Here is a 224038-nt window from a genome sequence, read left to right on the forward strand (position 1 = left end):
CGTCGAATGACAGCGGCCGGCTGAACATGTAGCCCTGCATCAGGTCACACCCGGCAGACGTGACAAAGGCTGACTGCAACTTGGTCTCGATGCCCTCGGCCACGATCTTCACATCCAGTGTACCGGCCAGCTGCATGATGGACGTCATCAGGTCGGCAATCTTGTAGCTGGACCCGATTGACTGGATCAGCGACTTGTCGATCTTCAGCTTGTCCAGGGGCAGCTCGAGCAGGGCGCGCAGGTTCGAGAACCCGGTACCGTAATCATCCAGGGCGATCATCACGCCGGCCTTGTGCAGGCGGTCGAGATTGCGGCGCGCAGTGTCCAGATTGTCGACGAAGGCTGATTCCACGATTTCGAGACAGATGGTCTTCGGGTCTGTTTTCGTGCGTGCCAGCTCCGCGAGGAAACGGTCGGCAAAATCGATCGAGACAATATCCATGGGCGAGATGTTCAGGGACAGGTATTTGATGGCGCCGGTGTTCAGCCACGGCCCGACGTCCCGGCAGGCCGCTTCGTGGAGCCTGGCATCGAGCTGTGTTGCCAGCCCGCAGCCATGCGCGATCTCGAACATCTCTTCCGGGTTGATCGGCCCGAGGTCCTTGTGGGTCCAGCGTGCCAGGGCTTCGACACCCTGGATCTTGCGGGTTTTTGCGCAGACGATGGGTTGGTAAAAAGGGCGCACTTCATTGTTGGAAATGGCCCCCGGCAGGTCGCGAGTGATCTGCATCCGGCGCGACAGCGCATTGTTTATCTTTGCATCGAAGGACAGCACCTTGCCGCGGCCCTGCCGTTTGGCAACCATCAGGGCCATGTCGGCATATCGCATGAGGTCGTCCGGGTAGGTGGTATCCTGCGGATAGACCGCGATGCCGACAGATCCGGAAATTTCAATTCGCCCATGATCGCTCTTGATCGGCCGGAAAGTGTAAGTGTGGGCCTCTTCGAAGCCCTGGACCAGTGCGTTCTGACCAATATTCGGCAATTCGGTCAGCAGCACGAACTCGTCGCCGCCCCAGCGGGCAACTGCGAAGACATCCGGCAGTTCACAGAGGCGCTTGCCGACCGTTTTCAGCACAAGATCACCGGCTGCGTGCCCGAACCGGTCATTGATCTGCTTGAACCGGTCGACATCGATAAAGGCGACGCCGAACCGCCTGCCGGTCTCTTCCGCTTCGCGGATCGTGGCGGCGAGTTTGTCCTTGAATCCGAGACGGTTCTTCAGGCCGGTGGTTGTGTCGGTATGGGCAACCTCCATCGCAGCCTGCTGTTTCAGCTCGGCAATGGTCAGGGAGCTTTCAAGCTCCAGCGTCCGCTTTGACAGGCTCTCGTTGAGCTGTCTCAGATGGTCGCCGGACGCCAGTGACACCGTGTCATCGGGCGTTCCGCCATCCGACGGGTGCGCGTTCGGCCTCACCGAAGCAAGGATGATCCCGACAAGCCCGGTTGACCCGTCAGGCAGCACAAGCGGCACCTTGCGGGTCAGCGCGAACAGGTTCGACCCGATTTCCTCTTCCTTCACTACCTCTTCGCCGGCGAAGACCCGCCTGTCGGCCGTCCTGAACGCCTTGACCTGTTCCGGCGGGCAGAAGGCGCGGTCGTCCTTGCCAATGTAATCAGCATGTCCCATCAGCTCTTCGAACGCTGCGTTGCCGTATATCCACTGGTGTTGCGCATTCTTCACGAAAACCGGATAGGGCAACACGTCCAGGATCTGCGTCAGCTGTTCGATCCCGATCATGCCCGCTCCGCCTGTGCCTTGCAGCAACGGCCAAGGTCATGCATCGCTCCGGACAGGTCCGGATATGTCAGATTGCAAACCGTCATGCCCATAAGGGTTTTTTAGGCGCATCAGTATAAATAACTCGCTAAGTCGGGCGGGCGAATTAGGTGATTCTTCAAGGCGCTATCCGCCGTAATCCCCCCCCAGGCCCGCTGACGGGCAGGGGGACTCGGCGCCCTTCATGGCCTATGCTCCGTTCAGCGCGCGGCCAGATATTGCGCTGATCTGCATTTTCTGTGGGCATCCCTGTGGACAAGTGTCGCAGAGTTCACAGAACATCTTGCGGCATTAACCTGAATGAAGCACTATATGTGGTGTATATTGCCCCACGCATCGACATGAACACCAAGGAGGCCCCCATGGCTGACGGAAATTCCAATGTGTCAGGACTGCTCACCCCGAGCCATGCCTACAAGCCGTTCCGCTACCCGTGGGCGTATGACTTCTGGAAGAAGCAGCAGCAGGTCCACTGGATGCCCGAAGAGGTGCCGCTGGGCGAGGACTGCAAGGACTGGGCGGTCAAACTGTCGGATGGCGAGCGTAACCTGCTGACCCAGATTTTCCGCTTCTTCACGCAGTCCGACATCGAGGTCGGCGCGAATTACATGACCAATTACATGCCCCTGTTCAAGCCGACAGAGGTCTCCATGATGCTGGCCAGCTTCTCCAATATGGAGACAATCCACATCGCGGCCTATGCCCTGCTGCTGGAAACCATCGGCATGCCCGATTCGGAATTTTCCGCCTTCATGGAATACAAGGAGATGTCGGCCAAGCATGACTATCTCGGCCAGTTCGGGGTCGAGACCGATGAAGACATCGCCGTCTCCATGGCCGTGTTCGGGGCCTTCACCGAGGGCCTGCAGCTGTTCGCCAGCTTCGCCATGCTGATGAACTTCCCGCGCTTCAACAAGATGAAGGGCATGGGCCAGATCGTCACCTGGTCGATCCGCGACGAGTCGCTGCACTGCGAGGGCATGATCAAGCTGTTCCATGCCTTCTGCGCCGAGACCGGCGTGATGACCGATGCCCTGCGCGAGAAAATCCGCGAGTGCTGCCGCACCGTGATCATGCTGGAAGACAAGTTCATCGACCTCGCCTTCGAAGCCGGTGACGTCGAAGGCATGACGCCGGCCGACATCAAGAACTATATCCGCTACATCGCCGACTGGCGCCTCGGCCAGCTCAAGCTCGAGCCGATCTACGGTATCGACAAGCACCCGCTGCCCTGGCTGTCGGAAATCCTCAACGGTGTCGAGCACGCCAACTTCTTCGAACAGCGCGCCACCGAGTATTCCAAGGGCGCCACCCGCGGTGACTGGCACGGCGAAGACGGCGTCTGGACCAATTTCGACAAACGCAAACCCGCGCAGGTCCCGGCGGAGTAGGTCGCGTCCCCGGACGCAAATTCTGAAAGGCCCCACCCCAGGATGGGGCCTTTTTTATGCGCCTATACGCCTGCGACCAGTAACCGGCGCGCGATGGCCTGCATATGTTTGACATATTTGCGCTGCGACCATTCGCGGTCGATGCGCAGGTGTTCCCAGTTGCGCACCGACAGCAATGTCCACAGCAGGTCGCTCGCATCCTTGACGCCATAGTCCGGACTGAGCTGTCCATCGGTCTTGAGCCGTTTGATCGCCGCCTCGCAGCCTTCCCACATGTCCAGCATGCGCTGTTGCCAGGCGGCGGTGGCGTCTTCCTCGTTCATCGCCATCAGGGCCCGTGCCACGGGGTAGATCTCGGGAATATAGGCGGTCCAGGCGTCGATATAGGCCTCCAGCCTGGCAAGGCCGGTGGGCGCTGTACGGCTGGCGGCCAGGCGCGCGTCAGACGCATTCAGCTCGTCCACATAATGTGTCACGGCGATCAGCAATTCCGTCCGTGTCCGGAAATACAGGTACAGCGTCTGGCGTGTCACGCCGGCCTCCTTGGCCACATCGCTGACGCGGACCGTGTCGCCATCGGCGGCCTCAAGGCGTTTCAGCGCCGCCTTGAGAATGCGAATGCGGGTTTGGGCAACTTGATTTGACATGGTGTCAAATTAATGCAATTTGACACGGTGTCAATTGACGCGGTGTAAAATAGAAAGGGATTTCCCATGTCTGCTGCCCTGGCCCTGACGGCCGTTTCCGTCATTGCCTGCGCGCTCGTCGCGGGTGTGTTTCTGGCCTTCTCCGATTTCGTGATGCGCTCGCTCGATCAGACCGCGCGGTCGGGCGGGATCGAGACGATGCAGGTCATCAACCGCGAGGTGTTTCGCACGGTCTTCATGGTCGTTCTGGTCGGTATGTCGATCGTGTCGCCCGTACTGATGGCGCTCGCCTGGTGGCAGATGCATGGCGCCGCGCAGGCTTGGGTCCTGTCCGGCGGCGCGCTCTACATGGTGCTGGTTTTCGGCGTTACGGTGGCAGGGAATGTGCCGCTCAACATACGCCTTGAGATCATGTCGCCTGCCAGTCCTGAGGCGGCACCGTTCTGGACGCATGAATTCTATCCCCGCTGGACCGGGCTCAATCATGTCCGCACGTTCGGCGCGGCGGCGGCCGCGTGCTGCTTCCTGCTCGCCTGTCTCATTCCCGTTCACGCCTGACCCCAACGGAGAAACGCATGCCGGACTCATTATTCACACGGGGCCTGCTGGGCCTTGCCGGTATGGTTGGCCTGTCCGTCGGCGCAGGCATCGTCTTCGCGCCCGTCGCGTTCCATGCCACCAGCGGCATTCATCTTGGCAGCGACGTGAACCTCGCCAATGAAATACGCGCCGCAGGCGGGCCGATACTCGCCGGCAGCCTGTTCATCCTCGCAGGTGCCGTCCGGCACCGGCTCATCCGGCCGGCGCTAGCGCTCGCCACGCTGCTCTACCTCTCCTATGGCGCTGCGCGCCTGGTCAGCATGGCAGTCGACGGCTCACCTGGCCAGGCGCTGGTTCTGGTTGCCATGCTCGAATGCGTGATCGGCACGGCTTGCGGTCTGGCGCTTCTGGCTCATCGCGGGTCGCCCGCGCGAAAGGATGTCTAATCCGCCAGCTTGAATTCCAGCGGATATTCCAGGCCGCTCACGCTCACGAACTGCCCGTCGACAAGCTGCGGCGCAAACTCGGCCTTCAGGACAGACCGCTCGGCCTCGCTCTTGAATACCGGATCGGTGCAGGCTGCCGACACGTTGAACGGCTTGCCGCGCGTATCGATGGCGAAGGCGACACTGCACGATCCCGAAAGGCCGCGCGTTGCCGCCTTGCCCGGATAGACCGGCATGGGCGGCCGGATCACCTGGTATCCGCGTGATGACACAACCACCGGCGAGATTGCCGGCAGGTTCAGGCGGATCGGAAGCAATGAACCCGGCGCCGCGCCGCCAATGACCGGAACAGGCAGGTGGATATCCGCCTGGGTGGTCGACAGGGCAGGCGGGGGCGGTGGCTTGGTGGCCGCGTCAAGCATCTGCGGCTTCGGGCGTTTCCGGATCTCGTCATTCGTCTCCGGCAATTGCGGCGTGATCATGCCAAGGATGCGTGTCGCAGGCTCTGCGAGCGTAATCCCCTTCACCTCGATCAGCGTGCTCATCAACAGGAACAGTCCATAGGCAATCGGCAGGGCCATCAGCGCAGCCATCGGTGTGCGGTGGGCAGTCGAGTTCAGCATGCGCATTTCCTCCGTATGGGGCGGGCCGGTTATCCGGCTCTCTCAATTTTGTTATGTAATAATGTTATAAAAATGGCGCCTGTCAATCATAATCGGGGCAGGGCCCAGCCCTCTCATTTCACGAGTGAAGGTGTCATCAGGCGTGTGCGGAACGTCACCGTGTGGCCGCTCGCCTGGAACGTAACGTCGAGTCAAGTGAGGGGCCGCCCATGGCCGCGGGCGGCCCCTCCAACGCACAAGACCGGGAGGAAATGGCCTAGCGTTGTTCAGCGTCGGTGTGGGTCATCGCAGTATTGCTGGCAAACACGCCGGCAGTGGCAAAACCTTCCTGAGCCTGCTGGTCCCTGATCTTCGACACGGCCGATTCCACCAGTGTTTTGACGCACTTGGTGTCGGTGTAGAAGCCCGAAATGGTTGGCGTGTAGGACGTGCAGGCAGCCTTTGCCTGGGACTTGATGCTCTTCAGCACTTCAGTGGCGCCGGTTTCGGATGCCAGCAAGGTCTTTTCATAGGAGATGCTCACCGTGACAGGCTTCAATTCTCCGGCAACAGCGAGAGGCGACAGGATCATGGCCGCGGCCATGATCGATGCGATTGGTTTCAACATGGGTATAGCCCTTTAGAAGTTAGCGCCGGAAAATTCCGGCAGGAAACTCCCCCCGCAGCTGAGCCTTATGATCACTGTTCCCTGTAATGCGCTCATCAATGCATTGGCCAACCGGGAACAGCCAACTCATGCTGCACTGCAATATTGTGCTCGCACACGCAGCAAAGCAACCGCTGTTTTGCGAATTTTCGGTCAAAACCTGTACCTGCAATAGCCATCGCCTGAATTGTGAGCGCACTTGCCCAAAGCTTCATCTGAAACGCGTCAGAGCATCAGGAAAATGTCACGTCTGCTATGCATTTATGACGTATCTTCAGGGCTTCGCCGCATTGGGGAAAAGAAAAAAAATCAATAAAAACAATACTTTAATTGATTCTCTGCGGCTCTGGCAGAAACGCGCTGCTTCTGGCAGTCCCGCGCCCCGTCATGGCGGGCATATGCCGTCCGCACGCTCCTTCGCTGTTTACACAGGGGCCATTCCGGCAAATGCCAGTGGTGCCAGGCGTTTCGGGGTTTCCCGGGTTCATCCTGACCAGCCATCGAGTTTCTCTATGGCAGAAGAATGCAGGATTAACTGGCAATTGCGAATCATTCTCACTATATGATTTCGGTCCCAACCGGAGTCGGCCCAATGCCTCGCGACCTGCTGAAAACGCTCTCATACAGCCTCATGCACCTGACGGTCGCCGTCACGGTGGCATTCGTGCTGACCCGAGACTGGCGCATCGCCCTTGGCGTCGGCCTGATCGAGCCCCTGGTCCAGACCGTCGCCTACACGCTGCACGAGCGGGCCTGGCGCCGGGCAGGGGATCAGCACCCGCCAATTGACGTCGCGCCGCATTTCCGCCAATTGGGTGCATGACGAAACTCACTACACCTGAAGCCGTTGTTGACGCCCTCGAAGGCCTCTACAGCGAAGCCGTCGAGGCCCTGTCCGGGGCCCTCGATCTCTACCTCCACAAGGGCACGGCCCCCGATCGCAAGCTGCGCGAAAGCGGGGCGTTCTGCTATCCCCAGATCCGCCTGACCTATGATCCGGACGGCCCGCCGCCGCCGATCAGCCGCGCCTTCGGCAAGATGTCGGAAGCGGGCACATATATCTCCACCTTCACCCGGCCGGATTTCTTCCGGGCCTACCTGATCGAGCAGCTCACGCCCCTGATGCGCGACTATGATGTCGATGTCGTCGTCGAACGCTCCGGCCAGGAAATTCCCTACGCCTATGTCTGGGAACAGGGCCAGGCCGAAGGGCTTGAGGAAATCTCCCCGGCCGAGCTTGCCCGCTGGTTCCCCAGCCCAAAGCTGGCCGACATTGGCGACGAGGTTGCCGACGGCGAACTGTTCGAGCCCTATGACACCCATCCGCTGGCTTTGTTCGATGCCCCCCGCGTCGACCTCTCGCTCAAGCGTCTCCAGCACTATACCGGCACCCCGGTCGAGCATTTCCAGCACTATGTCCTGTTCACCAATTACCACCGGTATGTCGATGCCTTCTGCGACTGGGCGCTGACCCAGATCGGCGGCGACAATCATTACACGTCCCTGTCCGTGCCCGGCGGCCTTGAAGTGTCCAGCGTCACCGACACGTCGCGTGCCGACATCGATGCCACCCCGTGGCGCCGGTTCCAGATGCCCGCCTATCACCTTCGCGCGCCCAACGGGGCAGGCATCACGCTGGTCAATATCGGTGTCGGCCCGTCCAATGCGAAGACGATCACCGATCACCTCGCCGTGCTGCGCCCGCAGGTCTGGCTCATGGTCGGCCATTGCGGCGGCCTGCGCCACAGCCAGTCCATCGGCGACTATGTCCTCGCCCACGCCTACCTGCGTGAAGACCATGTGCTCGATGCCGTGCTGCCGCCGGAAATCCCGGTGCCGCCCATCGCCGAGGTCCAGGTCGCCCTGCAGGAAGCCGCCGCCCGGGTCACCGGCGAAAGCGGCGAGGCCCTCAAGCGCCGCCTGCGCACGGGGACAGTCGTCACCACCGATGACCGCAACTGGGAACTGCGCTTCACCGCCACGGCCCGGCGGTTCAACAAGTCGCGCGCCATCGCCATCGACATGGAAAGCGCGACGATTGCGGCCAATGGCTACCGCCTGCGTGTGCCCTATGGCGTGCTGCTCTGCGTCTCCGACAAGCCGCTCCACGGAGAGATCAAGCTGCCCGGCGCGGCAAACCGCTTCTACGAACGGGCCATCGGCGAACACATCCGTATCGGGATCGAAACGCTGGAAGCCCTCGCCGCCGACAAGGGCGCAAAGATCCACAGCCGCAAACTCCGCGCCTTCGACGAACCGCCGTTCCGCTAGGGCTCGCGCTTTCATCCCGCGCCCTTCTCCCTCGGGACTAGGGCAGGGAACGAGGGGCGACTGCTTTGCAGGTGGGGCCTATGCCGCCGCCACAGCCTCCGGCGCCACAATCGCCTTCGCCTCATCCGACAGCAGCGCGATCAGGTCCGGGTCGCCGATGCCGCGCAGGTATTCGACGAAATCCTGCCCGCTCCCATGGGTGCGCCCGGTCCGCACGATCTGGTCGGCCAGCCGCACGAAATCATCCAGGTCATCCTTGTAGAAAATATCCCGCAGGAATGTGTAGCGGTTGCGGTAGCAGCCGATCACGATCCAGCGCCAGAAGAGGAGAATGTCCTTCTCCATCAGGACGCCCGTTTCCGTCGCCCGGGCAATCCGCCGGATCCAGGCAATGTAATGGTGCAGTGCCGTCACGCTCACTTCCGCGTCCTTGCTGACGACACTGGAGGTCTGCACGAAGGGCACGGTCCGGTCGCCCTCGCGGTATTTCCAGTTGCGGTCCGTGCCAGGGCGCCATTCGGTATTGCGGTCCAGCACGGTGATCAGCCGTACGCGGCTCAGGCTGCCATCACTGGCAAAATCCACCACAGCCTCGGCCTCGAGAATATCGAGGATCTGCGTGTCGAGATCGGTGGTCAGCTTCAGCCGCTCGAGGCTCAGCTGCTGTTCGGCCTGCTTCTGCTGGTTCCGCATCACCACGAGATAGGCGAACGACGCGACCCAGGCCGTGCCGAGCGCAGTGATGCCATAATTGAGGATGGAGAAGGACAGGTCCCGGCGCGATTCGATCTCGAACTCGGTCAGGGCTTCCTGCGGCGGCCAGGTCAGGTCGAGGAAATTCAGGAACAGCTCATTGGTCAGCCCGCTGAGCACGGCCGCGCTAAGCAGGATGAACACGAACGTGACAACACCCAGCAGGCTGAGCGCTATCCAGCGCAGGATCGATTCCGGAAACATGCCTTCCCCCCATGTTGGAAACTGCCGTCAGATACAACAATCAAGGGAAAAACGAGACAGGACAAGTCCTGAAACAACATACCGCATGCCGCCCGCCGGTCCTGATGTGCGGACAGGGCGGGCGCAAGGGAGACCAGACATACCTGTTTTGCATCAGGCTTTGCGGTCTTCGTGCCTTCGACGAGCCGCCCGTCAGGTCGCGGGCGGCCTGGGCTTCGCGCCACGCGGCAGGAAGAGCATGAACTTTGCCAGCGGACGCTTGAACAGGATGAGATAGGCAACGTGCAGCCCGACAAACAGGACAAGCAGGTTCGCGGACAGTTCGTGCACTTCCGATAGCGGGCCCTCGTCGCCTTCGCGTTCCCGTTCGTGGTCATCGTCGTGATCGCGGGCGCGTTTCGCTTCAGTCTGTTCACCCGCAATGGCGGGGGTTGCTGCCAGATTGGCCGACAAGGAGGGCAGGGACCTGCCCCCATCCGTGACAATTCCGGTTCCGGTAGCGGTCACGAGGGTGAGGGCGATGCCCAGCATCAGCGTGCGGCTTATAGCGGGATGCGTGGCTGCGCCCTTCAGTTTCAGCCCTGAGAAGTCGGGATAGAAGCGCGTCAGCCCGAACTGTCGCTCGCCGCCGATCGCCCAGGCAAGTCGCGCGGCAATCACGAAGGCAACGCCATAGCCCAGCCAGGCGTGGGCGGGAAAAATTTCACCTGTGAGGTAAGCAAGGATCGCCAGACTGGCGAGCGTCGCATGATAGAGTCTTACGCGGCTCATGACGTTCATCGCAGGCACCTCTCGTCTCGAAGGGACTGCATTGAGCTAGAGAGCGATCCTTGAAGCGTCCATACGTAGAGTCCCATCCCAAAAGACGACAGGCGCCCCCGAAGGAACGCCCGCCATCCAACTCAGTTTAAGACCCGAAAGCTCATTTCTCCAGCTTGGTGATCTTCGTGCCTTCGATGCTGACACCGGCCATCAGGCCTTTCTGGTTGAAGATGAACGCATAGGCGTCTTCCTTCAGTGTCGAGGTCGACAGGTTCTCAGCCATGCCGGCATTGACCAGCACAACTGTCGGGCCGACGCCGATTTCCCAGCCATCGGAGTCTTCGACATATTTCACCGCGTCATTGTTCATCAGGAATACGGCATAGCCATATTGCTGCGCGCCGGCCTGAAGGCCCCACGAGCCGGTGAACGTGCTGTAATAGTCGGTCACGGTGCCGCCCTTGCGCATCTGGCCTTCACCAAACGCACCGCCAACACCAAGGCCGGCTTTCACGATGGACGGGAAGATCAGAACGGCGCGCGACTGGCCTGCAATGGCGCGGGCAGCCGCGTTTTCAGATGTCAGCTTGTTCAGCGCCTGCTGGCTATCTGAATCGATGTCCTGGCGGCTGATCTCGTTCGGCAGGCTGTTACAGGCCGTGGCGAGGGCTGGCGCGCCAACGAGAAGGCAGGCGGCGAGGAGTTTGGAACGGAATTTTGCCATGAGGGGTCTCCTGTTCAGGCATATGATCAATCTTACCGCTCTACGCAGGTGCGTACAACTTGTTCCGCCTATTCAACGGGTTCCCTCGCGGCGCTCTGGACGATTGCGTCATGCCGCGCTAGCTCAGTTTCCATGAAAGATCGCATTCTCCCGTTTGACGGTGTTCGCAATTTCCGTGACTTTGGCGGCTATGCCTCGCGCCATGGCGGCACGGTCAGGAAAGGCCGCCTCTACCGCTCCGGTCACTATGCTGAGGCCACCGAGGCTGACCTTGAAAAGATTGCCGATCTTGGCATCCACCTGCAGGCAGACCTGCGCCGCCCGGACGAGCGCGAGAAACAACCCGGCAAATGGTCGGCTCCCAATACGATCACGCATGATGGCGGCCGCGAGACCGACGCGCCCCATACGCGCTTCCTGACGCAGCTGGAGGTGGACGCCGCGTCCGCCGATGGCTGGATGAACGATTATTACCGGCTTGCCCCCTACAAGCCGCATCATACTGAATTGTTCTCCGACTGGTTCCGCCATCTGGCCGGCCTCGAAGGCGATGGCGCAGGCGTCGTCAACTGCGCCGCCGGCAAGGACCGCACCGGCATCCTCTGCGCGCTGACCCATCACATCCTCGGCGTCAGCGATGAGGACATCCGCACTGATTACGACCTCACCAACAAGGCCGTTAACGTGTCCCTTTTTCTTCCCGAAGCGGCGAAATATTTCAACGACATGCTGGGCAAGCACCATGATGTCGAAGTCTACCGCCCGTTTCTCGGCGTCCGTCTGCGCTATCTGGAAACCGCCTTTACAACCATTACCGCGAATTCCGGCTCGATTGACGCCTACCTCTCAGACACGCTCTTCGTGGATGACGCCATGCAGAAAGCGATTCGCGACCGGCTGATCGAACCGGACTGATGCGGACTTCGCTCAGGATGAGCCTCCGCTTTGTTTCCTTGCCCCCCTCCGCCCGAAGCCGCTAAAGTCCCCGCGATGAGCGAATCCGATATCCCTGAACGCGATGACCAGACCTTCTCCATGTTCGGAGACGAGGCCGCGTCCGAATCGCCCAGGTCCTATCAGGTTCTCGCCCGTAAATACCGCCCGCGCCTGTTCACCGACCTGATCGGCCAGGAGGCCATGGTCCGCACGCTTTCCAACGCGTTCGAAACAGGCCGCATCGCCCATGCCTTCATGCTCACCGGCGTGCGCGGCGTGGGCAAGACGACCACGGCGCGCCTGCTCGCCCGTGGCCTCAATTACCGCCGCGAAGGCCATGACGGCCCGTCCATCCATCTCGACCCGCCTGGCGAGCATTGCGATGCCATCATGGCCAGCCGCCATCCGGACGTGCTGGAACTCGACGCCGCCTCCCGCACCGGCGTCGCCGACATGCGCGACCTGCTCGACGGGGCCCGCTACGCGCCCGTCTCGGCGCGCTACAAGGTCTATATCATCGACGAAGTTCACATGCTGTCGACAGCCGCATTCAACGCGCTGCTGAAGACGCTGGAAGAGCCCCCGCCGCATGTGAAATTCATCTTCGCCACGACAGAGATCCGCAAGGTGCCGGTCACCGTCCTGTCGCGATGCCAGCGGTTTGACCTGAAGCGGCTCGATTCGGCCGAACTCGCCGCCCACCTGAAGCGTATCGCCGACCGCGAAGGCGCCAAAGTCTCCGAAGAAGGCCTCGCCCTCATCGCCCGCGCCGCCGAAGGCTCGGTGCGCGACGCGCTGTCCATTCTCGACCAGGCCATCGTCCAGACCATGCACGGTGATGAAGTCTCCGGCCCCGCCGTGCGCGACATGCTCGGCCTTGGCGACCGGGGCCGCCTGCTTGACGCGTTCAGCTTTGCCGTCAATGGCGACGCGAAGGCCGCGCTCGGTGAGATCAGGGACCAGGTCCATGCCGGGGCAGACCCTTCCGTCATCCTTAAGGACCTGATGGACATTGCCGCCGATGTCGCCGTCGCGCAGGCAACCGGCGGCGACTATGACCCTGGCGGCCCGGCCGACTGGACGGCCCGCACACAGGCCCTCTCCCAGAAGCTGACGCCTGCCCAGGCCTCGCGCTGCTGGCAGATACTGCTCTCCGGCTTCAACGACCTTCAGACCGCGCCCGATACCGCGACGGCGCTCAACATGGTGCTCCTGCGCCTTTCGGCGGCCAGCCGCCTGCCATCGCCGGAAGAGGCCGCCCGCATGATTGCCGCCGGAGGCAGTGCCTCGCCGGGAAAGCCTGACGCCCCCCAGGAGGCGCCGCCCCAGCCCGGCGGCATCGCCAGCTTTGCCGACATCATTGTCCGCCTCGATGAATTGCGCGAAGTGAACCTTCAGGTCGAACTCGAACGCTTCGTGAGGCCCGCCGCGATCACGCCCGGCCATCTCGCCTGCGAGCTGGAACCGAACGCCCCGGCAGACCTGCTCGCCCGCCTCCGGAAATTTCTCGAATACGAAACCGGTATGGACTGGACGGTCCAGCAGGTGTCCGGCGGCGGCGAGACCGTGCGCCAGATTGAAATCCGCACCCGCCAGGAGCGCTTTGCCTCTGCCGCCGCGCACCCGGCCGTGATCGCCGCCCTGCAAAACCTGCCGGGCGCAACCATTGTTGATGTCATTGAGCCGCAGCCGCTTGAATCCGACGCTCCGGCTGACAATGTCATCAGCCTCAATTCCCGTCGCTAGATACAGGAAGACCCGCCATGGTAGACCTCGCCAAGATCATGCAGCAAGCCCAGGAAATGCAGACCAGGATGCAGGAGGCCCAGACAAAGATCGAAGCCACCGAAGCAGACGGTGTCGCCGGCGCAGGCCTGGTCCGGGTGCGCCTGAAGGGCAAGGGCGAACTGATCTCCGTGCAGATCGACCCGTCACTGACGGGCGACGACCCGGAAATTCTCGAGGATCTCCTGAAGGCGGCCCATTCGGACGCCCGAAAGCGCCTCGACCAGGCCATGGAAGAGGCCATGAAAACCGCCACCCAGGGCCTCGGCGGCGGCATGCTCCCCGGCTTCAAGCTGCCTTTCTGATCGCAGCTCCATGTCACAACGCTCCGCCGGTCCTGAACTCCTCCGCCTGATCGAGCTGATGGCGCGCCTGCCGGGTTTCGGCCCGCGCTCGGCCCGGCGAGCGGTGCTGTTCCTGTTGAAACGCAAGGACCAGATCCTGCTGCCACTGGCCGATGCCCTGCGCGACGCAGGCGAAAAGATCGCGCGGTGCGAGACCTGCGGGAATTTCGACACGGTACAGCCCTGCGCCATCTGCCGGGCCGATGGCCGCGACGATGGCCTCATCTGTGTTGTCGAGGACGTGCCGGACCTCTGGGCGCTGGAGCGTGGCGGGTCGTTTCGCGGCCGCTATCATGTGCTGGGCGGTGTTCTGTCGGCCATTGACGGCGTCACGCCGGACGATCTGAATATCGGGCCGCTCGTCGCGCGGGTCGAACGCGGCGGCATCCGTGAAGTCATCCTGGCCCTTAACGCCACAGTCGACGGCCAGACCACCGCCCATTATGTGGCTGACCAGCTCGAAGGCCTCGGCGCCGACATTACCCGGCTGGCCCATGGCGTGCCTGTGGGCGGTGAACTCGACCATCTTGACGACGGCACGCTGGCCGCCGCCCTGCGGTCACGCCGCGATGTGAAGACCTAGCGCCTACTCGACGACATCCACCCGATAGATGCCGTCCATGTTCTTGGTCGCGACATAGAGGTGCCCGTCCGGGCCCTGGATCACGTCGCGAATCGGGAAGCTCTCGGCGTCACCGGTCAGCAGGTCTTCACGGCCGGCCACCTTGCCGTCTTCCATGTCGATGCGGACCAGTTTCAATCCAGCCGGGCCATTCATGCCGCCGGTGAACAGGTCGCCCTTCCAGCCGGGATAGACGTCGCTTGTCAGCTTGGTCAGGCCCGACGCCGCAATTGACGGCACCCAGTATGTCAGGGGCTGTTCCATGCCTTCCGCTTCGGTCTTGCTGGTGATGATGGTGCCGTCATAGTTGACGCCATAGGTGACTGTCGGCCAGCCGTAATTGGCCCCCTTGCGGATCAGGTTCAGCTCGTCACCGCCCTTGGGGCCATGTTCGGTGGAATAGAGCGTGTCGGTGTCGGCATCATAATAGAGACCCTGCGGGTTGCGGTGGCCATAGGACCAGACCGCCGGATGGCCAACCGTGCCATCCGCAAACGGGTTGTCCTCCGGAATGCTGCCATCGGCATTGATGCGGATGACCGATCCGTGCGTGGCTTTCGGATCCTGCGCCAGGTCCATGAAGGCAAAGCCGTCGCCCAGCGTGGCGTAAAGCGTGCCATCCGCAGCGAATTGCAGGCGCGCGCCATAGTGCAGCGCCGTGTTGCGCGTGTCGGCCGCGAAAATCTCGGTCACGTTTTCCAGTGCGTTGCCATCATCACTCAGGCGGGCCTGGATGATGGCCGTCATATTGTCTGCGGCGTTGCCTTTTGAATAGGCCACATAGACCAGCCGGTTCGTCCCGAAATCCGGGTCCAGTGCCAGGCCGAGATAGCCTGCCTGCCGCTCTGTATAGGCTTCAGGCATGCCACTGACGGCGACCGGCGTGCCTTCGCCGCCCGCCACGCGCTTGAGGCCGCCCTCCTTTTCGGTGAACAGCAGGTCGCCATTCGGCAGGAAGACCATGCCCCATGGAAACTCCGCTTCGGCCACTACCTGGGTGAGCTTGAGCGTGGTGTCGCTGGAGACGGCCGGTGTCTGGATATCGGCATTGCTGCACGCGGCGAGGAACAGGCTGGATGCGAGGCTGGCAGTGATGAGACGCATGGAAACTCGGGTCCTTGTGTTGGAAGGTCTGACCAGACGATAGTGCGGTGCGCCGCGCGAACCAAACAAAAAAGGGGCAGCCCGGATGAGCTGCCCCCAGTTTGGATGCCGGCGCGGATCTGTCTGCCCGCGCCGGATTTGGTATGAACTACCAGGATTTCCGGACCGTGATGCCGTAAAGGGCAGGCTCGGTCAGGAAGATGTTGGTGAACAGGCCCGAGCTGTCATCGGTCAGGTAGGCACCCGTGATGACTTCTTCGTCGGTGATGTTCTTGGCGAACGCCTCAACGCCCCATCCGCTCTCTTCATTGGCCAGCACAAGCGAGAGGTTGAGGTTGGTCCAGCTGTCGAGTTCATCGCGCTGGGTGTTGAAGACGCGGCTGTAGCTGTCAGCCTGGTAGTAGAAGTCGCCTCGCACGGTCATGTCCCAGGCCGAATTGTTCACGGAATTGAACGTGTACTCGGCGGCCAGGTTCAGTGTCATCTCCGGTGCACCCGGCAGCGAATTGCCGTCCAGGTCCTTGGAGATGCCGTCGAACGGTGTCAGTGCGCCGATCGTCTGGGTCACGCCATCGCCGTCGACATAGGTCACGTTGCCGAGACCGAAGGCGGCCTCACTTCCGGCAAAGGCACCGGCGCAGAGCCCGCGCGTGGACCCATTGGCGAGCGCTCCGCCCTGGATCGCCCCGAGCACAGTGGCATAACCCTGGGCCGAGACGACGCAGTTCGAATAGCTCGAAGCGTTCTTGATCGTGACGAAGTTCGGATCGCCATTCGTCCGGTCAAGCACGTCGATACCCGTCGTGCCCTGCAGTTCGGAATTCAACAGGCCGAGATTGGCTGTCAGCAGCCAGTTGTCCGCCGGTGTCCAGAGATACTCGACTTCGAGACCGCTGATCTTGGCATCGACGTTGAAGTTCGCCGAGGTCCGGTTGACGATCTGGGTGATCTGGTAGCCCTGGTAGTCATAGTAGAAGCCGGTCACGTTGAGCGACTGGGTGTTGTTGGCAAACGTGTTCTTTGTACCAAGTTCGAACGCGTCGATGAATTCCGGATCGAACGTCTGAGGGAACAGGTTCGCACCGGCAGGCTGTGGCGGGTTGATGCCGCCGCCCTTGTAGCCCTTGGAGTAGAACGCGTAGACCAGCGTGTCATCCGTGGCCGCAAGTGTTGGCGACCAGTCAAGACCGATACGGCCGGTTGTTTCCTGGAAATCCGCCGTAAGGAGGCCGATCGGAACGCCGGCTTCCGGCAGCGCCGCGACCGGTGTGAACAGGGCCGAAGGCACGACATCCTGCTCTTTTTCATCGTTGGTGTAACGCAGGCCGAGCGTGAATTTCAGCTCGTCCGTGATGTCGTAGTAACCTTCGCCGAAGAAGGCTTTCGACTTCAGGCGGTAAGGAGACAGCGAGCGGAAATAGTTCCGGCCAAAGCCCTCGAGGGAATTCAGCACATTGCCGTCATCATCGGGGTTGGATTCGTCAAGCGGTGTCAGGCCACCGAAGACTGCGCCGCCCAGGGCGTTGTTCAGCTGGGTAAGCGCTGACAGCGAGTTGGACAGAACGTAATAACCGGCCTGGTTGTCCTGCGGGTCAATCGCTTCGCCATCGACATAGATCATGCCGAGATTGAAGTTGAACGGACCATCATAGGAAGACTGCAGGCGGAATTCCTGTGTTGTCGTCTCGGTGGCGCCGCCCGAGACATCGAACGTGCGGAACAGGTTCGATACACCGAGTTGCGGGTCGGATACGACACCGCCCGGGAAGAGCAGGTCGTAGACCGCCTCTGCGCCCGGTGCGAGAAAGAATGGTCCTGCCGTTGTGTTGAAGGCGATTGTCGGCGCGATCTTGTTGTAATCGTCGACCGAAACCTGGTCGGTTTCGTTGCGGCTGGTCAGCGAGGTCAACTTGAGGCTGTTACCAATGTCCAGCTCAAGCTTGAGTGTATAGAGATCCTGCTGGGCCTTGTAGACCGGATCAAGCGCCGATTCGATATTGCGCAGGTTCGGGTCCAGCGGTGTGTTGAACGCATCGCCGTTCAGCAGGCCGGCGATAATGCCGAGGCCACCACCCAGCGTACCGGCAGAGTTCACCCGGTCATAGCTGTCGCTGAGAGGGGCGTTCTGACAGCCGAGTGAGGTGACGAGCGTGTCGAGGCCCGTGATCGGAATACCGGCAAAGCTGGTCTTGGTCGGGTCTTTCTTACAGAGCTGCTTGCCGGCGCGGATGCGGTCATCATCCTCGTCGAAGTGCTCGTAGGACAGCCAGCCGCGGAAATTGTCGGTTGGCTCGAAGCCGAGGGTGGCGCGCACCGACCACAGCTCGCGGCCGTTGACGTCGTTGCCCGTGACCGTGTTGTCGGTATAGCCGTCGCGCGTCGTGATGGCGCCTGCAACGCGCAGGGCCACTTTCTCGCCAACCGGCACGTTGACCATGCCCTGGCCCTTGAGCGTGTTGTAATTGCCATAGGTCAGTGCGGCATCGGCCTGGAATTCACCGAAAACCGGCTTGCGCGTGATAATGTTCACAACACCGCCGGTCGAGTTGCGGCCATACAGCGTACCCTGAGGACCGCGCAGGACCTCGACGCGCTCGATGTCGAAATATTCCTGCTCGTACAGGAAGTTCGCGCCGAGCGGCACATCGTTCTGGTGGATACCGACGCCGGCATCCGACGATTGCGCAACGGCGTCGTTGCCGATACCGCGGATCTTGAAGTTGCTGCCCGTGAAGTTGCCCTTCGTGAACGACACGTTCGGAACGGCTTTCACGAGGTCAGCGCCGCCAGTCAGCTGGAGGCGGTTGATCGCATCTTCATCGAAAGCCGAAACGGCGATCGGAACATCCTGGATGGATTGTTCGGTTTTCTGCGTGGTGACCGTGACGGTCGCCAGCGTGCGGGTCGATTCCGGCACGTCGGCGTCCTGAGCCCAGGCCGACTGACCGAACAGTCCGATTGCCAGCGCAGACGCGCTCGCGAACAAGACGGTTTTCGAGTCTGTTTTCCGTGTCATTCTAAATTTTCCTCCCCTCGGGCCCGTCGGGATTGCAGGCCGCGAAATGTGATATTTTTCCGAGCGTCCTCATTAACGGGACCACTTCATCGCACATCAGAAATTGAGTGGAGGGGTATTGTCAACAGGTTTGCATGGCTGCCATGCATTTGATTTGACGCAGGTGTCATAAATGTAACGCTGCCGACTTGGCCCTTTACGTAGGGGCTGGTAGAGCCCCGCAATGAAACCAGATCACATATCAGCACTCGTCCTTTTTTCCGGCGGACAGGATTCTGCGACCTGCCTGGCAGACGCCCTGGCACGCTATGGGCGTGTGGAGACGGTCGGCTTCGATTACGGGCAGCGTCATCGGGTCGAACTTGAATGCCGCAGCGCCTTTCGGGAGTCGATTCGCGACCGGTTTCCCGCATGGGGCGAGCGTCTCGGGCCGGATCACATGCTCGACGCCAGTGTCCTCAAGCGTCTCGGCCAGAGCGCCATGACCGATGACGTCGCCATCGAGATGACCCAGGCAGGCCTGCCATCCACATTCGTCCCCGGACGGAACCTGCTATTCTTCACGCTGGCCGGGGCGCTGGCCTATCGCCGGGGGCTGTCTGTCCTCATCGGCGGAATGTGCGAGACCGACTATTCGGGCTATCCCGATTGCCGGGCCACCACGATGGCGGCGCAGGAGCAGACCCTGCGCCTCGGGCTGGACACCGACATCCGCATCGAGACGCCGCTGATGCACATCGACAAGGCGGCAACCTGGGCCATGGCCGAACGGCTGGGTGGCACGGCCCTCGTCGACCTCATCATCGAGCAGACGCACACCTGCTATCTTGGTGACCGCACCCGCCGGCACGATTGGGGGTATGGCTGCGGCACGTGCCCGGCCTGTGAACTGCGCGCGTCGGGCTGGACACGCTGGAAGGGCGCGGCATGACCTGGACTGTCAAGGAAGCCTATTACACGTTGCAGGGTGAAGGCGCGCAGACCGGCCGCGCGGCGGTTTTCCTGCGCTTTGCCGGATGCAACCTGTGGTCGGGGCTCGAACGCGACCGGGACACTGCCGTCTGCCGCTTCTGCGACACGGATTTTGTCGGCACGAATGGCGTGAATGGCGGCAAGTTCCGCACCGCTGCCGACCTCGCGGCGCATGTCAGGGCTGTCTGGGAGGCCGAAGCGGGCTCCGCGCGCCCGGCCTATGTCGTCTGCACCGGCGGCGAGCCGCTGCTCCAGCTCGATGCGCCCCTGATTGCGGCCCTCAAGGCCGAAGGATTTGAAATCGGCGTCGAGACCAATGGCACGATTGCCGCCCCTGAAGGGCTCGACTGGATCTGCGTCAGCCCCAAGGCCAATGCGCCGCTGGTGCAGACGCGCGGTAACGAGCTGAAACTCGTGTTTCCGCAGGACGAGCCCGAAGCGCAGCCGGAACGGTTCTCGCAACTGGACTTTTCGCACTTTTTCCTGCAACCGAAGGACGATCCCCATGCGGCCCAGAACCTGCAGGGCGCAACGACCTATTGTATGAAGAATCCCCAATGGCGACTGAGCTTGCAAACCCACAAACTGATCGGGCTTCCCTGACACCGGAAGGCCGCGTCTTCGCGATCACCAAATCGGTGAATTTCGAGGCTGCCCATTATATGGGCGGCAAGCCCGAGGGACATCCCTATCGCAATGTTCACGGGCATTCCTTCCTGCTGGAAGCAACCGTATCCGGCACGGTCAAGCCGGGCGAGCAATGGGTCGAGGATTTCTCGCGTCTGACAGCCAGCCTGCAGGCGACAGCCGGAAAGCTGGACCACAAGCTGCTCAACGAAATTGACGGGCTCGCCGTGCCGACCCTGGAGCGTATCTGCCTCTGGGCCGCAGCCGATCTCGCACCCGGCCTGCCGGGGCTCAGCCGGGTTGCCGTGTCCCGGCCAAGCCTCAACGAGCGCTGCGAGCTGGTGCTCTAGCTCTTGCTCTGGAGCTTCTTGGCGAACTTGCGGGCGAAACGATCCGAGGCCTTGTTGGCATCATACCAGGTCGTCAGGCCGGTCTGACGGATATCGTTTTCAAACCAGTCATAGGTCAGGCTGCCCATTTCGGCGCCACTCGCGTCGAACGCAGTGGCCGTCAGTTTCATGCCGCCAATGCTGACTGAGTCGCCATAGTCGAGGCCCGGCGTGTCGCCGAGCTGCTTGAAGGTCGGCTTGCTGGGCACGGCCCGTTCGATTGTCACCAGGACCCGGTCGACGTCGAGGCCGGCAGACTCGAATTCGCGCATCAGGTCCTGCTCGATCTTCCCGGCGAGATAGGTGCCCTCCCGCGTGCCGTAATCATCTTCGAGCGATTTCTCGAAATCGGCTGAATAGCCGATCGAGATTTCGGTCGCCAGCGCGGCGGGGGCAAAAAGCATGGCGGTCGCGGCGGCTGCGAGTACGTATTTCATGGGTGATCCTCCTGAAGGTTCCATGACATAACATACTACGCCGCCGCCGGTTCCTGAAGTCACAGCGCTGTGAGCGGCCACATCAGACCGTGTCGACGAACACGATCTCGGCATCGTCAATGCCTTCCAGCGTCAGGGTGTCGGGGCCGGTCACCGCCGCACCGTCACGGGCATTCAGCACGTCGCCATTGAGGCGCACCGATCCGGCGGCCAGCACGAGATAGCCATGGCGACCCGCTTTCACCTCATAGGTCAGCGTCTCGCCGGTCTTGAGTGTGGCGCCGAGCACCCGGGCGTCCTGGTTGATCACCAGGCTGTCACTGGCACCGTCACCAGAGGCCAGCACGGCCCAGTTGCCGGAGCGTTCGCCCTTGGGAAACTTGCGCGCACCCCAGCCGGGCTTGCCACCCGCCGAACGCGGCTGGATCCAGATCTGGAACAGGGTCGTGGCTTCGTCTTCCTCATTCCATTCCGCATGCTGGACGCCGCTGCCAGCGCTCATCACCTGAACGTCACCGGCCTCTGTGCGGCCATGATTGCCCATCGAGTCCTTGTGAGTGATCGCCCCTGTGCGGACATAGGTGATGATCTCCATGGACTGGTGGCCATGCGGCGGGAAGCCGGTGTGCGGCTGGATCGTGTCATCATTCCAGACGCGCAGGGCGCCTTCGCCCATGCGGCGCGGATCATGGTATCCGGAGAAGGAGAAATGATAGTTTGCATTGAGCCACTCATTCTTGAAGCGGCCCAGGCTTTCAAAGCGTCGAATGTCAATCATCGGTGTGCTCCATCGGGCTTGTGTTCGTGTTGAGCCCTATATGGCATGGCCTGGAATCCGTTGTAGGGCAGGTGCCGGATCACATTTATGCAATTTGCGTATGACTGGACGTGGCCCCGGAAACTCCTACCTGAGATGCGCATGCTGCCGCTGGTTCATCATCCTGATTATGACGCCCATACCGTGGCTGACGACCATCGCTTCCCGATGCGGAAATACGCACTGGTTGCCGAAATGCTGCAGGCTGAGGGGCATGCCTTCATCGCCCCGGTCCATGCGCCCGAAAACTGGCTCCACCTCGCCCACGCGCCCGCCTATGTCAGCGCCATTCTCAGCCAGACACTCGATGCAAAGGCTGCCCGCACCATCGGCTTCGAGATGACCCCCGCCATTGCCCGCCGCTCCCGCGCGGCTGTCGGCGGCACCTGCCTCGCGGCACGTCTGGCGCTGGAACATGGCGCGGCGGTCAATCTCGCTGGCGGCAGCCATCATGCCGGGCCGGAGGCCGGCGCTGGTTTCTGCGTCTTCAATGATGTTGCCGTCGCGGCGAAACTCCTGCTGGAGGAAGGCGCGGTCCGCCGCGTGGCCGTGATCGATTGCGACGTTCACCATGGCGACGGCACGGCCCTGATCTTCGCTGGCGAACCGCGCGTCTTCACCGCCTCACTCCACTGCCAGGAGAACTGGCCGCGCACCAAGCCGCCTTCCGATCTCGACATCGGCTTACCGAAGGGCACGGGTGATGCGGCCTATCTGGCCGCGCTGGAGACGTTCGTGGAACAGGCCCTTGCCACTGCGCCGGACCTTGTCTTTTACAATGCCGGGGTCGACCCGCACGCCGATGACCGTCTCGGCCTGCTCAGCCTGACCGATGAAGGCCTCGGCGCGCGTGACCGATATGTCGCCGCAGCCTGCGCCTCACGCGCCATCCCGCTCTGCGGCGTCCTCGGCGGCGGCTACAGCACTGATCCCCGCGCCGTCGCGCGGCGCCATTGCGGACTGGTGGCGGCGCTGAATTAGCCGTTCAGGGGCTTGCCCCGACTCACGCACGCGCTCACAACACAAACCATGCCTCCCAGCCCCCAGATCAAGGATGCCCGCGCGATCCTGCAGCGCGTTTATGGCTTCAAGGCCTTCTGCGGCCTGCAGGAGGACGTGATCAGCGACGTGCTGGAAGGCCGAGATGCGCTCGCGGTGCTGCCGACCGGCGGCGGCAAGTCGCTCTGCTACCAGATCCCGGCGCTGATCCGGCCCGGCTGCGCCATAGTCGTGTCGCCGCTGATCGCACTGATGTCGGACCAGGTCGATGCGCTGAAACAGGTCGGTGTGCGGGCCGAGCGGCTGGACAGTTCGATGGAATTCACCGCCCGCGCCGAAGCGCTGGAGGCGGCAGAGCGCGGCGAGATGGATCTGCTCTATGTCTCGCCCGAGGGCCTCGGCACGGGCCTTGCCCAGCGCCTTGCGGGCATGGACATTTCGCTGATCGCCGTCGACGAGGCGCACTGCGTCAGCCAGTGGGGCCATGATTTCCGGCCGGACTATCGCGCCCTTGGGCGCCTGCGCGAACTCTTCCCCGGCGTGCCCCGCCTCGCCGTGACCGCCACCGCAGATACGCGCACCCGCGACGACATTCTCGCCCAGCTGCAGCTGACCGATCCGGCCCTGCACGTCGCCAGCTTCGACCGCCCGAACCTCACCCTCTCGGCCGAACCCAAGGGCGGAGGCCGCACGGCCCGTGTGGTCCAGCTCGTAAAGGCGAAACAGGGCCTCTCCGGCATCGTTTACGCCGCCACCCGCAAGGGCACCGAGGATGTCGCCGAGGCGCTCGTGCGCGCCGGCGTGCCCGCGCTCGCCTATCATGCCGGGCTCGACGCCGATGTGCGCCAGGACCGCCAGCGCCGTTTCCTGCTGGAAGAGGGGCTCGTCATGTGCGCCACGGTCGCCTTTGGCATGGGCGTCGACAAGCCGGACGTGCGCTTTGTCATCCATGCCGATCCGCCCAAGACACTGGAAGCCTATTGGCAGGAAGTCGGCCGGGCCGGGCGCGATGGCGAACCGGCCGAAGGCATCGCCCTCTATGGCCCGTCGGACATGGCCCGCTCCCTGTCATGGACGCATCAGGGCGATGCGCCGGAGGACGTGAAACGTGTCCAGCTGACCAAGACGCGCCAGCTGTTTGCTTTTTTCAATGGCGACGAATGCCGGCGCGGCGCCGTGCGGCGCTATTTCGGCGAGGAAAATGTCGAGCCCTGCGGCGTCTGCGATGTCTGCACGGCCGTGCCGGGGCAGGCGCATGATGCCACGCGCTGGGCCCAGATGGCCGTCTCGGCCGTCATCCGCTGCGGCCAGAAGGTCGGACGCGGGCGCCTCATCCTCCACCTGATGGGAACCACCAGGGACGGCTTCGACGAACAGCTCTCCACCCAGTCCACGTTCGGTGTCGGGAAAGACCTCGCCAAGCCCGGCTGGGACCGCGTGTTCGATGCGCTCCTGTTCGACGGAATGCTGGCCGAGGGCGGCGACACGATGCGCCCGTCCATCATCGTGCCGGATGGCGAGGCGGCCCGCGCCCTTTTCCGGGGCGAGCGCACGCTGATGCTGCGCGAGGACGTGGCAGCGGCCCGCAGGAAGCCCGCGAAATCGCGGGGCGTAGCGTCAGCCACCGCGCTCACAGACCTGTCAGGCCGCGACCAGGACCTGTTCGACGCCCTCCGCCTCTGGCGCACCGACACAGCCAGGGCGCGCGGCGTGCCGCCCTATGTCATCTTCCACGACCGCACCCTCGCCGAAATCGCCCGCGAACGTCCCGCCTCGCCCGATGCCCTGCGCCAGATCAGCGGCGTCGGCGAAAAAAAGGCCCAGCGCTACGCCGAAGACGTCGCGAGGATTATTGCCGAGGCGGCTTGAGCCCTGTCATCCTCCATCGCCTGCTGGCGTTGAAGGACCCAAGCAAATACAGCGTTTTCCACGGGTTTAACCTCTGCAGCCTTGACCCGGACGCCAGCGCGCCTCACCTATAGCGGCGAACTCAGAATCCCTGTCCGGAGATGACATGTCACCATATTCCCGCCTCGACGACGACGAAGCCGAAAGCCCGCCAATGGGCGAGCCGAATGCGTTCCTTGAAGAAGCCCTCTTCAAGGCCCGCACCATCCTGCTGACCGGCGGCATCGACTTCAAACAGGCCAAGCGCGTCTGTGAACGCCTGCTGGCCCTGTCCTCGGAGAGCGACAAGCCGATCCTGCTCGTGATCTCATCGCCCGGCGGCCATGTCGAGAGCGGCGACATGATCCATGATATGATCAAGTTTGTCGGCGCGCCCGTGAAAGTGCTCGGCACGGGCTGGGTCGCTTCGGCTGGCGCGCTGATCTATTCGGCCGCTGCCAAGGAAAACCGCTACGCCCTGAAGAATACCCGCTTCCTGCTGCATGAACCGCGCGGCGGCGTCGGCGGCCAGGCCACGGACGTGGAAATCCAGGCTCGCGAGATCATCAAGATGCGCGAACGCCTGAACAGGATTTTTGCCGAAGCCACAGGCAAGAGCCTTGAGAAGATCAAGGAAGATACCGACCGTGACTTCTGGATGAGTGCCGAGGAAGCCGTTGAATACGGCCTTGTCAGCAAGATCGTCACCCATCGCGGCGAAATCAAATAGGATCAGTCCCGGCTGAAGGGAGCGCCTCGCGCGCTCCCTGAACTGCGGCCTGCAATCCGCCTCTGGCGGATGGCGGGCCGTGCGTATGCGCCCCCACCCCCACATCATCCCATACCCTGAATCCCCGGGCCCATGGTTTACGAACCGTTAGGGATCCGTTTGCAGCGCGTAAACGAATTTCAAGGACACTGTATCCTTAACGGGTGAGGGACACGTTCTTTAGAAAATGCCGGTACGTGTAGAGGATATTGCCATCGCGGTCGCTCCGATCGGATCGGAGACAACAGCCCAGGCCGCGCTTGGCCTGTTCCTGTCGGACCCGTCCCTGTTCGCGCTGCCCGTTATCGTCAACGGGGCGACGCTGGGCCAGGTGACCCGCGCCCGGCTGACCGAAGCGCTCGCCGGCCCTAATGGACGCGACATTCATGCGGCGCGCTCTGTCGCGAGTTTCATCACCCCGCACCCTGTCATGGCCGATATCGGCACGACGGTTGCCCTGATCGCCAAGCTGGCCGCCGATGGCGAGACATCCGCGCTGACGGACGGCGTCGTCGTCCTCGAGGATGGCCGCTATAGCGGCCTGATCAGCCCCAGCGCGATCCTCTCGGCCGTGGCGCAGGAAAATGCCCTGCGCGCCCGCGCCATGAAGGCCTCGGGCCAGCGCCTTCAGCAGGCACAGGCCAAAGCGCTGGACGTCGCCCGCGACAAGGCCACCTTCCTCGCCTTCCTGAGCCATGAAATCCGCACGCCGCTGACCGGTATTCTCGGCGTGGCCGACATCCTGCAGGACAGCGTCTCCGGCGCCGAACCGCGCCGTCTCGCCCGCACGATCAGCGAAAGCGGCAACCATCTCGACCGCCTGCTGGGTGACCTGCTCGACCTGTCGCGACTCGAAGCAGGCAAGCTGCCAGTCAGCCCGTTCCCCTTCGATCTGCGCGAATTCGCCGCCGAAGCGCGCGATCTCTGGCAATCGCGCATAGCCGGCAAGCGCCTCGACCTGCGCATCCAGGTCAATTCCGACAGCGTGATGCGCGTCGAAGCCGATGCCATGCGCGTGCGCCAGATCCTGTTCAACCTGATGAGCAATGCGCTCAAATTCACCGAGCATGGCCATGTCAGCGTCGAACTGTCGACGATTGAAGCAGGCGGAAGCCTCAAGCTGCGGATGACCGTCTCCGACACGGGATGCGGCATTTCGGATGATGACAAGGCGCGCCTTTTCGAGGCCTTCGAACAGGCCCGCGCCTCCACGGCCCAGACGCATGGCGGGTCGGGCCTCGGCCTGTCCATCGCCAAGGGGCTGACCAGCCTGATGAAAGGCGAAATCACGCTGGCCGACAATCCGGGCGGCGGCTCGGTCTTCAACGTGACGCTTCCCGTGATGCGCGCCGGGCCGCGCCTCGCCGCCGAAACGCCGCACAAGCCGCGCATGCGCACGCTGACGCTTGGCAACATCCTGATTGCCGAGGACCATCCCGTCAGCGCGCTGGTCATGTCGCATGCGCTTACGGCGGCCGGCTGGAAGGTCGAAACGGTCACCAATGCTGACGATGCCATCGCGCGGGCGATGGAGGCGCCCTACCAGGCGATCCTCACCGATATTCACATGCCGGGCGGCAGCGGCGAAACCATCGTGCGGGCCCTGCGCATGACCAGCGGCCCCAATCAGCTTGCCCCTATCCTGGCGGTTACCGCCGATATCAGCGCCGAGCGGCAGGCCGCCTGCGAACTGGCAGGATTCTCGTCCCTCATCGAAAAACCGATCCGCCCGCGGGCCCTGGTGGCAACACTGGCCGACGTCCTGATGGACGACGAGGAAACCGGCTGGGAACTCGGCGCCAAGCGCGCCTGAAGCGCATGTCTTCTGGCGCCACGGGACGAGGTGTTGCCAAATTGCACCATGTCTGACGGCGCAGGCCGGCCGGATTCCGAAAAATTCTGGCCATCGCAGACTGGTCGGGTAGCTTTTGCTTCTTGGAGATTCAGGGGGAGGAAAGCATGACCGAAGACAATCGCGCGAAGGGCCATTTCTGGTCGCGGCTGGCATGGGCTGTCGGCGTCATTTCCGCGGTTCTCGGTATTTACGTTTTCATCAATGACGAGATCAGGGCGCGCATATTCCCTGACCAGAGCGTCGCGACGCGCGCCGATGTGAAGGAGCAGCTTCAGCTCAGTGAGGAACGCATTGCGCTGATCGTGCAGGCGTCGATCAGTTCGGTCCTGGAAAGCGCGGATGCGCGTGGCGGGAATGTTTCCGCCGATGAAAAGGACAATTACGAAGCCGCGCTGACCTCCCTGCTGGCTTCTGATGATCCTGCCCTGAATGATGCAAGATTCCTTGCCGTATCGGGCCAGGCCGAAGCGGCGGCTGACAAGCTCGTCACAACGGTGGAAACCTCCGGTGCAGATGAAACGGTTCCCGCCCGCAGTCGGGCGGACCTGCTGCGGAACGCCGGCGATATCCTCGTGCCCTCCGATCCACGCAAGGCGCTGGAAGCCTATGAAAAAGCGCTTGAACTCGACCCTGACAATCAGGTCCTGCAGACACGCGTACAGAAGCTGAAGGCGGAAACAGCGAAGAAGAATGAGGTGAAGGCGATTCCCCGCGCCAGGTTCGAACTGTCAGGACTGCAATTCGAATTTGAGGGCTGCGAGAACCCGGAAGCGCCCAAATGCGTCCTGTCGGTCATGAATACCACGCCCGACACTGTGGATTTCTGGATCGGGCAATCCTGGGCGATCAATGAGCAGGGGCGATGGCTGGATGACAAGGCGCGCAATATCGTCGCTTCCTCCCATTACACCTGGAACATACCGTCACTTGAGGCCTCGCAGATCGAGCTGACCTACAATCGCCCCGCCAACATCTTTCAGTTGCTTCGCTTCGAATTGCATGTGCGGGATGTCGAGTTCAAAAAGGAATTCCGGGATGTCGCCATTCGCGGCGGGCGGCAGGTCGACGTGCGGGCCATGCGCCCGGTCGACGCGGATCATCCCGAATACGCTTATGAAGTGGATGGTGTGAAGGTCCATTTCCTTGGCTGTTCGAACCCTGATGCCCCGACCTGTCGGTTCGATCTCATGAACACGGGCACGAACGACCGGACAATTTCCACCTATGGCGGACTGGCCTTTGACAGCCAGAGCATCCAGCGAAAAGCGGCCCAGTCAGTTCTCAGCCTGACGGGAAAGCGGGACGGCGAGTTGCCGCCGGGAATCGTGACGAGCTGGGATGTGATCTTCCGGTCGGAGGCTGACTTCCTTCAGGCCTTCTGGCCGGACCTCCAGATTGAATACAAGGCCTATCCGCGGGCCTTCACGAACCTGAACCTGAGTGATGCGGACGCGCCAGTCATCAAGACCCTGCGGCGCGACCAGGCCTTTGAGCCGGGCGGCATTTTCGAGCTTGGTGAAATGGAATTCGCCTTCCTGGGCTGCACAAATCCGGATAATCCCACATGCGCATTCGACGTGCGAAACACAGCCGACAAGACCGTTCAGCTCACGGTCGATAGAGCCAGGGCCACGGATGATACCGGAGCTGAGAAAGCCTCCTCATCGAACGTCATTGAAATGACAGGCAAGAGGGAAGCCGACATACCTGCCGGCCTGACAACCAGTTTCGAGGTCGCGTTTCGCAGCGCCATGCCGCGTATCAGCGAGCTGACCGTGCCGGTTTCCGTCGGCGACAGCCGCCATGACATCAAATATTCAGACATCGCGCTGCAGCCGAATTGATTCACCGATGTGAGGCAGGTGGTGGTTCGGGGGAGACTTGAACTCCCGACCTCGCGATTATGAGTCGCGCGCTCTAACCAGCTGAGCTACCGAACCGTTTCGCTGATGCGAGGGCGCCTCTTACACGGGAGCGGGCCGCCTCGCAAGCATGTCTCCTGCAGCTTTTGCGAGGCATTTTGCAACGCGCTGGCCGAACCACTCCGACCGCATTAGATTAGCTGTATGATGCGCGCCGTGATGCTGTTCATGTTGGCCCTTGTATTCGGCCTGTTCCAGCCTGCCTGGGGGCAGAGCCCGGCGGCCGAGAAGGCCTATCTGGCGGGGCAGTACGACGCTGCATTCGCTGATGTTGCAACAGATCGCGGCGCTGATGCCTGCGCGTTCGGGGCGCGCATGCTGCTGGCCAAGGCGATGAGCGGGGACGTTCAGCCGCCCCCGGCGCTCGTGTCGGCGGCGCTGGATGCGGCCAACAGGGCGCTGGGCGCCGAACCCGAGCATGCCGAGGGCAGGCTGCAAAAGGCGATTGCGCTGTCCCTGCTGGTACGCCCGATGAGTGTGAAGGAGGCACGCGATTCCGGCTGGGGCGAGGAAGCGCGCGACCTGGCGGAGGCTGTCCTGGCAGACGACCCGCAGAATGCCTATGCGCACGGATTTCTCGCCGTCTGGCATGTCGAGGTGATGAATCGCGGCGGCCTGCTCGGCGCCATGATCCTTGGCGCGAGCATGGAGGATGCCGAGCGCCACTATGCTGCCGCCATGCGGGCCTCGCCAGCGGACGCGGCGCTGCACTGGCAGTTCGCCCGCGCGCTGGCGGCGCTGAACGCACGAAAATACCGCAAGGAGGTCGTGGCGGCCCTGGATGCGGCACTTGCGGCGCCTGTCGGCAGCGAGCTCGAACGTGTCATGCAGGAACGCGCGCGCACGCTGTCAGAAGCGGTGGCAACCTGGAAGAGCCGCGATGTCGAGGCGCTGGCGGAATCGATGTTCTAGGCGCTATTCCGCTGCCACGGAATCGGCGAGCGCTTCCTGATCGGACAGGAACCGTTCGGCTTCCAGCGCGGCCATGCAGCCCATGCCGGCGGCGGTGACGGCCTGGCGATAGGTCTCGTCGGTGACGTCGCCAGCCGCAAAGACACCGGGAATGTCGGTCGCCGTCGAGTCAGGCGCCGTTATCAGGTAGCCATTCGATTTCATCGCCAGCTTGCCCTTGAACAGCTCAGTGGCCGGCGCGTGGCCGATGGCAATGAAGATGCCGTGGAACGGGCGTTCGGTAATCTCGCCGGTTTCGACATTCTTCAGGCGGGCGCCGGTGACGCCGAGGGGGTTTTCGTCTCCGAGTACATCTTCGAGCGTCGTGTTCCAGAGGACTTCGACCTTGGGGTTCTTGAACAGGCGGTCCTGCAGGATCTTCTCGGCGCGGAAATGGTCGCGGCGGTGGATGACGGTGACCTTTGAGGCAAAGTTCGTCAGGAACAGGGCCTCTTCCACAGCGGTATTGCCGCCGCCGACGACGAGGACTTCGCGGCCGCGATAAAAGAAGCCGTCGCAGGTGGCACAGGCCGAGACGCCGAAACCCTTGAATTTCTGCTCGGAGGGAAGGTCGAGCCATTTGGCCTGCGCGCCGGTCGAGATGACCACGGAATCAGCGGTGTAGAGCGTGCCGCTTTCGCCGACCGCGCGGAACGGCCGCGACCCGAAATCGACGCTGGCAATATGGTCATCGGCCACCTTGGCACCCATTGCCTCGGCATGTGCCTGCATCCTGACCATGAGTTCGGGGCCCTGGATCTCTGTAAAGCCCGGATAATTCTCGACTTCCGTTGTGATCGTCAGCTGGCCGCCGGGCTGGATGCCGGTGACGACCAGCACGTCGCGCATGGCGCGGGCGCCATAGACGGCGGCGGTCCAGCCCGCCGGGCCGGAGCCGATTATGAGGATTTCCGCGTGGCGGGTATTCGAGGCAGCGTCGGCCATGGGGGCCTCCATTGAGATACATAAAACCAGTCCGCTCTGGTATGGCGACTCGGGGAGAAAAGTAAAAGGGGCGGGGTGTCTCACATGGCTGTGTAGACAGGCTAATGCGGCTCTGACACCACTTCCACCGTGGCGTGGCTGAGGTCGAACGCCTCCGCCAGACGGGCCTTTACCTCGCGCCGGACAGTCTCGATACAGGCACCGGGCGCGGCGGTGACTTCCAGTGTGATGAGGCGCTGGGTTTCCGTCAGGGCCCAGGCATGGATATGGGAGACGCCTGAAACAGCAGGGATATGCATGATGAGATCTGCCGTGATGTCAGCCGACGAGAGCCCTTCGGGCGTGCCTTCCAGAAGGATGTGGCCGGACTGGCGCGCAATGCGGACGCCGGCAAAGCCGACAAGCCCGGCGACAAGCACCGAGAGGATCGGGTCGGCCGCCATCCAGCCCGTAGCCATGATGATGGCCGCCGCAGCAATGGCCGCGACCGAGCCCAGCATGTCGCCCGCGACATGCCACAGCGCGCCGCGCATGTTGAGGTCATCCTTCGCCCCCCCATGCAGCACAAGGAAGGCGATAATGTTCACCACAAGGCCCGCCACGGCGACCACCATCAGCAGGCCGCCCATCACCTCGACCGGGTCCATGAGGCGGTGGATGGCTTCCCAGACGATCCAGATCGCCAATAGAATCAACAGGATGCCGTTGGTGAAAGCAGCAAGAATCTTCATCCGGGCGAAGCCGAACGAGCGGGCGGCGTCTGCCGGGCGTTCGGCCAGCTTGTAGCCGAGCCAGGCGAGGACAAGAGAGCCGCAATCGGTCAGCATATGGGCCGCGTCTGCCAGCAGGGCGAGCGAGCCGGAGATCAGGCCGCCGGCGACTTCGACGAGCATGAAGGCGCCGGTCAGCACGGCGGCAATCGCGACGCGGCGGCGGCTGTCAGCCGAACTCATATCGGCATGGTCGTGGCTGTGGCCATGACTGTCCGGGTGGTCGTGATCGTGATCGTGATCGTGGCCGTGGCCGTGGGAATGCGTGTTCATGCCCCTCAGGTGGCGGCGTTTCGTGCGGGGGTCAATTCCTGTGTGATAGCATTGCAATTGCTGGGACAGGCGCTGCCCAGTTCCCGCCCGGGCCTGCACGAACAGATGCAAGAACACAGCACGGCTGCAGCCCGGATGATGCACGGGCATGCGTGCATCGCGATTTTCGCTTCCCGGCTTGCCCGCAGCGCCGGGGCGTGGCCTGATGCGACAAGATTCCGGAGGATCCGCCATGACATTCCCGCGCCTGCGCCAGCTGGTGATTGCCAGCGACACGACTGACACGATCGACACGCTGAAAGACGTTTTTGGGCTGGAGGCGCCGTTCCCGGATCCGGGCGTGGGCGAGTTTGGCCTGGTCAATGGCGTGTTCGCGATTGGCGATCAGTTCCTGGAAGTGGTGGTGCCGGTTGCAGAAACGGCACCGGCGGCGCGGTTCATGGCGCGCGGGGGGCCGGGTGGCTACATGGCGATCTTCGAAGTGGAGGACATCGCGGCGACACGGGCGCGTGTGGACACGCTGGGCATCCGCCGCGTGTGGGACATTGACCTGAAGGACATCTGCGCAAGCCACCTGCATCCGGCCGACCTTGGCGGCGCGATTGTCTCGGTCGACCAGCCGCGCCCGGCGGGCGAATGGCGCTGGGGCGGGCCGGACTGGCGGGCGCGCAGCAGTGTGGGGCGCCTCACCGGCGCAGCGCTGACCAGCCCGGACCCGATGCGCCTGATGGCGCGCTGGGCAGGCGCGCTGGGCGCCAAGGGCAGTGGCTACGCGCTGGAGATGGATGACGGGAAAATTGTGTTCACGCGCGGCGAGACCGACCGCCTGGTGGCGTTCGACCTGTCCTTACCGGATGTGCCGGGCATTCTTGAGCGGGCGAAGGCAGCAGGCCTGGACGTGGACGGGCAGAGCGTTTGGGTAGCGGGCGTCGAGATGCGGCTCGGTCAGTCATGAGGGCGGGGGGCCTTGCTGCGGTGCTCCTGCTGGCCGGCTGCACGGTGACCGGAGAGGGCATCGACAGACCCGAACCCGTGCCGGCAGACTATGCCGCGCGCGAGGCGGCGATGCGCGATCCGGCCGACAGGTGCGGGCCGGAATTCATCCAGACGAAATTGCCGAAAGGCTTTGTCAACACTGTCGGCGCGGTGACGGACGGCCCGTTCCGCCCGGTTTGCGCGCGCCACGATGCCTGCTACCGGCTGGGCGAGCGGACACAGGCCGAGTGCGACCGGCGGATGAAGCGCGAAATGGAGTCCATCTGTGCCAGCGGCAGGGCGACACCGACCTATTCACTGCCCATGGTGGGCAAGTCGCTCTGCCGGTTTCATGCCGGGCTGTATTATGACGCGATCAACAATACCTACGCGGCAGTCGCCTATGGCGGCCGGCCGGGCGGACAGATCGTTAGCGTGGCCACGCGCGTGATTGACGATCCGGTTACGGACGACGAGTTCGAAGTGTGTGTCGATGTGCTGAACAACACCTATGCGATGCAGGAATATGATGTCGAGATGCGCGGCCGCAAGGGACGCCTGATCGACCGCGAACCGGACACTTACGAAACCAATGTGGGCGTTGGCGAGACCAAGACAATCTGTGTGACCACGAACTATACGCGCTGGAGCCTGAAAGACCTGCCGGATGAGGTGCAGGTATCGCTGCGCTGCGACACGCCGGAGAATTTCTCGGTGCGCCATGACATGATCGTGGTGGACACGGTGAGCGTGAAGGTGCGTTAGCGGGTCAGCTTTCCTTCTTCTCCGGGATGTTGTCGTGCGAGGTGGAGGCCATGTCTTCCAGTTCGGCCTCCGTCATCGAGTCGTACATCTCTTTCGAGGCGCCCTGGAGGTCTTTCACCCTGGTCTCGCCGCGTTTGGCGGAAAGGGCGGCCCCGGCGGCTTTCTGCTGGGCTTCGGATTGTGCTGGCATGGCGGTGGGTCCTTTCGCGTTGAGGGTTTGCGAAAGAACGCGTTTGGCTGGGGAAGGTTTCCTGATGTTTCCGCCATCCCGGAAAGCCTGCGCCCGTGCTTCGAGGTCGCTTCTCTTATGGCATTTGCGCCGCGACTTGGCAGGTGCGCTGGCCGAAAGCGTGTATTTGCCCGCAATAGAGCGTGTCATGTGACTTGTTCGTTACGAAATGCGTCAAGAGGCCCCCCCAGCCGTATCGCCCCCGCGCAGGCCGAAGCATCTTGAGGGGGCTTGGGGAAGCAGCCCCGTGAGATACCGGATTAAGTCCGGGATCTCATGGGGAGAGGAAAGTGATGTTGCGCGTGAGTGCGCGCGCATGGGGGGACCTCAGAGAGTGGCTACACATCCACCTCGGCTTCCAGCGCAAATTCCTCGATGAACTCACGCCGGGGTTCTACGACGTCGCCCATCAGTTTGGTGAACATTTCGTCGGCTTCGTCAGCATGGTCGACGCGGACCTGGAGGAGGGTGCGGGCGTTGGCATCGAGCGTGGTTTCCCAGAGCTGGTCGGCGTTCATTTCGCCAAGGCCCTTGTAGCGCTGGACCTTGAGGCCCTTGCGGCCGGAATTGAGCACCGCGTCGAGCAGCGAGGCCGGGCCGTTGACCGGAATGTCGCCGCCCTTTTCCTGGCGCAGGATGGCGGGCTTCTCGTAGATTTCGGCAAGGCCTGCGGCGCGCTCGGCAAGGCGCACCGCGTCCTGGCTGGCGAGCAGGGCGGCAGGCAGGACAGCGTCTTCATCGACGCCGCGCACCGTGCGGTGGAGGAGGAGGCCGCCATCCTCGAACCGGCCTTCCCATGTGTCTTCGCCTTCCTCGGCGAGCAGGTTCAGGCGGGCCGCTGTAGCGGCTGCCGTTTCCGGGGCGGCATTGGCGCTCATCGCGCCGGCAAGCGCGGCGTGCTCGATCAGGTCTGCCGGGGCGCGCAGGGCGAGGCGCTTGAGCGAGGCGCGGAAATTGGCGGCCTGGCGCACGCGGTCGCGCAGGTCTTCGCTGCCGATCTGTGTGCCGTCGGCAAGGATCAGCGTTTCGCCCGTGGTGCCTTCGCCGATGAGGTAGGCCTCCAGCTCTGCATCATCCTTGACGTAGCGTTCCGAGCGCCCGCGCGTTACCTTGTAGAGCGGCGGCTGGGCGATGTAGAGATAGCCGCGCTCGATAATCTCCGGCATCTGACGATAGAAGAAGGTGAGCAGCAGGGTGCGGATGTGCGCGCCATCGACGTCAGCATCGGTCATGATGATGATCTTGTGGTAGCGCAGCTTCTCTATGTTGAACTCGTCACGGCCGATGCCGGCGCCGAGCGCCATTATCAGTGTGCCAACCTGGTCGGATGAGAGCATCTTGTCGAAGCGGGCGCGCTCGACGTTCAGGATCTTGCCGCGCAGGGGCAGGATGGCCTGATTGTCCCGGCTGCGGCCCTGCTTGGCGGAGCCGCCGGCGGAATCACCCTCGACGATGAAGATTTCGGACTTGGCGGGGTCTTTTTCCTGGCAGTCGGCGAGCTTGCCGGGCAGGCTCGTGATGTCGAGCGCGGACTTGCGGCGTGTCAGCTCGCGCGCCTTGCGGGCAGCTTCGCGCGCAGCGGCGGCCTCGACGATCTTCATCATGATCTCGTGAGCTTCCTTGGGATGCTCCTCGAACCATTCTGACAGTTTCTCGCCCATCAGGGATTCCACGACGGGGCGCACCTCGGACGAGACAAGCTTGTCTTTTGTCTGTGAGCTGAATTTCGGGTCAGGCACTTTCACGCTGAGCACGCAGGTGAGGCCCTCGCGGGCATCATCGCCGGAGATTTCGACCTTGGACTTCTTCGCAATGCCGGTCTCGTTGGCATATTTGTTGATGATGCGCGTCAGCGCGCCGCGGAAGCCGGCAAGGTGGGTGCCGCCGTCGCGCTGGGGGATATTGTTGGTGAAGCAGAGCACGTTCTCGTGGTAGCTGTCATTCCACTCGAGCGCGGCCTCGACCGTGACGCCATCCTTTTCGCCGATGACATAGATCGGGTCGGGCACGATGGGCGACTTCTGACGGTCCAGGTGCTGCACGAAGGCCTTCACGCCGCCTTCGTACATCAGGTCGATCTCGTAAACATCGGCTTCGCGCTCGTCGCGGAAGATGATGTGCACGCCGGAGTTCAGGAAGGCGAGCTCACGCAGGCGGTGTTCCAGCGTCTTGCGGTCATAGTCGGTCATCGTGAACGTGGAGGCGGAGACCATGAAGCGCACGGCCGTTCCGGTATAGGGCTTGCCCATGTCGGTCATCGGCGAGGGGCCGCGCGTGATGAGGGGGGCTTCGACGCGGCCGCCATCGACAAAGCGGACCCAGTGCTCACTGCCTTCGCGGTGGATGGTCAGCTCGAGCCAGTCGGACAGGGCGTTGACGACCGAGACGCCGACACCGTGCAGGCCGCCGGAGACCTTGTAGGAGTTCTGGTCGAATTTGCCGCCCGCATGGAGCTGGGTCATGATGACTTCGGCTGCCGAGACGCCTTCGCCGGTATGCTTGCCGACGGGGATGCCGCGGCCATTGTCAGTGATCTCGGCGCTGCCATCGGGCAGGAGCGTGACGGTGACGCGGTCGGCATGGCCAGCCAGGGCCTCGTCAATCGCATTGTCGACGACTTCGTAGATCATGTGGTGCAGGCCGGAGCCATCATCGGTGTCACCGATATACATGCCTGGGCGCTTGCGAACGGCTTCGAGGCCCTTCAGGACCTTGATGCTGTCAGCGCCATATTCGGGGGTTTGACCCGTGATGTCTTCGGCCATGCTGGCATCCTCGTCGATTCGTCAGATTTCCCCGTATTTATAGGGGGTTTCGGCCCATAAGGGAAATGAATCGGGGGGTATTTTGCAGCGCAAAAAAGACCCTGTTTTCTACAATGAAAACAGGGTCTTGAAAGGGCCGGGTCCGGTGGTTTCCGGCGGCGGGGTCGGGTTCAGCCCTGGCCGGGCTTTTTCTTGAAGGTTTTTGCCGGTTTGGGGCCTTTTCCAGCCGCCGTTTTGGGTTTGAATTTCGGCTTGCCGGCACCGGCTGCGCCGCCCGGCTTCGGCTTGGCCTTGAAGGGTTTTTTCTCCTTCGCGCCGTCATACTGGATATAGTCGCCCAGCGATGGCTCTGCCGTGGCCGGCCTTTCCCATTTCGGCTTGCCGGGCTTGTCCCGGGTGTTTGCGCCGGGATCCCAGCTGCCGTCATCGCGTTTGGCGGGCCGCTTCAGGTGCGGTTTGACATGGGGCGGGCGGGGACCACGCGCGGGGCGGTCATCGCGCGCTTCGGGCGCAGGGGCACCGTCGAGCGGGAAGGCGCGAATGCCTTTCTCGAGCGAATTGCCATCGCCGAGCGTGGCGAAGAAGCGGTCGGCGGCGTCTTTCGTCAGTTCGACATGTGTAGATGAGGGATTGATGCGGATGGCGCCGATGTCTTCGCGCGACAGGCCGCCTGCCTTGCACAGCATGGGCAGCAGCCAGCGCGCTTCGGCATTCTTCTTGCGGCCGATATTGAGTGACACCCATGCGGCATTCTCGAAGCCCTGACGCTCTGTGCGCGGGCGTTTCTCGCGCGGTTCGCGGTCTGTCCAGTCGCTGCGGTCGGCGCGGGGCGCAGGCGCCCGGTCGTCAACGTCGCGCAGGTCTTCCGGGGCCGAGCGGCCTTCTCGCTGCTTGCGCAGGAAGGCGGCTGCAATCTGTTCGGCGCCGTGCGTTTCGAGCAACCTGGCGATCATGTCGGCCTCGCTCTCATGCACGGGGCGGCTCAGGGCCGGGTCGGCCAGGAGGCGGGCGTCATCAAGCGCGTTGATTTCCTCTGCCGTGGGTGGCTTGCCCCAGGTTGCATCGATCTTTGCGTCGCGCAGCAGGCGCTCAACCCGGCGGCGTCCCTTGGGCGCCACCAGGAGCGCGCTGACGCCCTTGCGACCGGCACGGCCTGTGCGGCCCGAACGGTGTAGCAGGGTCTGCGGGTCACGCGGCAGGTCTGCATGGATGACAAGGCCGAGATTCTGCAGGTCGAGTCCGCGTGCGGCAACGTCCGTCGCGATACAGACGCGGGCGCGGCCATCGCGCAGGGACTGGAGCGCGTTGGAGCGTTCCTTCTGGCTCAGCTCACCGGAGAGGGCGACCACGGGAAAGCCCCGGTTGCCCATGCGGCTCATCAGCTTGTTGACGGCGGCGCGGGTGGTGCAGAAGACGAGCGCGCTTTCGCTGTCGGAATGACGCACGATGTTGACGATCGCGTTCTCTTCGTCACCGGGAGCAACCAGGAGCGCCTTGTATTCGATGTCGACGTGCTGGGACTTCTCGGCCTCGGTGGTGACGCGCACGGCGTTGCGCTGGTAGCGGCCGGCAAGCGCGGCGATGCCCTTGGGCACGGTGGCGGAGAAAAGCATCGTGCGGCGGGTGGCCGGTGTGCCTTCGAGGATGTGTTCGAGTTCCTCGCGAAAGCCCATGTCGAGCATCTCGTCAGCCTCGTCGAGCACCACGACGCGCATGTCGGAAGTGACGAGTGAGCCGCGCTTGATATGGTCTGAAAGACGTCCGGGCGTGCCGACCACAATGTGGGCACCGCGGGCGAGGGCCTTTTTCTCGTCGCGCATGTCCATGCCGCCGACACAGGTGGCAAGGCGCGCGCCGGTGGACGCATAAAGCCATTCCAGTTCGCGGGCGACCTGCTGGGCGAGTTCCCGCGTTGGGGCGACGATCAGGGCGAGCGGGGCGTCCGCATTCGGGAATTTCAGTTCGGTGCCGAGCAGGTCGCCGACCATGGCGAGGCCGAAGGCAACGGTCTTGCCGGATCCGGTCTGGGCGGACACGAGCAGGTCCTGTCCCGCCAGTTCCGGAGCAATCACAGCCGATTGCACTTGCGTGAGGGTCTCATAGCCGCGTGTGGCGAGCGCCTCGGCAAGGGCCGGAGGAACGAGGGTCGTATCAGTCATTTAGCATTTGTCTTTCAAGGGCGTGCGCGGGGAATCCATCCGCAGCGCACCGTTCTGGCGTGGAACGGTGCGAGGTTTGGCCGCTCATTGCACGTTTCAGGCCGCATGACCACAGCGGCCTGCACTCGCCCGGGAAGGGATTGTGCCCGGGACTACGGGGATTCCCTGAGCCACAGGGGCGGTATGGCGCGGTAGGTTTCAGTCCATGAAACAGAGTTGGATGACGTTCGCCCAGCGGCCTGTGCCGCGATACACAAGCTACCCGACGGCCGCGGACTTTGCGTCGGCTGTCGGCGAGGGGGAGACGCGGGCCTGGGCTGCGGGAGTGGCACCCGGGTCCGCGATCTCTGTCTATGCGCACATCCCGTTCTGTGACCGGCTGTGCTGGTATTGCGGCTGTGCAACCAGCGTGCCGAACGGCTATGACAGGATCGCCGCCTATGTTGGCGTGCTGCATGAGGAAGTGGACCTGTGGGCCGACGCGCTGGGGCCGCATGGCGGCCTGGCGCACCTGCATTTCGGTGGCGGATCTCCCAATTCCCTGTCGGCGGAGGATATGGGCGGGCTGATCGGGCATATCTCGCAGCGTTTCGGCCTGAGACCGGATGCCGAAATCGCGATGGAACTGGACCCGCGTGTCCTGTCAGTCGCGCAGATCGAGGCGATGGCGGCAGCGGGTGTCAACCGGGTGAGCCTTGGCGTGCAGACGCTGAACGCGCAGGTGCAGACGGCGATCAACCGGGTGCAGCCGCGCGAGCAGGTCGAGCGGGTGATCGCGCGCCTCAATGCGGCGGGGATCATCCAGCACAATATGGACCTGATGTATGGCCTGCCGGGCCAGACCGTGGCTGATGTCGAGGAGGCGGCAGCTTTCGCCGTGCTGCACAAGGCGTCCCGCATATCGGTGTTCGGCTATGCGCATGTGCCCTGGTTTGCCAAGCACCAGGCGGCGATTGATGAAGACAGCCTGCCCGACATTTCTGCGCGCTTTGCGCAGGCCGAAGCGGCGTCCGCTATCCTGGTGGATGCCGGATACGTGCCGGTCGGGCTCGACCATTTTGCGCGGGCCGATGACAGTCTTGCGATTGCGGCCTCGACTGGCCGGCTGCGGCGCAATTTCCAGGGCTATACGGATGACCCCTGCGATACGCTTATCGGGCTGGGTACCTCGTCCATCTCACAGTTTTCCGAAGGCTATGTGCAGAACCGGAAGGACCGCAATGCCTGGCGCGACGCCGTGCTGGCAGGCCGTCTGCCGAGCGAACGCGGCATTGCGCTGACCGAAGACGACCGGCTTCGCGCGCGTGCCATCGAGCGCCTGATGTGTGACCTGCGCGTCGATGTGCCGGCCGTGTGCGCCGAAATGGGTGCGCCTGCGGGCAGCCTGAATGACGCGCTGGAGACGGCGCGGTTCCTGGTGCCCGCGGGGCTCTGTCAGGTTGAGGGTGGCGTCGTGTCGGTGCCCTTCGAAGCGCGCGTCATGCTGCGGACGGTGGCGCAATGCTTTGACGGACGGTTCAAGCCCGCCCCCCGGCGCCACGCAAAGGCGGTCTAGGCTTTCAGCATTCTGGCATGGTGGGCGATATGGTCGTCCATGAAGGTGGCGATGAAATAATAATCGTGCCCGTACCCGTCATGCAGGCGATAGGTAAGCTTCTGCCCGGCGGTGCGGCAGGCCGCGATGAAGATATCAGGCTGAAGCTGGGTTTCGAGGAATGTGTCGGCCCGGCCGGTATCGATCAGCAGGTGCGCCCCTGTCTGGCGATTCCTGACGAGTTCGGTGGCGTCATACTGTTCCCAGGCGATCGAGGGCGGGCCGATATAGGCGGTGAAGGCTTTCTCGCCCCACGGCACGCGGGCCGGACTGGTGATGGGGGAGAAGGCCGAGCAGGAGCGGTAGGTGTCTGCGTGCTTGAAATGGAGCGTCAGGGCGCCGTGGCCGCCCATGGAGTGGCCGAAGATGCCCTGACGGGTCATGTCGGCCTTGAAGTTCGCCTCCACCAGCCGGGGCAGTTCCTTGGTGATATACTGGTCCATGCGGTAGTGCGTGTCCCAGGGCGCTTCGGTGGCCGTGAGATAGAAGCCGGCGCCCTGGCCGAGATCATAGGCTTCATCATCGGGCACCTGGTCGCCGCGCGGGCTGGTGTCGGGCGCGATGATCATGATGCCATGCTCGGCAGCTGCGCGCTGGAGGCCGGATTTTTCCATTACATTGGCCCAGGTGCAGGTGAGGCCCGACAGGTACCAGAGGACCGGCACCGGGCCGTCGAGGGCCTGAGGGGGCGCGTAGACGGCGAAGCGCATCTGGCAGCCGAGAATGGCTGACGCGTGGTCATGTACGCTGAGCAAGCCGCCAAAGCTTGTCCATTCGGAGACGGTTGTTAGGGTCATGGTAAAGCGCTCCTGAAACTGGGCGGACAATGGCCTGAACCGGGCAGGAGGATCAAGGCATGACGGCATACGTTCTGTATGGCTCTGAGGTGAGCCTGTTTTCGGGCAAGGCGCGGGCCTATCTGCGCTGGCGCGGGGTCGATTTCGAGGAGCGGCTGGCGACGCGTGACGTGTATCGGGATGTGATCCTGCCCAAGGTCGGCTGGCCCGTGATCCCGGTGGTTGCGATGCCGGACGGCGGCGTGGTGCAGGACACGACCGACATTATCGAAACCATCGAGGCGCATATGCCGGAGGGGCCGCGCGCTATTCCAGAGGGGCCGGTGCAAGGGGTCGTGTCGCGGCTGCTGGACCTTTTCGCCGACGAATGGCTGGTCATTCCCGCGATGCACTATCGGTGGAATTACAATGAGGACTGGATCTATGGCGAGTTCGGGCGGACATCCGCGCCCGACGCACCGCCCGCCGAACAATACGCGATCGGCCGGAAGAACGGAGAGCGGTTCAAGGGGGCTGTGCCGATGCTGGGTGTGTCCGAGGAGACGATCCCCGGCGTGGAGGCGGCCTATGAGGCGTTCCTGAAGGACATGACCGCACATTTGCGCCAGCATCCCTATGTGCTGGGCGGGCGGCCATCGCTGGGTGACTTTGCCCTCAACGGGCCACTCTATGCCCATTTGCTGCGCGACCCGGAAAGTGGACGGCTGATGGAGCGCCTGGCGCCCGGCGTGGCGGACTATGTGCGGCGTGTGCAGGCGGGCGAGGCAGGCGATGACGACCTGCTGGCCGATGACGGCGTGCCGCATACGCTGGAGCCGGTCCTCAGCCGGCAGATGAATGAGCAGATGCCGGTCATGGTCGAGACAGCGGCCCTGTTTGGCGAGTGGGCAGGCGCGGCGGGTTCAGGCTCGGACGTGCCGCGCGGGCTGGGCATGATTCCGTTCGAGACGGGTGGCTTTGAAGGCGAATGTGCGGCCCGCACCTTCCCGCTATGGCGCCTGCAGGCGGTAACCGACGCGATTGACGCCCTGGACGGGGACGCGAAGGTGCGGCTCGCCGCACTGCTGGAGCGGGTGGGCGGTTCGCCCCTGATGGAGTTCAGGCTGCCGGCCCGCCTGGTGCGCAGGGATTGCCGGCTGAAGCTCGCCTAGGCCGCTTGCGGGAAGCACACCGCGAAGCCGTTCTCGAAATAGCCTTCATGGGCCGCCATGTGCGGCGTGTCCGGTTCAGCGAAGAATTCGAGGTCCGGGTAGCGTTCAGCAATTCGGCGGCGCAGGCCGGGCGTCAGGCCGCTGCGCATGTGGGCGACGCGGGCGAGGGTCCAGTCGGCCAGCACAGTCAGATCATTGCCATCAGCGATGGCCGCCTCGATCACCCAGCGGATTGCGCCTGACCGGACCGTGTCCAGCGAGGGCGCCGCGTCGTCTCCGGACATGGCAGATGGTTTCCTGCGTCTATTGCAGCATCATGTCCGGATTGTCATAGGGCGTGAAGCGAAGATCATAGCCATAGGGCTTTTCCTGCGGCGGGGCGTCAGGCTCGGTCGTATAGATTTCCACCTTGTCGGCGATCTTGAAGCCGAGATGGTTGCTGATCGCGACGATCATGTCGCCAGCCTCTTCGGAATCCTTGGCCCAGGCCTTCATGGACAGGACAGATGGCCCGGTCTCGGTCTTGAACTCGGCATTGGGCTCAACCACCCGGCCGTCGGCAACCATGGCGAAATGCTGGAAGTTTGTGTCGATCTGGCCGTAGCGCAATTTCAGTTTCCAGTCCTGTGGGGCGTCATCGCTCATGATGCCACCGCGATGCAGTCAATCTCAAGTTTTGCGTCAAAAGCGAGACCGGAAACCCCGACCGTGGCGCGCGCGGGCCTGGGATCCGGTACGGCTGCCTTGTAGGCCGCGTTCATCTCGGCATAGTCGGCCATGTCACCGAGAAAGACGGTGCATCTGACGATGTTGGAAAGATCGGCGTCGAATGTATTCAATGTGCGCTCCAAATTGGCGAAAATCTGGGTCGTCTCCGGACCGGTACCGCCCGGGACGAGCGTATTGGTTTCCGGATCGATACCCAGTTCTCCGGAGAGATAAATCGTGTCGCCCGCCATAACGGCCTTCGAGAAGGGAAGTTCCGTGCCGCCCACAGTCATGCCGCCGAAATGGGAGACGGTGGGGGCCAGACGGGTCTCGTCGACATCGATTGCGACGCAGCCCGCAAGCGTTGCGAGTGAAACACCCATCAGTGCGCATTTCATCATGTTCGTGTCTCTCTTCATCAGCGTTCTTCGGGTCTGGCACCATGATCTGCAAAGGCCTGCATGATCATGGGAAAGTCAGACGGCTCGGGAAACCCCTCATATGAGAACTCTGCCCCGGTTTGCGCGAAAGGCAAACGGCTGGCGGTGCCGGTTTCCATGATCGGAGCGGCCCAGGCGGCATTATCCAGCATGGTCGAGCGCAGATTGACCATGTCCATACCGGCAGGACGCGTGAACAGCCAGGACAGGCAGTCCGGGCAGTAGAAGTGCTTGTGCTCGCCCTTCAATGCGCCGGGGACAGGTTCGCCAGTGGTAACCTCAAAGCCGTCATCGGGCAGGAACATCGACAGCGAATAGGGCCCGCTCGTCAGTTTCTGGCAGCCGCGGCAATGGCAGGCCATTGTGACCATGGGCGGCGCGGAGATTTTCATCTGCACGCCGCCGCACAGGCAGCTGGCCTTCCAGGGAAGATTCCAGTCCGTCATCAATCACTAGCCGCGCAGCATGGTGCAGATCTTGTTGCCGTCCGGGTCGCGCAGATAGGCAAGGTAAAGGCGCATGCCGTTGCCTTCGCGCCAGCCCGGCGGGTCTTCAATGGCCTTGCCACCGGCGGCCACACCGGCGGCGTGCCAGGCGTCTGCCTGTTCCGGACTGTCGGCTGCAAAGCCGATTGTGCCGCCATTGGCATGACAGGCCGGCTGGCCGTCGATGGGCGGGGTCACCAGGAAGGTGCCGCCATTGTGAATGTAGATCAGGCGGCCCTTCGGATCGACAATCGCCTCGCGCCCGCCCAGCGCCTTGAAAAGCGCATCATAGAATTTTTTCGATTTTTCGAGATCGTTTGTACCGATCATTACGTGACTGAACATTTGTGGTTCTTTCTCTTGCGGGAAGTTGATTTAGTAGACGACAACACTCCGTATGCTCTCGCCAGCGTGCATCAGGTCGAAGGCATCATTGATCTTTTCGAGGCCCATGACGTGGGTGATCATCGGGTCGATCTGGATCTTGCCGTTCATGTACCAGTCGACGATCCTGGGCACATCGGTGCGGCCCTTGGCGCCGCCGAAGGCTGTGCCGCGCCAGTTGCGGCCTGTGACCAGCTGGAAAGGCCGTGTACTGATTTCCTTGCCGGCCTCGGCCACGCCGATGATGATCGAGGTGCCCCAGCCGCGATGGCAGCATTCGAGGGCCTGGCGCATCACGTCCGTGTTGCCGGTGCAGTCGAAGGAATAGTCTGCGCCGCCATCGGTCAGTTCGACGATATGGGCGACGACGTCTTGCGTGTTCTTCGGATTGACGAAATGGGTCATGCCGAAACGCTCGCCCCATTCTTTCTTGGACGGGTTGATGTCGACGCCGATGATCTTGTCGGCGCCCGCCATGCGCGCGCCCTGCAGGACGTTGAGGCCGATGCCGCCGAGGCCGAACACGACGACATTGTCGCCGACCTGGACCTTGGCCGTGTTTGTGACGGCGCCCACGCCGGTGGTGACGCCGCAGCCGACATAGCAGGCCTTGTCGAAGGGCGCGTCGGTGCGGATTTTTGCCACTGCGATTTCCGGCAGGACGGTGAAGTTCGAGAAAGTCGAGCAGCCCATGTAATGGTAGATGGTCTGGCCCTTGTAGGAGAAGCGGCTGGTGCCGTCGGGCATCAGCCCCTTGCCCTGCGTCGCGCGGATGGCGGTGCAGAGGTTGGTCTTGCCGGAGAGGCAGCTTTTGCACTGGCGGCATTCGGGCGTGTAGAGCGGGATGACATGGTCGCCGGGCGCGACGCTGGTGACGCCTGCGCCAACCTCGCGCACGATGCCTGCGCCTTCATGGCCGAGCACGCTGGGGAAGAGGCCCTCGCTGTCGAGCCCGTCGAGCGTGTAGGCGTCCGTGTGGCAGATGCCGGTGGCCATGATTTCGACCAGCACTTCGCCTGCCTTCGGGCCTTCAAGGTCCAGTTCGACAATCTCGAGGGGTTTCTTTGCTTCAAAGGCGACGGCAGCGCGTGTCTTCATGAATCAGGTCTCCGGACATTCTGTTGCTCCTACCTAGACTGTGCAGGCCCGATGATCCACTCCGCACGCGTAATTGACTTTGGTTTGATATCGAACTAGATAGTATGATATCAAACCAAATAAGGAGCGGGACGATGACAACACGGCGCGGCATGCTGAAACTGGTTGGGGGAGGAGTCGTGCTGGCGGCGGCAGGGGCCGGAGGAGGCTTTGTCGCGGCGAATGGCCCGTCGCGCGCGGCACGGGCACCGTGGCGCGAAGCCGGGCAGGAAACCGAGTTCCGGCGGCGTGCCCTGTCCTATGCGATCCTTGCGCCCAATCCGCACAATCGTCAGCCATGGCTGGTGCGCCTGGATGGCGGGGACGCCCTGACCCTGTTCAGCGACCTCGACCGGCAATTGCCTGCGACCGATCCCTATGACCGCCAGATCGTGATCGGGCATGGCGCGTTCCTGGAATTGCTGGCGCTGGCGGCGGCCGAGGATGGGTACCGGGCCGATATCACGCTGTTTCCCGAAGGTGAGGACATGGACACGCTCGATGCGCGCCCGGTGGCGCATGTGCGGTTTGTGGCCGGCGAGGCCGAACCGGACCCGCTGTTTGCCCACGTCCTGGCCCGGCGATCGAACAAGGAAGTCTATGAGGCGCGCGATGTGGAGGCGGAGAAACTGGTGGCCATGACGGAGGCGGCGCGCCGCTTTGGCGTCACCGCCAACAGTATCGGCAATACGGCCATGGCCGAGACACTGCGCGATCTGACCTGGCGCGCGCACCTCATGGAGGTGCGGACGCCGGTGACCAATCAGGAGAGTGTCGACCTGATGCGCATTGGCGCGAAGGAAGTGGCGGCCAATCCGGACGGGATCGAACTGGAAGGCCCGTTCATCGCCGCCGGCAGGCTGCTGGGCATCGTCAACCGCAAGACGCTGGCTGACCAGTCGTCCGCAGGCTTCCAGCAGGGCCTGGACATGTATCAGCCACTGGCCATGTCGGCGCGCGGCTTTGCCTGGCTGAGCAATGCCAACCAGACCCGCGCAGACCAGATTCATGCAGGGCGGGCCTATGCGCGGATGAACCTGACCGCGACATCGCTGGGCGTCTCGATCCACCCCTGGAGCCAGGCACTGCAGGAATACAGGGAAATGGCAGACCTCTATACCGAAGTACATGAATTGATTGGTGAGGGGCAAAGGCTTCAGATGCTGGTCAGGGTAGGCTATGCCAAGCCGATCATGGCCACGCCCCGCTGGCCCATGGAATCGCACCTGATCACCTGAAGGCCGCCCATGAACAAACTATCCAGGCGAGAGCAGGCCCTGTTCCTGCTGCTCAATGAGATCGGCATTATCAGCCAGCTGTCCGGCGCGCGCCTCGACCGCATGCTGCCGCATGGGCTGACAGTGGCGCAGTTCGGCGTCCTCAACCATCTGGTGCGGCTTGAGGACCAGGGGGACTGGTCCCCGGCCCGGCTGGCTGCGGCCTTTCAGGTGACCAAGGGCACGATGACGAGCACGCTGAAGAGACTGGAGACCAAGGGGTTCATCGCAGTGCACAGGAACCCGTCTGATGGCAGGGCGAAGATCGTCACGCTGACAAGGGCGGGCCGTGAGGCGCGGGAAGCGGCCATGAATGCGGCAAGTCCGGGGCTTGGTGACCTTGAGGGCGTGCTCTCGTCGGAGGAGGTCGAGGCGCTGATTCCTGCCTTGCAAAAACTGCGAATTTGGCTCGATATGCACCGGTAATTGAAAAAGTCTGACGGGCTTCCCCCGACGGCGCGAAACGGGATGCACCGATGACCAGATTGCTGCTTTGGATAGCAGGCCTCGTAGCGGCCGGGTTGCTGATGATCTATTTGTGGGCCGGCAAGGACCTCCAGGCGATGGATGCCGAAGCCCGCGCACAGGCGCCGGGCCAGTTTCTGGAGGTGACGGACGGGACGCTCCACTACCGCGTGGAAGGGCCTGAGGATGGCGAAACCGTCGTCATGGTGCACGGGTTCTCGACGCCATCCTTCATCTTCGAGCAGAATGCGGCAGCCCTTGTCGATGCGGGCTACCGCGTCGTACGTTACGACCATTTCGGGCGAGGCTGGTCTGATCGTCCGAAAGGCCCTTATGACGATGCCTTCTATGATCGCGAGCTGATGGACCTGCTCGACGGGCTCGGCCTGACCGGTCCGGTGCATCTTGCCGGCCTGTCGATGGGTGGCCCGATCGTCATGAACTTTGCGGGGCGCCACCCCGAACGCGTGTCATCCCTTTTCCTTTTCGTGCCTGCGGGCCTGGATGTGGCAGGCACTGACAGCGGCGCCGCCAGGCTGGTGCGGGTGCCGGTGATTGGCGACTGGATCTGGCATGTGTTCGGGCGCGGGATATTGCTTGGCGATCCGCAATATGACGAGAGCGCGCTCGCGCCGGAGTTCCGCTTGCAGGGCGATGTGACACGGCAGATGGATTTTCGCGGCTATGGACCGGCGCTGCTGTCGACCTTGCGGCATTTCCCGATGTCGGATCGCGAGCGCCTGTTCCGCACCGTGGCGGAGAAAACCGATATTCCTGTGATGGCCGTGTTCGGCGACCAGGACGCGACGGTGAATATCACCAGCGCGGCAAAACTGATAGCGCTGGTTCCGCGCGCAGATGTGCGGATCATTGAAGGCGGTACGCATGGCCTGAATTATCAGCGCCATACCGAGGTCAATCCGATACTGCTGGAGTGGCTTTCGCCGGATCGTGCCGACTAGGTTTCCACGCGCGCGGCACCCTCATCGACGCGCACGCATTGGGCGCGGTCACCGAACGCCTCGAACAGGAAGCGTTCTGTGCCCGTCAGCCAGGCCTGTCCGCCAAGGGCGCACAGCTCGTCATAGAGGGCTGCACGGCGGTCCGGGTCGAGGTGGGCGGCGGCTTCATCGAGCAGGAGCAGGGGCGCGGGGCCATCGCCGTCCGCCCGCAGCGCGCCAGCCGAGGCCAGGATCAGGCCGATGAGGAGCGCCTTCTGCTGCCCGGTAGAGGCATCGCGCGCAGGGGCGCCGGTGGGGCGATGGACGACCATGAGGTCTGAACGGTGCGGGCCGTCAATGGTCCGCCCGGCGGCAATGTCGCGGCGGCGTGTTGTGCGGAAGGTTTCGGCCAGCGACTCGAAAATCGACTTGAAATCGTCGCCCCGCAGGGCGGCCAGTTCGGCGTCTCCGTCCAGCGTCAGGTCTGCCTTGGGAAAATGGCCCTCGGGCCGGGCTTCGATGGCGAGTTGCAGGGACTCCAGCACATGGGCGCGATTGATGGCGATCTCCGCGCCCGCCTCTGCCATGCGCGCTTCGATCGCATCGGCCCATGCCGGATCGACGTGCCCGCGCTCGAGCAGCGCATTGCGCTCGCGCATCGCCTGTTCGTACCGGCTGGCAGCGCGGCCATGGCTCGGCACATGCGACATGACCTGGCGGTCAAGGAAGCGCCGGCGGTCCGTTGCCCCGCCGCGGAACACGCTGTCCATGGATGGCGTCAGCCAGACGATGCGGATCAGGTCTGCGAGGTCTGATGCGGTGGCAGATGCGCCATCGACGCGGACATTGCGCTTGGCACCCGAGCCGGTTTCGAGCGCAACACCGATCTTCTGGTCATTGGCAAGTGTGGCAGCGACGGTCCAGCCGCCGGCGGCATCCTTGCGGACCATTTCCGGCAGGGTGGCAGACCGCAGTCCGCGCCCGGGGCCAAGCTGGCTGACCGCTTCGAGCAGATTGGTCTTGCCCGCGCCATTCGAGCCGTACAGGCAGACATGGCGACCGTCGAGATTCAGGGACAGCGACACGTAGTTACGAAAATCGGTCAGCGAAAGGCGGGTGAGAGCGGTCATGACATTCCGGAGGACCGGGAACTCATGTCGCGCTCAGGCCGTGGCCACCCACAGGTGCGGTCTCGGCGACCTTCTGCATGCCGGCGATCAGCGGGCGGCCTTCCTGGATGGCGGCCTGGACAGATGGTAGCGTGAGGCTGGCCTTGTGACTGTCGGCACTGTCCCAGACCTCTGTGATCCACAGCGCATGGGGATCGCCGGGATCATTGGCGACGATATAGCTGAGGCAGCCGGGCATATCGCGCAGCCCCTTCAGCAGGATAGCCGCCAGACGGTCACGGTCGCCGTCTGTTGAAATGAATTTGCCGATCAGTCCATACATCGTGCTGGTCCGCGTCCCTGGTGATGCATATGCGCCCATGCTGGCCGTTGCAGCTGCGCCGATCAGGAACCGGCGGCGGTGCAGGGCCAGGATCAATGGTTACACCCGAAGTGGCATCAGCACATAGCGTGCGCTGTCGTCAGACGGGTCAAGAACGAGCGCGGGGGATGCCGGATCGTTGAACATGAATTCGGCGGTCTCCGCCTCGATCTGGCCGGCGATGTCGAGGAGGTATTTGGCGTTGAAGCCGATCTCCATTGCATCTGAGCCATACTCGGCTTCAAGCTCTTCATTACCGGCGCCGGTTTCGGCGTGATTGACCGCAAGGGTCAGCTTGCCTTCGGACAGCGACATCTTCACCGAACGCGAGCGCTCTGCCGAAACAGTCGAGACGCGGTCGACCGCGGCCTCGAAGGCCTTGTTGTCGACGACGAGTTTCTTGTCATTGCCCTTGGGAATGACGCGCGAATAGTCGGGGAAGGATCCGTCGATCAGTTTCGATGTCAGGACGGCGCGGCCCGCGCGCACGACGATCTTGGTGTCGGACACTGCAATCTCGATATCGCCATCGACCGCATCGATGAGGCGACGCGCTTCAGCGACAGCCTTGCGGGGCACGATGACGCCTTCGAGATTTTCAGATCCCTTCGGCGCCGGAATTTCGGCCAGCGCGAGACGGTGACCGTCAGTGGCGACAGTGCGAAGGACCGGATTGCCATCGTCTGTCTTGACGCCGTGAAGATAGACACCGTTGAGATAGTAGCGGGTTTCTTCGGTGGAAATGGCAAAGCGTGTCTTGTCGATCAGGCGGGCGAAATCCTTGGCGTCGACCGAGAAGCTGGTCGCGCCGTCATCGCTGCTCATCGTCTGGAAGTCGGAGGCGGGCAGGGTAGGCAGCTCGAAGTGTGAACGGCCTGCGCGGATCGTGAGGCGCTGATTGTCGGGCTGGGTTTCGAGTTCAACCTCCGCGCCGGCAGGCAACTTGCGGATCACGTCAAACAGTGTCCCGGCGGGAGCCGTGATTGCACCCTCGGCCGAGACTTTGGCGTCTGCGCTGTCAACGGCCTCTATGTCGAGATCTGTCGCGGTGAGCTTCAACTCGCCCTTGCTGGCCTGCAGCAGGACATTCGACAGGATCGGAATGGTATTGCGGCGCTCAACGACGTTCTGCACATGCGAGAGGGCATTGAGGAGATCGCTGCGTTCAATGGTTAGCTTCATCTGTTTGTCCGTCCCTCACCGGCGCCCGGTGCGCCTGTCTGCCTGATCATATTCGATTGGACTGGTTCGTGCCGAACGAGCTTCAGGCCCCTGGCAGAATCAGCCCGCCCTCCGGCGGAGAGCGGGCTAAGAACCCTTAAACAATCGGGCGGAAAAGCCAAGCGCCGATCCGGCGATGCCCAAGGGCAACCTGGCGGTTCTAGTTTGCGCCTGCCGCCTGGAGTTCGAAAATCGCCTCGGTTACGCGTGCGATATCGCCGGCGAGTTCCGGATCGGTTGCGATATTCTTCGTCACCTTCCGGTGGGCGTAAAGAATGGTCGTATGATCCCGCTTGCCGAAGCTGTGACCGATCTGCGGAAGCGACTTTCCGGTCTTTTCGCGGCAGAGATACATGGCTACCTGGCGCGGATAGACGACTGCACGGGCCTTGCACGGGCTTTCGAGATCACTCTTGGAGATGTTGAACACCTTCATTGTCGCACGCTTGACGAGTTCGATCGTGGGCACTTTGATTTCTCCCTGATGGCGCCGGATCACGCGGTCCAGCATGTCCAAGGTCGGGGCGCGGTCACCGAAGCCCGCTTCAGTGTAGAGGCTCCAGATCGCGCCGGTCAGCTCGCGGCCGGGGCCACGGATGCCAGCATTTATGCGCGTGATCATTTCGTCGGTCAGGACAAAGTCCGGATGCCCCGCTTCGATGTGGGCTGCGAGGCGCACAAGGATTTCGCGGCGCATGTCAGCGTCGGGAAGCCCCACTTCGACAGCGATCGAGCCTTTCAGCTCGGCACGCATGCGGGGGCCGAAGCCTGTGACGTCGCCAGGCGCTTCGTCGCCCGCCAGGACAACCTGACCACCATTGCCGGTGACTTCGCGGATGTTCTGGTAGAGCTCGGTCTCGGTGCCCGGCTTGCCGGCGATACGGTGCAGGTCATCGATCAGCAGGAGCGTCGCCGAGCGAAGACGCCTCTTCAGCCCGCTTGTATCCCTGGCCTTCACGCCATCATGATAGGCCGACATGAATTCCTCGGCCGTCAGATAGACGACGATGCGGTCTGAGTCTCTGGCTTCAACCCGGTTCTTCAGCGCCATCAGCAGGTGCGTCTTGCCGGTGCCCTGACGGCCATAGATCAGTGTAGTCGACGTGCCGACGGTCTGGCCTGCCGCAACCCGCTGTGCAAGCTGCACGGCGATCTCGTTCGACTGGCCGACGACGAGCGTCTCGAATGTCATTTCGGGCGCACCACTCGCATTGAAGGTGCCTGTCGGCTTCTCGCCATCGCCAGAATCGGCGATCGCGGGTTCCGGTTGAGACACAACAGCCGTTTCAGCCCACGGGTCTGAAACGAGTTCCCGAATTTCAGTGCGCGCATTGCGCCAGCACTCGAGCCGGATTCCACGACGGGCGGGATCAAGTTCGCGCCATGTGCGCTGGATCAGTCGCTTGTGTTCAGCGACCACCCGGTCATAGGCGAGGGGATCGCGGGCCGCGATCACCATTTCGCCATCGACTTCCGCAATCAGGCGCAGGTCTTCGATCCAGCGGTCATAGTCCGTTGCATTCAATACAGTTGCCAGCTTTTCGCGGACTTGCGTCCAGATCGCCTGGCCTGGGAGATTGTTGACTTTATCCGTGCCCGAAAACTCTACGCCATGCTCAGAATCAAAAAGTGTATTTCGGTCCATCGCCGAGCCCCATTTTCTTGTTATGTTTAGTCCGGATCAGCAGGCACGCAACTCTCTCTCCAGATTACAATCTGGGCCCCGTAAATACTCCGTGCAGAGAGAGTTTTAAGCTGATATCCACAAAGTAACGGCAGGCCGAATTTGTGGCAAGTATATCTTTTTGATGACGACGGGAATTGGCCAGTTGACTCTTGAGCCATGTCTTCAAAATCACATCAAAATCAGCCGCTTACCATGTGCATTTTTTTTGTGAGTGAGTCATCCGGCGCAATCGTTCGCGTCTGTTCTGTCAACACCCCTGCTGGAAAATTGGCTGTGAAATTCAGGGCCAAATCCGCTTCATTCTGATCCGTAATTTCGAGCCGCCCGATCCTGCATCTCTGGCCTGTGAAACTGCGCAAAAATGCAGCAACGGATCAGAGTATCGTGTTGTCCTGAGTAGACCATATTCCAGATGAGCTGACGAGAAACCGATCATTAATTCGGCGCAAGAAAAAACCCGCCTGGCAAGAACCGGGCGGGCTTTGAATTTGTGCTTCGAACAGTGTCCGAAAAGGTCTCAGCCCATTGCGTTGACGCGGGCAGAGAGGCGCGAAACTTTGCGCGAAGATGTGTTCTTGTGCATCACGCCCTTGGTGACAGCGCGCATCAGCTCGGGCTGGGCAACGCGAAGGGCATCTTGTGCAGCGGATTTATCGCCAGCTTCGATGGCTTCCTCGACCTTGCGGACAAAGGTGCGCACACGCGAGCGGCGCGCCTTGTTGACCTCGGTACGAGCCGCAATCTTGCGGACCATCTTTTTGGCGGAACGGGTATTTGCCATGTCTAACTCCTGAAGCCCGAAGGAGACCTCCCTCAAGCTGAAGGCGGGGGCATACATAAACGGTGCGATTGCGTCAACTGGGGGGCTGACAGAAAACTGCTGTCCATGGCGGCCGCTATTCGGCTTCCGGGGCGTCTTCGATCTCCGAAGCCATCGCCTGGAGCCGTTCCGTCAGCGCGGCATTGCCGTCCAGTCCCAGCTCCCTGGCTGAAAAGACAACGAGTCCGCCTGATTTGGCCAGCATGGACACGATATTCTGACGCGTCTGCATCTCCATCATGCTCAGCAGTGCAGAAATCTGTTCGGGGCTGCGATCACGAAACTGGTCCAGCAATTTATCGAGGTCCGTGCCGAGGAACTGCATGGCGCCGGGCGTATCCGTGCCGCGCGGACCACCATCCCCGGGCTGGGTGACATCGGCCAGCGCCAGGCGCCGGGGCGCGCTCCCGGCATCTGCATCGCCCGCGATGGCGCCCGCCTTGTCCGGCGCCATCGCGGGCGATGCCATTGTCACCTCGCTCGGAAGGGTCGACCCATTGCGATAGCTGAAGCGGGCCTCGAAAACGGATACGCCGAGCGGCATGCCGAGGTCGCCGCTGCCGGCTTCCATGCCGGCGAGTTCCCCGGTGACTTCCCGCTCGATTTCATGATGGCTTTCGCGCAGCTGTTCGTCCCTGCGGCGGCCGATGGCCCCGGAAAAAGCAGAACGGATGCGCCGTTCGAACTGGTCACCGAAATCGCCGAGACGCGCCAGGTCCGTCACCCGCTCGCGATTGACGCAGAAACTCACCGCCGAGGTGACCGTCACCTCATGTCCGTCATTTGTGACAGCCGTGAACGGGAATGGCGTGGTTGTATGAATGCGCAGCGATATGGCACCGGATTCGGTCACAAGATGATCATATGCGAGCGAATTGAAGCGCGGATCATAGACGGGGAAGCGCAGGTGGTGGCGACGCTGGAACTGGACGATACGCGGATCGTCGAACCTGACCTGCATGTCAGCGGTGAGTGGCTGTATCCGCCCGTCGGGATTGCGAACGAGGTAGGTTTCATCGTCGCCGGACAGAATGAAGGGGCCGCGCGACCTGTGGATCAGTGCCGCGATAGCGACGCCAATCACCAGTAAAGCCACCAGAACGCTGACAATCAGGCCTGTCGAAACCGCGCTTATTTCAGCCATGGCTGTCCCCTTTTACCAAGTCGCCCCCCGCCCGTAGACTGGCTGAGGCTATCACAGACCTGATCACAGAGAGAATAGCTTGCGTACGAAGCGCCTAGCGGTCCTTGAAGTGCGCCGAACGCTTCTCGACATAGGCCGACATGCCTTCTTTCTGGTCTTCGGTCGCAAACAGCGACTGGAACAGGCGGCGCTCGAACCGGATGCCCTGGGACATGGGCGTTTCATAGGCAGTATTGATGGCTTCCTTCGTCATCATGGCCGCTGCGCGTGGCATGGAGGCAATCGTACGCGCCATTTCGCGGACGACATCCATCAGGTCTTCGGCTGGAACGACCCGGGCGACCAGGCCGCAGCGTTCCGCTTCGGCCGCTTCCATCATGCGACCGGTCAGGCAGAGCTCCATGGCTTTCGACTTGCCGACAAAACGGGCCAGCCGCTGGGTGCCACCAGCTCCCGGCATGACGCCGAGACGGATTTCAGGCTGGCCGAACCGGGCCGAGTCTGCTGCAATCACGATGTCGCACATCATGGCCAGTTCGCACCCGCCGCCGACCGCATAGCCGCTGACGGCAGCGATCAAGGGTTTGCGGGCGCTGGCGGCGCGCTCCCAATTGCGGGTGATCAGGTCTTCATAATAGGCTGCCGGATAGTCCTGATCCATGATCTCGCGGATGTCGGCGCCACCTGAAAAGGCCTTGCGAGAGCCGGTCAGCACGATGCAGCCGATATCCTTGTCAGCCTCGAAGCGGTCGATGGCGTGCGTCAGCTCCGTCATCATCTCATCGTTCAGTGCGTTAAGGTGATCGGGACGGTTCAGCGTGACGATGGCAACGCCGGTGTCGGCGTCAGACTCGGTCAACAACGTATTGTATGACATGGGGCAACGGGTCCTTCTTGCGGCCGATGGCTCGGCCCGGGGCGCTGGCGTTGGGGTCGCAGCTGCCTGATTGGTTGATTTTGTGGGGATAATGTCATGCCGGCTATCGGGGTCCGGTCGGGGATGAGGCGGTTAACGACTCTCGGGTTGCGACCGCGATCAGAAGCGGACGCGGGCGCTATAACGTGAAAAGGGGGCGCTTGTCACCCTTTTGCCTCATTTGTCGATGCTGAACGTCAATCCGGCATTCGCCTGCAGGCGGGCGACAAGCGTGAGCCCCATGGCTGAAGCGGGGGTATAGATGCCACCGGCGAGGTCGGTGCAGTCTTTCACGAGGCAGATGGCTGACTCGGCGATCATTTTGGACGTGGAGCCATAGCCGGGATCCCTGTCTCCGGTAACGGTCGCGCGGATTTTGTCGCCATTTTTCGTGATGCCGAGCAGCGCGAAATCATAGTGGCCAGATTCGCGCTCTGCCTTCGACGGGCCTTCACCGGGCTTGGGCGCGTCATCGCCGCCCATCGGATCGGTCCTGGCCACCGTTTCGGCGGCAGACTTTCCGGCTTCGCCCGGGCCTGTCAGGATCATTTCGTCATAGAGGAAGTCGCTTCCATAGGGGTGGCCCATCAGCGCGTTCGAGCGGTGGATGTTCTTGGTGTTGATGGTGGCCATGATGAACGGGGCGGCCCAGGATCCGAAATCCTCGTCTTCCTGAACGGACATGCCATTGGGCTGCTCGGGGCCCTCAAACCCGCCGGCGAGCGAAAAGGGGTTGCGCAGGACAGCCATCACTTCGGGTTCTCGCATGGCGCGGGCAACGGTTTCGCGGCCCGACGCCGCCGTGCCGCCGGAGAATGTGCCGACCATGGCGCGCATGCGTCCTTTTACCCGAACGGCCGGTGTGGAGAACTGGCGCATCATTTCATTCTGAAGGAACAGCACGCCGAGATCGAAAGGTATCGAGTCGAAGCCGCACGAGAAGACGATGCGTGCGCCGCTTTTCTTCGCCTTGCTTTCGTACGCGGCGATCATGTCGTGCATCCATGCGACTTCGCCGCAGAGGTCGACATAGTCGGTGCCGTGGGTCGCGCAGGCTTCGACCAGGGGTGTTCCGTACAGCTGGTAGGGTCCGACCGTCGTCAGGACGCAACGTGCGGCCTTGACCATGGCCTCCAGCGACGCCGGGTCTGACGCGTCAGCGACAATGAGATCGACCGATTTCGCGATCCCCATTTCGTCGCGCACGGCTTTCAGCTTATCGAGGGATCGCCCAGCCATGGCCCAGTTGACGTCCTTGCCGACGCCATAGGTCTTGTTCATGTATTCGGCGACGAGCCGGCCTGTGAAACCTGTGGCCCCATAGATGACGACATCAAATTCGGCAGACGATTTCATGGGGCAGCCTCCAGCATTCCGTAGGCTCAGACTTGCCTTAGTCCAGGGAGCACCGCAACCATAGGGGTGGTCTTTTTGCAAATGCCTCCCTGCCTTTCGGCTGGAAACAGCCTATATCGCCTGCATGACAGACAGACCTGACGTGCCCGATCCGGAACGTAACCGACTGACCGGGCGGATTGCCCGTACGGCCCGCGTGGGCGCAAACCTGTCTGGCGCCGGTATCAGTTTTGCGGCCAATTCCCTGTTTGGCGGGGACCAGGGCGACGAACGGATCGCAAAGGCACTGGCCGCGGCCCTTGGCAGGTCCAAGGGGCCGCTGATGAAGGTGGCGCAGATGGTGTCGACCATCCCGGACTTCCTGCCTGCCGAATATGCTGCTGAACTCGGCCAGCTGCAGGCACAGGCGCCCGCGATGGGCTGGCCGTTCGTCAAACGCCGGATGCGGGCCGAGCTTGGCCCGGACTGGCTGTCGAAATTCGACGTCTTCCAGAAGGAGGCTTCGCATGCGGCCTCGCTGGGACAGGTGCATGACGCGCGAATGCATGACGGCCGCCGCGTCGCGTGCAAACTGCAATATCCGGACATGTCGAGTGCGGTGGAATCCGATGTCGGCCAGCTGAAGGCCATGCTCGGCCTGTTCAGGCGCATGGATGGTTCGATCGACCTGACCGAGATGGTGAGCGAGGTCACCGACCGTTTGCGGGAGGAACTCGATTACGAGCGCGAGGCGAAGCACATGGCGCTCTACCGGAACATGCTCGCCGAGAAGGAATTCGTGCAGGTTCCCGAACCGATTGCTGAACTGTCGACCGAACGCCTCCTGACCATGACTTGGCTGGACGGTGAGCGCCTCGACGCGTTCGAGAATTCACCCCAGGAGACGCGTAATCATATCGCCGAGATGCTGTTCTGGACCTGGTGGGGCCCGTTCAACGGCCATGCCGTAATCCATGGCGATCCGCACCTTGGCAATTACCAGGTGACGGGGGGTGGCACCGGCATCAACCTGCTTGATTTCGGCTGTATCCGCGTTTTCCCTCCCACGTTCGTGGAAGGCGTGGTCGACCTCTACCGCGCCATGCTGCGCGATGATTTCGACGGGGCCTATGCCGCCTATGAAAAATGGGGCTTCCAGAACCTGTCGCGGGACCTGGTCGAGGTTCTGAACATCTGGGCGCGTTTCATCTATGGTCCGTTGCTGGACGACCGCGTGCGCAGTGTTGCCGATGGTGTGTCAGCGGGCGAGTATGGCCGCAAGGAAGCCTTCCAGGTGCGCAAGCTGCTGAAGGAAAAGGGGCCTGTGAAGATCCCGCGCGAGTTCGTGTTCATGGACCGCGCCGCCATCGGCCTTGGCGCCGCCTACCTGCGGCTCAGGGCCGAAGTGAACTATCACCGCCTGTTCGAGGAAAGCCTTGAAGGTTTTGACGTGAAGGTCGTCGCCGGGCGCCAGGCAGCGGCTCTGGAGGCGGCGGGTCTCTAAACGGGCTGGCGCAAGCGCCGAGACGGCGCTAATGCCTCCCCATGACCGATGACTTTACCAGAAGCCAGACATTCGAAATCCCTGAAGGCTATGTGCATTTGCCATGGCATCGCGGCTTTGGCCGGCAGGTCGGCCCGCTGTTCGAAAAGCGCGACGCAACCGGACTGACCCGGGCGTTCCGCGTTGAGGAACATCATACCAATGGGATGATGAACGCCCATGGCGGGATGCTGATGACCTTCGCCGACATGGCCTGGGGCGGGGCCGTCGAGAAGGACGAGGACACGTGGTGGGTGACCATCCGCCTGATGTGCGATTTCCTGTCTGGCGCCAACCTTGGCAGCTTCATTGAGGGCAAGGGGGAGGTTGTCGGCGTCGCCGATGATGTCATCACAGTGGAGGGGCGTATCTGGACCGGCGACAAGCTGTTGATGCGGGGCACCGGTATCTTCAAGCTGATTGCCCGGCGGGACGGCGCGCCAGGGCGTGGCTAACCGGTTGACTTTCGGCCTGCCCGTAAGTATCCGCCACACCAATGAACACTGCACTGCACCACCATCACCACCACGCGTGACGCGCCGGCGAGGCGCGACCCGGTCCGGCTGCGCCTCCTGAAAGTGTTCATTTCCCAGAACCAGACCAGATGAGGCAGGCCGAGGCAGGGACGCGCTTCGGCGATGTGTTGCCTTTCCATCCGGACCGTCTGCGTCTATGCGGAGCGCGTCGGCAAACAGGACCTGAATGACATGAGCGACAAGGACACCCAGCCCCTCACCGGCAAGGATCTTGCCCGCAAGCCGCGCGGATTTCCCGACCAGCGCGAAGCGCGGGTCCATGCGCAGGCTGAACTGGTTGAAAAGGTTACGGCCGTTTACCGCCAGTGGGGCTTCGAGGCGCTGGAGACGGGCGCGTTCGAGTACGCCGATGCGCTTGGCAAGTTCCTGCCCGATGATGACCGGCCGAATGCGGGTGTCTTCGCGATCCAGGACGATGACGAGCAGTGGATGTCGCTGCGCTATGACCTGACGGCGCCGCTTGCCAGGTTCATCGCGGAGTCAGGTCAGGCCGTTGGCAGGCCGTTCCGCCGGTATGCTGCGGGTCCTGTCTGGCGCAATGAGAAGCCCGGCCCGGGTCGGTTCCGTGAATTCTGGCAGTGCGATGCCGACACCGTAGGCGCGCCGGGCTTCCACGCCGACGCTGAAATGATCGCCATGGGCGCCGAGGCGATGCGTGCGGTCGGCATGCAAACCGGTGAGTTTGTCATCCGGGTGAACACAAGGCGGCTGCTGAACGGTGTGCTGGACGGTGTCGGCGCTGCGTCTTCCGAGACGCGTCTGGCCATCCTGCGGGCGCTGGACAAGCTTGATCGTCTGGGCTCCGGCGGAGTGGCCGACCTGCTCGGCAAAGGGCGCCTCGATGAGAGCGGCGACTTCACCCGGGGCGCAGGCCTCGGTGATGCGGAAGTGAAAGCCGTGCTGGCCTTTGCCGAAGCGGGCGCGAAAACGCGGGCCGAAACGCTGGCCAATCTCTCGAAGGCCGCCGGCAATAGCGAGGAAGGCAAGGCGGGTCTCGCGGAGCTTGAGGCGATAGCCGTGGCGCTGGAGGCCCTCGGCGCGCCCGAAGGCGATGTTGTGATTGATCCCTCCGTTGTGCGAGGGCTCGAATATTATACCGGACCTGTCTACGAGGCTGAATTGCTGCGCGAGGTCACAGGCGAGGACGGCAAGTCCTACCGCATCGGATCCATCGGTGGCGGCGGGCGCTATGATGACCTGGTTGCGCGGTTTACAGGTGAAACGGTCCCGGCAACGGGGTTCTCTGTGGGCATCTCGCGGCTCGCTGCGGCGCTCGCCATCATGGGTGAGACAAGCAGGCTCGACGGCCCGGTCGTGGTGCTGAACCTTGACAAGGAGAACCCGACGGTCGCGCTTCAAGTGGCGACGGAGCTGCGCCTGGCGGGCCTGCGTGCGGAGGCCTATATGGGCGCCTCGGGCATGCGGCCGCAGATGAAATATGCCGACCGCCGCGGCGCGCCGGCCGTGGTGATGGTTGGCAGCGATGAACTCGCCAAAGGAACCGTCACGATCAAGGACCTCGAGATGGGCGCCCTGAAAGCAAAGGCGATCGAGTCGAACATGGAATACCGCGAGGCGCGGCCCGGCCAGGTCGAGGTGCCGCGCGCCGAAATGGTGCAGGCTGTGCGCCGCATTGTCGAGGCACAGGGATGACGCCGGAACAGATTGTCGAAGCCGCGAGCGCCGTTTTTGCGCGCACGGGCGCACGCCTGGTCGATCCGGCCTATGTGCTGGCGTCCGATATTCCGCTCGAACTGTCCGGCGAGGCAGTGCGGGCGCGGCTTTGCGTGTTCACGGACCATCGCGGCAATGAAATGGTGATGCGGCCAGACCTGACGCTGCCGGTTGCAGGACTGGAAGCGGAGCGCCTTTCCTCCGGGAAGAACGGACCTGAAGCCTACACCTATGCCGCGCGCGCTTTCCGCCTTCCGGCATCGTCGGATGATTCGATGGAATTCACGCAGGTGGGTTTTGAACGCTTCGGCCGGGCCTCAACGCCCTGTGAGGATGCCGATGCCTTTGCCCTGGTTCAGGCAGCCGTGGCGGCGTGCGGCATTGACGACTGGCGCATGGTGATGGGCGACCTTGCCGTGTTTCCCGCCTTTGTCGATGCGCTCGGCCTGGCCCGTGTGACAACTGACCTGCTGAAGCGCGCGTTTCGTCAGGAAGGCGGTGTGGCCGAGTTGCTGGCAGGGGCGCCGTCAGCGCCGGAAGTGGACCTTGCCCATGCGCTTTCACAGGCTGCGCCGGATGAGGCGGGCGAGCTGTTTCTTGATGCGCTGCGCGACAGGTCCATTCCGATGATCGGAACACGTTCGGTCGGCGAGATTATCGAGGGGCTGGTGGCAAAGGCGGCTGCCGCCGATGCAGGCGGAGTGCCCGGGGATGCGCGCCGGGCGCTCGGCGCCCTTGCAAGTGTGAACTGTGCCGCGCCCGAAACGGCGTTGGAACTGTCGGGCATCGCGCGTGAGCACGGGCTTGCAGTGATGGACCCGGTCATCGAGCGTGTCGCCAGGCGGGTCGATGCGATCATCGGCGCCGTACCGCAGCTCGGCGAACGCGGCCGGTTCCGATCCGGGTTTGGCCGACGCTTTGCATACTATGACGGCTTCGTTTTCGAGACCTTTGCTGGCGCGCTGACCGAGCGCCAGCCGATTGCTACAGGCGGACGCTATGACGGCCTGATTGCGGGCCTGTCGGCCGGGCGCGCGAAGGCGACCGGTATTGGCGGGGTCGTGCGCCCGGACCGGGTCGTCCGTGCACGGGGGAGAAGGTCATGAGCAAGCTGTCATTCGCGATTCCGTCCAAGGGACGCCTCAAGGAACAGACAGAGCAATGGCTCGCGGGTCTCGGGTTCCCGGTCAGCCAGATTGGCGGAGACCGCGGCTACCAGGCCGAGATAGCCGGCCTCGGTGATGTCGAGATGCGCCTGCTGTCAGCGCGGGAGATTGCCCAGGGGCTGATCGATGGCAGCCTGCATATCGGCGTGACGGGCGAAGACCTGCTTCACGACCTGGCCCCTGAAGGACCGGGTGACTTCCGGGTCGTGCGCCAACTTGGCTTTGGAGGCGCGGACGTGATTGTTGCGGTACCACAGGCGTGGCTGGACGTGGATACGATGTCGGACCTTGAAGCGGCGGGTGCGGCGTTCCGCAAGCTGCACCACCGGCGCCTGCGAGTGGCGACCAAGTACATGCGCCTGACACGGCGCTTCTTTGCGGCGAAATCGGTCGGCGAGTACCGTCTTGTCGAAAGCGCAGGTGCGACCGAAGCGGCGCCGACAACAGGTGCTGCCGATGTCATTGTCGACATTACATCGACGGGCGCGACGCTCCGAGCAAACGGCCTGAAGATACTGTCCGACGGTGTGATTCTCAAAAGTGAAGCCTCTTTCGCACTATCTCCGACGGCAGACTGGGGCGAGGCCGCACAGGCGTCCTGCTCGAAGCTTCTTGGAAGACTGGCTCCGGGTTCAACAACCGATGCGAAAAAATTATTGAACACATTCTTGACACAAGTATGAAACTGGTCACCTATGATCAGGCAAGTTTCTGGGAGGAAACGCTGCAAACGGTGGAGAGGCGCCAGACCCGGTTTCAGGTCTGGCGCCTCTTTCTGTCTGGAGGTGTATCAGGTCGTTTCGGTACGCTTCATGCCAGGGGAAACAGGAAGCAGGTGAAGGCCGAGACGAACCGTAACAACGGCTCAGGTGAGGTAGGGGGCGTTTTGAACATTGCGTCCGATCCGCCTCGGCTTCCCGATTAACAATATGTACTTATCGATAATCGTCAAGCATTATTATCGTTTTTCGATTAATCTTTTGTAATGGGCAAAGCGGGTGCCATTGGCGGGGCCATGCCTGCGGTTTGAGCTGTCCGTATCCAGTCACCTGGAGCGCATCCCGGACCTGCGAGTTCGAATGATCGTTCGTAAACAGAGTGGTGTTCTCGTTCTGAAGGATGAAGGACAATTTCAAATTGTCCGCCGGGCAAGCGCCAGGCGGCGAACGATTCGTTCGCGGATTACCGACTAGCCGATGCCGCCCGGGAAAATGCCGGCAATTCGATCAGCGTATTTATTTGGAGGCGGGCACAGTCTCAACCAGACTGCCGCTGTCGATACCGACACGATTTACGAGCGGTTCCAGTACCAGCCTGTCTCCATCACGCATCAAGGGGGCGATCTGTCCCGTCTGACCATGGTTGCGCATGTCCTGGACCGCTTCACGGGGAGACACAGCTGCTTCACTGGTTACCACGACACCATCCTGGCCCAGCGCGGCTACCCGTGCATCGCCCGTGTCTGATGATGTAGCTGGCTTGATGTCCGGGACCTGAGCAAGGGTCGGCAGCGTCAGAAGAAAGGAAATCGCGGCGATCAGGGTTGTTTTCTTCATCTGAAATGTCTCCTGCTGGAAGTGTCGCCTGCATTGAAAGCCTAACGCGTTGGCCCAGCATTGTCACATTAACTCGCCCGGGATCAGCGGCGCATGAGTTGACTTCCCCGGGGCGTCTCGCCAAGCGTAGCGCCAACACATCACGCTTGCGCACCGCAGGGAGCATTCATGACCGATCCACGCCAGCACATCATGCCCGTCTACAGGCCGCCCGAAGAAGTCTTCGTCGAAGGCAAAGGGGCCTATCTCTTCACCGAGGACGGCTCGCGCTATCTTGACTTCATTGCGGGTATTGCGGTGACGGCACTGGGCCATGCTCACCCCGCACTGGTGGATGCGCTGCGCGATCAGGCCGGAAAGCTGTGGCACACCTCGAACATGTTCCGCGTGCCGGCCGCCGAACACCTGGCCGACAAGATTTGCCGCGACACGTTCGCTGACCGCGTTTTCTTCACGAACTCCGGCACGGAGGCGATCGAATGTGCGATCAAGTCAGCCCGGAAATACCACTGGGCCAATGGCCGTGAAGAACGCATCGACATCATCACGTTTACCGGCGCTTTCCATGGCCGCTCCATTGGCGCGATCAATGCCGGCGGAAACCCGAAATATCTTGAAGGCTTTGGCCCGGCGCTGCCTGGTTTCGTACATCTTGAATGGGGTGACCATGATGCGCTGAAGGAAGCGGCGGCGCGCCCGACGGCCGCGGCAGTTCTGGTCGAGCCCGTGCAGGGCGAAGGCGGTGTGCGCGCCATGCCGGACCAGTGCCTGACAGGCCTGCGTCAGCTATGCGACGAACACGGCATCCTGCTGATCTTTGATGAAGTCCAGTGCGGCATGGGCCGCACGGGCAGACTGTTCGCGCATAACTGGGTGGAGGGTGCGGAGCCGGACATTCTCTGCGCCGCGAAGGGCATTGGCGGCGGCTTTCCGTTCGGTGCCTGTCTGACCACCGAAGCCTGCGCCGAGCATATGCAGCCCGGCAGTCACGGGTCCACCTATGGCGGCAACCCGCTGGCCATGGCGGTCGGCAATGTTGTCTGGGACATGATTGCGAACGAGGATTTTCTCGCCGAGGTGCGCCGTGTTTCCGGCACGCTGGCGCAGGGCTTGAAAAGCCTCGCTGACAGCCATCCTGACAAGGTGGACGGCGTGACGGGCAAGGGCCTGCTGACAGGGCTGAAGATCAAAGCCGATCCGAAAGGCCTGCAGGGCATGTGCCGCGAGAATAACCTCCTGGTCGGCGTCGCCGGGGCCAATGTGCTGCGCCTTGCGCCGCCGCTGGTCATCACGGACGAACATGTGCGCGAAGCCACGGGGATACTCGATGCAGCCCTGACGGAGTGGCAGCCGGCCTAGCGAAGCAGGGCCAGGAGTTTCGGTGAATAGGCGGCCTCGTTTTCCTGCAGCCTGCGTCTGGAAATCGGGCTGCGTTCGAGCGACTGGCCCGCAAACTTGATCCATGCCGTGCCGTCTGTTCCGGCAAAATGGCTTTTCTGTACCGACAGGTGTTCCAGGTAATTCAGGAACAGCTCGGATAATGTGGCCGCCCGTTCATAATCCGGGTGGCCTGTCTCGATGTTCGCGCCGTCAAAGAAATATTTCCTGAGCTCCGGATAGGTCATCAAATGGGTGCGGAAGTCTGCGGCCTGCGAATAGATGGCCGCATGGGCTGTCGTGCGGATCGACTGGCCGAGGCGCCTGATCTGCATGATCACAAAGACAAACCCGGCCAGCGTGATCGCCAGCCCCGATACATCCACCACCATGCGAATTGTTTCCGGATCCATTCCTGACATCAGCCTCTCCCCATCTGGTCCATGTGGCAGACTGGCGGGAGAGACGCTGTTGCGTCAAGGCTGCCCGGGCTATCGCATGGCGCGTGGCGCGCTAGGATAGTGCCATGAGCAAGATACGTGCAGCCTGTATCCAGATGCGTTCCGGTGTGGACGTGATGCCGAATATTGCCATGGCGTCCCGGCTGATCCGTGAGGCGACCGGACAGGGAGCGGGCTTCATTGCCACCCCGGAAATGACCAATCTGCTGGACATTCGGCCCGGCATGGCGCGGCCGAAGCTCGTCGCGCAGGATGATGACGCTGCACTGGCGGCCTTGCGGGCGCTGGCGGGTGAGCTGGGCATCTGGCTGCTGATCGGTTCGATCGCGGTGAGGGTGGAAGGCGAAGACCGGTTTGCCAACCGCTCCTTTCTCATCGGACCGGACCGGGCCATTCGCGCACGCTATGACAAAATCCACATGTTCGATGTCGAGGTGGGCGACGGGCAGAGTTACCGCGAATCGCGCGCCTATCGGCCGGGCGGGTCTGCCGTGCTGGCCGATACGGATTTCGGCACGGTCGGTATGACCATCTGCTATGACGTGCGCTTCCCGCATCTCTATCGCCAGCTGGCACAGGCCGGTGCATCGATCCTCACCGTGCCGGCCGCCTTCACGCGCGTGACGGGCGAGGCGCATTGGCTTGTTCTGCTGCGGGCGCGGGCCATCGAGACGGGCTGTTTCGTGGTCGCGCCTGCCCAGGGCGGCCGGCATGAGGACGGACGCGAGACGTTCGGCCATTCGCTTATCATCTCCCCGTGGGGCGAAATCCTGGCCGAGGCCAACGGAGACGAGCCAGGCGTCATATGGGCCGACCTTAACCTTGAGGAGGTCGAGATGGCGCGCAGACGCATTCCGTCCCTTGGTAACGATCAGGCCTTTGGCCTGAATTCTTCCGGTAAAGACTAGCGCCCCAGCCGGCGGCGGAATTCCTCGTAGCCGAAATTTGAAATCGGTTCGACCGTGCCGTCTTCCCAGCGCACGGCGAGGTTGGCGAGCGGTGTGCCGTTGAACGTGTTCGTCTTGACGAAGCTGTAATGCATCTGGTCGGTGAAGATCAGCTGCTGGCCGGGCACCAGGGGTTCGGGGAAGGAATAGTCGCCAAGCACGTCGCCGGTCATGCAGGTCTTGCCGCCGAGGCGATAGGTGTGCGCCAGTTCACCCGGATCGCCCGCACCGACAATGTCGGGGCGGTAGGGCACTTCCAGAACGTCAGGCATATGCGTCGAGGCGGAGGCATCAAGGATGGCAAGGTCGATCTCGTTGCGGTGCAGCGCGAGGACGGTTGCATGGAGCTCGCCTGTATTGACCACGAGGCCCGCGCCGGGCTCCAGCACGACCTCCACATCGAACCTGGCCTTGAAGGCCCTGATTGCGGCGATCAGCGCATCCACGTCATAGCCGGGCTTGTTGAGGAAATGGCCGCCGCCGAAATTCACGGACGAGACCTGCTCGATGTAATTCCCGAAATTCCTGGCGACGAACTCGATCAGGCCGACCGAGCCTTCCTCCAGGCTCTCGCACAGAGCGTGCACGTGGAAGATGTCGACGCCCGACCAGTCGACGCTGTCCAGCATGGCCGGCACTTCGCCAAAGCGGCTGCCGGCGGCTGTGGGGTTGTAGAGATCGCCGCCGAGGGTGGCATTGGAATAGCCGGGGTTCACCCGCAGGCCGACCTGGCAGCCGGCATTGCGCGCGATGGCGCCGAAGCGGGACAGCTGTTCGGCCGAGTTGAAATAGACGTGCTGGGCGACCTCGGTGAGGCGGCGCACTTCGTCTTCAGTATAGGCCGGTGAATAGACATGTACTTCCTTGCCGAATTCCTTGTGCCCCATGATGGCTTCATGTTCGCCGCTGGCGGTCGTACCATCGAGATAGTCGCGCATCATCGGGAATACGGCGGGCATGGCGAACGCCTTGGTGGCGAGCAGGACCTTGCAGCCGGCTTCCTCGCGCACGCGCGCGGCCGTCTCCAGATTTGTCCGGAGGCGGGCAATGTCGAGGACGAAGCAGGGGGTGGGGATGCTCTCAGGAAAGGATGCGGCGTTCATGTTTTCGGACTCTTGCAAAAGGAGGGCTCACCCTGAGCGAAGTCGAAGGGCGGGCGCGGGCAGAATGATCGTGTGCGACGCCCGGGGCTCGTCCGTCGACTTCGCTCAGGATGAGCCCCTTGTTGATAATCAGGTCTTCACGGCAAACAGTTCTTCCTGCGCGCCGGGCTCGAGGTCCACGATTGTCGTGGGCAGGCCGCGACTGGCGAGGTCGTCGAGGAAGGGCCTGGCCGGGAACTGTTCGACGTTGAAGACGCCCTTGCCGCTCCAGATGCCGTCAAAGAACATCTTCGCGCCGGAAACGGGTGGCACGCCGGTCGTGTAGGATACGGCCTGCGCAGAAACTTCCCTGTTCGTCTCGGCGTGGTCGGAGACGTTGTAGAGCATCTTCGTCAAAGGCCTGCCATCCTTCTTGCCACGGATGATCACGCCGATGCTGGTCTTGCCGGTATAGCCCTCTGCGAGGGACGAGGGCACAGGCAGCAGGTCGCGCAGGAATTCCATCGGAACGATGTCCATGCCCTTGTGCCTGATGGGTTCCAGGCCGATCAGGCCAATGGATTTGAACACTTCGAGGTGCTTGATATAGGCCTCGCCGAACGTCATCCAGAAGCGGATCTGCTTCAGGCCCCTGATGTTCTGTACCAGGCTTTCCTCTTCCTCGTGATAGATGAGGTAGGACGCCCGGGGGCCGACTTCCGGATAGTCGATATCGCACTTGATCGAGAGGGCAGGGATCTCGATCCACTCGCCGTCTTTCCAGTATTTCCCGTCCTGCGTCACTTCGCGGATGTTGATTTCCGGGTTGAAATTGGTCGCGAATGTTTTGCCATGGTCGCCGGCATTGCAGTCGACAATGTCGATGTATTCGATCTCGTCGAACAGTTCCTGCTGGGCATAGGCGCACCAGATGTTCGACACGCCGGGATCGAAGCCGCAACCGAGAATGGCGGTTATGCCTTTTTCGACGAACCTGTCGTGATAGGCCCACTGCCAGCTGTATTCGAACTTGGCGACGTCACGCGGCTCATAGTTCGCGGTGTCCATGTAATTGGTGCCGGTCTCGACGCAGGCATCCATGATCGGCAGGTCCTGATAGGGCAGGGCCATGTTGATCAGCAAGTCCGGCTTCACCTTGTTGATCAGTGCGACAAGTTCGGCGACATTGTCGGCATCCACCTGCGCGATCTCAATCGGCGTCCTGCACATCTTAGCCACTTTCTCGCAGCTTTCGATGCGGCGCGAGGCCAGCGTGATATGCTTGAACGTGTCGCGGTCCATGGCGCATTTCTGCGCGACGACAGACCCGGCAGCGCCGGCGCCAATGATGAGTACCGTGTCCATGTGTCCTGTCTCTCCTGAGGCTAGAGGGGCCGGTGGGCTTGCCCGTCACATAGGGCAAACCGGACGGCTTCGCCAGTGGAGAGATGTGGGCGGATCGCGCGAGGCAGCCGCGCGATCCGGATTGCCGCAACGCCGGAAATGGCGTTTGGGAGGAAACGCGCGTGCCGCCTCCGGCGCTGCGGCAAAGGCCTGGCTCAGGCCGCGCGGCGCGGCGGGTCGAGCCGGGAAATCTCATCGGTCAGCCACGCATAGTGACGTTCCAGGCGGGTCACCATTGCGACTTCGATCTCGGACCGGCAGGCGAGTTCCTCGCGCCATGCTTCCAGCACGCGCACCTGCTGCTTCAGCCAGCAAAGCATCGCGCTGTCGTCTATGGGCATGTACATGGTCAGGGTCTCCAATCCGTTATTTGCGACTCATTCTCAATTGAATTTTGCACAGCACGCCTCGGTTTGCAACTCATTCTCAAAAAGTGACGCATTCGTAACGGGAAAGCTGAGCTGAACCTGCGGTTTACTGGCGCTGGGCCATGAAACGCGCTATGCCCCGCGCTTCGTTTTCAACGGGAGCGCTCGCGCATGCATTCAGATTCGGCCCCACGCCACTTCCTCGACATCTGGCACCTCGATTCGGCTGAGCTGCGCGCCATCCTGGATGAGGCCCATCGGGCAAAGAAGGCCCGCGTCGGCTGGCCGAAGGGCAGGGTGGATACCGGGGCCCCGCTGGAGGGTCACACGCTGGCCATGATCTTCGAGAAATCCTCCACGCGAACGCGCTTCTCGTTCGATATGGCGATGCGCCAGCTCGGTGGATCTTCGATCACGGCGACCAGCAATGACATGCAGCTTGGCCGCGGTGAGACAATCGAAGACACGGCGCGCGTGCTCAGCCGGTATGTCGACGCCGTGATGATCCGCGCAAACGATCACAGCGATGTCGAGACATTTGCCGAATTTTCCAGCGTACCCGTCATCAATGGGCTGACAGACCGCTCACACCCTTGCCAGATCATGGCTGATCTCCAGACTCTGGAAGAGAGCGGCCTGACCCTGCGCGGATCCCGCATCGCCTGGGTTGGTGATGGCAATAATGTCTGTGCGAGCTTCCTGCACGCAGCGGCCAAGTTCGGGTTCTCGCTGGCCGTTGGTACGCCGCAACGGTTCGCGCCGGATGACGAGGATGTCGAGATTGCCCGCGAGATGCAGGCCCGGATCGACCTGTATGAAACGGCGGAGGAGGCTGTCGCAGGCGCTGATGTCGTCATCGCGGATACGTTTGTTTCCATGGGTGACCAGGATGCCGAGCGGAGACTCGAAATCCTCGAACCCTACGCTGTGACCGAAGACCTGATGGAACTGGCGGCGGGCGGTGCAAAATTCCTTCACTGTCTGCCAGCCCACAGGGGCGAGGAAGTTGACGCAGAGGTGATCGACGGCCCAAGCTCGCTCGTCTGGCATGAAGCTGAAAACCGTCTGCATGCCCAGAAGGCCATCCTGCGCTGGTGCCTCGACAAATAGGCTCTATTCCTGCGGCTGCACTTCCCTGAGGCCGAGCGCGACCGGCAGGGCCAGCCCGCTCATGATTGCGAGCAGGCCCAGTACGGTGGCCTCGCCTGCATATTCCGCCACCAGGCTGAACACGCCGCCGAGCAGCAGCAGGCTGCCGATGATCGTGTTGGACAGAGCTGTATAGGCCGCGCGCGTGTCCTGAGTGGCCATGTCGACCAGGTGTGTCGACCGGCCAAGGCGAACGCCCTGATAGGCGATCATCAATGCAAACAGGACCAGCGGCAGCGCCCAGACCGCTCCGAGCAGGCCGGCAGCGTTCAGGCCGAGCGCTGCGCACAAGGCGAGCGTGGCGGCGCCGGATGTCAGGATCAGCACCTTGCGACTCGACTTGTCAGCCAGCCGTCCCCAGACATAGGAACTCAAAAGGCCTGCACCGGCAGATGCGATGATAAGCAGGCCAAGTCCGCCAAACCCGCCAGCCCCGTCTGACCCGCTGCTGCGTGCAGCAAGCGCCACCATGAATGGCGGGGCGAGGGCGGTCGAGATAAGCAGGGCACGCACGGCAATGAAGCGGCGCAACTGGGCGTCCTCACCAAGGAGACCAAGATTGTCCATGGCGGCGCGAAATGGATTGGCGCCGCCTTCGGTTGCGCCTGGAGCCTCCTTCAGTTGCATGAAGATAGCGGCGCCTGCAATCCAGAAGACACCGGCACCGATCAGGCCGGCGCTGACAAGGTCCATGCGCGCGCCCAGGCCGGAAGCAAGCAGGGCGCCGAAGAGCAATACGGCCGCAGCCCCGACAGTTGTTGCCGCGCCTGTAGCCGATCCGCGCCGCGACTTCGATACCGTCTTGCCCAGCACATCCTTGTAGGTGACCGAACACACAGATCGCGCCACGGCGAGTACGCCCAGCGCCGCGATGATCGCCATGCCTGCCCTCGCGCCTTCCAGAGTCAGGGCAGCCATGGCGATAGCCAGCGCAGACAGTCCCTGAACCATCGAGCCCGCCGCCCAGGCCCATTTCCGCTGCGCCAGCCGTCTCAGGGCGCCGGCTGTGAACAATTGTGGCAACAGGGATCCGGCTTCGCGGACAGGTACCAGCAAGCCGATTAACAGGGTGGGCGCTCCCAGTGTTGCGAGCAGCCAGCTGAGCACAAGTTTCGGGTCAACCAGGCCATCGGCAATCTTGCTGGTCGACAGGGCCATGACGTGTGTCGTGAAATTGCGGGCTTCCTCATTGCATGAGGCTTCGGGAATGTCCCTGCAGACGCGGCCATCATCACCCGCTGTCAGCATCTCAAAGACCAGTTCGCGCGTGGAGTCCGCCATGGCCGCACACATAGACGAGATGGAACCGGTGGCAATGGCTGACCGACCGCTCTTTCCTGATCACGAATGCGCGAACCCGCTGGCCTGAGGCCTGTACCTGTGGCTACACAGGACGCATGGCTGATACGATCTTTCCAGGTACGAAGTTCTCCGATCCCTTCATCACGGCGAAGGGCGAGACCCGTGCGAGCGTTGACTGGCAGGGGCTCAGAACGCTCTGGCTGAATACCGGCACGCTTTGCAACATCGAATGCGCCAATTGCTACATCCTGAGTTCGCCGACCAATGACCGCCTCGTCTATCTGAAACAGGCAGACGTGACGCCCTTCCTGGATGAAATCGACGCGCTTGGAGAGGGCCCGAAGGAAGTCGGCATTACCGGCGGCGAGCCGTTCATGTGTCCGGAAATACTACAGATCATGGAGGCGGTCCTGACGCGTGGGCATCGGCTGCTGCTTTTGACCAATGCCATGCGGCCAATGATGCGGCCACGCATCCAGGCAGGCCTGCAGGACCTGCTGGCGCGTTTCGGTGACCGGATGACCCTGCGTGTTTCGCTCGATTCCCATGATGAGGCGGCCCACGATGCCGAGCGGGGACAGGGTGCCTTTGCGGAGGCGTGCAGGGGGGTGGCGTGGCTGGGTGAGCTGGGGGTAAGTGTGGCCCTGGCCGGGCGCCAGGCGCTGACGGAGGATGAAACCGACGCCCGCGCGGCCTATGGCAGGCTGGCAAGCCGTCTCGGCCTGTCGCTCGATCCATCCGACCGCACACAGCTCGTGCTCTTCCCCGAGATGATCGCGCGCGACGATCCGCCGGAGATCACGACGGCCTGCTGGCAGATCCTGTCCAAGGATCCGGCCGACATCATGTGCGCATCCCAGCGTATGGTCATTCGCCGCAAGGGGGCCAGCCGGGCAACGGTGACCGCCTGTACCCTGCTTGTCGATGATCCGGCCTTCGAACTTGGTGCGTCGCTGGCCGAGGCGACGGCAGAGCCGGTGCGCCTGAACCATGCCTGGTGCGCCAGCTTTTGTGTTCTGGGTGGAGGCAGCTGCTCAGCCTGACAGGCCTGCCCCTTGCCGCACCGGCCCGGCGCTGCCACATGGGGGCCTTCAACCGCCCCGCCGGAAAGCGAACCCATGCCTGATACCGCCCGTCCTGACAGCGATTTTGTCGTCAACTTCCAGATCGACCAGCGCCCCGTGCGCGGCCGTGCCGTCCGTATGGGCGCTGAAAGCCTGTCACCTATCCTGCACCGCCACGACTATCCGCCTCATCTTGCCCGCATCCTGGGCGAAGCCGTAACGCTGGCTGCAATGGTTGGCGCGTCGCTGAAATTTGACGGTCGGATTCTCGTACAGGCCGAGGGTGACGGTCCTGTCTCCATGCTGGTTGGCGAGTATCGCACCGATGGCGGGGTGCGCGGTTATGCGAAGTTTGACGCTGATCGCTGGGCACATCTGGAGAAGGTCAACAAGGGCGCGGCGCCGCACATGCCACAATTGTTCGGACCGACCGGGCGGCTTGCGCTGATCCTGATCCAGGACGATCCATCGGTTGCGCCCTATCAGGGGATTGTCCCTCTGGAAAAAGGCACGCTGTCTGAATGCGCCGAGGACTATTTTGCGCAGTCCGAGCAGGTGCCCAGCCGTATCAAACTGACCATCGCGGAACTCGACCGCAAAGGCGAAACGCCGATCTGGGTGTCGGGTGGCATGCTTGTGCAGCGCATCGCGAGCGACGAGGCGCGTGGCGACACGTCAGAGGTCTGGCGCGAAGCCGAAGCCCTGTTCGGCACGCTCAGCGACGCTGAACTCGTCGACCCGGACCTGGCCATGCCGGACCTCCTGTTCCGCCTGTTCCATGAACAGGGTGTGCGGATGGAAGACCGGGTTGGCCTTGTCGACAGTTGCACCTGCAATGAGGAACGCCTTGTCGGCACGCTGCAATCCATGCCGGATGACGCGCTGCGCGAAATGGTCGAGCCTGACGGCACGCTGGCCATCGATTGCCAGTTCTGTGCGCGTCACTATGTGGTGCCAATCGGGCAGGTCACCGGCAAGGTCAGCTGACGGCCATGACCATACGTCTGGCTGGACGGCCCGGACTATTCGTCCGGGCCGTCCATGCCGAGGATGATCTGGGCATAGCCTTTTGACAGCCTGCCCATGTTCTCGACAGAGATGCGCTCATTCGTTCCGTGAAATCCTGTCAGATCGGCTGGCGTCATGATGGCAGGGGCAAAACGGTAGACGTTGCTGGTAATGGCGGCGGCGAAGCGGGAATCGGTCGCGCCCAGCACCAGGCCCGGTGCGACGGGCGCGCCATTGCCTGCCAGTTCAGCAACGCTCGCCAGTACGGCGTAGGCGCGGTTGTCGGTCGGGGAGACGGGCGATGCGGGGCTGTTGATCCCGTCGCCACCGGTCTCAACGTCAATCCCGTCAATTCCGGCGGTGACATCCCTGACGTGCTTTATCACTTCGTCCGGCGTGTCATTGGGATGCACACGGAAGTTGACGGTTGCGATGGCGCGCTGCGGAAGCACGTTTTCCTTGGCCGAGCCGCGCAACATGGTCGGGGCGGTTGTGGTTCTGACCATGGCATTGCCGGCGGAATTCTTCGCCAGGGAAGATTCGACCATTCCCTGGAACAGCCACAGGTTGGCCATGGCCATGCGCTGGGTGAAGGGCATGTCCTTTCCGGCTGCGCGGAAAAGGTCTGATACAGGCGGCCTGGAGAAGTCTGCCGGCATCTGGTTTTCCTCAAGCGCAAGGATGGCCTTTGCGAGGTTCACGTTTGCGGAATTACGGGGCGGTGTAGACGAGTGGCCACCTTGTGCAACCGCCGTCACGTTGACGGTCACATAACCCTTCTCCGCGATCCCGATAATGCCCATCGGCTTGCCTGACAGGGGCGACGGATCAATGATCATGAAGCCTTCGTCGAGCGCCATTTCAGGCTCGACACCGCGGGATTTGAGCAGGGCGACGCCCGCCTCTGCGCCCGAGCCGGACACTTCCTCGTCATGGCCGAACATGAAGAGCACGGTGCGCTCTGGTTCGAAGCCGGAAATCGCGAGCGCTTCAGCCGCTTCCATCAGGCCGACAAGGTTGCCCTTGTCGTCTATTGCGCCGCGCCCATAGACGTATCCGTCAATGATCTCGCCGGCAAAGGGCGCGCCGGTCCAGTCGGACTCGGTACCCATATTGACCGGCACGACGTCCTGGTGCGCCATGAGCAGGATCGGTTTCAGCGACGGATCGCTGCCCTGCCATGTGTAGAGAAGCGTCAGCGTGCCGGGCACGATTTCCCGGCTCATGGCGGCATGCGCGGCGGGATAGGTGTCTGACAGCCAGTCGTGAAGCGCGAGCCATTCGCCTTCCTGACCCGGACGCGGATCGCCGCCCGCCAGGGTGATCGTCCTGAACTGGATGATTTCGGACAAGTGCTGCGCAGCTGTTTGCGCAGAGACGTCTGGCGCATCCGGTAAGTCGACGCGCTGGCCAACCGGTTCACCGCCATAGGAGAACGTGCGGACGAGTATTATTCCGACGACCAGCAAGATCAGTCCCGCCACCCCGAAGATCAGCTTTTTCAGCATATGCAGTCCGCCCTTGTCGATTTTGACCCGACGGTTGCGGCTCTCGCGACGTCCGTCAAGGCTTCGCAAGGCAAAAAAATGACTTGGCCGTCACCAATTACATGGGCAATTTGACGGGATGACCCAGACGACGCCACAACGCCTGTCACTCCCGCGCGTACTCGCATTTTCCAGCCTCAGCATTCCGCTTGCCGGGGTGGGGCTGCCGCTCGCCGTGTACCTGTCGCCGCTGTATGCCAATGAAGTGGGTCTCGGGCTGGAAATGACCGGCCTTCTCTTCATGCTCCTGCGGTTCTGGGACATCTTTACCGATCCCGTCATGGGCTATCTGGTAGATCGTTACCGCAGCCCGCTGGGGCGCGTGCGCCACTGGATCCTGCTGAGCATTCCGATACTCGCCATCGCGACCTTTTTTATCTACATGCCGCCGCGCACGGGGGTCGGTCCCGCTTATTTCATCGGCTGGATGGCGCTGTTCTATGTTGGCTTCACCCTGCTGCAGACTTCGCGTTCAGCATGGGTGCCAGCGATCGCAACCACCTATGATGAACGCTCCCGCCTGTTCCTGTGGCCAGAGATAATCAGCACATTGTCGATGCTGACGCTGCTCGCGCTGCCGGCGCTGTTGCCATTGTTCGGATTTGAATTGGACCGTTTTGCACAGGTCGCGGTAATGGGCGTCGTACTGCTCGTTTCCCTGCCGGTCGCAGGCGCCCTGTCCTTCTTCTTCGTGCCGGACCGGCCTGTGCCTGGCGATCAGGGACATGCGATGAAGTTCGAGCTGAAGCCCATCCTTGGCGCGCTGAAGAACCAGATGTTCGGCCGCCTGCTGGCGATGGAATTGCTGGCCGGAACAGCCATTGCCGTCACCGCCGCGAATTATCTCTTTGTCGCCGAGTACGTCTTCGGGCTCAGCGATGGTCAGTCCAGCCTGATCCTGATGATCTTCTTCATCACGGCTGTTGCGGCCATGCCGCTATGGCTGTTGCTGGCCAGGCGGACGGAGAAGAACATCGCCTTTCGTGCTGCGACGATGATGTCGGCCCTCAGCTATATCCTCTACTATGTGTTTGGGCAGGTTGGCGGGTTCGGGCCCCTGCTTATTGGCGCAATTATCAACGGTGCTGCATTCAGTGCACCGATCATCCTGACGCGGTCCATGACGGCAGATGTTGTCGAATGGCATGCCTCCCGTACCGGGGAAAATCGTGCCGGCATCTATTATTCGATTCTGACCAGCGCGTACAAGACCGGGTCCAGTCTGGCATTTGGTGTCGGGTATCTGATGGTGGCCCAGTTGGCGGGGTTCCAGCCGGGCCAGCCGAATTCGCCCGAAGCCATCAACGGGTTGCTGATGATCTTCTGCCTGCTGCCCGGGGTACTGTATCTCGGCGCGTCGTTTGCCTCCTGGACCTATCCGCTGTCACGGGCGATGCAGCAGGATGTGGCCAGAAGCCTCGATCCGCGCGGGCCCCAGACGCTCGACTAGAAGCCGCTCCCGGGCTTCGCGAGATAGGCGGCTTCCTGCGGTGTGGTCTCCCGCGCCAGAACCGCGTTCCGATGCGGGAACCTGCCAAACTGTTCAATGACCGCCTTGTGGGCGTAGGCATATTCCAGTGTCGCCTCGGCGAGTTGCCGGAACGCGCTGCGCGCATCCTTTACAAGCGCCGAAAACATCTCGACCGCGCGGGTCTGGTCACCGATATCCTCGGAATGTTCGAGGGGAAGATAGAAGAAGATTCGCTCTGCCTCGCTGAGGGTGAGGTCCTCGCGCAGGGACAGGCCTTCCTTGCACAGGCGCAGCGCGAGCGCGTCCTGCGAAAAGGCACGGGGGCTGCCGCGGAACAGGTTCCGGCTGAACTGATCCAGCACGATGATGGCCGCAAGGCGCTCGCTTGTGCCGCGTTCTGCCCAGTCGTCTGCCAGGGGGCCGGCAGCCAGAGTTTCGAGCAGGGGAAGGAATTTCGCGCGAATTTCAGCGTCGATGTCTTCGGACTTGGCAAACCACATCTTGTTCCTGACGCCCGCCTCTTCAGCCGAGGATGCAGCATCGCCGATCCAGAAGGCGATCACGTCGGACGGGGCAGGCAGGTTTGTCATGTGGCGGGCCTTTTTGCGACGACCATGAAATTGACCGATGTGTCCGATGTCAGCGCCCATGAACCGGACAGGGCACGGTAGGATACGCCAATGGCGGGCTCGGGTTGCATCCCGGCGGCGAGAAGGGCCGTGCGGACCTCGTCCGGGGTGACGAATTTCGACCAGTCATGGGTACCGCGCGGCAGCCAGCCAAGGACATATTCGGCGCCGATGACCGCCGTGGCGAGGGCCCTGGCCGTCCGGTTGAGTGTTGCCACGATCATCAGGCCGCCCGGCCTGACGAGCGAGGCAGAATCCTTGAGGAATTCATGCGCATCGGCGACGTGCTCAACCACTTCGAGGTTGAGCACGATGTCGAAAGGGGGCTCGCCTGAATCGATCAGTCCTTCGGCTGTGCCCGCTCGGTAATCAATGCCCAGGCCCTGTTCCTGTGCGTGTGTCAGGGCTGTCTTGATGTTTGCCTCCGAGGCATCGACGCCTGTCACGGCGGCGCCAAGACGCGCCATGGGTTCGCACGCCAGCCCCCCGCCGCAACCGATATCAAGCAGGCGCAGGCCCTCCAGCGGCTTTGGCCGGCCAGCCGGGATCGCAAAGTGGGCCTCGGCAGTTTCGCGAATGAATTTCAGCCGTATCGGGTTGAACCGGTGCAGCGGCTTGAATTTTCCGGTCGGGTTCCACCAGTCGGCAGCCATGGCGGAGAATTTCGCAACTTCGGCTGCGTCGATGCTCGGCGTGCTTGGCGCGGCGCGAGAGCCTTCAATTGTTTTTACCATCCTGTGGCGTTCCCGTTTGATCCGAGATGAACTTAACCCTATGAGGGCGCAGATAAAGGGCAATCCCTTCACTGGACAGGATATGGGGCGAAATGGCGCGTACGGTTCTGAAATTTGGCGGTACTTCGGTCGGCGATCTCGACCGGATCGCAAACGTGGCTGACATCGTTGCAGACCGGGCAGCGCGTGGCGAGCATATGGCGGTGGTCGTCTCGGCCATGGCTGGCGAGACAAACAAGCTGGTCGCCTTTGCCGAGGGCGCTGCCGGGCCTGACCTGTCCCGCGAGAATTTCCACGACGAGTACGACGTGATCGTTGCCTCTGGCGAGCAGGTCACGGCAGGTCTTCTTGCGCTTGCCCTTCGCCGCCGCGGGCTGAAGGCGCGAAGCTGGCTTGGCTGGCAGCTCAGACTCAAGACGGACGAAGACCATGGCCGCGCCCGTATTCTCGGTTTCGACAATAGCGGCCTGCCGGAATCGATCGACCGGGGCGAAATTGCCGTTGTGGCCGGCTTTCAGGGCGTGACGGATGATGACCGTGTGGCGACGCTTGGCCGGGGCGGGTCCGATACGAGCGCGGTGGCCGTGGCGGCGGCCCTGAATGCCACGGTCTGTGACATCTACACGGATGTGGACGGCGTTTACACGACCGATCCGCGCATGGTGCCAAAGGCTCAGCGTATTCCCAAAATATCGTATGAAGAGATGCTCGAAATGGCGTCGCTCGGCGCGAAGGTGCTGCAGACCCGTTCTGTGGAACTCGCGATGAACCATAATGTACCGGTACGCGTTCTTTCCAGCTTCCTGAAGCCGGGCGAGCCCAATCCCGGAACCCTTGTCTGCTCAGAGGATGAAATCGTGGAAAAACAGGTTGTTAGCGGTGTTGCCTATTCACGCGACGAAGCGAAGGTCACACTTTACGGGGTTGCCGATAAACCCGGCGTTTCGGCCAAGATCTTCTCGGCACTCGCGCGTGCCGGCGTCAATGTCGACATGATCGTTCAGGCCAATGCGCGTGGGCCGGAACGGGCCAACATGGTGTTCACCTGTACAGACCGCGACAGCCCGATTGCCAAGGAAACGCTGGAGAAAATGTCGGACGACATTGGTTACCAACAGCTTGAAGTCACACGGGACGTCTCCAAGATATCCATTATCGGAGTGGGCATGCGCAGTCATACAGGCGTCGCAGAGACCATGTTCACGGCGCTCTATGAGAAAGGCATCAATATTGATGTCATTTCGACCTCGGAGATCAAAATTTCGGTATTGATTGCTGCACCTTATACCGAACTGGCCGTTCGGGCCCTTCATACGGCCTTCGGGCTTGACGCAGTGTAAACCCGACTGCGACTATTGGGAGAACCATGCCCTATAACCTGCCGGCCACGCGTCTCCTGATGAATCGCCTCCGCCAGGTGATGGCGGAGGATGGTGATGCGCGATTTCGGCTGGACCAGGTGGTCAGGCTGATCGCCTCGACCATGGTCGCGGATGTCTGCTCGATCTATCTGCGTCTGACGGGCGGCGAATTGCTGCTGATTGCGACCGAAGGCCTGAAGCCTGAAGCCGTGTCGACGACGCGGCTCGCCCCGAATGAGGGCCTTGTCGGCCTCGTTGCCAAGCGCGCCGAAGCCATGGCGATCCAGGACGCGCCGCGTCACCCGTCATTCTCCTATCGGCCTGAAACCGGCGAAGATCCCTTCCATGCCTTTCTGGGCATGCCCATCCTGCGTGGCGGGCGCGTTCTTGGCGTCCTGACGGTGCAGAACCGTACCGAACGGGCCTATGGTGACGATGAGATCGATACATTGCAGACCATTGCGATGGTGCTGGCGGAAATCGTCGACCGGATGGACCCGGAACACATGTCGAATGGCGACATGTCCAAACGCGAGCGTAATCTGGCGTCCCTTACCGGCCGGGTGCTTTGCGAAGGCCTGGGGTACGGCCGCGCCGTGCTCCACGACCCCGTCGTCCCCGCCGCGAAATTCTTTGCCGCCGACCAGAACCTGGAAGCCGTGCGGCTGACCGAGGCCCTGAAGGGCCTGAAGGAAGCGATCGACCAGATGATGGCGCTGGACGGCGCCGCGCTTGGCGACGATCCGCGGGACGTGATGGAAACCTATCGCCTGCTGGCGCACGACCCGTCCTGGGCCGAAAAACTGCGCGAGGGCGTCAAGTCGGGTCTCTCGGCAGAAGCCTCAGTCGACCGGGCACGCCGCGAGCACCGCGCGCGCCTGCAGAGCGCCCGCGATCCGTACCTGCGCGAGCGCCTGAATGACCTTGAGGACCTCGACAACCGCCTGCTCCGGGTTCTGGCAGGCGATGACGGCAAGCCGCAGATCAACGAAGAGCGCAGTGTGCTGGTCGCCCGGCGCCTCGGGCCAGCCGAACTGCTTGACTATGCCAATGCCGGCTTGCGCGCGATCCTGATGGAAGAAGCGGCGGTGTCGTCTCACGCGGCCATCGTCGCCCGGGCACTCGGTATTCCGACCCTTGGCGGGATTGAGGGCCTTACAACCCGCATTGACCAGGGCGACTGGGTGATTGTGGATGCCGAGAAGGGCACGCTGCACATCCGTCCCGATGACTCGCTCTACGATGCCTACAAAGGCCGCGTGGCATTGCGATCCGAGCGACAGGCGACGTATGCCGCGCTGCGCGGACTGCCGTCCAAGACAAAGGACGGTACACAGGTTTCACTCTACCTGAATGCGGGCCTCGACCTCGACATGGACATGCTTGACCAGGTCGGCGCCGACGGGGTCGGGCTGTTCAGAACGGAATTCCAGTTTCTCGTGTCCGAAACGCTGCCGCGGCTGGATGACCAGGTGGCGCTGTATCGGCGCGTGCTGGATCGCGCTGCGGGCAAGCGCGTCATTTTCCGCACGGTGGATCTTGGCGGCGACAAGGTCTTGCCGGCGCTGAATACGACCCGGGAGGAAAATCCGGCGCTGGGATGGCGATCCATCCGTTTCGCACTGGACCACAAGGGCCTGTTCCGGCGGCAGTTGCGGGCGCTCGTCCGGGCGGCCGGGACCGAACCGCTGACTGTCATGTTCCCGATGGTGACGGTGCCGAGCGAGTTCTTCGAAGCACGTGACCTGCTGATGAAGGAAATCGAGTGGACTGAGACGCGAACCGGTAAGCGCCCCTCGACGCTTGAAGTCGGCGTCATGCTGGAGACCCCTGCACTGGCGTTCAGCCTGTCCGAGCTCGCTGGAAAGGTCGACTTCCTGTCTGTCGGCACAAATGACCTGATGCAGTTCTTCTTCGCGGCCGACCGGATGACGCCCACAGTCTCCGACCGGTACGATCTGGTCAGCCCTGCGGGCATGCGCTTTCTCAAGCAGGTTTCAGAGGATTGTGCCACGCATTCGATCCAAATGTCGGCATGTGGCGAAGCTACGGCGTCTCCCTTGTCGGCGCTCTGTTTCCTGGCGCTGGGTTTCCATGCGCTTTCGATGCCTGCAGCCGCTATTGGTCCGGTCAAGCGTATGGTAAGATCTGTTGACCTTGGGGCATTCCGGCGTGATTTTCTCAAGGTTCTGGACACTCCAGACGATGCGTTCCGTAACCAAGTATTAGCTTTGGCGGCGGATCATCGGGTGGAATTGTCCGACGGTTGAGGCTGTCTGGTCCTAAATTCACCATGTTTCTGGACCAGAAATTGCTCGTCTAACAGGCGAATACACCGACTGGCGGCTGGATTGGAAGAATATGGGACACGAAGAAACCCCCAACGCGCAAGATTCCGAAATGCACGCAGCATCACGCGCGATTGCAAGTGGAACGGACCGTTCGTCTGGAGAGACGCGCGTGCCGGAACCGCAGGCGCAGCTGGTTGAACCCATGGACATGCGTGCCGTGGCGCTCGAGATTTTCAAGACCCGGAAATATGAGGGCGAAAGCCTGCGTATGGGTCAGGTCCTGCGCCGCGTTCGTGAGACGCTTGGTCTCAATATCGCTGATATTTCCCGCAAGTCCCTGTTGCGTCAGGATTTCCTGATGTGGATCGAGCGGATGGAGATCGGCCAGATTCCCAAAGGCTACCTGACGCCTTACCTGCGGGCATATTGTGTCGAACTCGGTTTGCCGGACAGCGACGTGATCGCGCAATACACGCACGAATGTGGTGCGGTGTCGGAAGTCAGGAATTCTGCCCCGGTTCCGAAAATTGGCGATATCGCGCCGCCAAAGCCGAAATGGCCGCTGATGGCGGCTGCCGCCGCCGTGCTTGTGGTCCTGGGAGGCGGAGCGATTGGTCTGACGCAGGTGATCAAGCCTGCGCCGGAACTTGCGCCCGCACCTGCGATTGTCGCAGTCAATGGCGCCCGCCACAGCCTTTTCGACGATGCGAGTGATGCCAACCGGCCATTGCCGACGCATCTTCCGCTCGAGCTGGTTGCGACACGCCAGGGATGGGTCGAAGTGCGCGGCGCAGATGGCACGATATTCAGAAGCCGTGTGATGGTGGCGGGTGAGAGCTATTTCCCGCGCCTTGACGCTGGCTGGACGGTGTCCGCCAAGGATGGCGGCGCTTTCCAATGGCACGTCGGGGATGCCGTAATTGGTCCGTTGGGCCCGGACGGTGCGCCGGTATTCTCGGTCAGTGTCGACCAGAAGCTCGCTGAAGCAGCCGAAACGGCTGCGCCGACAGTGGCGTCTAACGGTGCGAACCAGGCAACGCGCTAGTCTGTGACGCCGCAGGGGGCTTTACCTTGGTCGTCCGGCACGCCACATGACGGGCAGCAATGACCCACAGGGAGACGCACGTGCGATGAGCCACAATCCGATCCGGCCCTGGCGCAATATTGACCGGCGCCTCTCACGCAAGATCCGTGTTGGCTCCGTGGAGGTCGGCGGGGACGCGCCGATTGCGGTTCAGTCGATGACGAATACGCCGACGCATGATGCCGCAGCGACGATTGGCCAGATCCTGCGCATGGAGGAAGCGGGCGTTGATATCGTCCGCGTGTCCTGCCCTGACCAGGAGTCGACAGCGGCCCTGAACGAAATCGTCCGCAATGTCGGCGTGCCGATCGTGGCCGATATCCATTTCCACTACAAACGGGGCATCGAGGCGGCTGACGCTGGCGCGGCATGCCTCCGGATCAATCCGGGCAATATCGGTTCGGTTGCACGGGTCCGTGAAGTGGTGGCTGCGGCGCGGGCAAACGGGTGTTCCATGCGGATCGGCGTCAATGGCGGGTCGCTGGAGCGCCATTTGCTGGAAAAATACGGCGAGCCCTGCCCTGAAGCAATGGTCGAGAGTGCATTGGACCACGCCCGGATCCTCGATGATCTCGGATTTCATGAGTACAAGATCAGCGTCAAGGCGTCGGACATGTTCCTGACCGTCGCGGCTTACCAGCAGCTCTCAGAGGCAACGGATGCACCGCTGCATCTGGGTATCACTGAAGCGGGCGGCCTGCGAACCGGCACAGTGAAGTCGTCGATCGGCATGGGCAGCCTGCTCTGGGCTGGTATCGGCGACACGATCCGCGTGTCGCTCTCTGCTGATCCGGTCGAAGAGGTGAAGGTCGGCTACGAGATGTTGAAATCGCTCGGTCTTCGGACGCGCGGCGTCAACATTATCGCCTGTCCGTCGTGTGCCCGGCAGGGTTTCGACGTGATTTCGACTGTCGAAACACTGGAGAAGCGTCTCGCGCATATTTCCGAGCCTATCTCGTTGTCGATCATCGGCTGTGTCGTCAACGGACCGGGAGAGGCCGCGATGACAGACCTTGGTTTTACCGGCGGCGGGGCCGAATCCGGCATGATGTACGCGGCAGGCAAGCCGGACCGGAAAGTCGGCAACGCTGCCATGGTCGAGGAAATTGTTCAGGCCGTTGAAGAGAAAGCCCGAATGTTGCGCCAGGCGCGTGAGGCAGCCTCCGTCGCAGCTGAATAAAAACGTTTTCGTGAAGGGACTGCCCTTTTCATGGAAGGGCGATAAGAATTCGGCCAATGCTTCAGCTGGCTTAGGGCGATTACCGAATGATCTGGTTTCTCAAGCGGTTTCCGCTTCTCCTCCTGATCGGCCTCATGGCGCTGATCATGTCGAACTGCACCATGCTTGGCCTGAACTATGCGAGTCTGGAAACAGACAACAAACCCTTGCCCGAGCCACCGCTGAAGGCGACGTCGTTTGCGGAAAACTCTGCCCCGCGAACGGCGCTGAAGCGGGCGTTCGAAGACACGCTCTATGGGCCATGGCCTGAAGGCATGCCTGTGTCGCACGGCGCCTGGCGCGTGGTGGATGCCGACTACCTGGCCGGGCGCGGCACGCTGGAAGAGATCGAGATCACCGTGGGTTCAGGTCCGGGCGCCCGGTCCTTTCATCTCGTCACGGCCTTTCCAAAGGCCGCTCAGGCAGGCCCGCTCGTGATCAGCCAGACCTTTTCCGGCAATTGCGATGTGTTTCCCGGCAGCCTGGTCACCGCGTCCGACGGCGGCATCTGTGACGGACCCGAAATGACAGGGATCGTCGGATTCCTGGCCACCCGGATTTTTGGCACCTATATCGCGCAAGCGCCCGTGTCCCGGTATTTCGACGCAGGCCTTGCCTATGCGAGCTTTTATGCCAGCGAACTCGTGCCCGACCGTAACGGTGAAGCCCAGTCGGTGATGGCCGGCATGGGTGGCCCGGTGAACCCGACCAGTGCGCTGATGGCGTGGGCCTATGGCTTTTCGGCAGCCCTGGAAGTGCTTGAAGCCGATCCACGGATTGATGCAAACCGCACGGCTTTGATGGGCCATTCGCGGCATGGGAAATCGGCACTGATCGCTGGCGTGTGGGACAGGCGCGTGGACGCCTTGATTGCCCACCAGTCCGGATTTGCCGGAGCGTCACTGTCGCGCTCGGAAACCGGAGAAGGTCTTGTTCGCATGGCAAAGAGCTATCCGCACTGGCTGGCGCCGACTGTCCGGCTCTATCTTGATGACCTTTCCAGCCTGCCGGTCGAGCAGCATGAGTTACTGGCGCTTCTTGGGCCCACGCCCGTTCTGCTGGGCAATGGGCGGAGCGATGTCTGGTCAGACCCCAACTCCTCCTATCGCGCGGCGCAGGCTGCCTCGGAGGTTTACGAGATGGCCGGTGCGAAGGGTTTGACCGATACTGGCATGCGGTCATTCGATCCGGATGCCGGCCTCGCATTCTGGATGCGCCCGGGCGGGCATAGCGTCGTGTCCGAGGACATCGACGCTTTCACCGCCTTCCTGGCCGCACATCTTGGCCAGCCTGCAATCCGCGAATCAGCTGTTCAAACTGCAGATTGCCCCGTAAGTTCCTCAATAATAACAAAAGTGGGAGGGGCAAAATGTCCGTAACTGTTGAACTTCTGAAACCTGTTCTGGCGCTGGTTTGCTGGACGCTTGTGATGTGGCTGTGGATGTATGCTACGCGGATTCCGGCCATGCAGAAGGCCAGGATCGATCCGGATCTGGCCCGCCACCCCGGCACCTATGGTGACAAGCTGCCGGCGAATGTCCGGTCGGTTGCCGACAATTACAACCATCTGCACGAACAGCCGACAATCTTCTACGCCCTCATGTTCTTTGCGGCGCTGACAGGCGGCGAAGGGCATTTCATGGTGCTGGCAGCGTGGATTTATGTTGGCCTGCGCGTGCTGCATTCCTTCGTCCAGATTCTGCAGCCGAAAGTGGTCCTGCGCTTTGTCGTGTTTGCGCTGGCATCGATTACGCTGATCGTCATGGCCGTGCGCGAAGTGCTCCGAATCTTCGTCTAGGCGCAGTATGTGGCAGCGAGGGCGCTTCACGCGCCCTCAAAACCGCTCTAAAGGGCGGCCATGGCCACTATTTCCCCTTCCAGACTGCAACAAGTCATCGACCGGTTCGATCAGGTCGAAGCCCGCATGGGCGCGGCAACCGAGACAGCGGAAATCATTTCCCTGTCGAAAGAGCATGCTGAACTCAAACCCGTTGTCGACAAGGCCCGCGAGCTGATGTCCGCTCGCAGGGAGTTCAGCGAAGCCGAAGCCCTTGTTTCAAGCGGTGATCCCGATATGGTCGAACTCGCCCGCGCCGAAGTCGAAGATCTCAAAGACCGCCTGCCGGCGCTGGAACAGGAAGTCCAGGTTCTGCTCCTGCCCAAGGATGTCGACGACAAGGCTGATATCGTGATGGAATTGCGGGCCGGGACCGGCGGCGACGAAGCGGCCCTGTTCGCCGGCGACCTGTTCCGGATGTATTCCCGGTATTTCCAGATCATGGGCTGGAAAGTGGATATCGTGGACGCATCGGAGGGCGATGCCGGCGGTTACAAGGAACTGATCGCAAACGTGTCCGGCGACGGCGTATTCGGGCACATGAAATGGGAGAGCGGCGTACACCGCGTCCAGCGCGTGCCGGCAACGGAGACGCAAGGACGCATTCATACATCTGCCGCGACTGTGGCGGTTCTTCCGGCCCCGGAAAATGTCGAGATTGAGGTTCGCCCTGAAGATATCCGTATTGATACAATGCGCTCGTCAGGTGCCGGTGGTCAGCACGTCAACACGACCGACTCCGCCGTGCGTATCACGCACTTGCCGACGGGGATCGTGGCGACCAGTTCCGAGAAGTCGCAGCACGTGAACCGCGAAAAGGCGATGGAGCAACTCAAGATTCGCCTCTACGAACGCGAACGTTCGATGAAGGACGCCGAACGCGCCGAGGCGCGCGCGAACCAGATCGGGTCGGGTGACCGAAGCCAGAAAGTGCGGACCTATAATTTCCCGGAAAATCGCATGACGGACCATCGCATCGGCCTGACACTGTATTCACTGGACCGGATCATCACGGGCGACAAGCTGAACGATGTCGTGGAGGCACTGATTACGGAAGATCAGGCCCGCAAGCTGGCGGCAATGGAGAACGAGAACTGAACCGCTTGACGTATACGGACTTGATCGTCACGGCCGCCGGGCGGTTGCGCAAGTCCGGACTTGACTCGCCGCAGCGTGAAGCCCGCCTTCTGATGTCACTGGCATCTGAGCTGACCACGTCGGAATTGATCCTGGCGGGAGACCGGTACCCTGCGGCCAGTATCGCGGACAAATTTGAACTGATGGTCAGTCGCCGCGGGGCACGCGAGCCATTCCAGCACATTGCCGGTTCGGCGTCGTTCTCTGGTCTGGAATTCATATCTGACGCGCGCGCTCTGGTCCCACGCGCCGACAGCGAAGTCGTTGTGGAAACTGCGCTGCGCCTGCTGCCTGACCGTCCGGGTGTTTCGGTCGCCGACCTTGGAACAGGTTCCGGCTGCCTGCTTGTCGCCATGCTTGTGAACCGTCCGGAAGCGAGAGGCGTCGGTGTTGAAGCTGATCCGCTGGCCGCATCACTGGCCCGGGAAAATATCGACCGGCACGGTCTTGGCGCGCGCGGGTCGGTGTCCATTCAGTCGTGGGGAGACTGGGCGGGCTGGGATGACGTCGACCTCGTCATATCCAATCCGCCCTATATTCGTACCGGGGTGCTTTCAACGCTGGAGCCCGAGGTGCAACGCCACGATCCGCTCGCCGCGCTTGATGGCGGAGCAGATGGGCTCGATGCCTATCGTGAAATCGCTGCCCTTGCGCGCCGGTATCTCAAGCCGGGCACTCCGCTGGTTCTGGAGATTGGATTCGACCAGAAAGCGGATGTGCGCAATATCCTGTCCGGTGCCGGGATGGTTAACATTGACAGGCGCCCGGACCTGAACGGCAATGACCGTGTTGTCTGGGCGATCCAGCCGCGTTCCTGACACGCACATTTCCGCTTGGCGGAGCGCATATTACAGGTTAGAACCTGTGCGTGAGGTGCTGGAAGCCGCTTAAGGCAAGTCTGCTCCACCCTCGTCAGACTCGCGCAAATACGGGGCTCGGCCATCAATCCTTAGGCCATTGCGTTGGGAATTGCCTGCAAGACACGCAGGCGCATGAAACGGGATACACATTCATGAAACGCTCACGCGGGCGCAATCGTCGCTCAGGCGGTAATAACAATACCAACAATCACAATAATCCGAACCGTCACTATGAAAGTGTCGGTCCGGACGTAAAGATCCGTGGGTCCGCCCAGCAGGTTCTTGAAAAATATCAGCAATATGCCCGGGACGCCCATACAAGTGGCGACCGTGTATTGTCTGAAGCATATTTCCAGTTCGCAGAACACTATCAGCGGATCGTGGCAAAGCAGCTGGAAGCCAAGGACAAGCAGCAGCCGTCACAGCGTGGTGGTCGCGATGACCGGGATAATCGGCGCGATGATCGCGACAACCGCAATGATGGCTCCGATGGCGACTCCGATTCTGACAATCGCCAGGAGGAAGCTTCGGTTGAAGTCACGTCGCGGCCAAATCGCAATCCCGAGCCTGAGGAGGGTGAGGCAGCGTCCGACACGCCCGAGTCCCTCAAGGTGATAGATGGCGACCAAACGAATGCCGCTGATGCCGATTCCGAACGGAAGCCGAAGACGGCTGCGGATCGTCCGAAAACGCGTCGCAAACCGTATCGTGCGAAAGAGGCGTCTGAAGATCCCGAAGCCGTGACGGATGGGGTCATGAAGACCTTGTCACGCGGTCGCCGCAAGGCCGCCCCTGACGCGTCAGAAGACGTGTCTCGCGCTGACGACGCCGCAGAGACCACCGCAGACTAGGCTCACGCGAAGTGTCTGACCTGCGCCAGGACATTGCGATACGGCGTGCCGTACCCGCAGATGCAGAGCCGCTGCAGGCGCTTGGTATACAGTCATTCGTGGCAGCATTTGGTCACCTTTATCCGCAGGACGATCTCGATGCCTTTCTGCGTGACAACTATGGCCTGCAGAGTTGGCGCCGCCAGGTATCGAGGCCGGACCGGCCAATCTGGATTGCCGAATCGCCTGATGGCTCGCTCGCGGGCTACGCTCAGGCGAGCCCATGTGACCTCCCGGTCGATCCCATGCCGGACGGCGCGCTCCAGCTGCGACGGCTCTATGTGCGCCCGGATATCCTGTCACTGGGTGTGGGCGCAGCGCTGATGGGGCCGGTACTGGACTGGGTCGATGCAGCGGGCCGTCCGCCCCTGTTCCTGGGGGTATGGTCTGAAAACGTGAAGGCCCGGAAATTCTACAGTCGGTACGGCTTCACCCGTGTCGGCGAATACGACTTTCCCGTTGGCGCCCAGGTTGATCTCGAGTTCATTCTCCGGCGCGATTGAACTTGTCGCAGGCCGCGTGCCTTGCAGAGTTCCATGTCCCTCCCCAAATCCAGATCATAGTCGGAGGCCGCCGCTGAGCGGGGCCTCGTTTCCACTGATCGAGTCTGCCTTTGGAAGGGGATGACCATGAATATTGACCAGTACACAGAACGCGCACGCGCAATCGTGCAGAGCGCCCAGACCGCCGCGCTCGCCAGCGGCCACCAGACACTCACGCCCGCTCATATGCTCAAGATCATGCTTGAGGATCGCGATCAGCTGGCCGTGAACCTCATCCGTGCGTCTGGCGGGCGACCGGAACTGGTTGTGCAGGGCGTTGATGGCGCACTTGCCAAACTGCCCAGGGTGACGGGGGCCAATACCGGTCTGCGCCTGGAGCAATCATCCGCAAAGCTGTTCCAGGACGCAGAAGACAGCGCGAAGAAAGCAGGCGATTCGTTTGTCACGACCGAACGCATGTTGCTGGCAATTGCGGGGCTCTCCGGCGATCCGGCCGCCGAGGCTCTGAAGAGTGCCGGCGTGACGGCCAGGGCGCTGGAAGCGGCAATCAGCGAGCTTCGCCAGGGCCGCACGGCCGACAGCGCCAATGCCGAAGAGGGCTACGAGGCCCTCAAGAAATATTCCCGCGACCTGACCCAGGATGCGCGCGACGGCAAGCTTGATCCGGTCATTGGCCGCGACGAGGAAATCCGCCGCACGATGCAGGTTCTCTCGCGCCGCTCGAAAAACAACCCGGTCCTGATCGGCGAACCCGGCGTCGGCAAGACGGCCATTGCCGAAGGTCTCGCGCTGCGCATAATCAATGGTGATGTCCCTGAAAGCCTGAAGGGCAAGCGCCTGCTTGCGCTCGACATGGGCGCGCTGATCGCCGGCGCGAAATTCCGCGGCGAGTTCGAAGAACGCCTCAAGGCGGTATTGAACGAAGTGCAGCAGGCCGCCGGCGGCGTGGTTCTCTTCATTGACGAAATGCATACGCTCGTCGGCGCGGGCAAAGGCGATGGCGCGATGGATGCGTCCAACCTGCTCAAGCCTGCGCTCGCACGGGGTGAACTGCATTGTATCGGTGCAACCACACTGGATGAGTATCGCAAGCATGTTGAAGGCGATCCGGCGCTCGCCCGGCGCTTCATGGCGGTTTTCGTGGACGAGCCATCGGTCGAGGACACGATCTCAATTCTCCGTGGACTGAAGGCGCGCTATGAGGCACACCATGGCGTGCGCGTGTCGGATGCCGCGATTGTTTCGGCGGCCACCTTGTCGAACCGGTATATCACAGACCGGTTCCTGCCGGACAAGGCAATCGACCTGATGGATGAGGCGTCGTCGCGTCTTCGCATGCAGGTGGATTCCAAACCCGAGGAGCTCGACGAGATCGACCGTCGTCTCCTGCAGCTGAAGATCGAGGCCGAGGCGCTCAAGAAGGAAAAGGATGCCGCATCGAAGGACCGGCTGAAAACCATCGAGGCCGACATTGCCGACCTGCAGTCAAAATCCGACGAACTGACCTCTGCCTGGTCGGCCGAAAAGAACAAGCTCAAGGGGACGGCCAATGCGAAAGACCAGCTGGACCGCGCCTATGCCGACATGGCCGAGGCACAGCGGACTGGCGATCTTGCAAGGGCGTCCGAGCTGAAATTCTCGACCATTCCCGCGCTGGAAAAGCAGATCAAGGATGTCGAGGGATCGGAAGACGAGGACGACGGGCTTGTATCCGAAGTTGTCCGGCCCGAGCATATTGCGGCCGTTGTTTCCAAGTGGACCGGCATCCCGGTTGACAAGATGCTCGAAGGCGAGCGGGAGAAACTTCTGCAGATGGAAGATGCGCTGCGGGCACGTGTCGTGGGGCAGGATGCGGCGCTCGAAGCGGTATCAAATGCCGTGCGGCGTGCGCGGGCGGGCTTGCAGGATCCCAACCGGCCCATAGGTTCCTTCCTGTTTGTCGGTCCGACCGGCGTCGGCAAGACAGAGCTGACAAAGGCCCTCGCCGAATTCATGTTCGAGGACGACACGGCCATCCTGCGGCTCGACATGTCGGAATATTCCGAGAAGCACTCGGTTGCCCGCCTGATTGGCGCGCCTCCCGGCTATGTCGGCTATGATGAAGGCGGCGCGTTGACCGAAGCTGTTCGCCGTCGCCCCTATCAGGTGATCCTGTTCGACGAGGTTGAGAAGGCCCACCCGGATCTCTTCAACACACTGCTGCAGGTGCTCGATGACGGGCGTCTGACCGATGGACAGGGCCGCACCGTGGACTTCAAGAACACGATCATCATCATGACCTCGAACCTCGGCGCTGACGCCCTGGCGAGCGGTGAAGAGGGTGACGTGTCGGAGGCGGCACGCGACAGCGTGATGAGCGCAATCCGGATGCATTTCCGTCCGGAATTTATCAACCGCATCGACGAGATCGTCTTCTTCAAGCGACTCGGACGAGGTGAGATCGATCATATTGTCGATATCCAGATGGGTCGCCTTGAGCACCTGCTGGCATCACGCAAGATGAAACTCGACCTTAGCCTCGATGCCCGCAACTGGCTGGCTGCGCGCGGCTACGATCCCGTCTATGGGGCCCGTCCGCTGAAGCGTGTCATTCAGAAAGAGCTTCAGGACCCGCTTGCGCGCCTGCTGCTTGAAGGCCGCATCGCAGACGGTGAAACCATCCATGTCGGTGTCGAAGGCGACATGCTTTCCATCAACGGCGTGCCGAATGATTTCGCCAGGGGACGTGTGGCGCTTAACTAGGCTGACGATTTCTGCCGCGCCCGTGCTTTCGCCGGGCGCGGCAGATCGCTTTTGCTGTTGATCGTCACGGACTGCTCGTATGCACCACGGGCAGCAAGGTGGCTGCCATGAGGCTGTCGGGAACGGTTGCGCCGCGAAGGGCGTCGATCATCGCCTTCTGCTTCAGGAAGGCTGCGTATTCTTCCGGTTCGCTCGCCAGGTTGCGTCCGGACGGGAGTTCGAGCGTCATCGGGTTCACGTAGCGGCCGTTGCGGCGGATTTCGTAATGGAGGTGCGCGCCGGTTGCAGAGCCGGTGTCGCCGACATAGCCGATTATGTCGCCAGCCTTCACGGCGTCGCCCGCAGCCAGACCGGCAGATTTCGACATGTGCGCATACAGGGTCTCGAAACCACGCTTGTGGCTGATTCGGACATGCTTCCCGTAACCATCATTGAAGCCGATGAACGCGATCACGCCGTCGCCGGCTGCCTGTATTGGTGTACCGGCCGGGGCACGATAGTCGACGCCCGTGTGCAGGTGCAGGTACCCCGTGAGCGGGTGATAGCGCTGGCCAAATCCTGAATTGATCGGAACACGTCCGATGGGGAAGCGCGTGAGGAAGGGCTGGGCAGCCACGCCATTCGCGTCAAAGAACTCCGTGCGGCCGGAGTCTCCGGGTGTGTAGCGATACCAGCTGCCATGGCTGTTCGTGCCATTGAAGGCGGCAAAGACAAGATCACCATTTTCGATGAAGTTTCCACGCTCGTCTTCGGCAATCTCGAAGACGGCATCGAAACGGTCTCCGCGAAGGCCGCCGGCGGCCAGTGCCGCGTCATCGGGAAACAGGGCTGCGAGGGATGTCGCGTGGCCCGGCTTGCCGCCGCCTTCTGTCAATGCAGCAGCAAGCGTTGTTTCGATCTCGCCCGCGACGCGCCTGTGCGAGGTCATCATGCGTGCCGTCAGAACGCTCACGAAAAAGCGGTCGTCGGCCTGGCGGGTGGCGAGCAAGGTATTCCTGGCGTCAGGCTTGATGGAGACGGCAATCAGGCGGCTTGTGTCATCCTGCATCGCGCTCTCGTCGAAATAGGCCGTCAGCGCCGTGCCGGGGCGCATGCGCTTGCGGTCAACAAGGCCTGTCTGGCGCAGCGCAGCCACGGCCGCTTCTGCGTCTTCGGCGCTGGCGCCCAGCACTTCCAGCACATCGGCGGCGGCTGCGCCGGCCGTCACTTGCCCGATCCGGCTGGCGGTCGAGGCCGTCGGCAGGTTCTCCCGGAAGTCCAGCATCGCCTGCGCCGCGTTGGCGCTCGTGAGTTCGGCTGGCGGTTGCGGGCGCACGAAGATGAAAAGCGCCAGCATGCCAAACAGCACGAAGGCACCCATGGCCCACTCCAGGGCACGATCCGGCCGGAATGAGCGGTCGACCTTGGCGGGGCCCGGATGTCGAGTTTTCATATCTGATGTCCCTGGCAGGGCCCGAAAGGGCCACGCTGAGTGATTCAGGACATCACGAGCAAGAAATACGCCACGAACGCGAATTTCAGGTCAGTTGATGGATTTCATCTCGGCTCAGGGCTGATCGGTTGTTGCCGATACCAGAAGTGCCTGCTCGAAATCAGCACCTTGACTGGCGCGGATCTGGTCGATCTCGGCCTTTCGGGCTGCGAACTCCGCGAGGATTTCCGGCGTTTCGGCCAGCTTGCGCCCGGTCGGCAGTTTCAGGCGCATTGCATTGACCGGCGTTCCCTTGATGTAGACCTCATAATGGAGATGAGGCCCGGTCGAGGCGCCAGTTGATCCGACATATCCGATAATATCACCCTGGCGCACGCGCTTTCCGGCTTTCATGCCCCGGCCATAGCGCGACAGGTGCGCGTAGGCGGTCTGATATCCGTTGGCGTGCTTGATCTTCACATAGTTGCCATAGCCACCATAGCGGCTCGCGCGGGCCACGGTCCCATGCCCGGCAGCATAGACGGGCGTTCCCGTAGGCGCTGCGAAATCCGTGCCCTTGTGCAGGCGTGTATAGCCCGAAATGGGATGGCGCCGCTTGCCGAATGACGAGGACAACCGGGCCCCGTTGATGGGCGTTTTCATCAGGAACTTGGTGGCGCTTTCGCCCTTGCTGTCGAAATAGTCAGCGACCTGGTCGTCACTGGGTGCAAAGCGGTAGAAGTCGCGGCTGAGGGCGCGGCCATCCAGCGATGCGAACACGACTTCGCCAGACTTCACGGGCTTTCCGCGTTCGTCGACATATGTTTCGTAGACGATTTCGAACGCGTCGCCGGGATGTATTTCTCGTTGAAAATCAACGTCATACGCAAAGGCATTCGCGAAGTCGACGACCTGCTGGTCACCCGCGCCAAGGCTGCGGGCCGTGTCGTAGATAGACGTCTCGATCGATGCGGCAATGCGGTGATAGGAGGGGGTCAGACGTGCATTGAGGGCAGTGGCTTCCCAGGCACCATTCTGTGTGCGCGTGATCAGGAGGCTGCGATCGGCTTCGGCTCGGATCGACAGGGCCCTGAGCTGGTCGTCCTCCATATAGGCTTCTGCCAGGAGGCCCGGACGCAGACGGCGCGCGTCGAGCAGGTCGCCCGAATAGAGTGTGTGAAGTGCGCTATTGGCGTCCTGGTGGTTGGCGCCGAGACTGACGACGAGGTCAGTCAGGGTCTGGCGTGACTTGAGCGTGCCGGTATTGCGGGCGAGCACGGCCGGATCGTTCAGGTCAGTGGCGCTGAGCAGGGTAACGGCGAGCGGGGGAGGTGTCGCTGCGTCGGCAGTGCCGTGAGTGGGCTGGCCAGACGGGTCGACCATGAACAGGCCGGCCACGGCAGAGGCCGTTCCCAGTACAACAAGGACCGCGAGGCTCTTCAGGCCCTGGGACACATTACGGCTCGGCGCGTGTGTCTCTTTCGGTTCGGTTTCGGTGACTTCTTCCACGCGCAACTTCCCGTTTTACTCAGAACGCCAGCACCCAGGGAACGGATGAGGATGAACAGACGTTCACAATGACATAAGCACGTTGCGTTAAAGAATACAGAACGCGCTAAATTTGGCCTTCTTGCCTTTTTAGAACTTTAGGTTTCCAGACTAGCAAGATGCAAGCCGGATGGCACAGTGAATACGACAGATGACAAAAATTTAGGCTTTTCGGACGACGACTCGCTCGCGCGACCGATCCGCTGGGTGCGGTGGACCGCGCTGGCGGTCGCCATGCTTCTGGTCGCGCTGTTGGCAACAGGATGGTTCCTGCGCAAGACGGTTGCCGAACGCGCGCTGGCGGGTTGGTGCGCCGAGCGGGCACTCACCTGTGAGGGGACATTCGTCCGCATTGGTTCGGATGGTGCTACAATTCGCGGACTCAAAGTCAGCGCTGGCGCCCATGTGCCGTTCGAGGCAGCAGAGGCCATCGTCCGTCTGAACTGGCCACGCCTGCTGACCCCGAAACTGACCGGTGTTTCAGTCGACAGGCCCGTGGTGCGCGGCACGCTCGGCGATGATGGCGTCCGCTTCTATGGGCTCGAACAGCTGGGTGGGCAGTCGGACTCTTCCGCACCGCTGCTATTTCCCGCGATAGACATTACGGACGGACGCATTTTTCTTGCAACGGACGCGGGTGAGCTGTCTGCAACGGTCTCGATGCAAGGGACCTTTCCAGCCAGGGGCGCTCTGGACCTCGTGCTCGACCCGGCAGACCTTCAAGGCCCTGGCAGCCAGTTCAAATGGTCCGAGGGGATCGTCTCCCTCCAGGCCGACAAGGGCCGTATTTCCGGCGAGGCCAGCCTGATGCTGGAACGGGCAGAGCTGAAATCCGTCTCTGTCTCGAATGCGTCATTCGATGCGACAGTGGACGCGGCCGATGTCGGCGATGGTCCCATGACATTAAGCTGGCGGGGCGAGATTGCGGAGGGGTCGTTTCCGGGCGGAAAGCTGAGCGCGGCGCGAACCGAAGGTGAGGCCAGTTTCACCGAGCTGCCAGGCCTCTCGGCAAGTGATGTCATGTCTGTACTCACCGAGGCGGCGTTCAGGCTGGAGACGGCGGCGGTATCGCGCGACAGGTATGGCGCCGACGCTATGATCCTCGAGGCCCAGCTGACGGGTGATGCCGGTAATATAGGCGGTCCGGTCAGCCTGAATGCCGTCAACGCCAAGGCACCGCAGGGCAAGGCCGGGCGACTCGCGTCGCAAGGCATGTTCAGCCGGTCGGCGGAAGGCACGCTTCTTTATGCCGGCAATGCATCAGCATCCGGCGCGGAGGTGACGCCAGGACTGCGCAAGGATCTGACCGCGCCCGTGGTGTTTCCCGGAATGCTCGCGGATCATGGCGCCAGCCTGCGGTCGGCCATTGATCGCGGGCTTGCCGGTTTCGATCTGGACATGGAGCTGAGTGCCGGTTCGCGGGACGGCGTCTTCTCCTTCTCGAGCCGCGAGAAGACCGTGCTTGAAGCCGCGTCCGGACTGCGTCTGGTCATCTCGCCGCTTCAGGTGGGGCCATGGCTGGCCATTCGCGGGGCGGAACGCAAGGTCAGCGGCAATATTTCCCTGTCGGGAGGCGGCGCACCGAATTTGACGCTGTCGCTCGATCAGGTCCAGCAAGGCGAGTCCGGGCTGGATATCAGATCGCATGATCTGAAGCTGAGCCCCTGGTCGGCAGGTGGTAAAGTCCTGTCAGCAGATCTTGAGACATTCAGCCTGTCGAGCGCGCCGGAGGCATTCGACCTGCTCAGTCGCGGTCGCCTGTCGCTGTCGGGACCTGTTTCCGGCATCAACCTGAAAACGACGGATTTTTCCGGCGGTTTCCACGTCACGCGTGATGATGCCGGCTGGCAGGTCGTGCCAGACGGGACGAAGTGCGTCAGCGTCAGAAGCCGGGGATTTGTTTTCGGCAGCATTCAGGCCGAGCCGGCGAATCTGACTGTCTGTCCCTCCGGTGGCGGCTTCATCCGCAAGGGAGGCAAGTTCCCGAGTGGTGCCGTTACGCTGGGAGCTGTCGAGCTGCCGTTCTCAACCGGCTCCACGTCGGGTGCGCTGAAGCTCTCGAAAGCATCCGTCGACTGGTCGTCAGATGGCGGCCTCGCCATGACCGTCCTGGCGAGCCATATGGACCTGCCGCTGACGATCGGATCGCGCACCTTGACGCTGTCCGGTGAAGCGCCCCGCATGGGGATCGCGACCGGACGGGGCACGCCAGAACTGTCAGCACGCCTTGGTGAGACAGTCTTTGGTGGCACAATGATACCGGCGAAAGTATCGGCGGAGAGTTTTCGGTTCGATGGCACCAGCGGGAAAGGCGGTCTTTCAGGCGATCTCAGTGCAAATGGCGTACTGATAAAGGATTACAGGGACGACCCGATTTACCAGCCGCTGATCTCCGACATGACGGCGACGCTGACGAACGGGCAGATGGCGATGACCGGGCCGCTTCGCCTCCAAGCGAGTGACACGACAGTGGCCGACACGACGCTTGACCTCGACGTCGCGAAACTGACGGGCCAGGCGGCAATCCGGTCGCGGCCGCTCGCCTTTCGCACGGGCGGGCTTCAGCCCGTCATGCTGTCGGAGAAACTGCGCGGTGTCTTCACCTATGCCGATGGTGACGCGTCGGCCAGGGCGGATGTCGATATCGTTTCCGGCAGCCTGTCAGCTACGGGACAGGTCACGATTGAAGATTTCGGTTTCCAGACAACGCGACTGGGCCGGGTCGAAGGTGTCAACGGCACTGTCAGGTTCAGCGACCTGTTGGCCCTGACAACCGATCGCCGGCAGGTCGTCACCGTCGGCGCGATGAACATCGGCGTTCCGCTGACGGATGGCCGCATCGAATTTCATCTCGACAAGGGCAATGTGGTTGGCGTCGAGACAGCCGGGTTCCCGTTCGCGGGCGGCCGGATCGCACTCTCACCACTTGAGTGGACACTCGGCGGGAAGGATCAGCGCGTGGAAGTGACCGCCGACGCGATCGAACTCAGCCAGCTGGTCTCGGTTCTGAAGCTGCCGGATGTCCAGGCAACGGGCACGGTGAGCGGCACGTTCCCGGTCGATTTTGTCGGTAGTGAGGTTCTGGTGCGCGATGCGCGTCTGGCAGCGGATGCGTCTGGCGGGCGAATTTCCTATACCGGCGATGCGGTGGATTCGGCCGCCGAGAGTGATCCGAACGCCAAAATGGCATTTGACGCGCTCAAAGACCTGCAATTCTCCGTTCTGGAAATTGGCCTGACGGGCGACCTGATGAACCGGACCATCGCCAGCATACATATGCTTGGTCGCAATACGCAGCCGCTCGCGTTCGGAAAGAACCTCACCATGCCAAAAGGACAGGCCTTCGAGTTCAATCTTTCGCTCGACGCCAACCTGACCGAACTGGTCAGAAGCGGTTCCTATGCCACCCAGCAGGACAAGTTCGTCAATATCCTCGTCGATCTGGCCAATGACGAGGAGAACCAGACAGGTGAATGAGAGACAACCATGCGGTCGATTGACGTTAAGCTGAACCGTGTCATGTTCGCGCTCAAGGAAAAGGAGTCATAAATTGACGACCCCGCAGAAAACCATCTTGCTCGTCGGGTGCATCGCTCTCACAGCGGCATGCACGCCGACCATTCGTATCGAGCCGTCTGACAAGCCGATCACGATCAATCTGAATGTGAAGATCGATCAGGAAGTGCGCATCAAGCTCGACAAGGAAGTCGAAGACCTGATTTCCAGCAACCCCGATCTGTTTCCACAATAGCGACGACAGGATATAAGTCATGAACATGATCAGGAATATCTTTCTCGCTTTCGCCGTCGCCTCGCTTGCCATCGTGAGCGCGCCTGTCGCGCATGCTGGGGATCCGCAGCTGGAAGCTGCGATTTCGGCCGGTGAAATCGGCGAGCGTATCGACGGCTATCTTGGCGTTGTCGGCTCGGCTGACCCGGCAATTGTCCGCAAAGTGCAGGAGATCAATAACAAGCGCCGCGCACTCTACGAGCAGCTGTCGCAGCAAACCGGCACAACAGTGGCCCAGGTCGCCCGCGTCACAGGTGAAAAGCAGATCGCTCGTACAGGGGCCGGCCAGTATTACATGGACGAAACCGGCGCCTGGAAGAAGAAATAGCCTTCAGGCTTCGGCCCGGGAACGACACGGTTTTTCAACAGCCCTCGCAGCCACGCTGTGAGGGCTGTTTCATGCCCGCTCCCAATCGGCACCACACGTCCCGTCGCAAGACTTTCATACCCGATTGATTGACACGAGACGCGGCTCACTCGATTCTGTGGGCAATGTGAATTCAAAACGGGGCTGGACCTTCCATGATCGATCCTGCACGGCTTTCAGCCTTTATCTCCTCACGCATCTGCCACGACCTGGTTTCACCCGTCTCGGGCGTCACCAGTGCGCTTGAAATGCTGGACGAGCCCGGCGATTCCGAAATGGACCAGCAGTTTGAGGAATTGCTGCGGTCGAGCGCCCGCAAGGCGGCCGCAACGATCCAGTTCCTGCGCTATGCCTACGGTTCGCTCGGCCTTCAGGCGGGCACGGCGGACATGCACGAATTCAAGAAGATTACCGAGAACTATCTGCACGGTCTGAAGCCCAGTATCGAGTGGGATATCACGACCGACCATCTGAGCTATTCCCATGCGCGCCTGTTGATGAACCTGATCATGATGGCGGTGGATACGCTGCCGCGCGGCGGCGTGATTCATGCGCGCGTACGCAATGAAGCCGCAGGCATGACCCTGACCGTTTCTTCCCGTGGAGAGCGGGTGAAAATGAAGGATGAGGCGGCGAGGTCAGTCCAGGGGATCGAGCCTGAGGAAGGCTGGAAGCCGGAAAACATTCAACCCCTGTTCGCGAAGATGATCTGCGACAGCCTTGATGGCGAAATCACCGCCAAGCAGGGCGACGATGTTGCAATCATCATGGCCACGCGAATTCGCGCTGAAGGGTGAGCCGGGGTCGGCAGGATTATTTGAGTCTGGCAGCGAATTCTTAACGCTCGTCGGGCACCAGTTAACTTGGCTGACAAGTCTGCGTTGGGAGACGGAACATGAAAACCTGCCTGATTGTCGACGATTCCCGCGTCGTCCGCAAAGTTGCGGCGCGTATCATCCAGGATCTCAAGTTCAAAGTGACCGAAGCCGGCGACGGCGCCGAGGCGCTGAAAGCCTGCCGCGAAAGCATGCCGGATGCCGTTCTGCTGGACTGGAACATGCCCGTGATGAACGGCCTCGACTTCCTGCGGGCGCTTCGGCGGGAAGATGGCGGGAAGAAGCCTCTCGTGGTATTCTGCTCAATCGAAAACGACGCAGAACATATCAATGAGGCCATCCGATCCGGCGCCGACGAGTTCATCATGAAGCCGTTTGATGCTGATATTCTTGAGAGTAAATTCGCAGAAGTCGGCCTTGTTTGAAGCATTTCTTAATAAAAGCCCCGATATTGGTAACGATTAGGGTTTGAATCACCCGGGACCGGAGCGGGATATGCAGGACGAGGTGTTCAGTGAATTGGCGGATCTGGCCCTGAAAGGGTCAGGCCAGTCGATTCCGAAATCCAAGGCGTATCTGATTGAAGCGCGTCTGGCCCCGATTGCGCGGCGCGAAGGATTCGGCTCGATGGATGATCTTGTCCATTGCCTGAAATCACGCGCGAATCCGGCCCTTATCGCAGAAGTCGCTGCGGCGCTCGTCTCGAAGGATACGAGCTTTTTCCGCGACCGCGATACGCTCAGGCGTGTGCTGGAAGAGGTCCTGCCGGCGCGGCTCAAGGCAGGCAATACCGGGCGCCTGAAAGTCTGGTTCGCCGGCGGTTCGACCGGCCAGGAGGCCTATTCGCTCGCCATCCTGCTTGAAGACGAATTGCCCTCCGCCCTGCGCGGCGCAAAGATCGAAATCCTGTCCACCGACATCTGCAAGGTAGCGACAGAGCAGGCCCGGCTCGGCCGCTATGGCCACTATGATGTGCAGAAGGGCCTGTCGATCCACCGCCTGACCAAACATTTCAACCGGCTGGAAACCGGCCAGTGGGAAGCCAGCGAAGCGCTGCGCGGCCGTGTCAGTTTCCGCCAGCACAACCTGCTCGAAAGCGCGGCAGGCCTTGGCAAGTTCGACGTCATTTTCTGCCGCAACGTGCTTGCGGGAATGGCGCGTTCCGCACGGGTCAGCGTGGTCGAAAGCCTGTCGGTCCAACTGGTTCCCGGCGGGATGATATTGCTGGGCCAGGGCGAAGGCCTGATCGGCCTGACCGACAAGCTGGAACCTGCGCGTGATTTCCGCGGCGCCTGGGTCGCGGCCGGAACGGCGAATGCCGAGGCGTCAGCCGCCTGAGCTTCAGCTGTAGCCTTGCCGCGCTGGGCCCTCGCAATTTCCCTTTCCCCGCGCTATATGCGCCCTTCCTGAAGCTGCTCCGGGCCTTGAACCCGGTGGGAGTATGAGATGACAGATGCAAGAACCGTTGCCTGGACGGGCGGCGTGAATTCCCTCGGATTTGCGAAATCGCCTGCAGATACGCGGGTTGTCGCCGCCATGTCGGGCGGGGTCGACAGCTCTGTTGTGGCGGCGATGCTGAAGGCCGAGGGCTATGACGTGATCGGCATCACGCTGCAGCTCTATGATCATGGCGCCGCCATCGAGAAGAAGGGCGCCTGCTGCGCCGGGCAGGATATCCATGATGCCCGCAATGTCGCCGACCAGATCGGCATTCCGCATTATGTGCTCGATTATGAAAGCCGCTTCCGCGAACAGGTGATGGAAGATTTCGCCGACACCTATCTGGCCGGATCGACGCCGATCCCGTGCATTCGCTGCAACCAGACGGTCAAGTTCTCGGACCTGCTTCGCACGGCGAAGGAGCTGGGCGCCGATTGCCTGGCGACGGGGCATTATATCCGCCGTACGGATGGCGAAGACGGGCCGGAACTGCACCGGGCGGCAGATGCGAGCCGCGACCAGTCCTACTTCCTGTTCGCCACGACGCGCGAGCAGCTGGACTATATCCGCTTTCCGCTCGGCGGCTTGCCGAAGACCGAAGTGCGCGAGCTGGCTGACCGGTTCAACCTGCCAGTCGCGGCCAAGCCTGACAGCCAGGATATCTGCTTCGTACCGGAAGGCTCCTACGCGAAAGTGGTGGAAAAGCTTCGCCCCGGGTCCGGGCGCGGAGGCGAGATCGTGCATCTTGATGGCAGGGTGCTCGGGAACCACGAGGGCGTGATCCATTACACGATCGGCCAGCGGCGCGGGCTGAACGTGGCCGTGGGAGAGCCGCTGTTCGTGGTCAAGATCGATGCGCCGCACCGGCGGGTGATCGTCGGGCCGCGTGAGGCATTGATGACGAGCGGCCTGTTGCTGGAAGAGCTGAACTGGCTGGGCGCCGGGACATTGGAAGCGGCGGCGGATGCCGGCGCGGCGGTGCTGGTGCGGGTGCGCTCGACACGGCCGCCGGTGCCGGGGCGGCTCGGCTGGCAGGGCGATATTCCGGTGATCTGGTTCGATCAACCTGAAGAAGGCGTTGCGCGCGGGCAGGCGGCGGTCCTGTATGACCCGGATGGCACGACACGTATCCTGGGTGGCGGCTTTATCCTGAAGCCGATCCCGGCGGATGAGCGGGTCGTCGCAGCCTGATTTCGCCTGCGCGTGCGGCGCCTTCATCTCCCCCGGGAGAGGGCAGTTTCGTGTCACCCCATCCAGTCGGGTGGGGCGACGGTGGTCGGGCTGGCGGGCATGGCGGGTTGGGGGTGGCGTTCGAGCAGTCTGGCGACGATGGCGTCGGCGACGCGGTCAGCCTCGCGTAAAGGCGGGTAGGTCCAGGTTTCCAGCGTGCCGCCGAACCAGCGCGCCGCACCATGATCGATCAGGCTGTCATGCAGGCGGTCGAACTTGTCGTGCCGTCCTTCGAGACGGGCAATGTGCACCGGCAGGCCATGCCAGGCCGCGTCTGACAGCATGTTGGCGCTGTCTTCGGTGACAATGGCGACATCAGAAAAGGCGAGCCAGGCAAGATAGGGATTCTGGCCGTCTTCCGGACCTGACCAGAAACGGGCACCGACCTGGTCGGCAAAACTGCGGAAGCGGGCGACCCCGGCCAAAGGCGTGCGGCGCGACGTGGTGATGCGCAGGCGCCAGCCAAGGCCGGCAAGGTCGCGCAACTGGCCTTCGATACGCTCGGCGGCCGCGTCGGAAAACGTGTGCGTTTTGGAATCGCCACCGATGATGACGATGGCGCTTTTGGCGCGCTCGTCGGCAAGGTCGGCAAAGGCCTGCCCCGCATCCTCGATCTGGTCGGGCGCGAAATAGGAGGGCGAGCCGATTGTTTCGATCACGTTCGGGCCGGACACGCCGTCATGCGAGGGCACGACCAGCATGTCGAAATTATCCGGCGCGATATTCGGGTCGAGGATCTGCACAGTCATGGTCTTGCCCCCTGATAGCGCGCGCACCGCCCGTGTGAACGGCGCCGAGCGGCGGCCGGCCGCGATCCAGACCGTGGGCCAGGGCCCTTCGAGCACGCTGCGCTGACCGGCAGGCAGGGAATGTTTCAGCAGGGGCCATTTGTCGGCCGGCAGCCATGTCCATGGCGCGCGGGGGCTGAGCGTGATCGGTTCGTTGCGATGCGCCGCGCCGTCAATGTGCGCAATCTTCATCCAGCGGCGTGTCTCGCCCAGCGCCTGAAGAATGGCACGCACCTGGGACGCGTTGCCCGCGCGGCCATCTGACACCGCCCAGACGGAAGGTCCGAGCGGGCCGCCCCCGCTCATTTACTTGTACTCGACCTTGGCGATCTCATAGGCGCGTGCCCCGGACGGAGCGGCCACTTCGGCCTCGTCGCCTTCTTCCTTGCCGATCAGGGCACGGGCGATGGGCGAGGTCACGGAAATCTTGCCCAGTTTTACCGAGGCTTCGTCTTCGCCGACGATCTTGTAGGTCTGCGAGTCTTCGGTGTCGACGTCGACAATCGTGACCGTGGCGCCGAAGCGGATCCTGGTGCCGCTGAACTTGCTGACATCGATGACGTCAGCGCGCGCGAGCTTGTCGTCGATCTCGCTGATCCGGCCCTCGATGAAGCTCTGCTTCTCCTTGGCGGCGTGATATTCGGCGTTTTCCGACAGGTCGCCGTGCGCGCGCGCTTCCGCGATCGCCGCGATGATGCTCGGACGCTCAATGGATTTAAGTGCCTTCAGTTCTGTCTGAAGTGCAGCATGGCCTTCAGCGGTCATGGGAATACGTTCCATGTCGGATCCCTTATTCTTCTCTATTGGCGCGAAATGCTTGTCGCAAAAATGCAGGCCGTCAAGTGGCCCCCGATCAGGCCGATTGCAAGGCGCGAACGGAGATTTCCCGTGATTTCAGGCTGGCGATCGCCTGAACCGAGGCGATCGAGGCTGAAAGTGTTGTGAAATAGGGGATCTTGCGGTTAACGGCTGTCCGCCGGATGGACGCGCTGTCGGACAGCGAGGCCGCACCTTCGGTTGTGTTGAAAACCAGATGCACCTCGCCGTTGATCATCGCGTCGACGATGTGCGGCTGGCCTTCGAGCACCTTGTTGATGCGGGAAACGGGCAGGCCTTCGCTCTCGAGATAGCTGGCCGTGCCACTGGTGGCGACAAGGCTGAAGCCCATGTTCACGAGGTTTCGGGCGGCCTCTGTGACGCCTTTCTTGTCGGAATCGCGCACCGAGATGAATACGTTCCCGCTTTCGGGCAGGTGGACGCCGACGCCAAGCTGTGACTTGAGGAAGGCCATGCCGAAATCGTCATCCCAGCCCATGACTTCGCCGGTCGAGCGCATTTCCGGGCCAAGCTGGGGGTCGACACCCGGGAAGCGGGCGAACGGGAAGACAGCTTCCTTAACTGCCACGCGGCGCGGATTGGCATTGGTCAGGTCAAAGCTGGTGAGGGCTTCGCCCGCCATGACCTTGGCCGCGATGGCGGCTATCGGCGCGCCGACGGCCTTGGCCACGAAGGGCACGGTGCGGCTGGCGCGCGGGTTTGCCTCGAGGACGTAGATTTCGGTATCCTTGACCGCGAACTGGATGTTGATGAGGCCGCGGACCTTGAGCGCCAGGGCGAGGGCCTTTGTCTGTTCCGCGAGACGGGCCTGCAGGCTGGCCGACAGCGTATAGGGTGGCAAGGCGCAGGCGCTGTCGCCGGAATGGACGCCGGCTTCCTCGATATGTTCCATGATGCCTGCGACGTGGACATTCACGCCGTCGCAAATGGCGTCGACATCGACTTCAATGGCGTCCGACAGGTAGCGGTCGATGAAAAGGGACGCGTCGCCGGAGACCCGCAGCGCTTCAGCGGCGAACTCGCGCAGGTCGGCATCGTCACGCGCAATCTCCATGGCGCGGCCGCCGAGCACGAATGACGGGCGCAGCATGACCGGATAGCCGATTTCGTTCGCCTTGATTTCGGCCTCCGCGACGCTGCGGGCAACGCGGGAGGGGGCCTGCTGGATGCCTAGCCTGTCGAGCAGGGCGGCGAACTGTTCGCGGTCTTCGGCAAGATCAATGGATTCCGGGCTGGTGCCGAGGATCGGGATATTCTCGTTGTGCAGCGTGGACGCGAGTTTCAGCGGTGTCTGGCCGCCGAACTGGACGATGACGCCCTTCAGCGTACCGGCGGACTGTTCCTTGTGGATGATCTCGAGCACATGCTCGTCGGTCAGCGGCTCGAAATAGAGGCGATCTGACGTGTCATAGTCGGTCGAGACGGTTTCCGGGTTGCAGTTGACCATGATCGACTCGATGCCGAGGTCTTCCATCGCGTAGGCGGCATGACAGCAGCAATAGTCGAACTCGATGCCCTGGCCGATCCGGTTGGGGCCGCCGCCAAGGATGATGGCTTTCTCGCGGTTCGAGGGCAGGGCCTCGCAATCGGGTGCTTCGGTGCCGAACGAGGCGTGTTCGTAGGTGGAGTAGAGATAGGGCGTCCTGGCGGCGAACTCGGCAGCGCAGGTGTCGATGCGCTTGTAGACGGGGCGCACGTTCAGGGCGTGGCGGTAGCCGCGCACCCAGGATTCCGACTGGCCGACGAGCTGGCCGAGGCGCTTGTCGGAGAAGCCCATGGCTTTCAGTTCGATGAGTTCATGCGCATCGTCCGGCAGGCCCTGGGCGCGAACATCGGCTTCGACGGCGACGATGCCCTTGATCTGGCCGAGGAACCATGGGTCCATCGCGGTAATCGCCTGGACTTCGGCGACGCTCATGCCGTCGCGCAGGGCCTGGGCGACGACCTGGAGGCGGGTTGGCGTGGGCAGGGCGAGCGCCTGGCGCAGGGCTGCGTCGGTTTCGAAGGGCATGTCATCAAGGCCGCTGAGGCCCGTCTCGAGCGAGCAGAGCGCCTTCTGGAGGCTTTCCTGGAAGGAGCGGCCGATGGCCATGGCCTCGCCGACGGATTTCATCGCCGTGGTCAGGACCGGGTCGGCGCCCTTGTACTTCTCGAAGGCAAAGCGCGGAATCTTGGTAACCACGTAATCGATGGTGGGTTCGAAGGAGGCGGGCGTGACGCCGGTAATGTCATTGTCGAGTTCGTCCAGCGTGTAGCCTACGGCGAGCTTGGCGGCGATCTTGGCAATCGGGAAGCCGGTGGCCTTGGAGGCGAGCGCGGAAGAGCGCGACACGCGCGGGTTCATCTCGATGACGATCAGGCGCCCGTCTTTGGGATTGACCGCGAACTGCACGTTCGAACCTCCGGTCTCAACGCCGATCTCGCGCAGGACGGCGATCGAGGCGTTGCGCATGATCTGGTATTCCTTGTCGGTCAGCGTCAGCGCCGGGGCGACGGTGATCGAGTCGCCGGTGTGCACGCCCATCGGGTCGATGTTCTCGATGGAGCAGATGATGATGCAATTGTCCGCCGTGTCGCGGACAACTTCCATCTCGTATTCCTTCCAGCCGAGCAGGCTTTCGTCGATCAGGATCTGGGCGTTGGGCGAGGCGGCGAGACCGGAGCGGCAGATTTCCTCGTACTCCTCGACATTGTAGGCGATGCCGCCGCCGGTGCCGCCAAGGGTGTAGGCGGGGCGGATGATGGCGGGCAGCCCGACCGTTTCGAGGGCGTCCATGGCGGCCTTGAGGCCGGTGAGGCGGTCATAGCCCTTGATCCTGCCATTCTCGCCGCGGATTTCCGGCGAAGCGATGATGGCGGCGCGCGGGTTTTCAAGGCCGATCCGGTCCATGGCTTCGCGGAACAGCTTGCGGTCCTCGGCCATCTCGATGGCTTCGGCCTTGGCGCCGATCAGCTCGACACCGTGCTTTTCGAGCACGCCTGCATAGTGCAGGTCGAGCGCGCAGTTCAACGCCGTCTGGCCGCCCATCGTGGGCAGCAGGGCGTCAGGTTTTTCGACTTCGATGATCTTCTCGACAATCTCCGGCGTGATCGGCTCGATATAGGTTGCATCGGCCAGATCCGGGTCGGTCATGATGGTGGCCGGATTCGAGTTCACGAGGATGACCCGGTAACCTTCGGATTTCAGCGCCTTGACCGCCTGGACCCCGGAATAGTCGAACTCGCAGGCCTGTCCGATGATGATCGGACCCGCACCAATGACCAGGATTGAGGATATGTCGGTGCGCTTTGGCATGGTCGTTTCTCTCTCCGGGTCAAACGGGTGCCTGATAGCGGGGAGTCGATGTCATAAGCAAGGACAATCCGGTCTTTGATATGAGAAAAGCCCCGTATCCGGTGAAGGATACGGGGCCTTGTCGTCACGACGCGTGGCCGCCTTTGAGCTGGAACTTACCAGCGGCGCGAATCGTAGGGATAGCGGTCATAGGCATTGGCATAGCCGTCGCCATCAGCGTCCCGCTCGTCTTCCTGGTCTTTCACGCCGGGCATGTCGCAGTCTTCAGCCTCGGAGCAGCCTTTGGCTGCGCCAGCTGCACCGCCCAGAACGCCGCCAATCACGGCGCCGCGTTGAGCATCACCGTCACCGACATTGTTACCGATCACGGCACCTGCAACGGCGCCCGCAGCAGCACCATAGGCCGCGTTTTTCTCAGTTGTGCCGCTGGATGTACAGGCGGCCAGGACGATGGCGCTGGCGCCTGCAGCGAAAAGCTTCAAATAGGTTGTCATTGGTGTGCTCCTTGTCTGGTCACGGGGTGCAAACGTCCCTTATCCGACACGGTTCCATCGCGTGCATTACAAGACCGTCAGGATAGCAGGCTGCAGTCCGGCCGGTCAGGTCCAGCGCTTGGCCAGTTTCTGGCTGATCGCGTCGGAGCTGTCGCGGGCCGCGCCCTGGTAGCCTGTATTGGCGTCGGACACGAAGGGGTTCGACTGGCGCTCCTGGCCGAAGGTGGAGATCGCCCCGTGACCCGGCACGAACCGCATCTCGTTGCCCAGCGGCCACAGCTTGCCGGTGATCGAGTCGATCAGCTGCTGGTGATTACCGCGCGGAAAGTCTGTCCGGCCGATCGAGCCCTGGAACAGGACATCACCGACAAAGGCGAGCGCGCCTTCCTGATTGTAGATCACGACATGGCCGGGCGTATGGCCCGGACAGTGGGCCACGCCGAATTTGATGCCGCCGAGTTCCAGCTCGTCACCATCATTCAGGTAGCGGTCGGGTTTGACATTCCGGCCATCGGTAATGCCGTATTTGGCACCCTGCGCTTCGAGCTCGTCGAGCAGCCATTGGTCGTCTTCGTGAGGGCCGATGATCGGGCAGCCAGTGCGCTCGGACACGTCAGTGGCCGCGCCGGCATGGTCGAGGTGGCCATGCGTCAGCCAGACGGCGACGATCTTCACGCCGAATTGCTCAGCCGCGGCCATCAGCCGGTCGACCTCGCCGCCCGGATCGATGAACACGCCTTCCATGGTCTCGGTCGACCAGATCATGGACGTATTCTGTTGCAGGGGGGTCACCGGAATGATCCGGATTTCCAGCTTTGGCTTGTGTGCTTGTTCGGTCATGATCCTACAGATAGCGTTGCTGGAACTGTTCGTGAAGCACTTCAGGCGCTTTCGCGTCGGGGAAGGCTCGGTTAAGACTTGGCTCAGCGCGATTATCCGGAAGGGCCGACACAATGCGAATGCCACGAAGACGGGGCGGCGGTGGGCTGCCAGGCGGCCGGTTCATGATCATCATTATTGGCCTGGTGGGCCTGTTCATCTATTGGCAGATGAACCAGACAGAGGTGCCCTTCTCCGGACGCAAGCAGCTGAACACGATGTCGCTGCAGGACGAAGTGACGCTCGGCCAGCAATCCTATGTGCAGATACTCCAGCAGGAACAGCAGCAGGGCAACCCGGTTCTGTGCGCCACCGAGGCCGCTTGTGCCGGCGCCGAGCAGACGCTGACGCAAGAGGTGCGAGCAATCGGCGCGCGGTTGCAGGCGGCAGCGATCGAGCTGGAAGCGGACCTGCAGTCGCAGGGCTATACGTTCACGCCTGTCGCCGACCAGTTCGACTGGACCTATTATGTCGTCCAGTCCGATACGCCGAACGCCTTCTGCCTGCCGGGCGGCTATGTCGCCATCTATACAGGCATTCTCGACATTACCGGTAATGGCGACGGGCAGGTGACGCTGGACGATATCAGCGATCCGGACAAGCTGGCCGTGGTGATGGGGCACGAGATCGGCCATGCGCTCGCCCATCATGGTGCCGAGCGGATGAGCCAGCAGAAGGTGATGCAGATGGGCCAACTGGCCGTCGGTGCGGGTCTTTCCGATATGGATGCGGGCCAGCAGCGGGCGATCATGCAGGCGTTTGGCGTGGCGGCGCAGGGCACGGTGCTGAGCTTCTCGCGGGCGCATGAGACTGAAGCCGACAAGATCGGGCTCGATCTGCTGGTGCGCGCCTGTTACGACCCACGCGAGGCGCCTGAACTGTGGGAGCGGATGGGCAAACTCAATGAGGGCCAGAGTCCGCCGGAATGGATGTCGACGCACCCGGCCTCGCAGACCCGTGCAGAGAATTTCCGTGTGTGGATGCCGGACGCGATTGCCGAATATGAACGCCGTTGCGGGCCGCTGAAATAGTCCGAGGTCTGCGCAGCATCAGGTTTGACGGCCGGCCTGCTCCAGGCCATCCGGCCAGAATGAAAACGGCCGCCCCATCCTGAATCAGGAGAATGGAGCGGCCATCCCGTCCACCTGGGCATGCTGCCGTGTCCCCACCCAGCCTGCTGTGCTTTCAGTGATATGGTCAAATTCGACGGATCGAATCCATCGATTTGTAAGTTTTACATACCACTGGTATGATAAGTTTTCAATCCAAGAAATTTCAATGGTCAAGAGGACGTCAGAGCAGGCTGAAGAAACCCGCCGAGCCATTCTGGATGCGGCCAGGCACCTGTTTGAGACGCAAGGCTATCCCCGGACATCCATTGCAAACATTGTCGAGGCGGCGGGCATTTCGAAAGGGGCCCTGTTCCACCATTTCGCCAGCAAGGACGCGCTGTTTTTCGAGATATGGAAGGAAATGCAGCTGGAAATGGATGCACAGGCCCGCGCAGCAGCGCAGGCAGGGCGTTCGAAAACCGATCCCTATGCGGCCTTTCTTGCAGGAACGCGGGTCTATTTCAACTGGGCATCACGGCCGGGTTTCCAGCGTGTCGTCCTGATTGACGGTCCGGCGGTGATGGGCCTGGACGGCTGGCAGGAGAATGATGACCGGCTGGGCCGCAGCAATGTCGAACAGGGCGTGCGCTATCTGGCCCACAAGGGCCTGATCGCCGAAGATGGCATTGTGCCGATCTCGATCATGCTGCTGAACGCGCTGAATGGTGGCGGCTTCGCGCTGTCGCGCCGGGAATCCGGGCTCACGCCCGACAACCTGTTCGATGCCTTCGAGGCGCTCCTGAGAGGGCTGCGCTAGCTGATCGGGTCGACATGCCTGTCGCCGGACGGGTTCACCCGCCACCACGCGGCGATCGCATAGCGGCGGGCATGGGTCACTTCGACGGCATGCGGTATGGTTTCCGACAGCATGAAGGCAGCGCCACCGCCCAGAGGCAGAAGGCGGGCTGCGGGGCTGTCGGCCTTGCCCGCGCGTTCCGGCCAGACGACCAGTTCGCCACCCTGATCGTCCTGCCAGTCTTCGTTCAGATAGACGACAAGCGACATCACCCGATTGCGCGCGCCCTCGAAACTGTCGAGATGGCGATCATAGAACCCGCCTTCCGGATAGACGGCAAAACAGGCCTCGAACTCGAAAAGGCCGATCATCAGCGCGCGGTTGAGGCTCTGGCGTATCGGTTCGGCCCAGTCGAGGAAAGCCTGTTGCGCCGGGCTTGATCCATCCAGCCAGGCGATACCCGTGCGCCGGACGGAGCCGTCGCGCTGGAAGGCCGCTTCGCGGCCGATCCCGGCGGCTTCGAGATCCTGCCGGGCATCGAGCGCCTGCAGTTCGGCGCGCAAGGCGGCCGTGAGGTCGTCTGGCAGCAGGTTCGGTTGCCAGCTCCAGCCATGCGCGGCGAGATCGGCGGCAATGGCGCTGAGGCGGCTATCAGCGGGGGGCGTAACAGCCAGTGTCATCGGGTCAGCCGGGCCATTCACCCACGATGGGAATCCATCAGGCCAGCAAAGCGCTCAAACAGGTAGAAGCTGTCCTGCGGGCCGGGGGAGGCTTCAGGATGGTGCTGGACCGAGATGATCGGCTTGCCCGCGACGCTGAGCCCGGAATTGGTGCCGTCGAACAGTGACCGGTGGCTTTCCTCGACGCCGGCGGGCAGCGTGGCCGGATCGACGGTGAAGCCGTGATTCATCGACACGATCTCGACCTTGCCGGTGGTGATATCCTTGACCGGGTGGTTTGCACCATGGTGGCCCTGCGCCATTTTCATCGTCCTGGCGCCAAGTGCGAGCGCGAGGAGCTGGTGGCCGAGGCAGATGCCGAGGATCGGCGTTCCGCTGTCGATCACGTTGCGGATCATGTCTCCCGATCTCAGGATCGTTGCTGCCGGATCGCCCGGACCGTTCGAGAACACGACGCCATCAGGCTTGAGGGCGGCGATCTCGGCGGATGTCGCGTCACCGTTCACAACGGTCGTGCGCGCGCCGACACTGGCCAGGTTACGCAGGATGTTCTTCTTCACGCCGAAATCGACGACGACGACATGGTACTTTGCGTCATCAAGCCGGCCATAGCCGCTGCCGGCCTTCCACACCTGCTGGAAATTGTCATAAGTGGCGTCGCCATCGACATCGGCGGCAAGGTCGGCATCGTCGAGGCCCTTCCACGCGCGGGCCTGTGCGATCAGCGCATCCGTATCGATACTGCCCTCGGGCTGGTGGCAGATTGCAGCTTTCTGCATGCCCCGCTCGCGGATGAGGCGGGTCAGCGCGCGTGTATCCACGCCTGACAGGCCGATGATGCCGCGCGTCTTGAGCCAGGCGTCGAAATGGCTGGTCGAGCGCCAGCTGGACGGTGCCGTTATGGGCTCGCGGAAGATCGCGCCGCGCGCAGCCCTGGCGGCTGCCGGTGAGGATTCTTCCTGGTCGTCAGCATTTGCGCCGACATTTCCGATATGCGGAAAGGTGAAAAGCACCACTTGCGAGGCGTAGGAGGGGTCTGTCAGGATTTCTTCATAGCCGGTGATGCTGGTATTGAAGCATAGCTCGCCGACATTCGTGCCTGCTGCGCCAGCGCCAATGCCCAGAAAAACGGTGCCATCGGCAAGGGCAATCGCTCCCGTGGCGCGCGAGTCGGGTTGAACTTTCGTGTCTTTAGTCATATCTCATTTCGCCTCCGGACCGTTTTCCGGTCGTTAACCCAACCGACCGAGAATTTCGTCCGGTTAATGGGGCTGAGTCTGCGCATCGTCAAGCAAACTGGCGTCTGCGGCATGTGAAAGGCAATAACGGCATGGGCCGAGAGGACACAAGTGAGACGATGTCGCTGAAGGCGCGTATTGTTCAGGCACTGAAATCCGAAACTGCGAAGGGTGCCAGTGACGTGGAACTTGCCACGCTGCGCCTGATCGAATGTGCTGTGCGTGACCGTGATGTCTGCGCGCGCGGTCGCGGCGTGGGGGAAGGATGCCCTGACGCTGACGTGCGCACCGTGCTCGAAACGATGGTTGCCCAGCGCGAGGTGTCTGCCCGCGAGCATGATGCGGCCGGGCGCATCGAGGATGCGATCCGCGAGCGCGAGGAAATCGAGGTCATTCAGAAATTCCTGCCGGTCCCGCTCAGCGGCAAGAAGCTGGAAGCGGCTGTCGGGGAGATTGTCGAGGATCTCGGTGCCTCGAAGCTGAAGGATGTCGGGCGCTGCATGTCGGCGCTCAAGGAGCGCTTTCCCGGCATGATCGACACTGGCAGCGCCGGCAAAGCCGTTCGCGAGGCCCTGTCGCGGTCCTGACGCGGCTTATGCCCGTAACCTGTAGAAAGCATTGCGCGGCGTCTGCGCCAGCCCTCGCCCATGCTTAATTTTGAATCAGTTCCTCGGAACCTTGCGCGCCCAGTTCGCGTTGAACGGGTGGCATTACAAGGAAAGGAACTCCTCATGAAACACCTCATTGCCCCTATAAGTGCCGTGGCGCTCATGGCCGGTCTGGCCGCATGCTCAGGTGCGGACACGACGATCGAAACGGCGGATAATGACACCGCGCCGTATTCGGAAAATACCGTTGACGACATGAATGATACGACAGTCGACACGGATATCACCACAGAGACGGAACTTGATCGTCCGGTCTATGTCATGGCCGCCGGCGAAATGAAGGCATCCAGCCTGATTGGCGACGATATTATCGGCGCAAATGGTGAAACCATTGCCACCGTGGCCGACATTCTGATCGGCAGAGACATGGGTCCAGGCCAGATCGTGTTCCGCGATGGCGGCGTTCTGGGAATTGCCGGTGAACTTGGCACTCTGCCATTCAGTTCCGTGTCCGTGACCATGGACACTGATGGAGAGCCAATGGTTTCGGCGGCTCTCGTTGATGAATCGCTGGAAGGCGTGGCTGAATTCGAACAGGACGGCATGGACGATTTCCGCCTTGCCTCCGAGCTGATCGGTACCAATGCCGAACTGGCTGTTGCTGACACCTATTCGCGCATCACGGACCTGATCATCAGTTCCGATGGTTCCGTGAAGCAGGCTGTGGTGACCGACGGCCTGTCGGGCGTCGCTTCAGCAGAGCGTCTCGTGATCGACTTTGATGCCATCACCGTTGTCCAGGGTGACAGTGAAGGCGAAGTGATGATCAACAAGACGAGCGAACAATTGAAGATGGCTCCTGTCTTCAATGACTAGGCATATCCATGAGCCAATCTGGCTTTGAAGACTGGCCCTGCCGCAAGGCAGGGCCATTTTTTTTGACGTGCCGGTTCGGCAATCTGTGCGTTCCCGAAAGCGGCATGACGCGCTACACTTGCCTGAATGTCCCAGACCGTCCGCATCCCTGATGGCTTCGTCGAAGAACTGAAGGCCCGTATCCGGCCTTCGGACGTGATCGGCCGCAAGGTCAAGCTGGTCAAGAAGGGCAAGGAATGGGTCGGCCTGTCGCCTTTCACCAATGAGAAAAGCCCGAGCTTCTACGTCAATGACCAGAAGCGCATCTTCAAATGCTTCTCCTCCGGCATGGGCGGCGACGTGATCAGCTTCGTTATGGAGACCGAGCGCCTGTCATTCATGGAGGCAGTCGAGAAACTCGCGGAAGAAGCCGGCATGAGCCTGCCCAGGGCAAGCCCGGAAGCGGCAGAGGAATACGACCATCGCAAACGCCTGCAGGCTGCCTGTGAGGCTGCCGCGACCTGGTTTGAGGATTGCCTGCAATCGGCCGAAGGCGCAGCAGCGCGGGTCTACCTCGAAGGGCGCGGCCTGATGCCGGGCGCATGGCGGCGCCACCGTCTCGGCTTTGCCCCGGATGACTGGCGCAAGACATCCGAACACCTGAAGTCGCAGGGCTTCTCGATGGCGGAAATTCTTGAGGCGGGCCTGGCCAAGGAAAGCGACAGGGGCGGCGAGCCCTATGATGCCTTTCGCGGGCGGCTCATGTTCCCGATACCGGATTCGCGTGGCGGGATCATCGCCTTTGGCGGACGCGGCCTGACACCGGATGCAAAGCCCAAATACCTGAACTCCGGCGATACACCGCTCTTCCACAAGTCGCGCGTGCTCTACCGCTACAGGGCGGCGCGCGAGGCGCTCGGCCATGGCGAAGACGGCGGCCTGATCGTCTGCGAAGGCTACATCGATGCCATCGCGCTGGCCGAGGCCGGGTTTGGCCAGGCCGTGGCGCCGCTGGGCACTGCCCTGACCGAAGAGCAGATTTCGCTGCTCTGGCGGGCGGGGCCGGAACCTGTGCTCTGCTTTGACGGGGACAGCGCCGGACTTGGCGCCGCCTTCCGCGCGCTCGACAGGGCCCTGCCGCATGTCGAACCCGGCCGGTCGCTGTATTTCGTGCTGCTGCCGGACGGCATGGACCCTGACGACCTGATTCGCGAGCGCGGACCGGGGGCGATGGCCGAGGCGCTGGATAACAGGCTGGCCCTGTCGGAACTGCTCTGGCGGCGGGAACGCGACGTCGAACCGCTCGATACGCCCGAGCGTCAGGCCGGCCTCGAGGCACGACTTGCAGCGGCGGCGGCGCAGATCAGGCATCCCGGCGTGCGGGCCGCCTATGAACGCGATCTGAAGGCCCGCATGCGGGATCACTTCTGGCAGGTGCGTCAGGCAAATCGTAGTAATAACAGCAGAAAGCGGACCGGAACGGGACAGATTCCCGCCTCAGGTGAGTCTGGCCAGTCTGCACTCAGGGGCGGCGCACCAGCCAAGCTGCGCGGCCTTGGCGCGATTGTGCGCGCCGTGGACAGCCCCTTCCTTCTGGACTTCGGTGCAGAAACCCTGGCGGCGGCCGCGTTTCCCGATCCGGATGTCAGTCACATCCGCGACTGCGTGCTGGACTTTGTGAACGCAGGGAAACCTATTGACCGCAAGGCCTTGAGCGCCCATTTACTGGAAGCAGGGAACATGCGCGCTTCCAGATTGCTCAAAGATTATCCTGATACGCCTCAGATAGCGGCCGATGGGCCCGAGGCACGGGAATGGCTGATAGCCCTCGAGCAATACATGGCGGTGAGAAGTTCCGACGAGCAGGAGCCCGGTTCTGGCATGGATGCTGCGAGCGGGGAGTCGACGGCGTCACCTTCAGCGTGGCGGCGGCGTCACCAGCTTGTCGCAGAACGCCGGGCCTTGAAGGCTCGCATGAACGAGGCAGCAGGAAAAGTCGGCGAAAGCTAAGGCGCAGGTCAGTTTTTTGGGTCATCCACCAGGGCAGCGGCGGATATTCCCATGGGAGAAATTTGAATGGCAACAGCCACCAAGAAGAAGAATACCGCAGGCGATGGTGACGGTGATGACGAGAAGGACGGCGAAGCCGCCGTTGTCGATTTCAACGCAACCGACGTCAAAAAGGTTCTGAAGCGGGCGCAAAAGCGCGGCTTCATCACGCATGACGAAATCAACGCCCTGCTTCCGAATGACGAGATGACGTCCGACCAGATCGAGGATGTGATGTCCCAGATTTCGGAAATGGGCATCGCGGTCGTCGAGAGCGAGGAAGAGGCCGAAGCCGAAGGCAAGGCGCTCACCAAGATCGAAGACAAGAAAGTTGTTACCAAGAAGGGCAACGCCCGCGGCTCCGACCGCACCGACGACCCTGTGCGCATGTACCTGCGCGAGATGGGCGCCGTCGAACTGCTCTCGCGTGAAGGCGAGATTGCGATTGCCAAACGTATCGAGGCCGGCCGCGACGCGATGATCCGCGGGCTTTGCGAAAGTCCGCTGACCTTCGAAGCCATGATGGTGTGGCGCGACGAGCTGATGAATGAGCGCATCCTGCTGCGCGACCTGATCGACCTGGAGGCCACTTACGGCGCGGAAAACCCGCCGCCGGAACCCAAGCCCAAGGAAGAAGAGGACGAGGCCGATGAAGCCAAATCCGAAGACGGCGAATCCACCGATGACGATGAGGACGACGAAGATGACGCCGCCGCTATGTCCATGTCGGCCATGGAAGCGGAACTGCGTGACGGCGTTCTGGCCAAGCTTGACGAAATCGCCGACGGGTTCGGACGCTATCGCAAGCTGCAGGACAAGCTTGTCGGGCGCCGCCTTGAAGGCAAGGACCTGACGCCAAAGGCTCAGGCCGAATATGACGAGCTGTCGAACAATATCGTCGAAAGCCTGAAGACGATCCACATCAACAATGCCCGTATCGAGGCGCTGGTCGAGCAGCTTTACGCGATCAACAAGAAGCTGATGGGCCTTGAAGGCAAGCTGATGCGCATGGCCGACGCCCATGGCGTGCCACGCAAGGAATTCCTCGAGAACTATTTCGGCAACGAACTCGAGCCTGAATGGGGTGATCGCGTCAAAGGCCTGTCGGCAAAGTGGAAACGCTTCATCGAGGGCAAGAACGACGAAATCGAGGAAGTGCGCAACGAGATTTCGGAAATCGCCCAGGAAATCGGCATTCCGATCGATGACTATCGCGTGCTGGTCCAGACCGTCCAGAAGGGCGAGCGCGAAGCGCGTATCGCCAAGAAGGAAATGGTTGAAGCGAACCTCCGCCTCGTGATCTCGATTGCCAAGAAATATACCAATCGCGGCCTGCAATTCCTGGACCTCATCCAGGAAGGCAATATCGGCCTGATGAAGGCCGTCGACAAATTCGAGTATCGCCGCGGCTACAAGTTCTCGACCTATGCCACCTGGTGGATCCGTCAGGCCATTACGCGCTCCATCGCGGACCAGGCCCGCACGATCCGTATCCCGGTGCACATGATCGAGACGATCAACAAGATCATCCGTACACAGCGCCAGATGCTGCACGAGATCGGCCGCGAGCCGACCCCGGAAGAACTGGCCGAGAAGCTGGGCCTGCCGCTCGAGAAGATCCGCAAGGTTCTGAAAATCGCGAAAGAGCCGATCTCGCTGGAAACCCCGATTGGCGACGACGAGGACTCAAACCTCGGCGACTTCATCGAGGACAAGATGGCGCTGCTTCCGGTGGACGCGGCCATCCAGTCGAACCTGCGCGAGACGACCACCCGCGTCCTCGCCTCGCTCACCCCGCGTGAAGAACGCGTGCTGCGCATGCGCTTCGGCATCGGCATGAACACCGACCACACGCTGGAAGAAGTCGGCCAGCAATTCTCGGTGACCCGCGAACGCATCCGCCAGATCGAGGCCAAGGCGCTGAGGAAGCTCAAGCACCCCAGCCGTAGCCGCAAGCTGCGCAGCTTCCTGGATACATAGACTTCAAAGGGCGGCCTCCACGGGCCGCCCTTTTTGATTATGGCGAATGGTCTGCGCTTGGCAAAGTTTGCCATTATATTGCAGGGGCAGCTTGAGGAGCCCCGCCATGGCCACGATGAACATTTCCCTGCCGGATCAGATGAAAGCCTGGGTCGAGGCGCAGTCTGCTGATGGGAAGTATGCCAATTCCTCCGACCTGATCCGCGACCTCATCCGCCGCGAACAGATCAAGCAGGAGAAGATCGCGGCGATGAACGAGAAGATCGAGGAAGCTTATGCCAGCGGCTTCTCCGGCAAGTCGATTGATCAGGTGATGGCGGATGCCTGGAAAGTCGCGCAGTCGTGAAAATCGACTTTTCGCGTGCTGCGGAAGCTGACATCGCGGCCATCAACCGCGAAGGCATTCGATTGTCTGGTCCGCGACAAGCCCAGAAGCATGCCAGTGAGATGGCAGGAGCTTTTCGCCTTATTGCAGAGTTTCCGCTGGCGAGTCCGGTGCGGGACGGGCTTGGCACGGCCCGTGCGAGTGAGGCCTTTCGGTGCGCATCTGGTGGTCTACGAACTGAAAGATGAGGTCGCTCTTGTCTTGCGCATCCGCCACAGCCACGAAGACTGGACGGCGGATTACGAGGTATAAGAGGCGCCCATAGCGCCGGCGCCAATCAGGCTTCCCTTATGTCCCGCTCAGCGGCGGCGCGTTTGGCCCGTTCGCCGGCGCGATGGCGGTTTGCGGCGCAGGTGCCCTGGCGCTTGTGCGGTTTGCACAGCAGGCAGCCTGACCGGGTCGATTTCGGTCCCTTGCGTTTGTGGTGGGCCATGGCCGTCATCCTTCGAAGGGCCGGCTCATAACCTGAAATCTTGCCGAAAGAATGGCAGGCGGTCAGTGTTCCATCGCGTTCCAGCGGTTCATGCCTTCGCACAGGCCATCCTGCTGCAGGGCGACCTGGGCAGCGCCATTGAACTGGTCGCTGGCAGAGGCTGCCCATACGGCTGCAGCCGCATCGAAACTGGTGAACCCGATCTCGGCCATGCCGCGTTCGATGCGATTGCAGATCAGGCGGGCCGTGTCCGCATCGCCGTCAACATTCAGGCTGGCGATCCGGTCGGAGAGGTCGAGGCGCGAGAAGATGTAATCGTAGACCGTCAGGTCCTCGCCTACTTCAAAGGCCAGGATGTCGCCTGCCGGTACGCCTGTATAGTCCGGCTCCTGGCCGTCAAAGTCCGATGACTGGGCCGTGAAGATGGACGGGATCGGCTGGTCGAGATAAACCGCCCACTGACCAATGGCGCCTTTGCTTTTGGTCTGCTTGATATTGCTGGCCTCCGGCAGTTCGGCCGAAACGACAAGAATTGGCGTGTCGCTCCACGACTTGACCGAAAACGCGCTGGTGGACTGTTCCGTGATAGACTGTCCGAACAGCGTGGTCGATGACGTGTTCAGGAAGTTGGAGGCTTCCAGCATAAGGGGCTGGTTGAAATAGGTCACCAGCGTCGACGTGGGTGCGATCAGGTTGGCGGCCGTGGTCAGCGCGCCCATGACACTCGCGCCCGCCGATCCCTGGCGCTCGTCGGACAGCTGCATGCGGAAGCGTCCTTCGATCGTCGTGTTCGGGCCAACCTTGAAATAGGGCGTTGCATAAAGGGCAATGCTCTCATTCGTGGTCCAGGATTCGCCTTCCCGGCTGTCCGAAGAGAACGTGGCCGAGAACAGCGCCTTGGTCGCCTTGATATCCGGCTTGGCGACATCGAATTCCGCAATCAGCGTCCGCGTCACATTGCGCGACCCCATCATGCGCGTCAGCCAGTTGCGGCTTTCCTTGTTATAGTTTCGCACATCGACCGGCTCCGACCGTTTGCCGGTCGAGACGCCCTCAATGTCATAGGCGTCCGGCTTGAGCGTCACGATCTGGATGCGCGTATAGCGGTCCTGCAGCATCATGCCGTATTCTGAATAAAGCGCATTCTCGTCAATCGCGACATCAATGAAGGGCAGGTAGTCCTTGGCCGGTTTGACGTTGCTGACGGCCCGGCCAGTCGAGCGGCGCGGCGTGGGCGCCGGGGCACCGGCTGATGTGGACGGCAGGTCTTCAAAGTCGAAATCATCATCATCGCCAGGTAGCCCGCGCACGGGTCCGCTACTACCCACCATGGGAGGTGGAGGTGGAGGTGGAGGTGGAGGTGGAGGTGGAGGGGGTGGCGGCGCCTCGGTCTCAGGTATGGATCCGCCCGGCTCAATCTGCTGTGACGTGCATCCTGCGAGGGCCAGTAAAAGTGCCAGCAGCCCGATCTGTCCATACTTCATATCCGGTCCCTCAGTGTCCATTTTCGTTAACAAAACGTAACAGAGAGGTGGAGCCTAGGCGAGTGCTTTTAAGAGCGTTCCCCCGGCAGGTGTATTTCTTACGAATACTACATTGAATACTGCCAGGCCACGCTCTGGGGGCCTTTACCGCGCCTATGTTGCAATGCAATAGAGCCTTGCTGACGGGGCCTCAGACCCCAATATACTCATTGTGAGCATAATTGCCACGCTGCCTAATCGCCGGGAGGGCGCCGCCATGTTGCTCAATATGCTGAAAGCCAAACTTCACTCTGCCACCGTCACTCAGTGCGACCTCCACTATGAGGGTTCGGTGTCGATTGACCAGGACCTGCTGGATGCGTCTGGCATCCTGCCCCACGAGCGCGTCGATATCTGGAACGTTACCAATGGGGCCCGCATCCAGACCTATGCGCTCGAAGCGCCGCGCGGCTCGCGTACGATCGGCGTCAATGGCGCAGCGGCCCGTCACTTCGCTGTCGGTGACAGGGTAATCATTGCCGCCTTCGCCAGCGTCGAGGCCGAAAAAGCCCGCCAGCACGCCCCGACCGTGGTGCTGCTCGGCGACGCCAACGAGATCAAGCTGCCGGCCTAGAATCCCGCCGGTTTGGGCAGGCCCTGACTGGAAATGCAGATCACCTTGAAGCGCTCGCCCATGTCCTTCGGGTCTATCAGGCGCTGGGCGGCGCTGAAGATTGCCTCGGCGTCCTCCTCATTGGCCTTGACCAGCTGGTTCAGACGCGCCTGCGCGCCGAGGCCCAGCAGGAACATGCCTTGCGGGGTCGGTCCTTGGACAGCGAGTCCTGCGGCTGTCGCGAGACGCTTCAGCCGGCCGAAATCCACATCCACCGTCAGGTCGGTTTCGCCGGGCGCATGAAGGGGAGAGACCTGCTTGCCCTGTTGGAATGCGCGCAGGGAATCGCCCGGGGCGGAATCAGACGGGCCGTAATCAATGAAGAGGGCATGCACCGGCGCGCCCTTGCCGGCGCGGGTTGCCAGTTCGGCAATCAGGATATCGAGGCCGGTCTGGACCTCGACGCAGGCCGCCGTCGCGGCCGTGCCTTCAGGCGCCGCGCGGCCGTCTGCCGCCAGTCCGAACGCAAGCGCGCCATCAGCGTCCAGCCCAACAACACATTCACGCCATTCTTCACCATCGCGGCGGAACTGGCGGGCGGGCAGGCAGTCGAGATATTCGTTCGCCAGGATGATCGTCGGCAGCGCGGGCACTTCGGAGGGCTGCTCGGCAAATTGCGGCTCGTAGATCGCCAGGCGTTCGACCTGCAGATCGCGCAGGGCCGGACTCGCCTCGACAAGATAGAGGCGCATCGCATCGGCAAACGCCTTGCCGCCCGCGACGAAGGCCATGCGCAGCGCGTCCTGCATCAGCACGCCGCGGCCGGGTCCGATCTCGACAAGGCAGAACGCGTCCGGCTCGCCCATGGCGCGCCATTCATGCACCGCCCACAGGCCGAGCAATTCGCCGAATACCTGGCTGGTTTCCGGCGCCGTGATGAAATCGGTCCCAAGGCCCGGGCGCGTCGCATAATAGCCGTCCTGACGGTCATGCAGGGCCAGCTGCATATAGGTTGAAACCGGGATCGGCCCGCCGGTTTCAACCAGGCGGATGAGGCGTTCCTTCAGGGTCATTTCGTCTCTAGTCAGGTTTGTGAAGCGGCTTTGGCCTGAGGGCGTTCCAGACCAGCCAGGCGCCACCAATCCACATGGGCGTTGAGAGGATAATTCCCATGGTCAGGCCGAAGGGCAGGTCGCTGGCAAATGAATCCGGCAGGCGGAAATTCTCGACGATGGAGCGGCCCGCGCCATACATCAGCAGGAACAGGCCAGCCACCAGGCCATGCTTTTTCAGTGCATCAAATTTCCAGATCAGGATCGACAGCACGACAAGCGGCAGCAGGCCCTCGAGCGCGGCTTCATAGAGCTGGCTCGGATGGCGGGCGAATTCCTGGCCACTATAGACCCATTGCCTGGCCGCCCAGTCATAGGCTGGCGGTGTCGAACCCGGCACGTAGCCTTCGGGAAACACCATGCCGAAGGCACTGTCCGTCTTGCGGCCAAACAGTTCGGCATTGATGAAATTGGCGAGGCGGCCAAACATGATGCCGATCGGTGCCACGACGCCTGCAATATCGCCGAGCGGCAGGAGGTCCAGCTGGCGGCGGCGGGCAATCATCAGAATCGCCAGCGTCACCCCGATCAGGCCACCATGGAACGACATCCCGCCATCCCATATCTTCAGCACGCTCATCGGGTTCGCCGCGATCACGTCCTGCTGGTAGGGCACCATGTAGAACAGGACATAGCCGATCCGTCCGCCAAGGATGATGCCGAGGATGATCCAGAACATGATGTCATCCAGGTCTTCCTTCGTCGCCGGGGCCTTGCCGCCGAACATGTCCGGCCGCCGGATCAGCGCATTCGCATACTGCCAGGCCAGCATGATGCCCGCGATATAGGCCAGCGCATACCAGCGCAGGTGGAAGGTTCCGAGGCCGATAAAGCCGAAATCGATCGAGACGAGCGCCGGGCTCATCTCGGGAAATTGCAGGCCGCCAGCTGCCATGGGCACGGCGATCAGGGTCAGGAGGTCTGTCATGCGGCGTCTTTTCCCTGTCTGGAACGCATCCTATCTGTTAGGCAGCTGCCAGTTCTGGCCCAGCCGCCCGCGCGCGAAGGAGTAGCCTCATGGCGAACACAAATCCACTGCTCGATGACATTGCCGGTCTGATGACTGGCGCAATGGGCGCTGCCCGCGCCGCCAGCGAGGAAGCGAAGACCGCCGCCCAGTCGCGCGTGCGGGCCCTGATCGCTGACATGGACCTTGCCGGCCGCGACGAAGTCGAGGCCCTGAAAGCCCTCGCCACAGCCGCTCTTGAGCGCGTTGAAGCGCTGGAAGCACGTGTCGAAACACTGGAAGCTGCGGCGAAACCCAAAAAGGCAAAAGCTGCGGAATAAGGCGTTAAGTCTGCAGAACCGGGTGGACGCGCGCCTGCTCGCTTGCTTAGTGGCCCTTGGCCTCCTCGTGCGAATCCTGCACCGTGCACGAGAGACTGAAAGGGGAACCCCATGAGCCTTGATCTCTCCCGCGCCGAGATCGACCTGCCAGATCCGCTCGAACGGGTCGAAGAAGCCCTGGAAACGGCTGGCTGGCAGTATGATCGCGATGAGGACGGCACGATCCAGGCCGTTGCCGAAACCAAATGGGGCGACATGGGTGCCCTGTTTGCCTACCGGCCCGATCCGTCCGCCATCCATTTTTCGATGACCCTTGACGTGAAGCCCGTTCCGGCGCGCCGTGCGGCGATTGCCGAACTCATCATGATGGCAAACGAGCGCCTCTGGCTCGGCCATTTCGATTACTGGGCCGACGAAGGCGTCATCATCTTCCGCTACACATTCTCCATGCTCGACCGTGACGAAGTCTCGCCGGGTGAAGCGCGCGCGGCGATTGCAGCTTCGATCAGCGCGGCGGACCGGTTCGTGCCGGCGTTCAATTTCCTCATCTGGGCCGGCAAGTCACCGCGCGAAGCCATTGAGGCAGTGATGTTCGAAACCCACGGCGAAGCCTGACACTGCCTCCACGGAGATCATGGGAATGCCTGCACCGACCATTGCCCTGATCGGCGCCGGACGCATGGGCGCAGCCCTCGTGCGCGGCTGGCTCGCCTCCGGAACCGGATCGCCCATCATTATCGTCGATCCGGCGCCATCCGAGGACGTCTCCTTGTGGGCGTCGACCGGGAAAGTAACGCTCAACCCGGCCCCTGAACCGGCCGATATCGTGGTCCTGTGCGTGAAGCCGCAGGTCTTTGCGTCCACAATCGAACCCACGTCACCCTTTATCGGCCCGGACACGCTCATCCTGTCCGTCATGGCCGGCATCCTGCTCAAGCAACTGGCGTCATCATTCGGGTCCAGTCGTATCGTGCGGGCCATGCCCAATACGCCAGGCGCCATCGGGCAGGGGGTGACCGTCATCTCTGCGCCGCCTGGCGCCGACCCGGCCGACATTGATGCCGCGACAGGCCTGCTCTCTGCGCTGGGCGTTGTCGAAGGCCCGATTGACGAGAAGCTCATCCCGGCAGCCACAGGCGTGTCGGGCAGCGGTCCGGCCTATGTCTTCCTGCTGGCCGAAATGATGGCTCTGGCCGGAGAGGCCGAAGGCCTGCCAGCCGATCTGTCGGCCCGGCTGGCCCGCCGAACGGTTGAGGGGGCAGCGGCCCTGATGGCGTCGACCGGAGACACCCCGGACGCCTTGCGGAAAGCCGTCACTTCACCCGGCGGCACCACCGAGGCCGCCCTTGACATCCTCATGGATGAGGGTGGGATGCCGATCCTGATGAGAAAGGCCCTGCGCGCCGCTGCCAACCGCGAAAGGGACCTGTCTCGTCAAAAGGACTGACGCAGGAGAGGTCATGGCACCTACCGACACCATTATCGAGCAGGGGCTGCTCGCCGCCCTTGATCTTGCCGCCACCAGGCCCTGGTCGGAACTCACGCTTGTCGAGATTGCCACGAAGGCAGGACTTACCCTGAATGATTTCCATGGCATCGCGACACGCGAGACGCTGGCCGATGCCGTCGATGCGCATTTCGACCGGGCCATGTCCGCCGAATCCATCGCCACTGACGACCTGCCGCGCGAACGCCTGTTTGACGTCATCATGCTGCGCTTCGAGGCCATGGAAGACCATCGCGCCGGCCTGAAGTCATTGCTGCGCTATCGCGAAACCCAGCCATCGATCCTCCTGCGCCAGCCGGCAGTACGCGCGGCGTCGGCCCGCTGGGCGCTCGCGTCGGCCGGGCTGGATGATGACAGCGGGGCGCCGCTCAGCCTGAAAGTGCTGGCGATCGCCTTTGTGATTGCCCGCACGGAGCGCGCCTGGCGCAAGGAAACCAGCGGCGACTTCGCCCTCACCATGGCTGCGCTCGACACATCGCTGCGGGCAGCCGAGGAGCGAATGGGCTGGGTTTCCCGCTTCACGGGCAGGTCCGCCGCGCCCAAACACGAACAGGAACAGGAAAAAGATGCACCGCAAAACGGTGCCACAAGGGAGTAGACTGCATGACCCGTCCGGGACTCGACGGCAACCCGCTGGAACTGACACCAGCGTGGTTCAATGACCTGTTCGATACGATCGGCATTGATGCCGAAGTCAGGGGCCTGACGGCCAGGTCGATCGGCACGGGCCAGATCGGCGAAAACGTCCGGTTCGTGTTCGACTATGCGCATCAGGGCGCCGGGGCACCGGCGACGCTGGTTGGCAAGTTCCCGTCCGCCAGCGAAGCCAGTCTCGCCACCGCTGCCATGCTGGGCCATTACAGGCGCGAAGTCATGTTCTACCGCACCTTCCCGAAAGTGGCGGGCAAGATCACACCGGCAGCCTGTTATACCGACTATGACCCCGCGACGAACCGGTTCGCCCTGATCATGGAAGACATGGCGCCATCCGAACAGGGCGACCAGCTCAAGGGATGCTCGGTGGCTGAGGCTGAACTGGCTCTCGCCTCAGCAGCTGTCCTGCACGCTGCCTATTGGGAAGATGAAAGCCTCGATCAGCACGAGTGGCTTCAGGGCACGGCGGCATCCCCGCCGCCCGTGCTGACGACCGAACAGGTCGCCGGGCTCTGGACCGGTTTCAAGCAGCGCTACGCGGCGGAGCTGACCGCAGACGTGATTGAAGTGGGCGATGCCTATGCCGCCGCCCTGCCGCGCTGGGGCGAGGCGCAACCCGGGCCGTTCGCGCTGACGCACAATGATTTCCGCCTCGACAACATGCTGTTCGGCAAGCCGGGCGCGCCGAAGCCGATTGCGCTGGTCGACTGGCAGACCGCTGCCAGGGGCGCCCCCGCAAATGACGTCGCCTATTTCATCGGCGCCGGACTGACGCGCGAGGATCGCCCGAAGCATGAAAAGGCGCTGCTGCGCTATTATCATGCGCGCCTCGTCGAGGCCGGTGTCTCCAGTTATGGTTTTGATGAACTGTACGAGCATTACCGCTGGTATTGCTTCTATGGCATGTCGGTTGCCTTCGGCGCGGCGATGTTGGTGAAGCAGACCGAACGCGGCGACGAGATGTTTCTCACCATGCTCCGCAGGCATGCTGCGCAGGCGCGCGACAATGACGCGCTGACCCTTCTGACCTGAACTTTTTTTAATGTGATCTGCAGCAAATGCAGTGGAATCGGTGATTTGTCCCGGTGCGGGACAGGTTTCCAAACATCGTCCTAACGCGGGAGGCGAAACTCACACGTCGGCTTATGCGTCAGCTTAAAACCACTCGTGTACACCTGTGTCCTGAGGGCTCGAAGAAGTTGGGTCAGGCATTACCGAAACGAATGGTGTGTGATTATGGATACGCAGAACGCAAATCTGACGAGTGTCAAAGGCCCTGATGGCCAGATGCTCACCCTGGCAGACCTGCCATCGCCCGGCATCTCGCGCTGGGTCACCCGTCGCAAGGCCGAAGTCGTCGCGGCCGTCTCGGGTGGCTTGCTGTCGCGCAAGGCAGCCTGTGACCGCTACAACCTGACGGATGAGGAATACGAAGGCTGGGAAAAGCTGTATTCCCGTCATGGTGTGAAGGGCCTTCGCACAACGCGGCTCCAGAAATACCGTCGCTAGCTACACGGCCGCCTGATTACCGAAACCCTTCCCGTTAAACACAAATTTACGGGCAGGCGGCTATCACCACATCTGGACTCCGGTTAGCCGGGGAAATCAGGAGTGGTTGATGGCAGGCAAATCCGGCAATCTCAATCCCGGCGCGGGGCCTTCACCGAGGGCGCTCGCGCTGGCGGCGTTTGTGATCGCCCTTGGCCTGCTGGCATGGCGCGGCAGTGCGCTGCTGACCTCCGACAATGCCCTCCCCGCGACCGCGACGCCGCTCGAGGCATCCCTGATGAACGTGATCGAGCCTGTCGCCGGACCCGGCAATGCCCGTATCAGCGTCAACACCTCGGCGACCGGCGGGCGCACCGTCCTCGTCCTCCTTGATACAGCCGCCAGCGCCCAGGCCTCAACCATCGAGAATCTCGTGACCGCCGCAGCGCGCCTCAATGTGGCAGCGGGCGATCTTTTCGTCATGCAGCAGGCCACCTTTGCCAAAGGGGCACCCGGGCGTCCTGATGCGGCAGCTTTTGGCGAACTGTCCTTCCTGGCCCTGCTTGCCGGCATGCTCGGCTGGCTCGCTTTCGTGCCACGCGAGGACATTGTCTTCGAAACGGTTGAAGACGCGCCGCTGCGCACCCTCTCACCCACACCCGAACGCGACCGCACCCTCGTTCCCACGCCCGTGCGTACCGCCCGCCCACCGCTGCCCACCAGTGACGCCGCCGAACTGGCCCGCAAGGATCCCACCCGCGCGGCCGAAATCCTGCGTGGCTGGATGAATAACCGGACGGATGCCGCATGAGCGCGCTGGCCATCGTTCCTGCCGGATCTGTTGCCGTTTCAGACGGTCTTGCCCGCTCGGCACGCCTCATGCGCGCCCTCGGTCCTGAAGCGGCCGGCATCTGGGCCGAACTGGAACCGCAGGAAGCCCGCGCCCTGACCCAGGCGATGGACGCCCTCGGCGATAGCATGGATGGCGAATCCGAGGCGGCCAGCCGCTTTGTGGATGCGCACCGTCGCCTCAAACCTGCTGCGACCATGACCGGCTCTGTCTGGTCGCGCCTGTCCGCCATCGACACCAAAACGCTCGCGGCGCTGGTGGCTGGCGAGCACCCCCAGACCATTGCCTTCATCCTGTCCCAGCTGAGCGGCGAGGCCTCGGCCCGCCTGCTGCGCGCCCTCAAGCCACGCACCGCGATTGATGCGATGCATCGCCTGCTGCACATCGAACAGGTCCATCCAGCCGCATGCGCCAGTCTCGAAGCCCAGATCGGGGCCCGTCTCGACGGACTTCTCGGCAGTGGCATCAAGGGCGGCCACGAGCGCGTTGCCAGGATCTTCGATAGTCTCGACAGCGATTCCGAGAAAACCTTCCTGGCGGCGCTGGACAATGCGGAGCCAGGCGCCGGTGAAAAAGTCCGCGCGCTCATGTTCACTTTCGATGATCTCGCCCGCCTGGATGCGGCCGGCCTGCAGACACTGCTGTCGGCAGGGGCCCGCGCCACGCTGGTCACGGCGCTCAAGGGCGCGCGCGAGCAGACCTCTGCCGCCTTTTTCGCCAACATGACCCGTCGCGCCGGCGAATTGCTGCGCGAAGAGATTGCCGTTCAGGGCGCGGTGCGTCGCAGCGAGGTCGAGGCCGCCCGACAGCAACTGGTCGCACTGGCCCGCAAGCTGATCGAAAAGGGCGATATCCGGCCCGGTGGCACGATTGAGGATGAGGATCTTGTCGAATGACCCAGCGCGCCGTCAAATCTGTCCAGCCTTTCGAATTCCGGAGCGATTTCACCCTCCCGCCCGCGCCGGAACAGCCAGTGGCGCCCACTGAAGGCCAGCTGACGCTGACCGGTCCGGAGCTCGCGCACCTTCTGTCGCAGGCCCGCTCGGAGGGCCTCGCCGAAGCTGCACGCCTTGAATCAATCCAGAGCGACGAGCGCCTGCAGGCGGTCACGCTGAAGCTGAATGATGCGCTGGCCGATCTCGTTGCCCTTGCAGGGCATCTGGAGGCCGGGGCCTATGAAGGGCTCGATATCATGGCATCGCTGGACCTGATCAATGCGACCGCGCAGCGGATCATTGACGGCCAGGGTGACCTGTTTGCCGGGCGTTAATGATTTGACACGCACACTCGCTACATTCTACGCCTGCGTCAGAACACAGGATTGATCGCTCATGCAGCCGGCAAACCCCGCTCTGAAGAAATCACTGATGGACGTGCCCGTGCGGGTCGACATCGTGCTGGGCGAGGTGCGCATGCCCATTGAGGATCTCATGGCGCTGTCACCGGGCGAAGTCGTTGCGCTCGAACGGCGCACCAATGAAACCATCGATATTTACGTTTCCGACAGGCTGATGGCGCGCGGGCGCCTTGTCATTGCCGACGGCCAGCTGGGCGTGACCCTGTCCGAAATCGTCGATGAACGGGCGGCTGCCTAGGCTTTTCAAGTCAGTTCAACACGTTGTCATGCGCCGTCTGGGCGTGTGTCATTCGTTCGTTAATTGGCTGTCACATCAGGCAAATCCTAACGCAAAAAAGGAAGTTGTTAACCATTTCGAGTGTTAACTGGCCTTCGACATGAACCGACTTGTCACGTGGTGAGGGCTGCGCGGGAAGGTCCAGAAGTTACGAGGATGCCGCCCCTATGCGCATGAAGATGTTCGCAGCCGAGTCCTTCGAGGCCGCCAAGGCGATGATTTTCGCCGAAATGGGCTCTGACGCTGTAATCCTTTCAGAACGCGAAATTGACGGCGGCGTGGAAGTGCGCGCCGCAACCGACAAGATGGGCGGCGGCATGGTGCCGAACGAGCCCCTGTTCCTGCGCGAAGCGCGTGGCAATACGCATGGTCGCGGCATTGAAAACCCTCTCTTCAGCCGCGTACGCGATGCGCTGCTCTGGCATGGCGCCCCGCAGCGATTCGCTGACCGCGTGGCAGCCGAGAGCGCCGGGCGTTCCGGCGTCCAGTTCACAGATCCGGAAGATGCGATTGCGGAGGGCATTTCGCGCCTCGTGGCGTGCGATCCGATCCTGCCGCGCCTCGAGCGCGATATCATCCTCGTCGGACCACCCGGACACGGCCGCACGGCAACGGCGGCGAAGCTGACACGCCGCGCCGCCATTTCGCGCGCCGAAGTGATGCCGATTGCCGCTGACCTCGATGGCACGGCTGGTGGTGCCCAGCTCGCCGCCTATCTCGAGCTGGAGCAGGACCAGATCCGTGTCGTCAACACGCCCGACAGCCTGTTCGACACGCTGCGCATGCTGCGTGACGCGAACCGTCGCTGCGTGATCGACCTGCCGGCCATCAACCCGTTTGACGATGATGACATGGCCAGCTTTCAGGACCTTATCGCGGCGATTCGTGCTGAACCTGTACTCGTCATGTCGGCCGAGGGGCATCCTGAAGACCAGGCTGAAGCGGCAAAGTCATTTGCACGGGCCGGCGTCAAGCGCGCTGTCCTGACCAAGCTGGACGTTGTCCGGCGGCGCGGAGGCGCGATTGCTGCGCTCTCGTCCGCCGGCATCGCCTTTTCGCATCTGGCCGTTACGCCTTTTATCGGCGGCGGTCTGGTTCCGGCTGCGCCATCGCGCCTGGCCGCCCTGTTAATGGAAGACGCCCCCGGCGATGTCATCGCCATGAAAGGAGCCGCGTAGCCCTATGAGTTTCATGCTTCGAAAATCTCAGGACCGACCGCAGGCGCGCCCAACGCCGCGTGTGGCCCCCGCATCGATCATCGCTGTTGCCAGTGGCAAGGGCGGTGTCGGGAAGACATTCATGGCGATCACCCTCGCCAGTGCCTTTGCCCAGGCTGGCAAACGCACGCTGCTGGTCGATGGCGACCTTGGCCTCGCCAATGTCGACGTACAGCTCGGCATCGCGCCGGAAACCGATCTGGCGGCGGTTATCGCCGGATGGGTCGAACTTGATGACGCGGTAACGCCGATTGATGGTGGCGCGGCTGGTGGCGGCTTTGATGTGCTGCCTGGCCGTTCCGGTTCAGGCGCGCTGGCCGAACTGCCACCCGAGGAGGTCGCCCGCCTTGCAGCCGGTCTTTCGGCGCTTGCCCTGCAATACGATCAGGTCGTCCTCGACCTTGGCGCGGGCATCGAAGCCAATTGCATGCGCCTGGCCCGTGCTGCCGACAAGGCGCTCATGGTCATCACCGACGAGCCGACCTCGATGACCGACGCTTATGCCTTCATCAAGGTGCTGCGCGGTTATGCACCTAACGTTGAGCCGGTCATCTGTATCAATCAGGCGGATACGCGTGCCGGCGGCCAGCGCACCTATGAGGCGATTGCCCGCGCCTGCCAGACCTTCCTCGGATTCCGTCCACACCTTGCGGGCATCGTCATGCGCGATCCCAAGGTGCGGGACGCTATCCGTTGCCAGAAGACGCTGATCTCGACGGATCAGCAAGCACAGCCGATCCAGGATGCGATCGCCATCTCCCAGATGCTGATAGGCAATGCCCCCGCGGCGGAGCTTGGTTATTAATCAGTGTGAAGAAAGTGGAATTATCTGAGGTCGAACCTGCTAGCCGTTAACCTTCGTTAAAGAAACGGGCTGTAGGATTCACAAGGTTACACAAAGCGACTAGGTTGGTCGTATAAATGATTCGGGAGACGAGCCATGCGCGTCCTGCTAATTGAAGACGATAGCGCTGTAGCGCGTTCCATCGAACTGATGCTGAAAGCCGCAGGCTTCAACATCTATACGACCGATCTGGGTGAGGAAGGCGTCGATCTCGGCAAGGTCTACGAGTACGACATGATCGTGCTTGACCTGTCGCTGCCCGACATCTCCGGCTATGAAGTTCTCAAACAGCTGCGCATGGGCCGTGTGAACACGCCCGTGATGATCCTGTCTGGCAATCCTGACATCGAAGCCAAGGTGAAAACACTCGGCTATGGCGCTGATGACTATCTCACAAAGCCGTTCAACAAGGATGAGCTGATTGCCCGTATCACGGCCATCGTGCGCCGTTCCAAGGGACATGCTGAAAGCGTTATCCGCACCGGCGAAATCCTGGTCAACCTGGATGCGAAGACAGTCGAAGTCGACGATGAGCGCGTCCATCTGACCGGCAAGGAATACCAGATGTTTGAGCTGCTTTCCCTGCGCAAGGGTACGACGCTCACCAAGGAAATGTTCCTCAACCATCTTTATGGCGGCATGGACGAGCCTGAGCTGAAAATCATTGACGTGTTCATCTGCAAACTTCGCAAGAAGCTGCAGCAGGCCACCGGCGGCCAGCACTATATCGAAACCGTCTGGGGCCGCGGCTATGTGCTGCGCGATCCACGCCCGAGTTCGAAAACCAACGAAATTGAAGAAGCCGCCTGAGGGCTTCAGATCATTCACGATTTTCAAAAGCCCGGCCATCACGGCCGGGCTTTTCCGTATCTGAAGCCGAGGCTGGATGTGGCGCGCCTGCACTCATGTCAAATTGCAGCTGTAGATGTCCGGCATCCGGCGGTATCAGGTCATGGGCAAGGCCTGTGTGACGGGCGCGGGCAATGGCGTGGGTCGTTGACGGACCGGGGAACAATATGACGATCATCAGGACAGCAATCCTCCTCGCGGCCATGCTCACACCTGGCGGCTGTGTCACGCTGGTGCGTGGGGACGCCCCCGTCCTGGATCAGTCCTCGCACGCCTATATTGCCGGGTTTGCGCCGGATGTGCGCATGACGGGTTCGGACAATGCGGATTTCCTGGCGCGCACGGGAAACACGCTGGAACGCCTGGAGGCCCGCTCCGGCGATGATGCCATCGATATTCTCGCACTGTCGGGCGGCGGCGCCGGTGGGGCTTTTGGTGCTGGCGCAATCGTTGGCCTCACCCAGTCCGGCAAGCGACCCGAGTTCGAGATCGTGACGGGGGTCAGTACAGGCGCCCTGATCGCGCCGTTCGCCTTTCTCGGCCCGGAATGGGATGACGAGCTGACCGAAGCCTATACCGGCGGCATGAGCGCCGACATTATCGGCCGCCCCGGCATCGGCACGGTGTTCCGCGTCGGTGTGTTCGATGATGCGTCACTGCGCCGACTGGTCGACCATTTCGTCACCCGTGAACTCGTCGATGCCGTTGCCAGGGAAGCGACCGACGGGCGAATGCTGCTTGCCGCAACAACCAATCTCGACAGCGAGGAGACCGTGATCTGGGATCTTGGTGCGATCGCCCGTCGCGGCGGCGAACCGGCCCGGCAATTGTTCGTGAACGTGCTCGTCGCGTCGTCGAGCGTGCCGGGTGTCTTCCCGCCGGTCATGTTTGATGTTGATGCAGCCAGTGGCACCTACCAGGAAATGCACGTCGACGGCGGCACGACTGTGCCCTTCTTCATCGCGCCTCATGCCGCCTTCCTGACCGGCGAGAAACTGGACGTTCTGGAAGACATCAACATCTATGTCATCATCAATGGACAGCTCGGAACCCTGCCGCGGGCGACGCCTGTAAGCACGGTGCCCATCACGATGCGGGGCTTTTCCGTGGTGCTGATGCATATGGCCCGTACCGAGCTGGCGCTGACTGCGTCTTTCGCGGCCCAGCACGGCATGAACCTCAGGCTTGCGAGTATTCCTGCGGCAATTACGTTTGCGGGCTCACTTGATTTTGAAACCGTGAACATGCGCAAACTGTTTGATTTTGCCCGCGCCTGCGCCGCAAGCGACCGCCTCTGGCTCGACATTCAGGATGCGCTCGCCCGGGTTGGCGGCGTGGCCGGTTCCGAAACAGAGTGTGGCAGTGGCGCTGCGCTGCCAGAGCCTGATGTGCAGATGGTGCAGGAATAGGCGTCAGATGACCCGGAGGCCTGCCGGGCCTGCTTCCATGCGACCGATCGCGGCGGCGCCGACATGACCGTGCTTCGCGAACACGTCCAGCACCCGGTCCACAGCGTCCGGCGCGCAGGAGACGAGCAGACCGCCGCTGGTTTGCGGGTCGCACAGGATGTCGAGATCTGCGTCGGACAACTGACGCTCCAGCGTGACGGCGGCCTTGACCGAGTCCCAGTTGCGGCCCGACGCACCGGTCTTCACTCCCGCCTCGGCGAGGCGTCGTGCCCCCTCGAATACCGGGACCAGCCCCCCGTCGACCACTCCGCTCATCCCGGCGCCACGGCACATCTCCGACAGGTGGCCCAACAGGCCGAACCCGGTCACATCGGTCGCGGCATGTACGCCGTCAATGCCGGCCAGTTCGGTGCCCGGCGTATTGAGCCGCGTGGTTGAGGCGATCATTTCGGCATAGTCGGAATCCTCAATGATTCCGCGCTTCAGCGCTGCGCTGTAGATGCCGACACCCAGCGGCTTGCCGAGGATCAGCACGTCTCCGGCCCGGGCGCCGGAGTTCAGCAGCATCCTGCCCGGATGCACAAGTCCAAGCGCCACAAGGCCGTAAATCGGCTCGGCCGCATCAATGGAATGCCCGCCAGCAATCGGCGCACCTGCAGTTTCCGCTACAGATTGCCCGCCTGCGAGAATGGCTCGGATCGTCGTGTTGGAAATCTTGCCAATCGGCATGCCCACGATGGCCAGGCAGAAAATCGGCTTCGCCCCCATGGCAAACACGTCCGACAGCGCGTTGGTCGCCGCGATTCGTCCGAATGTGTGCGGGTCATCGACAATCGGCGTGAAAAAGTCGGTCGTGGCGACCAGGGCGGTGGTCTCATTGACCCGGTAGACAGCGGCATCATCGCTCGTCGCCGCATCGACGATCAGATCCGTATTGCCGATGGCCAGCGGCATCTCGCTCAGAATGTCTGCCAGCACGTTTGGCGCGAGCTTGCAGCCGCACCCGCCGCCATGGGCAAGGGAGGTGAGGAGGGGCTCGGTTACGGTGTCGGGCATGGGTGTGGTCCTTGTGTGTCACAGGGGCTTAGCGCGCAGGCCTCTGGCGAGGCAATGAAAACCTGCTAAGCGTGACCCCGATGCCCTACCTTGAAACCGTCACGGACCTAGGCCCCGAAACCCTGTCGCGCTTCGATGCCATTATCGATGTGCGCTCGCCTGCAGAATACGCCGACGACCATATGCCCGGGGCGATCAACCTGCCTGTCCTCAGCAATGCCGAGCGGGCCATTGTCGGCACGATCTACAGGCAGGAGAGCCCGTTTCGCGCCAGTCGCGTTGGCGGCGCCATCGTTGCGCGCAACATTGCCGGGCATCTCGAAACTGCGCTGGCAGACATGCCACGCGGCTGGCGGCCGCTCGTCTATTGCTGGCGCGGGGGGATGCGATCCAATGCGATGGCGACAATCCTCTCATCCGTGGGCTGGCCGGTCGGACTGGTCAAAGGCGGCTACAGGACATGGCGGCGGGACGTCGTCGCGGGACTGGACGGCGACACCTCGCCTTTGCCAATTATCCTGATCGACGGACCGACAGGAAGCGGCAAGACAGCCATTCTCCAGGCGCTTGAGGATCAGGGCGGCCAGGTGATTGATCTGGAAGGCCTCGCCAACCACCGGGGATCGGCCTTCGGTGGCTTTGATGACCTGCCACAGCCGGCCCAGCGCCTGTTCGAGACTCATATCTGGGACCAGTTGCGGCAGTTTGACCTGTCGTGCCCGATCTTTGTCGAAGCTGAATCCGCGCGGGTGGGCGTGCGCCGTGTGCCCCGGCGCCTGTGGCATGAGATGCTGGCCGCGAAACGGGTCGAGATCCGCGCACCGGCATCGGTGCGCAGTGAGTTCCTCGTCAGGGCTTATGGAGATGCAGTCAATGATCCCGGCAGCGTGGCGCGTGCGCTGGCCCTGCTGAAACCGTTTCACGCCAAGGAGACACTCGCCGGGTGGCAGGCGCTGGCGGATGCGGGTGAACATCGTAAGCTGGCGGAAGCCCTGATGCTGGCACACTATGATCCGCTTTATGCCCGCAGCCGCAAGCGGCGCGAAGACACACCTGTTCAGATTATCGACCTGCCAGCTTTGTCAGCGGATGATATAGAGGCTGCGGCGAAAGCCATACTCACACAGGCTTAACCGCGTGCCGCTTCCGTGCCCATCCGGGCGAGTTCGTCGGCGCGTTCATTGCCGGGGTCGCCGGCATGCCCCTTCACCCATTTCCACGTTATGTCGTGTCGCTGGCAGGCCTCGTCGAGCGCCTGCCACAGGTCCTGGTTCTTGACCGGCTTCTTCGCGGCGGTCTTCCAGCCATTGCGTTTCCAGCCCCTGATCCATTTGGTCAGGCCATCCTTCACATAGGTGGAATCAACATGCAGCGTGATCTTCGACGGCTGCCTGACCGCGTTCAGGGCTTCGATCGCAGCCATCATTTCCATGCGGTTATTGGTCGTCTGCTTGTCGCCGCCGAACAGTTCCCTGCGCTTGTCACCCGCCACCAGCAGGGCGCCCCAGCCGCCGGGGCCGGGATTGCCGCTGCAGGCGCCATCGGTCCAGATTTCGATCATGTCAGTCATGGATCTCAGGTGATGAGCTTTGCCCGAAGCGTCAAGCGTCAGAAGACGTTCACGTCGACATCGGACAGCTGGTTGGCCGGTTTTACGATGGCATGGAAGAGCAGCCCGCAGCCTGTCCCTGCAATGGCGCCGATCATGCCGCCTGAGAGCAAGGCGCCGAGGCCGCTCATCACGCCGCCAATCAGGCCGAACAGTCCGGTCGTACTGCCGACAAGGATCGCGCCCCAGATGCTGCCCCAGCGGACATAGGGTATGCGACGCACAATGCCGCGATAGGGCAGCCGGCCGATGGAGAGGCCTAGCGCCAGCCAGGCGGCGGGAACAGTGATGAAGAACAGGATGAAATTATAGGTCGCCAGCTGCATGCCACCATACATGCCGCTCATGAAACCGTCGTCCCGCAAGCCCGGGTTCATCGCAGCCCCAGACAGTCCCCCGAGCATGGACAACAGGCCAGTGCTTACGGCGCCCAGTAGCGTCACACCGAGGCAGGCCGCCAGTGACGCGAGCAGCAGGCCTGTCTTGATCCGCCTGAAGCGGCGCGTCTGAACCGGGCCGGCATAGCTGGGTACAGGAAGGTCAGCCTCGGGGAGCGGCGGGCCCGTCACGCCGCTGCGATCCTGTCAGGTCGGCGGACAAGCCAGAAGAGGCCAGCAGAGAGCAAGCCGGTCACGGGGCCGGCAAGCAGAAGCGGCCAGGCATCAAGCAAGCCGAGCGGGTGGCGCCAGCTGCCGGTGGCCATGAAATAGATGAGCATGGTGACGGTCCCGACCGCGACGCCCAGCAGACTGTAGGTCAGCCCGCCTGTGCGGCCATTCCGGACCAGCCATCCATGGGCAGGCAGACCTGCGATCGCCATCGTGGGCCAGCCAAGCACAGCGCCCATGGCCGCGCCAAATGCGCCAAAGCCGACAAGACTGGTCGCGATCTCCCGCAGCGTCGCCGGCCGGTATTCGGCCGAATTCACCTCAACCTGAAAGACCAGTTCCGGTGCAATCGCCATGACCAGCAAGGCCGCTGCGATCGCAGCGGCCACGACAGGCGCAAACAGGGTGGCAAAGACCAGCTGGATCAGGTGTTTCCGGTTGCCGTTCAAGCGCCATAGCCTTCCGCTGTGTTCACCTTGCGATGAAACGCCAGGCGTCCGGCATATTCGAGGGGGTTTTTGGGCTTTACAAGGGCACCGGCGGGCGTTGACGACCAGTCGACAAGGCGGGTGAGGAAGAAGCGCAGTGCAGCGCCGCGTGCCAGGACAGGCAGCGCCGCGCGCTCGGACGGCTCCAGGGGGCGCACGCTTTCATAGCCTGCAATCAGGGCTGCGCCCTTGGAGAAATTATAGTCGAGCGAAGCCCCGCCGCCATCCTCGAACGCCCAGGCATTGAGGCATACAGCCAGGTCATAGGCGAGGGCGTCGGTACAGGCGAAATAGAAATCGATGGCACCGGAAAAGTGGTCCCCGAGGAAGAATGCATTGTCCGGGAATAGGTCGGCATGGATCGTGCCGCGTGGCAGGCCAAGTGCTTGCGGCTTTGCGGCGGCAATTTCGGACAGGTCAGCGGCTATGGCATCAGCCAGGCCGGGCTGAAGACCTTCCGCGTCCGCTTCGTGGCCCGTCCAGAGCCGCGGCCAGGATGCCGGGCCGAGGCTGTTTGCTCGCACCAGATCGAAATCTGCAAGGGCGAGATGCATCCGCGCCATGCCTGCGCCAAGCTCATGGCATTGTGCGACGTTCGGCCTGCGCGGTGAAAGACCCTCGAGGAAGGAGACGATCAGGGCAGGGCGGCCTTCCAGCGTGCGCAGGGCCGACCCGTCCCGCGCCTCGATGGGCGACGGGCAGGGAAAGCCCCTGTCGGCCAGATGCTGTTTCAGGGCGACGAAATAGGGAAGGTCATCAGCGTTCACCCGCTTTTCGAACAGGGTCAGTATGTAGCGGCCCGTCTCTGTCTCGAGATAATAGTTCGAGTTCTCGACACCCTCGGCAATCCCCTTGAAGGACAGGGGATTGCCGAGGGCATATTCAGCGAGGAACGCAGCAAGCGCTTCGTCCGAAACCTGCGTATAAACAGCCATCCGGCCGGATTAGCTGGCCTTGGCGAGCATGTCACGCAACAACGTCTTGCCTGCCAGCAAGTAGTGAAGCGCCGCCCAGGCATATCCGCAGCTGAAGATCAGGATCGACCATTGCAGGCCCTTGGCATCGGCGTTGGAGCAGGCGGCCAGTTCTGCCGCGTTCAGTTCCGCCACAGCCTTGCAGGCATCCAGGGTCAGCCCGAGATCCGCGCCCGACAGGACGACGGACTTGAGGACGGAGGACAGGATGCCTATGACCGGTGGCCCAAGACCATAGCCGAGCAGGTTGACCACGAACAGCGTGATCGCCACAGCCGTTGCACGCATCCGGCTGTCGACGACACCACCTGCGACGGCGTACATCGGGCCAAGGTAGAAATAGTGGATCATCGCCGCGACCATTAGCGGCGGCATGGCGATCCAGAGATTGCTGGCCGAATAGCCGATCAGGTAGAATGGCACCGACAGAAGCATGCCCAGCGCAGGAATCCACGAAAGGGCTGTCGGGTGGCGCTTGGCCACCTTGTCGGCCAGGAAGCCGGACGTGAACACACCTATGGCCGCCATGACACCCAGGATGATGCCGAACAGCAGGGATGCCTGCTGGATCGTCAGGCCATGGGTGCGGATCAGGAAGGATGTGGTGAACTGGCCAACGCCATAGCCGACAAAGGAGGCGATCGTCGCCCCGAGGGTTATGTGCCAATAGGTTGGCTTGCTCATGAGAACCCTGAAAGCCTCACCGAAACCGGCCTTGGCCATGCCTTGCAGCGCAACCGGATCGGAATGACCGCGCGCCGGTTCCCTGACTGTCAGTTTGACGATCAGCGAGACCAGCAGGCCGGGCAGGCCGACCATGACGAAGGCAATGCGCCAGCCTTCAATCTGGCTCCAGTCCACGGCATTGACGGCGAAGGTCCAGCCCCAGGCACGGAACAGGGCCTCTGCATTGTCGCCGGTTATGTTGCCCGCGATGAAGCCGCCAAAAATCGCCGCAAACATGCCACCAAGCGGCACGCCCAGTGCGTATATGGACACAGCTGTCGAGCGGCTGCGGGGGTCGAAATAGTCAGCAATCAGCGAGTTGGCAGGCGGCGTACAGCCAGCTTCACCAATGCTGACACCGACCCGGAACAGGAACAGCATGAGGAACGACGTGGCAAAGCCGCAAAGCGCCGTCATCAGGCTCCAGAGGAACACCGCGCCGGCAATGATCCAGACCCGATTATGCCGCTCCGAGAAGCGCGCAATCGGAATGCCGAGAAACGTGTACAGGACAGCGAATGCCGGTCCGCCCAGAAGGCCCATCTGCCAGTCTTCAAGCCCGAACGATGCCTTGATTGGCTCGGTCAGGATATTGATGATCGTCCGGTCGATGAAGTTGAAGATGTAGACGATCAGAAGGGCGCCCAGCACATAAGAACGATACCCTTTCGTCCCATAGCCGGAATTTGGGGCTGCGATTGATGCAGTGGGAGACGAATGGCTCATTCAGGGTCACTCTCTATACGTATGGTATGACGGCGGGAGACCGCCAGTAAGGGGCTCATTCAGGGTTGAAACGGTCGCGGAGATAGGTGCGACTTGCCATGTAATAGCAGGCCGCCGCTGCGATAAAGACAAGCACGGTGGCCGCCATCGACTGGCGCAGGCCATCGCCATAGGCCGCGCAGAGCGCCGGACCAGCCTCGCCGAGTTCAAGTATCTGTGCGCCGCACATCTTGGGATCGAAGGCTGCGGCCAGGTCGCCATAGCCTGACAGGCCGATTTCACGGGCCATGAAGAAATCGCTCATGGCGCCCACGAAGAGTGGACCGATTCCATTGCCGATAAGGCTGATGATCAGAAGCAGGACGGCGATTGTGGTGGCACGTGAGCGCGGGCTGACAATGCCCGTGCCCACTGAGTACTGCGCGCCGAGATAGGCATAGTGTCCGACCGCCGCAATGGCCCAGAGGATGAATGCCATGAGAAGCGTGGGGCTGAAGAAAGCGGCGATATAGGCAGGCACGGCAACAAGCAGACCGACAGATGGCAGCCAGGCCACGACGGCCGGAAAACGCCCGCTGAGCTTTTCTGACAGAAAACCCCCGATGAATGTGCCCAAAGCGGCGAATGCCGCCAGCGGCGCGCCATACATGATGGCGGCTTCACGCACGCCGATCCCATGCACACGCTGCAGGAAGGGTGCCTGGAAACTGATCAGGCCGTAGCCGACAAAGGCCACGAGGGCCGCTCCGATGGCCAGCCACCAGAAAGTGGGCTTGCGGCCGAATTCCTGAAACGCCTCGAAGAAGGGTGCCTTGCGGGTCGGGTCGGCGTCGGGCGGATCGGAATAGCCGCGCGGCGGCTCCTTGATCGTGAGCCAGAGAATAAGCGCGATAATTACCCCGGGTGCGCCGATCACGACGAAAGCGATGCGCCAGCCTTCGACCGTCGTCCAGTCAATGCCCGAGAACAGGAATCCGAGACCGATGGAATCGATCCAGGCGCCGAAATCGGCCCCCTTGATCGAGGCAATCGTGCCGCCGAACAATTGCGCCAGTACGGCGCCAATGGTCACGCCCATGGAATAGATGCCGATGGCATTCGCGCGGCTTTTCGGAGGAAAGTAATCCGTGATGATGGAATTGGCTGGCGGCGTGCAGCCTGCTTCCCCGATGGCGACACCGACGCGGAAGATCAGCAGCCACAAAAAGGATGTCGCCAAGCCGCACAGGGCGGTCATGATCGACCAGACGATGACGCAGACCGCGATCACCATGACCCGGTTGCTGCGATCGGCCCACATGGCGATTGGAATGCCCATGAGTGCATAGAACAGGGCGAAGGGTGGGCCTGACAGGAGGCCCCACTGGGTGTCATTCAGGCTGAATGTGTTGATGATCGGCTGGGCAACGACCGAGATGAGTGTCCGGTCGATGAAGTTGAGCGTGTAGATCAGCATCAGCGCGATCAGGACATAGGAGCGATAGCCCTTTGACCCGTATCCGGTCAGTTGACCCTGCGTAACGGTGTTAGCCGCGGTGGTGTCGGTCATGCGCTGTCAGCCTCCCTGGAATTGTCGCACTCTGACGGCGCGTTCTCAATTCGACACGGTAGCGGTCCGTCGGTCATCTGCAAGTGTTATCGCAACGTCATCGTCAGATCAGGCCTGCCGTCGGGAAGCGGGTGACACCGCCGGTTCCGGCGACCAGGCGGTTATGAACCGTGATGTAGAACGGGCCGGGCGCGTCGATAATTTCGCGGGTCATGTCATTATCGGCCCGCGACGGTATCGTGTCGCCGGAGGTGTGATTGTGAGCCAGAATCAGGCTGGACGCCTGCAGCTCAAGGGCCCGTCGGGCGATGTCACGCGGAAAGACCGGGCATGGTCGACCGTTCCATGCCCCATGATCCCGTCAGCGATGAGCTGGTTCGTGCGATCCGGGAACAGGACACGAAAATGCTCGCGTTTCTCATGCTGCACGCGGCGCGAACATAGTCGATCAGGGATGACCAGGACGAAATGGCGGGCCGCCGCCGGATTTCCTCCCGCGCCACACGAGACTGAACCTCCGCGACTGCCCCGGGACAGACCGCGACCGTTTCGCCGGTACCGTCCACCTTGATCAGGTCGGCGCCGCGCGACAGCAACCTGCCGCGCAACCGCTCGCGATGGCCCTGCCAGTGCGGTTTCGTGTCGGGTTGGCCGTCGCGCCCCCCGGCATGGCCTATTGCTTCACGGTGTGGGGCGTGTGCAGGCCCCTGGGCGACTGGGTAAAGATTTCAAAACCCGTCTCGGTGACACCGACGGAATGCTCGAACTGGGCCGACAACTGGCGGTCGCGTGTCACGGCGGTCCAGCCGTCCGGCAGGATTGCTGCGTCCTTGCGGCCGAGGTTCAGCATCGGCTCAACCGTGAAGAACATTCCGGGTTTCAGTTCCGGACCGGTGCCATAGTCGGATGAGTGCACGACATTCGGTTCGTCATGAAACAGGCGGCCAAGGCCATGCCCGCAGAAGTCTTCGACCACCGACATGCGATTGAGGCGGGCGATTTCCGAAATGGCGCCGCCGATGTCGCCGAACCGGGCGCCGGGTTTGACGGCATGTATGCCGGCCATCATCGCTTCATAGGTTACATCCATCAGCCGTTCGGCTTTGCGCTTTACGTCACCAACCCCGTACATGCGGGAGTGGTCGCCGTGCCAGCCGTCAAGGATGCAGGTTACGTCAATATTGGCGATATCGCCTTCCTTGAGCGGCTTCGCGCCCGGGATACCGTGGCAGATCACATGGTTCACCGAAATGCAGGACGCATGGCGATATCCGCGATAGCCGATGGTCGCCGATTGTGCGCCATGATCAAGCACGAACTCACGCACCAGGTCGTCGAGATATTTCGTGGTGACACCCGGTTTCACTTCGCTGACCAGCATGTCGAGGCATTCGGCCACGATGCGTCCTGCCCTGCGCATGCCTTCAAAGCCTTCCGCATCGTGGATGCGGATTTCGCCAGTGCGCATGGGCAGGAGCGCTGTTGTGTCATTCATGATTCAGGCTTTCAGGTCTCTTCAGCTGAATGTGGCAGCGATTGACGCAAATTTCCACCCCGGAGCCTGTGTTAATCAGGCTTCCAGCCTGGCCTCCAGGCTGATCTCGATGGCGCCGAGGGCAACCGAGACCGGGCACGACTCCTTTGCCTTGGTTGCGGTCTCGCGAAAGTCAGCCTCACGCGCGCCCGGCACCTTGCCGACAAGCGTCAGCGCGCTGCTGACGATCCTGAAGCCACCGCCATCCTTCGGTTCAACGGTCACAACAGCTTCAGCTTCCAACCTGTCAGCCGGGGTGCCGTTCTCGGCAAGCATGTGCGAGAGTTGCATGGCGAAGCATCCGGCATGGGCCGCCGCGAGCAGCTCTTCCGGGTTGGTGCCGGACTTGCCGCTTTCGTCTTCAAATCGGGACTTGAAGGAATAGCCGTGCGCCTTGAGGGCGCCGCTTTGCGTATCGATCGTTCCGGTGCCATCGCTGAGGGCACCTTTCCAGATAGCGGTTGCATGGCGTTTCATGGATAGCTCCTTGTATGTGAGTTGGAGGATCATAGCATCAAATGCATGGCCCCCCGCCATGTTCCGGCTTGGCGAGCCCTGGATGGCATGCCATCAGATGGCATGTCCGATGACCAGCCCACTGCCGCCGTCCTCCTGATCGGCGATGAAATCCTCTCGGGCCGCACCCGCGACATAAATCTCCAGCAGATCGCGAAATATCTCGCGCCGCTGGGCATTCCGGTCATGGAATCGCGCACGGTTGCCGATGTTCAGGCGAGCATCGTGAAGGCGGTCAACGAACTTCGCGCGGCTTATACGTATGTCTTCACCACAGGGGGGATCGGCCCGACGCATGATGACATTACCGCTGACGCAATTGCGGCGGCCTTTGGCGTGGGCATTGGCGAACATCCGGACGTGATTGCCATGCTTTCGGAACGCTATGCCGAGATGAAAACCGAATTCACGCCCGCCCGCCGCCGCATGGCGCGTATCCCTCACGGTGCAACTCTCGTGACCAACCCGGTTTCGGGTGCGCCGGGGTTCCAGATGGAGAATGTGTTCACGCTGGCGGGGGTGCCCCAGGTTGCGCGCGGCATGCTGGAAAGTATCGGTCCGCGCCTTCGCACGGGCGCGGTGGTGCACAAGGTCACTATACGCGGGATTGGATTGCGCGAAGGCGATATCGCCGAACCGCTCGGCGCGCTGGCAGCCGAGATACCGGATGTGGCCTTTGGGTCCTATCCATGGTTCCGTTCGCTGGGCGACAATGGCGTCCATCTTGTTGCCAGCACAATCCATGAAGACCTGATTGAGAATGTCACCCTGCGGCTCGAAGGGATTATCGCGGCAACCGGCGTGAAGCCCGAGCGCATGGAGGAGGATGTCAAGTGACAGCGATTTTAAAACGTACACCGATCATATGGGCGCTGTTCGTGGCGCAGCTGCTGACAGGTTTTGGCTTTGGCATTTTTAACGGTGCAGTCGGGGGCACTTATCTCGACATGATCACGCAGGGGGAACACGCCAGGTCCCTGGTGGCCAGCCTGAGCGATGCGCAGCGCTGTGCGCATTTCTGGGTCACCGTCCTGCTCGATACTGCTTATCCCCTCGCCTATGGGGGCTTCTTCGCGGCAATGGCGCTGCGCTTCTGGGGCCGGTTTGGCAGACTGGCCGCGCTGCCGGCAATTGCGACGATCATCGTCGACCTGACCGAGAACACCGTGCAGGCGCTCGCGCTTTCCGGCGCCGCTGACGTGCTGGACGCCAAGGACTGGCTGACGCCGCTGAAATTCGGACTCTTCTGTCTCGCTGCGGCAATTGCCCTCATCGCGCTCGTCATCGCAGTCGTGAACATTTTCCGCAAACGGCAGGCCTGAACGGCCTCGTCAAAACAAAAGATCACTGGAAGGAACCCGGCATGGCCGAGAACATCATCACGGTTGAGCGCGACGAAGCCGTCGCAATTGTCACCCTGAACCGGCCTGATGCGCTGAATGCGCTCAGCCGGGCCTTGCGCGCCGAGATATCGCGCGTGTTTACCGAACTGGCGGAAGACAAGGATATTCGCGCCGTTGTGCTGACCGGGGCCGGACGGGCCTTCACCGCCGGCGTAGATCTCAAGGAGGCCGGCGAGACCGGGTTTGCCCTCGGGGCCGACGGCGGCGACATCGACATTGCCAGGGCAATCACGGCGTATCCCTGGCCTGTCATCGGGGCGATCAACGGATTTGCCATCACGGGCGGTTTCGAACTCGCCCTGATGTGCGATGTCCTTCTCGCGTCGGAGAATGCGAAATTCGCCGATACTCATGCCCGTGTCGGCATCATGCCGGGTTGGGGCCTGTCGCAGAAACTCTCCCGTCTCATCGGAATCAGCCGCGCCAAGGAACTCTCCTTCAGTGGCAATTTCCTCGATGCCGAGACGGCCGAGCGCTGGGGCCTCGTCAACCGGGTCTACAAGGCCGACGAGTTGCTGCCCGCCGCCCGCAAGCTGGCCCATGAAATGACAAGCTGCGATCCGGTCCTTCTGCGCGGCTACAAGAAGATGATTGATGATGGCTTCGCCATGCCCTTCGGCGACGCGCTGAAAGAAGAGATCCGGCGCTCAGCGGCGCATGCGGCGAGCGTCACGGCCGAGAGCGTGGAAGCAGCGCGCAAGAAGGTCACCGAGCGCGGTCGCGGACTCAACTAGAACAAAAGGAATAATCCCATGAGAGATGTTGTAATCTGCGAGCCATTGCGCACGGCAGTCGGCGGATTTGGAGGCGGCTTCAAGACAGTGCACGCGCACGAACTGGCCAGCCATGTCATCAGTGATCTCATGACGCGCACAAAGCTGGCGCCGGAAGCGGTCGAGGATTGTATTTTCGCCCAGTGCTACCCGACGATGGAAGCGCCGGCTTTCGGCCGGATGGTCGCTCTCGATGCCGGCCTGACGACTTCGACGGGCGGATACCAGATTGACCGGCGTTGCGGTTCGGGCCTGCAGGCGGTGATCAACGCGATCATGCAGGTCGCCACGGGAGCAAATGATCTCGTCATCGCCGGCGGTGCCGAAAGCATGTCCAATGCCCCTTTCTTCTCGATCGAGATGCGCTGGGGCATGAAGGGCGATGGCCTGACCCTGCATGACGGCCTGTCACGCGGACGCTACACGGCTGGCGGCAGGTTCCATCCGGTGCCGGGCGGCATGATCGAGACGGCGGAAAACCTGCGCCGTGACTACCAGATCAGCCGTGACGCGCAGGATGAGTTCGCGTGGAACTCCCACCAGAAGGCTGCGGCGGCGCAAAAGGCGCGCAAGTTTGCTGCAGAGATAACACCCTTCACCGTCAAGGGCCGCAAGGGCGACACGATCGTGTCCGAGGATGAGCATATCCGTGCGGACTCGACGCTTGAGAAACTCGGTTCGTTGCGGGCGATCCGCGGCAAGGCTGATTCGGATGCGACCGTGACGGCAGGCAACGCGTCGGGCCAGAATGATGGCGCGGCCGCCTGCATCGTCTGCACCCGCCAAGCAGCCGACACATATGGTCTGAAACCCCTGGGGCGGCTGGTTTCATGGTCGGTGGCCGGCGTCGGGCCCGAGGTGATGGGTATCGGACCCGTCCCGTCGAGTCAGAAGGCAATGAAGCAGGCCGGACTGGAGATCAGGGATCTGGACCTGATCGAACTGAACGAGGCGTTTGCCTCCCAGGTGCTTGCCTGCACCAAGGCCCTGGGCCTGACGGACAGCGACATGGACCGGCTGAATGTCAACGGGTCCGGCATTTCGCTCGGTCACCCTGTCGGCGCGACAGGGGTGCGGATCCTGACCACGATGCTGCGCGAGATGGAGCGCCGCGAGGCCCGCTACGGTCTCGAGACCATGTGTATTGGCGGCGGACAGGGACTGGCTGCCATCTTCGAGCGGGTCACCTAGAAGGCCACGCCTGCGACCGACGCCCAGGGCATCGCACAGGCTGGACGATCATGGCCTGCCTGCTTGCCAAGTACGGCAGTCGCGAATAGTCACGGATGCCAGTGCGGGCGTGGCGAAATTGGTAAACGCAGCAGACTTAAAATCTGCCGGTCGCAAGGCCTTGCCGGTTCAAGCCCGGCCGTCCGCACCAACTCCACCAGACCGCGAAAAATGTCGCACGAAAGCCACAGTCGCGCCCGATCCGGGCGTTTATGGCCTGATACTTGCTGAAATCTTACTGACCGGCCTCATGCAGGTTCCGAATGACACCTATATGTTTTGGGAGGGAACAAGAGGGGGCGGCCAAACATATCTACAGGGCAGATCAGAAAAATCTGACTTGAAGGACAAGATACAATGTTGCGCACGCTTATCGTCTCTACCAGTTTCGCCATCATGGCGCTTTCCGCACAGGCCAGCCCCGAGGCTGAAGCGCTGATCGCCGGAACGGCCAGTCAGATTTCTACAACCCAGACAGGTGTCTCGCCCCTCACCGAGGCCATTGATGTGCAGGCCATTGCCCGCTTCACGCTGGGCAAGCATTCACGCCGCCTGAGTGAGGATGAACAGGTACGTTTCACGACGGCCTTCGAGAAATTCCTCATCGGCACGTTCGAGGACCAGAAAAACAGGATGAAGAACGCCACGGTCGAAGTCATCGGGTCTGTGGACCGCAGCGACAGGGACTCTGTGGTTGAAACGCGGGTGACCCAGAAGGGCGAAGATCCGATGACGGTGCGCTGGCGGGTGATTGAGCGCAATGGTGCATGGCGCGTCGTGGATGTCGAGGTTCTCGGCCTCTGGCTCGCGATCGAGCAGCGCGCACAGATCGCCGCCATTCTCGACAAGCCGCGTGCCACGATTGATGATGCGATTGCGGCTCTGGACTCCTGAAGGCCAGCCAGTAACCGGCAGACGGTAAAATTTCCGGGGGCGTCAGAGGAACTGGCGCCCTCAACCTGGTTGTGATGGTGCGTCGATTAGGGCAGTTTCCCGCTTCAACACCATCACAGGACCAGTCGCAAAATGCCTTTGCCCTTCAAGAGCCAGCTCCCCAACCTGGATGGAATTTACGCCGCCTTGTTTTCTGCGGCTGAAATCATCTACGCCGAACTCAAAAAAGGCGCTGGTTTGAAGTTTGCCACGTCCAGCAATGAATCCGGTGACGACCAGATCGAACTGGATGTCATTGCTGATGAGGCCTTCTTCGATGCGCTCAGGCGCGACGGCAATGTCAGGTATGTCGTGTCCGAAGAACGCCCCGGCCTGAACAGGATTTCCGATGGTCGCTACAGCGTCGCGCTGGACCCGCTGGACGGATCCAAATCCGCGCTGGTGGGCATCCCGTCCGGTGCCATCTTTGGCGTTTTCGAAAATGCAGACGTCGCCGGGGATTTCCATGGCCGGAACATTGTCAGCGGCGGCTTCTTTGTTTTCGGAATGAACCTGGAGGCCTATTTCGCGGATGGCGACAAGGTCTACAAAGGCATCTTCAATCAGGACACATCCACGTGGAAAGTCCTGCCGATTGAGGGCGGCCTGCCTTCAGCGGACGTCCTGGCGATCAATGGCCAGAACCAGATGGTCTGGGATACATGGCTGCAGGAACATTATGCCGACCTGCTGGACACACGTAACGGCACTGCCAGGCCCCACAATATGCGCTGGTATGCGTCCATGGTTTCCGACATGAAGCGTATGGTGCTGCAGGGTGGGCTTTTCGTGTATCCGCGCGCCAATACCAGGGGCTATGAAGAGGGCAAGCTGCGCCTCGTCTACGAGGCCATCCCCATGTCATTCCTCATTGCAGCCATGGGCGGCGCCTCGACCGATGGCGACCAGTCGCTTCTCGACGTGCCGGTGGCAAGCCTGCACCAGAAGACGCCTGTTTTCATCGGCGAGAAGAGCAAGATTGAACGGGTCGAAGCTGCGAAACGCAAACACAGCTGATATGTTCGCGTAAGCGGTGCCTCAGGCGGTCAGCCAGTCTGGCCGCACATAGGCTTCACCCAGATCGCTTGCGACCGCTTCGTGGGCAATCCTGCCGCCGTCGACGGTCAGTCCGCGTGCAAGGTGCGGGTTGGCGTTGATGGCCTCGCGCGCGCCCCTGCTGGCGATCTGCATGACGAAGGGCAGGGTGGCATTGTTGAGCGCATAGGTCGATGTCCGTGGCACCGCGCCGGGCATGTTGGCGACGCAATAGTGCAGGATGCCGTCGACATCATAGATCGGGTCTTCGTGGGTCGTCGCGTGGCTGGTCTCGAAACAGCCGCCCTGGTCGATGGCAATGTCGACCAGCACCGCCCCGGGTTTCATCGTCGAGAGTTGTGCACGCGAGATGAGCTTGGGCGCTGAAGCGCCGGGAATGAGCACTGCGCCAATGACCAGGTCGGCATCCTTTATGGCTTCTGCCAGCGAATGGGCCGTCGAATACATTGTCTTCAGGCTGCCGCGAAACTGCTCGTCCAGTTCTGCGAGGCGGTTATTGTTGCGGTCGAACACGGTGACATCGGCCCGCATCCCGACGGCGATCTCCGCCGCATGGGTGCCTGAAACCCCGCCGCCAATGATGACGACCCGGGACGGCGCAACGCCGGGGACACCGCCGAGCAGGATGCCGCGGCCACGCTTGGTGCGCATCAGGGCCCAGGCCGCGACCTGCATCGACATGCGGCCGGCGACCTGGCTCATTGGGCGCAGCAGAGGCAGGCCGCCTTCATCGTCAGTGACGGTCTCATAGGCGATCGCCATACAGCCCGACTTCATCAGGCCAGCGGCCTGAACGGGGTCCGGGGCAAGATGGAGGTAGGTGAAGAGCGTGTGCGCGGGGGTGAGGCGCGCCGTTTCTTCCGGCTGGGGTTCCTTCACCTTCACGATCAGTTCGCTGGCGCCGAAGACGGCATCGGCATCGGGCAGTATTGTCGCGCCGACAAGCGTGTACGCGTCATTCGCAAAGCCAGAGCCCAGCCCGGCCCCCGACTGGATGTTGACCATGTGGCCCGCCCGCGTCAGTTCGCCGACACTTTCAGGCGTGAGCCCGACACGCGATTCCTGCTTTTTGATTTCTGTTGGAACACCAATGCGCATGTCCGCTCTCCCTGGGGCAAACCATGCCTATAAACCTGCGCCCGGCGAAATTCCAGCCTTCTCAGGCCGCTTCTTCGACCTCGTCCGATTCCGCGTCGGATTTCGCGTCTTCAGCGCGCTCCTTGCTGACATCGCCGATCTTGAACCGTTCGGCCTCTTCTTCCATCCATTCGCGGATTTCGTCTTCGGGAATGTCCAGCGTGTAGAGCATGTCTGCGACCATTTCGATGCCTTTCGGCTGGCCGGCGGTGAGGTGGGCGCGCACACCCAGATCGAGATAGCGTTCAAGGTCCAGCCGGCTCTCGACAGCAACAAAACGGATGAGTTCCGGGAATCGGCGGGTGATGGTTGGCGTGACTTCGCGTGAGACTTCGTAGCGGGCAAAGCCGAGCACAACGGCGCGGGCATTGCTGCCGCCAACCGCCTCGACGAGTTTCATGTTCGAGGCATCGCCGAAGGAGACATGATAGCCATCAGCAACGGCCGCCAGGAAACGCTGCGGCTCGGCCTCTGTGGCGATATACGGTATATCGTGGTCGATCAGGGCGTCGATGGCGAGGCGCCCGGCGGCTGACATGCCGATCACGATGACCGGCCGCTCTCCGCCGCCGCTGGAGGCCCTGGCGAGTTCCGTTGTGGTCCTGCTTTGCCGCGCAAAATGGCGGGACAAGCGTGCGCCGAGATCGGCCCAGCCGGGGGCGAGGGCGAGCGAAAGAGCCACGGCGGCCACGATGCTGCTCATCAGCCCGGACGAGATGCCCGAGACAATGGCGCTGAGCGAGAGGACAACAAGCGTGAATTCCGAGCCCTGCGCGAGCAGGAAGGCGAGTTGGGTGGCTCCCGGCACGCTCCAGTGGTTGAGGCGGGCAGCGGCATAGCCGAGCCCGGTCTTGACGATGAGGATGGCGGCGGCCCCGGTCAGCACGAGCGGCAGGTTCGACATCAGGGCGGGCAGGTTGATCGACAGGCCGACACTGATGAAGAAGAAGGAGAGGAGCAGGCCACGGAAGGGGCCCATTTCGGTCTGCACCTGATGGCGGAATGGGGTGCCCGAAACGGCCAGGCCCGCGAGGAAGGCGCCAAGTGTGAGCGACAGGCCAATGACGGCCGTGGCGCAAGCAGCCGCCAGAACCAGCAACAGCGTAAAGGCGGTGAAGGCTTCGGCATTGCGCGTGGCGGCCAGCGTGCGGAAGACCGGATTGATCAGGTACTTGCCGGTAAGCAGCGCGGCCCCGAAGGCGATGATCGTCTGAACCAGCGACAGGCCGAGGGCGACGAAGAGGGGTACGCTGGCGCCGTCGAGAAGGAAGTCCGAGACAAGACCGGCCAGCCCCTGCGCGCCGACATCGGAATCGCCGAGCGAACTGGCAAAGATCATCAGGAAGATGGCCACAATGTCCTGGAAGATCAGGATATGCGTCGCCGAGCGGCCAATCGGACAGGAATTCTGCTCGCGCTCAGTCAGGATGCGGGCGACGACGGCCGTGGACGAGAGGCCGAGGCTGAGGCCGATGGCGATGGCAATCGGCCAGTCGACCCCGATCATGGCAAGGGCAACGGCGCTGACGAGACCGTTGAAGAAGAGATGCATCGGCGCCAGGCGCAGCAGGTCCTTTCGGCTCTCGTTCAACTCGCGCAGGGACACATGCATGCCAATATCGAACAGCAGGAACACCACGCCAAGTTCAGCCAGCAGGTGAGTCGCGCTGCTCTCCTCGATCAGGCCGAGCATGCTGGGCCCGATCAGGATGCCGGCAATCAGGTATCCCACAATCGGGCTGAGGCGCATGGCTTTTGATGCCAGGGCCGCTGCTGCGCCGAAGCCCAGGAGCGTGATTGCGGGAACCAGGGCTTCAACGGGAGTCAACTCTGCGGCCATGCGTGTGTAGATACTCCTGAAGGTGCTGTCGTGTCTGGCGCTTAATCTAGGGTGATTGCGGCGAAATTACAAAGGCCGCCAGGTCCGTTTCGGACTGGCGGCCTTCACCGTGCTGCGTGTGGGGGAGGGCAATCAGGTCCACACGCAGTTTTGGATGAGCGATCTGTGGCCTAGAGGCTCTTGGCAAATGTCAGGACAACCCGCTCGTCGGCAATGCTGGTGTCATCGACATCGGTCCCCCAGTAGCGAAGGTCGACATCAATGCCGATTGGCAGGCTGTAGGTGCCACCAAGCGACCAGTTGGTGTAGTCGCCGCCACCCTCGAAGCTGTAGTTACCCACGCTCACGTCAGCCGAGAAGGCATCCGTGAAACCGTAGCCTGCCGTGGCGTTGAGATAGAGGTTCTCGTTGTCGAAATCATAGTAGGCTTCCGCACCGACGGCGACGCCGCTTGCGAATTCATACCCGAGGGCACCTTTGACTTCGACGAAGTCGAGATCGGATTCGTCCGCATCAGGATAGGCGTAATAGATCACGCCGACATCCCAGCTGACACCGTTTTCGAGCGCGCCGGCAAGGCCGCCGTAGAAATCCACCTCGATATTGGTATCGGACGCGTCGCCGAAATCGACATTGGATGCCCAGGTGCCAGCGTAGAACATGCCGTTGGCATAATCGAACCCACCCTGGATGGCCGGATCTTCATCCGATTGTGAAATGCCGCGCCAGACATAGTCAGACGTGATGGCAACGTTGCCGGACCATTCACCTTCAGCAACAGCTGTGCCAGCCGTAGCCAGTAGAGCAACAAGGGCGACCCCCGCCCGTGATACCTTGGTTTTCATCGTGTAGTACCCCGTTTTCAAACCACTCCCTGTTTGGAGCGCAAAACCGAGGATTGCCCGTGCGGCGTGGGCATTCGACGTAAATTATCCTGTGGCGTATTTCCGCCGGCGGATCGCCGGTATTTTAGGCACGCTTGTATTGGGAATGCCTGTAGATTGTGCGTCCTGCGATTAATTACCTTGCGACGAGCGGGGCGTATCCAAGGTGCATGCCCGCATCGACGAGAAGCGTTTCGCCGGTTACGTGGCGCGAGGCATCCGAGAGGAAGAAAAGGGCTGTATCTGCAATGTCATCAGGACCGCTGGCCACGTTCAGCGGTACCGATGCGGCGACGCCTGCCTCCATTTTACGGTACTGCTCCTCATCCATCGTATCCTTGAACCAGCGGGTGCCAATGAATCCCGGGCATACTGCATTGACGCGAATCGCCGGTGCCAGCGCGCGGGCCAGCGACAGGGTCATTGTGTTGAGGGCGCCCTTCGTCGCGGCATAGGCGACGGAGGAGCCGATGCCCGTCACGCCGGCAATGGATGACACGTTGAGCACGGCCGCTGCGCGACCCGTCTGGGCGTGGCTGGCAACCAGCAGCTCACGGCAGGCCTGCATCATCATGAACGGCCCCACAACATTCACGGCATAGGTATCGAGGAAATCGTCCTTGCTGAGGGCGTCAAGGTTCGCGTGATCGCGCGCATGGCGGGTGATGCCGGCATTGTTCACGAGAATGTCCAGCCGGCCGCTTGCCCCGGCGGCCCTGGCCAGAATGCGGCAACCCGCCTCGGTGGAGACATCCGCCTGCACGAGACGCGCCTGGCTGCCCAGCGCCTGGCAATCGGAAACGGTTGCCTCAGCGTCCGATACTGAACGGCTGCAATTGATGATCACTTCTGCGCCCCGCTCGGCCAGCTTCAGCGCGATCGATCGCCCAAGCCCGGTGGCTGACCCGGTAACCATTGCCGTGCGCCCGGAAAGATCGCGAAGTTCTGCCATGTTCGTTCCACCCTGAGAGTTTGATCTGATGGAAAGCTGAAGAGGGGTGACGCAGCGTAAAGTCAATATTTCCCTCCGATTGATTTCAAAATGAAAAAATCAACAAAGCGGAAACTGTTGTGTTTTATGCAGGTTCAGCTGCTGGGAGGCATCTGGGATGGATCAAGGGTTTGAAGGGCTCGTCGCGCAGATCTCGAATGTCGTGAAGGTGTCGGAATACGACGCTCACCTTTTTGCAACCGAATTGTATGGTCACGGAATCGAATCCCTCACCGATGCCGATGGCCTGTTCAACATTAACTTTCAGCTCGCAGGGTCCAGCCCTGTATGGGACCGCCTCTTCATTGCCGCGATAAAGGATAGCCTGCTGGTCCAGAGCGATCCACGCAACTGGGTTTCGGAAGAGGAAGCTGACTGGCTGATCGACAAGATCAGCCGCGGGCCGACGGGGCCGATTGCATCGGAAGTGGACCTTCTGCTTCAGGTCATCCGGTACGCCGAAGGTGTACCGGAGCGGCTTGGCATTTTCGCGCTTGAGGCAGCGTGCGCGCGCATCACCTTTCTGGGCAAGGCCGTTGCTGAAGATGTCGAGCGCGTCCGGCGCGCCCTGATCGTTCCAGCGGGTGAGCGATCGAACTGGATCACGGCGCATGAAGCCGACCTGCTGGTGCAGACAAATGACCTTGTTGCGCACGCTCTCAATGATCCGTCCTGGAACGACCTGTTTGCCCGCGCGATCGCCAACCGCCTCATGGCGCGGGCCCATCCTGATCCGGCCAGCCAGCCGGAACTGTTGTCGCGCGAGCACTGGATCGGCGACATGCGCCCCGAGCCGGGCACGTTCCTGGAGGACGTCCGGTCCGCCTTCACCGAAGATGGCTGGTTCCATCAGATCAGCCGCGATGAGGCCAAGGCGCAGGCGGCCCGCCAGGTCGCACGGGATTCAGCTCTGCGCGAGGCCGATGTCAGCGTGGACGATGAAGCCGCATGGTTCCTTGCGCGAGTGGGTGCGGACAGGTCCGTCAGCCTGGCAGAGCGTGCCCTGATCGACTTTCTCAAGGTCGAAGCGCCGGGCTTTGCCCAGGGGCTGGCGATTGCGGCCTGACGATCAGGTCCGGCTGGCCTGGGCATAGCGTGCGCCGCCGACAGCGAGACCGACAAGTACCAGTCCGCCAATCAGGAGGCTCGTGGCATTGGCGCCCAGCAGCTCGAAATACTGCGTGTAGCCATGGATGGCGAGGAACACGATTGACGTTACCGACACGAACCCGCCCCGACGCGCTCTGACGATCGTCGTGATGAGGAACGCGGCCCAGCCGAGCGTAAAGACGAGCTCAGGAATTTCCGTTGCCGCCTCGCGCCAGTCGCTGCGCTCTCTCCAGTCGCGCGGGGCCAGCCAGTGCTCGCCGATCCGGTCGCCCCATAGCGAGCCGACCCAGAAGGCGAAGTTGATCATGAAGAAGGCCGTGCGTGCGGCAATTGTCGCAACGGCGCTGCAGGCATCGGCAATTTTCCGCCTCAGCGCGAAGATGCCTGCCGCAACGGCGCCGAATACAAGGATGGTGAGGGTCGGCTCTTCCACGAAGATGCCATAGCTCGCATGCCAATAGCCTGTGCCGGAGCCCAGTGTCGCGCCGAGTGCCAGCACGGCCGGTGCAGCGAGGAATGACGAGCGGAACCAGACTGCTGCAGCGGCCAGCACGGCGGCGATACCCAGCGCAGGATAGGCCGAATCAGTCACATCCCTGAATTCCCAGCCGATCCACCCGGCCAGGCCCAGCGCGCCCATCATGGCAAGTCCGGCGCCGAGCACTTTAAGGGAGTCATCACTGTCCACCCGGCGCAAGACTTCGGCGCCCCCAAGAGCCAGAATGGCGAGAACCAGACCTGTAGCGGCATTCGGCACCAGGGCGATGGTTCCGGCGGCAACAGAAATTGCGCCGAAAATCAGCAGCAGATTGACCATGAGTCCGCTGCGCGTGTCCGGCAGGGCAAGATTTTTCAGGCGCACGGCCTCGTCAGGAGAAATTTCCCCTTTCCGGGTCAGGGCATCCAGATCAAGTCGAATGATGGACATGTCGGCACTCCATATTGTATGTGAGCGCTTATTAACATAGTTCCTGTTCCTGTGCAAGCTGGCTTAACCCGCCGGGAATGTAGACAAGTCGGAATGTCCGGCTTAACTGCGGGACATTATTATCAAGAGACACAGGCCAGGGGTGAGATGTTCAAGAAGATTCTGATAGCCAACCGGGGCGAAATCGCCGTGCGAGTCATCAAGACGTGTCGCCGTCTCGGCGTGAAGACCGTCGTTGTGTATTCAGACGCCGATGCCGGCTCCATGGCTGTCGAGATGGCCGATGAAACCGTCTATATTGGCGGTTCGCCGGCGTCTGAATCGTATCTTGTTGCTGACAAGATCATTGATGCGGTGAAACAGACCGGTGCGGAGGCCATTCATCCGGGCTTCGGTTTCCTGTCCGAGAACCCCGCCTTCGCCAAGCGGCTCGAGAAGGAAGGCATCGGCTGGATCGGACCGAACGCGCACGCGATTGAGGCCATGGGCGACAAGATCAGTTCCAAGAAGCTGGCTGCTGAAGCAGGTGTGTCGACCGTGCCGGGCCATATGGGCCTGATCGAAGACACCAGGCATGCCGTGAAAATCTCGAAGGAGATCGGCTATCCGGTCATGATCAAGGCGTCGGCTGGTGGCGGCGGCAAGGGCATCCGCGTCGCGGCCAATGACAAGGAAGTCGAAGAGGGCTTCCCGGCCGTTAAGGCCGAAGCGCAATCTTCATTTGGCGATGATCGCATTTTCATCGAGAAATTCATCCTTGATCCGCGTCACATCGAAATCCAGGTACTGGGCGACAAGCATGGTAACTGCATCTACCTGTTCGAACGCGAATGCTCGATCCAGCGCCGCAACCAGAAAGTCATCGAGGAAGCGCCCTCGCCGCTGCTCGATCCTGAAACGCGCAAGAAAATGGGTGAGCAGGCTGTCGCGCTGTCCAGGGCGGTCAACTATGACAGCGCCGGCACTGTCGAGTTTGTCGTATCCGGCAAGGACAAGGGGTTCTACTTCCTTGAAATGAACACCCGTCTGCAGGTGGAGCACCCCGTAACGGAGATGATTTCCGGTGTCGACCTGGTCGAACAGATGCTGCGTTCCGCCTATGGCGAGAAGCTGAAACTCAAACAGTCCGACCTCAAAATCAATGGCTGGGCCGTCGAGACCCGCGTGTATGCGGAAGATCCGTATCGCAACTTCCTGCCGTCCATCGGCCGCCTCAAGCGTTTCCACCCGCCGGCCGAAGGTCCCCTGGGCGAAGGCGTGGTGCGCATGGACAGCGGTGTGCGCGAAGGCGACGAGATTTCCATGTTCTACGACCCGATGATCGCCAAGCTGATCACATGGGGCAAGGATCGCGACACGGCGCTCGACACCCAGGCCGAGGCACTCGACCGTTTCCACATTGAAGGCATCCAGGACAATATCCCGTTCGTGGCTGCCGTGATGGACGAGCCCCGCTTCCGGTCGGGGGACATTACAACTGCCTATATCAAGGACGAATTCCCGGACGGGTTCCTGGGCACCGAGCCGACACAGCTGCAGGAGACCCAACTGATCTGTGCAGCTGCCTATGTGCACGGATTCTATTCGCGCCGCGCGCAGCACGTGTCGGGCCGCATGTCGCCGGTGCCTGAACCACGCCAGAACTGGATCGTGATTCTTGGTGACAGGCATTATCCCGTGCACCTGGAGCTTGGCGAAGATGGCGACGCGCAGATCACAATCGACACTGACAAGCCACACACGCTGGTCACCAACTGGCACCCGGGCCAGCATCTCGTCGAAGGCATGCTGGATGGCAGGCCGTTCGCCGTGAAATTCGCCGACCGGACGGAAGGCTACCTTTTCCGACATCGCGGCGTGGCGCTGCGCGCACTCGTCTGCACACCGACTGTTGCCGAACTGCACTCGCGCCTGCCGGAGAAGGAAAAGCCCGATACGTCGAAACTTGTTATCTCGCCGATGCCGGGTCTTGTCGTGTCGATGGACGTCGCCGTCGGTCAGGAAGTTCAGGCCGGTGAAGCCGTGTGCGTGGTCGAAGCGATGAAGATGCAGAATATCATCCGCGCTGAGGCCACGGGCACGGTCAAATCGATCAATGTCGAAGCAGGTGCCAGCGTCGCGGCCGACGAAATCATGGTCGAATTCGCCTGATCCGGTTTCCCCGGCTGGCAACCGAACCTGCGCGCACCTGACCCGCTGCACGACGGGCCATACAACCTGTCATTGGTCTTTCACTGGATTGATGGCGGAAACTCCGCTACGTATAGGCAAGCTTATGCAGGGAGGACAGCATGAATCTATATCTCAGCCCGAATGGACGGATTGACCAGTCAACCTATTGGCGTGGTGTGATCATCCTGTTCATCATCAGTACGGTTTTGTCGATCATTTCCGCTTATGCGTCACCGTTTCTCGGCATGCTTGGCATCGTGTTCATCTGGCCGTGGATCGTACTGCACGTAAAACGCTTCCATGATGCTGACATGACCGGATGGATCACAATCGGCATGGTGGTCCTGGCGATCATCCTGTCCATGGTGCTCGGTCTGATCCTGCCTGGCCTGTTCGGTGTTGATACAATGGCTATGTCGGAACAGATGACGCGGGACATGGAAGACATGGCAGCCAGCAATGATCCGGGCGCAATGATTGCCGCCACGATGGAGGCGACCAAGAAGATGGCGCAGGCCCAGCTCCTGCCGAACATTCTTTCGACAGCAATCGTGACCGGCGTGGTCGGATTCGTCATGAGCCTGTTCAAGTCGACACCAGGCACCAACAAGTTCGGACCGCCTCCTGGCGGCCCTTCGGAAGAAACATTCGCTTGAACGCAGGCGAACCATTATAAATTCAGGAAGAGCCGGGGCATCCCTCCGGCTCTTTTTTCTTGCATGAATTTATCGTTTATTGATAAGAGGCGCTAAAGTCGTTACGAGCCTTGTGACTGGTGCCGCACCACGGAGACTATCCCTGATGGACGTAAAATATGTCCTGCTTAGTTCAAATGGTCGAATTGGCCCGCGCGATTTCGGTCGCGGGCTGATCCTGCTGACGGGCGCCATGATGATCGTCCAGATCGCCGCAGGCCTGGTGTCACCTGCTTTCGGCATGCTGCAATACCCGCTCGTGTTCTCGTATGTCTGTGTGTTCGGCAAGCGCCTGCACGATGGCGGGCGTTCGGCGTGGATCTATCTGGCCTTTCTCGCCGGCTATTTTGTCATCGCGACACTGGCCAGCGCGGTCCTTCTCCCAGTGCTGTCGCCACAGGCTTTCGCCATGCAGGGCGAATTCCAGAAGCTCGCCCAGGCAGGTGACTTTGCTGCCGCCATCGAGGAAATGGCCAAGCACGCCCAGGAACTGGCCCGCGCGTCCATCCTGACCACGATCGCCTCCTTCCTGGTCGCCAGCGGCATACTCGGCCTGATCGGTGCCCGTCTGCGATCCGACCCGTCAACCAACCGCTTTGGCCCTCCCGGCGGTTCAACCCAATCCGATACGTTTTCCTGACTTGCTCCAAGGATATTTCCAATGTCTGACTCGCCAAATGTGATCGATCCGAGCCGTCCGTGGATTCTCGACAAGCGGGATAATCCCGCAACGATGGACTGGATCCAGACCCTGTTCAATCCGATGGGTCAGAGCAGCAAACTGCATTTCAGCCGCGCCTGGACCTTCATGTTCATGGGCCGCGTCCTGCTCTATATCGTGCCGACATGCGTGGTCGCCATTATCGGCATTGCCGGGGTCAAGACCGGTGCGTTCAACAGTCCGGTCAATCTCGGCCCCTTGCCGGTGCCGGCCATGCTTGTTCCATTTGTTCTGTTCGTGTTCCTGACGGAATACACCTCCTTCGCTGCGCACATGCGGCGGCTCGCTGAAGCGGGGCGTTCCACGCTGCTTGCCGGCATCGTCCTGCTGCCGCTGATCCTCGGAATGGTCGGCTTCGCCCTTGGCGTGACGGGCGGCATCGCCCAGCATGCGCAGATCGAGGCCAAGGCGGCGCTGGAGCGAGAGATTGCTGCCGATCCGGTGAAGGCGGCGGCTGCCAGGGCGGAAGCCGAGGCCAAGGCGAAGGAAAATCCGGATGCAAGGCCGCAGGACCCGCGTCGCGGGCCGCCCGGCAAGCCGCAGACTGCGCGGGAAATGGCCATTGGCGGCGGTGTTGGCCTGGCGGTGCCGATCTGGATGCTGACATCCTTCATCGTGATGCTTTGGACCTTGCTATATGTCGCCCGCATGCCAAACGGCGGCGTAGGCGAGTTCAGCACGGGCAGTCATATTCCGGAGAATGAAGCGCGGCGGAGGCCCTACGAAGCGACCTGAAGCGGGCAAGGCACGGCCACGAGCCGACTGGCGAAGATCGTTTCGAACGCGTCGCGCAACGCAATGTCGACATCGCTCATCCCGGCAGGAATGCCAAGATCGACAAGACTGGTCACACCATAGCGCGGATCGGCAATGCCGCAGGGGGTGATGCCGGAGAAATGCTCCAGGTCCGGCTCCACGTTCAGTGAAATGCCGTGAAAGCTCACCCAGCGCTTCAGGCGCACGCCAATGGCGGCAATCTTGTCTTCGCGCAGGTCGCTCCCGCCCTGGGAGCGGTCTACCCAGACGCCAACGCGGCCCTCGCGCGGCCCGGCTTCGACATTGAAGGCGCTGAGGGCGGCAATGATCCACGCTTCGAGGTTCTGCACGAAAGCTCGCACGTCCCGGCCACGTGCGCCGACATCAAGCATCACATAGGCGACCCGCTGACCGGGGCCGTGATAGGTGTACTGGCCGCCGCGCCCGGCGTCGAAAACGGGAAATCGGGCGGAATCCTTCAGGTCTTCCGGTTTGGCCGATGTGCCCGATGTGTAGAGCGGCGGATGCTCCAGGAACCAGACCATCTCTGACGCCGCGCCTTCGCGAATCGCCCGTGCGCGCGCCTCCATGAAGCCTGTGGCGGCCTCATAAGGGACAGGGGCATCAGACACAGCCCATTCGACGGAAGGAAAATTCTGCATGACTGTTCGCATATAGGCGACAATCGGGGCTTCACAAAGGTTTGCGCGCGCCTTATACGGCCCGTCTGCCTGTTACAGACCAGTGTGCGGTCATGGCGGAATTGGTAGACGCGCAGCGTTGAGGTCGCTGTGGGGCAACCCGTGGAGGTTCGAGTCCTCTTGACCGCACCAGTCTGGCAGTTCATCCGGAAAAATAATTATTAAAAATCAATGCCTTGCAGGCATGCTGAGCGGCTGTTTTCGCAATGCGTCTGAATTTGTGCTACAAATTGCGCACATTTTGTGCTACAAAAATGCATGAAGAGATCGCGTTCCGCTGAGCGATACCTGCGCCGGAGGGGGGAGCACTGGCACTATTATCGCCGGGTCCCGAAGAAATATGAGCGCTATGATGATCGCGGGACGATCAGGCTTGCGCTCGGCACGACGTCGCAGGAAACAGCCCGGATCCGCCGCGATGAGCTCGTCGCCGCTGACGACGCCTACTGGGGCGCCATGGCGCTTGCCGGGGCGGGCGGTGAAGGAAGCCGCACGCTCGCATTCCAGCGCTATGAGGCGGCACGCACGGCTGCGCTGGCGTCAGGTTTCCGCTACAGGCCCCTGGAGCAGCTGATCGGCGAGCAGGATATCGAAGATGTTGTCAGGCGGCTCCTGGCGGTCGAGGCGCAGGGGCGTTCGCAGGGCGAATTGCACCTGGGCAGGATCGAGGCCCTGCTCGGAGGGGTGGAAGAGCCAGAGGTCACGGTGAGCGAGGCGCTTGACCTTTATCTCAGAGAGATTGCGATCGACGACCAGTATGGAAAATCGGATGCGCAGGCCTATCAGTGGCGCAAGGTCAAACGCCTGTCGATCAGCTATTTTATCGAACAGGTGGGCGACCTCAGACTGTCGGAGATCACGCGCGAGCACGCCCTGAAATACCATCGCTACTGGTCAGGGCGCGTCACCGGCGCGGATGGGGATGGCAAGACCGTCAAGCCGAATACTGCCAACAGGCATCTCGGCAATATCCGGCTGCTCTACAGCGCCTATTACAAGCATGTCGGTGAAGAAAACCGGCAGAACCCGTTCCGAAACCTGTTCTTCAAGGCGAAATCACGCACTGAGGTGCCGGCCTTTCCTGATGACTGGGTCCGCGGCCGGATCCTGGCGCCTGGCGCCCTGATCGGTATCAGGGCTGAGTTGCAGCTCATAACCTACCTGCTGATCGAAACCGGCTGCCGTCCGAGCGAGATCATCAATCTGCAGCCTGGCGACATCCGGCTGGACGCCGAGATCCCCTGCATCTCCATCCGGCCGCGCGAAGCCCGCGAGATCAAGACTGAAGCCTCCATAAGGGATATTCCGCTCGTCGGCGTGGCACTGGAGGCAGCGCGAAGGTCTCCGACCGGATTTCCGCACTATCATGAACGCGGTGAACTCTTCTCCGCCAATATGATGAAGGCGTTCCGGGCGCGGGGCCTTTTTCCGACCCCGGAACATGTGATCTATTCCTTCCGTCACGCGTTTGAGCAGCGCATGCAGGAAGCCAATATCGACTATGGCCTGCGATGTCTCCTGATGGGACATCGCAACACACGGCCGAGCTATGGCGACGGAGGCTCGATGGCTTACCGGCGAGATGAACTCCTGAAGATTGCCCATCCGTTTTTACCGGAAGTGTTCAGTCGGATCGACGAAGCCTTCCCCGATCGTGCGCCATCAGTGGGCGGGCGGGCGGGCTGAAAACGATGAGAGCGCGAAGATCAGGCAGGGCCTGGGGCACCGGCCAAATCTGATCAACTCCGCTGTTCATAAGACATCGCAATTTGGGGGGAATGGCCCATTTCTGCCGCTCAGAACCCGCCGCGGCAATGTCCGCCTGATACCGTCAGGAGACATTGGCAGGAGACAAATCCAACGTCAGCAACTCGCCAGCGACGCAACAGGTGCGCAGGCGGAGGCCCAATGGTGCCTGCTAAAGATGTCTAAGACTCCGCGCACGTTTTGAATGTGGCGCAGATCGGCTGTTTCAAACTGAGAAAGCGATCGGCGGGCAGGCGCCAAGGACTTCCTTTCAGGAAGTCTTACCCATCTGGCTGGAACTCGCCAATGTAGGATATTGGATGTGCACGGATCGAATTTTTTACTTTGCGTCCAAAGCGGTTGTCATGATCAAACCGAAAACAGAAGCTTGGTTTTGAGGTGTCAGACATTAAGTGTTTGACCGGATCTCCCGATATCCGCGATCAATCGCCCCGCGGGCGCTGCCTGTTGTCATCTTTTGCCATATCGCTGAGCACGACAGTCGCAATCGTCTTTTCAATACGGAGAATAATCGGTTCAGGCGCATCAATAATCCCGATATCCGTATTGGTCTGGAATGCGATGGCCGTATCGTATTCCGGATAATACTGGAGGCTCGACACGTAGCCCGGGATCCATCCACGATGTCCATAGACCGGCCCCCAGGGACTATCCAGTCGTATCGAAATGCCGAGACCGTAAAGTGAGTTTGCATCACCGTCCGAAGCAGCGACGCCACCAAGGGCTTGCTGATAGGTGCTTTCAGTCAGCAGACGACCCGACAGAAAATACCGACCCCAAAGCGCGAGGTCATGGGAGGTCGAATAGAGCCCGCCGCCCGTCCATTCGATTGCTGGATTCCAGACCATGGCTCCGCTGTCATCCGTGGTCTTGACAGGAAGTCCCAGGCCGAGTCCCCCCGACGCATAACCGCTCGCAAGCTGTGGCAGACGTTTCTGGTTCGAAGGTCCGGTCGAGGTCAGTCCGAGCGGGTTCAGGAACCGCTCACGGATCTCATCCTCATAGGATCGCCCTGCAACTTTCTCAACAATGAGTCCGAGCATCAGGTATCCGGTGTCGGAATACGACCATGCTTCTCCGGCAGGGAACAGGGGCTCCCTATCGAGCACGAGTGCAATCAAATCCTCGGGCGCCAGGTCTTCTCCTCCGCCAAGCCAGAGATCGGAAAACGCTTGCATGTGAACATGGTCCTGGAGGCCTGACCTGTGTTGAAGGAGGTGACGAATGGTGATGCCACTCGCATTCGGAAGACGGTCGAACCAGTGTTTGTCTCCCAGCCAATCGGAGATGGGATCATCAAGTTTCAGTTTCCCTTCATCGGACATTTGCAGCACTGTCGCTGCAACGAAGGTCTTGCCGATACTTGCCGCCAGCATGGTTGTTTCAGACGTCATGGCGCGGCCGTTGTCGGGGTCGGCGTCGCCAGCAGCGACGGACATGACACCATCCGGTCCGGCTATGGCCACCGTCATGCCGGGCAGGTCATAGTCCTTGATCAGATTCCGCGTCGCAGAAATTAACCTTGTTTCAAAAGCATCGGATCCGGAAGGTGAGCTGGCGCAGGCGACCATAGCAATAGCGAAACCGACCAACACGAGCGGTGTTCGGCTTTGTCCGGATAATGAGCTCATCAAAATTACTCTCAGGCCTCGTCGCTGCGTGGAATGACATCCGTTACGGCATTGGTTCTCGAAAACAGCGTTCGCCGGTTGAGACATACGACGAGCACCGCAGCCGCAACATAGACATACATGTCGAAGGGCTGTGCATCGGGCCAGAGCGGATTGTTCATCTGGAAGTGAAACAGCATCGCGAGCAGAATGCTACCGCGCGCATTATTGAAGAATGCGGTGAGGATTACGCTGCACGCGACCGACCCCGCAAAGAATGGCATGAAACCCCAAGCTGCCTGCGGCGTTCCGCTCAGGAGAAAGGCGGGCAAGTGCCAGACCGCCCAGATTACGCCAAGAATGAGTCCCGCCCAGAAGGGCACAAATCGGCGCTGCAGGATCGGCAGGGCAAAGCCGCGCCAGCCGATCTCTTCCATCGGTCCCAGAATCATCATGAATCCGATCGACGGCAGCAGGACGCCAAGTGACTCGGTGAACAAGGGCGCAGACATGGCATTGCCCTTCAGCGCAGCGCCCGCGAAGGAAATTGCCGGAAAGCACAAGACAAGGAAGGCATACCACCAGAAAGAGGCTCGCCACAGGAGCAGACGCGACAGGAACCGGCCGCTCCCCGCCAAGCCGGCATGCATGACCACAAGCATCAGCGCTGAAATCGCGGGGGCATAGACCGCCAGGATGAACAGCGGGTGGCTGCCGCTCAGTTCACCAAATGTCGAAACCACCCAGTCTGTCGCAAAAATGAACAGCGCGAAAATCGACCAGGCAAGGCCAAACACCAACATGAGAAACAGCATTAGCTGCGCTGTCCCAATCCGGTCTTCGGTCCTCTCGGCTGCCATAGTCTCCCCCGGATACCCATGATCAATCTTGCAGCAGGAAATACGTCGGTCTGTGTCCGTCGTCATTCAGGGTATTCCCTGATGTGTTGTAGGATTTGATCCGTGATAAATTGGTTTCGAGCAATCTACGCAAATGCAGCTCCGAATTAAGTGTTATCACCCGTGAAAATGATCTGGCTTGTGTATCTCATTGGTTTCCTGGCCCTTCTTGTCGCCGCCTTGGCAGGCTGGAGGGCAGTTGATGGGCGCGCGGACCAGTCTGCCTGGAAGTATCTGGCCGGGATGGGGTCCGGGAATGGGCGAACGTTCGACCCTGCAATGGTCGCTGACCTTCCCGAGCCGGCCCGGCGCTATTTCAGATTCACGATTCAGCCGGGTACGCCCCTCCATACGGTCGTCGAAATCGACATGATGGGAGAGCTCGGTCTCGGCACGATGGCAGCACCGAATTACCAATCCATGCAGGCCAGGCAGATTCTGGCGCCGCCCCAAGGTCTCGTCTGGAAAGTGAAAACTGGCGCTATCAGCGGCTCGGATGGCGCACTGCCCGAAAGTTCCTGGACGCGTTTCTGGCTGTTTGGTCTGTTTCCCGTGGTACGGGCAAGCGGCCTCGACCATCGTCGGTCTGCATTTGGCCGCGTCGCGGCTGAAGCCGCATTCTGGGCGCCGGCAAGTCTTCTGCCCGGCGACCATGTGCGCTGGGAACCGCTAGATGAGAACGTTGCAAGAGCTTTCGTCCAATATGGTGCCTTCGAGCAGGCTGTAGACATCACTGTGGATGATCGCGGCGCACCGAGTCGGGTCGTCATTCAACGATGGAGCAATGCAAACTCTGAAAAACAGTTCCGCGAGCAGCCCTTTGGCGGGGACCTCTCAGATTTCAGGGAGTTTGAGGGCTACCGTCTTCCCACTCGCGTCGAGGGCGGAAATCATATCGGCACGCCAGACTATTTTCCTTTCTTCAAGGCTGTTGTGACGGGTATCCGTTTCCTGGGAAACGGGTCATGAGCCTACTCGACATCTCAGCAATCGGACTCCAGATCGGTCTTCCGCTGATATTGCTCACCTGGCTCGCATTGACGCCCTTGAGCAGCAGACTTGGCTTCCTCGCTCACGCCTTGTTCACGGGACTTGTCCTGCTATCGCTTCTGACCGTCTCCCTCTGGATGATTCCACCATGGTGGACCCCTTATCTCTATCTGGCGTTATGGCTTGGCATCATGATCTGGCGCGCTCCGGGTGGATTTCGGCGCGGTCCATTGCTCCCTGGCAGTGTGTCAAACTGGATGGTCGTCGCACTATTTTCCGGGCTTGGCATATTGGCTGCGCGGCCAATCATCCAGGGTATGCAAGGACGAGCACTCCCGTCGGAGCGCACACCGATCGACATTGCGTTTCCGATGGGTCCTGGCATCTATCTTGCGGCCAATGGTGGCGCGACGAGCGCCGTAAACGGGCATTTCCTGACGCTTCATCCCAAAACGGAACGTCAGGCTGCCTACAGGGGGCAGTCCTATGCTGTCGATCTTATCAAAATTGATGAGTGGGGGCTAAGGGCGCCTGGCTGGCGCCCAACCGATCCCGCTGCCTATCGTATTTTTGGTGAGCCGGTTTACGCCCCATGTCGAGGCATTGTGATCGCGTCGGATGACGGTATGCCGGACATGGTTGTTCCGACCACGGATACATCAAGGCTTGAGGGCAACCATGTGCTGATTCAGTGCGACGATTATGCGGTCTTGCTCGCCCATTTTAGGCAGGCAAGCGTATCCGTGTCCCCGGGCGATCAGGTTACCGTCGGACAGCATGTCGGCGATGCTGGTAATTCCGGTCAATCCACCGAGCCCCATCTCCATGTCCATGTTCAGCGCCTGCCTGGCTCGGGGCCGCTACTGTCCGGCGAGCCGCTCTTTCTGACCTTCGATGGCAAGTTCCCCGTAAGAAATGATAGATTGGTGATAGAAACCGCACCGACAGCCACGACGCCTTGAGGCTCCGAAATGCGTAGGTTCCTGCTATACGCGCTTTGCGCTCTGACTATGATAGTTGGCTGGACCGGATTTACTGTTCTGCAAACGCTCAATGGATGGAACCGCACTCCAATAGCGCCGGAAAGCGATCCTTCTGCATTTATGCAGGCCGCGCGTGACAATCTGACAGAAACAACGGTCGCCAATGCATTCATTGTTTTGATTGAGGACGGCGCTGTATCCAAAAATCTTACTTATTCGATTGGCGCACCCATATCGGAGAAGTCCGTGTTTCAGATTGCCTCGCTCAGTAAATGGGTCACCGCAGCAGGCGTGATGGCGCTTGCCTCGGACGGATTGATCGACCTGGACGCACCCGTCTCAACCTATCTCAAGAGTTGGTCGTTGCCGCCAAGCCGATATGACGAGAAAGACGTCACAATCCGCCGGCTTCTCAGCCACAAAGCCGGTCTCACTGACGGTCTTGGCTATATGGGCTTTTCCGACGCTGATCACCGCCAGAGCCCTGCAGAATCGCTGACCCGCGCGACAGATGCAATGCCGGGCGCGTCCGGCAGGGTCGAGCTCGGCATGCCGCCCGGTGAGCGTTTCCTCTATTCTGGCGGTGGCTACACGCTTCTGCAGTTGATGATCGAAGACGTCTCGAGGCTCGCCTTTGATCAATACATGCGCGAGCAGGTTCTGTTACCATTGGGTATGACCGACAGTGAATTTGAGCCGGATGATGAACTCTTGCGCCGCCTTGTCACGTCATACGATGAGAGAGGGCAGCCGGCGCCAACCCATCACTTTACGGCACTCGCCGCCGCTTCCCTTTATACAACGCCGCGAGACATGACGATCTTAGTGCTCGCGCATTTGAACCGAAGCGGGCTGAGGTCAGGAGATGAAATCCTGCTTTGGCCTGACGACCTTTCTGAAATGCGTTCACCACATGCGAATGTCTTGGGTCGTGAGGTCTACGGACTCGGAACCCTCCTGAGTGCAAAAACCGAAAGCGGCGATTTCATATTTGGTCATGATGGGCGTAACAATCCGGCCATAAGCACAGCGGTTCGCATCAATCCGGACACGTCCGACGCTATCATTATCCTGTCGACCGGAGATCCCGTATTTGCCGCCGAACTGGCATCTGAATGGACATTTTGGCAGGTGGGGCGCCCTGACGTTTCCGAACTGAACTCACGGCTTAGACCGTCGACCTTGCGGGCGGCTAAGCAGGCAATCTTCGCATGTCTGCTTTTCACCCTAATCTGGTTTACGGGTCGGATTTGGCACCACCATTCTGCGAGGTCGGAGAAAAACTAGATCGCTGCACACATGGCCCATTTTGTTCGTTGGAAGGATAGACATTCTGACATTATCGATGACCGTTTTTTCAATCCGGTCGTTCGATAACAACAATGCGGAGGGCAACTAAGAGCCAAAAACCGCTTGAAGACGCCGAATTTCTAATGTCTGGTTTTGCGCCCTTTGCCGCCGCTCGCAGGCGGGAAGCCATCCGGCAAAAATTCGCCAGAAGTTGTCCATGGACAACATTGGCCGAGCGTTTCGGTGGGGCCAAATCTGGCCGAATGCCACACCATGCGTATCGAACACGAAAACGTCCGGACGTCTTAAGCCGCCGGACGCTTCAATTGTTTCGGCTTCTAGGCAACCAAGCTGACCGCGGCGGTCAAATAGAGCCCTGAGGTCAGAACGCTGCCGACGGTGCGCACATGGTTGAGACGTGTCCAGTCCCGGCTGTAGGTCTGCCAGTAGATGGCGGCTTCTGCCGAGCGATGGTCAAGGCTTTCCAGCCGTTTGTTCATGGGCACATTGCCGAACACGGTCATCAGGAACACGGATGGGACATAGAACAGGGGCGCGGCGATGAGAGCCAGTTTGGCCGCCCCGTCCAGAGCACCAGCGGCGTAGATGCCGATCGCGATCGACATTGGCGTGATGACCAGAATGCCGGCCACGAATTGCGAGCGCAGAACCGTGCGGTTGATGTGTTGCATGGCTTCAATGCCGCCGGCTGGTGCGGCGCGCAGCAGACCGCGCATGATAAATTCGGAAAAGGCCGAGAACACACCGCCGACAACGGCGCTCCAGATGGCAAGGAAGAGCGAGAGGTAGAGGGGCGCGTCATGGGTCATGTCGAGTGATCCTTGAGAGAATATTTGTGCGTATGTGAGGGCGCTCAGATGTCCGAGCCCCGACACGACGGGCGGTCCAGTTCAAGCTGCCTTGGGTTGCTGGGCCCCGGCTTGAGGCGCGTTCGGTCTTGAGAGGCGAAGCGCCATCAGGAGCGCGGCCAGGACGAGTTCGATCAGAGTCGCGATGAGCAGTGAGCCGGTTGGAAGGCCGTCGATCACCATGCCCGCAATCCTCGCGACGCCGTAGCTGCCATAAACGACCGCGCCGACCGCAAGGCCCAGATCCGCAAATCGACTTCGAACGCTCCCCACCAGCATGCACGTTCCGGCAAGGATCAGGAGGACGCTCGGTGCCTTGAGCTCTGACAGAAGGCCTGGATCGGGGTCAATCTCCACATCGCTCATCGCAAGGAACGCTGCCGTTTTCGTCAGCATGGCGGCGCCGATGACGCCGAGAAGCGCCCCTGATCCGGCAAGCAAGGTTCGTGTGATGACCTGCTTCATGCTGCGCGCTCCCAGACTCCGGTGCGGGCCACGTCGCGGGCATAGGCAGCGAAGTCCTTGGGTGGACGGCCGAGGGCCCTGGCTACGCCATCGGTCAGGCTGGCATTTCGTCCATCAAGGACGGTGGCAAAGAGATAGTCGAGCATCCAGGCCACCTCCGTTGGTGCGCCAGACGCCTCGATTTCGGCCATGAAGCCGTCATGGGGCACATTCACATAGGTAATCTTGCGGCCCGTGGCGTCGGACAGGTCTGCGGCCACATCAGCTAGTGTCATCAGCCTTGGACCGGTGACCTCATAGACTTTTCCTGCGTGGTGTTCCTGGGTCAACGCTGCAGCGACGACATCAGCGATATCATCTGCATCGACGAAAGGCTCCGGCGTATCGCCAGCCGGCAGCGTGATCGCACCGTTCAACACCATGTCGATGAAGGCGCCTTCTGAGAAGTTCTGGTTGAACCAGCTCGCGCGCACAATCGTCCAGTCGATGCCGGAGGTCTGGACAATGCGTTCGCAAGCCTGGGCTTCTTCCTCGCCACGGCCCGAAAGGAGCACGAGCCGCCTCACGCCAGCCTTCCTCGCCTTGTTGACAAAAGCCTGAATGGCATCGGTTGCCCCTGGGAAGGCAAGGTCAGGCGCGTAGGTAATATAGACGGCTGTTACCCCTTTCATGGCTGTGTCCCAGCTCGCCTCATTGTCCCAGTCAAAGCTGGGGACTGCCGAACGGGACCCGATACGGACGGTCTCGCCCACCGCCTTCAGGCGGTCCGCCACACGGCGGCCTGTCTTGCCGGTGCCGCCGAGCACCAGGGTAAGCGGTTTGGGTTTATGCAGGAAGTTCATCAACTTGCTCCTTTCGGGTTGTTGCAAGTCAATGGATAGAGAAGCGGCGTGGTTCGCTCTTGCCGTTATGCGCCAGGGTTTTGGCCGATCGCGCCAAAACCTTGTCAGGCAGGGTCGCCGCCCAGCCTGTAGGATCGCGGCGTTTGACCCGCCCAGCGCTTGAATGCCCTGGTGAAGCCGCTTTGCTCTGCGAAACCTGTCAGAAACGCCACTTCTGCGAGGCTGTAGTCGGTGTCCTTGAGTAACTGCTCGGCAAGCTCACGGCGCGCCAGGTCCACCAGGCTCTGGAATGAGGCGCCCTTGTCAGAGAGGCGCCGCTGCAGGGTTCGCCCGCTCATGCCGAGTTGGCTGGCGATGTCGGTGACGGTTGGCACGCCTTCACTGAGGGTTTGGGACACCGCAATCCTGAATCGTTGCTCCAATCCCGTGTCGTCTGCCAGAGCGGCCAGCTCTGTCGCAAGGTGTCGGTCGAAAAACCGGGCGATGGTCTCGTCGCCCAACTTGTTGGGCACTGACAGCATGTCGTCGGTCACCAGAATAGCATCGCGCTGTGCCTCGAAGTGAACAGGGCAACCGAAGTGCGCCTCGTACACAGAGACGTCGCCCCGTGATGGGTGCTTGAAGAAGATGCCCTTCGGCAGGAATGGTGCGATGTTCACTTCCTGACTGATCGCGACAACCGCAGACATGCTGGCTTCATTGGAGAGCAACATGCCAAGACTTCCATTGCCGGCCTTGTCCAGACTGAAGAAGACGCCATCGTCGGATTGCTCCAAGGCGTAGGTTTCAGCGCTGCCAAGGACATGGCCGTAGCGCTCCGATCGCACGTAGGAGCCGCGCAAATCGGGCGCCGATTTCCAGGCCAGTCCAAATGCGCCGTACTCGTCAATGCGCATGGCCGCGCCGATTTTGAGCGGAAGTCTTAGACCGTCCGGATCTCTTGCGGACAGCTCTGCGAAGAACCGATAGTAATCCGTAGACGACACCATCTGGGACGGATCAACGGGGCCATCGGGGTTGAGACCCAGACCTTCGACAAGATCTCGCGTCTCGAGACCGTCGCTGGCCTGCTCCACGACCTTGTATACGTACAGTGATGTAATCTCCGCCATCCGGTGAGGATATCGCATCGATGCCGGAACATGAAGGCTGAGTTTCGATCATCGCTGGTAGACCCGAAGCCAGACGCGCGATTTCGTAGTGGTCTGCGTCCGCAAAGGGCCAACAATGCTCTTTCGAGAAGACCTGGCCCATCTGGCTGGAAGTCGCCGAAAGCGGCCATAGCGGTAGAAGTCGGGGTAGGCAGGCTGAGGTTCTTCGCCTATCTTTCTGGCACGCAAGAACCGACCTCGCGCAACGGACATTCTGAAAATGATTCAACCCATGGATATCCGGATACGGCCAGAAGAGCCAATAGATCAGCGAGCAATCTACAATGTAACCAAGCAAGCCTTTGCAACAATGCCATTTGCCGCCGGCGATGAGCAACGCTTGATCAATGTTCTGCGTGACGAAGGCGCGCTAAGTCTGTCACTCGTCGCAGAGCAGAGAGGAAAAGTCGTCGGCCACCTGGCGCTGTCGCCGGTCACTCACGAAAGCGGAGAAGCGGGCTGGTATGGGCTCGGTCCTATAAGCGTTGACCCGGCGCTACAGAAAAAAGGCATCGGAGGACAGCTGATCGCCGAAGCCAAAGCCTGGATGACGGCCAGAAAAGCCCGGGGCTGTATTCTTGTTGGCGACCCCAACTACTATACCCGACATGGCTTCCTCCCCGCCCCTGCGCAGACGCCCGAAAAAGAACCACCTGAATATTTCATGGTTCTGCAGCTCGCTGGTACCGCCCCCGTAGGCCGGTTTAGCTTTCATCCCGCCTTTCACGACTGAGCCCGGTTGTAGGCCAAGCTCACCGTCGCAGTTGGGCCAACAATGCTCATTTAGGAAGACTTTGCCATCAGGCTGGAACTCGCCAGATGCCGTCATCCGGTTCACTGTGACCAGTGTCTTACTTGAGGTGTGTTAAGCCCCTCATCAGATCAGACATCGCCCCAAAAGTTGACGCGGATAGTCTTGCCATGTACGCAATGCGCATGACTAAACGAAGCAATCAAAACGTCGCTTGGTGGCACATCCGATAATCGGGTGGCCTAACTTTTTGATTTCAAATTGGGTCGCCGCATGGGCGGCCTTTTTTGTTTCCTCTCCTGCGGTGTTCCCAAAACCCCAGGAGAACACAATGTCAAAACCAGTCATTCTAACGGGCGATCGCACAACCGGCCCGCTTCATTTAGGCCATTATGCTGGCTCTCTCAAAAATCGTTTGAGATACCAAGAGACGCACGAGCAATTTATTTTGCTCGCGGATTCGCAAGCTCTAACCGACAATATTGGTCAGATCGGCAAAGTGAAGGACAGCGTTTTAGAAGTGGCGATGGATTATCTCGCGGTCGGCATTGACCCGCAGAAAACGACGATTTGCCTTCAGTCTCATTTGCCTGCACTTGCAGAACTTTCAATGCTATATCTCAACTTCGTCTCGGTGGGGCGACTGCAACGCAATCCCACAGTGAAAGAAGAAATACGCGCTCGTGGCTTTGATAAGAGTATTCCGGCAGGGTTCCTTTGCTACCCGGCAGCTCAAGCGGCCGACATAACGGGATTCAAAGCCACAGTGGTGCCAGTCGGTGAAGACCAGGTCCCTATGATTGAGCAAACGAACGAAATCATTCGTAAGGTCAACTCGATTGCGGATCGAGACCTACTCAAAGAAGTCGAAGCAATCGTGCCCAAGGCAGGACGTTTACCTGGCGTTGATGGCGTATCGAAAATGAGTAAGTCCGCAGGAAATTCTGTAAACTTATCCGCGAACCCCGCCGAAATATCATCCGCCGTAAAGGCGATGTATACAGATCCAAATCACCTCAGGGTCGATGATCCCGGGCAGGTCGAGGGAAATGTGGTGTTCACGTATCTTGATGCCTTTCACGATGACGTCGAGGAGGTCGAAGATCTAAAATGTCAGTATCGTCGAGGTGGTCTCGGAGATGTGAAATTAAAAAGTCTTCTTGATCTAACTCTGCAGAACCTTCTGGAGCCTATTCGCGAGCGTCGATCAGAATTTGAACAAAGGCCCGACGATGTTCGCGATATGGTACGAGAGGGCACTAGAAAAGCTCTAAATCGAACAGAGCAAACAAAGTCAGAGTTGTTTGAAGGGCTCGGATTTTTCAGATTGTGAGAATCCAAGCAAGATAAACGCATTAGTGTACCATCGAAAAACTGGGGATGAGAAGCGTCCATTTTATGGGGTGATTTAAGCCATTTAGCATTGTCTTGGCAAACGGCAACAAAGGGCCGAGAATTGCCTCTGTCGGGAAAATTTCTTTCGACTGCTTTTGCGCCCCAAGGCGCCGTAAGACTCGTCACACGGTTTCTGTTTCTTTCGGTGCCGAGATGCGACGCGTCGTGGTCTTCGCCTTTGGCTTGGGTAGGATCCGGAAGCGAGACTGGCACCAAGCAAAGTCAATGCCGACGTCTAGTAAAGCGTCGGACCGTCCGCATGGGCAGGCAAACTCCATGACCGTCCATACCCGATATGTCTCTCCCGCGACGAGAGGCACGGGTTGGCCGGTCACGTGGTTCGGCGCCGCATTCACGCAGAGCACAAGATCACCAGAACCAACATCGTAACTCATTAGTTCACTTTATCATAAAGACCGCGGTTGGCCTATGAATAGGACCGTGCAGGTTTCAAGATCGATTTTGCCCAGCATCCGGATTAGTGAATGTCCGGTTCTGCGCCCATTGCTGCTGATCGATGAGCTTCCATCGACAGGCAGAAAATCGCCATGAGTGGACGTTCGCGGGCACGATGAAGCAGGTCTGGGATATTGCGAAGCGACAGAGGAAATCGGATGCACAACAACACGCCAAGCTGGATGATGTCGGGCGAGGTATTGAAATAGCGAAACGTATTCTGGGCCATTTGCAGAGGCTGCGTCGCTGGATCGACCTTCTCAAGCCCGGTTCCGCCGACACTGCCCCCCCGCCATGCTCCATCACCATCCGAATGGCTCGCTCACGCACCTCTGGCCAGTCAGGAGGTCTCTGCTTCTTTTCTGTCATGGGTCCACGCTCTCAAAGAAAATGGCCGCCGACAAACCCGGCGCTGTTCAATTCTCTCTCTTCGCGACCTTCAAAGCGCCTCCAGGGCGACGGCTATGCCCTGACCACCGCCAATGCAGAGCGTGATCATGCCCCTTTTGAGGCCGTCACGCTTCATGCTGTACAGCAGGCGGGTCGTCAGGATCGCGCCTGTCGCGCCAATTGGATGTCCATGCGCGATTGCGCCACCTTCTACATTGATGATGTCGAGTGGCAGCCCAAGCTCTTTGGCGACGGCGAGCGGAACGGCCGCGAACGCTTCATTGATCTCAATCCGATCGATGTCCCCTTGCTGCCAGCCAGCCCGCTCGATAGCCAGGCGGACGGCGGGCACGGGGCCCATTCCGAACATGCCTGGTTCCACACCGGCAATGCCATATCCAGCCAGCCGCGCCATTGGTTCGATACCTCTCGCATCTGCAAAGCTGCGCTCCGCAACAATCATGGCCGCCGCTGCGCCGTTGAGTCCCGGCGCGTTGCCGGCCGTGATCGTGCCTTCAGGCCGGAAGGCCGGCCTCAACCTGGCAAGCGTATTGACTGTCGTGTCCGGGCGCGGCGCTTCATCCGTGTCGAAGGCTACCGTGCCTTTCTTGCCCTTGATCTCAACGGTCACGATTTCATCGGCAAAATGGCCCTCGGCCTGTGCACTTGCGAAACGCTGCTGCGAGCGCGCAGCGAATGCGTCCTGCTCGTCCCGCGTGATCTGCATGCTGGCGACAAGGTCTTCTGTATGCCAGCCGGAATGCTTGCCGGAAAAGGCGTCATTGAGACCGTCGGTGAGCATGCTGTCCATGATTTCAGCCGGACCCATGCGGTAACCCCAACGCCCGCCGTCGAGCAGATAGGGGGCACGATCCATGTTCTCCATGCCGCCGGCGATCGCGACCTTTACGCTTCCACTGGAAATTTCCTGCGCGGCCGTGAGGATTGCCTGGGCTCCGGACCCGCAGACACGGTTAACCGTCATGGCGGGTACAGAAACCGGCAAGCCACCGCCGATTGAGGCCTGGCGGGCAGGATTCATCCGATTGCCAGCCTGGACGACATTACCCATGACGACCGTACCGATGTCCTCACCGTCCAGTCCGGATCGCCGGAGAGTTTCGCCTATAACGGCCGCACCGAGCGCCGTTGCCGGGACCGTTTTAAGGGACCCCCCATAAGTTCCGATCGCCGTCCGGACGGGGTGAGCGAGAATGATGTCACGAGTTGTCATGTCGAGGTCCTATGGAGGCGCGGGGAAAGCAAAGCTGTGAAGGTTCGGATCGCGGATGGGTCATGCCCGGAACGCCTTCGGGCTGTCCGGGGCGACATCGAAAAGCAGGACGGTCGATGTGGCGGTTGCGCAAATGCGACCCTGCGCATCTTCAAGGGACGCCTCACTGAAGGCGACGCGGCGGCCAGCTGATATGACCTTTCCGGTGGCGCGCACCGGACCACTTTCAACGGTCAGCCCGCGCAGATATGAAGTCTTGAGCTCGAGTGTCGTGTGTGCACGACCCGCTGGCAGGGTCGTATGTACACAGAGGGCGCAGGCGGTGTCGAGAAGTGTCGCCGCATATCCGCCATGCACGCTGCCCATGGGATTGTATACGCGGTGGTCAGGGTGCCCTTCGACGATCACCTTGCCATCTTCGGCATGGATGATCGAGAAGCCGAGTGTTTCGCCGATCGGCGCCCCGGCATCGCGTGCAATCATTGCCAGCACCTGGTCCAGTCCGGTTTGAGGAATGTCGGATTTATCTGTCATCGGATCACCATAGCTCATGAAAGGGGCGAACTTCAGCCAGGAAGGACCAGGCATCTTTCGGCTGATGCGCAAGATGATAGACTTCCGCTGCGATCGAGGTGGGCGAAATGAAGAAGTCATCAGCTTTCTCCGCATAGCGCGCGCGCGCCCAGGGAACGTCGATAACGGCATCAATGATCAGGTAAGCGACATGTACGCCCCTGGGTCCAAGATCGCGGGCCAGCGACTCGGCGAGAATACGCTGGGCCGCCTTGCTGGGGGCAAAACCGGCGAACATCGCGCTGCCGCGAAGAGCTGAAGTGTTTCCAGTTACTACGATAGCGCCTTCACCTTCTTCGATCATCGCCGGAGCCGTTAACTTGGCGAGATGGAGAAGTGAAAGCGTATTAATCTCCATATTCTGGCGCAGCGTTTCGGTCTCAATCTGGTCCCAGGTTCCGAATGCGCCGCCAACGGCATTGTGAACGACGATCTTAGGAGCGCCTACATCTGCAATCACCTGCGCCAACGCAGCTTCGTCGGTTACATCGCATGGCACAGCGATCGTCCCTTCGATTTCATCGGCTAACTGCGACAGTCGGTCGGCATCGCGTGCGAGCATGGCGACGCGGTAGCCTCCTTCGGCGAAGCGCTTTACCAGCGCGGAACCGGTGCCCGGGCCCACCCCGGTTATCAACGCTAGCGGTCGCTTGTCCCTCATGCTGCCTGATCCTGCCGCGCGAGTTCCTGCGCGACAAAGTCAAGCCGATCGTTGCCGAAGAACATGGCATCGCCGACGAACATGGTGGGCGAACCGAACACGCCGCGCTGCGCCGCTTCCTCGGTGTTGGTTGCGAGTTTATCCACGATTTCAGCACCATCAATGCGCGTGGCAATCGTCGCCGTGTCGACCCCAGCATCTTTTAGCGTCTTAACCACGGCAGCCGAATCGCCCAGAGTGACGGCCTTACTCCACAATGCTCGGTAGAGCGCCAGGGTCACAGCAATCGCTTCATCGGTCGATGCGGCACCAAGAACAGCGCGCGAACAGGCATCGCCATCATTTGCACGCATATCCGAAGGGTTAAGTGCCACCCCGTAACGATGAGCCCACCGACCCAGATCGACCCGCGCATAGTCTCCCTTGGCCTTGCAGGTGAGAGTGGTCGGCACGTTGCCAACCTTTTCCATCACCGACAGTAGCGACATTGGCCGCAGGATCAGTTCTGCATCTATCCTAACTAGCTGAGTAAATGCGAGATAGCTGTAGGGGCTGCGGAAATCATAGAATAATTCAATGGTAGCAGGCATGTATGACACTCCAGAGGTGGTTTGGGCTGACGGCGCGAGCAGGCTCAATCGTTCAGGAATTGCAGTGCGTCTTCAGCGAAGCGCTCGGCATATTGGAAATGGAAGCCGTGACCTGCATCGGGATAGATCACGAGTTGAGCGCCGGGAATTTCGCGAGCGAGGATTACCGAATTAATCACCGGAAACGACGCGTCGCGGTCCCCGTTTGCGACCAGAACTGCTGTGTTGATCTCAGGCAAACGCTCGTACCAGCCGCCTTCGTTTCTCAGGAAAGATGTAGTTGCAGCGACTTGTGCAGCCATCACCGCGGGCGTTGTTTTCATTTCCTGAGCCGGGCGTCGGGCCGAGATACGCTCTGCCGAAGCTGCTCCAGCGGCCTGGCCAGCCGGTGTATCGGTGAAGAACAGAAACGTCAGATCATCGACTGTGTATTGCGGCTGGCCGGCAACAGCGAACCAATCCTGTGAAGGGGGTGTGAATTCCGGAGTTCCACCTGCAGGAGTGGTGCCCGCAAGAATGACTTTTCCAATCGCATCGGGATATCTCAAGGCCAGTATCTGTGCTGTCATACCGCCCATCGACCAGCCGATTATGTCCGGCTTATCCAACCCCAACGCCGCGATAAGGTGCGCGGCGATATCTGCGGCTCCTTCGAGTGTGGAGGGCGTTTCGCCGGTGCTTTCTGATACGCCGAGACTATCGAACAGGATAACTTCACGACCATGCGCCAAAGCATCAAGCAGCGCCGGATCCCAATCGTCCATGCCGCCGCGGAAGCGCTGAATGAACAGCAAAGGCCGCCCTTGGCCAAACCGGCGATAGGCGATTGTGCCACCTTCAATCTCAACGGTTCGACTCTGCGCGGTCAGGGCCTGACTCGCATGGTTCTCCGCCGACGCTGTTGACGCCGGCATGGCGGCGAGGGCTGCCGCGGCAAGTGCGCCCGTAGCCATCAAAGTGCGCCTGTTAATCATGTCTTTCTCCATCGCTTGAGGACTAATCGGCCGACAATCACCATTTTGATGATATTTATCATTAATAGTTTTAATGACAGCTATCATTTTTGTGGTCAACGGAAAATTGAGTGGTCCTTTTCCAGCCGTTCCGCCCGCGCAGGGCCATCCAATCAAGTTGCGCCACCAAGCCGGCTAACTTATGATGACGTTGATCAGCAATATGCTCAGACTTTGATGTGCCGAGTAATTCAGTTTTTGGAGTTGAGAATGAAGGTTTCAGCAGAGCAGAAGGCAAAGAACCGCGAGGCTATTCTCAACGCCGCAGCTCGCCTGATCCGCGAAAAGGGCCCATCAGGTATTGGCGTGGCAGAAGTAATGGCGGGCGCGGGTCTGACGCATGGCGGCTTCTACAACCATTTCACATCGCGCGAAGACCTGGCCGCGCAAGCTTTGGATCAAGCGATCAAACAGACTAACGATTTATTCGCCAGGACTGTCGAAGCGAAGGGGATCGACGTATTTCTCAAAGCCTATCTGAGCGAGGCGCATCTCGATAATATCGCTAAGGGTTGCCCGTTCGCCGCGACCGCAACCGAAATGACGCGCCAGCCTGAGTCTGTGCGCAAGGCCTTTGCATCAGGGCTGCGCGAATATATTGCGTGTGGCAGTGCTGCGAAGAACCGCGCAGAGGTAATTTCCCGCTTGTCTGCCGCCATTGGTGCGCTTGCTCTCGCACGTGCTGTGGTTGATGAAGACCGCCAGTTAGCCTTGGAGCTTCTGTCGGCGGCAACACAGAAAGTAAGTTGAAGTCCAACCCCTAGTTTGGTCCGCAACTGTGAAGTGCTTGGCTCTGGTGGTCCGACCTTGGCGTTCAAATCCAGCAGCGATTTTGACCTTGCCACCATGGCATAGGCCGACGTTGCGGGCAAACTCAGATGGAGATTGCCCATTGTGAGCCATGTGAGGCCGGCTCTCATTGTAGTCGCGCCTCCACGCCTCGATCAGCCGCTTTGCCTCGGCCAGGGAAGCAAACCAGTTGATGTTCAGGCACTCGTCCCGGAGCGATCCGTTGAAGGACTCGATGTGCGCATTGTCCGTCGGGGTGCCGGGGCGCGAAATGCCGGTGGCTGTCAGGATGGTCTGACGCCGTGGATATTGTATCTGCCGGATTGTGGGCGTGTCCCACATCAGCAGCGGCAATCGGATCGCCGGAAAAAAGGGCAGGGCAAGCGAAGACGGAAATGGTGGACAGTCGTCGCATCGGAAATCTCCTCAGTGGAATCGATGTCCGAGGCCGCCAGGGTTCTGATCTATGGTATCAGATGCTGGCACATGTCGGGAACGGGGTTCAGGCGCGAGCCTCGCTCCTGAACGCGCCAGGCGTCTTGCCGACCCAGCGCTTGAAAGCACGGGTAAAGGCGCTCTGTTCCGAAAATCCTGTCAGGAAGGCAATCTCTGCCAGGGAGTATCTGGTTCCACCCATGAGCGACTGGGCCAGTTCCAGCCGGGCCTGGTTGACGAGGTGCTGGTAGGTCACACCTGCATCGGCGAGACGCCGTTGCAAAGTGCGGACGCTCATGCCGAGACTGGCCGCGACAGACGTGACCGGTGGGACGCCATCGCTCAGCATGTCGGCAATCTGCAACACGATCTGGCGTTCGAAGGACACCTTGTCATCGGCCAGCGTCTCTTCAATGTGCTCGGAGAAGAACTTCCAGATACTCTGGTCACCGACGAGGTTGGGCATGTCCAGCCGCTCGGCCGGCAGGACGATGGCATCGATATCCGCGCCGAAGACCACCGGGCACCGGAAATACGTTTCAAGGGCTTTCTGGCTGCCAAAAGGCCGGTGGCGGAACTGTACTGACTGGGGACGATTGTGGGCTCCGGTCGCTTCACGGCAGATGCTGACATATGTGGCCAGGGCCCCCTCATTCGAAAGGTACATTCCCAGGCGGTCCGGCGTGGTCCGCTTGTGCGTCCAGAGGTAGGTGTCGCCATTGTCGACGAGCTTGAACGTCGATGCCGTATTATAAAGTCTGGCATACCGGTCCATCCGCTGGAACGAGCGGCGAAGGTCCGGCGCTGACTTCCAGGCCAGTCCGACTGCGCCAAGATCCGCGCAGGTTATCGATTGCGAGACGCGAATGTGGAAACCGATATCGGGCTGTTCTCTTTCGGCGATCGTTTCAAGCAGGGAGTAATAGTCTGTATCGGAGACCATGACGGTTGGGTCGGGCGGGGAGGACATGTCGAGGCCGCAGGATCTGAAAAGGGCAGCCCGGTCGAGGTCCGGCCCGGCCTGATCAATCATCCTGACCGCAAACAGTGCGGATATCTGCGCCATATCTGTCCGCGGCCAAAGCAACCGCGCCCCATCCCCACGCCTCAGTGCGCTCACTTTAGGGGCTTTTCCCGAAGGTTCAAATGGTTCGGGGCGGGAGGTTGACGCGAGCGGTCAAAAACCTGTCGCGCGCCGTCAATACCGGCAGGCCTGTCCGCCGATAGCTTTACCACACCTTGAACCAGATTGCGGACAGGCGGCCACATAGCCTCACTCCGGACCGGTTCGGGGTCTGTGATAACCGATCTGGAGACCTGCTGCCATGTACGACCGAAAAGATAAACCCGACCCGATCATGACAATCGTCATATCCGCAACGATTGCGATTTCCGTCTTTGCCGGGGCCGCGTCTGCCCAGGATGGCAAGGGCCGGCCTGCAACCGCCTCGCTGCCGCCTGTCAATGACGGACTGCCCATGCCAGGCTTTGACATCGTCGCCGGTGAGACCGCCATTGTGGTGACCGACCCTCAGAATGACTTCCTCTCTCCCGAGGGCGTCACCTGGGGTGTCGTTGGCCAGAGCATTACCGAGAACGGAACGGTGCAGAACATCGACGCTCTGTTCAGGGCTTCCGAGGAAACCGGCATGCCGCTCTTCATTTCGCCGCACTATTACTATGAACACGACCATCGCTGGAAATTCGAAGGTGCACTGGAAACGCTGATGCACTCGATCGGCATGTTCGACCGGCCAGGCGCGCTCGACCTGAAAGGGTTTGAAGGCTCTGGCGCCGACTGGCTCGAGCAGTACAAACCATATATCGAAAACGGCAATACGGTCGTGACCAGTCCCCACAAGGTCTATGGGCCCGACAGCAATGACCTCGCGCTTCAGCTGCGAAAGGCCGGAATTTCGAAAGTCATCCTGGCGGGCATGTCGTCGAACCTTTGCACCGAGTCGCACATGCGCAGCCTGATCGAACAAGGCTTCGAAGTCATGGTGGTCACCGACGCGACCGCCGGGGCGATCACCGAGCACTACAATGGCTACGACGCCTCACTCACAAATTTCCGGATGATCGCAAGCAAGGTCGACAACACCGCCAATACGGTGAAGGCGATCAAGGCGGCGTATCGCCACTGACCAGCCTCCTCAGATCATTCCGGCGTTCCCCCTGTGCCGGGATGACCTGACAGCGCCCGGCTGGCGCACGTCACATCTCTCCTGCCAGCCGGGCGCCTTCACCCCATTCGCCAGCGACAGGCTTTGCATGTCGCTGACCGATGCCCCGCCGTGTTGGCTGCTCCTGCGACCGTCATGGCTTCAACCCATCGCTGCACCTGCAGCGCTCTCAAACGAGGAACTGAAAAATGACCAACAGACTTCTTCTTGCCGGCACCATGCTTGCCCTTGCTTTCATCCCGGCTTTGCCAGGCCTCGCCGAGGACGAACACAACGTCTCGACGGGAATCACCGCTGCCGGCGTTCCGCTCGGCGTACATGGTGTGGACACGGTTGCCCTTTCGACACTGAACGCGGTTGCCGAAGGCGATGCCGCCCACACTGTCGTCAACGATGGCGTCGCCTATTACTTCGCCTCCGAGGACACGGCCCGCCGTTTCAAGGCGGACCCTTCCAAATACAAGCCGCAATATGGCGGCTTCTGCGCCTACGCGGTCGCGGTCGGCAAGAAGTTCGATGGCGACCCGCACTATGCCGATATCGTTGACGGCAAGCTCTATCTCTTCGTCAACGCTGCGATCTTCGAGAAGTACAAGAAGGACCGCAAGGGCACGATCGCCAGGGCCGAGAAAACCTGGCCGAGCATCAATCACAAAGCGGTTGGTGACCTGTAGCGACCACGCGGCGGCCTGGCTCGGCCAGGCCGCCATCCCGCCCTGATTTCCGGAGAAGACCAATGCGCAAGCCCGTCCCACCTTTCAACCTCGAAACGGCCATCGAAAAGGTTCGCCTTGCCGAAGACGGCTGGAACAGCCGCGATCCGGAGAAGGTGTCGATGGCCTACTCAATTGACAGTCTCTGGCGCAATCGCCGGATGTTCATCTCTGGACGCAGCGAGATCGTGCGCTTTCTCGAATCGAAATGGCGTCAGGAACACGAGTACCGTCTCGTGAAGGAATTGTTCGCTTTCCGGGACAACCGGATCGCTGTCCGCTACGCTTATGAATACCACAATGATGAGGGCAACTGGTTCCGCGCGTATGGAAATGAAAACTGGGAGTTCGACGAGGATGGCCTGATGAAGCGCCGCTACGCCAGCATCAATGACCTGCCAATCCGGGAAGTGGAGAGGTTGCTATACTGGCCGCTTGGCCGGCGGCCAGATACCTACCCCGGATTGACCACGTTGGATCTCTAGCGATTGCAGGCAGCTCCATCGCATTGAAGGTTTCGCTGTACGCGTTGGCGCAGCAAACAGCGTGACCCTGCGTTTGCGTCCGGCAGGGGAAATGGCTGCGGGTTGACACCAGAACTGTGGAGAACGGAGTTTACAGTTCGATACGTTCTGCCAGCGTGAAGCGCATCTTCGACCTCAACACCGAGATATCGATCCGTGCTGTCGATTTTTGTGTGACCGGGCAGCAGCTGGACAGCGCGCAGGTTGCCAGTCCTTCTGCAGATCACAGTTGCTTTGGTTCGGCGCATGGAATGTGTCGCGCAGGAGGATCTCGGTAGACCTGTCGAGAAAATCCAGGCTTCAACGGGACGGGCATACTGTCTCGTCAGGATATGCCGGCTTGTGTTCCTTTACTTCTCACCATGTTGAAATCGACCCGCGGGTCTGCCTGGTGATCTCGAACGGGACGGTATTGCCTGTTTTACGCCGATGGAGAACTGCCAGTGGGCGCGCGAACGTCCGACAGCCTGTGCCACTCGGGAGAATCCAGGGCCATGACGGCACCTGGCCCTGTTTTGCCGGTCCCGGGTTTTGTCGCGAAAGTCTGTTCCACGTTGGCACCTGGTCTCTCACTGTCGTTTTCTGAACCAGTTTCAAATGTCCGTTTTATCTGGTCAGCCCCCGTCGGGGTGGTCCATGGATTGAATGATCATCGCATTGACCCGAGGTCGAGCATCCAGGGCTCACTTGCGCCATCCATGCTGGAAGTCAGAGGAAGCAGTATATGAGGTTACTTCTGGAATGTCGTGCAGGCCAGCCATTTGCTGACTGATCTGGTCAGCGAGGTATCGCCGATTATTGCCAACTCATCCGTTTGGAGAGCGTCTTTATATGTTCTGTGTCCAAGCCAGACATCGGTCATCACCCGTACGGTCGAATTGAAATAGACATCAACGTCATATCCCGGGTTTTTTTCGCAAACCTCAACATTGTGTTCGTTGACGACAAGCCACCACTGCTGCATTTTTTTCAGGTCGCTGAAGTCAAATTGCAGGATGGTTTGCGGTCCCGGCAACATTTCGCGCACAATGCTTCGTTCCAGATAGAGCATCAAAAGCTCAACATCATAGTCTTCATCCACCAGATTGTCTTTTGCCCAGCGCATGCCCCAACCTCCCAGGTCAACGATGATTGGCAGAAGCTCTTTGCAGGCTGGCGTCGGAAAGTACTCGTAGCCACGTTTCCCGGTGATCTTGCGCCGTATGATCAGACCGTCGCGAGCCATGGATTTCAGCCGCTCGGTCAGGACCGCAGTGGATATGGATCCCAGCCCGCGCTGCAACTCACCAAACCGGCTGGCGCCCATCAGGAGTTCGCGCGCAATCAGGAACGTCCACCGATCTCCCAAAATCTCTGTCGCTTTAGCAATCGGGCAAAACTGGCTGTATTTCATAAGCTCTCTCCATCTGACCTCATTGTAACTTCGCTTAGCGAAGTTGGATACTTCGGATTCCGAAGTGAGATACTCTGAAACGCAAAGTATCGGATCCATCGAGCGGCCCATAATCTCGTTCCATCACCTGGATCGAAATGAGATGAGCAAAATGACCGAATCTGTAACCACAACGAAAATGACGACCGCGGAGGATTCTGAAAGCACTTTAAATGCGATCAGAGCAGAAGTGGGATTCATCCCAAACGTTTATGGCGTGTTTGCGCGTGTCCCCAGCGCATTCAAAGGGTTGATGTCGTTGAATGCTGCATTTGAAGAGACATCGTTCTCGGCGGCAGAACGCGAGATTGTTGCTCTCACGACCAGCGTTTACAATCGATGCCCATATTGCGTTGCTGGACACTCAACCTTTGCTTTACAGCAGGGCGTCGACGCTGAGACTGTCGATGCTGTCAGGAGCGGTGGTTTCAGCCTTGATCCGCGCGAACAGGCCCTTGGTCGCACAACGTTGGCGATGTTGCAACGCAAGGGTCAATTGAGCACAGCCGACACGATCACCTTCCTGAACGCCGGATATTCCTGCTCGCAACTTCTCGAATTGCTCCTCGGCATCGCTGCCAAGACGATGACGAACTTCGCCAGCAAAATCGCGAAAATTCCGTTGGATGAAGCCTTTCTCGATCAGGCTTGGACGCCTCTCGGCGAAAAGGCTGACTCCAATTGAATACGGCCAAACGGCCACTCAACAACGAACCACTGAAACCCACAAAACGGAGAAAACAGATGACACATACTGAAACGAAACCAGCGCTTATCAATGGCGTCAATGTCGAGGCTCTTCTTGGCGCTCGCGAGGCGTTTGAAGCTGCGCCAAAAGCAGCTGAATTCACCTGGAAAGCGACCAGTGAATGGAAAGGCGGCGTGCACACGCGCACTGAAATGAATAAATTCTCTGGCCTCGGTGAAGAACAGAGCCGCAGCAAGACATTCACCATTGATACTGATCACCCCGAAATCTTCGCCGCACCGGATGCAGCTCCGACGCCCACCGAGATCGTACTCGCGGGTCTGGCTGGTTGTTTGACAGCGGGCATTGCCTCGGTTGCTGAAAATCGCGGCATCAGGCTCAGATCTGTCAGGGCGACGCTCGAAGGCGATATGCATCTGTACGGCATTCTTGGTGTCGACCCGTCGACCCGCAACGGCTTCAGCGCTGTCCGCGTGAATTATGATATCGATGCGGATGCGAGCCACGAAGAGATCGAGGCCCTGGTGGCTCAGTCACAGAAGCGATCAGCCGTTTTCGACATCTTCACAAACCCGACGAACGTGTTCGTCACGGTTACCTGAACCCCGCCATTATCAACACCTACCCTGGAGCGAGTCTCATGCAACGTATTACCGCACTCATCATTGGCGCAGGTCAGGCCGGGCTCGCGATGAGCTACTGTCTGTCCCGGAAGAACATTGACCATATCGTTCTGGAACGCGGTCATGTAGCCAATGCCTGGCGAACCGAACGCTGGGACTCGCTCCGCCTGCTAACACCAAACTGGCAAAGCCGGCTTCCCGGCTTTGACGACGAGGAGAGCAACCCCGATGAATTCAAGACACTGAGTCAAACCGTCAGGTACTTTGATGCCTATGCCCGTAAAATTGACGCACCTGTGAAGACCGGAACAAAAGTGCTGAATGTTAGCCGCATCGATAACGGCTACTGCGTCAAGACTGATCAGGGAGACTGGCTTTGCCGGACGCTGGTTCTGGCCTCAGGGACAATGAATACGCCGAGCATCCCGGCTTTTGGGAAACAGTTACCTTCCGGAACCCGATCCTTGTCATCCAGGGAATATCGTAATCCAGGCGAGATCGAAGATGGCGGCGTGCTCGTCGTCGGGCCATCTGCCAGTGGTGTCCAGATCGCTCAGGAGCTTCAGCTTGCAGGTCGTGATGTAACCCTTTCGGTTGGCGAACACGTCCGCATGCCGCGCACCTATCGCGGCCGCGACATCATGTGGTTGATGGATCAAGCAGGCATCTTTGATACAACCATTCATGAGGTTGACGATCTGGCCCGAGTGCGCCGTCTGCCGTCAATGCAATTGATTGGAGGGCCATCTCGCTCAACGATTGGCTTGAATAGCCTTCAATCTATCGGCGTCGATATTGTTGGCCGAACAATGGCAATGCAAGACAACCGTGTCCAGTTCTCAGGCTCACTCTCGAATGTTTGCCATCTCGCGGATCTGAAGATGAACCGTTTGCTTCGCGTGTTGGATGACTGGGCTGAATTCACAGGATTGTCGGCTGACCTGGATCCCCGATATGATTTGCGCCCGACATGCGTTCCTGACGCGCCAGACCTGTCGATGGACCTGCAGGATCGCGGAATCAAGACTGTGATATGGGCCTCTGGGTTCCGACCGGACTATTCATGGCTGGATCTGCCCGTTCTCGATCGGCACGGACATTTGCGCCATGATGGCGGGGTGCTCGAGTTGCCCGGTCTCTATGCGTTGGGCCTGGCGTTCATGCGTAAGCGCAAGTCAGGTTTTATCGACGGTGTTGGCGACGACGCGCATGCGCTTTCCACTCATCTTGCCACCTTTCTCGCCGGTGGTGTCGCCCGCGCGGCATAATCTCAAGGGCAGGAGTAAAAGCAATGCCAAACCCTCAAACCCTCAAAAATATCCTGGAGCGCGCAGCGGCGCTCGTCGAAAAACGACCCGACATCGGACAAAGAGACCATGCAAGCTCTGCGTGTGTGAAGAATGGCCTTCATTGTTCTGTCGAAGAAAAAGGCTGGGAATTGTACGCCGATGTACCTGTGTCGATGGGGGGGCAGAATATCGCGCCTTCGCCGAGCACTCTGTTCAGAGCTTCCGTGTCCAGTTGCGTTGCGATTGGCATCAGGATGTGGGCCGCTCGTATGGATGTGGCGATCGACACGATCGACGTTACCTTTACAACTCGTGTCGACGCCCGAGGACAGTTTGGTGTTTCAGATGACACTGCACCGGGCTTTGAAAGCGCTTCTCTGGACATTCATCTTACGTCAGATGCCACGTCCGAGGATATCTCGTGCGTCGTGGAAACATCGCTCCGGTATTCCGCAATGATGGATGCGATAAGGGGCCGTTTTCCAGTCGACACCAGGATCTCGATTTCAAAATTGATGTCAATGCCGGAAGGTGCTGCCTGATGAATCCGAAGCTGCAAACCCGCGTCCAGCGTTATGGTTGGGACAAAGCTGCCTCTTTTTATAATGATGGTTGGAGAGACAGCCTTGAACCGGCCCGGATTTGTCTCCTCAACATGGCTGATGCACAGCTCGGCGAGCATGTCCTTGATGTGGCATGCGGCACCGGTCTTGTTACACTCCCGCTTGCTGACGCAGTTGGCCCTGGTGGTCGGGTCATCGCAACCGACCTGTCTGAACGCATGGTTGATTTCCTGCAACAAGAGGCGGACGTGCTCGGCTATAAAAATATCAGAGCGTTTCGATCCGATGCCGAACGGCTGACCGGCATCAGGGACGAGACTTTTGATCTTGTTTCATGCGCACTTGGGTTGATGTATTGCCCGAATCCGACCGCCGCAATTGCTGAAGCCTACCGTGTACTGAAGCCAGGCGGGCGCGCTGTATTCGCCGTATGGGGCGCGCGCAAAAATTGCGGTTGGGCTGATATCTTTCCGATTGTTGACGCACATGTGAATTCAGATGTCTGCCCGCTCTTCTTCCGTCTTGGCACAGGCGAAAGTCTTCCGCACGAAATGTCGCTTGGTGGGTTTCAAGCCGTTGATATGGAACGGTTGCAGACACGACTATCCTATAAAGACGACCAGAAAGCGCTCGAAGCGGCTTTTCTGGGTGGCCCGGTTGCCATGGCGTATGCACGGTTTGACCAAGAGACGAAGAAGGCCGTTGACGCGGCGTATCTGGCATCGATTGAACCTTATGCGTCACGGCCTGGTTATGAAATTCCGGGCGAGTTTGTCGTTTGCTCAGGCAAGAAACCCTAACCATGGCAAAGCATCTCAAATTGCTCAAAGGCAGGAAGCGAAATTATGACACATCCCATTGAGGGCGGGTGCGCCTGCGGCCGCACACGCTATCGCATGACACGTTCGCCGATGTTCGTTCATTGCTGTCATTGCCGATGGTGCCAAAGAGAAACCGGGGCAGCGTTTGCCCTGAACGCGCTGATCGAGACAGACTTTGTCGAGATTCTGGACGGTGATACTGAAACCGTAAACACCCCCTCGAACAGCGGAAAGGGGCAGAAAATTGTGCGGTGTCCGAGTTGCCATGTCGCGCTGTGGAGCCACTACGCCTATGGCGGGATTGGTGACTTTGTAAAATTTGTACGGGTTGGAACGCTCGATGATCCGAGCGCGTTTCCACCGGGCGTACATATTTATGTTGAGTCGAAAGTCACCTGGTTGAAAATTCCCGAAGGTGTCCCGGCTGTGGATCAATACTACCGAACGTCTCAACTGTGGCCGCCTGAAAATATTGCGAGACTGGGCGCTCTGAAATCCCGTCCCCAATCGTGAGGGCCTGGCAAAGGAACTACGCCAGACTTGCAAGCCGTTACAGCCCCGGTAAGGGGACTGTCAGCCTGGTACGAGCCAGTCTCCGTTTTGGCCAGTATAACGGTCTTGATTCACGAGAGAGTCACGCCATTCGCGAAGAGCGGCGTTAGCGGTGGCCAATCTGAGATCGAACGACTTGCCGTCTTGCACCTCATCGCGCCACGGCACGTCCAACTTACTCATAAGCAGCCATTTGCCGGGGAGTGGTCGATGTCCTGTTCTGGCGGGTTCGAGCCAGATGGCCAGGGCTTCCCGACCAGGCGTTCCTGGCAGTGTTTGAGCGCTGAAATTCGAGCTTTCAAGTCCATTTGTTTCGTGGCGGATTACCAGCATGCCAGGCTTGACGATGTCGGGCAAATTTCTGAATTAGCGCGACAGGTTCTGGTCCATGTTCCTGACTATTCTCCAGGATTGCACGCCTCATGTCTGATGTCGCTGACAATGCCATCTACTTGACATCGCCGTTCCAAATCATCCAGTTGGTGACAGACGATAGTCATGTTTACAGAGGAACAGGTTACCTGCACTACCTGACAGGTTTGGGACGGCCTGGTCAGTCTCTGTGCCTGCAGGAGAGAGACACCAGAGGACCGGGAAGTCCTGCGCAGGCGTCCTGCGAGTTGTTTGCGGCAGAAACAAAGGCATCACACCCAGAGGAATCAGGAAATGACCGTCTTACGAAATAGCGCAGCGTGTCTTGTCTTTGTGGCGTTTGCGGCGACCGCCGCAGCAGAATGCAGATACGGCCAGTCGGGTTATATTTTCGTCGCCGGCTCCTGTGTGCAGGACCGCATTTATGGTGATCCGGACAATATATGTGAAATTCCAGGAACGGACGCCAACGGTTCTGCCGCTCACAGCAAAAGTGTCCTGTTCATCTCGAACGTCATTTTTGATGATGGAAGCAATCGGCGAATGCCGATCGCGCAATGGAATGACGAGACTCTGATTCAGCACAATATTGGGGGTCAGGCCATGGGACAGGTCAGCAGTTGTTTTGGAACTTACGATGAGGCTGTTGATGCAATGCGTGGACGGATTGCTTCTCATAAGAGGTCATTCTCGGATGGCATCGTACGCAGCGTTGCGATGGATGATTCATGATGACAGTTCATTTTGCGAAAGTCGCAGCCAAGGCTGTTTCAGCACTCAGCCTGATGATGGTGATGCAGCTCCCCGCAACCGCTCAGGAAGCAAATGAAGCTGAAACGATCGCATGGCTGACGGAAAAAATTCCAGCCGCGAGCCACAATTGCAGAACGGACATGAATTGGAAGAAAGCAAGTGGGGCAATCTACGAAACGACGATCATGCGCTCTACATACCAGCTTGCCCCAGACGAAGTAGATGGGCTCTTCAGACTTACGCGCTCCTATTCTGAGGATACAACTATTATTGAGAACGGTGCGAAGCTGCATAGGGACCTTAGCTCTGGCTTTAGTTTCTCACCCGAGCACATAAACTCGGTTAGCGTCGGCGAGTTGTTTAGCATCGGAAATCCAGTGAAAAGTATTCGTGAGTTACCGGACGGCAGAATCCAGGAAACAATCGGAAATTGCTATTCTGTAACGGTGAAATTTTCGGTTGATCAGCAATTTTCCTGGGATGACGGTAGCCTGGTAGATCAGAATTTTACGCACATCGCGATCAGGGATCGTAACTCCGCTGAACGCATCAGGCGCGCCTTTGAGCACTGGGCAACACTGGCCAGATCGAGCGATGATGAGCCGTTCTGATCAGGCTCATAAGTCGTTGTTGATGAACTTATCTGGCAGTAGATTCGAAATTTGAAATCGGGGGAAAAGCGAAGATGCAGATAGAGAAAATCGCGTTGGTATGTGCAGCACTTGCAGTAACCGCTGTTACACTTCCGCTGTCTGCGAATTCGCAGTCTTTTGAAGAAACAGCCACGTATATCAAAAATGCCTGTGAAGGGGCGTCCTGGAATGATACCAGGACCGACCGTCTCGAGCTGTCGAAAACGACGCTTGAAGTCTGGTCGTCAGGTAAAACCTTTTTTGATCTCAATGGCGACGGCGTTCGCGACACGACAAACCCCGGATACAGCGAGTATAAAATTCAACTCAGTTTGTCGGACCTGAAAGGCGCGCGAATGAGTGAAATTTTTGATGGCGCGGCAGTTGAACTTTTTGGCGACCGGGGTTTTGCTTCAGAAACCAGAAAATATACGCCGCCTCAGGGAATCGCTCAGCAGAAAAGCACGCGAACGACGACTCCCAGAAAAGTCGAAGTTTTTTGCGCACGTCCTGAGCGGGTGGTAAACGCATTCAATCACCTGGCTACAATGGTTGATGACGATCCGTTCAAATAGCAAGAAGTTACGGCCGTGCTTCACAGATCAGGTCATCTTTCCACTGTGATGACGGTTTCGGTCGGTTACGCAGCACTGCTGTTGTAAAGTACTTTTTGCCGACGATCGCAACGAAAGACGGAGAAAACCCATGCATCGCAACGCTCAGATCCTGGATACATTGACTTCGCTCTGTTCCGACATGGGCCAGACAATCGAGCAGCGCGAAGCCGAATGCGGCCGCGAGAGCGGAGAGATCAGAGCCTGGCTGCAACCTCCCGAGGGCCAGCAGGTCCACAGAAATGTACGGCTGATTCTGGCGTGGCTTCAGTTCCCTGAAGACAAGTTCATCGCCAGGCTGACATCCCAGTCAGGAGAAGGCGCCGAGAGCTAGTGCATCAGGGCCACGTCTTCGATCATGTCAGAATTTCTCCCGGAACCCGTTGAAGCGCACCTTGCCAGGAACCCAACTCACTGGGCTGTGATGGTCGCACTGGTCGCTCGTCTTGGCACCGCGAAAGACCTTCAAATGACTGCCGGAATGTCAGCCGCGCCAATCGGCGACGTGTCGTTTCCGAGTCTGGAGTTCGAATTCCGCGGCGGGCACGTCCTGGCATTCCGGATTGAGATACCGGACGACATTCTCATTCGATTCATGACGGTCCGGGACCGGGTTCTGTTCGAGACGCTAATCGACAGTAATGGCGCGTCACCTGATGCCGCAGACCTCGACGCGAGGGACTCGTCTTCTTTTGGTCGGCACAGGGAAATCACGATCAGATGTGACGGGGCCGATGTCCCGGCCATCGCTGATGCGCTGATGGAAGTCGCCTGCAGAACGACGATGCGCCAGTTGATCCCCAGACCTGATGACACACAGCTGCAGACGCTTCTGAGACGTCTTTATTCGGCCAGCGACGCCTGTTTCCTGGAGGCGTTGTCTGCTGACATTGTAACGTCCATCACAGCTGAAAGCATAGATCACACGCTGGACTTGGTCGCCCGGATCAACCCCTGGGCCGGCGAAGACCCGCAAAGTGTACCGGATACGGTCTTGATGTTGCTCGAAGCACTGGTGAGGGAGCGCCGAAAATACCTGCCGCAAGCCCGCGCACATCTTCTCCGAATACGACAAGCCTTTGAGGCGATCGGAAAAGCTGCGGCGGAGGATGTCCAGGATGTTGACGAGTTGCTCAGGCTCTTGAAGAAAAATGCACATTGATGCGAGCCGGGCAGAGATCGTGCCACAAATCCTGCCCTGAACGATCACCAGAAGCCAAATTGCAACAGAGCGCTTCGATTGGGATTTCGATGGATAGCTCAAACTTGCCCCACTATAGCGGTTGTTCAGCTTGCACGAAGCGTTCGTGCCAGCGACCAGACCATAACGCGAACCGCATGGATTAACACATCCAGAAACCGCCGGACCAGAAAAACCATTGGAATACTCGCACAAGCAGTCCGGAATTCACTGAATTTGCAAAAAGAACCGATCCTTCTACAGTCCGCTTTGCGTCATTTGGCAGATCTTCTATGGTTCAACATGGTATACGGAGCAGCGTGTTAAAATGGTGACTGCATCGCGAATGACTGCGGGTGTCCTGGCGATGGCTGGCCTGCCACTACTTCTCTTCGGATGCGCAAGCACTTCGACTGAATCGGTTCCCGATCTTACCTTTACGGGTGCGGAGATCAGAATAGATTCGGGTGTCGCCTGTGGCGCCAGAAATATTTCTGTTGGCGGTCAGAATTTGTGGCTGGTCGAATTTCCTGGAAACTTCAATTTCCGGCGACATTTCCACAATAACACCATCAGGACGGCTCGGTTCCTCGGTCTTTCGGAAGGAAATATTCCGGAATACCACATTTACGATGATGCAAGTTCACCAAACGCATGGGCCATCAATGGCGGCTATGGAAACTACACCGTCGTGTATGGCGCGCATCTCATACTTGAGCTGGCAGAGCCTGTGCCGGGGACGGATAACCTGAACACGGCCGCTATCAACGCAACTATCGCGCATGAGACCGCTCATATTCTTCAATACAGTCGAGGTATGCGTGGGCCGACGAAAAACATTGAACTAATGGCCGACGCGGTATCAGGATTTGTCGCGAGCGGCCAGGAAAGAAATACGCGTATTGCCATTGACGGCCTGCGAATTGCTCAGAAATATGCGTATGAGTCAGGGGATTTCCATTACACCAGCCCTGGTCATCACGGCACCCCCGCGGAAAGACTGGATGCCTTTATGTGGGGCTATCAGAATGGCGAGCGCTACATACACGGGGAATGGGTTTCCCTCGACGAATTTGTAACAGTGGCGGCACAGAAATTCGGCGTCTCCCATTAAGCCATTTTTCTATTGGTTTCAAAGGTCGTCTTTCTGAAACCTGCACGACTTGCGTTCCTGAGCGCCATCCCTCGGTAAAATCTGAAACGTCTCGCAAGCAGCCATTCGCTTGTGCCGGGGGGTGTCAGATTCCGGCGAAGAAATGCCGTATTGGAGAACCTGTCGTTGCTTCTCCAATGACGCCGGTAGCAGACCTGTTGATTGAGGCTCCATCGGGTCATCAGGAGACATCCTGAAGAATGGTGTCTATGCTCAGGCTCCGAGATGAGCCCCGGGGGAAATATGGAACCGTATCTTCAGAATCTGGACAGAATGCTGGCAGCATGGAATGCGCCTGACGAGAGCGACGTGCGTACGCTTGCTGAAACAGCGCTTGAACACAACGTCCACTTCGTTGACCCAAATCATAATATCATGGGCCGTGACGCATTCATCAGGATGGTTCATGCGGTGAAAAAGAAAATTCCGGGTGCCGTCTATTCCAGAACGAGCCGCGTCGATGTTCAGAACAATCATTGCCGTTACCACTGGGCGATCCATCTCGATCAGGATCTGTTAATGGCTGGATTTGACGTAACCGAGGTCAATGATGCCGGGAAGATCGTCAAGGTCACAGGCTTCTTCGGACTTCTGGAAGACCAGATCAGCAGATCCGGCCAGGACACGCCCAGTCTGCCCGGGACTGAATAACGGATAACTGTCCTGACACCCCGGTTGAAACCGAAAGCTGACGTCCGGTATTGCATGTCGGATGACGGCATTTGGCCCTTAGTCGCCTTTCGGTTCAGCATCGCCGAAAGAGCGATCTGATATCGAATCGGGTCATAGGGACGCTACTGATCCGGTTGGACCTCGCCGGACGCGGACATAAAGCGCCTCCGCTTGCTTGACGGTAATCGGGATGTCGCTCTTCAGGTCAACTTAGCGCAGCGCCGAAGCCGATCAGGTTTCCGGCCGGATCCCAGACGTGAAACTCCCGCATACTATGCGCATTCTGATCCTTCGGCACTGCCTCGACTCGACCCGGCGCAAACCCGTCCTTCTTCGAGCGAGCGAGCAATTCGGAATGAAGCGCATTCAGAACATCTGTATCTCGCAACTCTGTGTAACAGGCTGTATTCTCAGCAATGTGGCGATCAGGACACTTCCAGAGATGGAGCGTCAGGTCGCCGCGCCCGACAATGGCATATGCCCCGGCCTCGAAAACGGCTTTTCGAGGAAAGCCCAAGTGCTCTACGTACCAGTTGGCTATGGCACCGGGATCTGGCGCAGCGAACTTTGGCGCGGTGTGAGAGCGGCTCAGCGGGTCTTCCATTTGCGTTCCTCCATTGCGCCGACCGCATCATTTTGCGTTCCTTGATGCATCTCGTCAAACGTCACGCATATTGAAAGGCCGAGTCAGCTGCAAATGACCGCTATCGGCGAGAACGCGGCGCCTGATCAAACACTCTGCGCTACTCTCCCCCGCAGGAGAGGAACGGCTGCGGGGCGGTGTCGCTGCGCAGGCATGCGTGAGTGGTGATGGCGAGACGCCAGATGCGAAGTGCAGATACCCCTCGATAGAGGGCGAAGACTGAAGGAGATATGATGAAAGAGATGATTGAAAGCCAGACCGCCGTGTGGGCATCGGGTCCGACGGATAAAGACGAAAAGCGTCTGTTGCTCGTTCTGGATCTGGCAACCGGAGTCTTGTCGGCACGAACAGAGGCGGACGAGCGCGATCGAACAACAGGCCGGATCATGTCGACCATGGAGAACGTCTCGTTGTCTTGCGTCCTTGAGTTAGATGATCCCCGTCTGTTTGCCACCAAGCTGCGGCATCGTCTCGATGTTTTGATGTCTGACGACACTCTGCCTTCCAGGAGCGCGTGAAACGCCGCTGAGTGGCAGCCTTTGGCGAATCCGAGCCGATCGTGCGAAGCGTCGCGACATGCTCGTTCTGGCACAAATCAGTCGCTCGCCGCCAAAGCTGCTTCGCAACGAGAAAGGTTCACATCCATGCATAGCGAAAACGCGTTCAGCGAGTGTTCGAAAACAGGAGTTTTATGTAGGTCCGCAGCTGCATAATCTGGCCAGAGACAATTCCCGGCTCACCCAGGACGCGTTCGAGGATCAGGCCACCTTCGGCCACACCGGATACCATATCACCGAGTGCATCCAGATCGATTGGTTCTGCGGGCGGGTACTTGACGGCAATCTCCTCGAGCATCACACGAAATCGCTTTCGCCAGGCCAGGATAGCCTCGCGGTTCAGTTCCGTCACGCCGCGGTCAAACAGTCGGTCTTGGTAAGCAGCGGCTGCAATCAGGCAGCCGGGGTGATCATTGGGCATATCAGCCAGCGTCTCGGCGAGGAGGCGCAGGCCGATCAGCATGGCATGAAGCGGGTCGTCGTCGAGGTCTCTCGCACGATTGAACAGGTCGTCATAAAGCTGGTCTTCGGCGTCGATGTACCGCTCCAGCATCGCGCGGGCGAGCGAATTTTTGTCCTTGAAGTGATAGAAGAAGCCGCTCTTGGAAATGCCAACGGCGGCAATGATCTCTTCGATCGATGTGGCGTCGAATCCCTTTTGCAGCACCGACTGCTCAGCAGTGTTCAGGATGGCGTCCCGCGTGTTGATCGTCGTGCGCATAACGCTGAGTAGTGTACCGAAGGTGCTGTTCAGGCAAGACGGCTGGAGAATTTCACGACCGGAAAAACAGGTAACTCACGGTTTTTGTTGAGGAATACAAATCAACAACAGGTGTACCACGGGTTCAATCGACGCGGGCTGTCGGCAAGAGGTATGTCTTCGCTCCAACAACAAGGAGACCGAAATGCGTGTCGACAAACTTTTATCCTCTAAACGATTCTATCTGACCGATGGAGGTCTTGAAACCTACATGGTCTTTGACGAAGGCTTTGAATTACCTTGCTTTTCAGCAGCCGCGTTGCTGGAAACAGAGCGGGGCCGATCGGCGCTGACAGCCTATTTCGAGCGTTTCATTGCAATCGCCCAAGCAAGCGGGCGCGGTTATGTCATGGACGCTCCTACCTGGCGTGCAGGGACTGCGTGGGCAGGGCCGCTTGGCATGTCCGTGGAGGATGTCCTCGCTATCAACAGGAAAGCCGCAGTCTTTGTGGATTGCATTCGTCGCAAGCATGAAACACCCGAGTTGCCCATCATCCTGAACGGGCTGGTTGGTCCATCCGGAGATGCTTATGCACCCGAAAACTCGCCCGACCCGGACGAGGCATTCCACATACACGCACCTCAGGTTCAGGCGCTTGGAAAGGCCGGGGTCGACATGGTCAGCGCAATGACCTTACCGGACGCGCATGAAGCCATCGGTATCATTCGTGCGGCAAACGAAATTGATCTGCCGGTAGTGATCTCCTTTACGCTTGAGACGGACGGCTGTTTGCCGTCAGGCCAGCCGCTGGCAGAGGCGATCGACATGGTCGATCGGGCGACCAGCGGCGGCGCTGCCTATTTCATGATCAATTGCGCTCACCCGGATCACTTTCGCTCTACGCTCGACGAGAATGGTGGCTGGCGCCAGCGTATCGGCGGGCTCCGGACCAATGCATCCCGTTTGTCCCATGCCGAACTCGACGAAGCTGAAGAGCTTGATGCAGGAGACCCGATTGAACTCGGAGACCTGCACAATGGCCTGCTTCAGAGACTTCCGAATATTCGTCTGATTGGAGGGTGTTGCGGCACGGATCACCGGCATGTGGCCTGTCTCGCTGGATTGGATGAGGTCGAGATCGCCCGCCAGGGGCTCACCTGTGGTCGACGGCACGATCCTGGCAGCATCGCGCAGAAATGAAACCAAGCATCAGGTTTCTGGGTCGGTTCCGGGAGTCACCCGTGAAAGCCGAACCCCAAAATGAAAACAACAGAGACGACAGACAATGACAAAAATCCTGATGCTTATTTATGCGCTTTTGGCTTACCTGGTTGGGCTTGCGAGCATTTTGTATATCGTCGGTTTCCTCGCAGATATCGGCGTGCCCAAGGCCATAAGCGATGGAGTGGCGCCGTCCCTTATCGAAGGGGTCCTTGTCGACACCGGACTCGTCGCCATTTTCGGACTCCACCATTCCATCACGGCCCGATCCGCTTTCAAACGGTGGTGGGTTCGTATCATCCCGGCACCTATCGAACGGGCAACCTATCTTTTCATGACAGCCTTCATGACCGGTATCCTTGTCAGCTTTTGGCAGCCAATTCCGATTACAATCTGGCAAGTCGAGCACCCGTTTTTTGTCAACCTGATACGTGCCGGATATGCAGGCGTCTGGGTCATGATGGTGGCAGCGACCTTCCACTTTGGTCACTTCTCATTTCTTGGGCTAACACAGGCATGGCGTGTGTTTCGCCAGACAATCCGATCCTGCCCCGACATGAGCGCGCGCTACCTCTACGCGATCGTACGCCATCCGATCAGCCTGGGCTGGATGGTTGCACCGTTTCTTGTTCCGCACTTCACGGTTGGTCACCTGGTTTTCGCGGTCGCAACGCTAGTCTACATCGCGCTCGCGACGCCCTTCGAAGAGGCTGACCTTGTCGAGGAGATCGGGGCACCTTACCAAGCTTACCAGCAGAAAGTACCGAAGTTTATCCCGTTCATGAAACCAACAAAACAAGGCAGCGAGTTGCCTTGAACGGTGAGGACCAAATTCGAGCCCATCCGTTTCCCTTAGCGGCCATTTATCGATCATTCGTCGAGCGTCTTAAGCTCGCTCCTGGTTGTCCACTCGGCGATTCGCGCAAAGTGACTGCTTTTGGCGAATTTCTGCCGGATGGCTCTCCGCCTGCGAGCGTCGGAAAACGGCGCAAAACGAGACATGAGAATTCAGCGTTCATCCGGGCGTAGCTGGCCCGGAACAGACGTCCTGCATCGTGTGAGGGGCGAATTGCGAATGGGCACGCGCCGTGATAATGGTTCGTGTCGGCGTTGTGGGACATTTCCTCGGGTCCCTGGACCAATCCGGCCAGGCATGCGTTGAACATATACAGTTTCCCGGCATCCAGGCCGCCGGATAGCGATCAGCTTCGAGCCGAGCAATTGATTGCACTCGTCGCCGAGAACGCCGGACTTCGCGCTGCGCTTGCTGCATCCGAAGGTGCAAGCGTTCGGCGGGAACTGGTTTCACAGGAGCTCAAGCACCGCATCGGAAATCTCATTGCCGTTGTGCAGGCGATTGCGCGTAAGTCCTTTCATGATACCGACGCTATCCGCTTAGAGGACTTCAATTCCAGGCTGAGCGCTCTGACGGCCGCGCAGACCCTGTTGATCGACGCTGAAACTGAACCGATGTCGCTTCTCGAAGTCACGCGGCTCGCACTGGCCCCGCACATCTCAACAGGCGAGCAACTCGCCATTGCCGGACCACACGTCGCATTGAATGGCCGCCAGGCGCACGCGCTGACCCTGGCATTGCATGAACTTGCCACCAACGCAGCGAAGTACGGCGCCTTGTCGGCAGAAGGCGGTGCAGTCGAGGTCTCGTGGACCAATGTCGAAAACAGGCTCGAATTTCTCTGGCGTGAGTGTCGGGGACCGCCCGTCCAGGCGCCTGCGCGGAGCGGCTTTGGGTCGTCCCTGATCAGGACGAACCTGTCGTCTGCGTTTTCGGGCGTCGTTGACTTGCGATTTGAACCGGGCGGCGTCGAGTGTCGGCTTTGCGCGCCACTTCCGGGCGCGGCATGACCAGAACGTCCGCTTGTGGCGAATTTTTGTCTTCGAAATTCTGTCTGTCTGACAATGGCCTTCGGGATGAGCCGGCTATCAGCTCCGGGCGCACGAGGCGGCCTCACCGTCACTGTCGACGCTGTCAGTTCGTTAGAGCAAGCCCGGCAAATGCGGCGCGATCCTGCGAACCGGGCACACGCGCCGGGTTGCTTCATTGAATGTCCTTGTAATGACGATCAAATCCACGGAGTGAGGACCCGGAGCCGTGTACGGAACATTGTCTGTATGACCGAAATTGCGTGGGAGTGAGTACAGGAACGCAAGGCCGGGTGCGAAGATGGCCGTATAGGCATCGGTACCGTCCAGTACTCGGCCAGTGCGACCTGAAACACGGTTGAACCTATGACTTGCGCCGGGCCGCCACATTGCTGTTGAGATCGACCGTTCCGTGGACCAGCCGGGTCAACTCGGCGACAAGCTGAGCCTGGCGTGTTGTCTGTGTCTTTGCCAACAGGGACTTCATCTGATTTCGGGCTGTGTGAATGCTCTTTCCGTGCTCTACGGCAAATTCACCCAGAGACCTGCCATCAAGCAGGTGTGCGGCGAGATCGATCTCTGTCATGGTCAGGGAAAAATGCTGCTTGAGACAAGCGAGCCGCTGTTCAACGCTGGGCTGAATTTTCCGAACCATGCAAACAGTTCTGCCTTGTTGTGCCTCGCTGAACGCCTGGCATTTCGCATGTGAAGGCCTGTGGATGCTGATCTCCACTGTGCAGCGATTGTGTGGATCAAATACCTGATCCTGAAAGAGCGGAGCCTGGCTTTCCTGCCAGAACTCCTGCATTGCCGTCTTCAGTGCTCTTGCAAGGGCGTCTCGCAATGCGGGTGAGTTCCTGAGGAGATTGTCCGCATATCTGTTCTGTGCCTGAAGCTCACCGCTCAGCGTGACCGTTATCAATCCAATTTCATTTTGCGCGAGCACCACATCATCCCGAAGTGCCCTTTCACGGGCCTTTCGCAGACCGGTATCGATATGGAGGCTGCGCTTGACATGCCTCGCGATCAGCCCGAAATGGCGCCGGGCTGATCTGTCGAAGGCGCCAAACCGGTCGTCGCGCATCAGTACGAAAGTATGTTTTCTTCGACCCGGGCCGTTCAGCAACCATACGATTTGTGAGGCTATTCCATTGGGAATCAGATACTCATGATGAACGGGACAAGGCACATCAGTTTCATCTTCGATAAGATCAAGGCCAGTGATATCCTGGTCCCGCGTAAGCTGTAGCAACCGGACGATCTGGGTGTCGCGCGTGACGAAATCGTCAAAGTATAGCTGATGGACCTCCTGGCTGAGGCGACCTGAAACCGCCCTGGCAAGCGACTGCCCTTTGTCATCACTGGCATACAGCGCCGCATCTGTTGCGCCGAACGCATCAGCGATTTTCAGCAATGCCTGCTGCCAGCCTCTTTCTATCAGAGGTGCATCATAAATCGCGTCCAGAAGCTGTTCACGCAAACCGCTCACCCAGTGCACTTTTCGTGGATCATAGCAGCAAAATGCAGAATTGCGATAAACAAGGCGGCCAAAACCGCTTTGAAATCAGGTGAACCCTGAATTTCATAGCCCATTTGGATCATGCGTTGTCGATCGAGGTGCTTACTCTGGAAGACGGAGACTTGCCTGCCAGAGGGGACCGAAATGAGCCGAATAGTGTCGACTTCAATCATTTGCAGAACACTCCTGCTCTGCGGTTTCGCCGCCTTCTGGGCGATGTCCGCCCAGGCTGCCTATGTCCAGACGGTAACATTGACCGGTGAAGGCGCAGAAGAAGTGCCCACCCAAACTGTCAGTTTTGCACCGGCGACCGGAACTGTAGAAAACATTGAAATTGTTGAACCCGATGATGAAGACGATGACAGGGTGTTCCTCGTCATCACCATGTCAGACAATGCCACAATGGAAGGTACACTGACGATCGGCGAAGGCGACGACGCCAGTGTGATCGGAACACCACCGCTCCTGGATGGGGAGTCGCTCAGCATTGATGTCGGCACCGGAACCACGACCATTTCCGGCACACCAGCCGGCGTTGAGAATGATTATCCTCTGGTTGAGAAACCAGGCTGGGGGCTGCATCTTGGCGCTGGCGTACGCCAGGTGGATACGCCGGAAGTTGGCTTCGGGCTGGTGCTGCGAGGCGGGCTCGAAGGCTTTGTTGTCATGACAGAGCCAGAAACGGAGCTGGAAACCGTCAATGGTGGCTTCTTCTACAATAATCCAGGTGTTGGCGGTTTCTCACTGAATTATGAATACGGGGAGGATGACAGCGAATTCCGTGGAAGTGTTGCCTCTGGCACCGACGTGACCGGAAATGTCAATCTTGATCTCAATCCCAATGATGACACAACCGGCATCCTCTACGGCGCGTCCGGGCTTGATGTAAATGTCAGGAACGAAGTCGAGTTCTGGCGTATCGGCGGGACATTCTTTCCAGCGGATAAATGGGACCTGGCTGGTGGCATCAAATGGGCGCCGAAGTTTGAGTTCACCCATCTTGAGCAAACCTCATCAGGTGTTTCCCTGCCACCCGACTTCTCTGGAGACATCTCTGATACGCGACGTATCTCAATCGAGGGTGACTATCTCGATCTCGGAGTAGATCTGTTCCGGCCATTCTATCTGAACAGGAATTTCAAATGGTGGCCACGTGTCGAGCTTGGTGCTCAGCACGCAAACCTCGAACTGAATGCGCGTCAGGACTTCATCTGCATTCCCTGCGGAACGGGCGCTGACTTTCAGCTGGACGTGAACTCTGAAGACGACCTCATCACGTGGTATGCCGGAATTGGAGTCGGCGCAGCCTTCATGTTCGACACCAATGCCAGTGGTGTTCCCGATGCCATGCTTTACGCCGATGCCGGATATCGCACGCGTGGCGACGGTCTGGGCGTTTTCATCCCACGTTCTGGCGATGACCTGTTCGTCGACAATCGTCCGGCCATGGTGGTTGATGACGGCGACTTTGATGAGACCGCCTTCCGGATCGGAATCGTCAAGACCTTCTGATACCCGGTTAGAGGCGGCGCGCATGGATTGCGCCGCCTCATCCATCCTCCTGATCGGCTGGCGACGGGACGCCTGTTATGAGACTTGTTGTCGGATTTCTTTGTCTGGTCGCGGCATGCTTCATCCCGCAGAATGCCGCAAACGCGGAGTCTGAAGCCAGCGAGCTGCAGCGCCTCTTCACCGAGCTTGATAATGATGTCAGCGAGTTGCTTGGCGAAGTCGCCGGCTTTTCAGTCCGGTCCGGTTACCAGTGCTCGCCTGCCACACCCAACAAAAAGCAGGACGAGGCAAAGCTCTCAGACTTTGCCGCGCGACACCTGAGGCTGCGCATGCGGCTGCGTGCAATAAAGACAAAGAACGAACAGTATGGCCGATCCGGTGAAGGGCAAATCGGACGCCGTATAAAGTTCGGCTTCCTGGACTCAGATGAGGATACTGGAAATATTGAACTGGGTGTCGACCTGACCCGCAGCGAGACGACCATCCCCCCGGATGACGTAACACGCGCCGAGCGCAACCTGGATGGCGCAAGGGACGGGATCCGCGAACTCCAGCGGGACCTCAGCCGTGCTGACCCGCCAGACAGAGATTGTGACCCCGCAGCGGACCCCATCGCCTCAGTCACCGTGACACCGCCAGGGCCCGTCGAACCGGGCGCGATCATCAATATTCCCGTCACGGCGACAACGCGCAGCGGTAAGGCTGTCACAATCACGAAAATCACCGTGACGGGCGCAGGTGCGATTGCCGAATCCGGAGCAACACCCGCTTACACGGTTAATGGTACGAACACCGCCGCCGGAAACATCCGCATCACCGTTGCGAAGATCCGGGCTGACCGTGACTACAATATTCGCGTGGATGTCGAGGGTCGCCCCGTTGGCGTTCCCGGCCCCGGCTTTACAACTGGCCGCCAGAATGCCGCCATCACGGTCAGGAATGTTGCACCTGAAATTACGAGCACGGCCTTTACCTTCAGCGTTGAACCTGGCGAAACGGTCTCCATCGATGGTGAAATCACGATTGTCGACCGAAACGCCGACACCAATAATCCCAACGAGATTGACCGGAACCGTGTCAGGCTGACCAATCATCCTGATACGTTCAGGACAACGCCGCGAAATGCCTTCAGTCGCTGGTCATCCAGGTCACAGATCAGCTTTGACCCCGGCAAGGGCGAATATGTCTTCAGGGTGAAACGTGAGGGTATTGTCGAGAAGCCCCACCCACATGGCGTTTTTGCGCCAGATATAATCGTAGCCGATACCGGAGTGCCACAGCTGACGGCCGATCAGCCAGTCAGGATCACGGTCGAGAATGTCGCGCCTGAAGCCTTTCTGAGGCCTGCACCCCGCGATGCGTTTCATTCCAATGACAATATTCCGGTTGGGCTGGTCGGCACGATCCGTGATGGCAATGGCGCGGATGATATTGCAGCGATCGAGATCGATGCGCGCGCCGCTGGTGGACAGGTCTATCGCCTTTCAGATGGTTCAATCCGCAAAACCAGTCGTGATGATGAAGGATTCAGTTTCCGCATCAATCCCGACACGTTTGCTCACACGCGCGCCAGCGGAACACATAAGATCACGGCGCGGGCCGAGGATCTGCCGGGCCCGAATGAGCAGGAGCCGAACACAGTCGATTTCGAGACCGGGATCAAGATTGGCAATGATCCGCCGACGGTGGGTGCAATTGGTTACATGACCGGAACCGAACTGGTGATCATCAAGGAGGTCTGTCCACGCGGCCTGATCACTGTTGGGGCGCAAATTCATGATCGCGAAAATGACAAGGTCAGGGTGACCGCCACCCTCCTGCCGGGCGGCACCCCTGAAGAAATGAACCTCAATCCGGGTTCGGGCACCTATACGCTCGTTATGCTCGCACCTGACAGGCCCGGCAAATACTCCATTCGCTTCGATGTCGTCGAAACCGCCACGAATGAAAAGAAGAAAGCTGCGCGGTCCATCGAGCTGATCGTGAAGCCTTGTGGCTTGAACGAGGCGCATCCTCAGGCAGCACCTCCGGCGGCACCCGTGGAGGTCGCCATCGAAGGCAATCCGGGCTCCGATGTCCAGGTGCAGCCCGTGCCACCAGCCTTGCCGGGCCAGACCTCGCCGGACTGGGAAACCGCCGTCGCGCTTTCCGAGCTCTTTTACTATGGCTGGGTGCTCGATCATTATGCCGGAACGCAGGGCGACCCCGAAAACTCGATCACGTCCACCATAATCGACCAGATTTTCGATCCCTATCTGACCTGGCGCCCGATCTGGCAGGATTTCACACTGCTGGAGGACTACAAGGGCCCGCCACCGGCTTGCGGTGCCGGGCCCGGCACCGGTCCGATCTTTGACCTGGGGCATGGCGGTCCGCAACAGGCGCTCGGCGCGATTGATCAGCTCAATCAGGATCTCTCAGAACTGATTGGAAGCATGATGACGGACGGGGATCTGTATCAGGAGCTGGTTGTCGAAGACTTCCTCAACCAGATGGCGCTCGAATTCGGTGATCAGGTGCCTGTGCTGCGGGACGGGTCAGTGGTCCCGCGAACGCCAGCTGCGCCGCAAAACCCGCCGGCCAACGCGGCCGCAGCGCGCGCCAGGACCAGGGCGCAGTTGCAATCCCAGTATGACGCCCTGGTCGAGCGACAGAACCGTCTGAATGCGTCACGGACTGGCTTCGAGGAACAGCTGGAGACAGCGATTGAGAATGGCGACAGGAAGCGCGAGAAGCAGATCAGAGGCTTCCTCAACGAAATCACCGACTTGCAGGCCGGTATTCACGCGCAGACAACCCCCCTCGCAGAACAGCTCAACGAACTCGACCGTCCGCAGCAGGAAGCCCGGGCACAGGAGCTCACGGACATAACGGACGAAATCAATCAGGCCGCCTGGGACAGTATCGCGACGCGCTATGGCTTTGACACAAGTGTCCAGGACGCCAGGCAGTGGACCACCTGGGTCACACGCTGGGTGTCAGTGGGCAGTGGCTTGTCCTATGACAATGACAGACTGGTCCGCATGTCTGAATTCTCGCTGATCTCGGCCGAGGAGAAGCTCAACGTCGTTGACGGGCTGCTGGAGGATGCCGACCCCGGATCATTCAGGGAAACTGTACTCAATCGCAAAAAAGGGCAATTCGAGGCCCAGCGCGATTCTGCGCAGCAACACCTCGACTCGCTCGGCAACATTACCAGGGCCGGATTCGTGGTCGACATCGGGCTGTATGCCAGCGGAGGCGTGTTGATAAACGGGGCCCGTAAACTCGTGGTCGGTGGCGCCACTCGCACCTTTGGGACACAGGCCGCTGAACGCACGGCGATCGCGCTTGATACGGGTGTCATTCAACTCACCAAGCAGGCGACGGGACGCGCGACGACGAGCGCAGCTGCAGGCACAACGGGTGCCGCAACAGGGTCAGCCACGAGCGCTACGATACGCGAGGGCAGCGAAGCCGCCCTGGGCGGCTCCTCCGAGGCAGCAACAGGCTTGTTCAATACGGCGCAGGCAGCCGCTGAACACGGCCACCGATTCGGGGCCCGGAGCATGGATGAAGCCTGGCAGGCATTCGAAGCGGCAAGAACCGCTGCCGGAATTGAAGCCCCGGCGGGATTGGGAAATGCCAGCCGGGAATGGCTGCAACTCTGGTACAAATTCTCGGATGATGTCTTCAGTGGAACGGCAGGCGCCGCTGATGATGTGCTGCGGGCCAGCGGCGACGAAGCCATGGATGCCTATTGGGCGCTTGAGCGGGCGGGGGCACAGGGGCGACAGGCGTTTCGCTCAGAAGCCGGGCAATCGGCGGCTCGGCACTGGGATGATTTCTTCCAAAATCTCGCTAACCAGCCTGATCGGATCAGCGCGCTCAATCAGGCCCGTGAAGTGGCCGGGCAGCGCGGCGTCAACCGCCTTGCCGGGCTTTGGCGTGAAGCCCAGCTTGAGAGCTGGCTGCAGGGATCCGAATTTCTGGGCCTTTCACCCGTTATTTTCGGCCTGATGATGCAGGACGCCGCCGCTGCGGATGCGCCGCAGGCGAGGCTGGGGTCCGATGGGCGGGGCGATCTGAACTGGCAACCCGGCACATCACTCAGCCTCTCGCCAGGACTGACCCTCAACCTTAGCGGCGGTGGAGCCTATGAACAGTATGATCCGGACTGGCGGTCACTGGGGCCATGCCTGGAGAAGAAGGAGGCAGTTGAATGATCTTGCGCTTCCTTGCTCTCATACTTCTCACGAGCGGTCCTGGCCTCACGTCTGCTGGCCAGGATACCACGCCACGCATCGGTGACCCTTATTTCCATTCCTCCGGGTCCTGGGGGCAGTCATCGCGTGACCAATGGGCCTTCGAGGCCATCGGCATGAGCGATCCGGACGCGGTGTGGGACGCGCTCGGCGAGTCGCCATCGCCAGTCATTGTCGCGATGATCGATACCGGGATCGACTGGACCCATCTGGACCTGTCCTGGGGCGGTCTCTGGACCAATGACGATGAGATCATGGGCAATGGCAGGGATGATGACGGCAATGGATATGTCGATGACCTGATCGGCTGGGATTTCATGGCAGGCACGAACCAGCCATGGGACTATGATGGCCATGGCACATTCACAACCGGCCTGATCGCGGCCGAAGTGAACAATGGGATAGGGATGACGGGGCTCAACCCCTATGCGCGTATCATGGTCCTCAAAGCCGTGAACAATTTCGGGCGAACCCGAACCGCTTATGTCACCGAAGCGATCCGGTATGCGGTCGACAATGGCGCAAAGGTGATCAATCTCAGTCTGGGCGGCCCCGTTGCGCCAGAACTGGAGAACGCAACGCTCGATTACGCCGCACAGAACGGCGTGCTGATCGTGGTTGCTGCCGGTAACGAAGGGCAAAACCTGTCGGAATATGCCTTCGTCAATCATCCGGCTGTGATCACGGTCGCTGCCACAGGCCAGGATGGAGAGCGCGCCACTTATTCCAACTGGGGACCGCAGGTCTCAATCGCCGCCCCGGGGGAAGACATCCTTTCGCTGCGCGCCCGCGCCACCGACACATTGCTGAACCTGACTGATCGTTATCCACGCGGTTCGGCCATTGTCGGCCCGGACAGGCGTTACTACCGCGCAACCGGGACATCCTTTGCTGCGCCGTTCGTGACAGGTGCTGCCTCTTTGCTCTGGTCGCGCGACCCGTCCCTGACTGCACAGCAGGTGCGCCAGGCTCTCCTCCAGTCAGGAAGGGATATTGGTGCTGCTGGCGGCGATCAATTCACGGGCTATGGGGCGCTCGACATTGGCGCCGCTCTGGCGGCAGATCCGAATGCCTCCATCGTTGCGGAAATATCTGGCGTGCGTGTGGTGCAGGGCGCCAATGGACCGGCTGCCGAGATCATCGGCACGGCAACGTCTGACAGGCTGGAAAGCTATATCATTGAAATCGGGCAAGGCGAGACACCCTCAAGCTGGAAGCAGGTCGCGCAAGGTCGCGCCAGGGTGACGAATGCACCCCTGGCCGCTGTCAACGCAACCGAGTTCACCGGTGCACCGGTCTGGACCATACGCCTGGTCGTCAGACGCACCGGCGGCCAGACCCGGGAAACGCTCTATCGGCTCGCTCTGGGATGACATGAGCCAACTGCTCATGACTTCATTCCCGGAACTGAGGTCCGTGTTGTCGTCAATTTCCGCTTTCGGCATGATCCGGGCTTCAGCTTTGGGCGCAAAGCCAGACATCAGGACCCGGCAGCCATACGGGCAATCCTGGCCCATTTCTGTCATTTGCTAAATCAATGAAGATGTCTGATTTCGCGAAACGGTACTGATAGTTCGAATCTCAGTTTCTTCTCCTTACGCATGCGAAGAAAGCGCTTCGCTCATCACTGATCAGTCATAGCCTCTGGAGAGATACTGCGTCGAACGTGGGGGCGGTGGAATGTACGGGAACATGGTTGGTGGAGGATTTTGCTGATCATAGTAGAATTCAGAGGCGTAATCGCGCTCCGGCCCGTTATCTTCATTGCGCGTGGTGCGATTGCCGGATGACCGGTTATTCGACGCGATCTGGCTGCTCCGGTTTGCACTCTCACTCGCCTGCCGGGCAACGATGTCATTGAATTGCGTCTGCTTGTTTCTCCATTGGCCATGATAGGCAGCAATGGCTTGCCAGACCTCATTCGTGTTCTCGCCAATACCAAGCTGACGGTATTCATTGCGAAGTGAAGCGGCAGCCGAACTGTATTCGAGATTGCGACGGTGCCAGTTGTCTGTGCATTGGTTGAAGTCGGCGCTTTGCGAATTATAGCGGTCGATTTCAGCGTCTGAGACGCGTGCCGGCAGCATGGGTGGAAGCGAGCAGTTCCCGCCAACCGGCCAGTCGCGTTTCAGCTGCTCAACTTTTTTCAGGCCTTCGGCGACCAGAACAATGCGTTCCTGCTTTTTCTGTTCTTCGCGGATTTCGGCATTTGCGATGGCCTGTTCCCGCTTCTGGTTCAGCTCGTCCCGCTCCTGATCCTTTTCACTGGCGACTTCAGTCATCCGGTCACGGACCTTGATCTGGGACGCGGCAAAGTCCTGAAGCGTTGTTTCGAAATCGGTGAGTAGAAATGAGGGTTCATGGGCCGCAGGCGTGCCGTCTTCACCGATGACCGACAGGGTGACAACAAGGGCGCCAAAGTTTCCCGCGCGGACAGACGTCCAGTCTTCGGGGGAGAGGTGGAAACGACTGTGAACTCTCCATGTGTTCCAGCTGGTGAAGTATGTTTTGCCGAAATCATAGGATCCGGCTGCCGCGCGGGAGATGTCGGCGCGCTGTAACTGGCCGTCCTCTGTCTGCGTCACGGTCTGCAGAATGGCCCTGGGCTCTTCCAGAAGGATGTCATAGACCCGCGCCTGAAAGTTGAGTGTAGGATATTGCACATAAGGGCCAAGATCCCACGGAATGCGAGTGGCGTCTGAAAGCGCTATTATGTTGGCAAGCTCGCTTTCTGAAACCGTGTCACGAGGTTGGCGGACCATCTCGACAGATAGCGCAGCAGCGCCGCGTGTATCGTTGATTGCCTCTCCATCAATACCGGGTTGCGCAATCGCGAACATGTCCGGGTTCATGCTGTCCGCTATATCGGCGAGATGTTCGGACTCTTTTTTGTCGATGCAGCCAAAGGCGTCGCTGAAATTGGCAATCAAACCCATATCGCAATGATCTTCTGCGCGGGCTTTGCGGGTTTCTGCGCCGCGTTGTGTAGTCCAGGGCGTTGCGTAGAAGCTGATGTTCTTGTCGTTGATAACACCCCAGAAGTTCCAGGCGATGGATTGCCTCATGCCGACAGGGTCATCGACCAGTTTGATCCCGTCTATCTCTTTGCCATCCAGCGTCGCGCAGAAAGGGACGATGCTGACGTCAAAACTGTCATTGTAATAGTACTCGAAGAAATAGGCGCGGAGCTCTTTTTCGAGTGACTGGCAAGCCGAGCGGACATGAGATGTTTCATAAATGCCCTTGCAGCCGCTGTTGAACGTTTTGTTCTGTTTTTCCAGCTCGGATTTGTTTTGCTCAAGCAAGGCGTTTGCCTCGTCTTTCAGGTCTGCGGGAATACGTCCGGACGCCAGATTGTCGGCGATATTGGAAACCGTGGTTTGCAGATTCAGTTGTTTAAATGAAATGCTGGCGCAGCCTTCCTGATTCCACTTCGCATCCGGATATGGCGGCTGAGGGCTCTGGGCCTGAACAGGCGCAAGGCCGGAAACGCTCAATCCCGCCCCGATTAGGAGGCAGGAGAGTTTTGAATACAGACCTTTTACCGTAACTGACATTGCGACCCCCGGATTTTCTTTTCCGATGACATGTCGCTCTGAAACAGAAAGTCAACGTCAGATGTGGAGCGCTTTTACGCTGATCCGTTGCAGCGGCATTGTCAGCGCGAACAACCCTGAGGTGATCAATCCTGGCGATTAGTCTCTAAAAATGAGAAAGATCGCCATTTCTGTACTTCAAGACGTGACCCGAGATCATGCAACTCGTTGTCATGATATATGTTCTATTTTCGTGGTCGCAGACGGCGTCGAACAACTAAATGATACTGCCGACGAATGTCCTTTTTTGGCGAGATCGCGTCTGACTTCTGAGATGCGTTGAACGGCCGGTTTGGATCAGCTCTATGGTTCAGCATGCCAGTGGCGAACTGGTGAAGCTTGCCCTGAATTGCCGGTCGTCTGGCGCGGTTTGAGCGGCAGGTCAGGAGAAATTCTGGAGTCCACGAACGTCCTCGCGTAATCAGGATTCGCGTTTTCCGGGCGATTGGTCTCCGCGATGACCACAGCCGCCGGGTCCGCAATGGCCGCACAATGAAATTGCAGGGAGTCTACATTCCCAGGGGCACATCGAGGCGCCAGGTTCATCGACCTCGGCAGCAATGCCATATCACAGCGATCAGGCAACGAGCTGTAAGCTGAGCTTCCTGCCAACAGCTTCAGCCGCCTTTGCAAGCGTTGCGAGCTCCACGTGATCGTCTTTCGGATCAAGAAGCCGATCCAGCTGGCTTCGGCTTGTGTTCATGCGCCTGGCCATTTCGACCTTGGTAATGGCGCTGGCTTTCATGGCTTCTTTGATCTGCCAGGCAAACACGCGAAGGAGCGCCACTTCCTGGACGTCCTCATAGATTTCCTTTTCTTTGAGGAAGTCGTCGAAACCGGAGCCGATCCCGGCTTTGGACTTTGCCTTGCTCATTGTCCGATCTCCTTCTTTCTATCCTTTGCGAGGTCCAGGTCTGCCTTCGGCGTCGCCCTTGTCTTCTTGATAAAGCCGTGAAGAAGGATCATGCGTCCATCCTCCACGCAGAACAGAACCCGCGCGATGCGGTTTCCGGGAAGGCTTGAGCGAACCTCGTGCAGGCCGCCTCCCATGGGTCGGCTGATTGGCATGCCTGTCGGCCAGGCATATTCAACTGTCTTGATATCGGCTCCGATGATCTTGCGCTCATCTTCACTGACACCGTCCTTCAGCCAGTCGCGCACAGGCTCATTGCCTGATGCGGTTTGAAAGAACACAACCTCGATAGTCTTATCTGTGTCTGCCAACCAGCTTTGTCCTTCTCACGACATATGTACCTTTTGAGGTACATCGTCAAGGTGTTTGATTTATTCTCTATTGATTCGAGTCAGGCCGCCTGCGCTGACAGATGCCGCCCGTAAGGCTGGATTGCTCTACCTCCAGCGAGTCTTGTCAGCGACTGTTCAGCTTCGCTCCGATAGCAGCCGTCCGGTTCTGGGTGTCCGATGACCATCCTGGGCGAGTTGCCAGCCGGATGGTCAAGTCTTCTGGGCGTTGTTGGTCTGTTTCCGCCGGTCGGTAAAAGCCAGGCGACCGGTCGCGATGGGGGAATGACGAACACCGGCAATTTCTTACAGTTTGCTTATCGAGTTTCCGCCATCCGCGATCATGGCGCTTCCGGTTACGAAGGATGCGTGATCAGAAAGCAAGAAGAGCGCGGCGTTAGCGATTTCGGACGGCTCCGCCATGCGCTTCAGCGCGTGAAACCCGCGCACGACCTCATGAAAATCGGCATCATCCCCGGCCATTGGCGTCATGGTGCCTCCTGGCAGGAGTGCATTGACGCGAATGTTTTCAGGACCGTGTTCCGCCGCAAGCACCTGGGTAATGCCGATGAGGCCAGCCTTTGCAGCGGCGTAGGCCCCCATGCCGGGCAAACCAATCGTGTGTCCGACGAATGAGGAGGTGAAGACGATGGAACCGCCACCGCGTTTGCGCATAGCCGGAATTTGATGCTTTGCCGCGTAGAAGCCGCTGTTGAGATTAACCGCTATCACTTTGTGCCAGTTGCTTTCTACCATGTCGGGGATTGGTCCCATATCACCCGTCACACCAGCATTGTTGAAAGCGCCGTCGAGCCCCCCGAAGCGCGACTCTGCAAGCTTCACCAGGTCTGCGGCATAGGCGCTGTCTTCGACGTCCCCTGCCAGGAAAACCGCCTCGCCACTGTTTGCAGAAATATCCTTTGTGATTTGCTCAAGTCGTTCGACGCGGCGGGCTCCAAGAACCACTTTCGCGCCTTCGGCCGCAAAAATCCTAGCGGCTGCGGCTCCGATACCGCTGCTTGCGCCGGTTATGATGATTGTCTTTCCGTTGAGAAGCATTCCCATCTCCATTGATTGAGGATCAGGAGGTGTCTGACGATATCGAGCTGCTCAACCCACCCGATTCTTGCGCAGTTTGTTGTTTTGTTGGCGGAGGAAGTCAGTCCCTTTTTGCTGCTGCAGCAATAATCAAAATGGGGCACGAACGGGCCTTTCGCCGCAGAGCCATCGATTGACTGTTTCCGGCGAATTCCTGTCGGAGGTGACCGGAATTCGACTGTCCGTGTGCGAGCCGTTTCGGGCAAGAACCTGCTGCCGGGGATCAGGCCTGAGGCACGCTTTGGCCTTCATGACTGCTAAACCCGCCGCGAGCGCCTGCGCGGCACGCCGGCTTCACTGAGGCAGTCGCGCAGGCGCTCGCGGCGCTGGCGACGCCTTGTGCATTCAGCATCAACAAGTTCAAACAGCGGCCAGTATCGTTCGCCCATCATCCGAACGACTTCGGCGGCGATGATGCGGGCAGTTTCACAGTCTTCATCTGAGATGTCCATGCGATCGTCCTGGCCGCCTGACAGTCCGCGTGCCTACCTGGCCCGGTTCCACACCATGATTCCGGTGCCATCCTTCTCGTTCTCGAAGAAGGCCGCGCGCACAGGTGCCGCAAAACACGGATCGTCCAGCCTGACGGCGAGATAGGGGGTCTCGCCTTGCTTGCTTTCCTGGCGCCATGCCGCGCCAAGCTCGGCGCCGCCGGCATAGAGCCGGAAATCCGGCGCCCCGTCGCTGCCCTTGTCCCTGTTGGGGACGAGCCTGGCTTTGACATTGATGGTCATGGTGCGGATGGTGCCGGTATAGGTGCCATCCTTTGCAGTGAACGTGCCGATCTGTGCCATGGGTCTAGTCTCCTTTGCTGGCATTCGTGTGGAGGGCGCGGCGCGCCCGTCTGAACCCGGGATCTGATCCGAGGAACATTTCAAGCATGGCGGGGATCAGCGTTTCGGGCTTTTCTTCCGCGCCATAGGTCTGGCGGTAGATTTTCGCGTAATCGGTGAGCGCTGTGGCGAGATCCGGATCGACCGAGATGGTCATGCGCACGGGCGTGCGGTCCGGAAGCCTGTCGAGACGAAGGGACATGAATTGCTCCTGTTCAAAGCGGTCTGAGGATCAGGTCGCGCGTAACGACCACGCGAACCGGCCAGCCGGGGCGGACCCGGATCGTGGGCTGGATGCCGAGGTTGCGTTCGACAGCGCGCTGGCCAGCCTGGTTGACCGTGTCGGTCGTACCGCGGCGGATCGCACGCTCGATATCCCCGTCGCCTGTCGGCCCAAGTTCGGCGCCGACGCCGAGGATCGTGGCGAGGCCAGCCGCCACGAATACACGGTCCCAGTGATGGTCCGTGCGATCTGAGAGACCCGCCTGGCCCTGCGCATCCGCGCCGGGCGCGGAGATCTGGATGGATGCGCCATCCGGGAAGATGATCCGGTCCCAGGTGACCAGCGCACGGTCCTGGCCGAACGATACCTCCGACTGGTAGCGGCCGATCAGTCGCGCGCCCTGCGGGATGAGCATGTGTTGCCCGGTGACCGTGTCATGGACCGGCTGGGTGACCTGGGCGATTACCGTACCGGGCAGGTCAGAGTTGATGCCGGTGACGAGCGAAGCCGGGATCAGCGTGCCGGCCATGACCTGCCAGGGCGACAGAGGATCTTCGACACGGTGAGGATTGTAGATGTCGCTGCCTGCCGCCTCGCTCGCAAAGGCGCGCTTGCGGTCCTGGAGATTGCTGTCAGCTGCCTCGCCGAATGCGGACGGTGTGCTCTGGGGCAGGGCAGCGAGGGCCAGGAGCTCTGAGCCAATATCAAGCGCAGGATCGCGCGGCGAGGATGTGCCCTGGCTGGCACCTGTTGCGCCTGTTTGAGATTGCAGGCGGAAGAAGACCGGCGCTTTCGTCGCCTCATCGGCAAGCGCGGCGTCGCGCATGCGCCGGGCCCGTTCGGCCTCGTCGGCCGGGTTCGGGCGGAAGTCACTTTCGAACCGGTCGACATATTCCGGTTCGATACCGAGATCGCGTTCAGCCTGGAGCATGGTCGCGCCGAGATCGCCCGCCAGGGGCGGACCAAGCCGCCTGATACGATCCTCAACAGGGGCGATCTCGCCATAGCCTGCAGGGAGCGCAGAGAGGCCTTCAGGCTTGCGTGTATTTGTTGTGTTGTAGCGTTCGCGCCTGTCTCCTGGGGTGGCGGCCTCAGGCGGTCTGAGCGCAAGGCTCATTGCCGCAAACAGGCCAAATACGCCAAGGCCTGCGCCGACCATCAGCACTTTGCGATTGATACGGGTGACGGGCCTCGGGCGCGAGCGGATCTTCAGCGCCTCGGCCTGGGTCTCAAAGGGCGCGGGCTCGGTCATCACCTCAACCCCCGAACAGTGGCGCGCGGGCCTCGTTGCGGCTGATGCGGACCACGGTCTGGTGCCTTGTGCCGAGCCGAAGTTCAGCAGCGCGGAACAGGCGGTCGACGATGTAATACCTGCCGCGCACCCGGTAGTTCACGAGTTCAGCCTCGCTTGCCGAGCCCAGCACGAACAGAGGCGGCATGTCCGTCGTAGAGATGTTGTCCGGCATCTGGATGAATACCTGGCGCCCGTCATCGAACACGCGCACAGGTTTCCAGTCCGGACTGTCGCCGGTCAGGTGATAGTCGAAGTTGAGACCATCCAGGACCAGGCCGCGTTCTATGGAACTGGCCTCTCTGGCGATCGCGCGGTCATTGCGGGCGGTCAGGCTGGCCAGCTCGTCGCCCGGATAGCGCCAAGAGAGCGCGGCCATATAGCCATCCTCCTGGCTTTCCAGTTCGAGATGATAGGTCCGCCGGTCAGTGGCCAGCATGAGGTTCGTGCGTATGCCGGCGCTGATCGGTTTGACAAGCACGTGCGCGCGGGCTGTGGGACCTGATCCGGAGACGGTATCGCCAACCACCCAGCGCACCGTGTCGCCGGCCGAGACAGAGACCAGGTCCTCGCCCGGCTGCAGCGCAATGTCGCTGACCTGGCCGGGGCTCGCATAGAGCCTGTAGAGCGCGCCCTCGGTATAGGGATAGACCTGGATCGCGTTCACATATCCGTCGACCGATGGCTCGATCAGCGCGCTTGTCCGGCCCGCGGCGATTGTTTCGGTCGGTGATGTGTCGTCGGCCTTCGTGCCTGGGCGAGGCACGGCCTCGCCCAGCGGCATCATCTGGCCCGGCAGTGGCAGGGGCACAGCCGTTTCGACGATCAGGGCCGGCAGGTCTGCTTCATCCTCAGCCGGCATGGCGGCGATGAAAGCCCCGGCATCGATCGGTTCGAGTTCTGTTGTCGCGCAGGCAGGCAGCAGGACAAGGGCAGACGCAGATATCAGAAAACGTTTCATCGGGATCATTCTCCTGTAACGAGGTCCTGGCCCCAGTTGAGGCTGTGGACGTAAAGACCAAGGGGATTGGCGCGGAGCGTTGCCGCATCGGTCGGGTTCTGGGTGATGATCGAGAACAGGCCGGTGAACCGCTCGGCCTTCACGAGGGCGCCATTCTCATAGGTCTTCTCGATCCAGCGGGCCTGGAAACTGTCCTCGGAAACCCGCACGACACTGATGACATCAACCGTGCGGGACAGCCGGCCGACTTGAGCGAAGGGATCATTCTCCTGGGCATACTGGTTGAGCGTGGTCGCGGCCTGGGAGGTGACGAAATCATAGGCGCGCAGCCAGTTCTCGCGCACGACGACCGGATCGACCGAAAGCCCCCTGACATGGGCAATGAAGTTGGCAAGATGGTGCGCGATCTGGGCATCGCTCGCCACATAGCGCTCGGTTGCCGGGGCGACGGCGCGGGCTGCGCCCGTCTCATCGACCTCCACCACATAGGGCGTGACCGTGGACTGCATGCTCCGCCATACCATGGCGCCGGAACTCATGAAGCTCAGTGCCAGGCATCCAAGCGCCATCAGCCGCCAGTTCTTCGCCTGGACCCGGGCCGATCCGATCCGCTCGTCCCAGACCTGACCGGCCTTGTGGTAAGGCGTCTCCGGAAACGGGCTCTGGCCATATGTCGTGGAAGATCGCTTGAAGGCCATGGCTTAATCGTCCTTGTCATTCAGGGTGGGAGACGCGCCGGACGCGCCGCGATCGCCTTCGCGCAGGCTGTGAGCGGCCATCTGTCCTGCATGCGTCACGCGCTGCTGCATCTGCATACGCCGCGCCCAGCCGGGACTTTGCTGGGATGACTGTGAAGAGGGAGCGGCGTCGCCTGTCGATGTGCCGCCCGTGGCGCGCCAGGCGCCCTGGCTGCCGCGCTGGTAAGCTTCGCTCAGGGACCTGGCCGGCCGGCTGGCTGCGCGGCGAACGGCGTCACCGCCCGCGCGGGCCATGCCGGCCATGCCAGCGGCCACCGCGCCTGCACCACTCGCGCCTGATGCAACCGAGCCAAGCGTGTATGACGTGCGCGCCGCACCGGCCATGGAGGCGCCGGCTTTGACGGCGGACGATGCGCCGCTCGCGACAGCGCCGAGGGCCGCCCGTGCGCCGAGCCCCGCAGCAAAGGTCCCAGCGGCCACACCGGCGACCGCGCCGACCGCAGAGCCTGCACCAAGCTGCGGCGCCCCGGAAATCAGGCCCGTGGCTATGCCGGGCGCAAAGATGCCCATCCAGAAGAAGACAATGCTGGCGAGCACCGTGCCCATGACCTGCGCGAGCGTCACATCCTCGCCGGTCCGGAACGCATCCGTCACCGAGCCGAACAGGGTCGAGCCGATGCCGATAATGACGGCCAGAACCATGAGCTTGATGCCCGAACTGATGACATTGCCCAGCACGCGTTCAGCCAGGAACGTGGTCTTGTTCCAGAGCGCGAAGGGCACGAGAACGAACCCGGCCAGCGTTGTCAGCTTGAACTCCAGGATGGTGATGAAAAGCTGCACGGCGAGCACGAAGAAGGACACCATGATCACCGCCCAGGCGATGAACATGACCGCGATCATGATGAAATTGTGGAAGAAGCTGACCGGCCCCAGCATGTCCGACATCTCCTCAAGCAGCGGCTCGCCCGCCTCGAGGCCGACGCCGGCAATGAAGCCCGGACGCAGGAGATCGCCTGCCGTCATCGCACTGCCGCCTGCTCTCACGCCAAGCGCGGCAAAGCTGTCGAACACGATACTGGCCAGGAGCGAGAAGTTGCCGATCACGTAGGCGAAGAAGCCGACATAGAGCACTTTCTTCAGGAGCCCGGCGATCACGTCCGTGTTCTGGGACAGGGCCCAGAACAGGCCCGCCAATGTAATGTCGATGGCGATGAGCGTGGTCGAGAGATAGGCGACATCCCCCGCCAGCAGGCCGAACCCGCTGTCGATATAGGTGATGAAAGTCGCAAGGAATGTATCGATCACGTCCATGGGGATTTCAGTTCTCCAGGAAGGATTGTGTGCGGGCCCGGCCGCGTGCCGCCTCGGTGAGCTGGCGCGCGCGTTCCAGCGCCTCGGCGCGGTAATGCGCCGCCATCATGCTTTCCATCTGCATGAGCTGTTCTGCCTGCAGCGCATGGATCTGGTTGCCGGCCTGCAGGACCTGGAGATTGCCGGCAGCGGCCTGGCTGCCCGCGATCAGGCGGCCCAGACTGTCAGAATCCTCGCCCGCCGATGAGACGACCTGCGCCGTGACGGCGAGGCTCTCGCGATATGCGATGCGTGACTGTTGCCAGCGGGCACGGGCCTCATCGACGAGGACGCCATGTGCAGGCGGCGTGTCGCCATAGTCTTCCGGAAAGGCTTCCTCGTAGGCGCGTTCGATCTCCTCGACCCTGTAGCCAATGCCTTCAGCATCGCGCATCAGCGCCTCGATGCGCTGCATGCGCCGGAGGATGTCGCCTGCGATCGAGTCGGGCAGGTTTTCCAGATCCCGCGCCATGTTCTCCAGCATTTCGATCTCATGGGTCAGCTGCTGGACCTGCTGGTCGACCTGCTGCAGGGCGCGCACAGCCTGGTAGACATTCTGGACGTGATTGGCCGGGTCATGGACAGCAAGCTGAGCGCTCGCCGGTGGCGAAAGGATCGCGGAGACCGGCACGGCGCAGAGAATGACTGAGGCGAGCAGGCGTTTCATAGGGGGCTCCTATTCTGCAGCCAGGGCGTGGGAGGGGATGAGCTTGTCCGGAGCGCCTGGATCCTGTCCCGGCCAGTGGGCGAGCAGGTCGGCGGCCCAGGCGAGGCCCTTCTCGTGGAGCCAGCATTCGGCAAAGCCATCGCCCTCCGTCTCGGCCCATACGCGGTCCAGAATTGTCTGGTCTTCCGGGGAACCTGCGCCGCACAAAGCGAGCGCGATCGGGCCGAGGCCGAGTTCGAACACGCGGCATCCAAGCGGTGACTGGTAGTAATAGTCACGCTTCGGTGTTGCCCGGGCAATCAGCTCGACCTGGCGGCTGTTAAGCCCGAACCGTTCATAGGTCTCGCGGCTCTGGGGCTCCTGCGCACGCTCATTCGGCAGGAAGATGCGGGTCGGGCAGGATTCCACGAGCGCCGGGGCAATTGAAGAATTTGCGATGTCGGCGAGGCTTTGCGTCGCGAACACGACGGCGACTTGTCTTTTGCGAAGGGTTTTGAGCCATTCGCGGATACGCGCAGCGAACAGGGCATCATCGAGGAACAGCCAGGCTTCATCAAGGATGAGCAGTGTCGGCCGTCCATCGAACCGCGCCTCGAGCCGGTGGAACAGGCAGGTGATCACAGGCGCGACAGCGCCTTGCCGGTGCATAAGCTCTTCCATTTCAAAACAGACCGTGTCGGTGAGGCTGAGCCTCTCATGGTCAGCATCCAGCAGGCGGCCATGCGGGCCGTCCAGCGTGTACGGATGCAGGGCGGATCTCAGGGTCTCGTCCTGCAGCATCAGGGTCAGGCCGGTCAGGGTGCGTTCAGCCTCCGGCGCGCTGGCAAGCGACCGGACCCCTTCCCAGAGACTGGATTTCAGGTCTGGCGTCATGGCGACGCCTTCATTCACGCAAAGGCCTGCAAGCCAGTCGGCCGCGAAGTTTGCGCCCCTGTCTGTGTCCACGTCGCGCAGGGGCTGGAGGCCCGGCGCGCCTGAACCGCCAAGATCCATATGCGCGCCGCCCATGGCGAGCGTCGCCGCGCGGGCCGAGCGGCCCTTGTCGAAGATGAAGACCTGGGCGCCGGCATAGCGCTTCCATTGCAGCGCCAGGAGGGAGAGGAGGACCGATTTGCCCGAGCCTGTCGGGCCGACCACCAGCGTATGGCCGACATCGCCGACATGCAGGTTCAGACGGAACGGCGTCGTGCCGTCGGTCTGGGCCTGGATGAGGGCAGGGACCTGGAGGTGACGGTTCTCGGCCTCACCGGCCCAGACGGCCGACAGCGGCACCATATGGGCGAGGTTGAGCGTATGCAGGATGGGCTGGCGGACATTGGCATAAGCATGCCCCGGCAGGGAACCGAGCCAGGCCTCGACCGCGTTCAGCGTCTCGCGGATCGCGGTGAAGCCGCGTCCGTTCACGATACGCTCGGCAACACGGATATGCTCGTCGACGGCGCGTCGGTCCGTGTCAGCGACGGTGATGGTCGTTGTGACATAGCCGTAGGAGACGAGATCGCTGCCGAGTTCCTGGAGCGCGGCGTCAGCATCGGCCGCCTTGTTGTCAGCATCCGTGTCGAGGAGCGCCGCCTGCTCATTGAACAGTGTCTCACGCAGCACCGCGCCGATCGACTTGCGCCTGGCAAACCAGTGGCGGCGCTTCCTGGCGAGGACCTTCTCGGCGTCTGCCTTGTCCATCGCGATGAACCGCGTCACCCAGCGATAGGCAAAGCCCTGCCGGTTCAGCTCATCGAGCATGCCTGGCAGCGTCGAGGCCGGAAAGCCGAGTATGGTCAGCGTGCGCAAATGCGCCTCGCCGATCATCGGCTCGAGGCCGCCGGCAAGTGGCTCATCGGCGAGGATCGCATCAAGGAAGACCGGCAGCTCCGGCGTCACGACCGGATGGCGCCGGGTCGAGACGGTCGAATGGAGATAGGTCAGCGTCTCGTCATCATTGAGCGGATAAACCCCTGCAAGGCATGTTTCGAGCAGGCCCAGGACCCTGTCCGACTGTTGCTGGAACGTCTCCAGCCGGTGGCGCCAGGTCGCAGCCTCTTCGCTCTCGGCGCGGGTGATCAGGGCCTGTTCGGCGCGGCCCGTGACGTCTGCAGGCGGCAGCCAGAGCAGGGTCAGGTAATAATGGCTCTCAAACCGGCTGCCGGCTTCGTCGGCCTGCAGTCCGCGTTCCTGATCGACGAGCCAGGACGCCGCGTCCGGGAAGTCGGAAATCGGATAATCATGCACGGGCCCGCGCTGGGCTTCGAAGAAGAGCGCCCAGCCCGAGCCGAACCGGCGCAGCACATTGTTGACGCGGGCATGGATCGCAACAAGCTCTTCGTCCGTGGAGCTTTCGAGATCCGGGCCGCGATACCTGAACACTGTCTGGAAGCTGCCATCCTTGTTGAGGACGACACCCGGCGCAACGAGGCAGGCCCAGGGGAGGTAATCTGCCAGCAGGGCCCGCGTTTCTGAATATTCCGTGAGGTTCAGCATGACAGGTGCGCCTTGTGCCGTGTCGAGCGGCTCGCCACGCTCATGAAATCCGGATCGGACCGCGCCATGAACACGGCCGCGGAATGGCCTGCGACCCAGAGGACGAGTCCCGGTATCCAGAGCTGGAGGCCAAGGCCGACAGCGGCGCCGAGCGTACCAATGGCGATGGCGGCCGTTCGTGGCGCACCTGCCATCAGGATCGGCTCGGTCAGCGCGCGATGCAGCGGGATTTCAAAACCCTCAGCCATCAGATCAGCGCTCCGCCGCCAAACGAGAAGAAGGTGAGAAAGAAGCTCGTCGCCGCAAAGGCGATGGAGAGGCCGAACACGATCTGGATCAGCTTGCGCATGCCGCCACTGGTCTCACCAAAGGCCAGTGTCAGCCCGGTCAGCGTGATGATGATCACCGCAACGATGCGCGCGACCGGCCCCTCGATCGATGCCAGGATCTGGTCGAGCGGGCCCTCCCAGGGCATGCCGGATCCGGCCGCATGGGCAGGCGTAGCAAGCGCGAGGGTAGTGGCGACGCAGGCCGCGACCTGGACCGTCCGGTTCACCACCCTGATATGATTGTAGAGCGTCATGTCTTGTCTCCTTGTGTGACGAGGGAAAGGGAGTGGGAGATGAGCGGCTCGGTCTGGTAGCCGTCGCCGTGAAATCCGGTGACGCGCAGCGCCTCCTCGATCCGGCGCTGGCCGCCCGTGCGGCTCATGAACACGACGACATCAATCGCCTCAGCAATCAGGTCGCACGGCGCGCGGCTCGTCGCTTCAAGCGTCAGTTGTTCCAGCCGCCGCAACGCGCCATAGGCTGAATTGGCATGCAGTGTCGTGATGCCGCCCGGATGGCCGGTATTCCAGGCCTTGAGGAGATCGAGCGCTTCGGCCCCGCGCACTTCGCCGACAATGATCCGGTCGGGACGCAAACGAAGGGTTGAGCGCACCAGGTGCTGCAGGCTGACGCTGCCGCGATGGGTTCTGAGCTGGACACGATTGGGCGCAGCGCATCTGAGCTCGCGCGTGTCTTCGAGGATGACAATGCGGTCCTCCTGGAAGGCCGGCTCGGCGAGCAGCGCATTGGTGAAAGTCGTCTTGCCGGATGATGTCCCGCCCGCGACCAGGATGTTGGCGCGTGATGCGACGGAGTCCCTGAGCGCTGCGCAGAGGGCAGGGGACAGCGCGCCCTGGTCAACATAATCGCCAAGATCGAAAGGCGTGGTCGCCGGCTTGCGAATTGAGAAACACGGCGCGGTCGAAACAGGTGGGAGAAGCCCTTCAAACCGCTCGCCACTGCCAGGCAGTTCGGCAGAGACGATCGGGGAGGCGCGGCTTGCCGCTTCTCCCACCCCGGAGGCGACGAGGCGGATGACACGCTCTCGGTCGGACGCCTCGAGCGTGTGTTCTGACACCACAATGCCGACGCCGGCCTGTTCGATCCAGACCGAGCCGTCGGGATTGGCCATGATCTCGATCGTGTCAGGCGCATCAAGCGCCTCACGAACGACCAGGCAGAAGGCCGTGCGCAGCATGGCGGTCCGGCGGCTGTCTGTTTCCTGAGCGTGTCCCGCGATTGCCATGGGGCAGGGCCTTCCTGTCTGGTCAGGTCAAACCTCTCAGATCAGGTGGCAGCAGACGAGTTGGAGCGCAGGCCAGATTATGCAACGCCATGCGACCGAAACAGACGCGATGCAAAACGCGGGTCAGCCCTCTCGTTCCGGGTCCTCCGCGCGCTCAAGGCTTTTGGCGATGACGGCCATCGCGTCGGTAATGTCGCTCCGCACCGTTCGCGGGGAGACAGACAGGCGCTTGGCAATCTCCTTGTGGGTGAGGCGCTCAAGCCGGCTGAGCAGCAGGGCCTCGCGTTTACGGGGATCGAGCGCTGCAAGGGCCGCCTGCACGATCGCCAGCAGCTGGGCGTCCCTCAGCTGGGTTTCAGGTGTCACCGAGCGCGGGCATGCGAGAAACTCGCCCATGTCGCCGATCTCGGCCGATGACCGCCTTTGCTTCGCATAGCCAGATTTGAGATAGTCCAGCGTGAGGTTACGAAGGGCCGTGAAGAGGAGCGGTCTCAGCTCATCAATTCCCTTGTCCGGATAGGCGCGTCTCACAGACAGGAAAGCATCCTGGACGAGGTCCTCGGCGTCCGCAGCATGGCTGATCCGTATCCGGCAGAAGCGAAGCAGCTGGCTATGGTTTTCGCGGAACAACACTTTAAGGGCCGCGTCGCCGACAAGCCCTTTGGAAGGGAGCGCCCTCGCTGTCGCTGACGCGTCAGCTGGCACGCTGCGCCTGCTTTGGTCTGGTATTGACTG

The 224038-nt window shown here is 60.9% G+C and carries 225 protein-coding genes, 3 tRNA genes and 2 pseudogenes (2 of these 230 only partly in view); 124 read left to right on the forward strand and 106 right to left on the reverse strand.

Annotated elements, in window-relative coordinates:
* Positions 1-10, forward strand: partial view of a hypothetical protein gene (locus ACQ66M_RS11295; protein ID WP_430403848.1) — the end only. It extends 347 nt beyond the left edge of the window; 10 of the gene's 357 nt are visible here — the last part of the coding sequence; its start codon lies off the left edge, out of view; it ends in the stop codon at positions 8-10.
* Here ACQ66M_RS11295 and ACQ66M_RS11300 read toward each other — a convergent pair.
* Positions 1-1741: the 5' portion of a sensor domain-containing protein gene (locus ACQ66M_RS11300; RefSeq protein WP_430403850.1), read on the reverse strand. 44 nt of this gene lie to the left of the window's left edge; only the first 1741 of its 1785 coding nucleotides appear in the window; it begins with the start codon at positions 1739-1741; the stop codon falls past the left edge of the window. The genes ACQ66M_RS11295 and ACQ66M_RS11300 overlap by 54 nt on opposite strands.
* A gap of 401 nt (positions 1742-2142) precedes the next feature.
* On the opposite strand from ACQ66M_RS11300, the gene ACQ66M_RS11305 reads away from it, so the two are divergent.
* Complete coding sequence (locus tag ACQ66M_RS11305; RefSeq protein WP_430403852.1) at positions 2143-3171, forward strand: ribonucleotide-diphosphate reductase subunit beta; 1029 nt, start codon at positions 2143-2145, stop codon at positions 3169-3171.
* A 62-nt stretch (positions 3172-3233) separates the two neighbouring features.
* Here the strand turns inward: ACQ66M_RS11305 and ACQ66M_RS11310 are convergent, their stop codons facing one another.
* Positions 3234-3818 (reverse strand): TetR/AcrR family transcriptional regulator, encoded by a 585-nt coding sequence (locus tag ACQ66M_RS11310; RefSeq protein ID WP_430403855.1) that lies wholly within the window; start codon positions 3816-3818, stop codon positions 3234-3236.
* A gap of 66 nt (positions 3819-3884) precedes the next feature.
* Between ACQ66M_RS11310 and ACQ66M_RS11315 the strand changes: the two genes are divergently transcribed.
* Both ACQ66M_RS11315 and ACQ66M_RS11320 read left to right on the forward strand, forming a co-directional pair.
* On the forward strand, positions 3885-4376 hold the full coding sequence (locus tag ACQ66M_RS11315) for a DUF1772 domain-containing protein (protein WP_430403857.1): 492 nt from the start codon (positions 3885-3887) through the stop codon (positions 4374-4376).
* 17 nt (positions 4377-4393) lie between these two features.
* On the forward strand, positions 4394-4804 hold the full coding sequence (locus ACQ66M_RS11320) for a DUF4345 domain-containing protein (RefSeq protein WP_430403859.1): 411 nt from the start codon (positions 4394-4396) through the stop codon (positions 4802-4804).
* Here the strand turns inward: ACQ66M_RS11320 and ACQ66M_RS11325 are convergent.
* Together ACQ66M_RS11325 and ACQ66M_RS11330 are read right to left on the reverse strand one after the other, a co-directional pair.
* Positions 4801-5427 (reverse strand): energy transducer TonB, encoded by a 627-nt coding sequence (locus ACQ66M_RS11325; protein WP_430403861.1) that lies wholly within the window; start codon positions 5425-5427, stop codon positions 4801-4803. The genes ACQ66M_RS11320 and ACQ66M_RS11325 overlap by 4 nt on opposite strands.
* 256 nt (positions 5428-5683) lie before the next feature.
* Positions 5684-6034, reverse strand: coding sequence for a UrcA family protein (locus tag ACQ66M_RS11330; RefSeq protein WP_430403863.1), 351 nt, complete (start codon positions 6032-6034; stop codon positions 5684-5686).
* A gap of 302 nt (positions 6035-6336) precedes the next feature.
* Here ACQ66M_RS11330 and ACQ66M_RS11335 point away from each other — a divergent pair, with 302 nt between their 5' ends.
* Genes ACQ66M_RS11335 through ACQ66M_RS11345 form a run of 3 tightly spaced genes read left to right on the forward strand, consistent with a single transcriptional unit; the run spans position 6337 to position 8344 of the window.
* A complete protein-coding gene (locus ACQ66M_RS11335; protein ID WP_430403865.1) occupies positions 6337-6639 on the forward strand; it encodes a hypothetical protein in 303 nt (100 codons plus the stop codon).
* Between the two features lie 26 nt (positions 6640-6665).
* The gene (locus ACQ66M_RS11340) at positions 6666-6896 is read left to right on the forward strand and encodes a DUF2061 domain-containing protein (protein ID WP_350171321.1); all 231 of its coding nucleotides are present in this window, start codon (positions 6666-6668) and stop codon (positions 6894-6896) included.
* Entirely contained in the window at positions 6893-8344 is a 1452-nt protein-coding gene (locus tag ACQ66M_RS11345; protein ID WP_350171320.1) for an AMP nucleosidase, read from the forward strand. Before ACQ66M_RS11340 ends, ACQ66M_RS11345 begins: the two co-directional genes overlap by 4 nt.
* 78 nt (positions 8345-8422) lie before the next feature.
* Here ACQ66M_RS11345 and ACQ66M_RS11350 read toward each other — a convergent pair whose 3' ends face one another.
* The 3 genes from ACQ66M_RS11350 to ACQ66M_RS11360 form a co-directional block, all read right to left on the reverse strand.
* Positions 8423-9301: a hypothetical protein gene (locus ACQ66M_RS11350; RefSeq protein ID WP_430403867.1), complete on the reverse strand. Its 879-nt coding sequence runs from the start codon at positions 9299-9301 to the stop codon at positions 8423-8425.
* A 192-nt stretch (positions 9302-9493) separates the two neighbouring features.
* Positions 9494-10072 (reverse strand): cytochrome b/b6 domain-containing protein, encoded by a 579-nt coding sequence (locus ACQ66M_RS11355; RefSeq protein ID WP_430403869.1) that lies wholly within the window; start codon positions 10070-10072, stop codon positions 9494-9496.
* Positions 10073-10223: 151 nt separating this feature from the next.
* Positions 10224-10787 (reverse strand): lipid-binding SYLF domain-containing protein, encoded by a 564-nt coding sequence (locus ACQ66M_RS11360; protein WP_350171317.1) that lies wholly within the window; start codon positions 10785-10787, stop codon positions 10224-10226.
* Positions 10788-10919: 132 nt separating this feature from the next.
* On the opposite strand from ACQ66M_RS11360, the gene ACQ66M_RS11365 reads away from it, so the two are divergent.
* From ACQ66M_RS11365 to recR, 4 genes are all read left to right on the forward strand, one after another.
* Positions 10920-11702 (forward strand): tyrosine-protein phosphatase, encoded by a 783-nt coding sequence (locus ACQ66M_RS11365; protein ID WP_350171316.1) that lies wholly within the window; start codon positions 10920-10922, stop codon positions 11700-11702.
* Positions 11703-11777: 75 nt separating this feature from the next.
* On the forward strand, positions 11778-13469 hold the full coding sequence (locus ACQ66M_RS11370; RefSeq protein WP_430403871.1) for a DNA polymerase III subunit gamma/tau: 1692 nt from the start codon (positions 11778-11780) through the stop codon (positions 13467-13469).
* A gap of 17 nt (positions 13470-13486) precedes the next feature.
* Complete coding sequence (locus ACQ66M_RS11375; protein WP_350171314.1) at positions 13487-13813, forward strand: YbaB/EbfC family nucleoid-associated protein; 327 nt, start codon at positions 13487-13489, stop codon at positions 13811-13813.
* A gap of 10 nt (positions 13814-13823) precedes the next feature.
* Entirely contained in the window at positions 13824-14435 is a 612-nt protein-coding gene (gene recR, locus ACQ66M_RS11380; RefSeq protein WP_350171313.1) for a recombination mediator RecR, read from the forward strand.
* Between the two features lie 3 nt (positions 14436-14438).
* Here recR and ACQ66M_RS11385 read toward each other — a convergent pair whose 3' ends face one another.
* On the reverse strand, positions 14439-15578 hold the full coding sequence (locus tag ACQ66M_RS11385; protein ID WP_430403873.1) for a PQQ-dependent sugar dehydrogenase: 1140 nt from the start codon (positions 15576-15578) through the stop codon (positions 14439-14441).
* 148 nt (positions 15579-15726) lie between these two features.
* Positions 15727-18594 carry a TonB-dependent receptor gene (locus ACQ66M_RS11390; protein ID WP_430403875.1) on the reverse strand — a complete coding sequence of 956 codons (2868 nt, stop codon included), beginning with the start codon at positions 18592-18594 and terminating at the stop codon, positions 15727-15729.
* A gap of 223 nt (positions 18595-18817) precedes the next feature.
* Here ACQ66M_RS11390 and queC point away from each other — a divergent pair, with 223 nt between their 5' ends.
* The 3 genes from queC to ACQ66M_RS11405 are packed head-to-tail and all read left to right on the forward strand — an operon-like array spanning position 18818 to position 20543.
* Positions 18818-19525: a 7-cyano-7-deazaguanine synthase QueC gene (gene queC, locus ACQ66M_RS11395; protein WP_430403877.1), complete on the forward strand. Its 708-nt coding sequence runs from the start codon at positions 18818-18820 to the stop codon at positions 19523-19525.
* Entirely contained in the window at positions 19522-20169 is a 648-nt protein-coding gene (gene queE / locus ACQ66M_RS11400; RefSeq protein ID WP_430403879.1) for a 7-carboxy-7-deazaguanine synthase, read from the forward strand. The genes queC and queE overlap by 4 nt, the downstream gene beginning before the upstream one ends.
* Entirely contained in the window at positions 20124-20543 is a 420-nt protein-coding gene (locus tag ACQ66M_RS11405) for a 6-carboxytetrahydropterin synthase (protein WP_430403881.1), read from the forward strand. The genes queE and ACQ66M_RS11405 overlap by 46 nt, the downstream gene beginning before the upstream one ends.
* Here the strand turns inward: ACQ66M_RS11405 and ACQ66M_RS11410 are convergent.
* Both ACQ66M_RS11410 and ACQ66M_RS11415 read right to left on the reverse strand, forming a co-directional pair.
* Positions 20540-21019, reverse strand: a complete 480-nt coding sequence (locus ACQ66M_RS11410; RefSeq protein ID WP_430403883.1) for a hypothetical protein — start codon at positions 21017-21019, stop codon at positions 20540-20542. The two genes, ACQ66M_RS11405 and ACQ66M_RS11410, sit on opposite strands and share 4 nt — an antisense overlap.
* Positions 21020-21101: 82 nt before the next feature.
* Entirely contained in the window at positions 21102-21797 is a 696-nt protein-coding gene (locus tag ACQ66M_RS11415) for a pirin family protein (RefSeq protein ID WP_430403885.1), read from the reverse strand.
* Between the two features lie 135 nt (positions 21798-21932).
* Between ACQ66M_RS11415 and ACQ66M_RS11420 the strand changes: the two genes are divergently transcribed.
* The 5 genes from ACQ66M_RS11420 to ACQ66M_RS11440 all read left to right on the forward strand — a co-directional run bounded on the left by ACQ66M_RS11420 (position 21933) and on the right by ACQ66M_RS11440 (position 29190).
* Positions 21933-22817, forward strand: coding sequence for a histone deacetylase family protein (locus ACQ66M_RS11420; RefSeq protein WP_430403887.1), 885 nt, complete (start codon positions 21933-21935; stop codon positions 22815-22817).
* Positions 22818-22865: 48 nt separating this feature from the next.
* A complete protein-coding gene (recQ, locus tag ACQ66M_RS11425; protein ID WP_430403889.1) occupies positions 22866-24704 on the forward strand; it encodes a DNA helicase RecQ in 1839 nt (612 codons plus the stop codon).
* A gap of 145 nt (positions 24705-24849) precedes the next feature.
* Positions 24850-25452: an ATP-dependent Clp protease proteolytic subunit gene (locus ACQ66M_RS11430; RefSeq protein WP_350171304.1), complete on the forward strand. Its 603-nt coding sequence runs from the start codon at positions 24850-24852 to the stop codon at positions 25450-25452.
* Between the two features lie 226 nt (positions 25453-25678).
* A complete protein-coding gene (locus ACQ66M_RS11435) occupies positions 25679-27304 on the forward strand; it encodes an ATP-binding protein (RefSeq protein WP_430403891.1) in 1626 nt (541 codons plus the stop codon).
* Between the two features lie 146 nt (positions 27305-27450).
* On the forward strand, positions 27451-29190 hold the full coding sequence (locus ACQ66M_RS11440; RefSeq protein ID WP_430403893.1) for a tetratricopeptide repeat protein: 1740 nt from the start codon (positions 27451-27453) through the stop codon (positions 29188-29190).
* A gap of 19 nt (positions 29191-29209) precedes the next feature.
* Here ACQ66M_RS11440 and ACQ66M_RS11445 read toward each other — a convergent pair.
* Positions 29210-29286: transfer RNA gene (locus tag ACQ66M_RS11445), tRNA-Met, on the reverse strand.
* A 126-nt stretch (positions 29287-29412) separates the two neighbouring features.
* On the opposite strand from ACQ66M_RS11445, the gene ACQ66M_RS11450 reads away from it, so the two are divergent.
* Positions 29413-30180 carry a hypothetical protein gene (locus ACQ66M_RS11450; RefSeq protein WP_430403895.1) on the forward strand — a complete coding sequence of 256 codons (768 nt, stop codon included), beginning with the start codon at positions 29413-29415 and terminating at the stop codon, positions 30178-30180.
* Positions 30181-30183: 3 nt separating this feature from the next.
* On the opposite strand, the gene trxB is transcribed toward ACQ66M_RS11450, so the two are convergent.
* Complete coding sequence (gene trxB, locus ACQ66M_RS11455) at positions 30184-31164, reverse strand: thioredoxin-disulfide reductase (RefSeq protein ID WP_350170687.1); 981 nt, start codon at positions 31162-31164, stop codon at positions 30184-30186.
* 101 nt (positions 31165-31265) lie between these two features.
* Positions 31266-32207, reverse strand: a complete 942-nt coding sequence (locus ACQ66M_RS11460; RefSeq protein WP_430403897.1) for a cation diffusion facilitator family transporter — start codon at positions 32205-32207, stop codon at positions 31266-31268.
* Positions 32208-32439: 232 nt separating this feature from the next.
* On the opposite strand from ACQ66M_RS11460, the gene ACQ66M_RS11465 reads away from it, so the two are divergent.
* Positions 32440-33162, forward strand: coding sequence for a hypothetical protein (locus ACQ66M_RS11465; protein WP_350170689.1), 723 nt, complete (start codon positions 32440-32442; stop codon positions 33160-33162).
* Positions 33159-33947, forward strand: a complete 789-nt coding sequence (locus ACQ66M_RS11470) for a hypothetical protein (protein WP_430403899.1) — start codon at positions 33159-33161, stop codon at positions 33945-33947. Before ACQ66M_RS11465 ends, ACQ66M_RS11470 begins: the two co-directional genes overlap by 4 nt.
* A 4-nt stretch (positions 33948-33951) precedes the next feature.
* Here ACQ66M_RS11470 and ACQ66M_RS11475 read toward each other — a convergent pair whose 3' ends face one another.
* The 3 genes from ACQ66M_RS11475 to ACQ66M_RS11485 form a co-directional block, all read right to left on the reverse strand.
* A complete protein-coding gene (locus ACQ66M_RS11475) occupies positions 33952-34137 on the reverse strand; it encodes a DUF3008 family protein (RefSeq protein WP_350170691.1) in 186 nt (61 codons plus the stop codon).
* 377 nt (positions 34138-34514) lie between these two features.
* A complete protein-coding gene (gene gyrB / locus ACQ66M_RS11480) occupies positions 34515-36941 on the reverse strand; it encodes a DNA topoisomerase (ATP-hydrolyzing) subunit B (protein WP_430403901.1) in 2427 nt (808 codons plus the stop codon).
* Positions 36942-37111: 170 nt separating this feature from the next.
* Positions 37112-39100 carry a DEAD/DEAH box helicase gene (locus tag ACQ66M_RS11485; protein WP_430403903.1) on the reverse strand — a complete coding sequence of 663 codons (1989 nt, stop codon included), beginning with the start codon at positions 39098-39100 and terminating at the stop codon, positions 37112-37114.
* Between the two features lie 220 nt (positions 39101-39320).
* Here ACQ66M_RS11485 and hemN point away from each other — a divergent pair, with 220 nt between their 5' ends.
* Complete coding sequence (hemN, locus tag ACQ66M_RS11490) at positions 39321-40655, forward strand: oxygen-independent coproporphyrinogen III oxidase (protein WP_430403905.1); 1335 nt, start codon at positions 39321-39323, stop codon at positions 40653-40655.
* Here the strand turns inward: hemN and fghA are convergent.
* The gene (gene fghA / locus ACQ66M_RS11495; protein ID WP_430403907.1) at positions 40652-41491 is read right to left on the reverse strand and encodes an S-formylglutathione hydrolase; all 840 of its coding nucleotides are present in this window, start codon (positions 41489-41491) and stop codon (positions 40652-40654) included. The two genes, hemN and fghA, sit on opposite strands and share 4 nt — an antisense overlap.
* A gap of 59 nt (positions 41492-41550) precedes the next feature.
* Here fghA and ACQ66M_RS11500 point away from each other — a divergent pair, with 59 nt between their 5' ends.
* Positions 41551-42642, forward strand: a complete 1092-nt coding sequence (locus ACQ66M_RS11500) for a glutathione S-transferase (protein ID WP_430403909.1) — start codon at positions 41551-41553, stop codon at positions 42640-42642.
* On the opposite strand, the gene ACQ66M_RS11505 is transcribed toward ACQ66M_RS11500, so the two are convergent.
* Genes ACQ66M_RS11505 through ACQ66M_RS11530 form a run of 6 tightly spaced genes read right to left on the reverse strand, consistent with a single transcriptional unit; the run spans position 42639 to position 45757 of the window.
* Positions 42639-42926 carry a hypothetical protein gene (locus ACQ66M_RS11505; RefSeq protein WP_350170697.1) on the reverse strand — a complete coding sequence of 96 codons (288 nt, stop codon included), beginning with the start codon at positions 42924-42926 and terminating at the stop codon, positions 42639-42641. The two genes, ACQ66M_RS11500 and ACQ66M_RS11505, sit on opposite strands and share 4 nt — an antisense overlap.
* 19 nt (positions 42927-42945) lie before the next feature.
* The gene (locus tag ACQ66M_RS11510) at positions 42946-43287 is read right to left on the reverse strand and encodes a hypothetical protein (protein WP_350170698.1); all 342 of its coding nucleotides are present in this window, start codon (positions 43285-43287) and stop codon (positions 42946-42948) included.
* Positions 43284-43769, reverse strand: a complete 486-nt coding sequence (locus ACQ66M_RS11515; protein ID WP_430403911.1) for a RidA family protein — start codon at positions 43767-43769, stop codon at positions 43284-43286. Before ACQ66M_RS11515 ends, ACQ66M_RS11510 begins: the two co-directional genes overlap by 4 nt.
* Positions 43769-44236 carry a GFA family protein gene (locus tag ACQ66M_RS11520; protein ID WP_430403913.1) on the reverse strand — a complete coding sequence of 156 codons (468 nt, stop codon included), beginning with the start codon at positions 44234-44236 and terminating at the stop codon, positions 43769-43771. Before ACQ66M_RS11520 ends, ACQ66M_RS11515 begins: the two co-directional genes overlap by 1 nt.
* A gap of 6 nt (positions 44237-44242) precedes the next feature.
* Positions 44243-44620 carry a VOC family protein gene (locus ACQ66M_RS11525; RefSeq protein WP_350170701.1) on the reverse strand — a complete coding sequence of 126 codons (378 nt, stop codon included), beginning with the start codon at positions 44618-44620 and terminating at the stop codon, positions 44243-44245.
* Positions 44621-44650: 30 nt separating this feature from the next.
* A complete protein-coding gene (locus ACQ66M_RS11530) occupies positions 44651-45757 on the reverse strand; it encodes an S-(hydroxymethyl)glutathione dehydrogenase/class III alcohol dehydrogenase (RefSeq protein WP_430403915.1) in 1107 nt (368 codons plus the stop codon).
* Positions 45758-45891: 134 nt separating this feature from the next.
* Here ACQ66M_RS11530 and ACQ66M_RS11535 point away from each other — a divergent pair, with 134 nt between their 5' ends.
* From ACQ66M_RS11535 to ACQ66M_RS11545, 3 genes are read left to right on the forward strand one after another with little or no spacing between them, the layout of a single operon-like run.
* A complete protein-coding gene (locus tag ACQ66M_RS11535; protein ID WP_430403917.1) occupies positions 45892-47034 on the forward strand; it encodes an Acg family FMN-binding oxidoreductase in 1143 nt (380 codons plus the stop codon).
* A gap of 9 nt (positions 47035-47043) precedes the next feature.
* The gene (locus ACQ66M_RS11540; protein ID WP_430403919.1) at positions 47044-47499 is read left to right on the forward strand and encodes a MarR family winged helix-turn-helix transcriptional regulator; all 456 of its coding nucleotides are present in this window, start codon (positions 47044-47046) and stop codon (positions 47497-47499) included.
* A gap of 50 nt (positions 47500-47549) precedes the next feature.
* Entirely contained in the window at positions 47550-48500 is a 951-nt protein-coding gene (locus ACQ66M_RS11545) for an alpha/beta fold hydrolase (protein WP_350170705.1), read from the forward strand.
* Here the strand turns inward: ACQ66M_RS11545 and recF are convergent.
* The 8 genes from recF to ACQ66M_RS11585 form a co-directional block, all read right to left on the reverse strand.
* Complete coding sequence (gene recF, locus ACQ66M_RS11550) at positions 48497-49609, reverse strand: DNA replication/repair protein RecF (protein WP_430403921.1); 1113 nt, start codon at positions 49607-49609, stop codon at positions 48497-48499. The two genes, ACQ66M_RS11545 and recF, sit on opposite strands and share 4 nt — an antisense overlap.
* Positions 49610-49631: 22 nt before the next feature.
* Positions 49632-50027 carry a putative quinol monooxygenase gene (locus ACQ66M_RS11555; protein WP_430403923.1) on the reverse strand — a complete coding sequence of 132 codons (396 nt, stop codon included), beginning with the start codon at positions 50025-50027 and terminating at the stop codon, positions 49632-49634.
* 3 nt (positions 50028-50030) lie between these two features.
* Positions 50031-51152: a DNA polymerase III subunit beta gene (gene dnaN, locus ACQ66M_RS11560; protein ID WP_430403925.1), complete on the reverse strand. Its 1122-nt coding sequence runs from the start codon at positions 51150-51152 to the stop codon at positions 50031-50033.
* Between the two features lie 199 nt (positions 51153-51351).
* Positions 51352-52836, reverse strand: coding sequence for a chromosomal replication initiator protein DnaA (locus ACQ66M_RS11565; RefSeq protein ID WP_430403927.1), 1485 nt, complete (start codon positions 52834-52836; stop codon positions 51352-51354).
* Between the two features lie 559 nt (positions 52837-53395).
* Positions 53396-53659, reverse strand: coding sequence for a 30S ribosomal protein S20 (rpsT, locus tag ACQ66M_RS11570; RefSeq protein ID WP_350170710.1), 264 nt, complete (start codon positions 53657-53659; stop codon positions 53396-53398).
* A gap of 115 nt (positions 53660-53774) precedes the next feature.
* Positions 53775-54842, reverse strand: coding sequence for a hypothetical protein (locus tag ACQ66M_RS11575; RefSeq protein WP_430403929.1), 1068 nt, complete (start codon positions 54840-54842; stop codon positions 53775-53777).
* Between the two features lie 94 nt (positions 54843-54936).
* A complete protein-coding gene (locus ACQ66M_RS11580; protein WP_350170712.1) occupies positions 54937-55719 on the reverse strand; it encodes an enoyl-CoA hydratase in 783 nt (260 codons plus the stop codon).
* Positions 55720-55935: 216 nt separating this feature from the next.
* Positions 55936-57114 (reverse strand): saccharopine dehydrogenase family protein, encoded by a 1179-nt coding sequence (locus ACQ66M_RS11585; RefSeq protein WP_430403931.1) that lies wholly within the window; start codon positions 57112-57114, stop codon positions 55936-55938.
* A 124-nt stretch (positions 57115-57238) separates the two neighbouring features.
* Between ACQ66M_RS11585 and ACQ66M_RS11590 the strand changes: the two genes are divergently transcribed.
* The 6 genes from ACQ66M_RS11590 to ACQ66M_RS11615 all read left to right on the forward strand — a co-directional run bounded on the left by ACQ66M_RS11590 (position 57239) and on the right by ACQ66M_RS11615 (position 62937).
* Entirely contained in the window at positions 57239-58597 is a 1359-nt protein-coding gene (locus ACQ66M_RS11590) for an ABC1 kinase family protein (protein ID WP_350170714.1), read from the forward strand.
* A 41-nt stretch (positions 58598-58638) separates the two neighbouring features.
* Positions 58639-59091 (forward strand): PaaI family thioesterase, encoded by a 453-nt coding sequence (locus ACQ66M_RS11595; protein ID WP_350170715.1) that lies wholly within the window; start codon positions 58639-58641, stop codon positions 59089-59091.
* A 252-nt stretch (positions 59092-59343) separates the two neighbouring features.
* Positions 59344-60825, forward strand: coding sequence for a histidine--tRNA ligase (hisS, locus tag ACQ66M_RS11600; RefSeq protein WP_350170716.1), 1482 nt, complete (start codon positions 59344-59346; stop codon positions 60823-60825).
* The gene (locus ACQ66M_RS11605) at positions 60822-61952 is read left to right on the forward strand and encodes an ATP phosphoribosyltransferase regulatory subunit (protein WP_350170717.1); all 1131 of its coding nucleotides are present in this window, start codon (positions 60822-60824) and stop codon (positions 61950-61952) included. The genes hisS and ACQ66M_RS11605 overlap by 4 nt, the downstream gene beginning before the upstream one ends.
* Complete coding sequence (gene hisG / locus ACQ66M_RS11610) at positions 61949-62695, forward strand: ATP phosphoribosyltransferase (RefSeq protein ID WP_430403933.1); 747 nt, start codon at positions 61949-61951, stop codon at positions 62693-62695. The genes ACQ66M_RS11605 and hisG overlap by 4 nt, the downstream gene beginning before the upstream one ends.
* Positions 62692-62937, forward strand: a complete 246-nt coding sequence (locus tag ACQ66M_RS11615; protein WP_430403935.1) for a hypothetical protein — start codon at positions 62692-62694, stop codon at positions 62935-62937. Before hisG ends, ACQ66M_RS11615 begins: the two co-directional genes overlap by 4 nt.
* A 310-nt stretch (positions 62938-63247) precedes the next feature.
* On the opposite strand, the gene ACQ66M_RS11620 is transcribed toward ACQ66M_RS11615, so the two are convergent.
* Entirely contained in the window at positions 63248-63568 is a 321-nt protein-coding gene (locus ACQ66M_RS11620) for a hypothetical protein (protein ID WP_350170719.1), read from the reverse strand.
* Positions 63569-63736: 168 nt separating this feature from the next.
* Between ACQ66M_RS11620 and ACQ66M_RS11625 the strand changes: the two genes are divergently transcribed.
* On the forward strand, positions 63737-64927 hold the full coding sequence (locus tag ACQ66M_RS11625; protein ID WP_430403937.1) for an aspartate aminotransferase family protein: 1191 nt from the start codon (positions 63737-63739) through the stop codon (positions 64925-64927).
* On the opposite strand, the gene ACQ66M_RS11630 is transcribed toward ACQ66M_RS11625, so the two are convergent.
* Positions 64924-65367, reverse strand: a complete 444-nt coding sequence (locus tag ACQ66M_RS11630; protein ID WP_350170721.1) for a hypothetical protein — start codon at positions 65365-65367, stop codon at positions 64924-64926. The genes ACQ66M_RS11625 and ACQ66M_RS11630 overlap by 4 nt on opposite strands.
* Positions 65368-65471: 104 nt before the next feature.
* Between ACQ66M_RS11630 and ACQ66M_RS11635 the strand changes: the two genes are divergently transcribed.
* Positions 65472-66314, forward strand: a complete 843-nt coding sequence (locus tag ACQ66M_RS11635) for a carbon-nitrogen hydrolase family protein (protein WP_430403939.1) — start codon at positions 65472-65474, stop codon at positions 66312-66314.
* Here the strand turns inward: ACQ66M_RS11635 and ACQ66M_RS11640 are convergent.
* The 3 genes from ACQ66M_RS11640 to ACQ66M_RS11650 form a co-directional block, all read right to left on the reverse strand.
* Positions 66311-67456, reverse strand: a complete 1146-nt coding sequence (locus ACQ66M_RS11640; RefSeq protein ID WP_430403941.1) for a carboxynorspermidine decarboxylase — start codon at positions 67454-67456, stop codon at positions 66311-66313. The two genes, ACQ66M_RS11635 and ACQ66M_RS11640, sit on opposite strands and share 4 nt — an antisense overlap.
* 129 nt (positions 67457-67585) lie before the next feature.
* Positions 67586-68800 carry a saccharopine dehydrogenase family protein gene (locus ACQ66M_RS11645; RefSeq protein ID WP_350170585.1) on the reverse strand — a complete coding sequence of 405 codons (1215 nt, stop codon included), beginning with the start codon at positions 68798-68800 and terminating at the stop codon, positions 67586-67588.
* Positions 68801-68994: 194 nt separating this feature from the next.
* The gene (locus ACQ66M_RS11650) at positions 68995-69186 is read right to left on the reverse strand and encodes a hypothetical protein (protein WP_430403943.1); all 192 of its coding nucleotides are present in this window, start codon (positions 69184-69186) and stop codon (positions 68995-68997) included.
* Positions 69187-69378: 192 nt separating this feature from the next.
* On the opposite strand from ACQ66M_RS11650, the gene argF reads away from it, so the two are divergent.
* Complete coding sequence (gene argF, locus ACQ66M_RS11655; protein WP_350170587.1) at positions 69379-70317, forward strand: ornithine carbamoyltransferase; 939 nt, start codon at positions 69379-69381, stop codon at positions 70315-70317.
* 3 nt (positions 70318-70320) lie between these two features.
* On the opposite strand, the gene ACQ66M_RS11660 is transcribed toward argF, so the two are convergent.
* Entirely contained in the window at positions 70321-71637 is a 1317-nt protein-coding gene (locus tag ACQ66M_RS11660) for an MFS transporter (protein WP_430403945.1), read from the reverse strand.
* Between the two features lie 116 nt (positions 71638-71753).
* Between ACQ66M_RS11660 and ACQ66M_RS11665 the strand changes: the two genes are divergently transcribed.
* Both ACQ66M_RS11665 and ACQ66M_RS11670 read left to right on the forward strand, forming a co-directional pair.
* Complete coding sequence (locus ACQ66M_RS11665; RefSeq protein WP_430403947.1) at positions 71754-72701, forward strand: radical SAM protein; 948 nt, start codon at positions 71754-71756, stop codon at positions 72699-72701.
* A 75-nt stretch (positions 72702-72776) separates the two neighbouring features.
* Positions 72777-73709 carry an Hsp33 family molecular chaperone HslO gene (locus ACQ66M_RS11670; protein ID WP_350170590.1) on the forward strand — a complete coding sequence of 311 codons (933 nt, stop codon included), beginning with the start codon at positions 72777-72779 and terminating at the stop codon, positions 73707-73709.
* A 35-nt stretch (positions 73710-73744) separates the two neighbouring features.
* Here ACQ66M_RS11670 and ACQ66M_RS11675 read toward each other — a convergent pair whose 3' ends face one another.
* On the reverse strand, positions 73745-75238 hold the full coding sequence (locus ACQ66M_RS11675; protein ID WP_350170591.1) for a M20 family peptidase: 1494 nt from the start codon (positions 75236-75238) through the stop codon (positions 73745-73747).
* 118 nt (positions 75239-75356) lie between these two features.
* Between ACQ66M_RS11675 and ACQ66M_RS11680 the strand changes: the two genes are divergently transcribed.
* The gene (locus ACQ66M_RS11680; RefSeq protein WP_350170592.1) at positions 75357-76727 is read left to right on the forward strand and encodes an MFS transporter; all 1371 of its coding nucleotides are present in this window, start codon (positions 75357-75359) and stop codon (positions 76725-76727) included.
* On the opposite strand, the gene ACQ66M_RS11685 is transcribed toward ACQ66M_RS11680, so the two are convergent.
* Positions 76724-77338, reverse strand: a complete 615-nt coding sequence (locus ACQ66M_RS11685; RefSeq protein ID WP_350170593.1) for a DUF924 family protein — start codon at positions 77336-77338, stop codon at positions 76724-76726. The genes ACQ66M_RS11680 and ACQ66M_RS11685 overlap by 4 nt on opposite strands.
* Complete coding sequence (gene ubiG / locus ACQ66M_RS11690) at positions 77335-78111, reverse strand: bifunctional 2-polyprenyl-6-hydroxyphenol methylase/3-demethylubiquinol 3-O-methyltransferase UbiG (protein ID WP_430403949.1); 777 nt, start codon at positions 78109-78111, stop codon at positions 77335-77337. The genes ACQ66M_RS11685 and ubiG overlap by 4 nt, the downstream gene beginning before the upstream one ends.
* 92 nt (positions 78112-78203) lie before the next feature.
* Here ubiG and ACQ66M_RS11695 point away from each other — a divergent pair, with 92 nt between their 5' ends.
* From ACQ66M_RS11695 to clpB, 11 genes are all read left to right on the forward strand, one after another.
* Complete coding sequence (locus ACQ66M_RS11695) at positions 78204-79451, forward strand: aspartate kinase (RefSeq protein WP_350170595.1); 1248 nt, start codon at positions 78204-78206, stop codon at positions 79449-79451.
* Between the two features lie 59 nt (positions 79452-79510).
* Positions 79511-81742: a phosphoenolpyruvate--protein phosphotransferase gene (ptsP, locus tag ACQ66M_RS11700; RefSeq protein WP_430403951.1), complete on the forward strand. Its 2232-nt coding sequence runs from the start codon at positions 79511-79513 to the stop codon at positions 81740-81742.
* A gap of 130 nt (positions 81743-81872) precedes the next feature.
* Positions 81873-82808, forward strand: a complete 936-nt coding sequence (locus tag ACQ66M_RS11705) for a helix-turn-helix domain-containing protein (RefSeq protein ID WP_350170597.1) — start codon at positions 81873-81875, stop codon at positions 82806-82808.
* Between the two features lie 85 nt (positions 82809-82893).
* The gene (gene ispG, locus ACQ66M_RS11710; protein WP_350170598.1) at positions 82894-84027 is read left to right on the forward strand and encodes a flavodoxin-dependent (E)-4-hydroxy-3-methylbut-2-enyl-diphosphate synthase; all 1134 of its coding nucleotides are present in this window, start codon (positions 82894-82896) and stop codon (positions 84025-84027) included.
* A gap of 86 nt (positions 84028-84113) precedes the next feature.
* Positions 84114-85445, forward strand: coding sequence for an alpha/beta hydrolase family protein (locus ACQ66M_RS11715; RefSeq protein ID WP_430403953.1), 1332 nt, complete (start codon positions 84114-84116; stop codon positions 85443-85445).
* Positions 85436-85864, forward strand: a complete 429-nt coding sequence (locus ACQ66M_RS11720; protein WP_350170600.1) for an MAPEG family protein — start codon at positions 85436-85438, stop codon at positions 85862-85864. The genes ACQ66M_RS11715 and ACQ66M_RS11720 overlap by 10 nt, the downstream gene beginning before the upstream one ends.
* A gap of 60 nt (positions 85865-85924) precedes the next feature.
* Complete coding sequence (gene prfA, locus ACQ66M_RS11725; protein ID WP_430403955.1) at positions 85925-87001, forward strand: peptide chain release factor 1; 1077 nt, start codon at positions 85925-85927, stop codon at positions 86999-87001.
* A gap of 20 nt (positions 87002-87021) precedes the next feature.
* Positions 87022-87858, forward strand: coding sequence for a peptide chain release factor N(5)-glutamine methyltransferase (gene prmC / locus ACQ66M_RS11730; RefSeq protein ID WP_430403957.1), 837 nt, complete (start codon positions 87022-87024; stop codon positions 87856-87858).
* A 194-nt stretch (positions 87859-88052) separates the two neighbouring features.
* Entirely contained in the window at positions 88053-88751 is a 699-nt protein-coding gene (locus ACQ66M_RS11735; protein ID WP_430403959.1) for a DUF4167 domain-containing protein, read from the forward strand.
* 11 nt (positions 88752-88762) lie between these two features.
* The gene (locus tag ACQ66M_RS11740; protein WP_350170604.1) at positions 88763-89293 is read left to right on the forward strand and encodes a GNAT family N-acetyltransferase; all 531 of its coding nucleotides are present in this window, start codon (positions 88763-88765) and stop codon (positions 89291-89293) included.
* Between the two features lie 126 nt (positions 89294-89419).
* Positions 89420-92035, forward strand: a complete 2616-nt coding sequence (gene clpB / locus ACQ66M_RS11745) for an ATP-dependent chaperone ClpB (RefSeq protein ID WP_430403961.1) — start codon at positions 89420-89422, stop codon at positions 92033-92035.
* A gap of 64 nt (positions 92036-92099) precedes the next feature.
* Here the strand turns inward: clpB and ACQ66M_RS11750 are convergent, their stop codons facing one another.
* Positions 92100-93467, reverse strand: a complete 1368-nt coding sequence (locus ACQ66M_RS11750) for a M23 family metallopeptidase (RefSeq protein ID WP_350170605.1) — start codon at positions 93465-93467, stop codon at positions 92100-92102.
* Between the two features lie 114 nt (positions 93468-93581).
* On the reverse strand, positions 93582-94955 hold the full coding sequence (locus tag ACQ66M_RS11755; RefSeq protein ID WP_350170606.1) for a M23 family metallopeptidase: 1374 nt from the start codon (positions 94953-94955) through the stop codon (positions 93582-93584).
* Between the two features lie 177 nt (positions 94956-95132).
* On the opposite strand from ACQ66M_RS11755, the gene ACQ66M_RS11760 reads away from it, so the two are divergent.
* The 7 genes from ACQ66M_RS11760 to mnmA all read left to right on the forward strand — a co-directional run bounded on the left by ACQ66M_RS11760 (position 95133) and on the right by mnmA (position 102618).
* Positions 95133-98471, forward strand: a complete 3339-nt coding sequence (locus tag ACQ66M_RS11760) for an intermembrane phospholipid transport protein YdbH family protein (RefSeq protein WP_430403963.1) — start codon at positions 95133-95135, stop codon at positions 98469-98471.
* A 73-nt stretch (positions 98472-98544) separates the two neighbouring features.
* On the forward strand, positions 98545-98745 hold the full coding sequence (locus ACQ66M_RS11765; RefSeq protein ID WP_350170608.1) for a YnbE family lipoprotein: 201 nt from the start codon (positions 98545-98547) through the stop codon (positions 98743-98745).
* A 19-nt stretch (positions 98746-98764) separates the two neighbouring features.
* Entirely contained in the window at positions 98765-99112 is a 348-nt protein-coding gene (locus ACQ66M_RS11770) for a YdbL family protein (RefSeq protein WP_350170609.1), read from the forward strand.
* Positions 99113-99306: 194 nt separating this feature from the next.
* Positions 99307-99948, forward strand: a complete 642-nt coding sequence (locus ACQ66M_RS11775; protein WP_350170610.1) for a histidine phosphotransferase family protein — start codon at positions 99307-99309, stop codon at positions 99946-99948.
* Between the two features lie 98 nt (positions 99949-100046).
* A complete protein-coding gene (locus tag ACQ66M_RS11780) occupies positions 100047-100412 on the forward strand; it encodes a response regulator (RefSeq protein ID WP_350170611.1) in 366 nt (121 codons plus the stop codon).
* A gap of 70 nt (positions 100413-100482) precedes the next feature.
* Positions 100483-101325 carry a CheR family methyltransferase gene (locus ACQ66M_RS11785; protein WP_430403965.1) on the forward strand — a complete coding sequence of 281 codons (843 nt, stop codon included), beginning with the start codon at positions 100483-100485 and terminating at the stop codon, positions 101323-101325.
* Positions 101326-101433: 108 nt separating this feature from the next.
* A complete protein-coding gene (gene mnmA / locus ACQ66M_RS11790) occupies positions 101434-102618 on the forward strand; it encodes a tRNA 2-thiouridine(34) synthase MnmA (RefSeq protein WP_430403967.1) in 1185 nt (394 codons plus the stop codon).
* A 53-nt stretch (positions 102619-102671) separates the two neighbouring features.
* Here mnmA and ACQ66M_RS11795 read toward each other — a convergent pair whose 3' ends face one another.
* The 5 genes from ACQ66M_RS11795 to ACQ66M_RS11815 form a co-directional block, all read right to left on the reverse strand.
* Positions 102672-103751: a mitochondrial fission ELM1 family protein gene (locus ACQ66M_RS11795; RefSeq protein WP_430403969.1), complete on the reverse strand. Its 1080-nt coding sequence runs from the start codon at positions 103749-103751 to the stop codon at positions 102672-102674.
* Positions 103752-104225 (reverse strand): transcription elongation factor GreA, encoded by a 474-nt coding sequence (greA, locus tag ACQ66M_RS11800; protein ID WP_350170615.1) that lies wholly within the window; start codon positions 104223-104225, stop codon positions 103752-103754.
* A 73-nt stretch (positions 104226-104298) separates the two neighbouring features.
* On the reverse strand, positions 104299-107577 hold the full coding sequence (gene carB / locus ACQ66M_RS11805; RefSeq protein WP_430403971.1) for a carbamoyl-phosphate synthase large subunit: 3279 nt from the start codon (positions 107575-107577) through the stop codon (positions 104299-104301).
* Positions 107578-107732: 155 nt separating this feature from the next.
* Entirely contained in the window at positions 107733-108071 is a 339-nt protein-coding gene (locus tag ACQ66M_RS11810; RefSeq protein WP_350170617.1) for a YMGG-like glycine zipper-containing protein, read from the reverse strand.
* A gap of 105 nt (positions 108072-108176) precedes the next feature.
* The gene (locus ACQ66M_RS11815) at positions 108177-108911 is read right to left on the reverse strand and encodes an MBL fold metallo-hydrolase (protein WP_430403973.1); all 735 of its coding nucleotides are present in this window, start codon (positions 108909-108911) and stop codon (positions 108177-108179) included.
* A 164-nt stretch (positions 108912-109075) separates the two neighbouring features.
* Between ACQ66M_RS11815 and ACQ66M_RS11820 the strand changes: the two genes are divergently transcribed.
* Complete coding sequence (locus tag ACQ66M_RS11820; protein WP_350170619.1) at positions 109076-109981, forward strand: M48 family metallopeptidase; 906 nt, start codon at positions 109076-109078, stop codon at positions 109979-109981.
* 247 nt (positions 109982-110228) lie between these two features.
* Complete coding sequence (locus tag ACQ66M_RS11825) at positions 110229-110819, forward strand: TetR/AcrR family transcriptional regulator (RefSeq protein ID WP_350170620.1); 591 nt, start codon at positions 110229-110231, stop codon at positions 110817-110819.
* Here the strand turns inward: ACQ66M_RS11825 and ACQ66M_RS11830 are convergent.
* Together ACQ66M_RS11830 and carA are read right to left on the reverse strand one after the other, a co-directional pair.
* Positions 110816-111478: a 2OG-Fe(II) oxygenase gene (locus tag ACQ66M_RS11830; RefSeq protein WP_430403975.1), complete on the reverse strand. Its 663-nt coding sequence runs from the start codon at positions 111476-111478 to the stop codon at positions 110816-110818. The two genes, ACQ66M_RS11825 and ACQ66M_RS11830, sit on opposite strands and share 4 nt — an antisense overlap.
* Positions 111479-111495: 17 nt before the next feature.
* On the reverse strand, positions 111496-112677 hold the full coding sequence (gene carA / locus ACQ66M_RS11835) for a glutamine-hydrolyzing carbamoyl-phosphate synthase small subunit (protein ID WP_430403977.1): 1182 nt from the start codon (positions 112675-112677) through the stop codon (positions 111496-111498).
* 131 nt (positions 112678-112808) lie between these two features.
* Between carA and ACQ66M_RS11840 the strand changes: the two genes are divergently transcribed.
* The 6 genes from ACQ66M_RS11840 (at position 112809) to ACQ66M_RS11865 (ending at position 118845) form a co-directional block, all read left to right on the forward strand.
* Positions 112809-113303 carry a GatB/YqeY domain-containing protein gene (locus ACQ66M_RS11840; RefSeq protein WP_430403979.1) on the forward strand — a complete coding sequence of 165 codons (495 nt, stop codon included), beginning with the start codon at positions 112809-112811 and terminating at the stop codon, positions 113301-113303.
* A gap of 144 nt (positions 113304-113447) precedes the next feature.
* Entirely contained in the window at positions 113448-114200 is a 753-nt protein-coding gene (locus ACQ66M_RS11845; protein ID WP_430403981.1) for a PRC-barrel domain-containing protein, read from the forward strand.
* 126 nt (positions 114201-114326) lie between these two features.
* On the forward strand, positions 114327-116189 hold the full coding sequence (gene dnaG / locus ACQ66M_RS11850) for a DNA primase (protein WP_430403983.1): 1863 nt from the start codon (positions 114327-114329) through the stop codon (positions 116187-116189).
* A gap of 66 nt (positions 116190-116255) precedes the next feature.
* Positions 116256-118208, forward strand: coding sequence for an RNA polymerase sigma factor RpoD (gene rpoD / locus ACQ66M_RS11855; protein ID WP_350170626.1), 1953 nt, complete (start codon positions 116256-116258; stop codon positions 118206-118208).
* Positions 118209-118314: 106 nt separating this feature from the next.
* On the forward strand, positions 118315-118554 hold the full coding sequence (locus ACQ66M_RS11860; protein ID WP_430403985.1) for a type II toxin-antitoxin system ParD family antitoxin: 240 nt from the start codon (positions 118315-118317) through the stop codon (positions 118552-118554).
* A 90-nt stretch (positions 118555-118644) separates the two neighbouring features.
* The gene (locus tag ACQ66M_RS11865; RefSeq protein ID WP_430405166.1) at positions 118645-118845 is read left to right on the forward strand and encodes a type II toxin-antitoxin system RelE/ParE family toxin; all 201 of its coding nucleotides are present in this window, start codon (positions 118645-118647) and stop codon (positions 118843-118845) included.
* A 25-nt stretch (positions 118846-118870) separates the two neighbouring features.
* Here ACQ66M_RS11865 and ACQ66M_RS11870 read toward each other — a convergent pair whose 3' ends face one another.
* Together ACQ66M_RS11870 and ACQ66M_RS11875 are read right to left on the reverse strand one after the other, a co-directional pair.
* On the reverse strand, positions 118871-119026 hold the full coding sequence (locus ACQ66M_RS11870; protein WP_350170628.1) for a hypothetical protein: 156 nt from the start codon (positions 119024-119026) through the stop codon (positions 118871-118873).
* 62 nt (positions 119027-119088) lie between these two features.
* Positions 119089-120336, reverse strand: coding sequence for a hypothetical protein (locus ACQ66M_RS11875; protein ID WP_350170629.1), 1248 nt, complete (start codon positions 120334-120336; stop codon positions 119089-119091).
* Positions 120337-120766: 430 nt separating this feature from the next.
* Between ACQ66M_RS11875 and panD the strand changes: the two genes are divergently transcribed.
* Positions 120767-121123 carry an aspartate 1-decarboxylase gene (gene panD, locus ACQ66M_RS11880; protein ID WP_430403987.1) on the forward strand — a complete coding sequence of 119 codons (357 nt, stop codon included), beginning with the start codon at positions 120767-120769 and terminating at the stop codon, positions 121121-121123.
* Here panD and ACQ66M_RS11885 read toward each other — a convergent pair.
* Both ACQ66M_RS11885 and lgt read right to left on the reverse strand, forming a co-directional pair.
* Positions 121120-122175: a class I SAM-dependent methyltransferase gene (locus tag ACQ66M_RS11885; protein WP_350170631.1), complete on the reverse strand. Its 1056-nt coding sequence runs from the start codon at positions 122173-122175 to the stop codon at positions 121120-121122. The genes panD and ACQ66M_RS11885 overlap by 4 nt on opposite strands.
* A gap of 7 nt (positions 122176-122182) precedes the next feature.
* A complete protein-coding gene (gene lgt / locus ACQ66M_RS11890) occupies positions 122183-123142 on the reverse strand; it encodes a prolipoprotein diacylglyceryl transferase (RefSeq protein WP_430403989.1) in 960 nt (319 codons plus the stop codon).
* Positions 123143-123231: 89 nt separating this feature from the next.
* On the opposite strand from lgt, the gene ACQ66M_RS11895 reads away from it, so the two are divergent.
* The 13 genes from ACQ66M_RS11895 to ctrA all read left to right on the forward strand — a co-directional run bounded on the left by ACQ66M_RS11895 (position 123232) and on the right by ctrA (position 132505).
* A complete protein-coding gene (locus tag ACQ66M_RS11895) occupies positions 123232-123501 on the forward strand; it encodes an accessory factor UbiK family protein (RefSeq protein WP_350170633.1) in 270 nt (89 codons plus the stop codon).
* A 111-nt stretch (positions 123502-123612) separates the two neighbouring features.
* Positions 123613-124116 (forward strand): YbjN domain-containing protein, encoded by a 504-nt coding sequence (locus tag ACQ66M_RS11900; RefSeq protein WP_350170634.1) that lies wholly within the window; start codon positions 123613-123615, stop codon positions 124114-124116.
* A gap of 25 nt (positions 124117-124141) precedes the next feature.
* The gene (gene proC, locus ACQ66M_RS11905; RefSeq protein WP_430403991.1) at positions 124142-124948 is read left to right on the forward strand and encodes a pyrroline-5-carboxylate reductase; all 807 of its coding nucleotides are present in this window, start codon (positions 124142-124144) and stop codon (positions 124946-124948) included.
* A gap of 13 nt (positions 124949-124961) precedes the next feature.
* Positions 124962-125606, forward strand: coding sequence for a hypothetical protein (locus tag ACQ66M_RS11910; RefSeq protein WP_430403993.1), 645 nt, complete (start codon positions 124962-124964; stop codon positions 125604-125606).
* Between the two features lie 5 nt (positions 125607-125611).
* A complete protein-coding gene (locus ACQ66M_RS11915; protein WP_430403995.1) occupies positions 125612-126694 on the forward strand; it encodes a phosphotransferase in 1083 nt (360 codons plus the stop codon).
* A gap of 204 nt (positions 126695-126898) precedes the next feature.
* A complete protein-coding gene (locus tag ACQ66M_RS11920; RefSeq protein WP_045698752.1) occupies positions 126899-127171 on the forward strand; it encodes a DUF1153 domain-containing protein in 273 nt (90 codons plus the stop codon).
* Between the two features lie 109 nt (positions 127172-127280).
* Complete coding sequence (locus ACQ66M_RS11925; protein WP_430403997.1) at positions 127281-127961, forward strand: hypothetical protein; 681 nt, start codon at positions 127281-127283, stop codon at positions 127959-127961.
* Entirely contained in the window at positions 127958-128896 is a 939-nt protein-coding gene (locus ACQ66M_RS11930; RefSeq protein WP_430403999.1) for a flagellar motor switch protein FliG, read from the forward strand. The genes ACQ66M_RS11925 and ACQ66M_RS11930 overlap by 4 nt, the downstream gene beginning before the upstream one ends.
* Positions 128893-129270 (forward strand): hypothetical protein, encoded by a 378-nt coding sequence (locus tag ACQ66M_RS11935; RefSeq protein WP_430404001.1) that lies wholly within the window; start codon positions 128893-128895, stop codon positions 129268-129270. The genes ACQ66M_RS11930 and ACQ66M_RS11935 overlap by 4 nt, the downstream gene beginning before the upstream one ends.
* A gap of 61 nt (positions 129271-129331) precedes the next feature.
* Entirely contained in the window at positions 129332-129595 is a 264-nt protein-coding gene (gene fliN / locus ACQ66M_RS11940) for a flagellar motor switch protein FliN (RefSeq protein WP_045698757.1), read from the forward strand.
* Positions 129596-129801: 206 nt separating this feature from the next.
* Positions 129802-130812 carry a flagellar biosynthesis protein FlhF-like protein gene (locus ACQ66M_RS11945; protein ID WP_350170642.1) on the forward strand — a complete coding sequence of 337 codons (1011 nt, stop codon included), beginning with the start codon at positions 129802-129804 and terminating at the stop codon, positions 130810-130812.
* A gap of 4 nt (positions 130813-130816) precedes the next feature.
* A complete protein-coding gene (locus ACQ66M_RS11950) occupies positions 130817-131656 on the forward strand; it encodes an AAA family ATPase (RefSeq protein WP_430404002.1) in 840 nt (279 codons plus the stop codon).
* A 135-nt stretch (positions 131657-131791) separates the two neighbouring features.
* A complete protein-coding gene (gene ctrA / locus ACQ66M_RS11955) occupies positions 131792-132505 on the forward strand; it encodes a response regulator transcription factor CtrA (RefSeq protein WP_350170644.1) in 714 nt (237 codons plus the stop codon).
* A gap of 10 nt (positions 132506-132515) precedes the next feature.
* Here ctrA and ACQ66M_RS11960 read toward each other — a convergent pair whose 3' ends face one another.
* On the reverse strand, positions 132516-132722 hold the full coding sequence (locus tag ACQ66M_RS11960; RefSeq protein WP_430404003.1) for a hypothetical protein: 207 nt from the start codon (positions 132720-132722) through the stop codon (positions 132516-132518).
* On the opposite strand from ACQ66M_RS11960, the gene ACQ66M_RS11965 reads away from it, so the two are divergent.
* A complete protein-coding gene (locus ACQ66M_RS11965) occupies positions 132712-133953 on the forward strand; it encodes a patatin-like phospholipase family protein (protein ID WP_430404005.1) in 1242 nt (413 codons plus the stop codon). The two genes, ACQ66M_RS11960 and ACQ66M_RS11965, sit on opposite strands and share 11 nt — an antisense overlap.
* Before the next feature lie 3 nt (positions 133954-133956).
* Here the strand turns inward: ACQ66M_RS11965 and selD are convergent, their stop codons facing one another.
* The gene (selD, locus tag ACQ66M_RS11970) at positions 133957-135009 is read right to left on the reverse strand and encodes a selenide, water dikinase SelD (protein WP_430404007.1); all 1053 of its coding nucleotides are present in this window, start codon (positions 135007-135009) and stop codon (positions 133957-133959) included.
* Between the two features lie 80 nt (positions 135010-135089).
* Here selD and mnmH point away from each other — a divergent pair, with 80 nt between their 5' ends.
* Entirely contained in the window at positions 135090-136142 is a 1053-nt protein-coding gene (gene mnmH / locus ACQ66M_RS11975) for a tRNA 2-selenouridine(34) synthase MnmH (RefSeq protein WP_430405167.1), read from the forward strand.
* Here mnmH and rnhA read toward each other — a convergent pair.
* From rnhA to ACQ66M_RS12020, 9 genes are all read right to left on the reverse strand, one after another.
* Entirely contained in the window at positions 136139-136579 is a 441-nt protein-coding gene (rnhA, locus tag ACQ66M_RS11980) for a ribonuclease HI (protein WP_350170648.1), read from the reverse strand. The genes mnmH and rnhA overlap by 4 nt on opposite strands.
* 38 nt (positions 136580-136617) lie before the next feature.
* On the reverse strand, positions 136618-137187 hold the full coding sequence (locus ACQ66M_RS11985; RefSeq protein ID WP_350170649.1) for a hypothetical protein: 570 nt from the start codon (positions 137185-137187) through the stop codon (positions 136618-136620).
* On the reverse strand, positions 137184-137675 hold the full coding sequence (locus ACQ66M_RS11990; RefSeq protein WP_430404009.1) for a hypothetical protein: 492 nt from the start codon (positions 137673-137675) through the stop codon (positions 137184-137186). The genes ACQ66M_RS11985 and ACQ66M_RS11990 overlap by 4 nt, the downstream gene beginning before the upstream one ends.
* On the reverse strand, positions 137672-138649 hold the full coding sequence (gene thrB, locus ACQ66M_RS11995; protein WP_430404011.1) for a homoserine kinase: 978 nt from the start codon (positions 138647-138649) through the stop codon (positions 137672-137674). The genes ACQ66M_RS11990 and thrB overlap by 4 nt, the downstream gene beginning before the upstream one ends.
* A gap of 9 nt (positions 138650-138658) precedes the next feature.
* Positions 138659-140140 (reverse strand): spinster family MFS transporter, encoded by a 1482-nt coding sequence (locus ACQ66M_RS12000; protein WP_350170652.1) that lies wholly within the window; start codon positions 140138-140140, stop codon positions 138659-138661.
* 55 nt (positions 140141-140195) lie between these two features.
* On the reverse strand, positions 140196-141689 hold the full coding sequence (locus ACQ66M_RS12005) for a spinster family MFS transporter (protein ID WP_350170653.1): 1494 nt from the start codon (positions 141687-141689) through the stop codon (positions 140196-140198).
* 103 nt (positions 141690-141792) lie between these two features.
* Positions 141793-141999 carry a JAB domain-containing protein gene (locus ACQ66M_RS12010; RefSeq protein ID WP_430405169.1) on the reverse strand — a complete coding sequence of 69 codons (207 nt, stop codon included), beginning with the start codon at positions 141997-141999 and terminating at the stop codon, positions 141793-141795.
* Positions 142000-142362: 363 nt separating this feature from the next.
* Positions 142363-143184: a type I methionyl aminopeptidase gene (gene map / locus ACQ66M_RS12015; RefSeq protein WP_430404013.1), complete on the reverse strand. Its 822-nt coding sequence runs from the start codon at positions 143182-143184 to the stop codon at positions 142363-142365.
* A gap of 75 nt (positions 143185-143259) precedes the next feature.
* Complete coding sequence (locus ACQ66M_RS12020; protein ID WP_430404015.1) at positions 143260-143700, reverse strand: OsmC family protein; 441 nt, start codon at positions 143698-143700, stop codon at positions 143260-143262.
* Positions 143701-143802: 102 nt separating this feature from the next.
* Here ACQ66M_RS12020 and ACQ66M_RS12025 point away from each other — a divergent pair, with 102 nt between their 5' ends.
* From ACQ66M_RS12025 to ACQ66M_RS12055, 7 genes are all read left to right on the forward strand, one after another.
* Entirely contained in the window at positions 143803-144576 is a 774-nt protein-coding gene (locus ACQ66M_RS12025; RefSeq protein WP_430404017.1) for a competence/damage-inducible protein A, read from the forward strand.
* Entirely contained in the window at positions 144573-145061 is a 489-nt protein-coding gene (locus tag ACQ66M_RS12030; protein ID WP_430404019.1) for a hypothetical protein, read from the forward strand. The genes ACQ66M_RS12025 and ACQ66M_RS12030 overlap by 4 nt, the downstream gene beginning before the upstream one ends.
* A gap of 41 nt (positions 145062-145102) precedes the next feature.
* Positions 145103-145876, forward strand: coding sequence for an enoyl-CoA hydratase (locus tag ACQ66M_RS12035; protein WP_350170657.1), 774 nt, complete (start codon positions 145103-145105; stop codon positions 145874-145876).
* Between the two features lie 18 nt (positions 145877-145894).
* Entirely contained in the window at positions 145895-147106 is a 1212-nt protein-coding gene (locus ACQ66M_RS12040) for an acetyl-CoA C-acetyltransferase (protein WP_430404020.1), read from the forward strand.
* Between the two features lie 103 nt (positions 147107-147209).
* Positions 147210-147296 (forward strand) — tRNA-Leu (locus tag ACQ66M_RS12045).
* 206 nt (positions 147297-147502) lie between these two features.
* On the forward strand, positions 147503-148039 hold the full coding sequence (locus ACQ66M_RS12050; protein ID WP_350170660.1) for an MlaC/ttg2D family ABC transporter substrate-binding protein: 537 nt from the start codon (positions 147503-147505) through the stop codon (positions 148037-148039).
* A gap of 132 nt (positions 148040-148171) precedes the next feature.
* Positions 148172-149095, forward strand: a complete 924-nt coding sequence (locus ACQ66M_RS12055) for a class 1 fructose-bisphosphatase (RefSeq protein ID WP_430404022.1) — start codon at positions 148172-148174, stop codon at positions 149093-149095.
* A gap of 21 nt (positions 149096-149116) precedes the next feature.
* Here ACQ66M_RS12055 and ald read toward each other — a convergent pair whose 3' ends face one another.
* The 4 genes from ald to ACQ66M_RS12075 form a co-directional block, all read right to left on the reverse strand.
* Positions 149117-150232 carry an alanine dehydrogenase gene (gene ald, locus ACQ66M_RS12060; RefSeq protein WP_350170662.1) on the reverse strand — a complete coding sequence of 372 codons (1116 nt, stop codon included), beginning with the start codon at positions 150230-150232 and terminating at the stop codon, positions 149117-149119.
* A 61-nt stretch (positions 150233-150293) separates the two neighbouring features.
* Positions 150294-152111: a cation:proton antiporter gene (locus ACQ66M_RS12065; RefSeq protein WP_430404024.1), complete on the reverse strand. Its 1818-nt coding sequence runs from the start codon at positions 152109-152111 to the stop codon at positions 150294-150296.
* A 170-nt stretch (positions 152112-152281) separates the two neighbouring features.
* Positions 152282-152956 (reverse strand): TorF family putative porin, encoded by a 675-nt coding sequence (locus tag ACQ66M_RS12070; RefSeq protein WP_350170664.1) that lies wholly within the window; start codon positions 152954-152956, stop codon positions 152282-152284.
* A 175-nt stretch (positions 152957-153131) separates the two neighbouring features.
* On the reverse strand, positions 153132-153947 hold the full coding sequence (locus ACQ66M_RS12075; protein WP_430404026.1) for an SDR family NAD(P)-dependent oxidoreductase: 816 nt from the start codon (positions 153945-153947) through the stop codon (positions 153132-153134).
* 157 nt (positions 153948-154104) lie between these two features.
* Between ACQ66M_RS12075 and ACQ66M_RS12080 the strand changes: the two genes are divergently transcribed.
* The gene (locus ACQ66M_RS12080; RefSeq protein WP_430404028.1) at positions 154105-155052 is read left to right on the forward strand and encodes a hypothetical protein; all 948 of its coding nucleotides are present in this window, start codon (positions 154105-154107) and stop codon (positions 155050-155052) included.
* Positions 155053-155055: 3 nt separating this feature from the next.
* Here ACQ66M_RS12080 and ACQ66M_RS12085 read toward each other — a convergent pair whose 3' ends face one another.
* Entirely contained in the window at positions 155056-156024 is a 969-nt protein-coding gene (locus ACQ66M_RS12085; RefSeq protein WP_430404030.1) for a hypothetical protein, read from the reverse strand.
* Between the two features lie 147 nt (positions 156025-156171).
* On the opposite strand from ACQ66M_RS12085, the gene ACQ66M_RS12090 reads away from it, so the two are divergent.
* The 4 genes from ACQ66M_RS12090 to ACQ66M_RS12105 all read left to right on the forward strand — a co-directional run bounded on the left by ACQ66M_RS12090 (position 156172) and on the right by ACQ66M_RS12105 (position 160347).
* A complete protein-coding gene (locus ACQ66M_RS12090; protein ID WP_350170668.1) occupies positions 156172-158175 on the forward strand; it encodes an acetyl/propionyl/methylcrotonyl-CoA carboxylase subunit alpha in 2004 nt (667 codons plus the stop codon).
* A 140-nt stretch (positions 158176-158315) separates the two neighbouring features.
* Positions 158316-158852, forward strand: a complete 537-nt coding sequence (locus ACQ66M_RS12095; RefSeq protein WP_350170669.1) for a DUF805 domain-containing protein — start codon at positions 158316-158318, stop codon at positions 158850-158852.
* A 145-nt stretch (positions 158853-158997) separates the two neighbouring features.
* On the forward strand, positions 158998-159531 hold the full coding sequence (locus tag ACQ66M_RS12100; protein ID WP_350170670.1) for a DUF805 domain-containing protein: 534 nt from the start codon (positions 158998-159000) through the stop codon (positions 159529-159531).
* A 21-nt stretch (positions 159532-159552) separates the two neighbouring features.
* Positions 159553-160347, forward strand: a complete 795-nt coding sequence (locus ACQ66M_RS12105) for a hypothetical protein (protein WP_350170671.1) — start codon at positions 159553-159555, stop codon at positions 160345-160347.
* On the opposite strand, the gene lipB is transcribed toward ACQ66M_RS12105, so the two are convergent.
* Complete coding sequence (gene lipB, locus ACQ66M_RS12110; protein ID WP_430404032.1) at positions 160332-161030, reverse strand: lipoyl(octanoyl) transferase LipB; 699 nt, start codon at positions 161028-161030, stop codon at positions 160332-160334. The two genes, ACQ66M_RS12105 and lipB, sit on opposite strands and share 16 nt — an antisense overlap.
* Before the next feature lie 86 nt (positions 161031-161116).
* Here lipB and ACQ66M_RS12115 point away from each other — a divergent pair.
* Together ACQ66M_RS12115 and ACQ66M_RS12120 are read left to right on the forward strand one after the other, a co-directional pair.
* Positions 161117-161201: transfer RNA gene (locus ACQ66M_RS12115), tRNA-Leu, on the forward strand.
* A gap of 126 nt (positions 161202-161327) precedes the next feature.
* A complete protein-coding gene (locus ACQ66M_RS12120) occupies positions 161328-162755 on the forward strand; it encodes a DUF6538 domain-containing protein (protein ID WP_430404034.1) in 1428 nt (475 codons plus the stop codon).
* Between the two features lie 503 nt (positions 162756-163258).
* On the opposite strand, the gene ACQ66M_RS12125 is transcribed toward ACQ66M_RS12120, so the two are convergent.
* The gene (locus ACQ66M_RS12125; RefSeq protein ID WP_430404036.1) at positions 163259-164554 is read right to left on the reverse strand and encodes a serine hydrolase domain-containing protein; all 1296 of its coding nucleotides are present in this window, start codon (positions 164552-164554) and stop codon (positions 163259-163261) included.
* A complete protein-coding gene (locus ACQ66M_RS12130) occupies positions 164479-165372 on the reverse strand; it encodes a CPBP family intramembrane glutamic endopeptidase (RefSeq protein WP_430404038.1) in 894 nt (297 codons plus the stop codon). The genes ACQ66M_RS12125 and ACQ66M_RS12130 overlap by 76 nt, the downstream gene beginning before the upstream one ends.
* A 102-nt stretch (positions 165373-165474) precedes the next feature.
* On the opposite strand from ACQ66M_RS12130, the gene ACQ66M_RS12135 reads away from it, so the two are divergent.
* Genes ACQ66M_RS12135 through ACQ66M_RS12145 form a run of 3 tightly spaced genes read left to right on the forward strand, consistent with a single transcriptional unit; the run spans position 165475 to position 168605 of the window.
* A complete protein-coding gene (locus ACQ66M_RS12135) occupies positions 165475-166314 on the forward strand; it encodes a DUF6544 family protein (RefSeq protein ID WP_430404040.1) in 840 nt (279 codons plus the stop codon).
* On the forward strand, positions 166311-167297 hold the full coding sequence (locus ACQ66M_RS12140) for a M23 family metallopeptidase (protein WP_430404042.1): 987 nt from the start codon (positions 166311-166313) through the stop codon (positions 167295-167297). The genes ACQ66M_RS12135 and ACQ66M_RS12140 overlap by 4 nt, the downstream gene beginning before the upstream one ends.
* Positions 167298-167345: 48 nt before the next feature.
* The gene (locus ACQ66M_RS12145; protein ID WP_430404044.1) at positions 167346-168605 is read left to right on the forward strand and encodes a serine hydrolase domain-containing protein; all 1260 of its coding nucleotides are present in this window, start codon (positions 167346-167348) and stop codon (positions 168603-168605) included.
* Positions 168606-168946: 341 nt separating this feature from the next.
* Here ACQ66M_RS12145 and ACQ66M_RS12150 read toward each other — a convergent pair whose 3' ends face one another.
* From ACQ66M_RS12150 to ACQ66M_RS12165, 4 genes are all read right to left on the reverse strand, one after another.
* Entirely contained in the window at positions 168947-169438 is a 492-nt protein-coding gene (locus ACQ66M_RS12150; protein ID WP_430404046.1) for a DUF1772 domain-containing protein, read from the reverse strand.
* 81 nt (positions 169439-169519) lie between these two features.
* Positions 169520-169942 (reverse strand): DUF4345 domain-containing protein, encoded by a 423-nt coding sequence (locus ACQ66M_RS12155; protein WP_430404048.1) that lies wholly within the window; start codon positions 169940-169942, stop codon positions 169520-169522.
* The gene (locus ACQ66M_RS12160) at positions 169939-170784 is read right to left on the reverse strand and encodes an NAD(P)H-binding protein (RefSeq protein ID WP_430404050.1); all 846 of its coding nucleotides are present in this window, start codon (positions 170782-170784) and stop codon (positions 169939-169941) included. The genes ACQ66M_RS12155 and ACQ66M_RS12160 overlap by 4 nt, the downstream gene beginning before the upstream one ends.
* 104 nt (positions 170785-170888) lie before the next feature.
* Positions 170889-171896: an AraC family transcriptional regulator ligand-binding domain-containing protein gene (locus tag ACQ66M_RS12165; RefSeq protein ID WP_430404052.1), complete on the reverse strand. Its 1008-nt coding sequence runs from the start codon at positions 171894-171896 to the stop codon at positions 170889-170891.
* 259 nt (positions 171897-172155) lie between these two features.
* Here ACQ66M_RS12165 and ACQ66M_RS12170 point away from each other — a divergent pair, with 259 nt between their 5' ends.
* Positions 172156-172668 (forward strand): GNAT family N-acetyltransferase, encoded by a 513-nt coding sequence (locus ACQ66M_RS12170; protein ID WP_430404054.1) that lies wholly within the window; start codon positions 172156-172158, stop codon positions 172666-172668.
* A 349-nt stretch (positions 172669-173017) separates the two neighbouring features.
* Complete coding sequence (gene trpS / locus ACQ66M_RS12175) at positions 173018-174019, forward strand: tryptophan--tRNA ligase (protein ID WP_430404056.1); 1002 nt, start codon at positions 173018-173020, stop codon at positions 174017-174019.
* A gap of 633 nt (positions 174020-174652) precedes the next feature.
* Here the strand turns inward: trpS and ACQ66M_RS12180 are convergent.
* The 6 genes and pseudogenes from ACQ66M_RS12180 to ACQ66M_RS12205 all read right to left on the reverse strand — a co-directional run.
* Positions 174653-174766, reverse strand: a pseudogene (locus ACQ66M_RS12180) (IS6 family transposase); the annotation flags it as partial.
* A gap of 210 nt (positions 174767-174976) precedes the next feature.
* On the reverse strand, positions 174977-176161 hold the full coding sequence (locus ACQ66M_RS12185; RefSeq protein WP_430404058.1) for a thiolase family protein: 1185 nt from the start codon (positions 176159-176161) through the stop codon (positions 174977-174979).
* 60 nt (positions 176162-176221) lie between these two features.
* Positions 176222-176713 (reverse strand): PaaI family thioesterase, encoded by a 492-nt coding sequence (locus tag ACQ66M_RS12190; protein ID WP_430404060.1) that lies wholly within the window; start codon positions 176711-176713, stop codon positions 176222-176224.
* Positions 176700-177395 (reverse strand): SDR family NAD(P)-dependent oxidoreductase, encoded by a 696-nt coding sequence (locus tag ACQ66M_RS12195; protein ID WP_430404062.1) that lies wholly within the window; start codon positions 177393-177395, stop codon positions 176700-176702. Before ACQ66M_RS12195 ends, ACQ66M_RS12190 begins: the two co-directional genes overlap by 14 nt.
* Complete coding sequence (locus tag ACQ66M_RS12200) at positions 177392-177985, reverse strand: 2-hydroxychromene-2-carboxylate isomerase (protein WP_430404064.1); 594 nt, start codon at positions 177983-177985, stop codon at positions 177392-177394. Before ACQ66M_RS12200 ends, ACQ66M_RS12195 begins: the two co-directional genes overlap by 4 nt.
* A 44-nt stretch (positions 177986-178029) precedes the next feature.
* Positions 178030-179046: an alpha/beta fold hydrolase gene (locus ACQ66M_RS12205; protein WP_430404066.1), complete on the reverse strand. Its 1017-nt coding sequence runs from the start codon at positions 179044-179046 to the stop codon at positions 178030-178032.
* Between the two features lie 162 nt (positions 179047-179208).
* On the opposite strand from ACQ66M_RS12205, the gene ACQ66M_RS12210 reads away from it, so the two are divergent.
* Positions 179209-179748, forward strand: a complete 540-nt coding sequence (locus tag ACQ66M_RS12210; protein ID WP_430404068.1) for a TetR/AcrR family transcriptional regulator — start codon at positions 179209-179211, stop codon at positions 179746-179748.
* Positions 179749-179859: 111 nt separating this feature from the next.
* Here ACQ66M_RS12210 and ACQ66M_RS12215 read toward each other — a convergent pair.
* Positions 179860-180057, reverse strand: a pseudogene (locus ACQ66M_RS12215) (integrase core domain-containing protein); the annotation flags it as partial.
* A 232-nt stretch (positions 180058-180289) separates the two neighbouring features.
* On the reverse strand, positions 180290-181288 hold the full coding sequence (locus ACQ66M_RS12220) for an AraC family transcriptional regulator (protein WP_430404070.1): 999 nt from the start codon (positions 181286-181288) through the stop codon (positions 180290-180292).
* 259 nt (positions 181289-181547) lie between these two features.
* On the opposite strand from ACQ66M_RS12220, the gene ACQ66M_RS12225 reads away from it, so the two are divergent.
* The 3 genes from ACQ66M_RS12225 (at position 181548) to ACQ66M_RS12235 (ending at position 183606) form a co-directional block, all read left to right on the forward strand.
* Positions 181548-182369 (forward strand): isochorismatase family protein, encoded by an 822-nt coding sequence (locus ACQ66M_RS12225; protein WP_430404072.1) that lies wholly within the window; start codon positions 181548-181550, stop codon positions 182367-182369.
* A 227-nt stretch (positions 182370-182596) separates the two neighbouring features.
* Complete coding sequence (locus tag ACQ66M_RS12230) at positions 182597-183082, forward strand: YHS domain-containing (seleno)protein (RefSeq protein ID WP_430404074.1); 486 nt, start codon at positions 182597-182599, stop codon at positions 183080-183082.
* 62 nt (positions 183083-183144) lie between these two features.
* Positions 183145-183606, forward strand: coding sequence for a DUF1348 family protein (locus ACQ66M_RS12235; RefSeq protein WP_430404076.1), 462 nt, complete (start codon positions 183145-183147; stop codon positions 183604-183606).
* A gap of 769 nt (positions 183607-184375) precedes the next feature.
* On the opposite strand, the gene ACQ66M_RS12240 is transcribed toward ACQ66M_RS12235, so the two are convergent.
* The gene (locus tag ACQ66M_RS12240; RefSeq protein ID WP_430404078.1) at positions 184376-185038 is read right to left on the reverse strand and encodes a winged helix-turn-helix transcriptional regulator; all 663 of its coding nucleotides are present in this window, start codon (positions 185036-185038) and stop codon (positions 184376-184378) included.
* Between the two features lie 151 nt (positions 185039-185189).
* On the opposite strand from ACQ66M_RS12240, the gene ACQ66M_RS12245 reads away from it, so the two are divergent.
* The 13 genes from ACQ66M_RS12245 to ACQ66M_RS12305 all read left to right on the forward strand — a co-directional run bounded on the left by ACQ66M_RS12245 (position 185190) and on the right by ACQ66M_RS12305 (position 194989).
* The gene (locus tag ACQ66M_RS12245; protein WP_430404080.1) at positions 185190-185762 is read left to right on the forward strand and encodes a carboxymuconolactone decarboxylase family protein; all 573 of its coding nucleotides are present in this window, start codon (positions 185190-185192) and stop codon (positions 185760-185762) included.
* A gap of 59 nt (positions 185763-185821) precedes the next feature.
* Complete coding sequence (locus tag ACQ66M_RS12250; RefSeq protein ID WP_430404082.1) at positions 185822-186388, forward strand: OsmC family protein; 567 nt, start codon at positions 185822-185824, stop codon at positions 186386-186388.
* Positions 186389-186426: 38 nt separating this feature from the next.
* A complete protein-coding gene (locus tag ACQ66M_RS12255) occupies positions 186427-187677 on the forward strand; it encodes an NAD(P)-binding domain-containing protein (RefSeq protein WP_430404084.1) in 1251 nt (416 codons plus the stop codon).
* Positions 187678-187700: 23 nt separating this feature from the next.
* Positions 187701-188240, forward strand: coding sequence for an OsmC family protein (locus ACQ66M_RS12260; protein ID WP_430404086.1), 540 nt, complete (start codon positions 187701-187703; stop codon positions 188238-188240).
* Positions 188240-189061 (forward strand): class I SAM-dependent methyltransferase, encoded by an 822-nt coding sequence (locus tag ACQ66M_RS12265; protein WP_430404088.1) that lies wholly within the window; start codon positions 188240-188242, stop codon positions 189059-189061. Before ACQ66M_RS12260 ends, ACQ66M_RS12265 begins: the two co-directional genes overlap by 1 nt.
* 45 nt (positions 189062-189106) lie before the next feature.
* The gene (locus ACQ66M_RS12270) at positions 189107-189595 is read left to right on the forward strand and encodes a GFA family protein (RefSeq protein WP_430404090.1); all 489 of its coding nucleotides are present in this window, start codon (positions 189107-189109) and stop codon (positions 189593-189595) included.
* A gap of 705 nt (positions 189596-190300) precedes the next feature.
* Positions 190301-190738 carry a hypothetical protein gene (locus tag ACQ66M_RS12275; protein ID WP_430404092.1) on the forward strand — a complete coding sequence of 146 codons (438 nt, stop codon included), beginning with the start codon at positions 190301-190303 and terminating at the stop codon, positions 190736-190738.
* Entirely contained in the window at positions 190735-191370 is a 636-nt protein-coding gene (locus ACQ66M_RS12280) for a hypothetical protein (RefSeq protein WP_430404094.1), read from the forward strand. The genes ACQ66M_RS12275 and ACQ66M_RS12280 overlap by 4 nt, the downstream gene beginning before the upstream one ends.
* Positions 191371-191444: 74 nt before the next feature.
* The gene (locus tag ACQ66M_RS12285; protein WP_430404096.1) at positions 191445-191966 is read left to right on the forward strand and encodes a hypothetical protein; all 522 of its coding nucleotides are present in this window, start codon (positions 191445-191447) and stop codon (positions 191964-191966) included.
* A gap of 130 nt (positions 191967-192096) precedes the next feature.
* The gene (locus tag ACQ66M_RS12290; RefSeq protein WP_430404098.1) at positions 192097-192339 is read left to right on the forward strand and encodes a hypothetical protein; all 243 of its coding nucleotides are present in this window, start codon (positions 192097-192099) and stop codon (positions 192337-192339) included.
* Positions 192340-192363: 24 nt separating this feature from the next.
* Positions 192364-193167 carry a hypothetical protein gene (locus ACQ66M_RS12295; protein WP_430404100.1) on the forward strand — a complete coding sequence of 268 codons (804 nt, stop codon included), beginning with the start codon at positions 192364-192366 and terminating at the stop codon, positions 193165-193167.
* Positions 193168-193531: 364 nt separating this feature from the next.
* Positions 193532-194299, forward strand: coding sequence for a hypothetical protein (locus ACQ66M_RS12300; RefSeq protein WP_430404102.1), 768 nt, complete (start codon positions 193532-193534; stop codon positions 194297-194299).
* Between the two features lie 312 nt (positions 194300-194611).
* The gene (locus ACQ66M_RS12305) at positions 194612-194989 is read left to right on the forward strand and encodes a hypothetical protein (protein ID WP_430404104.1); all 378 of its coding nucleotides are present in this window, start codon (positions 194612-194614) and stop codon (positions 194987-194989) included.
* 226 nt (positions 194990-195215) lie between these two features.
* Here ACQ66M_RS12305 and ACQ66M_RS12310 read toward each other — a convergent pair whose 3' ends face one another.
* The gene (locus ACQ66M_RS12310; protein WP_430404106.1) at positions 195216-195614 is read right to left on the reverse strand and encodes a VOC family protein; all 399 of its coding nucleotides are present in this window, start codon (positions 195612-195614) and stop codon (positions 195216-195218) included.
* A gap of 272 nt (positions 195615-195886) precedes the next feature.
* Here ACQ66M_RS12310 and ACQ66M_RS12315 point away from each other — a divergent pair, with 272 nt between their 5' ends.
* Positions 195887-196171 carry a hypothetical protein gene (locus ACQ66M_RS12315; protein WP_430404108.1) on the forward strand — a complete coding sequence of 95 codons (285 nt, stop codon included), beginning with the start codon at positions 195887-195889 and terminating at the stop codon, positions 196169-196171.
* A gap of 145 nt (positions 196172-196316) precedes the next feature.
* Here ACQ66M_RS12315 and ACQ66M_RS12320 read toward each other — a convergent pair whose 3' ends face one another.
* Positions 196317-196931 (reverse strand): TetR/AcrR family transcriptional regulator, encoded by a 615-nt coding sequence (locus ACQ66M_RS12320; RefSeq protein ID WP_430404110.1) that lies wholly within the window; start codon positions 196929-196931, stop codon positions 196317-196319.
* A 184-nt stretch (positions 196932-197115) separates the two neighbouring features.
* On the opposite strand from ACQ66M_RS12320, the gene ACQ66M_RS12325 reads away from it, so the two are divergent.
* The 3 genes from ACQ66M_RS12325 (at position 197116) to ACQ66M_RS12335 (ending at position 199998) form a co-directional block, all read left to right on the forward strand.
* Complete coding sequence (locus tag ACQ66M_RS12325; RefSeq protein ID WP_430404112.1) at positions 197116-198111, forward strand: homocysteine S-methyltransferase family protein; 996 nt, start codon at positions 197116-197118, stop codon at positions 198109-198111.
* A gap of 85 nt (positions 198112-198196) precedes the next feature.
* Positions 198197-198949: a methyltransferase family protein gene (locus ACQ66M_RS12330; protein WP_430404114.1), complete on the forward strand. Its 753-nt coding sequence runs from the start codon at positions 198197-198199 to the stop codon at positions 198947-198949.
* Positions 198950-199290: 341 nt separating this feature from the next.
* Entirely contained in the window at positions 199291-199998 is a 708-nt protein-coding gene (locus tag ACQ66M_RS12335; protein WP_430404116.1) for a sensor histidine kinase, read from the forward strand.
* A gap of 382 nt (positions 199999-200380) precedes the next feature.
* On the opposite strand, the gene ACQ66M_RS12340 is transcribed toward ACQ66M_RS12335, so the two are convergent.
* Complete coding sequence (locus ACQ66M_RS12340) at positions 200381-201496, reverse strand: helix-turn-helix transcriptional regulator (protein ID WP_430404118.1); 1116 nt, start codon at positions 201494-201496, stop codon at positions 200381-200383.
* 183 nt (positions 201497-201679) lie between these two features.
* On the opposite strand from ACQ66M_RS12340, the gene ACQ66M_RS12345 reads away from it, so the two are divergent.
* The 3 genes from ACQ66M_RS12345 (at position 201680) to ACQ66M_RS12355 (ending at position 208664) form a co-directional block, all read left to right on the forward strand.
* Positions 201680-203047 (forward strand): hypothetical protein, encoded by a 1368-nt coding sequence (locus tag ACQ66M_RS12345; RefSeq protein WP_430404120.1) that lies wholly within the window; start codon positions 201680-201682, stop codon positions 203045-203047.
* A 77-nt stretch (positions 203048-203124) separates the two neighbouring features.
* Positions 203125-207252, forward strand: a complete 4128-nt coding sequence (locus tag ACQ66M_RS12350) for a hypothetical protein (protein ID WP_430404122.1) — start codon at positions 203125-203127, stop codon at positions 207250-207252.
* Positions 207249-208664 carry a S8 family peptidase gene (locus ACQ66M_RS12355; RefSeq protein ID WP_430404124.1) on the forward strand — a complete coding sequence of 472 codons (1416 nt, stop codon included), beginning with the start codon at positions 207249-207251 and terminating at the stop codon, positions 208662-208664. The genes ACQ66M_RS12350 and ACQ66M_RS12355 overlap by 4 nt, the downstream gene beginning before the upstream one ends.
* 258 nt (positions 208665-208922) lie before the next feature.
* Here ACQ66M_RS12355 and ACQ66M_RS12360 read toward each other — a convergent pair whose 3' ends face one another.
* The 17 genes from ACQ66M_RS12360 to ACQ66M_RS12440 all read right to left on the reverse strand — a co-directional run bounded on the left by ACQ66M_RS12360 (position 208923) and on the right by ACQ66M_RS12440 (position 224008).
* Positions 208923-210848 (reverse strand): hypothetical protein, encoded by a 1926-nt coding sequence (locus ACQ66M_RS12360; protein ID WP_430404127.1) that lies wholly within the window; start codon positions 210846-210848, stop codon positions 208923-208925.
* Between the two features lie 616 nt (positions 210849-211464).
* The gene (locus tag ACQ66M_RS12365; protein WP_430404129.1) at positions 211465-211761 is read right to left on the reverse strand and encodes a helix-turn-helix domain-containing protein; all 297 of its coding nucleotides are present in this window, start codon (positions 211759-211761) and stop codon (positions 211465-211467) included.
* Positions 211758-212111, reverse strand: coding sequence for a type II toxin-antitoxin system RelE/ParE family toxin (locus ACQ66M_RS12370; RefSeq protein WP_430404131.1), 354 nt, complete (start codon positions 212109-212111; stop codon positions 211758-211760). The genes ACQ66M_RS12365 and ACQ66M_RS12370 overlap by 4 nt, the downstream gene beginning before the upstream one ends.
* Before the next feature lie 324 nt (positions 212112-212435).
* Positions 212436-213188: an SDR family oxidoreductase gene (locus ACQ66M_RS12375; protein ID WP_430404133.1), complete on the reverse strand. Its 753-nt coding sequence runs from the start codon at positions 213186-213188 to the stop codon at positions 212436-212438.
* 296 nt (positions 213189-213484) lie between these two features.
* Complete coding sequence (locus tag ACQ66M_RS12380; RefSeq protein ID WP_430404135.1) at positions 213485-213679, reverse strand: hypothetical protein; 195 nt, start codon at positions 213677-213679, stop codon at positions 213485-213487.
* 33 nt (positions 213680-213712) lie between these two features.
* A complete protein-coding gene (locus ACQ66M_RS12385) occupies positions 213713-214021 on the reverse strand; it encodes a DUF736 domain-containing protein (protein WP_430404137.1) in 309 nt (102 codons plus the stop codon).
* A gap of 4 nt (positions 214022-214025) precedes the next feature.
* Positions 214026-214262 (reverse strand): DUF2274 domain-containing protein, encoded by a 237-nt coding sequence (locus tag ACQ66M_RS12390; RefSeq protein WP_430404139.1) that lies wholly within the window; start codon positions 214260-214262, stop codon positions 214026-214028.
* A gap of 13 nt (positions 214263-214275) precedes the next feature.
* Positions 214276-215535, reverse strand: coding sequence for a TrbI/VirB10 family protein (locus ACQ66M_RS12395; RefSeq protein WP_430404141.1), 1260 nt, complete (start codon positions 215533-215535; stop codon positions 214276-214278).
* 4 nt (positions 215536-215539) lie between these two features.
* Entirely contained in the window at positions 215540-216535 is a 996-nt protein-coding gene (gene trbG, locus ACQ66M_RS12400) for a P-type conjugative transfer protein TrbG (RefSeq protein ID WP_430404143.1), read from the reverse strand.
* 5 nt (positions 216536-216540) lie between these two features.
* Positions 216541-217233 carry a conjugal transfer protein TrbF gene (trbF, locus tag ACQ66M_RS12405; RefSeq protein WP_430404145.1) on the reverse strand — a complete coding sequence of 231 codons (693 nt, stop codon included), beginning with the start codon at positions 217231-217233 and terminating at the stop codon, positions 216541-216543.
* A gap of 3 nt (positions 217234-217236) precedes the next feature.
* Complete coding sequence (gene trbL, locus ACQ66M_RS12410) at positions 217237-218547, reverse strand: P-type conjugative transfer protein TrbL (RefSeq protein WP_430404147.1); 1311 nt, start codon at positions 218545-218547, stop codon at positions 217237-217239.
* Positions 218548-218554: 7 nt separating this feature from the next.
* On the reverse strand, positions 218555-219253 hold the full coding sequence (gene trbJ, locus ACQ66M_RS12415; protein ID WP_430404149.1) for a P-type conjugative transfer protein TrbJ: 699 nt from the start codon (positions 219251-219253) through the stop codon (positions 218555-218557).
* A 9-nt stretch (positions 219254-219262) separates the two neighbouring features.
* Positions 219263-221728, reverse strand: a complete 2466-nt coding sequence (gene trbE, locus ACQ66M_RS12420; protein WP_430404151.1) for a conjugal transfer protein TrbE — start codon at positions 221726-221728, stop codon at positions 219263-219265.
* Positions 221722-221976, reverse strand: coding sequence for a VirB3 family type IV secretion system protein (locus tag ACQ66M_RS12425; RefSeq protein WP_430404153.1), 255 nt, complete (start codon positions 221974-221976; stop codon positions 221722-221724). The genes trbE and ACQ66M_RS12425 overlap by 7 nt, the downstream gene beginning before the upstream one ends.
* Entirely contained in the window at positions 221976-222311 is a 336-nt protein-coding gene (locus ACQ66M_RS12430; protein ID WP_430404155.1) for a TrbC/VirB2 family protein, read from the reverse strand. Before ACQ66M_RS12430 ends, ACQ66M_RS12425 begins: the two co-directional genes overlap by 1 nt.
* Complete coding sequence (gene trbB / locus ACQ66M_RS12435; protein WP_430404157.1) at positions 222308-223303, reverse strand: P-type conjugative transfer ATPase TrbB; 996 nt, start codon at positions 223301-223303, stop codon at positions 222308-222310. Before trbB ends, ACQ66M_RS12430 begins: the two co-directional genes overlap by 4 nt.
* A gap of 123 nt (positions 223304-223426) precedes the next feature.
* On the reverse strand, positions 223427-224008 hold the full coding sequence (locus ACQ66M_RS12440) for an RNA polymerase sigma factor (protein WP_430404159.1): 582 nt from the start codon (positions 224006-224008) through the stop codon (positions 223427-223429).
* Positions 224009-224038 lie beyond the last annotated feature (30 nt).

Origin of the sequence: Hyphomonas sp. (genome assembly GCF_965284475.1) — a bacterium.
Classification (GTDB): Bacteria; Pseudomonadota; Alphaproteobacteria; order Caulobacterales; family Hyphomonadaceae; genus Hyphomonas.

Excerpts from the sequence above, each read along its gene's own strand:
- hemN (WP_430403905.1), top strand. The coding sequence starts at position 39,321 with ATGACGTTCGCCCAGCGGCCTGTGCCGCGATACACAAGCTACCCGACG.
- argF (WP_350170587.1), top strand. The coding sequence starts at position 69,379 with ATGCATTCAGATTCGGCCCCACGCCACTTCCTCGACATCTGGCACCTC.
- carB (WP_430403971.1), bottom strand. The coding sequence starts at position 107,577 with ATGCCAAAGCGCACCGACATATCCTCAATCCTGGTCATTGGTGCGGGT.
- ACQ66M_RS12190 (WP_430404060.1), bottom strand. The coding sequence starts at position 176,713 with ATGAGCTATGGTGATCCGATGACAGATAAATCCGACATTCCTCAAACC.
- trbB (WP_430404157.1), bottom strand. The coding sequence starts at position 223,303 with ATGGCAATCGCGGGACACGCTCAGGAAACAGACAGCCGCCGGACCGCC.
- ACQ66M_RS12240 (WP_430404078.1), bottom strand. The coding sequence starts at position 185,038 with ATGAAATACAGCCAGTTTTGCCCGATTGCTAAAGCGACAGAGATTTTG.
- ACQ66M_RS12150 (WP_430404046.1), bottom strand. The coding sequence starts at position 169,438 with ATGACCCATGACGCGCCCCTCTACCTCTCGCTCTTCCTTGCCATCTGG.
- ACQ66M_RS11435 (WP_430403891.1), top strand. The coding sequence starts at position 25,679 with ATGCCGGTACGTGTAGAGGATATTGCCATCGCGGTCGCTCCGATCGGA.
- ACQ66M_RS11310 (WP_430403855.1), bottom strand. The coding sequence starts at position 3,818 with ATGTCAAATCAAGTTGCCCAAACCCGCATTCGCATTCTCAAGGCGGCG.
- ACQ66M_RS11350 (WP_430403867.1), bottom strand. The coding sequence starts at position 9,301 with ATGTTTCCGGAATCGATCCTGCGCTGGATAGCGCTCAGCCTGCTGGGT.
- ACQ66M_RS12430 (WP_430404155.1), bottom strand. The coding sequence starts at position 222,311 with ATGACGCTCTACAATCATATCAGGGTGGTGAACCGGACGGTCCAGGTC.
- dnaG (WP_430403983.1), top strand. The coding sequence starts at position 114,327 with ATGTCCCAGACCGTCCGCATCCCTGATGGCTTCGTCGAAGAACTGAAG.
- ACQ66M_RS12070 (WP_350170664.1), bottom strand. The coding sequence starts at position 152,956 with ATGAAAACCAAGGTATCACGGGCGGGGGTCGCCCTTGTTGCTCTACTG.
- ACQ66M_RS12245 (WP_430404080.1), top strand. The coding sequence starts at position 185,190 with ATGACCGAATCTGTAACCACAACGAAAATGACGACCGCGGAGGATTCT.
- ACQ66M_RS12345 (WP_430404120.1), top strand. The coding sequence starts at position 201,680 with ATGAGCCGAATAGTGTCGACTTCAATCATTTGCAGAACACTCCTGCTC.
- queC (WP_430403877.1), top strand. The coding sequence starts at position 18,818 with ATGAAACCAGATCACATATCAGCACTCGTCCTTTTTTCCGGCGGACAG.
- ACQ66M_RS11695 (WP_350170595.1), top strand. The coding sequence starts at position 78,204 with ATGGCGCGTACGGTTCTGAAATTTGGCGGTACTTCGGTCGGCGATCTC.
- ald (WP_350170662.1), bottom strand. The coding sequence starts at position 150,232 with ATGCGCATTGGTGTTCCAACAGAAATCAAAAAGCAGGAATCGCGTGTC.
- ACQ66M_RS12355 (WP_430404124.1), top strand. The coding sequence starts at position 207,249 with ATGATCTTGCGCTTCCTTGCTCTCATACTTCTCACGAGCGGTCCTGGC.
- ACQ66M_RS11825 (WP_350170620.1), top strand. The coding sequence starts at position 110,229 with ATGGTCAAGAGGACGTCAGAGCAGGCTGAAGAAACCCGCCGAGCCATT.
- ACQ66M_RS11540 (WP_430403919.1), top strand. The coding sequence starts at position 47,044 with ATGAACAAACTATCCAGGCGAGAGCAGGCCCTGTTCCTGCTGCTCAAT.
- ACQ66M_RS12270 (WP_430404090.1), top strand. The coding sequence starts at position 189,107 with ATGACACATCCCATTGAGGGCGGGTGCGCCTGCGGCCGCACACGCTAT.
- ACQ66M_RS11465 (WP_350170689.1), top strand. The coding sequence starts at position 32,440 with ATGACATTCCCGCGCCTGCGCCAGCTGGTGATTGCCAGCGACACGACT.
- ACQ66M_RS11635 (WP_430403939.1), top strand. The coding sequence starts at position 65,472 with ATGAGCAAGATACGTGCAGCCTGTATCCAGATGCGTTCCGGTGTGGAC.
- ACQ66M_RS12100 (WP_350170670.1), top strand. The coding sequence starts at position 158,998 with ATGGACGTAAAATATGTCCTGCTTAGTTCAAATGGTCGAATTGGCCCG.
- carA (WP_430403977.1), bottom strand. The coding sequence starts at position 112,677 with ATGACTAAAGACACGAAAGTTCAACCCGACTCGCGCGCCACGGGAGCG.
- map (WP_430404013.1), bottom strand. The coding sequence starts at position 143,184 with ATGAATGACACAACAGCGCTCCTGCCCATGCGCACTGGCGAAATCCGC.
- ACQ66M_RS12280 (WP_430404094.1), top strand. The coding sequence starts at position 190,735 with ATGATGACAGTTCATTTTGCGAAAGTCGCAGCCAAGGCTGTTTCAGCA.
- thrB (WP_430404011.1), bottom strand. The coding sequence starts at position 138,649 with ATGGCTGTTTATACGCAGGTTTCGGACGAAGCGCTTGCTGCGTTCCTC.
- ACQ66M_RS12160 (WP_430404050.1), bottom strand. The coding sequence starts at position 170,784 with ATGAACTTCCTGCATAAACCCAAACCGCTTACCCTGGTGCTCGGCGGC.
- ACQ66M_RS12075 (WP_430404026.1), bottom strand. The coding sequence starts at position 153,947 with ATGGCAGAACTTCGCGATCTTTCCGGGCGCACGGCAATGGTTACCGGG.
- rnhA (WP_350170648.1), bottom strand. The coding sequence starts at position 136,579 with ATGACTGACATGATCGAAATCTGGACCGATGGCGCCTGCAGCGGCAAT.
- ACQ66M_RS11535 (WP_430403917.1), top strand. The coding sequence starts at position 45,892 with ATGACAACACGGCGCGGCATGCTGAAACTGGTTGGGGGAGGAGTCGTG.
- ACQ66M_RS11405 (WP_430403881.1), top strand. The coding sequence starts at position 20,124 with ATGGCGACTGAGCTTGCAAACCCACAAACTGATCGGGCTTCCCTGACA.
- ACQ66M_RS12170 (WP_430404054.1), top strand. The coding sequence starts at position 172,156 with ATGATTCAACCCATGGATATCCGGATACGGCCAGAAGAGCCAATAGAT.
- lgt (WP_430403989.1), bottom strand. The coding sequence starts at position 123,142 with ATGACAGACCTCCTGACCCTGATCGCCGTGCCCATGGCAGCTGGCGGC.
- ACQ66M_RS11315 (WP_430403857.1), top strand. The coding sequence starts at position 3,885 with ATGTCTGCTGCCCTGGCCCTGACGGCCGTTTCCGTCATTGCCTGCGCG.
- rpoD (WP_350170626.1), top strand. The coding sequence starts at position 116,256 with ATGGCAACAGCCACCAAGAAGAAGAATACCGCAGGCGATGGTGACGGT.
- ACQ66M_RS11715 (WP_430403953.1), top strand. The coding sequence starts at position 84,114 with ATGATCTGGTTTCTCAAGCGGTTTCCGCTTCTCCTCCTGATCGGCCTC.
- trbG (WP_430404143.1), bottom strand. The coding sequence starts at position 216,535 with ATGAAACGTTTTCTGATATCTGCGTCTGCCCTTGTCCTGCTGCCTGCC.
- hisG (WP_430403933.1), top strand. The coding sequence starts at position 61,949 with ATGAGCAAGCTGTCATTCGCGATTCCGTCCAAGGGACGCCTCAAGGAA.
- ACQ66M_RS11645 (WP_350170585.1), bottom strand. The coding sequence starts at position 68,800 with ATGGACACGGTACTCATCATTGGCGCCGGCGCTGCCGGGTCTGTCGTC.
- ACQ66M_RS11735 (WP_430403959.1), top strand. The coding sequence starts at position 88,053 with ATGAAACGCTCACGCGGGCGCAATCGTCGCTCAGGCGGTAATAACAAT.
- ACQ66M_RS12195 (WP_430404062.1), bottom strand. The coding sequence starts at position 177,395 with ATGAGGGACAAGCGACCGCTAGCGTTGATAACCGGGGTGGGCCCGGGC.
- recQ (WP_430403889.1), top strand. The coding sequence starts at position 22,866 with ATGCCTCCCAGCCCCCAGATCAAGGATGCCCGCGCGATCCTGCAGCGC.
- ACQ66M_RS11500 (WP_430403909.1), top strand. The coding sequence starts at position 41,551 with ATGACGGCATACGTTCTGTATGGCTCTGAGGTGAGCCTGTTTTCGGGC.
- ACQ66M_RS11865 (WP_430405166.1), top strand. The coding sequence starts at position 118,645 with ATGCCAGTGAGATGGCAGGAGCTTTTCGCCTTATTGCAGAGTTTCCGC.
- ACQ66M_RS11675 (WP_350170591.1), bottom strand. The coding sequence starts at position 75,238 with ATGCTGAAAAAGCTGATCTTCGGGGTGGCGGGACTGATCTTGCTGGTC.
- ACQ66M_RS11930 (WP_430403999.1), top strand. The coding sequence starts at position 127,958 with ATGAGCGCGCTGGCCATCGTTCCTGCCGGATCTGTTGCCGTTTCAGAC.
- ACQ66M_RS12145 (WP_430404044.1), top strand. The coding sequence starts at position 167,346 with ATGATAGTTGGCTGGACCGGATTTACTGTTCTGCAAACGCTCAATGGA.
- ACQ66M_RS11565 (WP_430403927.1), bottom strand. The coding sequence starts at position 52,836 with ATGGACCGAAATACACTTTTTGATTCTGAGCATGGCGTAGAGTTTTCG.
- ACQ66M_RS12295 (WP_430404100.1), top strand. The coding sequence starts at position 192,364 with ATGTCAGAATTTCTCCCGGAACCCGTTGAAGCGCACCTTGCCAGGAAC.
- prfA (WP_430403955.1), top strand. The coding sequence starts at position 85,925 with ATGGCCACTATTTCCCCTTCCAGACTGCAACAAGTCATCGACCGGTTC.
- ACQ66M_RS11515 (WP_430403911.1), bottom strand. The coding sequence starts at position 43,769 with ATGAAGAGAGACACGAACATGATGAAATGCGCACTGATGGGTGTTTCA.
- ACQ66M_RS12305 (WP_430404104.1), top strand. The coding sequence starts at position 194,612 with ATGCTGGCAGCATGGAATGCGCCTGACGAGAGCGACGTGCGTACGCTT.
- ACQ66M_RS11470 (WP_430403899.1), top strand. The coding sequence starts at position 33,159 with ATGAGGGCGGGGGGCCTTGCTGCGGTGCTCCTGCTGGCCGGCTGCACG.
- ACQ66M_RS11605 (WP_350170717.1), top strand. The coding sequence starts at position 60,822 with ATGACGCCGGAACAGATTGTCGAAGCCGCGAGCGCCGTTTTTGCGCGC.
- ACQ66M_RS12285 (WP_430404096.1), top strand. The coding sequence starts at position 191,445 with ATGCAGATAGAGAAAATCGCGTTGGTATGTGCAGCACTTGCAGTAACC.
- ACQ66M_RS11585 (WP_430403931.1), bottom strand. The coding sequence starts at position 57,114 with ATGAAATCGTCTGCCGAATTTGATGTCGTCATCTATGGGGCCACAGGT.
- ACQ66M_RS12155 (WP_430404048.1), bottom strand. The coding sequence starts at position 169,942 with ATGAAGCAGGTCATCACACGAACCTTGCTTGCCGGATCAGGGGCGCTT.
- ACQ66M_RS11430 (WP_350171304.1), top strand. The coding sequence starts at position 24,850 with ATGTCACCATATTCCCGCCTCGACGACGACGAAGCCGAAAGCCCGCCA.
- ACQ66M_RS12220 (WP_430404070.1), bottom strand. The coding sequence starts at position 181,288 with ATGGCGCAGATATCCGCACTGTTTGCGGTCAGGATGATTGATCAGGCC.
- ACQ66M_RS12185 (WP_430404058.1), bottom strand. The coding sequence starts at position 176,161 with ATGACAACTCGTGACATCATTCTCGCTCACCCCGTCCGGACGGCGATC.
- ACQ66M_RS11330 (WP_430403863.1), bottom strand. The coding sequence starts at position 6,034 with ATGTTGAAACCAATCGCATCGATCATGGCCGCGGCCATGATCCTGTCG.
- ACQ66M_RS12275 (WP_430404092.1), top strand. The coding sequence starts at position 190,301 with ATGACCGTCTTACGAAATAGCGCAGCGTGTCTTGTCTTTGTGGCGTTT.
- ACQ66M_RS11680 (WP_350170592.1), top strand. The coding sequence starts at position 75,357 with ATGACCCAGACGACGCCACAACGCCTGTCACTCCCGCGCGTACTCGCA.
- ACQ66M_RS11360 (WP_350171317.1), bottom strand. The coding sequence starts at position 10,787 with ATGGCAAAATTCCGTTCCAAACTCCTCGCCGCCTGCCTTCTCGTTGGC.
- ACQ66M_RS11810 (WP_350170617.1), bottom strand. The coding sequence starts at position 108,071 with ATGACAACCTATTTGAAGCTTTTCGCTGCAGGCGCCAGCGCCATCGTC.
- ACQ66M_RS11615 (WP_430403935.1), top strand. The coding sequence starts at position 62,692 with ATGAAACTGGTCACCTATGATCAGGCAAGTTTCTGGGAGGAAACGCTG.
- ACQ66M_RS11945 (WP_350170642.1), top strand. The coding sequence starts at position 129,802 with ATGCGCATGAAGATGTTCGCAGCCGAGTCCTTCGAGGCCGCCAAGGCG.
- ACQ66M_RS12380 (WP_430404135.1), bottom strand. The coding sequence starts at position 213,679 with ATGGACATCTCAGATGAAGACTGTGAAACTGCCCGCATCATCGCCGCC.
- trbF (WP_430404145.1), bottom strand. The coding sequence starts at position 217,233 with ATGGCCTTCAAGCGATCTTCCACGACATATGGCCAGAGCCCGTTTCCG.
- ACQ66M_RS12265 (WP_430404088.1), top strand. The coding sequence starts at position 188,240 with ATGAATCCGAAGCTGCAAACCCGCGTCCAGCGTTATGGTTGGGACAAA.
- ACQ66M_RS11840 (WP_430403979.1), top strand. The coding sequence starts at position 112,809 with ATGGGCCGAGAGGACACAAGTGAGACGATGTCGCTGAAGGCGCGTATT.
- ACQ66M_RS11895 (WP_350170633.1), top strand. The coding sequence starts at position 123,232 with ATGGCGAACACAAATCCACTGCTCGATGACATTGCCGGTCTGATGACT.
- ACQ66M_RS12390 (WP_430404139.1), bottom strand. The coding sequence starts at position 214,262 with ATGTCCCTTCGTCTCGACAGGCTTCCGGACCGCACGCCCGTGCGCATG.
- ACQ66M_RS12235 (WP_430404076.1), top strand. The coding sequence starts at position 183,145 with ATGCGCAAGCCCGTCCCACCTTTCAACCTCGAAACGGCCATCGAAAAG.
- ACQ66M_RS11795 (WP_430403969.1), bottom strand. The coding sequence starts at position 103,751 with ATGAGCGGGGGCGGCCCGCTCGGACCTTCCGTCTGGGCGGTGTCAGAT.
- ACQ66M_RS11345 (WP_350171320.1), top strand. The coding sequence starts at position 6,893 with ATGACGAAACTCACTACACCTGAAGCCGTTGTTGACGCCCTCGAAGGC.
- ACQ66M_RS12255 (WP_430404084.1), top strand. The coding sequence starts at position 186,427 with ATGCAACGTATTACCGCACTCATCATTGGCGCAGGTCAGGCCGGGCTC.
- ACQ66M_RS11440 (WP_430403893.1), top strand. The coding sequence starts at position 27,451 with ATGACCGAAGACAATCGCGCGAAGGGCCATTTCTGGTCGCGGCTGGCA.
- ACQ66M_RS11820 (WP_350170619.1), top strand. The coding sequence starts at position 109,076 with ATGATCATCATTATTGGCCTGGTGGGCCTGTTCATCTATTGGCAGATG.
- ACQ66M_RS11420 (WP_430403887.1), top strand. The coding sequence starts at position 21,933 with ATGCGCATGCTGCCGCTGGTTCATCATCCTGATTATGACGCCCATACC.
- lipB (WP_430404032.1), bottom strand. The coding sequence starts at position 161,030 with ATGCAGAATTTTCCTTCCGTCGAATGGGCTGTGTCTGATGCCCCTGTC.
- ACQ66M_RS11650 (WP_430403943.1), bottom strand. The coding sequence starts at position 69,186 with ATGTACATGCCCATAGACGACAGCGCGATGCTTTGCTGGCTGAAGCAG.
- ACQ66M_RS11590 (WP_350170714.1), top strand. The coding sequence starts at position 57,239 with ATGACAGACAGACCTGACGTGCCCGATCCGGAACGTAACCGACTGACC.
- ACQ66M_RS11965 (WP_430404005.1), top strand. The coding sequence starts at position 132,712 with ATGACGATCATCAGGACAGCAATCCTCCTCGCGGCCATGCTCACACCT.
- ACQ66M_RS11415 (WP_430403885.1), bottom strand. The coding sequence starts at position 21,797 with ATGATTGACATTCGACGCTTTGAAAGCCTGGGCCGCTTCAAGAATGAG.
- ACQ66M_RS11750 (WP_350170605.1), bottom strand. The coding sequence starts at position 93,467 with ATGAAAACTCGACATCCGGGCCCCGCCAAGGTCGACCGCTCATTCCGG.
- ACQ66M_RS12200 (WP_430404064.1), bottom strand. The coding sequence starts at position 177,985 with ATGCCTGCTACCATTGAATTATTCTATGATTTCCGCAGCCCCTACAGC.
- ptsP (WP_430403951.1), top strand. The coding sequence starts at position 79,511 with ATGAATCGCCTCCGCCAGGTGATGGCGGAGGATGGTGATGCGCGATTT.
- ACQ66M_RS11365 (WP_350171316.1), top strand. The coding sequence starts at position 10,920 with ATGAAAGATCGCATTCTCCCGTTTGACGGTGTTCGCAATTTCCGTGAC.
- ACQ66M_RS11335 (WP_430403865.1), top strand. The coding sequence starts at position 6,337 with ATGACGTATCTTCAGGGCTTCGCCGCATTGGGGAAAAGAAAAAAAATC.
- trbJ (WP_430404149.1), bottom strand. The coding sequence starts at position 219,253 with ATGAAACGCCTGCTCGCCTCAGTCATTCTCTGCGCCGTGCCGGTCTCC.
- recF (WP_430403921.1), bottom strand. The coding sequence starts at position 49,609 with ATGACCGCTCTCACCCGCCTTTCGCTGACCGATTTTCGTAACTACGTG.
- ACQ66M_RS11375 (WP_350171314.1), top strand. The coding sequence starts at position 13,487 with ATGGTAGACCTCGCCAAGATCATGCAGCAAGCCCAGGAAATGCAGACC.
- ACQ66M_RS11620 (WP_350170719.1), bottom strand. The coding sequence starts at position 63,568 with ATGAAGAAAACAACCCTGATCGCCGCGATTTCCTTTCTTCTGACGCTG.
- ACQ66M_RS11410 (WP_430403883.1), bottom strand. The coding sequence starts at position 21,019 with ATGAAATACGTACTCGCAGCCGCCGCGACCGCCATGCTTTTTGCCCCC.
- ACQ66M_RS11475 (WP_350170691.1), bottom strand. The coding sequence starts at position 34,137 with ATGCCAGCACAATCCGAAGCCCAGCAGAAAGCCGCCGGGGCCGCCCTT.
- fliN (WP_045698757.1), top strand. The coding sequence starts at position 129,332 with ATGCAGCCGGCAAACCCCGCTCTGAAGAAATCACTGATGGACGTGCCC.
- ACQ66M_RS11485 (WP_430403903.1), bottom strand. The coding sequence starts at position 39,100 with ATGACTGATACGACCCTCGTTCCTCCGGCCCTTGCCGAGGCGCTCGCC.
- ACQ66M_RS11780 (WP_350170611.1), top strand. The coding sequence starts at position 100,047 with ATGAAAACCTGCCTGATTGTCGACGATTCCCGCGTCGTCCGCAAAGTT.
- ACQ66M_RS11915 (WP_430403995.1), top strand. The coding sequence starts at position 125,612 with ATGACCCGTCCGGGACTCGACGGCAACCCGCTGGAACTGACACCAGCG.
- ACQ66M_RS12210 (WP_430404068.1), top strand. The coding sequence starts at position 179,209 with ATGAAGGTTTCAGCAGAGCAGAAGGCAAAGAACCGCGAGGCTATTCTC.
- hisS (WP_350170716.1), top strand. The coding sequence starts at position 59,344 with ATGAGCGACAAGGACACCCAGCCCCTCACCGGCAAGGATCTTGCCCGC.
- ACQ66M_RS11870 (WP_350170628.1), bottom strand. The coding sequence starts at position 119,026 with ATGGCCCACCACAAACGCAAGGGACCGAAATCGACCCGGTCAGGCTGC.
- ACQ66M_RS11845 (WP_430403981.1), top strand. The coding sequence starts at position 113,448 with ATGAAACACCTCATTGCCCCTATAAGTGCCGTGGCGCTCATGGCCGGT.
- ACQ66M_RS12140 (WP_430404042.1), top strand. The coding sequence starts at position 166,311 with ATGAGCCTACTCGACATCTCAGCAATCGGACTCCAGATCGGTCTTCCG.
- ACQ66M_RS11640 (WP_430403941.1), bottom strand. The coding sequence starts at position 67,456 with ATGAACGCCGCATCCTTTCCTGAGAGCATCCCCACCCCCTGCTTCGTC.
- ACQ66M_RS12260 (WP_430404086.1), top strand. The coding sequence starts at position 187,701 with ATGCCAAACCCTCAAACCCTCAAAAATATCCTGGAGCGCGCAGCGGCG.
- ACQ66M_RS11325 (WP_430403861.1), bottom strand. The coding sequence starts at position 5,427 with ATGCTGAACTCGACTGCCCACCGCACACCGATGGCTGCGCTGATGGCC.
- queE (WP_430403879.1), top strand. The coding sequence starts at position 19,522 with ATGACCTGGACTGTCAAGGAAGCCTATTACACGTTGCAGGGTGAAGGC.
- ACQ66M_RS12310 (WP_430404106.1), bottom strand. The coding sequence starts at position 195,614 with ATGGAAGACCCGCTGAGCCGCTCTCACACCGCGCCAAAGTTCGCTGCG.
- ACQ66M_RS12025 (WP_430404017.1), top strand. The coding sequence starts at position 143,803 with ATGTCCGATGACCAGCCCACTGCCGCCGTCCTCCTGATCGGCGATGAA.
- trpS (WP_430404056.1), top strand. The coding sequence starts at position 173,018 with ATGTCAAAACCAGTCATTCTAACGGGCGATCGCACAACCGGCCCGCTT.
- ACQ66M_RS12315 (WP_430404108.1), top strand. The coding sequence starts at position 195,887 with ATGAAAGAGATGATTGAAAGCCAGACCGCCGTGTGGGCATCGGGTCCG.
- ACQ66M_RS11580 (WP_350170712.1), bottom strand. The coding sequence starts at position 55,719 with ATGTCATACAATACGTTGTTGACCGAGTCTGACGCCGACACCGGCGTT.
- ACQ66M_RS12005 (WP_350170653.1), bottom strand. The coding sequence starts at position 141,689 with ATGACCGACACCACCGCGGCTAACACCGTTACGCAGGGTCAACTGACC.
- ACQ66M_RS12080 (WP_430404028.1), top strand. The coding sequence starts at position 154,105 with ATGGATCAAGGGTTTGAAGGGCTCGTCGCGCAGATCTCGAATGTCGTG.
- ACQ66M_RS11595 (WP_350170715.1), top strand. The coding sequence starts at position 58,639 with ATGACCGATGACTTTACCAGAAGCCAGACATTCGAAATCCCTGAAGGC.
- ACQ66M_RS11900 (WP_350170634.1), top strand. The coding sequence starts at position 123,613 with ATGAGCCTTGATCTCTCCCGCGCCGAGATCGACCTGCCAGATCCGCTC.
- trbE (WP_430404151.1), bottom strand. The coding sequence starts at position 221,728 with ATGCTGAACCTCACGGAATATTCAGAAACGCGGGCCCTGCTGGCAGAT.
- ACQ66M_RS12130 (WP_430404038.1), bottom strand. The coding sequence starts at position 165,372 with ATGACGACGGACACAGACCGACGTATTTCCTGCTGCAAGATTGATCAT.
- ACQ66M_RS11815 (WP_430403973.1), bottom strand. The coding sequence starts at position 108,911 with ATGACCGAACAAGCACACAAGCCAAAGCTGGAAATCCGGATCATTCCG.
- ACQ66M_RS11705 (WP_350170597.1), top strand. The coding sequence starts at position 81,873 with ATGCACGCAGCATCACGCGCGATTGCAAGTGGAACGGACCGTTCGTCT.
- ACQ66M_RS11785 (WP_430403965.1), top strand. The coding sequence starts at position 100,483 with ATGCAGGACGAGGTGTTCAGTGAATTGGCGGATCTGGCCCTGAAAGGG.
- ACQ66M_RS12385 (WP_430404137.1), bottom strand. The coding sequence starts at position 214,021 with ATGGCACAGATCGGCACGTTCACTGCAAAGGATGGCACCTATACCGGC.
- mnmH (WP_430405167.1), top strand. The coding sequence starts at position 135,090 with ATGCCCTACCTTGAAACCGTCACGGACCTAGGCCCCGAAACCCTGTCG.
- ctrA (WP_350170644.1), top strand. The coding sequence starts at position 131,792 with ATGCGCGTCCTGCTAATTGAAGACGATAGCGCTGTAGCGCGTTCCATC.
- ACQ66M_RS11305 (WP_430403852.1), top strand. The coding sequence starts at position 2,143 with ATGGCTGACGGAAATTCCAATGTGTCAGGACTGCTCACCCCGAGCCAT.
- panD (WP_430403987.1), top strand. The coding sequence starts at position 120,767 with ATGTTGCTCAATATGCTGAAAGCCAAACTTCACTCTGCCACCGTCACT.
- ACQ66M_RS11625 (WP_430403937.1), top strand. The coding sequence starts at position 63,737 with ATGACCGATCCACGCCAGCACATCATGCCCGTCTACAGGCCGCCCGAA.
- ACQ66M_RS11370 (WP_430403871.1), top strand. The coding sequence starts at position 11,778 with ATGAGCGAATCCGATATCCCTGAACGCGATGACCAGACCTTCTCCATG.
- ACQ66M_RS11575 (WP_430403929.1), bottom strand. The coding sequence starts at position 54,842 with ATGGCTGAAATAAGCGCGGTTTCGACAGGCCTGATTGTCAGCGTTCTG.
- ACQ66M_RS12125 (WP_430404036.1), bottom strand. The coding sequence starts at position 164,554 with ATGTCTCAACCGGCGAACGCTGTTTTCGAGAACCAATGCCGTAACGGA.
- ACQ66M_RS11530 (WP_430403915.1), bottom strand. The coding sequence starts at position 45,757 with ATGAAGACACGCGCTGCCGTCGCCTTTGAAGCAAAGAAACCCCTCGAG.
- ACQ66M_RS12095 (WP_350170669.1), top strand. The coding sequence starts at position 158,316 with ATGAATCTATATCTCAGCCCGAATGGACGGATTGACCAGTCAACCTAT.
- ACQ66M_RS12050 (WP_350170660.1), top strand. The coding sequence starts at position 147,503 with ATGTTGCGCACGCTTATCGTCTCTACCAGTTTCGCCATCATGGCGCTT.
- ACQ66M_RS12365 (WP_430404129.1), bottom strand. The coding sequence starts at position 211,761 with ATGAGCAAGGCAAAGTCCAAAGCCGGGATCGGCTCCGGTTTCGACGAC.
- ACQ66M_RS12425 (WP_430404153.1), bottom strand. The coding sequence starts at position 221,976 with ATGGCTGAGGGTTTTGAAATCCCGCTGCATCGCGCGCTGACCGAGCCG.
- ACQ66M_RS11390 (WP_430403875.1), bottom strand. The coding sequence starts at position 18,594 with ATGACACGGAAAACAGACTCGAAAACCGTCTTGTTCGCGAGCGCGTCT.
- greA (WP_350170615.1), bottom strand. The coding sequence starts at position 104,225 with ATGGAACGTATTCCCATGACCGCTGAAGGCCATGCTGCACTTCAGACA.
- ACQ66M_RS12350 (WP_430404122.1), top strand. The coding sequence starts at position 203,125 with ATGAGACTTGTTGTCGGATTTCTTTGTCTGGTCGCGGCATGCTTCATC.
- ACQ66M_RS11670 (WP_350170590.1), top strand. The coding sequence starts at position 72,777 with ATGCCTGATACCGCCCGTCCTGACAGCGATTTTGTCGTCAACTTCCAG.
- ACQ66M_RS11720 (WP_350170600.1), top strand. The coding sequence starts at position 85,436 with ATGTCCGTAACTGTTGAACTTCTGAAACCTGTTCTGGCGCTGGTTTGC.
- ACQ66M_RS12135 (WP_430404040.1), top strand. The coding sequence starts at position 165,475 with ATGATCTGGCTTGTGTATCTCATTGGTTTCCTGGCCCTTCTTGTCGCC.
- ACQ66M_RS11885 (WP_350170631.1), bottom strand. The coding sequence starts at position 122,175 with ATGACCCTGAAGGAACGCCTCATCCGCCTGGTTGAAACCGGCGGGCCG.
- dnaN (WP_430403925.1), bottom strand. The coding sequence starts at position 51,152 with ATGAAGCTAACCATTGAACGCAGCGATCTCCTCAATGCCCTCTCGCAT.
- ACQ66M_RS12300 (WP_430404102.1), top strand. The coding sequence starts at position 193,532 with ATGACTGCGGGTGTCCTGGCGATGGCTGGCCTGCCACTACTTCTCTTC.
- ACQ66M_RS12040 (WP_430404020.1), top strand. The coding sequence starts at position 145,895 with ATGAGAGATGTTGTAATCTGCGAGCCATTGCGCACGGCAGTCGGCGGA.
- ACQ66M_RS12065 (WP_430404024.1), bottom strand. The coding sequence starts at position 152,111 with ATGGCCGCAGAGTTGACTCCCGTTGAAGCCCTGGTTCCCGCAATCACG.
- ACQ66M_RS11960 (WP_430404003.1), bottom strand. The coding sequence starts at position 132,722 with ATGATCGTCATATTGTTCCCCGGTCCGTCAACGACCCACGCCATTGCC.
- ACQ66M_RS11525 (WP_350170701.1), bottom strand. The coding sequence starts at position 44,620 with ATGTTCAGTCACGTAATGATCGGTACAAACGATCTCGAAAAATCGAAA.
- ACQ66M_RS11355 (WP_430403869.1), bottom strand. The coding sequence starts at position 10,072 with ATGAGCCGCGTAAGACTCTATCATGCGACGCTCGCCAGTCTGGCGATC.
- proC (WP_430403991.1), top strand. The coding sequence starts at position 124,142 with ATGCCTGCACCGACCATTGCCCTGATCGGCGCCGGACGCATGGGCGCA.
- rpsT (WP_350170710.1), bottom strand. The coding sequence starts at position 53,659 with ATGGCAAATACCCGTTCCGCCAAAAAGATGGTCCGCAAGATTGCGGCT.
- ACQ66M_RS11770 (WP_350170609.1), top strand. The coding sequence starts at position 98,765 with ATGAACATGATCAGGAATATCTTTCTCGCTTTCGCCGTCGCCTCGCTT.
- ACQ66M_RS11505 (WP_350170697.1), bottom strand. The coding sequence starts at position 42,926 with ATGTCCGGAGACGACGCGGCGCCCTCGCTGGACACGGTCCGGTCAGGC.
- ACQ66M_RS11320 (WP_430403859.1), top strand. The coding sequence starts at position 4,394 with ATGCCGGACTCATTATTCACACGGGGCCTGCTGGGCCTTGCCGGTATG.
- ACQ66M_RS12120 (WP_430404034.1), top strand. The coding sequence starts at position 161,328 with ATGAAGAGATCGCGTTCCGCTGAGCGATACCTGCGCCGGAGGGGGGAG.
- ACQ66M_RS12230 (WP_430404074.1), top strand. The coding sequence starts at position 182,597 with ATGACCAACAGACTTCTTCTTGCCGGCACCATGCTTGCCCTTGCTTTC.
- trbL (WP_430404147.1), bottom strand. The coding sequence starts at position 218,547 with ATGGACGTGATCGATACATTCCTTGCGACTTTCATCACCTATATCGAC.
- ACQ66M_RS11860 (WP_430403985.1), top strand. The coding sequence starts at position 118,315 with ATGGCCACGATGAACATTTCCCTGCCGGATCAGATGAAAGCCTGGGTC.
- ACQ66M_RS11925 (WP_430403997.1), top strand. The coding sequence starts at position 127,281 with ATGGCAGGCAAATCCGGCAATCTCAATCCCGGCGCGGGGCCTTCACCG.
- ACQ66M_RS11520 (WP_430403913.1), bottom strand. The coding sequence starts at position 44,236 with ATGACGGACTGGAATCTTCCCTGGAAGGCCAGCTGCCTGTGCGGCGGC.
- ACQ66M_RS12250 (WP_430404082.1), top strand. The coding sequence starts at position 185,822 with ATGACACATACTGAAACGAAACCAGCGCTTATCAATGGCGTCAATGTC.
- ACQ66M_RS12035 (WP_350170657.1), top strand. The coding sequence starts at position 145,103 with ATGGCCGAGAACATCATCACGGTTGAGCGCGACGAAGCCGTCGCAATT.
- ACQ66M_RS11545 (WP_350170705.1), top strand. The coding sequence starts at position 47,550 with ATGACCAGATTGCTGCTTTGGATAGCAGGCCTCGTAGCGGCCGGGTTG.
- ACQ66M_RS12090 (WP_350170668.1), top strand. The coding sequence starts at position 156,172 with ATGTTCAAGAAGATTCTGATAGCCAACCGGGGCGAAATCGCCGTGCGA.
- ACQ66M_RS12105 (WP_350170671.1), top strand. The coding sequence starts at position 159,553 with ATGTCTGACTCGCCAAATGTGATCGATCCGAGCCGTCCGTGGATTCTC.
- ACQ66M_RS11450 (WP_430403895.1), top strand. The coding sequence starts at position 29,413 with ATGATGCGCGCCGTGATGCTGTTCATGTTGGCCCTTGTATTCGGCCTG.
- gyrB (WP_430403901.1), bottom strand. The coding sequence starts at position 36,941 with ATGGCCGAAGACATCACGGGTCAAACCCCCGAATATGGCGCTGACAGC.
- ACQ66M_RS12055 (WP_430404022.1), top strand. The coding sequence starts at position 148,172 with ATGCCTTTGCCCTTCAAGAGCCAGCTCCCCAACCTGGATGGAATTTAC.
- ACQ66M_RS11630 (WP_350170721.1), bottom strand. The coding sequence starts at position 65,367 with ATGTCAGGAATGGATCCGGAAACAATTCGCATGGTGGTGGATGTATCG.
- ACQ66M_RS11685 (WP_350170593.1), bottom strand. The coding sequence starts at position 77,338 with ATGACAAACCTGCCTGCCCCGTCCGACGTGATCGCCTTCTGGATCGGC.
- ACQ66M_RS11340 (WP_350171321.1), top strand. The coding sequence starts at position 6,666 with ATGCCTCGCGACCTGCTGAAAACGCTCTCATACAGCCTCATGCACCTG.
- ACQ66M_RS12085 (WP_430404030.1), bottom strand. The coding sequence starts at position 156,024 with ATGTCCATCATTCGACTTGATCTGGATGCCCTGACCCGGAAAGGGGAA.
- ACQ66M_RS12165 (WP_430404052.1), bottom strand. The coding sequence starts at position 171,896 with ATGGCGGAGATTACATCACTGTACGTATACAAGGTCGTGGAGCAGGCC.
- ACQ66M_RS11830 (WP_430403975.1), bottom strand. The coding sequence starts at position 111,478 with ATGACACTGGCTGTTACGCCCCCCGCTGATAGCCGCCTCAGCGCCATT.
- ACQ66M_RS12320 (WP_430404110.1), bottom strand. The coding sequence starts at position 196,931 with ATGCGCACGACGATCAACACGCGGGACGCCATCCTGAACACTGCTGAG.
- ACQ66M_RS12225 (WP_430404072.1), top strand. The coding sequence starts at position 181,548 with ATGTACGACCGAAAAGATAAACCCGACCCGATCATGACAATCGTCATA.
- ACQ66M_RS12020 (WP_430404015.1), bottom strand. The coding sequence starts at position 143,700 with ATGAAACGCCATGCAACCGCTATCTGGAAAGGTGCCCTCAGCGATGGC.
- ubiG (WP_430403949.1), bottom strand. The coding sequence starts at position 78,111 with ATGGTAAAAACAATTGAAGGCTCTCGCGCCGCGCCAAGCACGCCGAGC.
- clpB (WP_430403961.1), top strand. The coding sequence starts at position 89,420 with ATGAATATTGACCAGTACACAGAACGCGCACGCGCAATCGTGCAGAGC.
- ACQ66M_RS12205 (WP_430404066.1), bottom strand. The coding sequence starts at position 179,046 with ATGATAGCTGTCATTAAAACTATTAATGATAAATATCATCAAAATGGT.
- ispG (WP_350170598.1), top strand. The coding sequence starts at position 82,894 with ATGAGCCACAATCCGATCCGGCCCTGGCGCAATATTGACCGGCGCCTC.
- ACQ66M_RS12325 (WP_430404112.1), top strand. The coding sequence starts at position 197,116 with ATGCGTGTCGACAAACTTTTATCCTCTAAACGATTCTATCTGACCGAT.
- mnmA (WP_430403967.1), top strand. The coding sequence starts at position 101,434 with ATGACAGATGCAAGAACCGTTGCCTGGACGGGCGGCGTGAATTCCCTC.
- ACQ66M_RS11665 (WP_430403947.1), top strand. The coding sequence starts at position 71,754 with ATGGCTGATACGATCTTTCCAGGTACGAAGTTCTCCGATCCCTTCATC.
- ACQ66M_RS12330 (WP_430404114.1), top strand. The coding sequence starts at position 198,197 with ATGACAAAAATCCTGATGCTTATTTATGCGCTTTTGGCTTACCTGGTT.
- ACQ66M_RS11910 (WP_430403993.1), top strand. The coding sequence starts at position 124,962 with ATGGCACCTACCGACACCATTATCGAGCAGGGGCTGCTCGCCGCCCTT.
- ACQ66M_RS11950 (WP_430404002.1), top strand. The coding sequence starts at position 130,817 with ATGAGTTTCATGCTTCGAAAATCTCAGGACCGACCGCAGGCGCGCCCA.
- fghA (WP_430403907.1), bottom strand. The coding sequence starts at position 41,491 with ATGACCCTAACAACCGTCTCCGAATGGACAAGCTTTGGCGGCTTGCTC.
- ACQ66M_RS11775 (WP_350170610.1), top strand. The coding sequence starts at position 99,307 with ATGATCGATCCTGCACGGCTTTCAGCCTTTATCTCCTCACGCATCTGC.
- trxB (WP_350170687.1), bottom strand. The coding sequence starts at position 31,164 with ATGGCCGACGCTGCCTCGAATACCCGCCACGCGGAAATCCTCATAATC.
- ACQ66M_RS12000 (WP_350170652.1), bottom strand. The coding sequence starts at position 140,140 with ATGAGCCATTCGTCTCCCACTGCATCAATCGCAGCCCCAAATTCCGGC.
- ACQ66M_RS11660 (WP_430403945.1), bottom strand. The coding sequence starts at position 71,637 with ATGGCGGACTCCACGCGCGAACTGGTCTTTGAGATGCTGACAGCGGGT.
- ACQ66M_RS12290 (WP_430404098.1), top strand. The coding sequence starts at position 192,097 with ATGCATCGCAACGCTCAGATCCTGGATACATTGACTTCGCTCTGTTCC.
- selD (WP_430404007.1), bottom strand. The coding sequence starts at position 135,009 with ATGCCCGACACCGTAACCGAGCCCCTCCTCACCTCCCTTGCCCATGGC.
- ACQ66M_RS11510 (WP_350170698.1), bottom strand. The coding sequence starts at position 43,287 with ATGAGCGATGACGCCCCACAGGACTGGAAACTGAAATTGCGCTACGGC.
- ACQ66M_RS11920 (WP_045698752.1), top strand. The coding sequence starts at position 126,899 with ATGGATACGCAGAACGCAAATCTGACGAGTGTCAAAGGCCCTGATGGC.
- ACQ66M_RS11935 (WP_430404001.1), top strand. The coding sequence starts at position 128,893 with ATGACCCAGCGCGCCGTCAAATCTGTCCAGCCTTTCGAATTCCGGAGC.
- recR (WP_350171313.1), top strand. The coding sequence starts at position 13,824 with ATGTCACAACGCTCCGCCGGTCCTGAACTCCTCCGCCTGATCGAGCTG.
- ACQ66M_RS11385 (WP_430403873.1), bottom strand. The coding sequence starts at position 15,578 with ATGCGTCTCATCACTGCCAGCCTCGCATCCAGCCTGTTCCTCGCCGCG.
- ACQ66M_RS12375 (WP_430404133.1), bottom strand. The coding sequence starts at position 213,188 with ATGCTTCTCAACGGAAAGACAATCATCATAACCGGCGCAAGCAGCGGT.
- ACQ66M_RS12395 (WP_430404141.1), bottom strand. The coding sequence starts at position 215,535 with ATGACCGAGCCCGCGCCCTTTGAGACCCAGGCCGAGGCGCTGAAGATC.
- ACQ66M_RS12360 (WP_430404127.1), bottom strand. The coding sequence starts at position 210,848 with ATGTCAGTTACGGTAAAAGGTCTGTATTCAAAACTCTCCTGCCTCCTA.
- ACQ66M_RS11460 (WP_430403897.1), bottom strand. The coding sequence starts at position 32,207 with ATGAACACGCATTCCCACGGCCACGGCCACGATCACGATCACGATCAC.